We start from the raw sequence: 230,686 nt of genomic DNA, 5'->3' as shown, positions 1-230,686 counted from the left end.
GTGGCCGTACAGGCTGACGATTTCACAGCCGGTCTCGGGTTCACGATCTACGGCGATCTGATCCTGCTCGACGGCGAACAGGCCGTGTTCGGGCGAAAAGATTCGGGTGAGTTCGACACCGGCGCGTCGCAGCAGCGTCCACGAATAGTCGAGTTTCGACGATACCGATGTCTGGTTGGCGATCAGGCCGATGCTTCTGCCAGCCAGCAGATCGGGATTGCCGAGCAGGATGTCGAGACCGTTGATGACCATGCCGTTTGTGAAATGAGAGGTTCAGAGCGGAATGCGCACGTTCGGTGGTGCGGCAATTGAATTTCTGACAGCTTCATCCGGGCCGATTATCGTGCCGGGCAGCAGTACCGAGTGCTCCACGACCGCGCCCTTCGCGATGGAGCAGTTCGCGCCGATCACCGAATCGATGACCGTTGCATCCGGGCTGATCGAGGCTTCAGGCGAGATCCGATGGGGGAAAAAGCCGATCTGCTGTTTCATTTCTGCCGCAAGTTGAAGGATACGCAAATTATCGTCAAGGTTCGCGCGGTAAAAGTTCGGCAACGTACCGATGTCCTGCCACAACCCCTTGTGCTCGTAAAAGGCGAGACCTTCGTTTTCCACGAGCCCATTAAATCCGGTTTCGACGATGCCTGAGTAGCCGCTCTCCAGATGCTGGAAAATGGCAGGGCTCAATATCGCCGTACCGGTGTAGATGAAGGAAGAGTCAAGCCCAGTGCCACGCCGGTTGCGGAAATCGAGCACACGGCCATCTTTGACGCCGATGTGGCCGATCTCTGCTGCCAGCGGAGTTTCATACAGGGCCAGCGTGCCACCTGTGTCCGATCGCCGGTGCGTGTCGATGAGCGAGCGCAGGTCGATGTCGCTAATAATATCGCTGTTGATGAGCAGGAACTCCTCATCGCCGAGCAGCGCTTCGCACTTCTTCAGGCCGCCACCGGTGCCGAGGATGGTCGGCTCTTCGGACAGTACAATTTCGAGACCGCCGAAGTCGTGCTCGTCGAAAAAGCGGCGGATGCTCTCCTGATGGTGGTGAATGTTGATGATCGCTTTGCTGATACCAGCTCTTTTCAGCAGGAACAGAGAGTAGCAGAGGCTTGGCACGTTCAGCACCGGAATGAGCGGCTTGGGTAGGGTATCGGTCAGCGGCTGCAGGCGGGTGCCGAATCCGGCGGCCAGGACGAAGGCGTTCATGGTCAGCGGGAAATGAGTGGTTCAAGCAGCTCGCCTGCGGTTGCAAGCTCCGGGCGTGCTTCGATGTAGTCGCGCAGGTAGCCCAGCGTCGGTGCGATGTCGGCCTCGAACGAGGAGTTGCCGACCACGGAGGTTTGGTAGCAGAAGGTGCCGACCGCCTTGACGTTGCGTTGAAATGCCATCAGGTCGAACAAACGCCGGTACTCCTCCTCGCTCATCGTCGTCAGGCCATGCTGGCGGAGCTGCTCGAAGTGGTAGCGTTTCAACTCTTCCACGAGGTTGGCATCCAGCCGCACATAGGAGTCGCGCAAAAGCGATACCGCATCGTATTGCGGTAGTCCCATACGGGCATCCTGAAAGTCGATGATCACCGGCTCGTTCCGGAAAAGCATGATGTTGCGGCAATGGAAGTCACGGTGGTTGAGCACGAAATGCTCCGGCAGCACCAGCAGATCCGTGATGGCGAGAAATTCCTCGCGAAGCCGTCCGATTGCAGATTCGCCGAGCCTTCCTGCAAAATAGTCCTTCAGGGCGTGTTCGATAAAGAAGTCGAATTCAAACATCAACTTCTCATGATCGAAACTGAGCGAAAAGGGAATCGCTGATTCCAGTGCTTTTTCATCAGGTCGGATCGACTGGATCTTGACGAGCAGGTCGATGATCTGCCGGTAGCGTGCGGAGAGCTGCTCACGATCGAGCTGCGGAATCTCGTCCTGAAGCATCAGGTCACCGCAATCTTCGAGCAATAGCGAGCCGGTTCCGCCGGACATTCCGTACACCTCGGGTACCCGTACGCCATGCGTTGCAAGCAGCTCGCGGACGATGAGGAATGGGTAGGTGTCAGGAGCGGCGTTGATGAATGCCGGATCGATGCAAGCAATGGCCGTGCCGTGCGGTGCTGTCACGCGAAAATAGCTCCTTGTCGAGGCATCTCCTTTGAGACGGCGTATACCGAGGCTTGCGCGCTCGCTGACGGGATAGAGTTGGCGGATGGAGTCCAGGGCGTTCATGAAGCGAGGTGGATTGAAACGAAACCCTAAAAAAAAAGCACCTTACGCGGAGGCATAAGGTGCTTGCAATCAGGGAAGTTCCCTTATTTTTTCGGGGCTACAGCCGAAGAGACGTTCTGCAGAACCTGGGTAGCAACGTTAGCGAAGCTGGCAACCAGATCGGTAGCGGTCTTGCCGAGGGGCTCGGCGACTTCAGCAAGAGCTTTGAGGCTGTTGTTGGCAACATCAACCTGCATCTGGAAAAGCTTGCCGAAGGTTTCGGTGAGGGTGTTGATTGCACCCGCGACATCGATGTTAGTTCCGTTTGACATGATGCGTATATGTTTTGAGTTGTTAGAAAGCACATAAGAGAAATTCTCCGCACAAAGGCAGGCTTTCGTGATAATGAAATAAAGCTAATATATTTTAACCGGTTGCGCAAGCGCGGGTGCGTAAAAAACGTGTTAACTGGTCATGCTCTCAGCAGGTATATTCCAGCCGGTTATGCGTGGCTGCTCTTGGCGCACTATGAAGAGGTCGGTCGGCTGATCGGCCAGGCTTTCGTTGCTTTTCAGTTAGCCTTTTTGTTCTGCGATTTGCCGATGAACCGGTTGAGCAGAAGCACCAGAACGATGCCGCCGAGAAAGAAGCCGAGCGGAGCAAAAATGGTTGTATAGTTGAATGCGTCAGCCATTGGGTGATGATTATCGCGTTGTTATGGAGACGGTTGTTGAAGCAGTGGACGCCACTTGCTTGCAACGCCATGTGTGATGAAAATAAGAAAAAACCTGTATTGCAACAGGCTTTTACCGGCGAAGGCCTTTTCTGTTCTCTTCCGGGATGGTAGCAGGCGGAGGGAACTCTGTGATTTGGGGGGGCGTTCATTGAAAAAATTGTGAAAAGAATCTTTCTTCGCGCTGTTGAAAACGCGTCATGATCCCGGCTGCCGTCGGGACTTTTTTAGCGGCGCACTCAAGTACCAAGTGTTGCAGTCGATATGGAAGTTATAGGAAGAAGCAAGGCCAAAGCGGTCATAGAGTCGCACCTGAATGATTCGGTGGTATATTTTTCGGATCATGTAAAAATTCTCAAATGCAATCCCTACTGTACCGGGGTCACCTATTTGAAGGAGCATGGCGTCTATCAGTGGATTTTTCAGGTGAACGATCCGCGCGACAATCCCATTACAGCAGTTTTCTTCGTCACGCAGGACGAAGAGCATCTCAAAGACACCTCCATTGCACCGGCGTCTCCGGAAGAGGAGGCAGCGCGCAGCGAGGCTGTTGGAGGTCGATGCATCAGATGGGTCAATGCAGCTAAGATTCCCGAGATACCGCTGGACAGCAAAAACACTTTTGTGGGGCGGGCTAACACCAGAATCTGCCTGTACCATCTGGACAACCAGCGTACCGAGGTGCACTTTGAAACCGACATCACGCTGGACTTCGAACTCTCCTTTCCGCTCAACCTGATGCCGGAAGCTATTCTCAAGTTCACGACTGAAGCGATCATGTCGAACATCATGCAGCAGGCTACCGAAAGTATGCTCTGCCAGGTGCAGAGCGATCTGTGCTGCACCACAGCCGAACTGAACGCTTCCGGCGGAACGGCCTGAAGCTGTTCAGAGCCAATCTGTTTCGAGAGCGTCCGCGTCCCGGGCGCTCTTTTTTTTTGTTCAGTTCCGCCCCGTCTCTTGATTTTGATTCTTGATGCTTTGGCGGATTGCGATTGTTTCCGGAAACAATCGCTGTTGCACAAAGGATTGTTTTTTCTTACTTTCAATACCCTAACGGGGTATAGGTAAGCTTTGTGGCGCCCTGAAAATGTGTCATAATCCCGGCAGTTGCAGGAATGACGCGGATTCGGAGGTGGCCGTTAAACGGTTTCCTGCACATACAGGAAAGGGGACGGACGATGAGCGATGAATGCCGAATGGACGATGTGATCGTAAGACTTAAGAAGGTGAATGGTCAGATTCACGGTCTGATCAGGATGCTCGAGGGCGAAGAGGATTGCCAGAAGGTGGTGACCCAGTTTCAGGCTGCCAAAGCCGCGCTCGACAACACCTACTCTCTTGTTCTGAACAGAAACCTCCAGAACTGCCTGAGCAGGCAGGATTCGGGAAGCGTGGAAAAAATTCTCAAACTTATATCGAAAAAATAGATGACCAAGAAGGTAACCAGAAGGTTCATCGCCCTGCTCGTGGCCGGTATGGCCGCCTTCGGGCAGGCTGATGCTGCAACCATGAGGCTCTCGCTCGATGATGCGCTGAAGATGGCGCGTGAGCGGAACACCATGCTCAAGGCGCAGCGCGCCAAGATCGACCAGGCCGATGCACGCATCGTGCAGAGCCGCCAGGCCTATCTGCCGAAGGTAACGCTTTCCGAAACCCTCCTGCACTCCAACGATCCCGGTGCGGTGCTTGTGGGCAAGCTCCAGCAGGAGATTGCTTACTACAATTTTCCGAACAACGCGCCTCCAGATTTTGGTGACTTCGCGCTGGACAAGCTGAACCATCCTGCGGCGATCACCGACTTCCACACCAGCCTCCAGATCATGCAGCCGATCTACAATCGTGACGCCTTCATCGGCGGTTCGATGGCCAAGAGTGCCCGCAAGGCGCAGGGGTTCATGGTGGATCGCGCCGAGGAGACCATCGAGCTGAACGTCAAAAAGGCTTTTTACGGCCTCCTGCTGGCAAAGAAGAACCTGGCCGACCTGGAGCAGTCGATTCGCATCATGAAGGTTTACAGCGACGAGGCGGCCCGTGGGTACAACGCAGGGGTGATGAACAAGTCCGACAAGCTCTCCACGCAGGTACGGCTTGCCGAGATGCAGGATCAGAAGCTCCAGATTCTGGATGGAATCAAGAATGCTGAAGACTCTCTGCGCATGATGCTTGCGCTCGGCAAAGATGACGCTATCGTGCCGGTCGGCAGCCTGTCGGTTGACGCGAAAATCCCGGCTTCGGTCAAGACGGCCAGCACGGAAGGCCGCAGTGACCTCAAGGCGCTCAAGGCCTTCGAAGAGGTGACCGATTACCAGCACGACATGGAGCGCGCCAAGAACCTGCCAAGGGTCAACGCCTTTGCCCAGCAGAACTGGCACGACAGCTCCTTCCTTGGAACTGACGGGTCGAGCTGGACGGTTGGCCTGAATGTGCAGTGGCAGATCTTCGACGGCATGGCCACCCGCGGCAAGATTCAGGAAACCAAGGCTCAGGCACTCGAAGCCCGTTACAATTATGAGGCTGCCAAGGAGAAGAGCGATCTCGATCTCGACATGGCGCGTCGTACGCTGGTAACTTCGCGTGAGCGGATTGCCGTTGTGAGCCAGTCGCTCGATGCTGCAAAGGTAAGCTTCGACTTCATCGGCAAGCAGTACAAAAGCGGCATGGCGATGACCTTCGAACTCCTGATGCGTGAAGGCGCATACACCTGGGCGAAGATGCGTCTGAACCAGGCCCGATACGACTACTGCATCGCCAAGAGCGAGTATGACTATTATACCGGCGGCAACTAAGGAGTCGGATCAATCTGCTTGTTAACCGAAGTCAACCATATCATGATAAAAAAGGTATCCATACAGTTAGTGCTCCTTATGGCTCTTGCTGTTCCGGTGCTTCTGACCGGATGTCACGGCCATGAGGGCTCCGCTCCGCACAAGGCTGCCCATGACGCCAAGAAGGTGCCGGCCTCCGCAGTCGCGCCGGTCAGGGTTCTGAACGAAGGTGGCGTCGAGTATATCGTCGTGCCTCAGACGGCCCTGTTCCGCCAGGGTGCGCTTGTCGGCGTGCTTGCCGTCAACGTCGATGGACGGGTCGAAGCCCGCTGGGTCAGCACCGGCCACACGGTCGGTTCCGACGTGATCGTGCTTGCCGGTCTCGAAAGAGACTCGCAGATCGTGGGATCGTACGATCCCGAACTTGAGGGAGGTGTTTTTGTAAAACAGAATCAGGCTGCAGCAGAGGAGGTTCAGTCAAATGAATGAGGGTATTGCCGGTAAACTGGCAAAACAGTTTATCAATTCAAAGATTACGCCGCTGATTATGGTGGCGGCTCTGCTGGTCGGCCTTCTGGCCACCTTCATGACCCCCCGAGAGGAGGAACCGCAGATCGTGGTTCCGATGGTGGATATCTACATTCCGTTCCCCGGTGCAGCTCCTGCTGAGGTCGAGGATCGGGTTGCCAAGCCGGTCGAGCGCACGCTCACCGAGATTCCCGGTGTCGATTACGTCTATTCGACCTCCATGCAGGACTTCGCGCTTGTAACCGTCCGCTACAAGGTGGGCGAGGATGCCGAGGCCAGCATGGTGAAGCTCTGGGCCACGCTCATGAAGAACATGGACAAAATGCCGCAGGGCGTCCAGATGCCTCTCATGAAGAAGGTCTCCATCGATGACGTGCCGGTGCTCGCCCTCACTTTCTGGGGCAAGGACGCTACGCCATACGAGCTTCGCAAGGCGGCCGTCGATGTTGGTGACCAGCTCAAGCAGATCAAGGACATCGGCGACGTCGAGGTCAAGGGTGGCCTGAAACGCCAGATCCGCGTCCTGCTTGATAAAGACAAGCTTGCCGCTCGCAACGTGAGCGCTTTCCAGATTGTCAAACAGCTCCAGACCTCCAACAGCCAGATGACCTCCGGCAACCTCGAGAACCTCAATAAAGAGGTGATCGTCAGAAGCGGTCAGTTCTTCGAGAGTGCCGAAGATGTTGGCAACATTGTTGTCGGTCTGTACGGCGGTTCGCCGGTCTATCTGCGTGATGTGGCTCAGGTCATCGATGGCCCTGAAGAGGTGAACAACTACAGCTTCTTCGGCTGGGGCGCAGCCGACCATGAAGGCCGCGAGGGTGAGTTCCCTGCCGTGACCCTGACCGTCGCCAAGCGCAAAGGCGCAGACGCTACCGTGCTGGCCGACCAGGTGCTTGCCAAGGTCGAGGATCTGAAAGGCGCCCTTGTGCCTGCCGATATCACGGTGACCCAGACCCGTAACTACGGTGAGACCGCGACCGAAAAGGTCTTCACCCTGCTCGAGCACCTCAGCATCGCAATCGTGGCTGTGACCGTTATCGTAGCCTTTTTCCTCGGCTGGAGGGGTGCGCTGGTCAACTTCATGTCGGTGCCGATTACCTTCGCGCTGACGCTGCTTGTTTATTATCTCTTCGATTACTCGCTCAACAGGGTGACGCTCTTCGCGCTCATCTTCGTGACGGGTATTGTGGTCGATGACTCGATTATCATCGCCGAGAACATCCACCGCCACTTCTCTATGAAGAAGATGCCGAAACTCGAAGCTGCTATCGCGGCTGTGAGTGAGGTGGGTAACCCGACCATTCTGGCCACCTTCACGGTGATCGCAGCCGTGTTGCCGATGGTGTTCGTTTCCGGCCTGATGGGCCCGTACATGAGCCCGATGCCGATCGGCGCTTCGCTGGCCATGATCTTTTCTCTGATGGTCGCGCTGATCGTCACCCCGTGGCTCTCCTACAGGCTGCTCAAGGCTGACGACGATGGCCACGAAGAGTATGACATCAAGAAGACCGGCTACTACAAGTTCTTCAACGGCATCCTTTCGCCGATGATCGACAGCGCCTTCAAACGCTGGATGGCTTTCGGTATCGTCGGCCTGATGCTTGTCGGCGCGATTGCCCTCATTCCGATGAAAGCGGTCGAGCTGAAGATGCTGCCGTTCGATAACAAGAACGAGTTCCAGGTGATTCTCGATATGCCCGAAGGCACTGCGCTCGAAAAGACCACGCAGGTTGCCAAGGAGATTTCTGACTACCTCAAAACGGTTCCGGAGGTCGAGAGCTACCAGTACTATGCCGGCGTCAATGCGCCGATCAACTTCAACGGCTTGGTGCGTCACTACTACCTGCGCAAAGGCCCGAACATGGCTGATATTCAGGTGAACCTGGTGCACAAAGGCGAGCGCAGCGCGCAGAGCCACGACATTGCCAAGCGCGTCAGGGACGGTGTTCAGGAGATCGCCAAGCGCTACAACGGCAACGCCAAGATCGTCGAAATTCCGCCGGGCCCTCCGGTTCTTTCGACCATCGTGGCTGAAATCTACGGCCCGACCGAGGCGCAGCAGATCGAGCTTGCCAAAAAGGTCAAGGAGATCTTCTCCGAGACTCCGGGCGTGGTTGACGTTGACTGGCTCGTCGAGGATGACCAGGAGGTCTATAACCTCGTGGTCAACAAGGAGAAGGCTGCTGCATACGGCGTGACTCCGGAGCAGATCGCCTACACGCTCCGCATGTCCATCGCCGGCATGGATGCCGGTGTGCTGCACCATCAGAAAGACCTCGAACAGGTCACTATTCAGGTGCGCCTGCCGAAGGCCGACCGTACTTCGCTCAAGGATCTGTCGAACATTTTCGTCCAGTCGCAGGGCATGGGTACGCTTACCACGCGCCGCCGCGCTGGTGAGATGGTGCCGCTGTCCGAACTGGTCAAGGTGGTCAAAAAGGTTCAGGACAAGAGCATCTATCGCAAAGATCTGCGCAGGGTTGTGTACGTGACGGCTGACGTGGCCGGCGTGACCGAAAGCCCGGTGTATGCAATGCTTGAAATGGACAAGAAGATCGAGGCGCTCGAAATGCCGGGCGGCTACAAGATCAGCCCGCTCTACACGGCACCGCCGACCTCGGAGCAGAATCTCTCGATGAAGTGGGACGGTGAGTGGCAGATCACCTTCGAGGTGTTCCGCGATCTCGGTACTGCTTTCGCTGTTGTGCTGGTTGTGATCTACCTCTTGATTGTCGGCTGGTTCCAGTCGTTCAAGACGCCGCTCATCATGATGATTTCGATCCCGTTGAGTCTGGTGGGTATCATTCCCGGTCACTTCATTCATCATGCCTTCTTCACGGCGACCAGTATGATCGGTATGATCGCGCTGGCTGGTATCATGGTGCGTAACGCCGTGCTGCTGATCGACTTTATCGAAATCCGTCTGGATCAGGGCATTGGGCTCAAACAGTCGATTATCGAGTCTGCCGCCGTGCGTACCCGTCCGATCATCCTCACCTCGGGTGCGGTGGTCACCGGTTCGATCGTGATGCTCTTCGACCCGATTTTCCAGGGTCTGGCCATCTCGATGATCTGGGGTGGCGTGCTCTCCACGGTGCTGACGCTCGTGGTGGTGCCGCTGGTCTACTACATGATTGAAAAACGAAACAAATAAGTGGAGTACACGCCATGAAATTGCTTGCGGTCATGGGCCACGAAGAGACCCGCCCTCTGGTGCGGGAACTCTTCAAAAAGCACCGGGTCAATATGTTCAGCAATATCTCAATCCGGGGCTGCAACTGCCAGCCCTCGGATTTCGAGAGCCAGTCCTGGTGGCCCGCTGACGAGTCGATCGGAGCCTACTCTTCGCTCTGCTTCGCCATCCTTGAGGACGATAAAGCCGTCTCGATCATGGAGGAGCTTGAGAGCAAGCCGGTCGCCGTCGAGCCGAACTTTCCGGCCAGAGCTTTCCTCATGAACGTCGAAAAGACCGCCTGAGGAGCGCCGCCATGGGAGTGCTGGTCGAACAGATCAGAACCGGAGGGGATCGTAACTTCGGTTATCTTTGCGCCGATGAGGCGACGGGAGCGGCCTTTGCCGTTGACCCCTCTTTTTCCCCCGACGTTGTAGCCGAGACCGCTACCCGCAAGGGCTGGTGTCTCGGCTATGCCTTTGCGACGCACGGCCACAGCGATCACACCAACGGTAACGAAGCGTTCGAGCGCCTGACCAGGCTCCGGGTGCTTCTTTACGGAGACCGTTGCCCGCTCACCGGTATCGCCGTTCAGCACGGCGCGGTGTTTCCTCTCGGCAACAGCTCGATTTCCATTCTTCACACGCCCGGCCATACGCCGGACTCCATCTGTATTCAGGCCGGAGATGCGCTTTTCACGGGCGACACGCTCTTTGTCGGTAAGGTCGGCGGTACCTGGAGCGACGAAGATTCCAGGCAGGAGTATCACTCATTGCACGACCGGGTGATGGCGCTGCCCGAACAGTTCCGTGTTTTCCCCGGACATGACTACGGCACCCGTCCCTCTTCGACGATCGGCGAGGAAAAAAAGAGCAATCCGTTCCTGCTTCAGCCCGATGTCGAGGCCTTCATCGACCTGAAAGCTAACTGGGCTGCCTACAAAAAAGCGCACGGCATCGCCTGAGCTTTTCTCCGTCGCCTTGATTTTTATTTCATATCTCATTCCATTATATTACAGGATAGTGCTTTTTTGGGCTTTCTCTGCCGAAGCATGCCTACCCTGCGTCAGAACACACTTTCGTAGCTTCTGCGCGATCAGTTTCAAGCAATATGTAACGGGACACAGCCCGTCTTTTTCAAACGAGAGAATATCGACATGGATCAGCTCATCACCTTACGGACCCTTCCGGTTTCCGCCCTTATGCAGAAGGATTTCCACACCATCAAGGGCAGCTCCACCGTGGCTGAAGCTTTGCAGCTCATGAAAAAGACCGGTGAGAGCGGACTTATTGTTCTGCCGCGCAATGAAGATGACTGCTACGGCATCGTGACCGAAAAGGATATTCTCGAAAAAGTGATCGACCCCGGTGAAGATGTGCATCGCGATCCATGGAATACTCCGGTCTTCCAGATCATGAGCAAACCCATCATCAGCGTCAATCCGAGCATGAGAATCAAATATGCTCTGCGTCTGATGAAGCGCACCAATGTCAGGCGGCTCACCATCATGGACAACAACAAGGTGATCGGTGTGCTCAACATGGCTGATGTGCTGCATGCCGTCGAGGAGCTTCCGGTGCACGACGATCATATCGCCCTGTAACGCTGCCTTTCGCTGACTCGTCCCGCGTCGCCAAAAGGCGGGGACGGCGAGCCCTTTTTCCAACCAGCATGCCTGCCCGAGGCGGGCGTGCAAGGAATTCCGATTGTCTATGAAACCATTTGATATCGTCATCGTCGGCGGTGGCGGTGCCGGCCTTTACGCGGCTATGGAGGCCATGAAGACCAATCCGGGTCTCAATATCGCCGTGCTTTCGAAGGTCTATCCGAACCGTTCGCATACCTCGGCCGCCCAGGGTGGCGCCAATGCGGCCCTGGCCAACACAGCCAAGGACGACAGCGTCGAGATGCATATTTTCGATACCATCAAGGGTAGCGACTATCTGGCCGACCAGGACGCCGTCGAGGTGCTCTGCTCCGAGGCTCCCAAGATCATCCGTGAGCTCGAAAACATGGGTACGCCGTGGTCAAGGCTCGACGACAAGACCATCGCCCAGCGTCCGTTCGGCGGTGCCGGCCGTCCGCGCTGCTGCTACTGTGCCGACAAGACGGGCCACACCATTCTGCAGACCCTGTACGAACAGTGCCTGCGCAAAGGCGTGTTTTTCTTCAACGAGTATTTCGCGCTCGATCTCGTCCATGACGGCAGCCGTTCGCGCGGCCTGATCGCCATGAACATGAAGACCGGCAAGGTCGAGGCTTTCCCAGCACGCACGGTCATTTTTGCGACCGGCGGCTACGCCAAGATGTACTGGAACCGTTCCAGCAACGCGGCGGGTAATTCCGGCGACGGACAGGCGATCGCCTACCGCGCGGGCATTCCGCTCAAGGATATGGAGTTCGTGCAGTTCCACCCGACCGGCCTGCGCAAGAGCGGCCTGCTCGTGACCGAGGGTGCACGCGGCGAGGGCGGTTATCTGGTGAACATCGACGGCGAGCGCTTCATGTCGCGTTACGCTCCCTCCAAAATGGAGCTTGGCCCGCGTGACTTGGTCTCCCGTTCCATTGAAACTGAAATTCTCGAAGGCCGTGGCTTCGACAGCCCAGCCGGTAAATACATGCATCTCGATCTCCGCCATCTCGGCGCCGACCTCATCAAGTCGCGCCTGCCGCAGATTCGCGAGATGTGCATGTACTTCGAGGGCGTCGATCCGATCGACGAGCCGATTCCGATTCGACCGACGGCTCACTACTCGATGGGCGGCATCGATACCGACAACCAGGGACGCACCGTCATGGAGGGCGTGTACGCCGCCGGTGAGTGCGGCTGCGTTTCGGTGCACGGCGCCAACCGTCTCGGCGGCAACTCGCTGCTTGACATCCTCGTTTTCGGTCGCATCGCCGGACGCACGGCTGCCGAGGAGGCCCGCAACTTCAACCCCGCGACCATTACGCAGACCGAGGTGAACGAGAAGGAGCAGGAGCTCAGAAGCTACATGCAGCCCAAGGGCCACTACGAACGCTACGGCACACTCCGCGAAGAGCTTGGTCAGACGCTTGCCCAGAACGTCGGCATCTTCCGCGTGGAGGAGAAGATCAAGAAAGGAATCGAGGAGATCGACAGCCTCAAGGAGCGCTTCCAGCACGTCAGGGTGTTCGATACGGGTGACATCTACAACACCAACCTGGTTCAGGTGCTTGAACTGAAGAATATGCTCGATCTGGCCGATACAGTGGCCGCCGGCGCTCTCGTACGAGAGGAGAGCCGCGGTTCGCATACCAGGACCGACTTCCCGACGCGTGACGACGAAAAGTGGCACAAGCACACTACCTACACTCTTGAAGGCGGTCATCCGAAGATCGGATTCAAGGAGGTCACGATGGGCAAGTACGAGCTTCAGGAACGAACCTATTAACCGAAGGATATTCAATGAGCGATTCTACGATACAGCATCATGAGGAGAGTCGGGACGTCACCTTCAGGGTGCACCGGTTCAACCCTCAGGTGGATAGCAAGCCCTATTTCGATGACTACACGATCAAGCTCGAAAAAGGTATTACCGTGCTCAGGGCTCTCAACTATATCAAGGAGCATGTCGATTCGACGCTGACTTTCAGGGCGTTCTGCCAGGCCGGTATCTGCGGTTCCTGTTCCATGAGGATCAACCGTATTTCCAAGCTGGCCTGCACCACTCAGGTGTGGGATGAGCTTGACAAGGCCCGTGAGCCCGGCGTCATCACTATCGAGCCGCTCAGGAACCTTCCGCTGATCAAGGATCTGGTCGTGGAGATGGATCCGCTGGTCGGCAAGATGAAGCAGCACTCGAACTGGGTGGACTCCAAAATGCCTGAGGAGCAGTGGGGCCAGAAGGAGTTCCTGATCTCCGAAGAGGAGTTCTCGGCTTACGACAAGGCCACCGACTGCATTCTGTGCGCTTCGTGCGTTTCGGAGTGCACCATTCTGCGTGCCAACAAGGAGTACGTCTCCCCGGTCGTGTTGCTCAAATCATATCGCATGAACGCCGACACCCGTGATGGCATTCACGAACAGCGGCTTGCCGGGCTTGTCAAGGATCACGGTGTTTGGGACTGCACCCACTGCTATCGCTGCCAGGAGACCTGCGTCAAGAACATCCCCATCATGGATGCCATTCACGGCATCAGGGAGGACGCTATCGAACGCCGCGGTACCAAGGATACCAGTGGTGCCCGTCATGCCGAAGCCTTCATGGATGACATCGAGAAGAAGGGCAAGCTGGTTGAAGCCACCCTTCCGATCCGCACCAACGGTATCGCCTGGACGCTCAAGAACCTGCTGCCGATGGCCTTCAAGATGATACTCAAGCGACGCACCCCGCCGCCGCCGCCGTTGGTCAAAGCCTCAAAAGGCATTCAGTCCCTTCGCAAGGAGATGAAGGAGATGGCCAGCCATGTGGCGAAGGATCACCAAAAAAAATCCGGAGAATAGCAGTATGAAGCGTTACGCCTACTATCAGAGCTGCATCAACGAAGCGATGACCCGCGAGGTCGATCGTTCGATTGATCTCTGGCAGCATGATCTTGGCATAGAGATGGTCAAGTTGCACGAAAGCGTCTGCTGCGGCGGCAGCAACCTCGACTACGTGAGCCCCAAGCAGTTCGCGCTGGTCAACGCCCGCAATATCGCTCTCGCCGAAAAGCAGGGCCTCGACCTGATCGTCTCCTGCAATACCTGCCTGATGACCATCAGAACCGCCAAGAAAAAGCTCGATGAGTCTGCCGAGCTGAGGGCAGAGGTCAACGAAATTCTCAAAGAGGAAGGGCTCGAGTATCGCGGCACCTCCGATGTGCGCCACCTGCTGTGGGTGCTCATCGACGATGTCGGTCTCGATGTCATCCGCAAAAAGGTCACAAAGCCGCTCTCGAATTTCCGGATTGCACCGTTCTACGGCTGTCATATTCTCCGTCCTTCTACCGTGCTCGGCAAGGACAATCCGCTCGAACCGACCTCGCTCGATCTTTTGCTCGAAGCACTTGGCGGCAAGTCGATTCCTTACGACCACAAAAACCGCTGCTGCGGTTTCCACACCCTGCTGGTTGCCGAGGAGGAGTCACTCAACGTGGCTGCCGAGGCGCTGGGAGAGGCTATGGAGCAGAAGGCCGATTTCATCGTCACGCCCTGCCCGCTCTGCCACACCGTGCTCGACGGCTATCAGGCCAAGGCGCTCAAGCAGAATGGCCTCAAGGGCTCCATTCCGGTCTATCATCTCTCCGAAATGGTGGGCCTGGCACTAGGATACTCTGAACGGCAGCTCGGCATCAAGCGGCATATCGTTACGGCCTGAGCCATCGGGCCTCGCAGGCGCCTTATTAAGGGCGCCTGTCTGTTTTAATAAATGGCTGAAAAAGTGTACTTTTGCACCTGATTTATCAATGTCCGCAAGGTTTCCGGCACCGTCCGGCCCGAGGGGCAGCTCTTTTCACAACATCACTAATCATCGCACTCCATGCTCAAAAATGATCTTTTTCTCAGGGCGTTGAAGAGGCAGTCGACCCCTCGTACTCCCATCTGGGTAATGCGCCAGGCTGGTCGTTACCTGCCGGAATACCGTGCAGTCAGGGAAAAAACCGACTTCCTGACCCTCTGCAAAACGCCTGAACTGGCTTGTGAAGTCACCATTCAGCCGGTCGATCTGATGGGCGTGGATGCGGCGATCATCTTCTCCGACATCCTTGTGGTGAACGAAGCGATGGGCATGGATGTGCAGATCATCGAGTCCAAAGGCATCAAGCTGACTCCAGAGATCCGCTCGCAGGCCGACATCGACAAGCTGATCGATCCCGACGTCGAGGAGAAGCTCGGCTACGTGTTCGACGCGATCCGCCTCACCAAGAAGGAGCTGAACGACCGCGTGCCGCTCATCGGCTTCTCGGGCGCTGCATGGACGCTCTTCACCTATGCCGTCGAAGGCGGCGGTTCGAAGAACTACGCCAACGCCAAGAAGATGATGTACCGTGAGCCGCAGATGGCCCACCAGCTTCTCCAGAAGATCACCACCTGCATCAGCAACTACCTCATCAAGCAGGTCGAAGCCGGCGCCGACGCTATCCAGATTTTTGACTCCTGGGCAAGCGCGCTCTCCGAGGATGACTACCGCGAGTTCGCTCTGCCGTACATCAAGCAGAATGTCGCTGCCGTGAAGGCTGCATATCCGGAAGTTCCAGTGATCGTCTTCGCCAAAGACATGAACACCATCCTTTCCGACGTCGCCGACACCGGTGCCGATGCAGTTGGCCTCGGCTGGAACATCGATATCGCGAAGGCCCGCAAAGAGCTCAACGACCGCGTCTGCCTCCAGGGCAACATGGACCCGACGGTGCTCTACGGCACTCCGGAGAAGATCAAATCGGAAGCTGCAAAGATTCTCAAGCAGTTCGGTCAGCACACCGATTGCTCAGGCCACGTTTTCAACCTCGGCCACGGCATTCTGCCCGACGTCGATCCGGCAAACCTGAAGTGCCTCGTCGAGTTCGTCAAGGAAGAGAGCGCCAAGTACCACTAAGCGCCTTCCCGATTTCGCTTTCAAAACTCCGCCCTGTGCTTGCAAGGCGGAGTTTTTTTTATATTGCAAGAAATTTTCAACAAAGCAGTTACGCCATGACAAGGCAGTGCAACTGTTCGGAGGGAAGCTGCGGTTCCGGACGTTACGAAGAGCTGGTGCTCGAGCGGATGCTTTACAGCGCCCGACTCAAGGAGACGGTCGCCCGGCGCGACAGCGACGTGATCGCGGCGATGGCCACGATGATTGCCGAGACCTTCCGGAATGGAGGTAAGGTGCTTCTGTGCGGCAACGGCGGAAGCGCTGCCGATGCGCAGCATCTGGCTGCCGAGCTGACCATCCGTTATCGCAGCTCGGTGAACCGGCCAGCGCTGCCAGCTATCGCGCTTTCGACCGACACCTCGGCCCTGACGGCGGGTGCGAACGATCTCGGGTTCGATGAGGTGTTCTCGCGTCTGACCGAGGCTTACGGACGTCCGGGCGATCTGCTGCTCGGCCTCTCGACCAGCGGCAACAGCCCCAATGTGCTGAAGGCGCTGCAAACGGCGCGCAAGCTTGGGTTGAAAACCCTTGCCCTGCTCGGAGGTGATGGTGGCACGATCCGCCCACATGCCGATCTTGCCGTGGTTGTTCCGCACACAGGAAGCGCAGATCGGACGCAGGAGTGCCACATCGCCATAGGCCACGTCATCGTCGAGCTTGTTGAATCAATGATGGGATACGCCTGACAATTGATAAGGAATGGGGGCAAATTTTGTCCATACCACCTCATCTGTTCATAATCGGAATTACAAATCAAACAACGACACAATTATGCAGGTACAGAATATCGAAGGTACGCTGACCGCCCAGGGCATCAGGTTCGGGCTGGTTGTTTCGCGTTTCAACGATTTCATCGGCCAGAAGCTGGTGGAAGGGGCAATCGACTGCATCGTGCGCCACGGCGGATCGGCTGACAACATCACGGTTATCCGCTGTCCCGGCGCGTTCGAGCTGCCGTCGGTGACCCGTAAGGCTGCCATGTCCGGCAAGTTCGACGCCATGATTACCCTCGGCGTGATCATCCGCGGTTCGACTCCGCACTTCGATGTGATTGCCGCCGAAGCGACCAAAGGGATCGCGCAGGTCGGACTGGAAACGATGATTCCGATTACGTTCGGCGTGCTGACCACCGAGAATCTGGAGCAGGCAATCGAGAGGGCTGGCACCAAGGCTGGCAACAAAGGCTTTGATGCAGCGCTTGGGGCTATCGAGATGGTCAATCTCTACAAGCAGTTGGGATAACGTTTAGCAATGGGTGGCCGCCCGGTCGCCCTCGGTGAGCTGTAGCGGTGGTTTGCGAACTTGCCGCTACAGGTTCAACTCTTACGCGGCGTTGTTCACTTGCTCCAGATTGCCGCTGATGATTCTGTAACTCTCCTTCATCAACTCTTCGGCTTTGGCGTGCTGGTCGGGATCGATCGGTTTGCTAATGATCATGCGCACCGTGCCGTGGTTGATTTTCAGGCTCTTTTTCGGAGTGATGAGGTTGCTGCCGACAATGGTTACGGGCAGCACGGGCACTTTCGCTTTCTCGGCAATGATGAATGCACCCCGCTTGAAGGGCAGGATGTCGCCTGTTTTGGAGCGCGTGCCTTCGGGGAAGATGTGAATCGAACGCCCGGCTTTGAGCGTGTCGGCCGCTTTCAGCATGCTTTGCAGCGCCTCCCGGTTCTGGCCACGCTTGATGAAAACATAGCCGCCCGATTTCAGCGCATGGCCGAATATCGGCACCTTGCCAAGCTCCTCCTTGGCTACAAACCTCAGATTGAGTTTTATCGCCCCAAGAATCAGTGGAATGTCGGCCATGCCGGCATGGTTGCTGACGACCAGGTAGTTCTTGTCGGGGTTGTAGTTCTCCTCTCCCTCCACCGTGACGGTAATGCCGAGCAGCTTTGCGGCAAAGCGTCCCCACCAGGCGGCCATGGTATGAAACCGGTCACCGGTCGGATCGAACAGGTTCAGGATGAGCGCAAAGAGCATCCCGAAGAACATGACCGGGATGATCACCAGGAAAAAGAGAATCGTCTGGAGATTCATGGGTTCTGTCGGGGTCTGGTTGCTTACCGGTCGAGATTGCCAAGGAATCCGGCAAGATCTTCGTATCTGTTACCGATCAGCGTAGCCTGTTTCGGCTTGTTCATGATGTCGTGCATCGATTCCGGGATCGGCACCTCCTTGCCGGTGGCCGTCCTGATCGCTTCGTCGAACTTGACCGGATGCGCCGTGGAGAGCACGACCGCCGGTTTCCCGGCACCTGAGCGGGTATCGCGGAAGTGTTCGAGCGCCCGATATCCGACGGCGGTATGGGGATCCATGATGTAGCCGTATCGATCATGTACAGCACGGATCGTTTCAACGGTTTCAGCGTCCGAGACTGCGATGCCTGCAATGTCAACACCCATTTTGCGGAAGTCGCCTTCGTAGAAGTGCAGCAGGCGGGCGAAGTTGCTCGGGTTGCCGACGTCCATCGCCGTGGTCAGGGTCTTGATGGTCGGCCGCGGTTCGAAGCGTCCCTCGTCGAGATAGCGTGTGACGCTGTCGTTGGCGTTCGAGGCCGCGATGAATCCGCCGATCGGGAAGCCCATCATTTTCGCCATCACGCCGGCGGTCAGGTTGCCGTAGTTGCCGCTCGGCACCGAGAAGGTCGGCAGCGCATTCGATTGGTGCTGGCGGAGTTGCAGGGCAGCCCAGGCGTAGTAGAACGACTGCGGAATGAGGCGCGAGATGTTGATGGAGTTGGCCGAGGTCAGCGTCAGCTTCTGCCGAAGCGACTGATCGACGAAGGCCTGCTTGACCAGGCGCTGGCAGTCATCGAAATCGCCCTTGACTTCGAGAGCATGGACGTTGTCGCCCGCCGTGGTGAGCTGCTGCTCCTGCAAATGGCTCACCTTGCCCGACGGGTAGAGCAGCACCACCCGGGTGTTGGGAATGCCGTGGAAGCCGTAAGCTACCGCGCTGCCGGTGTCGCCGGAGGTGGCCACCAGCACGGTGATCATCCGGCTCTCTTCGGCGGCGTAAAAGCCGGTCATCCTTGCCAGGAAGCGTGCGCCATAATCCTTGAACGCGAGCGTCGGGCCGTGGAACAGTTCTTCGACAAAGGTATCGGCATCGAGTTCGTGCAGAGGCGTTTCGAAGGTGAAGCAGTCGTCGATCAGCGCCGAGAGGCGGTCGAGCGGAATTTCATCACCTACGAACTTCTTGGCGATGGCAAAGGCGATATTGGTGAACGAGCCGCTCTCCAGCAGCGAAATCTCCTCGGCGGAGAAGCGCGGCATTTCGGATGGCACGTACAACCCCCCATCGGGCGCGAGGCCTTCGAGGGTAGCTTTTTTCATCGTGACGGGAGCGGAAGCTTTCGTGGTGCTGTAGAAAATCATATCGTGATGCGTTTCAAAGAGTTGAGCTGATGACGCGTGCGCCCTGGCTGCACACGGGCGAGACCCACATGTCGGAATCCAGCTCGGCTTTCGAGAGTTTGAAGGTTTCCTGCATGGCCGCGCCGACCGTTTCGGCTGTCGCGCGGGATGAGGAGAATGCGAAGACTGACGGGCCGGATCCGGCGATGCTGCATCCCAAAGCTCCGGCGTCGAGCGCGGCCTGTTTGACCTCGTTGAAGCCGGGAATGAGCGGTGCGCGCTTCGGTTCGGCGACCACATCCACCAGCGCGCGGCCGATCAGGTCGTAATCCTCCATCAGCAGTCCGGAGACCAGTGCGCCAACATTGCCCCACTGCTGAATAGCCATGGAAAGCGGAATCGATTTTGGCAGCACGGAGCGGGCGAACGAGGTTTTTACTTCGGTGTGCGGATGTACGAGCGTGCAGAACAGGTCTTTGGGTGGCCTGATGGTGATCAGGTCGAGCGGATGATAGCTGCGGATCAGGATAAAATTGCCCAGCATGGCCGGCGCGGCATTATCGGCATGGGCCGAGCCGCACGCGACGCGCTCGCCTTCGATGGCGAAATGTACCAGCTCCATCTTGGAACAGGGCGAACCGAGCAGTTCGTTGGCCGCAACGAGCGCCGCTGCGGCACTGGCCGCACTGCTGCCCATGCCGCTTGAGAGCGGCAGATGCTTTTTCAGTTCCAGGTCAATATGCCCCTTGAAGTCGATGCCCTTGGTCGAACGGATATATTCGAGAAACTTGAGCACGACGAAGCTCGACGTGTTCTTTTTCGGGTCGAGCGGCAAGGCGCCTCCGTCCCCCGAAATCGAGGTGATCGTGACAGGGCTGCCGCTCCGGGGTTCGTCATGAAGCGTCAGGATAACTTCATCACCGGGTTCGGTAATGGCAAAACCGAGGACGTCAAAACCGCAGGCAACATTTCCTACTGTTGCCGACGCAAATCCAGTGACGGTTTTCATAGCGTGATAGGGGGCATGATTGCTGAAACGGTACGGCGACGGGTTGCTCCGGAAAAGTCTCTTATCCAAATTGTCTTGTGCATTTGAATAACTGGAAGCTTTTCATTAAATTTGGCTTTTATTTTTTGGAGGGTAACGGGCCGTAGCCAGATTCAAGAGAAGGTACGGAGAATCTTTTTCTTTTCTTAACAATAACCTATCGAATTCCATATGTCAACAGCAGTCAGACCCGATGAGGTGTCTTCCATACTCCGCAAGCAGCTCGCAGGTTTCGAGTCGGAAGCGGATGTATATGATGTAGGAACCGTTCTGCAGGTCGGTGACGGTATCGCCCGTATTTACGGTTTGTCGAATGTCGCCGCCGGTGAGCTCCTCGAATTCCCCAATGATGTCATGGGCATGGCCCTGAACCTCGAAGAAGACAACGTCGGTGCTGTGATGTTCAGCAAGGCGAGTTCGGTAAAGGAAGGCGATACCGTCAAGCGTACCAACATTCTCGCTTCCATCCCGGTCGGTGAAGCAATGCTCGGCAGGGTAGTCAACCCGCTTGGCGAGCCGATCGACGGTAAAGGCCCGATCAACACCGAAATCCGCCTGCCGCTTGAGCGCAGGGCTCCCGGTGTTATCTTCCGTAAATCGGTGCACGAGCCGCTTCAGACCGGTCTGAAAGCTATCGATGCCATGATTCCGATCGGCCGCGGCCAGCGTGAGCTGATCATCGGCGACCGCCAGACGGGTAAAACCGCTGTCGCGCTCGACACCATCATTAACCAGAAAGGCAAGGGCGTACAGTGTATTTATGTGGCTATCGGCCTGAAAGGCTCGACCGTTGCTCAGGTTGTTAACACCCTTGAGAAGCACGGTGCTATGGAATACACCACGGTCGTTTCGGCTACGGCTTCCGACCCGGCTCCGCTGCAGTTCATCGCTCCGTTCGCCGGCGCGACCATCGGCGAATTTTTCCGTGATACCGGCCGTCACGCTCTGGTTATTTATGATGACCTTTCCAAGCAGGCTGTGGCATACCGCCAGCTTTCCCTGCTTCTCCGCCGTCCGCCGGGACGCGAAGCATACCCCGGTGACGTGTTCTACCTGCACTCGCGCCTTCTCGAACGCGCTGCAAAGATCACCGACGATATCGAAGTGGCCAGGCAGATGAACGACCTTCCCGAGCCGTTGAAGCCGATGGTGAAGGGCGGTGGCAGCCTTACGGCGCTTCCGGTCATCGAAACCCAGGCTGGTGACGTTTCGGCTTACATTCCGACCAACGTGATTTCGATTACCGACGGTCAGATCTTCCTTGAGTCGAACCTGTTCAACGCTGGTCAGCGTCCTGCTATCAACGTCGGTATTTCGGTTTCCCGTGTGGGTGGTGCCGCTCAGATCAAGGCGATGAAAAAAGTTGCCGGTACGCTCAGGCTTGACCTGGCGCAGTTCCGTGAACTTGAAGCCTTCTCCAAGTTCGGTTCTGACCTCGACAAGGCCACCAAAGCTCAGCTCGACCGTGGTGCTCGCCTGGTCGAAATCCTGAAACAGGGCCAGTATATTCCAATGGCGGTTGAGAAGCAGGTTGCCATTATTTTCGTTGGTACCCAGGGTCTGCTCGATACGGTTGACATCAAATATGTCCGCCAGTTTGAGGAGAGCTTCCTCGAGATGCTGGAGCAGAAGCATCCCGACCTTCTCTCGTCGATTGCCGAAACCGGCAAGCTTGAGTCCGATATGGCCTCCAAGCTGACAGATGTGGCGCAGAAGTATGTCGCCGCATTCAAAGAGAAGCACAAGGCCTGAAGGCAGCACAAGTGAGTGAGCGCCCCTGAAAACTCAGGGGCGTTTGCAAGTTATTCGGCAATACCAACAATGTTTCGGAATACATGCCAACGTTAAAGGATATACGCATACGGCTCAAGGGTATCAAATCCACCCAGCAGGTGACCAAGGCCATGAAGATGGTTGCGGCCGCCAAGCTGAGAAGGGCCCAGGACAGGGCGATTCAGGCCCGTCCGTATGCCGGGAAGCTGAAAGAGATGCTCGCCTCCCTTTCGACCAAGGTCGACACCTCGCTCAACCCGCTGCTCTCGCCTCGCGAAGAGGTGAACAAGGTGCTGGTGGTGCTGGTTACCTCCGACCGAGGTCTTTGCGGTGGCTTCAACGCCAATATCATGAAGCTCGCTCAGAGGGTCATTCATGAGGATTACGCAGCGCAGCACGCCAAAGGTGCGGTGACCATGATCTGCGCGGGAACCAAAGGCAGTGACTTTTTCCGCAAGAGAGGCTACAATGTCACCAAGGCCTATCCCGGTGTTTTCCAGAATCTCGACTTCTCTTCGGCAAAAGAGATTGCCGAGCTCGCCTCGCAGATGTACCTGAAAGGTGAGGCCGACAAGGTCATTCTGGTTTATAACGAGTTCAAGTCAGTGCTCGCTCCGAATCTCAGAACAGAGCAGCTTCTGCCTATCGCTCCTGAAGAGGGAACGGAAGAGGCCGCAGGCAGCGAGTATCTGTACGAGCCTTCGCCGGAAGCCATCATCGACGAGCTGGTGCCCAAGCATCTCAATACCCAGGTCTGGAGAGTGATGCTTGAGTCCAACGCCGCCGAGCAGGCTGCCCGAATGGCTGCCATGGATTCGGCAACCGAGAACGCCAAGGAGCTGATCCGGGTGCTGAACATCAGCTACAACCGCGCACGTCAGGCTGCGATCACCAAAGAGCTGAGCGAGATTGTCGCCGGCGCCGACGCCCTGAAGCAGTAATTTCAGCGGTTACAGGAACCATTGGAAAGCGCCCCCATACAGGGCGCTTTCTTTTTTTGTGTTGACGGGGAAGGAAAAAAGAGTCGCACTTTGGCTTGTATTATTCACCCGGCCGTAAGAAATTAGGATGTCCGTTTAAACGTGTAACGCACCATTGTACAGCATGAAGGTATTCAAGTTCGGAGGATCGTCGATCGCATCGGCGGCCAATATCAGTAACGCAGCCGCTATCATCAGGAAGGAGCTGGAGCGCTCGGAGCTTATCGTCGTGGTTTCAGCCATTGCCAGAGTGACCGATCTGCTTGCCGAAGCCGGCGCGCAGGCCGGCAAGGGTGACGAGGCCTGGCGTGAAACGCTTGACGTGATCGGATCGCTGCATGCTGACGTCATCCGTGAGCTGTTCGGCGAAGAAGCCGCTCCAGAGGAGGCGTGGCTTCGGGAAGTGGTGGCCGAGCTGAACGATGTGCTGCACGGTGTTGCGTTGCTCAGGGAGCTTTCCGACAAGAGCCTAGTCCTCATTCTGAGCTACGGTGAGCGGCTTTCGTGCCGGATCATGAGCCGATGCCTTGATGTTTCGGGTACGCCAGCCGAGTGTGTGGATGCTCGTGAGCTCATCGTGACGGACGAGAATTACTGCTATGCGAAAGTCGATCGACTGGCCACGGGCAAGCGCATCAAAGAGCGCTTCCAGACGTACGATCCTGTTCCGGTTGTGACCGGTTTCATCGCATCTGCGGAAGATGGCAGCGTGACCAATCTTGGGCGCGGCGGTTCCGATTTCACCGCCACGATTCTCGGCGCGGCGCTTCATGCCGAAGAGGTTTGGATCTGGACCCACGTGGACGGTTTCTACAGTGCCGATCCGAAACGGGTGCCCGATGCGAAGGTGCTGCCGGAGATCAGCTACGCCGAGGCGATGGAGCTTTCGCACGCCGGCGCCAAGGTGCTGCACCCGCTGGCCGTGCAGCCGGTGATGAAGGCTAGCATTCCGCTCTTGATCCGCAACGCCTCCGATCCGGAGAATCCCGGTACCCGAATCGGTCAGTTACCCGCCTCGACCGACGGCCAGCCAAGACCGGTGACCGGCCTGACCTCGATCAATCGCGTCGTGCTGCTCAACCTTTCCGGCAGCGGTATGGCCGGTGTGCCTGGCACGGCATCGCGTCTTTTCACCTGCCTTGCACGGCACAGCATCAACATCATCTTCATTTCGCAGGCTTCGTCGGAACAGTCGATCAGCCTTGCGGTCGCTCCGGATCAGGCATCGATGGCCAAGAAGGTGCTCGAAGAGGAGTACTCGCGTGAGATCAAGGAGCGTCGGATCGACCCGGTCAGCGTTCGCCGCAACCTGGCGATGGTTGCCATCGTCGGCAACAAGATGTCGGGGCACCCTGGCGTGTCGGCGCAGCTCTTTGAAACGCTCGGCAAGAATGGCGTCAACGTGATCGCCGTTGCGCAGGGCGCCAACGAGATGAACATCTCGGTCGTCATCGACAGCAGCGATGAAGACAAAGCGCTCAACTGCATCCACGAGTCCTTCTTCCTCTCGATGCGCAAGGTGCACGTGTTCATCGCTGGAACCGGCACGATCGCCAAGAGCCTGATCAGCCAGATCAGGGATCATCGCGCGACCCTTCAGCAGGAGATGGCGCTCGACATCGTGGTTGCGGGTCTGGCCAACACCCGGGCGATCTGCATCGAGCCGGAGGGCATCGATCTGGAGCACTGGGAGGAATCGATGAAGACCAGGGAAGCGCATCAGGGCATCGGCCACTACATCAAGCTGATCCGGGCAGAGAACCTGCACAACACCATCGTGGTGGATTGCACGGCCAGCAAGCAGGTTGCCGAGAGCTACCCGGAGCTGCTTCAGGCCAATATCTCCGTGGCCACGGCCAACAAGCTCGGCATGGCCGGTTCGGGGGAACTGTACGGCAAAATCATGAAGGCCGAGCGGTCGAGCAACGCCCGGTTTCTCTACGAAACCAACGTCGGTGCGGGCCTGCCGATCATCAGCACGCTTAACGACCTGAAGAACAGCGGTGACCGGATCATCTGCATCGAAGGCGTGCTGTCCGGCACTCTGAGCTACATCTTCAACGAGCTGCGCAAAGGCGGACGCTTCAGTGAGATCGTGCGCAAAGCCAAGGAGTCCGGCTACACCGAACCCGATCCGCGCGACGATCTTTCCGGCGCGGACTTCGCTCGCAAAATGCTCATCCTCGGGCGTGCGCTTGGCTACCAGCTCGAGTACGACGATGTGGAGTGCCAGAGCCTCGTTCCCGAATCTTGCCAGGGCGACATGAGTACGGCTGAATTCCTCGACCGACTCGCAACCATCGACGATTGGTATGTCGAAGAGATGGAGAGTGCGGCCAAAGAGGGCAAGACCATCGCCTACACCGGTGAGCTGAAGGATGGCAAGGCGAAGGTCGGCCTGAAGCGCGTGCCGCTGGAAAGCCCGGTGGCCGGCCTGAACGGGACGGAGAATTTGGTGGTTTTCACCACCGACCGCTACCTCGACACCCCGCTGGTGGTCAAGGGGCCGGGTGCGGGCGGTGAAGTGACCGCGGGCGGTGTGTTCGCCGACATTCTCCGGATCGCAAGTTATCTGGTCTGAGGCGGCGCATGAAAGCAGTCATCATCTCCATCGGCGACGAGTTGCTCAAAGGGCATCGCGTTAACACCAACGCTCCGTTCATCGCGCGCCAGCTTGGCACCATCGGCATTCCCGTAAGCCGCATCATTACTTGCTCGGACGATCCGCAATCGATTCGCGTTGCGGTGACGTCGGCGCTCGAAGAGGCCGAAGCGGTGCTCATGACCGGCGGGCTCGGCCCGACCAACGACGACCGGACACGCACCACCGTACAGGAGCTGCTCGGCCGCGGCCTCGTCTTTGACGAGCCTTCGTTCGAGCGAATTGCCGAGATGTTCCGACGCCGCGGCCGCCCGGTAACGGAGGCGATGAAAGCGCAGGCGATGGTCATTGAAGGCTCGGTCACCGTGCCCAACACGAAAGGCACCGCACCCGGCATGATTATCGAATGCGCGCCGCAGTTCGCGGGCCGCTATCTCGTTCTCATGCCGGGCGTGCCGGTGGAGATGGAGGCCATGATGCAGCTCACGGTCATTCCGTTTTTCGAGCCGCTCTCTGGCGCGTTCATTCGCCACACCCCTATCATGACAATGGGCATCGGCGAGTCGCAGCTTTCGGGGCTGATTGCTCAGGTTGAAGACGAACTGCCGTCAGGCACCACGCTCTCCTATCTGCCCCATGCCGCCGGGGTGAGCCTCATGGTGAGCACTTCGGGGAGCCGGAAAGAGGAGGTCGACGAACAGAACCGCCGGGTAGTCGATGCCATCGTTGAACGAGCCAGGTCTTTTGTCTATGCGATCAGGGATGCACGGCTCGAAGAGGTGGTGGTCGAGACGCTGCTTGAAAAAAAGATGACCGTGGCTGTGGCTGAGTCCTGCACCGGTGGCCTTATCGCGAGCCGTCTGACCGATGTGGCCGGTTCGTCCGGCTGTTTTCTGCAAGGGCTGGTCACTTACAGCAACGAGGCCAAAGTCGCACAGCTTGGCGTTGATCCGTTGACAATCGAAGAGCTCGGCGCGGTCAGCGAGCCTGTGGCCGAAGAGATGGCCCGTGGCTGCCTCGAACGGAGCGGCGCGGACATCGCGGTCTCCACGACAGGCATTGCCGGGCCGGGTGGAGGATCGCCGGAAAAGCCGGTTGGCACGGTCTGCATCGCGGTTGCTTCCCGTTCAGGAAAGGGCGATGTGACAGTCGAGGCCTCGACGTTCTCGATGCACGGTGACCGCCAGCAGAACAAGGCGCGCTTCAGTGAGGCAGCTCTCCGCGCATTGCTGGTCAGGCTGAAACAGCCCGGCTCCTGATAGACGAGCTTCCGATTGCTGCCGAACGCTTTCAGGGGCTTTTGAATTGTGTATATTTTTTCGCTGGTGTTCCGCAAGTGTTAGGTTGTCTGCTCCGGAACAGGGGCGCGAAGAAGAGATGACTACCCAATGAAAACTGCGTTTGTGTTTTATGCCTTCCATTGCAAAACTTCCTGATATCGTTGCCAATAAAATTTCGGCTGGCGAAGTGGTGCAGCGTCCGGCCTCGGTGGTCAAGGAGCTTCTCGAAAATTCAATCGATTCCGGAGCTTCGGCCATCACCGTCGTCATCAAGGAGGCCGGCCGGCAACTCGTCCGGATCATCGATAACGGCTGCGGCATGGACAGCGATGACGCCCTGCTCAGCGTGGAACGGTTCGCCACCAGCAAGATTTCCGACGTGGATGATCTCAATGCACTCCGGACGCTCGGCTTTCGCGGGGAGGCGCTGGCAAGCATTTCGTCGGTCTCGCACTTCGAGCTGAAGACCCGTCGCCAGAGCGAGCCGGTCGGCATCCAGCTCATCAGCAACGGCGGTGAGATCGAAGGCCCTCAGCCTGCGCAGTGCGAGCCCGGTACGTCGATTTCGGTGCGCAACCTCTTTTTCAACGTTCCGGCCCGCCGCAAGTTCCTCAAATCCAACGCTACCGAGTTCAAGCACATTCACGAAACCGTCAAGGCGTTCGTGCTGGCCTACCCGGAAATCGAGTGGCGCCTGATCAACGACGATCACGAGCTGTTCTATTTTCGCACGCCGGACGTTCGTGAGCGCCTGAGCCACTTTTACGGCGAGGGATTCGGCGAAAGCCTGATCGAGGTGACCGAGGAGAACGATTACATGACCATCGGCGGCTATCTCGGCAAGCCCGGCATGATGGTGCGCCAGAAATATGACCAGTATTTCTACATCAACCGGCGTCTGATCCAGAACCGGATGCTGGTGCAGGCGGTGCAGCAGGCCTACGCCGAGCTGCTTGAGGAGCGGCAGTCTCCGTTTGCATTGCTCTTTCTCGGCCTTGACCCTTCGCTGGTCGATGTGAACGTGCACCCGGCCAAGCTGGAAGTAAAATTCGAGGATGAAAAAAGCATCCGGAGCATGGTCTATCCGGTCGTCAAGCGCGCCGTCCGGACGGCTGATTTTTCTCCTGAGGCGACCGTAGCGCCTTCGCCGGCACCGGTCGGCTCACATGGCATCGGGTTGCCGGAAAGCAGCTCTCGTAAACTGGCCTATTCGGACTTTTCCGGCAAATCCTCGACCACGGGTGATCTGTACCGGAACTACCGGCAGGGTGCGTTCGATCTCTCCGGCGCGTCCGTGCCGCCGCCATCGATTGACCCGGTTGAATCGTCTTTCGGCTCCGGTTCCGGAGAACCATACCCTTCGATGGTGCAGGAGTCGCTTCTGACGCCGTCTGCAGATCAGCCGTCCGCCGCTGACGAGCAGAATCCTGTCGCGCCGGACAAGGAACCGAAAATCTGGCAGCTGCATAACAAGTACATTATCTGCCAGATCAAAACCGGCCTGATGATTATCGATCAGCACGTGGCGCACGAGCGGGTGCTGTACGAACGCGCGATCGACGTGATGAACGAGGCTGTGCCCAACTCGCAGCAATTGCTGTTTCCGCAGAAGATTGACCTCAAGCCGTGGCAGTACGAGGTGTACGAGGAAATTTCCGAAGAGCTGTACCGACTCGGCTTCACGATCCGTCCTTTCGGCGGGCTGAGCGTCATGATCGAAGGCGTCCCGCCGGACGTGCGCGACGGAAATGAGGCCACGATTTTGCAGGATATGATTGCCGAATATCAGGAGAACGCCTCGAAGCTGAAGCTGGAAAAGCGCGATAACCTGGCCAAATCGTACTCCTGCCGCAACGCCATCATGACTGGTCAGAAGCTCGACGTCGAACAGATGCGGATGCTCATCGATCGCCTGTTCGCCACACGAATGCCCTACGTGTGTCCGCACGGCAGACCGGTCATCATCCGCCTCTCACTCGGCGAACTCGATCGCATGTTCGGAAGAACGTAGATGCACGGAGTGGCGGAAAAGTTGGATGTCTGTACGCCGCGAGCAGTTGTCTTGTTTCCTGAAAAATAAGTTTGTACATTACCGGCCAGAACGATTTTTTACCCTTGTAGCTCAGTGGATAGAGCACCAGTTTCCTAAACTGTTGGTCGGCAGTTCGAGTCTGCCCAAGGGTACTCCTCATACCACTCATACGAGGTCGCTCCGGCGGAAAAAAAGCAGCAGGGTTTTCCCTGCTGCTTTTTTTTATCGTCTGTTCGAATGCGAAGTGCTTATTGCTGGTAGCATCCGCCCTGTCCGGTTCCTCTGCCCTGACCCTTGCCGGGGCCCCATTGCCCGCCGGAGTACTGATCCCATACCCATGCAGACACAGCCGCCAGCTCTTCAGCGCTGAGGGGGATGGCTGGCATCAGGCCGAAACGGGTGATGGCTTGCTGGTCGGCAAGCACCTTCTCTTTGCTGGGGGCTTTGATGAAGTCAGCCATCTGCTTGATTCCCTCAGCTCGAGAGGAGTAGCGCTGGTGGTACCTTGCCGAAATAGGCAGAATGGGTGGCGCGGATTTTGGCGGCGGCGTAATCGAGTGGCAGACGCTGCAACTCCTGTCGAAGACCGCCTTGCCGTCCACGGCGGCAGACGCTGTCGAAGAAAAGCCCCAGAGCATCAGGCCCGACAGGGCAAGCACTTTCGCTTTGGTAAGCATGTCGTTAATCTTGTTCATGGTTCATCGCATTTCATGGTTTCGAAAATTCGTCAGCCTTTCGTACGAATATAAAAGTAGCTAAAAAACGGAAAAGCCAGTCAGGGAATCAACGAGCTGCATCATGTTTTACGAAGCGTTGTAAATCTTTATACTTGAAGATGCCTTCGAGCTGAACCAAAGGTCTTTCCGGAACCGTTCACTTCACCCTCATGAAATTGCTCAGAAATCTGTTCCTGTTCATCCTGTTCATTCTGCTGGTTGATGTGGGCCGGTACTTCGTCGTGCCGGATGTTGCCGAATTGAAGACCGTCAATCCCGAAACCACAGCGTTCATGGAGTCCCGAAAGGCCCAGTGGCGACGTGATGGCATTGATCGCACCATTTCGCAGCGCTGGGTGCCGTTGAGCCGGGTTTCGCCAATGCTTGTCAAAGCGGTACTCATTGCCGAGGATGACAAGTTCTGGCACCATGAAGGATTTGATTACGAGGCGATCCGGAACGCTGTCGAAAAAGACATCGAAGCGCGTGAGTTCAGGTTCGGGGCGAGCACCATCAGCCAGCAACTGGCCAAGAATCTCTATCTGTCGCCATCGAAAAATCCGGTCAGAAAACTCCAGGAGGCGATTCTGACCTGGCGCCTCGAACGCACGCTTTCCAAACGGCGCATTCTCGAACTTTACGTCAACACCGTTGAGTGGGGGAGTGGGATTTTTGGTATCGAAGCGGCCGCGAAACACTATTACGGCATCAGCGCTTCACAACTCACTGCAAATCAGGCGGCGCGGCTGGCGGCGGTGCTGCCCAACCCGATAAGGTTCAAGCCGAACGGAACGTCCCGTTTTGTCGAAAAGCGCGCCAGGCTGATTCAGGGCATCATGATGAGGCGAGGGCTTGTCGTGCCCGATTATCGTGAGGTGATCAGCGAACCCGATACAACCGGAAGCGCTCAGCCCGATTCGGTGGTCGTCGGTATTCCGGAGGGGCTTATCGATGAGGCGTTGCAGGCGGACAGCACCGCAGAGAAGGGTGGTGATAGTGCTGAAAAAGAGCCGGTGCATGTAGAGTCCGAACAAAAAAGCCAGTCCGGAGACTGAGTGTCTGCCGGACTGGCTGGAAACAACAAGGCGAAGTTTTTTCAGGACTCGGGTTCGAACAAGGATTTGTCCACTCCGCACACCGGGCATACCCAGTCTTCCGGAAGATCTTCGAACGGCGTTCCCGGATCGATTCCGTTGTTCGGATCGCCATCTGCCGGATCGTAAACATAGCCACAAGGCACACATACGTATTTCTGCATATCTCGTCTCCTTTTGAATGAAAAGTTATGGGGGGTTCACAAAAACATTCTTGTACTTCGGATTAACATCGAAAAACGCTCTTCTGCCAAGGCATGGCGTTAATCAATAACCAAGTAAGGTCACGATCGTTATAAAAAGTTCTCCGCGCTCTACCTTAATCAGTTATTTCCTTTTTTGCCAGTGCATCGTTAGGGTTTGACCGGCATCAAGTGGCTTACACCCAGCCACGCAGTGTCATGGCCTCCTCGATGCGGCGTATGGCTACGATCATTGCGGCCGTGCGGTTATCGACCTTCCAGGCGAGGGCGGCTTCGTGCACCGCGCTGAAGGCGGCGGTCATCTTTTTTTCGAGTTGTCGGTGAACCTCCTCTTCCTCCCAGTACCAGCCGCTGGTGTTCTGCACCATTTCAAAGTAGGAGACCGTTACGCCACCTGCGTTGCAGAGAAGATCGGGAATGAGGTAGACGCCTCGTTCGTGGAGGATCTTGTCGGCTTTGGGGGTAGTTGGGCCGTTGGCCAGTTCCGCCACGATGGCGGCGTTGATGTCGCGAGCGTTGGCGCCGGTGATCTCGTCTTCGAGGGCGGCCGGAATGAGCACGGCGACGTTGAGCTTGAGCAGTTCGCCGTTACTTAGCGGTGTCGAGCCCGGAAATCCGCCCACGGTTCCGTTGCGTCTTTTGTGCTCCATGATGGCGTCGTAGTCGATACCGTCCGGCTGATAGATTGCGCCTTTCGAGTCGGAGACGGCGACCACCTTCATGCCGAGCTGTTCGACAACGAGTTTGTGCGCGAACGAGCCTGCGTTGCCGTAGCCGTTGATGGCGACGATTTTGCCGTGAAGGTCGATGCCGAGCGCTTTGGCGGCTTCGCGGATGCAGATGATGCCGCCCCGTGCCGTTGCGTCTCCGCGCCCCAGCGATCCTCCGAGGGCGATCGGCTTGCCGGTAATGACGCCGAAGTCGTTGTGTCCCTGCATGAAGGAGTATTCGTCGGCCATCCAGGCCATGATCTGCGGGGTGGTATAGACGTCAGGCGCGGGCACGTCCTTTGTCAGTCCAAGCAGTCGACCGACCTGCCGGATGTAGCTTCGCGAGAGCCGTTCGAGCTCGCCTTCAGACATGGCTTTCGGATTGCAGATCACTCCGCCCTTGGCGCCGCCGAGCGGAATATTCATGACGGCGGTTTTCCAGGTCATCCATGCAGCCAGCGCCCTGACCGTGTCGATGGTTTCGTCGGGATGGAACCGGATGCCGCCTTTGTTGGGGCCGCGCGCGTCGTTGTACTGCACCCTGAAGCCGTGAAACGCGCGCACCGAGCCGTCGTCCATTTTGACCGGAATGGTGATATGCATTTCGCGCATCGGCCATCGGAGCAGTTCCAGCACTTCCGGATCGAGGCCGATGACCGTTGCCGCTTCGTCGAGCTGCCTGCGGGCGATTTCGAACGGATTGTCTTTTGCTGCTCCGGCGGATGTGCAGGTGTCGAGCACGAAGGGTTCGGGAGCTGGCGTGCCTTCTGGCGGGTGGTCGTCGATTGTCTGCATGACAAATGGAGTTAGGGGTTGTGTGTAAATCAGTGGGTGGTGAACATGACTGCGCCATAACCGACCACGGCATCCCGGGAGGCTTGATCGGCATCGCCGCTGTTCCGGTAGCTGAGCAGCTTGCCTTTCCAGCCTAGCCTGCTGCCGATTTCGAGGACGGTTTTGACGGCATCCGGGCCGCAGAAAACGGTTTCAAGGCCAGGGATTCTGCGCTGCATGACCTCCTGTTCGTGCTGTTCGAGTCCTTGAATGTCCAGCTCAACCAGATGTTCGAGAGTTCGGGTGTCAATGGCTTGGGCATCGTGGTAGGTCGGGTAGTGCGACAGGTCTGAGCTGGCTATGAGCAGGTCGTCGTCCGAGAGGAGCGAAAGGAGGGCTTCTGCGCATTGCCAGTACGTACCCGCCGGGTTTTGGCCAAATAGTACGGGCAGGATTTTGAAGCCGGACGCCAGTGCGTGCTGGAGCAGCGGAAGCTGGACTTCGAGCACGTGGTCGCGTTGGTGGGCGATGTCAGATTGATGATACAGTGTCGGATCGAGTTCGATCAGCCGGATTCGCATCATTTTGTCCAACGGTACGGTGCCCAGCGGTGTGCGCCAGCCGTCGTGCGGATCGATGGCGATGCTGTCGAACAGTGCAGCGTGGGCATTGCCGAGCAGCACCGCGGTTCGGATGTGCTGTCCCTCCAGCGTGCTAAACGCCCGAGCGGCAACCCGCCCACTGAACCGGTAGCCTGCGTGCGGGACGATGACGGCTTTGGGGCTGGGTTGGCTCGATGGCTGGCTTGTTTTCTCAAAAAGCTCAGCGAGCAGAGTGTTGAGTTCAGAGGGATCAGCCGGATAAAAAGCGCCTGCAACAGCTGGGTTCCTGATGTTTCGCTGCATTGCCATCATTTAGTTTTTTACAGGCGATGGCTGGTTGCAGGATGGGCATCGACCTCCAGCGTCGAACCGTTTGACCTGCGCTCCGATGAACTGGCGTTCGCGTTTAACGAGCGTCGCGCCGCAGTGCGCGCAAAGGGTGTCGTTGTGAGACGCTGAGTACACGTGTTGCAATCCGGCATCCCGGCCGATCTGCCAAGCTGTTTCAAGCGCTGACGGTTCGGTGGCCGGTGTTTCGTGCATCTTCCATGAAATCTCCGGGTAAAACGGAATAAGGTGCCAGGGCACGTCGCTAGCGAGTTCGTCAGCGATGAAGCCTGCAAGGCGTTCGAGCATGGCCGGATCATCCGAATGGCCGGGGATGACGAGCGTGGTGATTTCAAGATGGATGCCGCTTTTGCGAATCTGACGCAGGCTGTCGAGCACCGGGGCGAGTCGTGCGCCGCAGAGGCGACGGTAAAAGGCGTCATCCATCGATTTGAGATCGACGTTGATCGCGTCGAGCCACGGGTGAATGGTGTCGAGGCAGAGCGGCGACAGGTAGCCGTTGCTCACCCAGATCGTTTTGAGCCCGCTCTCTTTGGCGAGCTTCATGACGTCGAGTGCATATTCGGCAAAGATTGTCGGCTCGGTGTAGGTGCAGGAGATTGATGGGCATCCGGCGCGGATGGCGTTCTGTACGATCTTTTCGGGTGGGATGAATGGCGTGGCTTCTTCGTCCGGGAGCGCCTGGCTGATCTGCCAGTTCTGGCAGTTGGCGCAGGTGAAGTTGCAGCCCGCCGTACCGAACGACCAGGTCGCCGTGCCTGGCATGAAGTGGTAGAGCGGCTTTTTCTCCACCGGATCAACCGACTGCGACAGCGCCCTGCCGTAGGTGAGCGCAATCAGTCGGCCGTCGATGTTTTTCCTTACCCTGCACAGGCCGCTGCGCCCAGGACGGATGCGGCAGTAGTGACGGCAGAGGTCACACTGAAGCACTCCGTCCGGAGCTGTATGATAGAAGCTTGTCGTATGCATGGCTCATCGACTTCAGGCTTTCGGATCAGGGCTGTTGACCCTGCCACGACAAACTAATTATAAGGCGGACTTACAGGGCGATAGTTCCCTGATAGACCGGGCGGGCCGGCCCTTCGAGGTAAATCTCGTCCATCGCGTCATTGAAGCCGACCATCAGTGTTTCGCCGCTTCTTACCGTCACCCTGACTGGCGATGACGCAACCTTGCCGAGCCGGTAGCTCATCAGAGCGGCCGCTACCGTGCCGGTGCCGCAGGCGAGGGTTTCATCCTCGACGCCCCGCTCGAATGTCCTGATGCTGAGTGCATCGGGTGCGGTGACTTCCAGAAAGTTGACATTGGTGCCTTCCGGGAAGACCTCCTTGTTATTCCGGATGGTGCGGCCTTCGGTGAAGACGTCCATCTGGTCGAGGTTATCGACATAGGCGATGGCGTGCGGGGAACCGGTATCGACGAAATGGCAGCTCCATGCGCCCGCATGCAGATCGTCTCTGAAGTTTTTTGGCGGAAGCATATGTAGCCTGACCGACTCCTTGCCAGTGATCTCTGCCTCATACGTTCCGGGGCCGGCTTCAAAGCGGTAGCGATTTCCTGCCGGGCGGATACCGATGAGGTAGGAGAAGTAGACCGCGCACCGGCCGCCGTTTCCGCACATCGAACCGGGATACCCGTCGGCGTTGTGGTAATTCATTCTGAAATCGGCAGTTTCGGATGCCTCGATAAGAATCAGGCCGTCAGCACCGATGCCGGTTCGCCGGGTACACATCGCATGCACCTGTTCCGGTTCGAGGTTGAACTGACTCTGCCTGTTGTCGATGACGATGAAGTCGTTGCCGGCTCCCGACATTTTGGTGAATTCGATCTGCATGATGTTGATCCGGATGCTTTGTTTTGCTGAGATGCTGATTGCGGTACCCGTTTTCCCGGCAGCTCGCCCGAGCGCAGACAAATCGCGCCAAAGCCCTCTGGCTAAAGGGGAAGCGGGGGCAAAAAACTTTACTATTAAATAAATTTTCTTATTTTATTTGCTACTGTTGCAGGATGCTTTTTTCTCTGAGATCATCTGCAAAACTGTTTTTTCCGGGAATTTCTCCATGTCGTGTCAGCCAGCGGAAATGTATCCGTGACAGACAAGTGGCCGCTTACCGTGGGGGTGTATCACCGGTTTTTTCGGTTTCTTCAACCTGAAAATACGTCCAAACAAAGGAGAGAATACAATGGCTGAACAAGTGAAACCCGCAGGGGTCAAGCCGAAGGGGACAGTGCCTCCTCCAAAAGGAAAGGCGCCGGCTCCGAAGGCAAATGGCGCGCCAGGCGGAGCATCGGTCATTAAAGAGCAGGATGCCGCCAAGATGAGACGTTTTCTGTTCCAGCGAACAGAAACGCGCTCGACGAAGTGGTACCAGATCTTCGATACCGAAAAGCTCGATGACGAGCAGGTCGTAGGCGGCCATCTTGCCTTGCTCGGTGTGCTCGGCTTTATCATGGCAATCTACTACATCTCGGGTATCCAGGTGTTTCCTTGGGGAGCCCCGGGTTTCCATGACAACTGGTTCTACCTGACCATCAAGCCGAGAATGGTTTCGCTCGGCATCGACACCTACAGCACCAAAACTGCCGATCTCGAGGCTGCTGGTGCAAGGCTCCTCGGATGGGCAGCCTTCCATTTCCTCTCCGGTTCGATTCTCCTGTTCGGCGGCTGGCGCCACTGGACGCACAATCTGACCAACCCCTTCACCGGCCGCTGCGGTAACTTCCGCGATTTCCGTTTCCTCGGCAAATTCGGTGACATGGTCTTCAGCGGCACCAGCGCAAAGAGCTACAAAGAAGCTCTCGGGCCACACGCTGTTTACATGTCTTTGCTTTTCCTTGGCTGGGGCCTTCTGATGTGGCTTCTCCTTGGTTTCGCTCCGATTCCCGATTTCCAGACGATCAACTCCGAAACCTTCATGTCGTTTGTCTGGTTTGTCGTTTTCTTCGCTCTTGGTATCTACTGGTGGAACAATCCCCCGAATGCAGCTATCCATCTTAACGATGATATGAAGGCCGCGTTCTCGGTTCACCTGACCGCTATTGGCTACATCAACATCGCGCTTGGCGTGATTGCCTTTGTCGCCTTCCAGCAGCCGTCGTTCCATGCTTACTACAAAGAGCTCGACAATCTGGTGTTCTATATCTATGGTGAGCCGTTCAACCGCGTCAGCTTCGACTTCGTTGAGCAGGGCGGCAAGATCATCTCCGGCTCCAAGGAGTTTGCCGAGTTCGCACCGTACGCTATTCTTCCCAGGAACGGCGCTTCGTTCGGCATGGCAAGGGTGGTGACAAACCTCATTACCTTCAACCACATCATCTGTGGTGTGCTTTATGTGTTTGCCGGTGTGTATCATGGTGGCCAGTATCTCCTCAAGATCCAGCTCAACGGTATTTACAACCAGATCAAGTCGATCTGGATCACCAAGGGCCGCGACCAGGAAGTTCAGGTCAAAATCCTCGGTACCGTTATGGCTCTCTGCTTCTCGACCATGCTTTCGGTGTATGCCGTCATCGTCTGGAACACGATCTGCGAGCTGAACATCTTCGGCACCAACATCATGATGTCGTTCTACTGGCTCAAACCGCTGCCGATCTTCCAGTGGATGTTCGCTGACCCGAGCATCAACGACTGGGTCATGGCCCACGTTATCACGGCCGGTTCGCTTTTCTCGCTGATCGCTCTTGTTCGTATCGCCTTCTTCGCTCATACCTCTCCTCTGTGGGATGACCTGGGTCTGAAGAAGAACTCTTACTCTTTCCCGTGCCTTGGTCCGGTCTATGGCGGTACCTGCGGTGTCTCCATTCAGGACCAGCTCTGGTTCGCCATGCTCTGGGGTATCAAAGGTCTGTCCGCAGTTTGCTGGTATATCGATGGTGCTTGGATTGCATCGATGATGTACGGCGTGCCTGCTGCAGATGCGAAGGCTTGGGATGCGATTGCAGGACTGCATCATCACTATACCTCGGGTATCTTCTACTACTTCTGGACTGAGACCGTGACGATCTTCTCCAGCTCGCACCTCTCGACCATTCTCATGATTGGTCACCTGGTGTGGTTCATCAGCTTTGCTGTCTGGTTCGAGGATCGCGGTTCGCGTCTTGAAGGTGCTGATATTCAGACCCGCACCATCCGCTGGCTGGGCAAGAAGTTCCTCAACAGGGACGTCCAGTTCCGCTTCCCGGTGCTGACCATTTCGGACTCCAAGCTTGCTGGTACTTTCCTGTACTTCGGCGGTACCTTCATGCTGGTGTTCCTCTTCATCGCCAACGGCTTCTATCAGACCGATTCTCCGCTGCCGCCTCCCGTCAGCCACGCAGCAGTATCGGGACAGCAGATGCTTGCCCAGTTGGTTGATACGCTGATGAAACTGATTGCGTAACAGTTAAGGTACGAAGGGGCTTTTTGCCCCTTCGACCATCTTGAGTCATAACGTTTACAACGCAAAACAATTTTAGAGAGGGGGGTTTGTATGGCCGAACCTGTTGAAAACAAAAACCAGGCACCTGCTCCGGGAGCAAAAGCGGCTCCGAAAGGCGGCGCGCCTGCCGCACCCAAAGGTCCGGCTGCGCCGAAGGCTAAAGCGCCTGCCGCCAAGCAGTCTGGCAAGGCAAGGCTGTCTCCGCTTGATGTTACGCTCGGCCGTTCCGGTGTTCGCCAGGAGTCTGCGCTTCCGTATGTCAAACCAAAGGCAGCGCCGCCTCCGAAACCGGCAGCCAAGCCTGCGGCCAAGGGTGCTCCGGCAGCTAAAGGTGCTCCTGTTGCGAAAGAGGGCGCTCCAGCAGCCAAGCCAGTGGCAAAGGCCGCACCCAAAGCTGCTGCACCGGTTAAGAAAGCTCCGCCGCGTCCGAAGAAGCACTATTTTATTATCGAGAACCTCTGCGTCGGCTGCGGACTGTGTCTGGACAAATGCCCGCCGAAGATCAACGCTATTGGTTACAAGTTCTATGGCGACGTTCAGGAAGGCGGCTTCCGCTGCTACATCGATCAGGATGCATGTATTTCATGTTCGGCATGTTTCTCTGGTGACGAGTGTCCTTCAGGTGCCTTGATCGAACAGCTTCCTGATGGCGAAGTGCTCGACTTCAGCTACACGCCGCCGGAAAGGCTTGATTTTGATTTGCGCTTCCTGCATCGCTTCCATCGCGAGGTCAGGTAAATCAAGAACCCTATACCGTATTGACGGACTTGAAAAAGCATTGCTTTTTACGAAGCAATGCTTTTTTTATTGGTAAAAAGCCTGGCGCATTCCGACAAAATTTACAAGCGTGTTAGAGCAGCCGATTCAGAATCCTGTCGATATTTCTGGGCTTACCGGAAAGACATTGGTTATCATTCCAACCTACAACGAGGCCGAGAATATCAAGCCCCTTATCGGGGCGATTCTCCGCTCCTATTCTCAAGCTCTTGAGATTCTTGTGATTGATGACAACTCTCCTGATGGCACGGCATCGATCATCGAATCGATCATCGAGAACGAATCGCGAGTCCACCTTATACAAAGGCCGGGAAAGCTTGGGCTTGGAACGGCTTATCTTGCAGGTTTCCGTTATGCCCTTGAGCATGGCTATGAGCGGATCATCGAGATGGACGCCGATTTTTCACACGATCCTGCTGCGATCACCTCTTTGCTCAAGGAGGCACAGAATGCTGATCTGGTGATCGGATCGCGTTACCTGAACAACACGGTCAATGTGATCAACTGGCCCCTTTCGCGGCTTATCCTGTCCAAAACAGCCAGCATTTACACCCGCTGGATTACCGGAATGCCGGTTTCAGATCCAACAAGCGGTTTCAAATGCCTGAGCCGAAAAGCCCTTCAAGCCATTGCCCTGGATCGAGTTCATTCGCAGGGGTACTCGTTTCAGATCGAGATTGACTTTCGGGTCTGGAGGCAAGGGTTAGCCATTCGTGAGGTGCCGATTGTCTTTGTCGATCGGACGGTTGGAAAATCGAAAATGACCAGAAAAAATATCGTGGAGGCAGTCTGGATGGTCTGGTGGCTTAAGCTACTTTCAATTGTCGGGCGGTTATAGGGCTCGGGATTTAGAATGCGGGACTGTGAGCCTTAAAATTAACCTGATCTGATCGCCAGACGTTTAAGCTATATCAGAACAAAACAAAAGCGGCTGTACTCGATGATTGTACAGCCGCTTTTGTTTTGACAAGTTTGATTAAGTCTACTCGCTTGAGAAGAAAGCCTTTAGCTTTCGTTGTTTTTCTCCGCAATGAGCTTGCTTGCTACATCGGATGGAGCCTCTTCGTAATGGCTGAACGTGTAGCTGTATCGGGCTCGGCTATGGGTCAGCCTGGTCAGCGCATGATGGAAATCCGAGAGCGAGGCTTGCGGAATCATCGCCTTGATGATCTGGAATCGTGAGTCGGTATCCATGCCGAGAATACGGCCTCGCTTGCTTGAGATTTCCCCGACGATTTCACCGGTATACTGGTCAGGTGTCTGAACGGTGAGTGAACAGAGCGGTTCGAGAATCAGTGGTTTTGCTTTGTCAAAGGCGGCTTTGAAGCCCATGCTTGCCGCGATTTTAAAAGCGTTCTCCGAGCTGTCAACCGGATGGTGCGAACCATCGTAGGCTACGGCCTTGAGATCGACCAGTGGATAGCCGGCAAGGAGTCCATGAGTGATCGTTTCGCGTATTCCCTTTTCGACAGCCGGTAAATAGCGGGTTGGCACTACGCCGCCAACCACTTCGCTGGCGAACTCGAATCCAGAGTCTCGTTCCGTAGGCTCGATCCTGATCCACACATCACCATACTGGCCACGGCCACCCGACTGCTTTTTGAATTTGCCCTGCGCCGAGGCGCTGATTCTGATGGTTTCGCGATAGGGAATGCGGATGGGGGCGGTCTCGACTTTTACGTTGAACTTGTTGAACAGACGGCTGATGATGATGTCGAGATGGGTTTCTCCGAGGGTTTTCAGAATGGTCTGGTTGAACTCCGTATCGTGCTCGATGGTAAAGCTCGGATCCTCTTCGTGGAGGTGGTGCAGACCGGATGAAATCTTTTCCTCATCACCCTGGGTGGTCGGAACGATAGCTGTGGAAAGCACCGGTTCGGGGAAGATGATCGGGCTGATGCGGCAATCGACTCCTTTGTCGGCCAACGTGTCGTTGGTGTGGGAGTTTTTGAGCTTGACCACCATGCCGATGTCGCCGGCAAGGAGCTTGTCGACCGGGATTTTTTTCTGTCCAAGCATGGTATAGACCTGTCCGAGCTTTTCGAGCTGCCCGGTCTGGGCGTCGATCAGTTCATGTCCGGTTTCAATGTGGCCGGAATAGACGCGTACATAGGAGATTTCGCCAACTCTCGGTTCCGACATGGTCTTGAAGATGAATGCGACCGTCGGGCCTTCCGGGTCGGGATCGAGCAGCTTTTCGTCGTTCATCACCGAACAGTAGGCGTGTTCCGGGCCGCGCTCGATCGGCGAAGGGCAGAGGTTAACGATGGCGTTGAGCAGGCGCTCCGAACCGATCAGATGAAGCGGGGAGGTACAGAAAACCGGGAAGAAGGTTCGCGTCACGAGCGCCGATTTGATGCCAGCCCGGAGCTCGTCTTCAGCCAGGGTGCCGACGTCGAAAAAGCGGTTCATGAGCTCCTCGTCGGTTTCGGCGACTGCCTCGACCAGTTGCTGGTGAAGCTCCTCGGCCTTTTTCCGGTAGAGGTCGGGAATCTCGGAAATTTCCATGCTGCCCGGCTTGTCGGGATTGAATTCAAGCTGCTTCATCAGCAGCACGTCAATCAGAATGTGGTGATTCTGGCCTTCTTCTACTGGGAACTGGATCGGCGTGACCAGATGGCCGAAATGGTCGCGCAGAGCTTCGAGGGTTGTGTCGAAGTCAGCCCGATCGGCATCGAGCTTGGTCAGCACGAACACGGTCGGTTTGTAGTACTCCTGCGTATAGTCCCAGACGGTGTCGGTGCCTACCTCAACGCCCGTGGCTGCGTTGACTGTGATCAGCACCGTATCGGCCACGCGCATAGCCGATTTGACGTCCCCGTGAAAGTCGAGCAGGCCGGGAGTGTCGATGATATTGATCTTCTTGTCTTTCCAGTTTCCGTGAATGAGGCTGGTGTTCAGGCTGTGTTTTCTTTCGATTTCATCGGATGCATAATCTGACAGGGTCGTCCCTTCTTCAATGCTGCCGAGCCGGTTGATTATCCCCATGCTCAGGGCAAGCGATTCGCACAGCATGGTTTTTCCGGTTCCGGAATGGCCGGTAACGACAATGTTCCTCAATTGGTCGGTTGGAACAGCTTGCATGTCAGTACTCCTTTATTGGTTTGGTTGAACGGAGCGGTCCGCTGTGGCCGGAGATTACTGCTTCACGACGGTCTTTGCAGGGAATTCAGCCTGCGGCACTTAACAAAAACTTAATCAAAAAAATATTGTATCCGCTGTTATTGTCACCATTAATGCGACCTTGAGGGCGATAAAATAGCCTGCCGGTTTCCGAAGAATGGGAACCATTGCGTATCTTTTCCTTCTATGTTCTTCATTCAATTCTAAATCACCGTATCATGTCAGTCATTACCAAGATCCACGCTCGTCAGATTATGGACTCGCGAGGCAATCCTACTGTCGAAGTCGATGTCTATACCGAAAGCTCTTTTGGCCGTGCGGCTGTACCGAGCGGTGCTTCGACCGGCGTTCACGAAGCGGTCGAGCTCAGGGACAACGACAAGAGCGTTTTTCTCGGCAAGGGCGTGCTCAAGGCTGTCGAGAACGTCAACACCGTGATCAACAGCGCTTTGCAGGGCATGGATGTGACTGAACAGGAAGAGATCGACGCCAAGCTCCTCGAGCTGGACGGCACGCCGAACAAATCCGTACTCGGCGCCAACGCGATCCTCGGTGTTTCGCTGGCCTGTGCTAAAGCTGGAGCCGAGTATTCGGCACTGCCGCTCTACCGCTACATTGGCGGTACGACGGCTAAAACCCTGCCGGTGCCGATGATGAACGTGCTCAACGGTGGTGCGCACGCCGACAATACGGTCGATTTCCAGGAGTTCATGATTATGCCGATCGGCTTCGAGCGCTACTCCGACGCTCTGCGTTGTGGCGCCGAGGTGTTCCACTCGCTCAAGGCTCTGCTGCACAAACGCGGTCTGAGCACCGCCGTTGGTGACGAAGGCGGTTTTGCGCCGAACGTGGAGTCCAACGAACAGGCGATCGAACTGGTGATCGAGGCCATCGGCCTGGCCGGTTACAAGGCTGGCGCGCCGACCGACAAGGGCGGCCTCGGTGACGGTCACGTCATGATCGCGCTCGATCCGGCCAGCTCGGAGTTCTACGACACCGAGAAGAAAAAATATGTGTTCAAAAAGTCCTCCGGTCGTGAACTCTCTTCCGAAGAGATGGCAAGCTACTGGGCAGACTGGGCGAGCCGTTACCCGATCATCTCCATCGAAGACGGCATGGCCGAGGATGACTGGGAAGGCTGGAAATTGCTGACCGAAAAGATCGGCGACCGCGTGCAGCTCGTGGGTGACGACCTGTTCGTGACCAACAGCAAGCGCCTCGGCGAAGGCATCGAAAAGGGAGTCGGCAACTCCATTCTCATCAAGGTGAACCAGATCGGCACCCTGACCGAAACCCTTCAGGCAATCGACCTGGCCAAGCGCAACGGCTACACCTCGGTCATCAGCCACCGCAGCGGCGAAACCGAAGACACCACCATCGCGCAGATCGCCGTGGCGACCAACGCCGGCCAGATCAAGACCGGCAGCATGTCGCGCTCCGACCGCATGGCCAAGTACAACGAGCTGCTCCGTATCGAGGAGATGCTCGGCGACACGGCCGTCTATCCCGGTATCAAGGCTTTCCGGGTCTGAGCCTCAGCGGAGATTTTCTATCCGCCCAACCTTTGCAGTAAAAGGCATATCTGGATGAACGATATGCCTTTTCTCCAAGGCAATTGTTTCGAACCATGATGAACCATTTCTTGGAGATCCGGGACTGGATCTTTTCAAATCCGAAAAAATTCCTGATCGGACTGGCCTTGGGCCTGCTCGCTCTGTCGTTTATTTTCGGTGATTATGGTTTGATCAAGCGAATCAGCATGGAGGTGGAAAACCGGCAACTCGAAAAGCGTCTTGCCGAAGAAGAGCAGAAGATCGTCGAACAGCAGGCCGTTATCAAACACGCCTACAGTCCGGACAGTGTTGAAAAGGTGGCACGAGAGCGCTACAATTTTCACAAAGACGACGAGACCGTGTTCACCATCAAGGATGAATGATGAGGTTTCGCTGCACGCTGTTGAACCTCGTTACGACTCCGTTCCATAGTTTTTAAGCCGGTTCGCCGGCTTTTTTTTTATGCTGCCCAATCCATACCTTCCATGACAATTCTTTTCAATTTCAACGCCACGTTTTCATGACTGAAGAAACGCTTGCCGGAGCCCAGTCCGTCGTCTATCCCGTGCCGGTGTACAGCTATCGCCGCCGCTTTACCAGAGAGGTCCCGTTCGGCCGCATCACTCTTGGTGGCCACCAGCCGATCAGGGTGGAGTCGATGACCAACACGCACACGATGGACACTGCGGCTACGGTCGAGCAATGCCGGCGTCTGTACGAGGCGGGGTGCGAAATCATCCGCCTGACGGTGCCGACCGAGCGCGATGCCGAAAATCTTCGCAACATCCGCGATCAGCTCAGGCGCGACGGTATCGATACGCCACTGGTGGCCGACATTCATTTTTCGGTCAAGGCAGCCATGAAAGCGGTGGAGTTTGTTGAGAATATTCGCATCAATCCGGGCAATTACGCTACCGGTGCGAAGTTTTCGAGCGAGGATTACACCGACGAGCAGTATCAGGCCGAGCTCGACAAGGTGCGCGAGGAGTTCACGCCGCTGGTCAAAAAGGCGATGTCGCTTGGCGTGTCGATGCGCATCGGCACCAACCACGGTTCCCTCTCCGACCGGATCGTGAGTCGTCTGGGCAACTCGCCGGAAGGTATGGTGGAAGCTGCACTTGAATTTGCGCGCATCAGCGAGGACGAGGGGTATTATGATATTCTCTTTTCGATGAAGTCTTCGAACGTCAGGGTGATGATTCAGGCCTACCGTTTGCTCGTCGCTCGCGCGGATGCGGAGCTGCGTTACGCCTATCCGCTGCATCTCGGCGTGACCGAGGCGGGGGATGGCGACGAGGGGCGAATCAAGTCGGCGATGGGTATCGGTTCGTTGCTTGAGGATGGTCTTGGCGACACCATTCGCGTCTCGCTCACCGAGGACCCGGTCAACGAAGTCCCGGTCGGTTTCGCGATCGTGAAGAAATATAACGATCGCCTGCTGGTCAAGGGTGACCAGGGGCATCTTTCGGTGAAGCATGTGGTCGAGCATGAAATGCGCAAGCAGGGCCACGAGCTTCTGCCGTTCGAGCCGTTCGGCTATTCGCGGCGCCCGTCCTGCAGCATCGATGGCGCGGGCAATCCTGTCGGCGCCGACGCCTTGCCCGGTGTGGAGACGATGGCCAAAACACCGGTTTCTGATCCGGATGCGCTGACGCAGGAGATTCTCGACCGTCTTGCTCCGGACAAGCCGGACGATGCGATTCGCTCCGAATATGTCGGTATCGCTATCGGCAGCATTGAGGATGTGCCGCCGCTCGAAAGGGTGCTCGATTCACTTGGTGAGTTGCGTCAAAAGGTTGTCGTTTCCACTGCCGATACAGCCCTGGTCGAAAGTCTGCTGCCGCTCTGCGGGCGGGTGCGGCTCGATATTGTCGAGGGTGAGGCGCTCTCGACCGGCTTCATCGATTCGCTGCATGACAACGAGGCTGCCATCGAGTTCTGCTTCATTCATGAAAATGCGTCGGAGAACGTGCCCGCCGAGGTACTGGTGCGTCTTGCTTCCAAGCTGAAAGCCAAAGGGATGCAGCGGGTGATGCTCTCTATTCTCTCTCGCGAGCCGCTTTTCGCTGTCCGCAAGCTGGCGCTTGAACTGAAAAAGGCGGAGATCGATTATCCGCTTGTGGTGCGCTACCGCCGCCGCGAAGGGGAGCGCTCCGGTGTGATGATCGAAAGCGCCATCCAGACCGGCACGCTGTTCTGCGACGGCATTGGCGACATTCTGGCGCTTGACACCAAGCTCTCCGTCACCGATGAGGTTGCGCTCGGCTTCAACATTCTGCAGGCCGCCAGGATCAGGATGTCCAAGACCGAGTTCATTTCATGCCCGGGATGCGGTCGAACCTATTTCGAGCTTGAAAAGACCACGGCGCTCATCAAGCAGCGGGTTTCGCACCTCAAAGGGCTCAAAATCGGCATCATGGGTTGCATCGTCAATGGTCCCGGCGAAATGGCCGATGCCGATTTCGGCTATGTCGGTTCCGGCAAGGGGCGCATCAGCCTTTATGTAGGTAAGGAGTGCGTCGAGGAGAATCTGCCCGAGGACGTGGCTCTTGAGCGGCTGATCGAGCTGATTCGCCAGAACGGCAAGTGGGTCGATCCGGTATGACGTTGTACACGCTGATCACTGGTGCTTCGAGCGGCATCGGCAAGGCTATCGCGGCAGATCGCGCCAAAAGCGGCGAGCATCTTGTGCTGGTGGCGCGATCCGGCGAGAAGCTGGAAGCGTTTGCCTCGGAGTTGCGACAAGCACACGGAGTCGATGTGCAGGTGTGCGCTCAGGATCTTTCCGAATCAGGGGCTCCCAAACAGGTGTTCCGCTTCTGCGAGGAGCGCGCCATCGCCGTTGACCGGCTGGTCAACTGTGCGGGGTTTTCGGTTACCGGCAACTTTGAGCGGATGCCCGAAGAGGAGCTTGTCCGGATGTCGATGGTCAACATGGTCTCTGTGGCGACGTTGACCCGTTTGTTTTTGCCGTCCATGCTCCAGCGCCGCCAGGGTGCGGTAGTCAACATCGCCTCGCTCGGCGGGTTTCAGGGCGTGCCCGGTATGGCCTGTTACTCGGCAACAAAGTCGTTCGTGGTTACCCTGACCGAAGCCCTCGCCGGGGAACTCACCGGGACCGGTGTTCGCGTTTTCGCTATTTGCCCCGGCTTCATCGACAACGACCAGTTTTACAACCGGGCAGGGCATGACCGGAGCAGGATCATTACGCCGGTGTCCAGTCCCGAGGTCGTTATTCGCGCTGTCCGGCGCGGTTTTGCCGGTAACTCGACCCTCATTCTGCCGACCGGCTTTGACAGCATGATGCGCTTCACGCAGCGTTTTGTGCCCAGAAAAATGGTGGTGTGGCTCGCCGGTCTGTTTGCCGGCGCTCAGGAAAAACGCTGAGCGCAAGGCCTGTATCTTGTTTTCCTGTTTGCCGATCTTGCTTGCAGCGTCCGCGTTTTCAGCGAAACCGGCAAGAGAAATGCATCCTTTTCAAGCCGCCGGCTTCCTCTTTTCGGAAAAGTGAGAATTATGTTTTTTTTCTTTGGATTTTATGGTCCGGAAATTATATTACCAGCCCTGTATTTTTAGTGAGCTGCTGGTGTAGCTCAATTGGTAGAGCAGCTGATTTGTAATCAGCAGGTTGCGGGTTCGAGTCCCATCGCCAGCTCGCAGTGTCAGAATATGGGTAGGTAGCGAAGCGGTCAAACGCAACAGACTGTAAATCTGTCGACATATGTCTTCGGAGGTTCGAATCCCCCCTACCCACTTGGTTTTGTTGATGACAAGCTGATGTAGCTCAGTCGGTAGAGCACTTCCTTGGTAAGGAAGAGGTCATCGGTTCAAGTCCGATCATCAGCTCCGGCTCCCGCAGGGGCGGTTACACGTCAGTAGCTCAATTGGTAGAGCAGCGGTCTCCAAAACCGCAGGTTGGGGGTTCGAGTCCCTCCTGACGTGCAGGCAGGCTGGACTCGAATTCTGTTCACGATCTTTACCTCGATGCTCAATCATGAAGAATTATATCGACAAAGCAGGCAAGTATTATCGTGATGTCGTCAGCGAAATGCGCAAGGTTTCGTGGCCGACCCGCGATGAGGTGAAAGATATGACGGTTGTTGTGTTGACGGTTTCAGGCATTCTTGCCTTGTTCACCTTCTCGGTTGACTGGGTGATCAGTACCGTGATGGGGAAAATATTGTAAGACTAAGGAGATTTCGAGGTACACAGCATGGGCGTCAGAAAAAAGGTGATGGAAGAACAGCATCCCCCGCAACTCCACTGGTACGCTCTCAGGATTTATTCCGGCCATGAGCGCAAAGTGAAAGAGGGGATCGAGATGGAGGCCGAGCGTCATGGTCTTGTCGACAAGATCAAGCAGGTCTATATTCCCTACGAGCGTTTTGTCGAAGTTAAGAACGGCAAGAAACGAAGCCTGACCAAGAACGCTTTTCCCGGCTATGTGCTGCTTGAAGCGGTTCTTGACAAGCAGACCAGAAACCTGATCATGGATATTCCATCGGTCATGGGTTTTCTTGGCGTTGATGACAATCCCACCCCGCTACGTCCTGATGAGGTAGAGAAAATCCTTGTTCCTGAAAGTGCTGTCGAGCACCGCGCAGTGGTCGAGGCTCCTTTCAAGGTCGGCGACTCGGTCAAGGTGATCGATGGCCCGTTCAGCTCCCTTACCGGCATTGTGCATGAGGTTTGCACCGAGAGGATGAAAGTCAAGGTGATGATCAACTTCTTCGGCAGAAGCACTCCTACCGAGCTGGATTTCTCCCAGGTCAAGTCGGTTTCGCAATAACAGAGATCATAGTATTAATTCACGCTGTTGAAAGAGAGATAGCACATGGCAAAAAAGATAACAGGGTTCATCAAGTTGCAAATTCCTGCAGGAGGTGCGAATCCTGCTCCTCCCGTCGGACCGGCACTCGGTCAGAAGGGTGTGAATATCATGGAGTTCTGCAAGCAGTTCAACGCCAAGACGCAGTCTGAAGCCGGCATGATCATCCCTGTGGTGATTACTGTCTTTTCCGACAAGTCGTTCACTTTCGTTACCAAGACTCCGCCCGCCGCTGTGCTCCTGCTCAAGGAGGCCAAGCTGCAGAAGGGTTCCGGTGAGCCGAACCGCAACAAGGTCGGTACGGTTACCATGGAGCAGGTGCGCAAGATCGCTGAGCTGAAGAAGCCTGACCTCAATTCGGTCGATATCGAAGGTGCCGCCCAGATGGTGATGGGCACTGCCCGCAGCATGGGTATCGTTGTCGAAGGCTGAGGTATAAGTTTTTATCGTGGGAGGCCTGATAAGCCGCTTATTTAACCACTAACACAACACAATCAATGGCAGGAAAGAACTACAAGAATGCTGCTGCGAAGGTTGATCGCGCTCAGGAATATGAGCTTGCGGAAGCCATCGAGAAAGTCAAGGAAATTACCACCACCAAATTCGACGCCACGATCGACGTCGCTATGAAGCTCGGGGTCGATCCCCGTCATGCCGATCAGGTCGTTCGCGGCACGGTCATGCTTCCGCACGGTACCGGTAAAACCGTTTCCGTCCTCGTTGTCTGCAAAGAGAACAAGGCTGAAGAGGCTCGTGAGGCTGGTGCCGATTTCGTCGGATTCGAAGACTATATCGAGAAAATCCAGAACGGCTGGACCGATGTCGATGTGGTTGTCGCAACCCCTGACGTCATGGGTCAGCTTGGCAAGGTTGCCCGAATCCTCGGCCCCCGCGGCCTGATGCCGAACCCGAAATCGGGTACGGTCACCATGGACGTGGCCAAGGCGGTCAGTGAAGTCAAGGCTGGTAAGATCGAGTTCAGGGTTGACAAGGCTGGTAACATCCACGCTCCCGTCGGAAAGGTGTCGTTCGACAGCGACAAGCTTGCTGGCAACATCGGCAGCTTCATCAAAGAGGTTGTGCGCCTGAAGCCTTCGGCCGCAAAAGGCCAGTACCTTCAGGGCATCACGATTTCAAGCACCATGTCTCCGGGCGTGAAGGTCAAAAAAGATAAATTTGTTGCCTGACGCGAGCGGGCCTAACACAAACCGATTGTGCACGTTATGATGAAGCGAGATAAAAAAGAAGAGATTGCTCAGCAGATAGCCGAGAAATTCCAGAAGTCGCAGGGCTTCTACTTTACCGAGTTCCAGGGCCTCGATGTCCAGAAGATGGGTCAGCTCCGCCTTGAATTCCGCAAAGCCGGTATTGAGTACAAGGTGGTTAAGAACACCCTGATCAAGAAGGCGCTCAGGGATGCAGCCGGTGCCGATAAACTGGCTGAAGGGCTGAAGAATACAACCGCTGTTGCGTTCAGCTACGACGATCCGATCGCTCCGGCAAAGATCATCAAGAAGTTCAGCAAAGACAACGAAGCGCTGAAGTTCAAGATGGCCTCTGTCGATGGCACGGTGTTCGGTGCCGACGCACTGCCGCAGCTTTCCGAAATGCTCAGCAAAACCGATAACATCGCCCGTACCGCAGGCCTGATCAACAATATGATCGCTTCGGTGCCGATGGTGATGAATGCGGTAATGCGTGACCTCGTGTCGGTGATCGACCAGGTTGGAAAGCTCGAAAAATAAACGAATTACGCACTCAAAGCTTCAATATTTTCAATTCAAACTGAGAGAGGAAATAATGTCATCTATCGAAACCCTTGTAGAAGAGATTGGTAAACTTACCCTTACCGAAGCTTCCGAGTTGGTGAAAGCACTTGAGGAGAAATTTGGTGTGAGCGCTGCTCCGGCCGTTGTTGCTGGTGGCATGGCTGCCGCTCCTGCTGGTGAGGCTGCTGCTGCTGAAGAGAAGACCGAGTTCGACGTCGTTCTCAAGGCTGCTGGCGCACAGAAGATCAACGTCATCAAAGTTGTTCGCGCAATCACCGGTCTTGGTCTGAAAGAGGCCAAAGAGATGGTTGATGGTGCACCGAAGACCGTCAAAGAGGCTGTCTCCAAGGACGAGGCTGAAAAGATCGCCAAAGAGCTCAAGGACGCCGGCGCTGAAGTCGAGCTGAACTGATCGTTCGCAAGGTCAAGTAGCTGACAAGCTCCGTGCCGTTTCCGGGACGGAGCTTTGTCCGTTTGTGGTAAGAAATTTCTTTTTACCGTTACGCGGCTTAAAAACCGCAGAACGATGACCCACTTCGATAAGGTATTGACGAATCCTGTAATGACCAAAGAGTACCACTGATTACTGCCGTGAGCGATTCGAGTGAGCGGTTGTCGAAGTGCGGAGCCTGAATGTGCCGGCCTGTCGGGACATAAGGAGTGCAGCACCGGTTGACGTCGCCGGTCGCAAAACGGAGCAAAGCGGGCTCCAGATCGATGTCGCGAATACATATTGGTTGCGACTTCGAACGACGAGACCCGAAAGAGAATTGCCCATTAACTGTTAAGTACTCCCTGCAATTGACTAAAAGCGAGGTGCATGTGAAAGTGGCTGATGCAACACCAACACCGTGTATTGACTTTTCCAAGATCCAGAGTATCATAAATCCCCCCGACCTTCTCAAGGTACAGCTCGATTCGTTTCATAATTTCATTCAGGACAGCGTTCCGCTTGCAAAGCGCAAGGATCAGGGGCTTGAAAAAGTGCTCAGGAGCGCCTTTCCCATTACCGATACCAGGGGGCTGTATCTCCTGGAATATATTTCCTACAGCTTCGACAAGCCGAAATATACCGTCGAGGAGTGCATTGAGCGCGGCCTGACCTACGATGTTTCGCTCAAGATCAAGCTCAAGCTCTCCTACAAGGATGAGGCCGACGAGCCGGACTGGAAGGAGACCATCCAGCAGGAGGTCTATCTCGGCAGGATTCCCTATATGACCGAGCGAGGCACCTTTATCGTCAACGGCGCGGAGCGCGTTGTCGTGGCCCAGCTTCACCGTTCACCGGGCGTGGTGTTCAGCGAGGCGGTGCACCCGAACGGTAAAAAGATGTACTCGGCCAAAATTGTGCCGACTCGCGGTTCCTGGATCGAGTTCCAGACCGACATCAACAATCAGATTTTCGTCTACATCGACCAGAAGAAGAACTTCCTGGTTACAGCGTTGCTTCGCGCGATCGGCTTCGCCAAGGATGAAGATATTCTTGCTCTGTTCGACTTGGTCGAAGAGGTCGAGGTTTCATCCAAAAGCGCGAAACGCGAACAGCTTCTCGGTCAGTATCTGGCTTCCGATATCATCGACATGAACACCGGCGAGGTGGTCAGTGCCCGCTCGGCGATCACCGAGGATATTCTGGATCAGATCGTGGCGGCCGGTTACAAAACCATCAAGGTGATGAAGACCACCTCTCCCGAGAAAGGCGTGGACAAGTCGGTCATCATCAACACGATTCTCAACGACAGCTCGGCTACCGAGGAAGAGGCACTGGAAATCGTCTACGAAGAGCTTCGCTCCAACGAAGCGCCGGACATCGACGCCGCCAGAAGCTTCCTTGAGCGGACGTTCTTCAATCAGAAGAAATACGATCTCGGCGATGTCGGCCGTTACCGTATTCAGAAGAAGCTGCATAACGAGCTGACGGAGCTTTCGAGCTACCTCGAAGAGCGCCCTGAACTGAAGGAGCTCTCCGACGCTATTTACGAGCGCATTCTCCAGACGATCAGCACCTATTCCGAAGAGCCGATCGGCGAGGATATTCTGGTGCTTACGCACTACGACATCATCGCGGTTATCAACTACCTCATCAAGCTGGTCAACGGCATGGCTGAGGTCGATGACGTCGATCACCTGGCCAACCGCCGCGTGCGTTCGGTGGGCGAGCAGCTTGCCGCACAGTTCGTAATCGGTCTGGCGAGAATGGGCAAAAACGTCCGCGAAAAGCTTAATTCTCGTGATACCGACAAGATCGCTCCGGCGGATCTCATCAACGCGCGCACCGTGTCGAGCGTGGTGTCGAGCTTCTTTGCTACCAGCCAGCTTTCGCAGTTCATGGACCAGACCAACCCTCTGGCCGAAATGACCAACAAACGGCGCGTGTCGGCCCTTGGCCCTGGTGGCCTGACCCGCGAGCGTGCAGGTTTCGAGGTTCGCGACGTTCACTACACTCACTACGGGCGTCTTTGCCCGATCGAGACCCCTGAAGGTCCGAACATCGGTCTGATTTCGTCGCTGTCAGTCTATGCCGAAATCAACGACAAGGGCTTCATCCAGACCCCGTACCGCGTGGTCGATAAAGGCTTGGTGACCGACAAGGTGCTGATGCTCTCCGCAGAGGATGAGGAGAACAAAATCACCGTTCCGGTCAGCATCGAGCTCGACGAGAACAACCGTATTGCTGCCGAGTCGGTGCAGGCCAGAACCAAGGGTGACTATCCGCTGGTGCTTGCCGAAGATGTGAACTACATGGACGTCTCGCCGGTGCAGATCGTCAGCGCGGCTGCGGCGCTCATTCCGTTTTTGGAGCATGATGACGGTAACCGTGCGCTCATGGGCGCGAACATGCAGCGCCAGGCTGTGCCGCTGCTCGTTTCGGACGCTCCGGTTGTCGGCACCGGCATGGAGGCCAAGGTGGCCCGCGACTCCCGCGCCGTGATCGTGGCCGAAGGCCCCGGCGTGGTGCAGAACGTCACCGCCGAGCGAATCGAAGTGCGCTACGATCTCGATCCGGAAAACAATACCGTTTCGTTGCTTGACCCAGACGAAGGCGTCAAGGTCTACAAGCTCATCAAGTTCAAGCGCTCCAACCAGGATACCTGCATCTCGCAGCGCCCGCTGGTGCACAATGGCCAGAGGGTCGACGCCGGTGACGTGCTGGCCGACAGCTCCTCGACCGACAACGGCGAACTGGCTCTCGGTAAAAACGTGCTGGTGGCCTTCATGCCCTGGCGCGGTTACAACTTCGAGGATGCCATCGTGCTCAGCGAAAGGCTGGTTTACGACGACGTCTTCACCTCGATCCACGTGCACGAGTTCGAGTCGAACGTGCGCGACACCAAGCGTGGTGAAGAGCAGTTCACCCGCGACATCTACAACGTCAGTGAGGACGCCCTGCGCAACCTCGACGAGAACGGCATCGTGCGCATCGGCGCCGAGGTCAAGGAGCGCGACATTCTTGTCGGAAAGATCACCCCGAAAGGCGAGAGCGATCCGACTCCGGAAGAGAAGCTCCTGCGTGCCATCTTCGGCGACAAGTCCAGCGACGTGAAAGATGCATCGATGCACGTGCCGGCCGGCATGAAGGGCATCGTCATCAAGACCAAGCTGTTCAGCCGCAAGAAAAAGATCGGCATGGACGTAAAAGAGCGCATGGAGGCGATCGACAAGCAGTTCGATCTGAAAGAGGCCGACCTGCGCAGCCGTTTTGCCAAATGGATGAAGCAGCACCTCAACGGCAAGAAGAGCGTTGCCATCACCAGCGACAAAGGCAAGGTGCTCGTCCCCGAAGGCACGGTCATCGATGAAGCGCTGCTGGCCAAGTTCAACGGCCTGCCGTTCCTCGAATCGATCGATGTGTCGAAAGGGATTGTGAGCGGTGCAAAAACCAACGAAAACGTCGTCCGTCTGATCCGCGAATACCGCCTGAAGCTGAAAGATCTGGAAGACGAACGCGAGAACGAAAAGTACAAGGTCAACGTCGGCGACGAGCTGCCGCCCGGTATCGAAGAGCTGGCCAAGGTCTACATAGCCCAGAAGCGAAAAATCCAGGTTGGTGACAAGATGGCCGGTCGTCACGGTAACAAGGGTGTGGTCGGCAAGATTCTGCCGATCGAGGATATGCCGTTCATGGCGGATGGCACCCCGGTCGACATCGTGCTCAACCCGCTTGGTGTGCCGAGTCGTATGAACATCGGTCAGCTTTACGAAACCTCGCTCGGCTGGGCCGGCAAGAAGCTCGGTGTCAAGTTCAAGACCCCGATCTTCAACGGCGCCACCTACAAAGAGGTGCAGGAAAATCTCGAAAAGGCCGGTCTGCCGGGCCACGGCAAGGTCAAGCTGTTCGACGGCCGTACCGGTGAGCAGTTCCATGACGAGGTCACCGTCGGCTACATTTACATGCTCAAACTGAGCCACCTTGTTGACGACAAGATTCACGCCAGGTCCATCGGCCCATACTCGCTCATCACCCAGCAGCCGCTCGGCGGTAAAGCGCAGTTCGGTGGCCAGAGGTTCGGTGAAATGGAGGTCTGGGCGCTTGAAGCCTACGGCGCGGCCAACATCCTGCGCGAGATGCTCACGGTCAAGTCCGATGACGTGATCGGCAGAAACAAAACCTACGAAGCGATTGTCAAGGGACAGAATCTTCCGGAACCCGGAACGCCTGAATCGTTCAATGTTCTTGTCAGGGAGCTGCAGGGTCTTGGTCTTGAGATCAGGATCGACGACAGGGTGCCCTGAGGCAGTGTGACTACACGCCAGCGCAGTTCCCGAGCGGAGCTGCACTGGCCCGAAAAGCAGTAACGAGGATAATTACAAGGTTGTTTTAACAGGAAATCGACCATGATATTTTCACAGGGATCATCACCGATCAAGGGTGATTTTTCGAAGATAAAGTTCAGCATCGCCTCTCCGGAGAGCATTCTGGCCCATTCGCGTGGCGAGGTGCTCAAGCCGGAAACAATCAACTATCGTACCTTCAAGCCGGAACGTGATGGCCTGATGTGCGAAAAGATTTTCGGTCCCACCAAGGACTGGGAGTGCTACTGCGGCAAATACAAGAGGGTGCGCTACAAAGGCATCATCTGCGATCGTTGTGGCGTTGAAGTCACCACCAAAAACGTGCGCCGCGAGCGCATGGGCCACATTTCGCTGGCCGTACCGGTGGTGCATACCTGGTTTTTCCGCTCCGTGCCGAGCAAGATCGGTGCGCTGCTCGATCTTTCGACCAAGGAGCTCGAGCGCATTATCTATTATGAAGTCTACGTGGTCATCAACCCCGGTGAGCCCGGCGAGAAGCAGGGCATCAAGAAGTTCGACCGCCTGACCGAGGAGCAGTACTTCCAGATTATCACCGAGTACGAAGACAACCAGGACCTCGAAGATAACGATCCGGCCAAGTTCGTCGCCAAGATGGGCGGCGAGGCGATCCACACGCTGCTGAAAGGCTTGAACCTCGACGAGATCGCGGTCAACCTCCGCAAGGTGCTCAAGGAGAGCGGCTCGGAGCAGAAGCGTGCCGATGCGCTCAAACGCCTCAAGGTTGTAGAATCCTTCCGCAAAAGCTACGAGCCCCAGAAGCGTACCCGCAAGAAATCGACCGGCCTGTTCCCCGAGGAGGATTCTCCTGAGCTGTACATCTACGAAGGTAACAAGCCCGAGTACATGGTGATGGAGGTCGTGCCGGTGATTCCGCCGGAGCTTCGTCCGCTCGTGCCGCTCGAAGGTGGCCGTTTCGCCACGTCCGATCTGAACGATCTGTATCGCCGCGTCATTATCCGCAACAACCGCCTCAAAAAGCTGATCGACATTCGCGCTCCCGAGGTCATCCTCCGCAACGAAAAGCGCATGTTGCAGGAAGCCGTTGATGCCTTGTTCGACAACTCGCGCAAAGCCAACGCAGTCAAAACCGGTGAATCCAACCGTCCGCTCAAGTCGCTCTCCGACGCCCTCAAGGGCAAGCAGGGTCGCTTCCGCCAGAACCTGCTCGGTAAGCGTGTTGACTACTCCGGCCGTTCGGTTATTGTGGTCGGCCCGGAGCTTCAGCTCCATCAGTGCGGTTTGCCGAAGAGCATGGCCATCGAGCTGTTCCAGCCGTTCGTTATTCGTCGTCTCGTCGAGCGCGGCATCGCCAAATCGGTCAAATCGGCCAAGAAGCTGATCGACAAGAAAGACCCGGTGGTCTGGGATGTGCTCGAAAAGGTGATCGACGGTCGTCCGGTGCTGCTGAACCGTGCTCCGACCCTGCACCGTCTCGGTATCCAGGCTTTCCAGCCTACCCTCATCGAGGGCAAGGCGATCCAGCTTCACCCGCTCGTCTGTACGGCGTTCAACGCTGACTTCGACGGTGACCAGATGGCTGTGCACGTACCGCTTTCGCAGGAAGCGCAGCTCGAAGCATCGCTCTTGATGCTCTCGTCGCACAACCTCATTCTGCCGCAGTCCGGTAAGCCGGTTACGGTTCCTTCGCAGGACATGGTGCTCGGTATGTACTACCTGACCAAGGCGCGTTTCGGAGATGTAGGCCAGGGACAGCTCTTCTACTCGATGGAAGAGGTGATCATCGCCTACAACGAGGAGCGCGCAGGTCTCCATGCCCAGATTTTCGTCAAGTACGACGGCAAGGTCGACCAGGTCTCCGACCCGGTTCGCCTGGTCGATACGCTTGTCCCCGAAGAACAGGCAGAAAGGAGAGCGTGGCTGAAGAGCCAGATCGAGCAGAAGAAGGTGCTGGTCACCACGGTTGGCAGAGTTATCTTCAACCAGCACATGCCTGAAAAGATCGGCTTCATCAACAAGCTGATCAATAAAAAAGTGGCAAAAGAGCTGATTGCTCATCTTTCAAGCCAGGTCGGTAACGTCGAAACGGCGCAGTTCCTCGACAACATCAAGGCGGTCGGCTTTGGCTACGCCATGAGGGGCGGCCTTTCCATCGGTCTGTCCGATGCGATCGTGCCGGAGACCAAGGTCAAGCATATCAAGAACGCCCAGCGCGACAGCGCCAAGGTGGTCAAGGAGTACAACCGTGGTACGCTGACCGACAACGAACGCTACAACCAGATCGTTGACGTCTGGCAGAAGACTTCGAACCTGGTCGCTGACGAGTCGTACCAGAAGCTCAAGAATGATCGCGACGGCTTCAATCCGCTCTACATGATGCTCGATTCGGGTGCTCGTGGCTCCCGCGAGCAGGTCAGGCAGCTGACCGGTATGAGGGGTCTGATCGCTCGCCCGCAGAAGTCCATGTCCGGCCAGCCGGGTGAGATTATCGAGAACCCGATTATCTCGAACCTCAAGGAGGGACTGACGGTGCTCGAGTACTTCATCTCAACGCACGGTGCCCGTAAGGGTCTGTCCGATACCTCGCTCAAGACGGCTGACGCCGGTTACCTGACCAGGCGTCTGCACGACGTGGCGCAGGATGTGATCGTCACCATCGACGACTGCGGCACCACGCGCGGTCTGCACGTCGAGCGCAACATCGAGGAGGAGACCAGCGGGCAGATCAAGTTCCGCGAAAAAATCAAGGGGCGCGTGGCGGCCCGCGACATCGTCGATGTCATTAACGACAAGGTGGTTGTCAAGGCTGGTGAAATTATCACCGATGAGCTTGCCGCCGCCATTCAGGACAACATCGGCGTCGAAGAGGCCGAGATTCGTTCCGTGCTCACCTGCGAGTCGAAGGTTGGTATCTGCTCGAAGTGCTACGGCACCAACCTGTCGGTCCACAAGCTTGTGGAGATGGGCGAAGCGGTCGGCGTGATCGCAGCCCAGTCCATCGGTGAGCCAGGAACGCAGCTGACGCTTCGTACCTTCCACCAGGGCGGTGCGGCGCAGGGCGGTATTTCCGAAACCGAGACCAAGGCGTTCTACGAAGGTCAGGTCGAGCTCGAGGATGTCAAGAGCGTCGAGCACTCCATCATCACCGAGGACGGCATCGAGGAGACTCGCCAGATCGTCATCCAGAAGAACGGCAAGCTCAACATCATCGACCCCGATTCGGGCAAGGTGCTGAAGCGTTACGTCGTGCCTCACGGCGCGCACATCAACGTCGAGAACGGCCAGATGGTGCGCAAGGATCAGGTGCTATTCAGCAGCGAGCCGAACAGCACGCAGATTCTCGCCGAGATGCCCGGTTTTGCGAAATTTATCGACATCGAAAAAGGCGTCACCTACAAGGAAGAGGTCGACCCGCAGACCGGCTTTGCCCAGCACACCATTATCAACTGGCGCTCCAAGCTTCGTGCATCCGAGACCCGTGAGCCGCGTATTGCAATTGTGAGCGAGTCGGGCGAAATCAAGAAGACCTATCCGGTGCCGATCAAGTCCAACCTCTATGTCGAGGATGGCCAGAAGCTGAATCCGGGTGACACCATTGCCAAGGTGCCGAGGAACCTTGACCGCGTCGGCGGCGACATCACCGCCGGTCTGCCAAAGGTGACCGAGCTTTTCGAGGCACGCATCCCGACCGATCCGGCAATCGTTTCCGAAATCGACGGTTACGTGAGCTTCGGCTCGCAGCGCCGCAGCAGCAAGGAGATCAAGGTCAAGAACGACTTTGGTGAAGAGAAGACCTACTACGTCCAGGTTGGTAAGCACGTGCTGGCCACCGAGGGCGACGAGGTCAAGGCCGGTGATCCGCTGACCGACGGCGCGGTTTCTCCGCAGGACATTCTGCGAATCCAGGGCCCCAACGCTGTGCAGCAGTACTTGGTAAACGAGATTCAGAAGGTTTATCAGATCAACGCCGGTGTGGAGATCAACGACAAGCACCTTGAGGTGATCGTGCGCCAGATGCTGCAGAAGGTACGCGTCGAGGAGGCCGGTGATACCAATCTGCTTCCGGGTGACCTGATCGACAGGGGCACCTTCATTGAAGCCAACGAAGCTGTGGCAGAAAAGGTAAGGGTGATTGATCGTGGCGACGCTCCGCCGAGAATCCAGGAGGGGCAGCTTTACAAGCAGCGCGACATCACCAAGCTGAATCGCGAGCTACGCCGCAACAGCAAGTCGCTCATTACTATCGAGCCAGCGCTGCAGGCAACCTCGCATCCGGTGTTACTGGGTATTACCAGCGCCGCCTTGCAGACCGAAAGCGTCATCTCTGCAGCCTCTTTCCAGGAGACCACCAAGGTGCTGACCGATGCAGCCGTGGCTGGCAAGGTCGATCATCTCGCCGGTCTGAAAGAGAATGTTATTGTTGGTAAGCTTATTCCTGCCGGTACCGGATTGCGCAAATACCGCTCAATCAGGCTTCAGTCCAACGAACCTGAAGAGGTCGACGTCATTGAGTCAGCTTCGACTGGAGATGCAGAGGAGGAGAACTAACTGGTAAAGCTGCTTTTAGCTTACGTTATTTCCTGATTACAAAGCCATCCAGCCTATAACGGGCTGGGTGGCTTTTTTGTCAAGTGCTCTTTGTAACGACATCGATTATTCCCTGAGAGGTGCCAGGTAATCTTTCGGATGCGGAAGTACTATTGTTCAGAGATAATGCTGGACGTGCAATAAATGGGATCACTTTTGAGGGAGAGGAGTGTAATGTGTGAGTGCCGTTGGTTCTACAAATGTTGTCTTAGTTTATGTCACAGTTGTAAGCAATGCAATAGCTTTTGAGACCGGAGAAGCTTTTTCGCACATTCTTCTGTTTCACAAAGAGGGGTCAGCAGGGTCAGTGTCTTATCAGTTTGTTGTTGATTTGAAACGGCGGAAAAACGAAAGCCCTGCAAACCATCGAGGTCGCAGGGCTTTACTGTTACGAGCCAGAGCGCTCTGTCGAGAGCGCTTAGTGCTTTTCGTAGCGGAAGCTGTCGAGGAAGCTGGTGTCGAACTCGCCACTCCTGAAGACCGGGTCGTGCATGACCTGCTTGTGGAACGGAATGGTAGTCTTGATGCCCATCACGATGAACTCGTCGAGCGCTCTCGACATGCGGGCGATCGCTTCGTCGCGGGTGTGCGCGGTGACGATGAGTTTGCCGATCATGGAGTCGTAGTTCGACGGCACCACGTAGCTTGCGTAGCAGTGGGAGTCGATTCTGACGCCCGGCCCGCCCGGAGTGTGGAACACCTGCACCTCGCCCGGCGACGGCCTGAACATGTGCTCGGGATCTTCGGCGTTGATGCGGCACTCGATGGAGTGGCCGCGTGGCTCAAACACTTTGCCTTCGAGACTTCCACCAGCGGCGATGCGAATCTGCTCCTTGACCAGATCGACATCGTAGCGCTGCTCGGTCACGGGATGCTCCACCTGGATGCGGGTGTTCATCTCCATGAAGTAGAAGTTCTTGTGCTTGTCGAGCAGGAACTCGATGGTGCCGGCGCCTTCGTAGTTGATCGCCTTGGCGGCGGCCACGGCTGCTTCGCCCATCTTCGTGCGCAGGGCTTCATCGACCACCGGTGAGGGGGTCTCCTCGATCAGCTTCTGGTGGCGGCGCTGCACGGTGCAGTCGCGCTCGCCGAGGTGCAGCACGTTGCCGTGCTGGTCGGCCAGAATCTGAATTTCGATGTGACGAGGATTTTCAAGGAACTTTTCGATATAGACGCCGCTGTTGCCGAACGCCATGCCGGCTTCGCTCTGCGCGGTCTTGAGGTTTTTTTCGAGCTGGCTCTCTTCATGCACCACTCTCATACCCTTGCCGCCGCCACCGGCAGTCGGCTTGATGATGACCGGGTAGCCAATTCTTTTGGCGGTTTCGATTGCGTGACCGACATCCTCGACCAAGCCTTCGCTACCGGGCACCACCGGCACGCCGGCGGCGATCATGGTCGATTTGGCGGTGTTCTTGTCGCCCATCCGGTTGATCATGTCAGCCGATGGGCCGATGAACTTGATATTCGAGGAGTGGCAGACTTCTGAAAAATCGGCGTTCTCGGCAAGGAAGCCGTAACCGGGATGAATGGCGTCAGCGTTGGTGACTTCGGCAGCCGCGATAATGCGCGGGATGTTGAGGTAGCTTTCACGCGAAAGGGGCGGGCCGATGCAGACCGCTTCGTCTGCATACTTGACATGAAGAGAATCGACATCGGCGGTCGAATAGACGGCGACGGTGCAAATGCCCATCTCCCGGCAGGTGTGCATGACCCTTAAGGCGATCTCTCCACGGTTAGCTATGAGTATTTTTTTGAACAAGGTGCAGTACTGGTTGAAAGTTATGGCTTGATTCGGAACAGGACCTGATTGTATTCGACAGGCTGACCGTTTTCAACGAGAATTTCGGCGATGGTTCCGGAACCCTCTGCCTCGATCTCGTTCATGAGCTTCATGGCTTCGATGATGCACAGTACATCGCCAGCCTTGACCTTGTCGCCTTCATTGACAAATGCCTCGGCGTCCGGGGAAGGCGAACGGTAGAACGTGCCCACAATCGGAGAGTGAATGTCAATGAGATCCCCGGCGGCGGCTGGCGCGGCAGAAGCCGGAGCTGGCTGTTCCTGCACGGCTGCAGGTTGTGGCACGGACGGCGCTGCCTGAACGGGTTGCGCCATGGCAGGGGCGGTCGGCAATACAGCCTGGGCTTTCGAGTTGTTTCGTCTCAGCGTGATTTCGGACTCGCCGTTCTTGATGACGACTTCATCAAGAGACGAACCGTTGACAATCTCGATAAGCTGCTGGATTTCCTTGAGGTTCATGAGTGTGGTCTTAAGATTTTTACGCGCAATTCGGTTATGACTGGCAAGTTAATCACTTTTTAACTCTATCCATGTACTCGCCGCTCCGGGTGTCGATGCGGATGATGCTGCCGGTCTGGATAAACATGGGCACGTTCACCTCGGCACCGGTTTCGACGATGGCCGGCTTGGTGCCGCTGGTGGCGCGGTCATCCTTGCTTGCAGGGTTGGTTTCGGTAACCTCCAGTTCAACGAAGGTCGGCAGTTCAACTTCGAGAATCGAGCCGTCATCGGCAAACACGATATCGACCATCACGGCATCCTTGATGAAGCGTGATGCAGAACCGATGGCCACTTCCGGCACGTTGATCTGGTCGAAGGTTTCGGTATCCATCATGACATAATCTTCACCGTCTCGATAGAGGTACTGGTATTTCTTTCTCTCGGTGACGATGACATCGACCTGCTCGGTGGCGCTGAAGCGGTACTCGACGTTGCGGCCGGTCTTGAGGTTTTTCATGCTGGCCTGATAGAAGGCGCGAAGGTTGCCTGGCGTGCGATGCACAAGGCTTTCGATGCTGTGGGGTTCACCCTTCCAGCGGATGATGGCCCCTTTTGAGACGTTGCTTATTGAAACCATGACGTGATTAGGTGAAACAGGCGATTTCTGAGCGGTGCCTGCAAAACAATGGTTAAAAGAAAAAAGAAAATGAATATAACACCGCAGGCGTTCAATACCAATGACGAGTCGAAACCCGCCCTGAACAAGCGTAAAAACAAATTGGATGTTTGTTTGTCAGTCTGTAAATTGATCTTATAGTAGTAATTGGAAAGAGATAAGCTATTTTTCCTCCAACGTAAATCGCACACTTCTTATGTCGAAAGCCGAGTTAGTAGAACAAATTGCCGCAGAGACCGGCATGACCAAAGCGGAAGCCGAAAGAGCGGTGAACGCCTTCATCAACGTTGTGACCTCTACCCTGAAAGGTGGAGATGATGTAACTCTGGTTGGCTTTGGAACCTTTACGACCGGAGATCGCGCCGAACGTCAGGGGCGCAATCCTCAGACTGGTGAAACCATTACCATTGCCGCTAAGAAAGTTGTCAAGTTCAAACCGGGCAAGGCACTTAAAGACGAGATTGGCTGTTAACCCTCTACCGAAAAAGAAGTTATCATCGATCGAATGTTAAGAGTCCATCATATGCTTGCGCAGTGATGGACTTTTTTTATCAGGAGTACGCACGTTATGGCTGCCAAAGTTGTCCTTGATTTTGAAAAACCCCTCTATGAGCTTGAAGAGAAGCTCAGCGAAATGAGGGTGTATCTGAAAAGCGGAGAGTTTGATGCCCGTACGGAAAGCCGCGAAGGGCTGAGAGGCGAGATCGAAGCCCTCGAAGCCAAGGTTGAGTCACTTCGCAAAACGATCTACAAAAACCTGACCCGGTGGCAGAAGGTGCAGCTGGCCCGTCATCCGGAACGCCCCTACACGCTCGACTACATCTACATGATGACGAAAGATTTCGTCGAGTTGTCGGGCGACCGTCAATTTGGAGATGACAAGGCGATCATCGGCGGCCTGGCTCGTCTTGAAGACAAGGATTCCGGTTTTTCGCAAAGCGTCATGGTCATCGGCCACCAGAAAGGGCGCGATACCAAATCGAACCTTTACCGGAACTTCGGTATGGCGCAGCCTGAAGGTTACCGAAAAGCGCTTCGCCTTATGAAAATGGCCGAGAAGTTCGGCAAGCCGGTTATCACCCTGATCGACACTCCCGGAGCGTTTCCGGGCATCGAGGCTGAAGAGCGCGGACAGGCCGAAGCGATTGCGCGCAACCTGTACGAAATGGCCGGGCTGAAAGTGCCGGTTATCTGTGTCATTATCGGCGAAGGCGCCAGCGGTGGAGCGATCGGCATCGGCGTCGGCGACCGAATTCTGATGGCCGAAAACTCCTGGTACTCGGTCATTTCGCCGGAAAGCTGTTCGTCGATCCTCTGGCGGAGCTGGAACTACAAGGAGCAGGCTGCCGAAGCGCTTAAACTCACGGCTGACGATTTGCTTGCCCAGGGAATCATCGACCGCATCGTGCCCGAGCCGCTCGGTGGCGCGCACCAGAAGCCGGAAGTGATGGCTTCGACCCTCAAGTCGATGCTGATCGAGGAGTTGCAGGGGCTGTTGAGCAAAGATGCCTCAACTTTGGTGGATGAGCGCATCGCGAAGTTCTCTTCGATGGGAGTATGGAACGAGGCAGAAGCCTGAGTGATCGTTGACATTTTTCGAGCAGGCGCGGAGTTTTCTCCGACGCCTGCTTTTTTATTGAAGACATAGCATGTCAGACTTGTAACAAAAAAACCGGCTCGAAGCCGGTTTTTTGTTGGTGTACAGCTGTGTACAGCTTACTTGATCGTCCAGGTGCTTTTTCCGGCAAGCAGCTCGTCGAGCGTGCCTTCGCCATTCTCCTGGGCTTTTGCGACCTGTGCGTCCAGAGCCTCTTCATAGGTGAAGCGATCCTCGACGTAGAAAATGCCGAAAGGTCTCGGGAGCACCTCTTCGGAGGCGTTCGGATCGTCGAAGAAGCGAGAAAGGAGGTTCGCCTTGTTGAAGTCGTTTTCGTCGTGAATCCAGAGATCATCCTTCGAAACCGACGAGTCGTTCAGATCGACCACCTTCGGGGTGAATCCGTCGAGGCGGATGCCCTTCTGGTCGTCCTTGCCGAAAACCAGCGGTTTGCCGTGCTCGACGTAGAGGGTCGTGTCGGCTTTGCGCTCGCGGTCGGTGAACGGGGCGAAGCAGCCGTCGTTGAAGATCGGGCAGTTCTGGTAGATCTCAATGAGCGCCGTGCCCTTGTGCTCGGCACCACGCTTGAAGACCTCGCGGATGAACTTGCCGTCGCGATCCATGACCCTTGCGACGAAGGTGCCGCCCGAGCCGAGCGTGAGGGCGATGGTGTTCATCGGATAATCGATGACGCCCTGTGGCGAGGTGACCGTCCTCTGACCGAGTTTCGAGGTCGGGGAGTACTGGCCTTTCGTGAGACCGTAGATCTCGTTATTCAGAAGGATGATGTTGATGTCGGGATTCCTTCTGATCGTGTGGATGTAGTGGTTGCCACCGATCGAGAGAGCGTCGCCGTCACCGGTCGCAACCCAAACGCTGAGATTCGGGTTGGCCGCTTTCAGTCCGCTGGCCACCGGAAGGGCGCGGCCATGGATGCCGTGCAGGCCATAGGTGTTGACGTAGTAGGGAAGACGCGACGAACAGCCAATGCCCGAGATCACCGCAACCTCTTCGGTCTTGAGCCCGAGTTCGGCCATGGCGCTTTTCAGCTGCTGGAGGACGGCGTGGTCACCGCAGCCGGCACACCACTTGGGTTCCTGGTTCGACGTGAAATCCTTCGCCGTCAGTTGGGTATGGGTTTCGGTCATGATTTAGAGCTCCTTTACGATATCGGTGATTTTTGCTTCGAGTTCCATCTCGTTGAACGGCAGGCCTTCGACCTTGGTATAGCTGACCGGTTCGATAAGGAAGCGGTCCCTGATGATGTGCACCAGCTGGCCGTTGTTGTTCTCCGGGATGAGCACTTTTTTGAATTTGCCGAAAAGCTCACCGAGGTTCTTCGGGAATGGGTTGAGGTAACGCAGATGTGCGTGCGAGACGCTGAGGCCCGCTTCAATACCGCGCTCCACAGCAATCTTGATCGCGCCGTAGGTCGAACCCCAGCCGAGCACGAGCAGGTCGCCTGATTCGGGGCCGTTGTCGATGGTCTGGTCGGGCACGATATCGACGACGCGCTCTACCTTTTCGGCACGGAGCTTCGTCATCAGAGCATGGTTTGCCGGGTCGTGCGAAACATTGCCGGTCTGATCCCACTTCTCCAGACCGCCGATGCGGTGTTCGAGGCCCTTGGTTCCGGGGATAGCCCACGCCCTTACGCCGCGCTCGTCACGCTTGTAGGGCAGGTAAGGTTCGTCATCGGCTTTGCGCTCTTTGGCGAAGACCGGCGTGATCTTTGCCAGCGAATCGCCGGAGGGGATCAGCATCGGTTCGGAGCTGAAGGCAAGGTAACCGTCGGTCAGGCAGATCACCGGGGTCATGTATTCGACGGCAATCTTGGCAGCCTCGTAAGCTGCGTAGAAGCAGTCGACCGGCGAGTAGGCCGCGATGACCGGCACCGGGGCGTCGCCGTGGCGACCGAACATCGAGATGTAAAGGTCGGACTGCTCGGGCTTGGTCGGCAGGCCGGTCGACGGGCCGCCGCGCTGCACGTTGACCACCACGAGCGGAATTTCGAGAATCATCGCAAGGCCGAGGGCTTCGCTCTTGAGCGCAAGGCCGGGGCCTGAGGTGCTCGTTGCAGCCAGGGAACCGCCGTAGGCAGCGCCGATGCTGGTCAGCACGCCGGCGATTTCGTCTTCAGCCTGGAAGGTTTTGACGCCCCACTTCTTGAGGTTGGCGAGGGTCTGCAGAATTTCGGTGGCCGGAGTGATCGGGTAAGAGCCGAGGAACAGCTTCAGGTCAGCCTTTTTAGCTGCGGCAGCCAGACCGATAGCGGAGGCTTCGTTGCCGGTCACGCGGCGATAGGTGCCGGGAGTCTTGCCAGCCGGAGCAACGCTGAAGCGCCCGAAGTCGGAGAACATGGTCGTGGTCTCGCCGAAGTTGTAACCGGCCTTTACCGCCTTGATATTGGCCTCAGCTATGTCCATCTTGTTCTTGAACTTCGACTTCAGCATATCGACGGTGGTGTCGATCGGCAGACTGTAGAGCCAGTAGAGCACGCCGAGCACGAACATGTTCTTGCAACGGTCGATGTTCTTGACGCTCAGGCCGGTGTCGGCCAGGGCTGTGCGGGTAAGAGAGATGACCGGAATGTCGAAGACACGGTAATCGTCAAGGCTGCCATTGGTCAGCGGGTTGTTCTCTTCGCCATAGCCGGAGAGGCGCAGGTTCTTGGCGTCGAAGCCGTCGCTGTCAGCAATGATGATGCCGCCGTGGTGCAGGTTATGCAGGTTGGCTTTCAGGGCCGCCGCGTTCATGGCGATCATGACGTCGAACTTCGCACCGGGGGTGTAAATTGCCTTGCTGCCGAACTGCATCTGGAAGCCCGAAACGCCGGAGATGGTGCCGGCAGGAGCGCGGATCTCCGAAGGAAAGTTGGGAAAGGTGTTCAGGTCCGAGCCATAAACGGCCACCGTGTTGGCGAACTGGGTGCCAGTAAGCTGCATGCCGTCGCCGGAGTCACCGGCAAAAAGCACAGACACGCTGGTTTTCGATGTTACCATGTCGTTATTGTTTAAGATTGCAGTGTCACCTCTGTTACCTTTCTTCCTGTTTTCCAGGAAAAAGTCTGTTGACGACAAAAACAACTCCAAAGCATGACCAGATCATGGCATGAAGTCGATGTCGTGGCTGTATGGAGAAAATCTCACTAACGGAGGGTTCGGGCAGACAATGCTCAGCCCGAGGCAAATTTTTGCCAATTGTTAAATATAAAGTCCTTGAAGGCTTGATGCAAGAGGATGGGGGCGCTATTGCTCTTTTTTCTTCTCGACCACCATATTGTTCTCTTTCAGCCAGGCCTGCCACTCCTGCTCCTCCCTGACGGGGCACTCGCTGCTCAGGTCGCAGATGTCACATCGCATGATGCCGTAAATCTGCTCCATCCAGCAGCCGATCTCACTCTTTTTCACCTCGTTGACATGGTTCGGATTGGCCATGTTTTTCCTGATTCCGATGTCCATCAGGTCGAGGATGTCTTTTCTCTTTTTCGGATCTTCGATTCCCCAGCTCATGGTGCCTCTTGCGCTTTACGGTTGAGAGAAGGAATGGTAACGATGGAGCCTTTGGGATAGAGTGGATTCCCTGGGCCATGTCGCTTGTTACCTGTCACTCGTTACTGAAAAGATAATATAGTGTCTTTTTTGTTAAGACCACTTTCAAGGCTTGTAATCGCGACATTGTCGGCCAAATTTGCTGCTCGCAAAATCCACTGGCATGAAGGCGTAAAAAACCTTAAATTCCGGGCCATATACCGCTGTACGCGGCCATAATCAGGGCTTCACAGCTCATACCCACAAGGGGGTCTCCGGAGTGCCGCTCATGGCTTTCCCGACACCCGCAAGCAACAGACACTTATGAATTCACGAGAGATACGACAGTCATTCCTGGATTTTTTTGCCGCCAAAGAGCACCGGATCGTCCGCTCGGCTCCGGTTATTCCGGCCGAAGACCCGACGCTGCTGTTCACCAATGCCGGCATGAACCAGTTCAAGGACGTGTTTCTCGGCAAGGGCACGCGGGAGTACACTCGCGCTGCCGACACGCAGAAGTGCATCCGTGCTTCGGGCAAGCATAATGACCTTGAAGATGTGGGGCGCGACACCTACCACCACACCTTTTTCGAGATGCTCGGCAACTGGTCGTTCGGCGACTATTATAAAAAAGAGGCGATCGGTTGGGCGTGGGAGCTGATGACCGATGTGTGGAAGCTGCCGAAAGAGCGCCTTTACGCAACGGTGTATCACGACGACGAGGAGAGTTTCAAGCTCTGGCAGAGCGAAACGGACATCGAGCACTCGCATATCCTGAAGTTCGGCGACAAGGACAACTTCTGGGAGATGGGCGAAACCGGCCCGTGCGGCCCCTGCTCGGAAATCCACATTGATCTGACCCCCGACGGTTCGGGCGGCCCGCTTGTCAACGTCGGCGATCACCGGGTGATCGAGTTGTGGAACCTGGTCTTCATCCAGTATGACCGCCAGGCTGACGGCAGCCTTCAGCCGCTGCCGCAAAAGCATGTCGATACCGGCATGGGCTTCGAGCGCGTGACGGCCGTGCTTCAGGGCAAGTCCTCGAACTACGATAGCGACGTCTTTACCCCGCTTTTCGAGAAGATCACCGAGTTGACCGGCGTGCGCTACACTGCCTCGCTCGACAGCGCGACCGACATCGCCATGCGCGTCATCGCCGACCACTGCCGTACGCTTACCTTTGCGCTCTCCGACGGCGCGATGCCGGGCAACGAGGGACGAGGCTACGTGCTGCGCCGTATTCTGCGCCGCGCGGTGCGCTACGCGGGCACGCTTGGCTGCCACGAACCGATCATGTACAAAATGGTCGAGGTGCTGGTGCGCACGATGGGCGATGTTTTCCCGGAACTCGAAAAACAGCAGCCGACGGTCGAAAAGATCATCCGTGCCGAAGAGGAGAGCTTCCTTGTCACCCTTGGACGCGGTACCGAAATCTTCAACGAGGTGGTCGCCGGAATGAAAACCTCCGGTAGCACGACCATCTCCGGCGAGGACGCCTTCAAGCTCTACGACACCTTCGGCTTCCCGCTCGACCTGACTCGCCTGATGGCCGCTGAAGTCGGCTTTGGCATCGACGAGGAGGGGTTCGAGCACTGCATGACCGAGCAGAAAACACGCGCCCGCATGGATCGCAAGGACAAGATGCAGGTGCAGGACGACGGCGGCGAATGGCAGTGGTTCGCGCCAGAAGCGCCGACTGAGTTCGTCGGTTACGACACGCTTGAAACCAGCGCGACGCTTACTGCCGTCAAGACTGGCGGCGACCGGCTGATGGTCGTTCTTGACAGGACGCCATTCTACGCTGAAAGCGGCGGCCAGGTGGGCGACCACGGTACCATCGAGACCGATGACTATCGCCTCGACGTCACCGACACGCGTAAGGATGGCGAGCTTGTTATCCATTTCGTTACCTCGGCGCGCGACAAGGTTCGCGACTGTGCGGTTTCGCCCGCCGACCTCAGCTTCGAGGGAGCTGTCAGCGTGGAGGCTGCCGTTGACCGCGATCGCCGCGTCGCCACCGAGCGCAACCACACCGCCACACACCTGCTTCACGCCGCCCTGCGCAAAGTGCTCGGCGAGCACGTGCAGCAGAAGGGCTCGCTGGTGACGCCCGAACGCCTGCGCTTTGACTTCAGTCACTTCTCGAAAGTCAGCCCGGAGGAAATGGAGCAGGTCGAGCACGAAGTGAACGCCCAGATCCGCAAGGCGGCGGGCGTCACCAAGCACGCCGACGTGCCGTACGAAGAGGCGCTCGAACTCGGCGCGCTTGCCTTCTTCGGCGACAAGTACGCCGACCGCGTGCGCGTGGTCGATGTGCCCGGCATCTCCATCGAGCTGTGTGGCGGCACCCACGTCGGCAACATCGGCCAGATCGGCATGGTTAAAATCGTCAGCGAATCGTCGGTCGCCGCCGGTATCCGCCGCATCGAGGCGGTCACGGGCGCAGCCGCCGAAGCGCTGCTCTGGCAGGAGTACCGTAACCTCCAGGAGATCAAAAATCTGTTGAAGCTCAAGGCGGACGAAGAGGCTGGGCCGAAAATCAAGGAGCTGCTCGACGAGAAAAAAGCGCTCGACAAGCAGCTTCAGGAGAGCCGCCTCTCCGGCTTGCTCAACCAGCTTTCGGCAACGCTTGCCAGCGCTGCAGAGATCGGCGGCTGCCGCATCATGACCGAGCAGCTCGACGGTCTTGGCGGTGACGAACTGCGACAGGCTGCCGTGGCTTTGCGTGAACAGGCTTCATGCGCGGCAGGTCTGCTTTGCAGCGTCACGGATGGTAAGGTGTTTCTCGTAGGCTTCGCCTCCGACGAGGCGGTGAAGTTGAAAAAGATCAACGCCGGCAAGCTGGTCAAAGAGGCTGCAGCCTGCGTCAAAGGTGGCGGTGGCGGCAAACCCGAACTGGCCACGGCCGGCGGCAAAGATCCGGATGGTATCGGCAAAGCCATCGAAACCTTCGTCGCCTCGGTCAAGTCCGCGCTTGCCTGATGAACGCACTGAATAACGATAGCTTATGCTGATTCTCGACTGTTTTTTCGGAAAATGCGAAAAGCCAACCTGCGATGGCTGTGGTTTGGTGCCCGTGCGCAACCTGCGGCGCGCCCTCAAGGCACGCTCAATGGACGCAGGCGACGATGCTTCAGACGAGGCCTGGAAAAAAGCGGTGGAGCAGACGCTCGCCGGCAACAGCCAGAAATCGAACACCTCCAAGCCTATGCGCAAAAAGCGGCTGCTCGTGCCGCGTGAGGAGATTCCGTGGTACCCGACCATCAAGCCCGACCTCTGCAACGGCTGCGGTGACTGCAAAGTGCTCTGCAAACCCGGCGTCTTCGAGCTGGGCGAACCCGACCCGACCGGCGTTCAGCGCCCGAAACTCGTGGTCGGCCACCCCTACAACTGCATCGTACTCTGCGACCGCTGCGTGCCCATCTGCACCTCGGGAGCAATCACCTTGCCGAAAAAAGAAGATTTCGAGAAGTACGTGGAGTATCTGGACGAGTGATCAGTAGAGATTGGAAAGTTGATTAATTGATAATGGAGAAATGATGGCAAAGAAGAAACGGCTGCTTGCACCGAGGGAGGAGATTGCGTGGTATCCGACGATTGATTCAGACCTCTGTAACGGCTGCGGGGAGTGTGCGGAATTTTGCCGTCCCGGCGTGTTCGCCCTTGGCTCGGCAGAAGAGAATGCGGAGGTTGTGAAGCGTCCCAAAATGACGGTAGCCAATCCCTACAATTGCCTCGTCCTCTGTACCCGCTGCGTGCCCGTCTGCCCCTCCGGCGCGATTACGTTGCCCGATCCTCGGGAGTTCGAGCGTTTTGTGGAATACGTGGATTAACGAAAAAAATGGACGTCATAAGCGTCCATTTTTTCTTTTCCCTGATTCGGCTTCTTACACCTCCAGCGCGTCGCGGTCGCGGAATCCCATCAAATAAAGTATCGCGTCGAGGCCGAGCGTAGAGATTGCCTGCTTTGCGGTTTCGCGCACGATTGGCTTGGCGCGGAATGCGATGCCGAGTCCGGCTTTGCCGAGCATGGGGAGGTCGTTTGCTCCGTCGCCGACCGCGACGGTCTGTTCGAGGCGGATGTTTTCCGTGGTGGCGATCTCTTCCAGCAGTGCCGCCTTGCGTTTGCCATCGACCACCTGGCCAATGACGTTGCCAGTCATCTTGCCGTCCACAATCTCCAGCTCGTTGGCGAAGACGTAGTCGATGTTCAGCTTTTTCTGCAAGTAGCGCCCGAAGTAGGTGAACCCACCGGAGAGAATGGCGGTTTTGAAGCCGAGGCGGTGCAGGTTGTGGAACAAGTGCTCTGCGCCTTCGGTCAGTTGCAGCCGCTCGGCCACCTTTTGCAGCGTCGATTCTTCCAGCCCTTTTAGCGTGCCGACCCGCATTTTCAGGCTTTCGGTGAAGTCGAGTTCCCCGCGCATCGCCTGCTCGGTGATGGCCGCCACCTGATCGCCCGACCCGGCCTCTTTCGCCAGCTCATCGATCACCTCCGACGTAATCAGCGTCGAGTCCATGTCGAACACCACGAGGCGGCGGGTGCGCCGGAAGATGTTGTCCTCCTGGAACGCGATGTCCACTCCGAGGCTGTCGGTGATGTCGAGCATTTCTGCCCTGAGCTGCTCTTCGTCGTTGAGCGCGCCCCTCAGCGAAAACTCGATGCACGCCTTGGTCTGGCCCGGATCGCGCTCGTCTTCGAGCGGCAGGCGTCCGGAGAGGCGGTTGATGGTGTCGATGTTGAGGCCGTGCTTCGAGACCAGCGTGGTGACCCGTTCGAGATGTTCCGATGAAATTTTCCGCCCGAGCAGCGAAAGCAGATAGCGCGGCTTGCCTTGTTCGCCGACCCATTTGTGGTATTCGCGCGTGTTGATCGGCGAAAATTCTATCACAAGGCCGAGCGTGTGCGCCGTAAAGAGCAGGTCTTTCAGGATCGGCGCGGAGGTGGAGGCTTTCGGCACCTCGATGAGCATTCCGAGCGAGAGGTGGTTGTGAATGACCGACTGGCCAATATCGAGCACCGGTACGTCGTAGCGTGCCAGGACTTCGGTGATTTTGGAGGTCAGGCCTGGCTTGTCCGGGCCGGAAATGGTAATGAGCAGCAGTTCGCGCATGTGCTGAAGGTGTCGGTTATTCCTCCACGACGGAGGGAGAGCGGCAAGGCGTTGTCTTGTAATGGCTTATGATTCTGCCCGGTTTGCGGGTGAAGCACGGGGAAAGATAGCGTTGTTTTGCGAACCTTCAAAAGGAGGGGGCGGGTACGCTGTTTCCTGAAATCGGAGATGTGGCTGGAGTTATTTACTGTAAAGGCGGGTTGGGCGAAAGAAATATTTATCTGGAATGGTGATATTAGCGTATGTGACCATTTCAGCAAGTCTGGAAATCGCTAAATGAGATTTAGTTTAAAGACAAGTGGATGAGTATGAATCCAAGACGGCACCTCATCATTATCAAAGGCAAGGAGCTTACCGATCAAGTCACACGCATCGAGCGAACTGCCGGGCGGATGGCGGTGACCTATGTCGGTGGAAAGACCTATCGCTATGCCAGCGGTAATGTTGAGTGGCTTTCAAATCCTGAGCGCATACCAACCGGGGATAGCCGTGTGTTCGTTCAAGGGGCACAGCTTGCCGACATAGATGATGTGCTCCATTTCGGGAAGTGGGTGAAACTCTTTCACAAAAGCGGAGAGCAGCGGCTTTGCCTGTTTTCAGATCTTGATGTTCAGCAAGCAGAGCCATCCAGTGGTCGAAGCCAGGATGTTCTGGCCTATTTCCGGGAACTCGCTGAAGGTTCGCCTCTCCGGTCGATTGACGACCAGTCGCTGATGGCGATGAAGTATCGGCACCTGAAACAGGGTGCGACCCGCAGTATTCTTTCCAGTTTTCTGGAGGCTCGTTTTCCCGGTTCTGCAAAGCGTTTGCCGCTCGATCTCATTTTTCCATTCGGCTGTAACATGAGCCAGAAGATGGCCGTGCAGCGAGCGATGCAGCATCCTGTCTCCGTCATTCAGGGGCCGCCGGGCACCGGCAAGACCCAGACCATCCTGAACCTGATCGCCAACCTGCTGCTTCAGAACAAGCGGATCGCCGTGGTCTCCAACAACAACTCGGCGACGGCCAATGTGCTGGAAAAGCTTCAGAAGTACGAGCTGGATTTCATGGCGGCATTTCTCGGAAGCAACGAGAATAAAGAGGCATTCATCGAGGCACAGAGCGACGGGCGAGTTCAGTTGCCGATGCTCCAACCGGACGAGGAGGCTGCTGCGCGCGAGGAGATTCTGCGTCTGAACAGCGAGCTCGATAAGGCGTTTGCCGAGCAGAACGATTTGGCGGCCGTCATTGAGCAACTCGATGCACTCCGGCTTGAAATGGTTCACTTCGAACAGTTTTATGAGGAGACCCGAGGGCGGAGTCTGAAGGCGACGGAGGGGTCGTTTAAGCCAAAAGCTTCCGCGAAAAAGCTGCTGAACTACTGGCTCGCCTGTGAAGAGGAGATGAAGCGTCAGGCGGTGGAGCGTTCGCCGTCGGGCAATCGCGCCGGTTTTCTGGAGAAGATTCGTTTTCTGCTCCGGTTTGGTCTGGCGGGTCGAGTCTTGTTCGCGCTCACCGTTGAGGAGCGCATTGCCCTGTTGCAAAGAGCCTACTACCTTCGCTCGATCGCCGATCTGGAGGCGAGGCGGAAAGGGCTCGAAGCGTCACTCGCGGGATTCCGGTTTGAGGAGCGTCTGGAGCGCTTGACAGAGCTGTCGATGCAACTGCTGAGGCACCGTCTTGCCGGGAACTACAACAACCGCGCACGGAAGCGATTCACGCTCGATGATCTCAGGCGGGAGCCCAAAGCATTTCTTGATGAATATCCGGTCATTCTCAGCACTACCTTTTCGGTTATCACATCGCTCAAGTCTGGTTATCTGTTCGATTGCGTCATCGTGGATGAGGCGAGCCAGGTCGATCTGCTCAGCGGCGTGCTTGCGATGGGTTGCGCCTGGAAGCTCGTCGTTGTGGGCGATCCCATGCAGTTGCCCAATGTGATGACCGGTCAGGATATCAAAAGAGCAAGCGAAGTTGCGTTGCGCTACGATGTTCCGGAGCATTGCCGTTTCGAGCGTCATAGCTTGCTCTCCGCCGTGCGTGCGGCGTTCCCTGAACTTCCGGAGACGCTGCTGCGGGAGCATTACCGGTGCCATCCGAAAATCATTCAGTTCTGCAACCGGAAGTTCTATGGGGGCGAACTCCTGATCATGACGCGCGACCATGGTGAGCCTGAGGTGCTCAAAGCGATCGTGACCGTCGAGGGGCGACACGCTCGTGGCACCATCAATCAGCGCCAGATTGACGAAATCACACAACAGGTTTTGCCGGAGCTACGATCGGTCAACCCCGACGACATCGGCATCGTTTCGCCATTCAGGAAACAGGCCGACCTGATGCAGTCCACTCTTGGCCCGGAGGAGATCGAGGTCGATACGGTGCATAAATATCAGGGCCGGGAGAAGCGGGTCATCGTCATATCGACCGTTGCGAACGATGCCAACGAGTTCGTCGATAACCCGAATCTGCTGAACGTGGCCGTATCCCGTGCGCAGGAGAGGCTCTGGCTGGTCGTCTCGACGGAGATGGCGGAGGGGAGTGGCAACGTCGCCGATTTAGTCCGTTACATCCGGTACAACAATGGCGAGGTTCTGCCGGGCAAGGCTCGTTCGGTCTTTGACCTTCTCTATCGCGACTACGCCGCCGTGCGCCGGGAGATGCTGAAAAAGGGAAAGCGGGTTTCGCGCTACGATTCGGAGAACCTTGTGCATGGCGTCATAGAGTCGGTGCTTCAGGAGAAGCAGGGCTTGGGTGTCGTTTTCCAGCTTCCGCTTTCGATGCTGGTGCGCAATACCGATGGGCTGAGTCCCGAAGAGGCGGCCTATGCCACCCATCCGTGGACGCATGTCGATTTTGTGATCTACCGCACCATCGATAACAGTCCGGTGCTTGCTGTCGAGGTTGATGGCTATGCGTTCCATCGCGAAGGCACGCGACAGGCTGAACGTGACGCCCTCAAAGATGCCGTGTTGGCAAAATGCGGCTTGCCGATTCTGCGTCTCTCAACGATTGGTAGCGACGAGCAAAACAGGATTAGTAAGAAGCTGGATGAGGTTACAATGTAGAGACGAGTCTTTTATTTTAATCTTATCTCTTCACATCAAAAATCATTTTGGCTAACCATTCCTTCCCCTCAACAAAAAACCCCGCCGAAATCGACGGGGTTTTTTCATATCTCCAGAAATCTCTCTTTTTCTTTACTCCCACTCGATCGTCGCCGGTGGCTTGGACGAAATATCGTACGCCACGCGGTTGATGCCTCGGACTTCGTTGATGATTCGGTTCGAGACTTTTGAGAGGAAGTCGTGCGGCAAATGCGCCCAGTCGGCGGTCATGCCGTCGGTGGATTCGACGGCGCGCAATGCGAGGACGTTTTCGTAGGTGCGTTTGTCGCCCATGACGCCAACCGACTGCACCGGCAGGAGCACCGAGAAGGCCTGCCACACTTTCTGGTACAAGCCGCTCTCTTTGAGTTCGTCGATGAAAATCTGGTCGGCTTCGCGCAGCACGTCGAGGCGCTCCTTCGTCAACGAGCCGAGCACGCGCACGGCGAGGCCAGGGCCGGGGAAGGGGTGGCGCATCAGGATGTCCTCGGCGATGCCAAGCTCGCGTCCGACGGCGCGGACTTCGTCCTTGAACAGCTCGCGCAGCGGCTCGATGAGCTTGAGCTTCATGCGCTTCGGCAGGCCGCCGACGTTGTGGTGCGACTTGATGGTTTCAGACGGCCCCTTGACGCTGACGCTCTCGATGACGTCCGGGTAGAGCGTGCCCTGCACGAGGAACTTCTCGTCGTGGATGTTCTCTTCAAACACGCGGATGAAGGTGCGGCCGATGATCTTGCGCTTCTTCTCCGGCGAAGCCACGCCTTTGAGTCGTCCCAGAAAGAGGTCGCTGGCGTCGGCGAGCGTCACCTTCAGGCCGAGCGGCTTGAGGAACTCCATCACCTTTGTCGCTTCGTCCTTTCGGAGCAGGCCGTTATCCACAAAGACGCAGTGCAGCTTGTCGCCAATCGCTTTGCTGACCAGCACGGCAGCCACCGTGGAATCGACGCCGCCGCTGATGCCGCACACCACGGTCGAGTCGCCCGCAACCCGCTTGATCTCCTCGATCTGGTGCTGGATAAAGCTCTTCGGCGACCAGTCGGGCGTGATGCCCGCGATGTCGATCAGGAAGTTCGAAAGGAGCTGCTTGCCGTAGAGCGAGTGCTGCACCTCAGGGTGGAACTGCAAGCCGAACACCTTCAGCGCAGCCTTGCTGCCGAAGCTCTCGATGGCGCACATCTCGGCATTGGCCGTGCTGGCTGTAACGCGGAAGCCGTCGGGCAGTTTGGTCACCTTGTCGCCGTGGCTCATCCAGACGTCCGAGTCCGGAATGTCCTTGAACAGCATGCTCTCGCGCTCGTCGTGGCTCACCAGCATCTTGGCGCGGCCGAACTCCTGCTTCGACGAGCTTTCGACGTTGCCGCCGAAGTGCTTGGCGATTGCTTGCAGGCCATAGCAGATGCCGAGCACCGGCACGCCGAGGCTGAACACCTCCGGATCGGGCATGAAGGCGGTTTCGTCGTACACGCTGTTCGGGCCGCCGGAAAGGATGATCGCTTTCGGCTGGTGTTTTTTCAGCTCCTCGGCGCTGGTGTGGTAGGGAAAAATCTCGGAGTAGATGCCGATTTCACGGATGCGACGCGCGATGAGCTGGGTGTACTGAGACCCGAAGTCGAGGACGATGACCGATTGAAGGGTTGTTGCCATATTGAGGTTGAAACCAAAGAAGATGTTGATTTAATACTGTTCCTGAGGCGTCAGCACCGGCATTTGTATCGGTGTCGGTGCCGTCTGCGTTTTCGTGCTGTCCTGCGGGTTGTCCGATTCCTGCTGGGCCGGCGGCGGCGTATTGTTCAGCTCGCCAGAGCGGTAGCGGGCAAAGCCTTTCGGCGTGAAGTACTCTACATAAACATCACGGTTGAACAGGTCTCCCTGATCGCCCGAACCAGCTGAAATCGGCACGGCAATCACATTGTCGGGCATGGTGAAATAGCGGTTTTCCAGATGGAGTTCCGGGTCGTCATAGCACTTTTTCATGAACGAAGCCCATGCCGGAAGCGCAGCTCTGGCGCCCTGACCGTACGACATCGAGGTGAAATGAACCCGTTCGTCGTCGAAGCCTGCCCACACCACCGTGACGAGCTGCGGCGTGAAGCCGGCGAACCACGCATCCCTCATGCTCTGGGTGGTGCCAGTCTTGCCACCGGCCTCGGCGTCGAAGCCGTAGCGCGCCCGAACGGCGATACCGGTACCGCGATCGATGACATCCTTGAGCATGGTGACCATGACGAAGTTGCTCGCTGGATCAAGGCCGAAATGGCTGACCGGTTTGTGTTCGGTAATGAGGCCCCCGCGCTTGTCAAGCACTTTGGTGACCGGAAGCGGTTCGCTCCAGGTGCCGTTGTTGGCAAACGTCGTGAATGCCTGGGCCAGCACCAGCGGGGAGACCTCGGAGGTGCCGAGCGCAATCGAAAGGTTCGGCTGCATGGGGGTGGTAATGCCCATGCGGCGTGCATAGCTGATGATTTCCGACGGGGTCAGGAACTGGTAGGCAAGCCTGATGGTCACCTGATTCAGCGAGCGTCGGAGTGCGTCACGCAAGGTGGTCATGCCGCCGGACTGGCCTTCGGAGTTGCGAGCCATCCAGACGGAGCCGTCACCGCCTCTCAGCGCCAGCGGCTGGTCGAGAATCCTGTAGTTGGCCGGAATTCCCTGATCGATGGCCGCCGAATACACAAACGGCTTGAAGGTCGAGCCGGGCTGCCGTTTGGCCTGCCAGACATGGTCGAACTGGTAGCGGTAGTCATCCGGGCTGAAATTGGTGCCGCCGACCCAGGCCTTTACATGGCCGTTGGTCGGATCGAGCGAGATCAGGGCCATCTGGACACGGCTTTTATCGTGCAGCAGATTCTTGACGAACACTTTATCGGCCAGCAGCTTCGAGAGTGCCGTTGCCGGCGCAACGCCCTCTTCGTTCACCAGCTCCCGATACTGCGGGCTCTCCTTGATGAACTGCTTTTTCAGCGCGTCGCTGCATGTCCAGCGCTTGTCGAACTCTGCCTGCAATGCCGCGGCCTGTTGGGCGATGGCCTCCTGGGCGTAGCGCTGCATCCGGCTGTCGAGCGTGGTCTGAATGGTCAGGCCATCGCTATAGACGTTGACTCCGTCAAGCTGCGAGCTCGTTTTGATGTTCTGGCGGATGTATTCGGTGAAATAGGGGGCCAGGCCGTGATGGGTGCTCGGCGTGTAGTGCAACGTGACCGGCGTGGCTTTCGCCTTGACCGCCTGGGCGTGCGTGATGAAGCCCTCTTTTTCCATCAGCCCGATGATCAGGTTTCTGCGTCCAAGAGCAGTCGACGGATTCTTGGCCGGATTGTATGCGGTTGGATTTTTGAGGGTCGCGATCAGTGAGGCACTTTCCGGAATCGTCAGTTCGCTTGCCTTCTTGCCGAAATAGGTGTTGGCGGCAGCTTCGATGCCGTACGCTCCTGAACCGAAATAGACCGTGTTCAGATAGAGCGCCAGAATCTCGTCCTTGGTGTAGGTTTTTTCAAGCTCTATGGCCGTAATCAACTCCTTGGCCTTGCGGCTCAGGGTGCGCTCCTGGGTCAGGAAAAGGTTTTTGGCCAACTGCTGCGTGATGGTGCTCGCGCCATGCCAGCGGGTGCGGCCCTTGATGATATTTTCGCCCATCGCCAGGGTCAGGCGGCGGAGATCGACGCCCCAGTGCTGGTAGAATGCCACATCCTCGGTGGCGATCAGGGCCTTTGGCACCCACTTGGAGATCGACTTGAGCGGCACGAAGGTTCTGTTTTCCAGAAAGAACTTGTGCAGCAGGACGCCGTCTTCGGAGTAGACCAGCGAGGCCAGGTTCGGTTTGGGATTTTCAAGCTCTTCAAGGCTCGGTAGCCCTTTGAACAGGCTGATGCCGAACAGCGAGCCGGCACCGATAATGATAACAAGGAGTAGTCCGGCGATTTTCATGGTGATGTTCGTACCGCGCTTTTTGGTTTTGCTTCTTTTCTTTTTCGTCTTTTTGCTTTTCGTGCTCACGTGAACATGGATTTCAAAAGGTGGTTCATTCTGGTTCGTGCTTTTGCGCTTTCTGTCGGATGGTCTGGTGTCAGGCTCCGGTGGTCACGGTATCTGCACCCTCTCGGCAAGGGACTCTGAGGGCTGAGTCTTTTTATAAAAATGTTGCGCAAATTCAAAATGTTTTTTCAGCTCTTCGACAAAGCGCGCTGTATCTTCGAGCATCGGCAGATGGCCGAGGTGCATGAACTGCACCAGCCGGGTGGGCGACGAGGCCGAGGCCTTGCGCTTTTCGAAAAGCGTGACGGTGCCTTCCGGAGGAATGGTGTGGTCGGCCATGCCTACGCAGCAGAGCACCGGCGAGGCGATTTCAATGACGCTTCGGGTGTAGGTGCGCAGTGCCACCGGGTCGATGGAAAAGTGGCCGACAGCGTTGGTGGCTGCTTTGTCGGAGGTAGTGAAATCCTCGATGATGATGTCGCTGTACTCCTTGCTGATCGGTTCGGTGGCAGCCCGTTTGATGAAGAGCGAGCGCAGCGGTTCGACCTGGAAGATGTTCCTGAAACTCATCGAAACGTCGATCAGCCCGCCGAGGAACATGAGTCCGAGCGAGGTAAACGGCGTCTCCTCGAAAATGCCGCAGGCAAGGATGGTCGAGGAGAGCAGCGCATCCTTGTAGCGCAGGCACAGCTCCGTTGCCACCATGCCGCCCATCGAATGCCCCACGATGTGCAGCTTCCGGCTCTTGTCGAGCCCCATGTGCTCGATCAGCGCTCCGGCCTCATTGGCAAACCCGGCAATCGTCAAATCGGGATGCAGGCCGTCGATGGAGGTCTTGCCGGTGCCGCTCTGGTCGTAGGTGATGCAGCGGTACTCGGACTTCAGCAACTCGATGGTCGGTTTCCAGTAACGGGATGAGATGGCCCATCCGTTGACGAACAGGATTGCAGGTTTCTCTTTCTGTGAAGGATCCTGCTCGGCCGTATCCTCATAATAAAGCCGGCATCGGGATGTTGTAAGGTAGCTCATGGGTTCGCATGGTTTGCGCTCTGCCAAAAACCTTAATATATCATTATTTGTAATGATGAATACCGGAGGCCGCATGCCGAAAGTTGCCTTTATGCTCGATATTGTTTTTATGCGATTATATTATCGTTTGTTTCTCATGTGGCGATGACTATGTAATTGATAGCGTAACGAACGATTTTATATCAAGTTAATTTGGATTGTGGTGATTTTATGGAGTTGTTTTCGACACTTGCCGATTTTATCCTGCATATTGACGGGCATCTTCAGGTTCTTGCTTCGGAGTACGGTCTCTGGCTGTACGGGATTCTTTTTCTGATTGTTTTCCTGGAGACCGGTCTGGTGGTTATGCCTCTTTTGCCGGGTGATTCCCTCTTGTTTGCCGCAGGTTCGTTGGCGTCGATCCCGATGTCGCAGCTCAGCCCGCACTGGCTTTTTGTCATCTTCAGCGTTGCAGCTATTCTCGGAGATACGGTCAACTACTCCATCGGCCATGCGCTCGGGCCAAAAGTGTTTTCTTTCAAGAAGTCGAGGTTTTTCAATCCCGATCATTTGCGCCAGACGCATGAATTTTTCGAGAAATATGGCGGCAAAACCATCATTATCGCCCGTTTCGTTCCTATTGTCCGAACCTTCGCGCCTTTTGTCGCCGGAATCGGGGCCATGTCCTACTCACGTTTCATCATGTACAATGTTGTCGGTGCTTTGCTGTGGGTTGCGGTGTTTACCTACAGCGGATACTGGTTCGGCCAAATGTCGTTTTTCAAGGATAATCTGAAGCTGTTGATTCTCGGTATTATCGTGGTTTCAGTGCTGATTCCGGGCATCGAGTATGTGAAGCATCGCTTCCGTAGCCGGGCAGGACTTAACGCGGATTGAGATGATCCGCAGTAAAAATCATTAGGGTAATTTCCTGAATATTCTTATTATCCAGTCCTTAATCGGCGTATAGCGCAGCCTGGTAGCGCACTTCCTTGGGGTGGAAGGGGTCGTGGGTTCAAATCCCGCTACGCCGACTCTTATTACCCTCCCTCAGCATCCGGATACGTACCTGTAACCAAACCGGAATTCAGTTATGGATTTTGAATGTCAGTTCGTCTGCGAGCTGAAAGAGCTTGCGCCCGTTCCCGCCATTGTTATTCGCACACGCGTAGCCGTGTCTGAAATCGGGCCTTTGTTCGACTCCGGCTTTCGCGAGATCAGGCAGGTGCTTGAAAGCCAGGGCAAGCAACCTTCAGCCCCGTCTTTTGCGCGGTATTACGATATGAGTGAAGGATCGCTCGATGTCGAATTCGGTTATCCCGTCGACGGAAACGTTCAGGTCAGTGGCCGGGTGGTCTCCGCCTCGACGCCTTCCGGCAAAGCGGCAACCTGCCTCTATATCGGGCCTTACAGCGAAATCGAGCCTGCGTACAGTGCGCTCATGAAGTGGATTGCCGAGAACAGTCTCGAGATGAATGGCGAGGCCTACGAAATTTACTTGGACGACCCTTTCGAAACGCCACCTGAAAAGCTCAGGACGCAGATTCATCTGTTGCTGCGCGAAGATTAACGGGAATTGTCTTCCTGTTTCGGCGATTATGAAGGGTGAGTCTTTTACTCACCCTTTCGTTTTTTTGCCATGGATTTGCGTGATCTGCACTGTATCGTCATCGGCGCCGGAATCGGCGGGCTTGCCGCCGGAGCGCTGCTGGCGCGGCGTGGCGTGCAGGTGGTGGTGCTCGAAGCACAACGCTACCCTGGAGGCTGCGTGGCCACGTTTTCGACCGGAGGCTACCGGTTTGATGCGGGCGCGACGGTCGGGTGCGGCTTTCACTCCGGCGGGCCGCTCGACCGGCTTGGCCGCGAACTCGGCATCGAGTGGCCGGTTCACGCCGAGCCGCTGGCCTGGCAGTACCGCCATCGCGATCTTCGTCTCGATCTGCTTTCCTCGCGTGACTCGATCATCTCGCGATTTCCCCGCTCGAAAGCTTTCTGGGAAGAGCAGGGCAAGATTGCCCGACTGCTCTGGCAGCTCTCCGTGGAAGCTTTGCCGTGGCCGGTTTCCGGCGTTCGGGATGTTGCCGATTTAGCCAGCCGCTCGCTTGCAGCATTGCCGGATTCTGCGCAGCTTCTGCCCTTCATGCGACGCACAGCCTGGGACTGGCTCCGGCAGCACCGACTCCATGCCGATCCGGACTTCGTGCGCTTCATCGACGCCCAGCTGCTGATTTCCGTGCAGACCACCTCTCTCTACGCCAACGCGCTTAACGCGGCCATTGCGCTCGATCTGCCGATGGCTGGCACGTGGAGTGTGCAGGGGGGAATCGGCACGATCGCCCAGTGGCTCGTTGACTCGATCGAGCGCGACGGCGGGGCGGTGCTGTACGGCAAAAAGGTGACCCGGCTCGATACGATCAACCGTGAGGTTTTGGGCGTCGAAACCGCCGATGGCGATGCCTTGGCAACCGATATGGTTGTGGCCAATCTTACGCCTGACTCATTCATTCTTCTCGACGATTCCGCCCCGGAATCCGAAGTTCCAGCCCCCTCCGGTTGGAGCGCCTTTATGCTTTACCTCGGCGTAGATTCGTCGCTTTTCGAACGGGCAGGAGCCGATCATTTACAGATCGTCGCACCGGAGGGGGAGCTGGGCGAGTGCCGCAGTCTTTTCGTTTCGGCCTCCCCGGCAGGCGATGCCGGACGAGCACCGGAGGGTCAGCGAGCCGTCACCGTCTCCACGCACACCCGCCCGGAGCGCTGGTTCGAGGCGCTGCGGCAGGGTCGCGAGGCGTATGAAGCGCTGAAGCGGGAGTACACCGATCGGGCGCTCGCGTTGCTTTACGAGCAGCTTCCGGAAGCTCGCGGTGCGATTCGTTCGATGATAGCCGCCACGCCGCATTCGTGGGAACAGTGGACGGGCCGTCATCGCGGGCTGGTCGGCGGCTATGCGCAGACCTCGCTCTTCGGCGCGCGCGGGCCAGCCACGAAGTACACCAATCTCTTCCTCGTCGGCGATTCGATCTTTCCAGGTCAGTCGCTGCCCGGCGTCGTCACCGGAGCACGCCGGACGGTGGAGCTGGTGCTGCGGCGAGCCGCGAAGCTGGGGCGGTGATGGTGCGGAGTTCAGGGCGACCGCGAGGGTCGCCCCTACAGAAACCGTCCGAAAACCGATAGGTTCTCTCTCCCTTTGTAGGGGCGTCCCGACTGGTCGGGATGCCCGGATTCCGGTCCACCACTGAACCTTGTAAATGCTGGCGAATAAGGGCAACCGCAAGGGATTACCCCTACAATTTTCTCCCTCTCCTTGTATATTCGTTCTATGGAGCTTCAGGAAAAAATCACCATCCTTTCAGGGGCGGCGCGCTACGATGCCTCGTGCGCTTCGAGCGGCAGCAGCCGCGAGGGGTCGGCGTGTGGCGTCGGCAACACCTCCCAAGGCGGCATCTGCCACTCGTGGTCGGATGACGGGCGCTGCATTTCACTCCTGAAAATCCTGCTCTCCAACGATTGCCGCTACGACTGCGCCTACTGCGTCAACCGCTCGTCCAACCCGGTGCCGCGCGCGTCGTTCACCGCGCGGGAGGTGGTCGATCTGACGATGGAGTTCTACCGGCGCAACTACATCGAGGGGCTGTTTCTCAGCTCGGCGGTCAACGTGAGTCCCGATCACACGATGGAAGAGATGGTGCGCGTCGCGGAGATTCTGCGCAACGAGGAGCGCTTCGGCGGCTACATCCATCTGAAAATCATTCCTGGCAGCAGCGACGAGCTTGTCCGCCGCGCCGGGCTTGCCGCCGACCGCATCAGCGTGAACATCGAGCTGCCGTCGCACGAGTCGCTGCAACGGCTTGCGCCGCAGAAGAAGAAGGAGGCGATTCTCGCTCCGATGAAGCTGATCGGCACGGAGGCGGGCGTCAGCCTCGTCGAGCGGCGCAAGAGCCGCAAGGCACCGCGCTTCGCCCCCGCCGGGCAGAGCACGCAGATGATTATCGGCGCGAGTCCCGAAACCGATCTGCAAATCCTCCAGCTCTCGCAGGGGCTGTACCGCAAGATGAACCTCAAACGCGTCTATTACTCCGCCTTCGTGCCGGTCAATGAAGATAACCGCCTGCCGGTGCTCTCCGCCCCGCCGCTCCTGCGCGAGCATCGGCTCTACCAGGCTGACTGGCTGTTGCGCTTCTACGGCTTTTCGCCGGAGGAGATTCTCTCCGACGACGCGCCGAACCTCGACGAATCGTTCGATCCCAAAACCGCCTGGGCGCTGCGCCATCCGGAGTTTTTCCCGGTCGAAATCAACCGCGCCGACTACGCCACCCTGCTGCGCGTTCCCGGCATTGGCGTCGTCTCCGCCAAACGCATCATCGCCGCGCGGCGCTTCGCGCCCGTCACGCACGAGGGGATGAAAAAGATCGGCGTGGTGATGAAGCGGGCAAAGTATTTCATTACCTGCTCGGGCCGCCCGTTCGACAAAATCGACCAGCAGCCCGCTCGCCTCCGCCAGCGCCTGCTGCTTGGTGACGGAAGTGAGCAGAAACAGCCACGGCAGCTCGTGTTGCCTGGGCTTTTCGCCTGATTGCCATGAACAAGTATCTCTACGACGGAACGCCTGAAGGACTGGTATCGGCCATTGGCGCGATTCTCGAAAGCGGTGATGATCCTGAAAAGACTGTGCTTGGTATCCGGCAGGACACGCTGTTCGAGGAGGGGCTGTTCCTGCGCACCGACTCCGCTTTTGCCGAAGCGCTTTTCGGGCGGCTCCGGCAGCGAGCGCCCGACGCTGTGCAGACGTTGTGGTACTTCACGATGGCCGAAACCAGCGAGCTGGAGACGAGCCTGTTGCGCTACATCGCGCTCGCCTTCGAGCACGGCGACCGGGTCAACGGCTATCTGACGCATCCTGACGTCAAGGCGGTCGTTGCAATCGCCCGCAAGGCCGGGCGCGAGCTGCACCGCATGAAAGGGCTGCTGCGCTTCGAGCAGCTCCGCGATGGTTCCTGGCTGGCGCGGATGGAACCTGACCACAACGTCATCCAGCCCCTCGCCCGCCACTTCAGCCGCCGCCTGCGCGCGCAGGAGTGGTTCATCTACGACGCTCGCCGCCACAGCGCCGCCCACTGGAACGGCCACGCACTCAGCTTCGGTAATCTCGAACAGTTCAGCCGCCCGAAACTCTCCCCGGAGGAACGGGTCGTGCAGCAGCACTGGCAAACCTTCTTCAAAACCATCGCCATTCCCGAACGCAAAAACCCCCGCCTTCAGCAATCCAACATGCCTGCGAAGTACTGGAAGTATCTCACTGAAAAGCAGGGGGAGTGAGGGGGTGTTACTGCACAATCGTCGGATACAATTTCGATGTCACGACGATCAGCGCAACAAGCATTCCAATCAACATCAGAAAATCCATCCCGATGCCGAAAGTGCTCGTGCCGCCGACGACCATCAACGCGCGGAGGAGGTCAACCTGGTAGGAGAGTGGGTTGATATGGGCGACGATTTTGAGCCAGGTGGGCATGATGGAGATCGGGTAGATGGCGTTACTGGCGAAGAAGAGCGGCATGGTCATGACCTGACCGATGCCCATGAAGCGTTCGCGCGACCGGACGAGGCAGGCGATCATGAGCGAGAAGGTCGAAAAGAGCGCCGCGCCGAGCACGATGGCGACGAGCACGCCGCCGAGCGCGAGCGGCGACCAGTTCAGATGAACGCCTGCGACGAGCGCCATCAGATAGACGATGGCTGCCTGCGCTATGGCGCGCATTCCCGCCGAGACCGCCTTGCCGAAGACGAGCGCGCTGCGCGGGGCGGGGCTGGCGAGCAGCTTCTGCAAAATGCCGAGGTCTTTTTCCCAGATGACGTTGATGCCGTAAAAGATCGCGATGAAGAGCACGCTCTGCGCGAGGATGCCCGGCGCGAGGAAGCTGAAGTAGTCGAGCTTGCCGGTGGGGATGGCGCGCATCCGCCCGAAGACCTGGCCGAAGACCAGCAGCCAGAGCGCGGGCTGGATCGAGCGGCTGAGGATTTCCGACGGGTCGCGGCGCAGCTTGGCCAGCTCGGTGGCGACGATGGCCGCCGTGTCGCGCAGGAACCCGGCGGGGTCGAACTTTTCAGCCCAGCCGTTTGGCCGTCCGGCGAGTGCGGTTGATGTCGCGGAAGTTTGGCTTGCTGTCACTGAACTCTCCTGCAAAGTGAATGAAAACCTGGTTCATCGAGTCTGTTCCGGCGCGGTGCTTCAGCTCTTTCGCCGACCCTTCGGCGGCGATGACTCCCTCCTTCATGATGGCGATCCGGTCGCACAATTCTTCGGCCTCCTCCATGTCGTGCGTGGTGAGCAGAATCGTGGTGCCGAAGGTTTTGAGCAGCTCCTTCAGCCGCTTCCAGACCTGGAGGCGGGCGGCTGGGTCGAGGCCGATGGTCGGTTCGTCGAGGAAGAGCACCTCGGGCCGGTGGAGCATCGAGAGGGCGATTTCGAGCCGCCGGATCATGCCGCCGGAGTAGGTGCGCACCAGCTTGTCTCGCGCGTCGGTGAGGCCCATGAAGGCGAGCGCTTCGTCGATGCGTCGGGTGCGCTCGCGGCGCGGCACGTTGTAGATGCGGGCGAAGAGCAGCAGGTTCTCGAAGCCGGTCAGCGCCCCGTCCGCCGAAATCATCTGCGACACGTAGCCGATACGCTTGCGCACGCCGATGCTGTCGCCGAGGATGCTGTGCCCGGCGACCGTCGCCGCACCGCTCGTCGGCGGCAGCATGGTGGTGAGCATCTTGATCGTCGTCGTCTTGCCCGCCCCGTTCGGCCCGAGCAACCCGAAAATCTCGCTCGACCGCACCGTCAGATTTAGCTCGTTAACGGCCACGAGCGAGCCGAACGAGCGGGTGAGCCGGTCGGTCTGGATGGCGATGTCGGTTGTCGGTTGCGGCATGGTCGTGGTGGTCGAGGGGCTGTTCTGGTTTGATTTGAAGGTAAGATTCAGCAACGCTTTGCGCAACTCTCGAATCGTCTGCGGGTCGGAATTTTTCCGTTAATCGGTATCTTGTTTTTCAACAGCACGTTGAACCTTTCCTCGCAAATCCTATGGCCATTCTTTCCATCGACCAGGGCACGACCGGCACCACCTGCATGATCTACGACCGTTCGGGCAACGTGCTCGCCCGCGCGTATCGAGAGCTGACGCAATGCTACCCGCAGGCAGGGTGGGTCGAGCACGATCCGAAGGAAATTTGGCAAACGGTGGTCGAGTGCGTGGTCGAGGTGCGGGGCGCATATTCAGGTCACATCGAAGCCATCGGCATCACCAACCAGCGCGAGACCACCGTGGTGTGGGATCGGCGGAACGGAGAGCCGGTGCACCGTGCCATCGTCTGGCAGTGCCGCCGGACGGCGGAGCTTTGCAATCGTTATCGAGGCGAGGAGGCGGCGATTCGCGCGAAGACCGGGCTGCCGGTGGACGCCTACTTCAGCGCCACCAAGATTCGCTGGATTCTCGATGCGCACCCGGAGGCCGATCCGTCCAACTTGCTCTTCGGCACTATCGACACGTGGCTCATCTGGAAGCTGACCGGCGGAGAGGTTCACGCAACTGATCTGACGAATGCATCCCGCACGCTGCTGTTCGACATCCACGAGCGGCGGTGGGATGCGGAGCTGTGCGAGCTGTTCGGCGTGCCGCTGTCGATGCTGCCGGAGGTGCGTCCGTCGATGGGCGGGTTCGGCGCGGTGCGGGCGATTCCGGAGCTTGACGGCGTGCCGATTGCGGGCGTGGCGGGCGACCAGCAGGCGGCGCTCTTCGGGCAGTGCTGCTTTGAGTCGGGGTCGGTCAAGAACACCTACGGCACCGGCTGTTTCATGGTGATGAACACCGGAGACAAGTGCGTGAGTTCGAGCCACGGCCTGTTGACGACGCTCGCGCTCGACGGCGCTGGCCGGAGCTGCTACGCAGTGGAGGGGTCGGTGTTCATCGGCGGCGCGGTGATGCAGTGGTTGCGCGATGGCTTGCAACTCATCGGCAGTGCCGCCGAGTCCGAGGCGATTGCGCGGTCGGTCGAATCGAACGGCGGGGTTTACGTCGTGCCCGCGTTCGTCGGCCTTGGCGCACCGCACTGGAACATGGAGGTGCGGGGCACGATTACCGGCCTGACGCGCGGCTCGTCGCGGGTGCACATCGTTCGCGCGGCGCTGGAGTCGATCGCCTACCAGTCGCACGACGTTTTCCGCGCGATGGTGGCCGACACCGGAATCCAGCCGCAGTCGTTGACCGTCGATGGCGGTGCGGTGAGCAACGAGTTCCTGATGCAGTTCCAGGCCGACCTGCTCGGCGTGCCGGTGCACCGCCCGCGCAACATCGAATCGACCGCGCTCGGTGCGGCCTGCCTCGCGGGCCTCGAAGCCGGAGTGTGGAACTCCGCCGACGAACTGCGAGCGCTCAATGGCGTCGAACGGGTCTTCACCCCCGCAATGCCGGAGGCGGAACGGGAAACATTGCTGGCGGGCTGGCAAAAGGCGCTGAGGCAGACGTTGGTATCGTAAACCATTCAATCAAAGGAAGATGACACACAACGATCATCCCGGAGAAGGCGTGCCGAAAACCGTCGTTTGCCCGATGTGCGGTGAGCAATTTACCTGCGGCATGTCCACCTCATGCTGGTGCGCCACGCGCGTGGTGCCCGATTCGGTCAGGAACTACCTCGCCGAACGCTACGAAACCTGCGTCTGCAGCACCTGCCTCGACCGGCTCATTGCTGAAGCGAAGGGGGAGTGAAACAGGCTTGGGAAGTGGACTTGGTAGATGGCCTCACTTTTTCCCTAACTCCACCACCATGCCTGCATAACCCGCCTCTACTGGATACGGCAGCTCTTTGCTGAAGCGTTCTGCGGCTGCCTCCCCGGTGCAGTGGCAGGGAATGAGGCGGGCGATGTCGCGCTCGGCGAGCGATGCTACGGTGCGGTCGAGGCGCTCCGGGCTGGCTGCCGAGAGGTGCATTCCGCCGATAAGCGTCGCGATCCGTTTTTGCCCGGTGATGCTCTCGATGTAGTCAAGCGTGTTGACGATGCCGGAATGGCAACATCCTGCGAGCACGGTCAGGCCTTCCGGCTTCTCGATCCAGAGCGACAGATCGTCTTCAATGGGGTCAGGCGTTTTTCCGTCCGGATCAAAGAAAAACGGGCCGCCGGTATCCTCGAAGGTTGTCTGGCGGGGGACCGGGCCGGTCAGGAAGACGCCATCGGTCAGGCGCGTCGGTTCGCTAACCCACACGATTCGCTCTTTCGGCAGTTCGTCAATTGCCTGCTTGGCGGCTTCGGGCATGTCGATGGGTTTGGGCTTGCCGTTGCGGATGCTGTAGCGTTCGACGAGCGCTGACGGGTGGAGGTAGAGCGTGGCGCGGTCGGCGATTCGGAGCACGTCGGCGAGGTTGCCGGTGTGGTCGTAGTGGCCGTGGCTGAGCACGATGATGTCGATGTCCGACAAGTCGATGCCGAGCGCGCGGCAGTTTGCGTCGAATGCGCCGAGCTGGCCGGTGTCGAAAAGGATGCGCTTGCCGCCGGTTTCAATCAGCACCGCGAAGCCGTGTTCGCAGGCAAGTCCGGGTGCGGCCTGGTTGTCGGTGAGAATGGTCAGTTTCATGATGCAGTCAAATGTCGGCACAGGTTTCAATTCAGTCGATTTCTGACAAGGTAACGCTCTTAACAACATTAGCCTCATGTGACGCTCACTGTTTGTTGCCTATATTGGCTGAAGCAGTGACACCGTTTCCGAAGTGAGATGTTTTTTCAGAAAACGATAATCAGCAAGGAGGATTCGATATGATGAAAAGTGTGAAAACGGCGATGCTTGTCGCTGCGATGGTTGGCATGGGTACTGCTGCTCAGGCCGCACAAACTCCCTCCGTGGAGCTTGGCAAAAAACTGTTCAATGATCCGACACTTGGCGGCGCGACTGGAACCAAAACCTGTGCGAGTTGCCACCCGAACGGCAAGGGAGTCGAAAATGCGTGGCAGAATCCGAAGCTCGTCCAGCAGATCAATACTTGCATTGCCGGGGCGTTACGCGGCAAACCCCTGCCGCTTGAATCGGTTGAGATGAAATCGCTGATTCTCTACCATCAGTCTCTTAACCCCTCCTCTTCGTTGGGCAAATAAACCGGTCCGGCTTGTTCAGGTGATTCGGGCGATGCCTCTCACATAGAGGAAAAGCACGAAGTCTCTGATTGCGCCAGCCGATTTCGCTTCGGTGAGGGCGGTGATCTTTTCCGTAATTTCATGGAGAGAAGCTTTTTTTGCCAGCAGCCTGATAACTTGGGATTGCCAGTCGTCGAGCTGGAACTCTTCGCGGTAATCGTGCAGGATGAGCCCGTTTTCGGGAGTCGATTGTCGCAATACGACATGCGGCGAGAGTGTGAAGCGATGCTTTTCCTTGTCGATGAGCGGGGCAATGGCTTCGGCCTGTTTTCTGTACTGGCTGTCGTGCAGGTGCCACGGTCGCGGGTTTTTTGAAAAGCCGGAAAGCAGGTAAGCGTTCCACTCCAGTTGCTCCTGGTCGTCGGACGAACGCCACCGTTTGGCCAGAAAGGCGCTCTCTTCAGCAAGCGGCGTCCACGATGCTCCGGTCGTTTCCATGCGGATGCCGTAGTGCTCCGGGTGCAGGTAGATCGCCGAGGCGGGTTCGAGCCGAAAGCGGTTGCTGAGGCTTCGGCGGGGCAGGTGCGTCATCGGCAGGTTGTTGCCAGCAAGCTCACGGTCGATCTCTCTGAAAAACCGGATTGTGTCGAGCGCGTCGGCGGTCTGTTCGCCCGGAAAGTTGATGATGGTTGATACGTGGATCGACAGCCCGTTGCGGGTTGCCGCGACGATGTTTTCGCGGGCGAGGTCGAGATCGAGCTTTTTGTGCATTCTCGTCAGCACGTTTTCGGACGCGCTTTCGAGGCCGAAGGTGATCCTCGTGAATCCCGCCGCAGCCATCTTTGCGGTCAGCTCCGGTTTGAGGTGCTTCAGGTCGCAGAAGGCGAAGGTGAAGAGCGGTTGCAGATCGCTCGACAGAATCAGGTCGCAGAACTCCGACAGCCACGCTTCGCTGAAGTTGATGAGGCTGTCGCAAATGTAGAAGAGACCGATGCCGAAGCGCTGTTTGTACGCGGCGAGCCGTTCGACGGAGGCTTCGGGCGAGAGGTGGCGGAAGCGCTTCCATATCTGCTTTTCGGAGCAGTAGATACAGCCGTTGACGCAGCCGCGCGAAAAGGAGACCGGGAGGCCCTCGAAGCGCCGCCGCAGGTAGGCGTCGAAGGGCGTGTCCGCGAATGGGAATCCTTTGAAATCGGGCATCGGGAACTCCTCTGGCCTCAGCCATTCGTGGCGCGGCTCGTACCGGAACTCCCCCTCGATCATTTGCGCCGCGCCCGCCACCGGCCTGCCGTTCGCGCGGATCAGCTCCCGCGCCGTCAGTTCACCTTCGCCCACGACGACCCTGTCGGCCAGACCGTTCACAATCAGAAAACGCTGCACCTCTTCGGGGAACACCGCCGGGCCTCCGAACACGATTGTCGCTTCCGTGCGTTCGCGCAGTTTGCGGGCGGCGAGCATCGAAACCCAGAGGTTGCTGATGTAGGTGGAGAGCCAGATTTGCTCCGGCTCCGTTGCGAGCAGCCGCGTGACCGCGCGTTCGAGGAAGTGGTCGAGCTTGTCGAAAAGCTGTTCAAGTCCGTCCGTTTCGAACCGCTTTCGCGCCTCTTCGGGCGGGGTGAAGAGTGCCGCAAGGGTGAGGTCGGGGCGGTAGCCGATGAAGTTTATCATCCGGTCGTCGAGCGCCGCGCCGGGGCTGGCTCCGAGGCGATGGAGCTGGTAGTAGAGCGCCGGGTCTTCGATGCTCAGCAACAGGTCGAAATCGAACACCTCACTTTCGATGCCCTCGCCGTCCAGCACGCTTTTCAGGCAAGCCAGGCCGAGCGGGAGCGTTTTGTCCGAAAAGCAGGGAAAGATGGTGAGAGCGATGGTCATGTTTCGTTCCTGGCGGTTGTGAGGATTTCTGCAAGGCGGCGCTGGTCGGGCAGATTGGTGATCTGTCGTTTCTGAAGCCGCCTCGCCGTTTCGACAGTTTTCAGGAAATGGCAGTCGTCGCAGGCCGATTCATTGCCAGGCAGTTCGATTGAATGCAGCGCATTTTCGATGACTTCTGCTGGCGCTTGTCTGCACCGGGCGGCCAGATCGACCACGCTGTCAGGATAGAATTGCCGCAATTGCGAGTTGATTTCCGCCGCATTGCAGCTTTCATCCGCAAGCTGTTTGCTGTCGCGGATGCATCGATCAAGCAGCGATTCGTCATGTGGCGTTTTGTCGCCGAAAAGCTGTGCGAGTGCGGCGAGCAGTGTCGCTTCACGCTGCCGGGCACTGCCGGGGAGGTTCGGGCACGCAAAGCTGTTCAGCAACCTGACAGAGGCCGGAAGGGTGATGCGTTTCAGACTTCGGTGAAGCTCCATGATTCGCAGCAACCGTTTCATCTCCATTTCTCCGGAGCTTTGCAGACGTTCGCTTTCGGCTCGCAGCTCAAGCAGCATGGTAAGTTCGTTGCGACCCGTGGTGTAGTTCACCTCGCTCAGGCCGGGTGCGTAGCAGTAGACTGACGGGATGCCGAGCCACGAGACGTCGCGAATGTAGAGCGTGGGCGTCCAGCTTGCGAAGCGTTCGAGCAGGACTTTGAGTGGGCGGCCGGCCAGCTCGTCGCTCCAGGTTTCGTCGATCCACTGTGACGCGGAGTTGCGGCTGGCGAAGAGCGATTTCGGCCAGAGGCCAGTGCTCGACGCTTTGGCTGCGTAGTAGTTGGCGAAGCGCAGGCGGTGGCTCTCATCGGCGGTTGTTGCCGCGAACGGGTTGTCGAGGCCGGAGAGCGGCAGGGCGTGGAAGTCGTTGCCGCCGTCGTAAAGCTCTTTCAGTGCTCCGATGACTGCCCCGGAGAGCGTCGCTGCGGCTCCGAGGTTGCAGTTGTAGCGCTGCCGCTGGCGGTCGATGAGCAGCATGGCGACGACTGGAAATCGTGCGCCGAGCGAGCAATCGAGCAAGGTGACGCTTGTGCTGCGCTCTTCGATGGCTTCGATGATCCGGTCAGCTTCGGTGTTCCGTAACAGCTCGCGCGGGATGAGCGGCAGTGGTGGCTCGTCCGAGAAAATCCGGTGAAAGACATGCCGCTCGCAGATTTCGAACAGCGCTTTGGCGATTGCCTGTTCAAGAGTCCTTCCGGCCGCGCAGCCTGTGCTTCCGCTGGCGAAGAGCATCCGTTCGATCGGGCAGAGCCGTACCGAATCGTCGAACACCGAGTAAAACGGCACGCACAGGAGCGTGTCGCCATCGACCCCACTGCTCGCAGGCATCTGGTGGCGCGGCATGAGGTCGGGGTTTTCCGCCGCACCGAACCGATCTGCCGCGATCCACGTTTCGTCCGGCGCGATGAAAAAATCCAGCGGCCCGCCCTGCCGGTCGAGGCGCTGACGGCACCGCTCTGGCAGCCGGTCGTATCCGCCATTCGAAGCGCAGGCGTAGCGGTAGCCGGCGATGATAAAGTTGTTCTGGAGCCGCTCAAAGAACTCGCCGTACGCGCTCAAAAGCGAGGCTTCGGCGGTGATGCCTTGCCCGGAAACCAGCGGTAAGGAGTCGTCGTCCGGAGTTTTACCTGCGAAGAGCATGGTGGTGAAAAACGGCAGTTCGCTGCCCTGACGGGTTTTTTCGCAAACCTCCATCCCGGTTGAGCGCAAGGCGACTCGCATCTGTTCAAGCGCGCTGCTCATTGCGGATTCATTTCTGCATGAAACAGGCGGTGACGGCCTGCATGTTTTCGTGCATCAGCTCGAACAGGCTCATCATCATCTGGCGGCGGTATGTGCAGAATCGTTTCGCGAGCGGCAGGTAGCAGGCTTCGGGGTCGCCGTGGCGGTAGCCGGGGATGACGGCGGGGCAGAACGAGAGGCAGATCGAGCTGATCGGGCAGTCGGCGCAAAAGCCGTAGCGCTCCTTCGAGCGTTGCTTGACTGCTTCGTCCTGCTGATTTTTAAGATGGGCGCACCACTGCACTGAGCCGTCGCAATTCATGCTCTTGTAGCGCTCGTTGCTGCCGCATGAAGGGGTTCTGATGCAGCCGTCGTTGTAGAACGAAGGCCTGAACATCTTGCCGAGCACGGTTTTAAGCATCTGTTCGTGAATCCGTTCTCCCGACGTTGTGTGAATGCGGATCAGTTCCTGTATCAATTCGAGTTGACGGTCGGCCAGCTTGCCGTAGTAGGCGGAGAATTCTTCGCTGCTTTCCGCACCCGAATCGGCGAACTCCAGCGGCTTGAGGTAGAAGGAGTTCAGCCCGAGTTCCTCTCGGTTGAAGCGGAACAGTGCCTCCAGTTCGTCCGGATCGCGGATAACCGAGAGCACGCCGCAACGCACATTGTTTTTTTGTAGCCGTTCGAGATTGCTTGTGATCGTCGCGAAGCTCCCTTCGCCGTTTTTGAACGGGCGCGACAGGTCGTGCTGGCTTGCCGGGCCGTCGATGGTGATGCCGACGGTAATCTCGTATTGTTTCAGCATCTCCAGAATGGCGTCATTCAGCAGGGTGCCGTTGGACTGGAGGGCGAACGAAAACTCGATTTCCGAAAAGTTGCCGGTCAGGAAGGCGCAGATCTGGTCGATCTCGCGGTGCATGAGCAGGGGTTCGCCACCCTGAAAGGTGATTCGCACCTGTTTTTTTCCCCGGATCAGCTTTTCGAGCGTCCGGCAGATTTGCTCGACATCCGTTCCCCGCACCTCCGAAAGCTGTGTCAGATCGGCGTATTTGCAATAGACGCAGCCAAGGTTACAGCGGTCGGTGATGAAAATGACCACCTCCAGATAGTCATCGTCTGGCTCCATCAAATCGGGGGTTGGCGACTCTTTCAGGCTGGCCGCGATTTCAGCTTTTTGTGCTTCGGACGCATTGCCGTCGAACATCTGCCATCGGCCGCAGCGGTTGTCGAGCGCGACGAAGAATTTGCCTGATGACGGCTGAAGGAAGGTTATATCACCCTTCTGTTCAATGGAGTATGCGGGCATTTCGGAGTCCGCTCCTTTTGCTGTTGTCTGGGTGGTGGATCGGGAAAGGGGTGATGGCTGAAGTGCCGTTATCATGACCAAGCGTTGCCTGCGGCAAGAAGCCATTCACGATTCTTGCCGCAGGTGCAGGAATGATTACTTGTCTCCTTCTTCGGGTTCGGGTACCCAGGTGTCGCAATGCATGGAGAGCCTGCTGGTGCGTTTTGACGGTTCGTCAGGCGTCCAGGTGTCGCAGTGCATGGAGATTTTTCCGGGCTGTGCTGTCGGTTTGTCTGGATCCCACGTGTCACAGTGCATCGAGGGCATTGTTTCTGGTGAGAGCGTAAGTGTGCTGCTGTCGAAGGTAGGGGTGTTCATGATCCTTCAGTTTATAGGTGAGGGAAAAAAGAAAAAACGACAACTAACTTCTTAATATATAGAAATATAGGTGTAGTTGGAATTCGTTTTTGGTGGTTTGACGTGTTTTTTTATCACTATTTGCAGGAGTGCAACAATTTGATGGGTTCGTTTTTCAATGCGCATTTGGAACGTTTTTTTTGCAACGGTAATGAGGCAACAAGGATTCTGCATAGCTTAGAATTGACGGGGAATGAATACATTATCCAGACAAAAAGCCGGCATAAAACCGGGGGGCCGTCACGGGCGATTCTGAACTTCTGAACTTCATCATTATGTCTGAAAAACAACGCATCAGCATCCTCGGCTGCGGGTGGCTCGGTTTGCCGCTGGCCCGTTTTCTGGTTGGCGAGGGGTATGCCGTCAAGGGTTCGACCACCAGCGAGGCGAAAATCGCCAAGATGAAAGAGGCGGGCGTAGAGCCGTTCCGGATCGCCATCGGCGAGAGCATCGAGGGTGATATTGCTTCGTTTCTTCAGAGCGACATCCTCGTGGTGAACATCCCTCCCCAGCGCCGGCCGGATGTGGTCGAGTACCATGTCGGACAGATTTCGCTTTTGATCGACGCGCTTGCCGATTCGCCGGTGAAGCATGTGATTTTCGTCAGTTCGACCTCGGTCTATCCCGCCACCGGGGGCGAGGTGGTGGAAGCGGATGCTACCGATCCTGATGAAGCGGACTCTCCCGCCGGTCGGGCGTTGATGTACGTCGAGGAGATGCTTCGTTCGGAGTCTGCGTTCAACACCACGGTGGTGCGCTTCGGTGGGCTGATCGGCCCCGGACGCAATCCGGCGGAGTTCATCCAGCGCATGACGGAAATCACGAGTCCCGCTCATCCGGTGAACCTTATCCATCTCGACGATTGTGTGCACGTGATCGCTGAAATCATCCGGCAGGGGAGTTGGGGTGAGGTGTTCAACGCCTGCGCGCCGCAACATCCGACACGGGGTGAACTCTATAAGGCTGCCGCTGAGAGTCACGGTTTTGCCTCATTGCCGGAAGAGGCTTCCAGCAATAGCCACTTCAAAATTGTCAACAGTGACTGGCTCGTCAAAAAGCTGGACTACAAGTTCCTGCATCCCGATCCACTCGGCATGGCGCGGGGCGGCAATTGAAAGTTGATAATTGATCGGTAGGGGTAGGCCTTGTGCCTACCCTTTTCGCTTCGTCACGCGAAGGGTCGGTTCCTACAAAATGAATTCTAGATCGTATTCCTCTTCCTGAACTTTGGTAGCGAATTCCTGGAATTTCCTCAGGAAATCAATCGTCTTTTCGGGATCGATCTCGCGCCAGTAGGCGATGCGTTCCGGATCGTCCTGCCAGCCGAGCATCACCTTTTCGGGGCTTTTCCCGCTTATCTCTCCGACGAATTCGTCGATAATCTCAATCATTCTGCCAATCGCGCCAGAGGGTAGAAATGCCTCGTCCCAACTGTCGAGCCCGTTATTCGATTCGGAGATGAACGGTAGCGCGTTGAGCTGTTCGATGACGCCGTAGTGGAACAGGGCGGTGTAGTCGTGGGCGGAGATTTCCATCGAATCGTACACCTTGTAGCTCTTGTCGGCAAGCCTGACGGCGCCGATTTTGCCACTTCGGTAGATCGGCAGTTCGCGGTGCAGGGGGTTCTGGTCGTCGAGGAGTATGTGGGTGACGGTCATAGCGCAAGGGGCGGTCTGAAACGATTAATTTCTCGCCACTGTTTTGATCGAAGGAAATGGTTTGAGATGACGTCTTAATTATAGTTATTTAACTGAATGTAGCGAATAACCGATCGGTTGTGCCCAGTCGTGCTTCATAGCCAGAGTTACAGCGCATTTCAGGGAGCTTCCCGTCAATTTTAGCGATACAGGATCATAAATGGAAGGAAATTTCTCGAATAGAGTTCAGGACGTGATCAGGCTCAGCCGCGAAGAGGCGCTGCGTCTGGGGCACGACTATATCGGCACCGAACATCTTCTGCTTGGATTAATCCGGGAAGGAGAGGGCATCGGCGCTAAAATTCTTAAAAACCTCAAAGTCGATCTGTTCAAACTGAAACAGAAGATCGAGGAGAACACCCATCCCAAGGTTCCGGCTACCCAGATGGGTAACGTGCCGTTGACCAAGCAGGCAGAAAAGGTGCTCAAGATCACCTATCTGGAGGCCAAGATCTGCAAGTCGACCATCATCGGCACGGAGCATCTGTTGCTCTCGATCCTAAAGGGTGACGACAACATCGCCGCCCAGATTCTCGAACAGTTCGGTGTCACCTATGACCAGGTTCGCGATGAACTGATGACCATTACGACCGGGCGCAGCGAGGCTGACGAGCCGCCGATGGAGGGTTCCTACTCCACGGGCAGTGCATCCGAGCGCCCATCCAAAAAGTCGGAGTCGAAGCGTGGCGAGCGTACCAAGACGCCGGTGCTCGACAACTTCGGGCGTGACATTACGCGGCTGGCCATGGAGGACAAGCTCGACCCGATCATCGGGCGCGAGAAGGAGATCGAGCGTGTGGCGCAGGTTTTGAGCCGCCGCAAGAAGAATAATCCGGTGCTGATCGGTGAGCCGGGCGTCGGCAAGACGGCCATCGCCGAGGGGCTGGCGCTCAAGATCGTGCAGCGCAAGGTTTCGCGCGTGCTTTACGATAAGCGCGTCGTGGCGCTCGACCTTGCTGCTCTCGTGGCGGGCACGAAGTACCGCGGCCAGTTCGAGGAGCGCATGAAGGCGCTGATGAACGAGCTTGAGCGTTCGCGTGACGTGATCCTCTTCATCGACGAGCTGCACACAATCATCGGCGCGGGTGGCGCTTCGGGTTCGCTCGACGCCAGCAACATCTTCAAGCCGGCTCTCGCGCGAGGCGAGTTGCAGTGCATCGGCGCGACCACGCTCGACGAGTACCGCCAGTACATCGAGAAAGACGGGGCGCTGGATCGCCGTTTCCAGAAGATCATGGTCGAGCCGACCACGGTCGAGGAGACGATCCAGATCCTGAACAACATCAAGAACAAGTACGAGGCGCACCACCACGTGCAGTACTCCGAAGAGGCTATCGAAAAGGCGGTCAAGCTTTCGGAGCGTTACATCACTGACCGCTTCCTGCCCGACAAGGCGATCGACGTCATGGACGAGGCCGGCGCGCGGGTACACCTGAGCAACATTCATGTGCCGCAGGATATTCTCGAGCTTGAAAAGGGCATCGAAGAGGTCAAGGCCGAGAAGAACAAGGTGGTCAAGATGCAGAACTTCGAGGAGGCTGCTCGACTGCGCGACAAGGAGAAGAACATGCTCGAAGCGCTCGACCACGCCAAGCAGGAGTGGGAAGAGGAGTCCGCCGAGAGCGTCTACGACGTGACCGAGAACGACATATCGTCGGTGATCGCCATGATGACCGGTATTCCGGTGGTCAGGGTTGCGCAGTCCGAGTCCAAGAAGCTGCTCAACATGGAGGCGGAGCTTAAGAAAGAGGTCATCGGCCAGGACGAGGCGATCAAGAAGATCACCAAGGCGATCCAGCGCACCCGCGCGGGGCTGAAAGACCCCATGCGTCCCATCGGCTCGTTCATCTTCCTCGGTCCCACCGGTGTCGGCAAGACCGAGCTGGCCAAGGCGCTGACCCGCTATCTGTTCGACAGCGAGGATGCGCTGATCCGCGCCGACATGAGCGAGTACATGGAGAAGTTCTCGGTGAGTCGCCTGGTTGGCGCGCCTCCCGGATACGTCGGCTATGAAGAGGGCGGCCAGCTCACCGAAAAGGTGCGCCGCAAGCCCTACTCGGTGGTGCTGATCGACGAGATCGAAAAGGCGCATCCCGACGTGTTCAACATCCTGCTACAGGTGCTCGACGAGGGTGTGTTGACCGACGGGCTTGGCCGCAAGGTCGATTTCCGCAACACGATCATCATCATGACCTCGAACATTGGCGCCAAGGAGATCAAGAGCTTCGGCACCGGCATGGGCTTCTCGGCTCCCGAAGACACCACGGGCAACTACAAGGCGATGAAGTCCACCATCGAGGATGCCCTGAAGCGTGTCTTCAATCCGGAGTTCCTGAACCGTATCGACGACACGATCGTGTTCCACCAGCTCGAAAAGTCGGATATCTTCCAGATTATCGACATCACGGCTGGCAAGCTCTTCAAGCGCTTGAAAGAGATGGGCATCGACGTACGAATCGACGAGAAAGCCAAGGAGTTCCTCGTCGAGAAGGGCTACGACCAGAAGTACGGCGCACGCCCGCTCAAGAGGGCCTTGCAGAAGTATGTCGAGGATCCGCTCGCCGAGGAGATGCTCAAGGGTAGATTCACCGAAGGCAGCGTGATTCAGATCACCTTCGACGAAAAGGAGAAGGAGCTGCGTTTCAGCGAAGGAACTGCCGAGCCTCCTGCTAAAAAAGGCAAGAAAGAGGAGAAGCTCGACAAGGAGTAGCCCGTAGTTTAACGTTTTTAACTCCCCCGAAGCCCCGTTGGAATTACCGTTTCAGCGGGGCTTTTTTTATGGATATATCAGTTGAGGTCATTATTAGAAGATTAGTTAAGTAAGTCTATGCCCTGTTTTGCACTGTAACGTGTTACAAATTATTGAAAGTGGCTTTTAGTTTCTTTAACTTCATAAAGTGTAATTGCCAAAAGATGTCAGGCAGTGTCACTAAACATATCACAACCCCTAACAAAAACACAAGAACATGAAAAAGAAACTTTTAGCACTTGTCGCAGTGCTTCTGGCCACGGGCGCATGGTCGTCTACCGGTTACTCTGCTGGGAATTATGTCAGCGCCAATGCAGGCATCTCCTGGTTTGGTGATGCAAAACTTACCGACAATGCGGATGATGAAGAAAATTTTTGTGTTGATCTTGATTCAGGGATTGCGCTTACCGGTGCTTATGGACATGATTACGGTGACTATCGGATAGAGGCAGAACTTGGTTACCAGCGTAATGATATTGCCAAATCGATTGATTATCTCTATGGTAGTGTCTACGATGAGTATTCCATGACCGGTAATATGTCGGTTATTTCTCTTATGGGGAATGCTTACTACGACATTAACCTTACTGACGATCTGGAATTGTTCCTTACTGCGGGTGCCGGTGCTGCATTTGTGAGCTTCAATGATGTTGGGGATGTTGATGATGATTTTCGTTACGATAAAGTAACCGCAACAGCCTTTGCTTATCAGCTTGGTGCTGGACTCTCTTATAAGGTTGCAGAAAACTTAAGGCTTGAAGCCCGCTACCGTTACTTCGCAACTGCTGATTTCACCATCGACGATACGGCAAATTTCTGGGATGATTATGCTGAAGATGATTATATGAACACCGTCAAAAATATCTCTTCTAGCAGTGTCATGCTTGGCCTTCGCCTTTCGCTGTAACGTTTTTCAGATAAGTTATGCATAGGGTTTGCTGAAAACAGCACATCAACGACAACAAGGGCTACCTTCTTATCTTGGTAGCCCTTTGCGTTTTCATGGGGTCATTAAAAAGAGGGTTTGTTCCATCATTGAATAGATAAGACAGCCCCTCTTTTTAAACTCCCGGCACTTTCGGAAGTCCCGCCAGTGAGGCGGTCAACGAGCGTTGCAGCAGCTCCTCTGGCAGCGGGTAGTCGCTGATTTTGCCTGAGAGGTAGGCGTCGTAGCCCTGCAAGTCCATCAGCCCGTGGCCCGACCAGTTCATCAGAATCACCTTCTCCTTGCCCTCCTCTTTTGCCTGCTTCGCCTCGCGGATGGTCTGTGCGATGGCGTGCGAGGTCTCCGGCGCGGGAATGAAGCCTTCGGTGTGGGCGAAGAGCAGCGCCGCTTCGTAGCATTCGGTCTGCGGCAGCGCGGTGGCTTCGATCAGCCCGAGCTGCTTGGTGTGGCTCACCAGCGGCGCCATGCCGTGGTAGCGCAGGCCGCCTGCGTGGATGGCCGGGGGAATGAAGGTGTGGCCCAGGCTGTGCATCGGCAGGAGCGGCGTCATCATCGCCACGTCGCCTGAATCGTAGGCGTAGGGGGCGCGGGTCAGCGTCGGGCACGCCTCCGGTTCCGTGCCGATTACCCGCACATCCCTGCCGTGAATCTTGTCGTAGAGGAATGGGAAGCTGATGCCCGCGAAGTTCGAGCCGCCGCCCGCGCAGCCGATGACGATATCCGGGTAGCGCCCGATCTTGTCGAACTGCTTCTTGGCTTCGAGGCCGATGATGGTCTGGTGCAGCATCACGTGGTTCAGCACGCTGCCGAGGGCGTAGCGGGTGTCGTCGCGTTCGACGGCCTGCTCGATCGCTTCGCTGATGGCGATGCCGAGGCTGCCGGGGGTGTCGGGCATCTCTTCGAGAATCTTGCGCCCGATGGCCGTCTGCGGACTCGGGCTCGGGATGCACTCCGCGCCCCAGGTTTTCATCATGATTTTGCGGAACGGCTTCTGGTCGAAGCTGATGCGCACCATGAACACCTTGCACTCGATGCCGATCAGCTTGCAGCTCATCGCCAGCGCGCTGCCCCACTGCCCCGCGCCGGTTTCGGTGGTGAGGTACTTGATGCCGAACTCCCGGTTGTACCACGCCTGCGCCACCGCCGTGTTGGGCTTGTGGCTCCCGGCGGGCGAGACCCCTTCGTTCTTGTAGTAGATTTTGGCCGGAGTGCCGAGCGCTGCTTCGAGCCGCCGCGCGCGGTAGAGCGGCGACGGCCGCCACAGCTTGAGGATGCCGAGAATCTCTTCCGGAATATCGATCCAGCGCTCGGTGCTCACCTCCTGCTCGATCAGGTTCATCGGAAAAACCTTGGCCAGCGCATCCGGCCCGATCGGATTGCCATCCAGTCCCACCGGCGGTGGCATGGGTGAAGGCAGGTCAGCCTGAATATTGTACCACTGACGGGGAAGTTCATCCTCGCCGAGGAGGATTTTGGTAGGCTCTGTACTCATGCGTGTAGTGCTTTGAAGTAAGAGAAAAGAGGCCGGTGACGGCTCTCATGGCCGGGTGTCTGGTGGCCATTTTTCAAGGTAGGGAGAGTGCGGTCGGATTGCAAAGGTTGGAGGGAGAATCGGGGTCAGGGTTGGATTTTTGACGAACTGCGAATGTTGTTTAGATTTGAAATAATGTCAGTTTCTTTTTTCTGAATCTGGAGGGCGCAAATTGTGTTTGATGTATGAACAATAGAATGTGACAAGCCGAATGCCAACGATTTCAATGTTTTACGGGATTCTAATCCGGATGTTTTTTCGGGATACCGAGAAACATCATTTGCCGCACATCCATGCTGATTATCAGGGAAAAGTGGCCGTGTACTCAATTATTGACGGTATGCTTCTGGCTGGCGAGCTGCCACCGAACAAGCACAAGCTGGTTGTTGCATGGATCGAAATTCACCAAGAGGATTTGCTGGCGGACTGGAATCTGGCTGTAAACGGTAAGAAACCATTTCCAATAAAGGGACTTGACCAATGAGAATTGCAGAACTACATCCACAATCGGATTGGGTATTGTCGATTGTTGCGGAAGATGGTCGCGTTGGCATTTTCGATGTATCGCCTTATCTGGAGTATGAAGCGTTTGAAGCGCTTCGCGACCATGAGGAATTTATGAAGGTGAGCAACGGGGGCTACTTCATCGAATGGGAGTGCGGCGCTGATTTGTCTGCGGATACCATCGAGGCGAGATGGCAGGTTGTTGGGGAAGATGCTGAGAGGATAACGGCTTAACAGGTTTACTATTGAAGTTGTTTTATACGGAATGAAGCAATGAAGATACATTTGGGTACCGTAGACTTGGCAGGAAAAGGTCCAGGCACTTTTTCGATGGGTACGTTCAAGCTCTCCAAGGATTACCGGATTGATATCTTTTCATCTGCGCGGCAGTTCCTGGCTGCGGCAGAGTTTTGCCTCAATAATGGTGAGATCATCGAAGGCAAGCCCATGCTGTTGGTGCCTGGCGTTGTATGTGCAGCATTTGCTTGCGAACTTTGCCTGAAGTGGTTGATTTACAACGAAACTGAGGAAGAGGTTAAGGGGCATCGATTAACCGAACTCTATGGGCTCCTGTCTCAAGACATGCAGAATCATATCTCGGCTTTTCAATCCGCGTTCAGCGATTTCCTGCAACGCAATGATGATGTGTTTATCAAAGCCAGATACCATCACGAGTCAGAACTCTTTGCCTTCCGCGAAACAGAGATTTTGCAATTCGCGCAGTTCTTGGTTTCAACAATGGAATCAAAGAATGAAAGCGCCTGACAAGTTTTTTGATCGGATGAATTTCCAGAGTGCCGATCAACTTTAACATTAGGCATCATTGTCAATAACATACCTCTCAATCAAACCCCCGTCACTTTCGACGGGGGTTTGACATATATATCAAAATGAACTACTTCTCACCACCAATCAATTTCTATCAGCTGTCGAAGTCGATTCTGTGGTAGGAAAGTCTGAGGCATGAGAGATTTGGTACCAAAGGCGGAAATGGAACTTATGCGTCTACCAATTCCGCCACTTCGGCAATCCTTCCGGAAAATCAGGCGTCATCTTCCTCCAAATTCCTCCTTTTCCACTCCCCCTAATTCCCCCTAACTCTCCCTTCGTACCATTACTCCTGACGCGGATGATCGCGTTGACAATTGAATCCACAAGGAGTGATGATTATGAAACGTTATGGTTATGTGGCCGTTGGCGTTATGCTTTCAGCTTGGATGTTTGGCGGCATGTTCGCCCGGTCGGCTTATGCGGCGGATGCCGGGAATGATGCGCTGACGTTGCAAAAACCGGCAATCAGCCTGTCGCAGGCTGTCAATGCCGCCGAGAAGTTTACGCGGGGGCGAGCTGTTCGCGCCGAGCTTGAAACGCATGATGGCCGCCCGGTTTACGATGTTGAGGTAGTCGATGGCATGAAGGTTATGGATGTCCGGGTAGACAAAGATAACGGCAGGGTGCTTGCTGCCAATATTGATAAAGCGGATCATGACGATGCCCATGATGCAGAAGATTAAGGGTCAACAGATCCGTTTGCCATTTCTGCCAGAGCGGTTGCGCTATCCCGGTAAAGGGTTTTATGAACGCCTGGATGCCGCCATGGTTAACCGGCTGATGGAACGCTCATTTCGGGCGACCTGTTCTTTCTTCTGAGTGTTGTGTTGTGCTGAAACAGATGCGCGGGCTGAGGTTCGGAGGTGGGGGAGTTTTCCTCTTTTCCGGGCCGATGTCCGGGTCTGTTTCGGTTATTTCTGTTTATCCTGACTCCTCGGCTTTCGAGCCGCAACGGTTGATGAAAAAACGAGAAGTTATGCGAGTGTTGCTTGTTGAAGATGATGCCATGATCGGTGAAGCGGTTTGCGTGGCGTTGAAAGATGCGGCATATGCGGTTGACTGGGTTCGCCGTGGCGACGAGGCTGCCGACGCGCTTCGGTATGGTGAGCATCAGGCGGTGCTGCTCGACCTCGGGCTTCCGGGGCGCGGTGGGTTGGAGTTGCTTGCCGGGCTCCGGCAGCAGGGCAGTTCCATTCCGGTTATCATCATCACCGCGCGTGACGGCCTCAGCGAGCGCATCGCGGGGCTGGATTCAGGGGCGGACGATTACCTCGTCAAGCCGTTTGACCTCGATGAACTGCTTGCGCGGCTCCGGGCGGTGATCCGCCGACAGGGCGGGCAGGCGTCTGGGCTGATCGGCAACGGCCAGATCACGCTCGATCCCGCCACGCACACGGCGTTCTGCGGGGAGTCGAGGGAGGTGCTCAGTTCGCGCGAGTTCGCGGTGCTGCACGCGCTGTTGCTTCAGCCGGGCCGTATCCTGAGTCGCTCGGCGCTCGAAGAGCGAGTCTATGGCTGGGATGAGGAGGTCGAGAGCAACGCCATTGATTACCTGATTCACCAGTTGCGCAAAAAGCTGGGCGCGGCAAGCATCAAAAATATTCGAGGTGCGGGATGGATGGTCGAAAAAGAGCAGTGAACCCTTCGTTGCAAAAGCGTCTGACCGTGATGCTGGCCGGAATGATTGTCGCTGTTGCGCTGATTGCCTCAGCGACCTCCTTTTACTTCGCGTATGAAGAGGCCAAAGAGTTTCAGGACAATACCCTTCGCCAGATCGCGATGTTGCAGGGGGGCGATACGGCTGAGTCGGTCGTTTTGAACGGGATCGGCCATTCGCCAGCTCTGGTGACCACAATTGATCCGGAGACGAGGATCCGCATTCTGCATTTTCAGCAAGAGAGCGCTCCTGCGTGGTTTGCTGGCGCGCTTGCTCCCGGCTTTCACACGCTCAGGGAGCGTGGCGAACCGATGCGTGTCTTCATCATCCGGAGCTCGTCCTCCGTCGCTGCGGTCGTTCAGCCTACCGAAACCCGCGACGATCTGGCAACCAGCAGCGCGTTGCACACGCTTGTGCCAGGCCTGTTGATGCTGCCGGTCATGGCTCTTCTGGTCATGCTCATTGTTCGTTCCGGCCTCAAACCGCTCACCACGCTTTCACATCTGCTCGACGAGCAGAGTCCCGATCAGCCGGAGCCTCTGCCGGAGCATGATCTTCCGGAAGAGATGATGCCGTTCGTGCATTCAATCAACCGGCAGCTTGCGCGAATTTCCGTTCTGATCGGCCAGCAGCGTCGTTTCATCGCTGATGCGGCTCACGAACTTCGGAGCCCCTTGACGGCGCTCTCCCTTCAGGCGGAAAATCTCCGGCAAGCCGGAAGCGCCGACGAAATGCGCGCCCGGCTCGCGCCGCTCCAGTCGGGCATCGAGCGCGCCCGGCAGCTCACCGCGCAGCTCCTGAATCTGGCGCGGGTGCAGGCGCAGCCCACCGAGGGGGTGCCGGTCGATCTTCCGGCGCTCGCCCGCGAGCTGATCGCCGAATACCTGCCGCTGGCCGAGGCTCGCGGCATCGATCTCGGGCTTGACGAGCCGGGCGCGATGCTGCTCGACGGCAATCCGGAAAGCTTCACGCTGATTCTGAAAAACGGGCTTGAAAACGCCCTGAACTATACGCAAAAGGGCGGCACGGTGACGGTCAGGCTTGCCATCGAAAACGGCGATGGGGTCATGGAGGTGATCGATGACGGCCCCGGCATTCCGGAGAGCGAGCGGGAGCGGGTGTTCGACGCCTTTTACCGCTCACCCGGTTCCGGCCAGCCCGGCAGCGGCCTCGGCCTGACCATCGCGCGGGAGGCGGCCCGGACGATTGGCGGCGACCTCCGCCTTTTGCCGGGCCCGAATGGCCGGGGCACGGTGTTCCGCTACCGCCAGCGCGGGCGAGTGGCCGAAGCCAGCAGACTTCCCTGAAAAAGCGGTGATTGTCAATTTCCCGATTATCCGGCGCTTGGTGATTCTGTGATGAAGCGACGCTCCTAACTCTGCACTAATTCTCATTTCGTATCCTGATCTGTGAAGAGAATGATCCAATCGACAGAGGAGGAAACGAATGCTGATGAATAAAAACGATGCCGCCGTTCAGGCGTTGAGCAAGGTGCCGCAGGTGACGCTGATGTTCTGGGCGATCAAGATTCTGGCCACCACGCTCGGCGAAACCGGCGGAGATGCGGTCACCATGTCGATGAAGCTCGGGTACGCCGAGGGAAGCCTGATCTTTCTCGCTTTTTTCGCGGTGGCGCTGCTCTTCCAGGTCTTTTCCGAAGGCTACCATCCGGCGCGGTACTGGGCGGTCGTGGCCGCCACGACGACCGTTGGCACCACCATGTCGGACTACCTCGACCGCACGCTCGGCCTCGGCTACGTCAACTCATCCGCAATCCTGCTGCTTGGCGTGCTGCTGGTGCTGTTTGCGTGGAGCCGGATCATGGGCAAGATCGAGTTCGAGGATATTGCCGACCGGCGAGACGAAATTTTTTACTGGCTGACCATACTGGTCTCCAACACGCTCGGCACGGCGCTCGGCGACTTCGTAGCTGACGACCTTGGTCTCGGCTTTCAGCTTGGCGCGCTGCTCTTCAGTGTGCTGATTGTCGCGGTGGCCATCGCGTACTACAAGACGGGCATCTCGCCCAACATCCCTTTCTGGGCGGCCTACGTGCTGACCCGCCCGCTTGGTGCAACGCTTGGCGACACGCTCACCAAGCCGCTCGCGCACGGCGGCCTTGCGCTCGACCGCATCAGCTCCTCGCTGGTGATTCTCGCGCTCATGGTCGTGGCGATCATGCTCAACCACCGCGCCGGGCAGCGCCGCGCCGTGGCGGTCGCGACGGATGGAAGTCGGTAATGGATTTGTGGCGGCTGTTTCGGTGTTTGCAGAGGTTGAACGGGCGCGGTGATCGTCAAACCTAAAACGGACGGAGATGAAGCAGGAGAGGCGCTTTTTCGGGTTGAGCGGCAACGTCTTTTTTGCCGGGCTGGTCAGCTTCTGCATGGACGTCAGTTCGGAGATGATCTACCCGCTGGTGCCGCTTTTTCTGGCCAGCGCATTGGGGGTGAACAAGTCGATGATCGGTCTCATCGAGGGGAGTGCCGAATCAATGGCGAGCCTGGTCAAAGTTTTCTCCGGCTGGTACTCCGACCGGCTCGGCAAGCGCAAGCGGCTGATGCTGGCGGGCTATTCGGTATCGACGTTGAGCCGTCCGCTGATTGCGCTGGCTGGTGGTTGGCATCAGGTGCTGGTCGCGCGTCTGGTTGACCGCTTCGGAAAGGGAGTGCGCACCGCGCCGCGTGACGCCATTATCGCGGACTCCGCTGAGCCGGCATGGCTTGGCCGTGCCTTCAGTTTCCACCGCTCGATGGACACGATGGGCGCGGTCGTCGGCCCGGCCATCGCTTTTATCGCCCTTCAAATCTATCACAGCACTTACCGTCACCTTTTCTGGCTCTCGATCGTGCCGGGCATCCTTGCCGTGCTGCTCATCATCTTTTTCATCCGGGAGAAGCAAGCGCCGCCGGTCCAAGCCGAAGCCGAAACTCCGCAGACAAGCGGCAGCCGGAAACTCGATCGGCGGGCGTGGTTTTTCATCGTGATCGTCGCGATCTTCGCGCTTGGCAACTCAAGCGATGCGTTTCTGATCCTCCGGGCCGGGCAGCTCGGCGTTCCTGCGGCGATGATTCCCGTCGTTTACCTTCTGTTCAATCTTGTCTACTCCATCACGGCCATTCCTGCCGGAATTGCTGCCGACCGCTATGGTCGCAAACGGCTTATTCTGGCCGGATTTGTGCTGTTCGCCGCCCTGTACGCAGGGTTTGCCGTGGCGGGAAGCGCGCTTGCCGTTTGGGTTCTGTTCGCGCTGTACGGCGTCTTTATGGGGCTGACCGAGGGGATTCAGAAGGCGTTTCTCGCCACGCTCATACCGGAAGGCCTCAAAGGCACGGCATTCGGCCTTTATGCCGGAGCAGTCGGATTCGCGGCGCTTCCGTCGAGCCTGATTGCCGGAATGTTGTGGGACAGCTTTTCCGCCGCCGCCACCTTCTGGTTCGGCGCGGCGACAGCCTTGCTTGCAGCCGTGCTGTTTGCGATGCTGATGTTGAACATGAAATACTCTCCGGCAAACAATCGATCAGGGTTCGCATGACCTTGCGCTCAGGCCATTTACCACACACTTTAGCGGTACTCTTTTTATCGCATCAGTTTGAGGCAATCTGGTCGAGACGGCTGAAATGGAACGAAGAGTCTTTCAACAATGAAATAATCGCTTCTGAATTCATGCCCGAAGAGGAGAGTTTCGCGCCGAATTCACGCATTGCCAGAGAGCGCTTTTCTGAAAGGGGAGTGTGTGCACGCTCTTCCTGCATCCGCTTCAGGAAACTGCCGATTGCCAATGCGGCAAGGCTTCCGTCAACGACGTCAGACATATCCCGATTCATGAGGCTTGCGTTGTCGAGCATTCGGAGAACACGATATCTGGTGCGGTTCAGGCCGCGTTCCAGAATTTGCGGCGAGTTTGTTTCGGTCATGAGAAGCAGGTCTTTGGCAATGGAAATCAAGAGGGTGCGCAGTCGTAAAGCCGGATTGACCGGCACGACATAGCGAAAAGAGAGCAGGGCCAGTACAATACCGGCAAGCCCGGCCACTCCACCCGCGACAAACTGTATCCGGCTGGCGACCACCGGCAAGCCTGGCTGCATGACAAAGAGGAAAAACATCATGGTATCCATCGCTCCAAGAGCCGTCTTTCTGCGGTTTTTGGCGATCATGCCACCGAGCAGGACGGGGAGGGTGAGGAGGCCTTGCGTGAAGGCGCTGCTCTGTCCGGGAATGAGCAAAAGGCGGACGACAAACGCCAGGAGCACCCCGACCAATGCCCCCCCAAAAATGTGCGACAGCAAGACCGATGGATGGTCATGAGTTGAAAAGATGCTGACCATGATCGCGGTCGCCATCATCATGACCGGTCCCTCTCTCCAGCCGGTCAGTTGCCAGATTGTGCCGGTAATGCCTACGGCGATGACGGCTCGCAGCGATGCGCGGGCGGCTTCTTGCCAGTTCCGCTCCCGAAGCCTTGGTTCTGGTGCGGTGACGGGAACGTTCGGAAGCTTTGATTTCTTCCGTTGATCGAGGAGCAGATCAAGCGAAGCAGAGAGCGAAAGCAAGGGGGATGCAAGGACCGGAAGCTTGGCGCCAACCTCGGCAACGAGCCTGGCAAACTCTTTGTCCGTTCCGACAGGCCTCCAGCTACCCTCCAGTCGTGAAGTGACGGCATCCAGACGCTCTGCAATGGTTTGCCGGATCATGATGCTTTTCTCATCATTCGGGTTCAATTGCTGTTCGAGCAGGACGCTTGTTTCCAGAAGCGACAGGAGATCGACGATCAGGTTTTCGATGTGAAAACGTCGCCGTTTGAGTGCCAGGGTTCCGGCGCCTGCACTGTCAAGCTTTTTTTCAATGTCGGCAAGCATGAAAAGAAGGTTGTGACGGCCTCTTTCTGCTTTTGCGTGCTCGCTGCTCTGGAGGGTAAGGCTCACCAGTTTCAGGGATGCCAAAACCGCATTCCGGATCGAACGGTTCAGATTTTTCATCCCGTTACGAGGAGTAAAAGAGATGTTTATTGCCGTTGTGACGACGATACCGATGAAAATGCAGTCGATTCTGGCAACAACAAGCGCATCGATCTGCTCCTGATGGCCCCATCCTTCCAGAACAATCAGTGCCAACGTAAATCCGGCAACCATGAATCCGTATGATCGATAACCGTAAATAAGGTTGCCTACGCCGACACAAATGGCGAGCCATAGACAAAGCATGAGTATCAGGCTGAAAGAGCTTGTCGCAAAGGTGAGCATCATCAAGCCACCCAGCGCCCCAGCGATGGTGCCGGCGAGCCGGTAAAAGCTTTTCTCAAGCAACTGGCCGCCAGTCGGTTGGAGAACGATGAGGGCTGTCATTGCCGCCCAGTAGGGGCTTTCCAGCTTCATGGCTACGGCGATGGTATAAGCGGCCAGCGCCGCCGTCACACTCCGCGTCACTTGCCACGCTTCAGGCCAGAAGCGTAGCAGCGAGCGGTATACTGTATTGAGCATCGAATTATTCAACCTGTCGGGCAAAATCGTTTATAGACGTTTCGAGCCTTTCGAGGAGAGCGGTCAGCATGTGCATCTCGCTGTCCGTATAACCGCCGAGCAACTCCTTTTCAAGCGGTACGAGAATCTCTCTGATTCTGATGACCGCGTTATGTCCCTCCATGGTCAGTTTCAGGAGCCTTGCCCTCCTGTCGCTTTTGTCTTCAAGTCTGACGACAAGTCCCCTGGATTCAAGGTCGTCGAGAATGCGAACCAGCGATGGGTTTTCTATTCCGATTGATTGGGCGAGTTCTTTCTGACGCACGCCGTCGCCAAGCAGGCTGAGGTGGAGGAGTGGCCGCCAGGCAGCATCGGTCAGCCCGACTACGCGAAAAGCTGCATCCAGCACTTTTCGCCAACGCCGCGTCATGATGTTAAGCCTGTAGATCAGGTTGCTCCGCTGGATGTTGCCGGTTGTGGGTGGCTCCATGGTTTATTGTTTTGTTTGCTTATAATTAGTAAGCTAACTATATGGTAAAAAAAATCAATGAAAATGGAAAATGAGGAAGAGGGAGTGCGGGGAAAAACGAGTGGATAAAAGATTTGGTGCCGAAGGCGGGGATCGAACCCGCACGTCCATTGCTGAACACGGGATTTTAAGTCCCGGGCGTCTACCAATTCCGCCACTTCGGCAACCTTTGTGCTGTGAGGTCGGCTAATTTACTCTTTTCACGGTGATTACACAAGTTGGGAAATTTCTGATTTGTCGGGTTTCCGGGGAGGGCAGACACGCAGGTCTGCCCCTACGGGATGGCAAATGATCTGTGCTTGCCAATCCTGTCCACCTCACTCCGCGAAGTGATCGAATCCCCGTTTCATGTCCGTCATATCAATCGTCATGCCGAAGATGTCGGTGAGCATCATGCCCGCTTCCTTCTCGGTAATTTCGCCGATGACCGTGATGTCGCGGTGGGCGGCGATGAGGTCGTAGTCCTTTTTCGGCACGGTGAAGAGGAGCTGGTAGTCTTCGCCGCCGGTGAGCGCCCAGTCGAAGACGTCCTGCTGGAACTCTTCGGCCACGGTTCGCGCTTCGGGCAGCACGGGCAGCTTGCTTTCGTCGATCTTCGCGCCGACGTTGGAGCGGCGGCAGAGGTGGCCGAGGTCGGAGACCAGGCCGTCGGAGATGTCGATCATGGCGGTCGGCACGATGCCCTCTTCGCTGAAAAAGTCGATGATGTCGATGCGCGCTTCGGGCAGCAGGTGGCAGCGGATCGCTTCGGCGTACTCCTGCAACTCGGCCATCACCTCCTTGTTGTACGGCTCGTTGTTGCGCATCTGCTCGATCATGGTCGCCTTTTCGCGCTGCAAGAGGTGCAGTCCGGCGGTCGAGCCGCCGAGCGTTCCCGTTACACAGATCAAATCGCTCGGCGACGCGCCTTTGCGCAGCGCAAGGAGTTCCGGCGTTGTCGTTCCGGTCATCGAAACCGAGATGAACAGGCCCGATGCCGAAGACGAGGTGTCGCCGCCCACGATGGCGAGTCCATACACTTCGGCGGCGTGGTTCATTCCCTTGTACAGCTCCTCGACCATCTCCACCGGCATCTTCGGCGGCACGGCGATCGAGATCACTGCGTAGTCCGGCATGGCGTTCATTGCGCAGATATCCGAGACGTTGACGCTGATCGCCTTGCTGCCGAGGTGGTGCAAGGGTGTGGTCAACAGGTCGAAGTGGACGTGCTCGGTCAGGATGTCGGTCGTGACCACCTGCACCGCCGACTCGTCGCTTTGCCATACCGCGCAGTCGTCGCCGATGCCCTCGATGAGTTCCGGTCGCTGGTTCGCGGAGGGGGCGGTAATCTTTGCGAGCCGGTCGATCAGACCGAATTCACCAATCTCGGAAATAGGTTTGAATGCCATATATTTAGCTACATTAAAATTCAAGCGGGTTTTCCGGAATTTCTCCGGCCCAATCGTCCATAAACATAGCCAATTTCTCTTTTTCCATGGGCTTTTTTGACAAGTTAGGGCTGTCGCGCCTCAAGGAGGGGCTTACCAAAACCCGCGACACACTCAAGGAGAAACTCGCAGTCGTCACCAAGGGCAAAACCGAGGTGGATGACGAGTTTCTCGAAGAGCTGGAAAACATCCTCGTCGCTGCCGATGTGGGCGTTGAGACCACGCTCGATATTGTCGATGCGGTCACCGAGCGCTCCAAAGGCAAGACCTACCGTTCGGAGGATGAGCTGAACGAGATGGTGATGGGCGAGATTCGCAACCTGCTCGTTGAGTCGGGCCACGAACACCCGGTCGATTTCGACGCGCCGCTTTCGGCCAAGCCCTACGTCATCATGATTGTTGGCGTGAACGGCGCGGGCAAGACCACCAGCGTGGCCAAGCTCGCCCACAATTACGACAAAGCGGGCAAAAAGGTGGTGATCGCCGCCGCCGACACCTTCCGCGCCGCCGCCTACGAGCAGCTCAAGATCTGGGCCGACCGCGCCGGAGTGCCTATCATCGGCCAGGGGCAGGGTGCCGATCCGGCATCGGTGGTGTTCGACTCGGTCAGTTCGGCGGTCTCCAAAGGCACCGACGTGGTGCTGGTCGATACGGCGGGGCGGCTGCACAACAAGAGCCACCTGATGGAGGAGCTTGCCAAGATCATGCGCGTGGCCAAGAAAAAGATTCCCGATGCGCCGCACGAAGTGCTGCTGGTGCTCGATGGCACCACTGGTCAGAACGCTGTGCAGCAGGCCCGCGAGTTCACCCGGTTTGTCAATGTCACCGGCCTGATCGTGACCAAGCTCGATGGCACCTCCAAAGGCGGTATCGTGCTTTCGATCTCCCGCGAGCTGAATTTGCCGGTCAAGTACATCGGTGTTGGCGAAAAGATCGACGATCTCCAGCTTTTCGATCGCGCGAGCTTCGTCGAAGCGCTGCTCGAAAAGGAGAACGGCAACGAGGAGTGAGGCTGTTCAGCTCTCCTGTCGCCGTTCCGCCATCGCTTTTTCGAGACGCTTCAAGAGAGTTGCTGCATCGTCAATCCTGAACAGATGCGTGCCGGACGTGGCGTCCTGCGCACCGAGGCGGTCGGCGACGACCGAGGTTTCGGGCATCGAGTCGAGCAGTTCGGCGAGTTGCGGTTCCAACCTCAATGGGCTTGGGAAGATGAATGCGTGATCGAGCTCGGCTTCTGCCCAATCGAGCAGGTAGTCGATGTGCCAGTGGAGTTTCTTGATGCTTTGCCGGGCAGGCGGGAGATAGCCCCACGAGACGAACAGCACCGACAGTTTCGTCCGGATTGCATGGTCGGCGCCGCTACTTCTCGACGCATGACGAAGCAGGCGGGATGCCAGCGGAAAGCCGCCTTTCCGGCCGCCGAGCGCCGAGCCGACGTAGAGGTAGCGTCCCGGTTCGAAATCGATCGGCTGGCCATTCCGGAATTTTCCGAACGATACTTCGATCCGCTTGTCGATCCGTATCGAGAGGATGTAGCTGCCTTGACGGTCAGGAAGCCCGAAAATGGTAAATGGCATCGGCTGGAATTGGATAATTTGCTGTCAGGTGCAATATTAGCCAATCTGTTGTAAAGATGCGATAGTTTGTTTGGCCGCAGGTTTTCCGAACAGGGGAGGGAGAAGCATGCAACATACCGATGATATGGTGCAGGAGCGCAGGGGGATGGTCGAATTGCTCAGGCGTTACGGCATCAGGAATTCGAGGGTGCTCGACGCGTTCTTGACGGTCAAACGCCATCTGTTCGTCGATGGCGAAAGCCGGATGTTCGCCTATCACGACTCCGCGTTGCCCATCGGGTTCGGGCAGACCATTTCGCAGCCCTACACGGTGGCCTACATGATGGAGTTGCTGGTCGAGAACTGTTCGTCTGGCAAGGTGCTTGAAATCGGAACCGGATCGGGATTCCAGGCGGCGATTCTCGATGCGCTCGGTTACCGGGTCTTTACGATCGAGTGCGTTGCGGGCTTGTATGAACTGGCCTCAGCGCGTTTCGAAAAGCTGGGTATTCCAGTGCAAAGCCGCCTCGGCGACGGTACGCTCGGCTGGCCGGAAGAGGCCCCGTTCGACGCCATTATCGTTACGGCAGCCGCGCCGCATGAGCCCCGCGAACTGATGAGTCAGCTTGCCGACGGTGGAGTGCTGATTCTGCCGCTCGGCAGTCTCGCCTCGCAGCAGATGACCGTCATTCGCCGAAAAGGCAACCGGTTCGAGCATGAGGGATTCGACCACTTCGCTTTTGTGCCGCTTTTAGGGCGCGAAGGGTGGCCGGATTCGGATGAATGAGCATGATTGTACTACGTTAATCAAGACGCAAAAAGAAGCATTATGGCATTAATGGGCAAGTTGAGGGACAAGACGCACATCGTGCTCTTTATCCTTGTGGCCGCATTTGTAGGTCTCATCGTTTTCGAGTGGGGCATGAATTTTACCGGACCGAAGCAGAGCCGCGGGGGCGATGTCGGTGCGGTTAACGGTGAACCGATTCCCGCTGCAGAGTACGAGCAGCTGTACAACATGGTGAGCACCAGTTTCCGGCAACGGAACCCTGGCGTTGAAGTTACTTCCCGCATCGATGCCGGATTGCGGGAACAGGCATGGAACATGGTTGTCGATCAGACCCTGATCAACCAGTTGCTCAAAAAGTATGCTGTTCAGGTCAGCGACCAGGAGGTGCTCGAAGCGGTCAACAGCGAGGTTAATCCTCCGGGGATCATCCGCCAGAATTTCACCGATCCAAAAACCGGCCAGATCGACCGTGAGCTGCTTGAAAAAGCAAGGCAGGATCCCCAAGCCAAGGAGTTCTGGCTCAAGGCTCAGGAGATGGTCAGGCGCGAGCTGATGATCAACAAATTGCTCATGGATCTGAAGAGCATGGCCATCGTGACCGATCCCGAAGTGACCGAACTGGTGCAGCGCCAGTACACCACTTTCTCCGGCTCGTTCATTCCGTTTCCCTACGACTTTGCCGGGCCTGCCTCGAACTTCCCCGTCAAGGATGAGGAGATCACGGCATGGTACGAAGCTCACAAAGGGCAGTTCCAGCAGGAGCCTACCCGCAGTGCCGAGTTTGTTTTCTTCCCGCTGACCCCTTCCGCGCAGGACAGCCTTCGGGCCAAAAAAGAGATTGACGGGCTTGTATCGGAGTTCGCTTCGGCGCCCGATGAGGCCGAGTTTGTCAAAATCCAGAGCGATATTCCCGATGCGGTCAACGTGACCCGGACGCGCGCCGATTTTTCTCTGGAAGGCGGCAAAAAGATTTTCGATTCGCCAAAGCTCGCTCCCGGCCAGATTGTTGGGCCGGTTGCCGATCAGGGCTACTATCGCCTGCTCAAAATCAAGAGCGTTTCCACCGGTGAGCCGATGGCCAGCGCTTCACACATCCTGATTCGCGTCAATCCGGCCGATAAAGCCTCGGTCGAGAGTGGCCAGGCGCTTGCCCGGAAGATTCTCGATGAACTGAAAAATGGCGCTTCATTCGCCCAGCTTGCCGCCAAATACTCACAGGATCCGGGCAACGCCCAACGTGGTGGTTTCTTGGGATGGTTCACCAAAGAGCGCATGGTGCCCGAGTTTACGCAGGCTGTGTTCAGCGGAAAACCAGGTCAGGTTGTCGGCCCGGTGCTGACCCGGTTCGGGCTGCATATCATCAAGATCGATGGCTTCGACAACCGGCAGATCGTCTGTTCGGAAGTCGTCCGGCAGCTCAAACCCTCCAGCCTGACCTCGGAATCGATCAAGCGCAAAGCGATGGTGTTCCGCGATGATGCTGAATCGAAAGGCTTTGCCGAGACCGCCAAACTCCAGAAGCTCGACGTGGTGCAGACCGGTGATTTCACGCGCCAGACGCTGGTTTCAAAGCTCGGGATGGATGAAGATGTCGCCAGTTTCGCGTTCTCATCAAAAGATGGAGCGATTTCCCAGGTCATCAAGAACGACAACGGATTCGTGGTCATGAAGCTCCTGACCAAAAACGATACCGGCTACCGTCTGCTCGATGACGAGCTCAAGGAGATGATCAAAGCCGAACTGGTGAGAGAAAAGCAGGGTACGGCCCTCAAAGCCAAACTTGCCGAGCTGTCGAAATCCAGCGGCGGCTCGCTCGATGCCATTGTCCAGAGCAATCCGGGGCTGCGCAAAATCACCTCCGGCATCATTTCGTGGCGCGACGGCAATATCGACGGTTACGGCTCCGATCGCCGACTCGTGGAGGCGATGGCCGGGATGGAGCTCAACAAACTTTCGGCTCCCGTTCAGACCTCGAACGGCTTCGCGTTGGTCAAGCTTGACGGGCGGCAGCTACCTTACGGGTTGGATCTTGAGGTTGAAAAAAAGCGCATTCTTCCTCAACTGATGAAGATCAAACAGGAGCAGCTTTTCAACGAATACTTCGAGGCGGCGCGCAGAACCGCCAAGATCGAGGATAACCGGTAACATCGCGGAATAACCCGTAGATGAACGGTTTGCACAAGGCCGCCCGGCAGTTTGCCAGGGCGGCCTTGTGCGTTTATGGTTCTCTACACTGTCAGATTTTGTCAGATGTCCTAACGTCATTGCAAGCCATCTCTATCCGTCATTCCCGCGAAGGCGGGAACCCAGAAGCTGAATCGAGTGCATGGATTTCCGCCTACGCGGGAATGACCAAAAGCTGGATCATACTCCGGATGAGATGTTTTTTCCCGATAAGTCCGACAGCCTGCTCGCGCCTTCCGATCCGCCTCAGTGCTCCTTGAGGAACACTTCGAGGCGGGCTTTGATGGCCTGAGGGCTGGAGAGTTTGATGCACTCGGCGGCCAGCGCTTCACACTCAGTGATTGAATGATTGGCTACCCGCGCCTTGAGCGCCGGGATGTCGGAGCTGACGATGCTGAACTCCCGGAGACCGCATCCGATCAGGAACGGTGTGGCCAGCGGATCGGAGCCCATATCGCCGCAGAGGGTTGCCCGGCAGCGGTTTTTCTGCGCCGTCGAGATGATACGGTAGAGCTGGCGGATGATGGCCGGGTGGAACTTCTCGAACAGATCCTGCACGATCAGGTTATTGCGGTCAACGGCCAGCGTGTACTGGGTCAGATCGTTGGTTCCGATACTGATGAAATCGACCATGCTGGTGATTTCATCGATCAGTTCGACGGCCGCCGGCATTTCGATCATCGCTCCGAGGCCGGGCTTGTAGATCGTTTCGTGCGACGCTTCGCTGATGCGCTTGTAGTGGTGTTCGAGGCGCTCTTTGATGTGTTCGATCTCTTCAAGCGACGAGATCATGGGAATCATCAGATCGACGTTGCCGTGAACGTTGGCTTTGATGATGGAGCGGAGCTGCGCGTCGAGAATTTCCGGCACGTCGATCAGAATCCGGACGCCTCGCCAGCCGAGGTTCGGGTTCGGCTCCTTGACCGGCGAGTAGATCAGTTTGTCGCCGCCGATGTCAAACAGCCGAATGACCAGCGGTTTCGGGCTGAGCATCTCGGCCATTTCGAGGTAGTACTCCTGCTGCACCGACTCCTGCGGCGGTTTGAGGTCGTCGAGGAAGAGGTTCTCCGTCCGGAACAGTCCGACACCTTCCGAACCGGTTGGTTCTAGGTGTTCGATCTCCTCCTTGAAGTCGATGTTTGAGCAGACCGTGATCCGCATGCCGCAGCGCGTGAATGCGTTTTGATGCGCCAGCGCCGAATCGTCGGCTTCCCGACGGATTACGTCCTCCCGCTTTTGCTGGTACTCGCCGATGGTCTGCTCACTTGGCTCGGTGATGATCACCCCCTCCGTGCCGTCAAGAATGACGGGCATTCCCGAACCGATCTTCTGCGAGAAGTTGCCGAGACCGGCCACCATCGGAATGTTGAGCGACTTGCAGATCAGGGCGACGTGCGAAGTTTTGCCGCCGGTGTCGGTGGCGAACCCTTTGACGTTGCTGCGGCTGAGCAGAATGATGTCTGCTGGCGAGAGGTGGTGTGAGACCACGATGGTGCCTTCGGGCACCCAGGAGTGCAGTTTCCGGATGTGCAGGTTCCGGATGATCCGCTCCTTGATGTCGTGCAGGTCGGCGGCCCGTTCGCGGAAAATCTGGTCGTCGGAGTGGATGAAGTTGCCGAGGTACTGCTCGAACTCCTGCTCGATGACCAGATGTGCCGGTTTCAGCTCTTCGCGGATGCGGCGGGTGATGTTTTCGATCAGCACCGGATCGTTGAGCAGCATGATCTGCGCCTGGAACAGGTCGGAATAGAGCTTGCCGATTTTGCGGGTGGTGACCCTCTCGATCTTTTTCAGCTCCTTTTCCGAGCGGTTCAGGGCGGCCTGAAAGCGCTCGATCTCTTCCTCGATGTTGCTCTCGTTCAGTTCAGCGATTTCATGATCGATGATCTCCTGAACGAACTCGTGGGCCTCGCCGATCGCGAAACCTTTCGAACTGCCGATGCCGGTGTAGCGGCGTTCCTTTGCTGCCGGGCCGAATTGATGGCCGGGGGTTTCACTGGCGTCCGGCACATCGCCGGAGGGGTTCGGTGCTTTTTTGTAAACCATAGACGGAAGAGCTAAAACGGTGCGGTATCCGTGTTGTTGAGATAGCTGTCGTCAATCGGCGGCGGCTCGGGCAGGGATGGCGGCTCCGGAAAGCTCGCTGCCGCAGGGCGTGGCGCTTCGACCTGATGCTGTTCAGGTTCGCTGGCCGTGATGTAGCTGTTGGCCGTCGACTGGAAACGTCCATAATTTTTCAGGAACAGCAGCCTGATGGTGCCGATCGGGCCGTTACGCTGCTTGCCGATCACCACTTCGGTGATGTCTTTGGTCGACGAGCCGTCCTCGAAGTTCTTGATGCCGTACATCTCCGGCCTCGACAGGAACATCACCATGTCAGCGTCCTGCTCGATCGAGCCGGATTCGCGAAGGTCACTGAGCTGCGGTCGCCGGTCGCCGGAGCGCTGTTCGACGGAGCGGTTGAGCTGCGCGAGCGCGATGACCGGAATATTTAGCTCCTTGGCTAACGCTTTGAGCGAACGCGAAATCTGGGCGATCTCCTGCTCGCGGTTCGACCGGCCGTCCCTGACTGGAGTGACGAGCTGGAGGTAATCGACCACCACCATGCCGATACCGTGCTCCTGCTTCATGCGGCGGGTCTTGGCGGTCAGCTCCATGATCGAGATGCCCGGCGTGTCGTCGATGAATAGCTTGGCATCGGCCAGGGCGTCCATGCTGTTGATGATCTTGTTCATCATCTCGGGTGAAATCTGGCCTCGGCGCACGAGCTGGGACTCGACGTAGGCCTCGGCGCACATCAGCCTGACGGCAAGCTGGATCTCGGCCATTTCAAGGCTGAAGAAGAGCACCGGCGTGTTGAAGTTCACCGCGGCGTTGCGAGCAAGGGCGAGGGAGAATGCCGTTTTACCGGCCGACGGGCGTGCGGCGATGATAATCATGTCCGACGGCTGGAACCCGGCGGTGTATTCATCCAGCTCCGAAAAGCCCGAGCCGATGCCGGTGACCGAGGAGTGGGAGGAGCCGAGATTCTCGATCATCCTGGTCGCGGTCTTGAGCAGCTCCTTGATGCTGGTGGCCTTCTTCTTGATGCCCGCCTGCGAGATGTTGAAGAACTGCTGCGAGGCGTTCTCGACCAGGTCGAAGATGTCCATCGAGGTGTTGTAGGCCGCGCTCGAAATGTGCGAAGAAATCGAAATCAGCCGCCGGTAGAGGAACTTCTCCTTCACCAGCCGGGCGTAGTACTCGATGTTGGCCGAGCTGATCACCTTGCCGGAAAGCTCGCCGAGGTAGGGGCGGCCTCCCACGTTCTCCAGCTCGCCGACGCGCGAAAGCTCCTCGCTGACCGTGATGAGGTCGATGCCCTGCCGCTTCTGGTAAAGCGTGAGCATCGCCTTGTAGATGATCTGGTGACGCTTTTCGTAAAAGACCGATTCACCGTTGTCGCCGAAAATCTGGATGACCTGTTCGATCGGGTCGTCTTCAAGCAGGATGCAGGCAAGCACCTCCTGTTCGACCTCGATCGAGTAGGGGGGCACCCGACTCTCTTTGCTGAAGTCGATGTCACGGCTTAAATCTACTTGTGCTTCGCGCGGCTTCATTCCTCTTGTTTTCCTCGTCGTATCATGGTTTCCATATGCGGTCAGCTGTTCGGGCAGACCTTGTCGTAATGCGCCCGGAGCAGTTGCACATCCTCCCAGCAAAGGCGCTTCCAGTTTGGATTCCTGAGCAGCGCGGCCGGGTGGTAGGTCACAAAACAGTCGAATCCGTTCCATCGGATCAGCTTGCCCCGCATGGCGCTCATCGAGAGCGTGTTCTCAAGAATGGTGTTTGCCGCTACCCGACCCAAAAGGAGAATGATGTTCGGCTTGATGATTTCAAGCTGCTGCATTAGCCAGGGCTTGCAGCACTCGATTTCGTCACCGAGCGGATTGCGGTTTTGCGGCGGTCGGCACTTGATGATGTTGCCGATATAGACGTCACTGCGTTCGAAGCCGATAGCGAGCAGAATTTTGTCGAGCAACTGACCCGACCGGCCCACGAAGGGGCGCCCCTGCGCGTCCTCATCCGCTCCGGGAGCCTCTCCTATAACGAAAACCCGCGCTTTGGGATTCCCTTCGCCGAACACCACGCTGTTGCGCGTTTCAGCGAGCCTGCATTTCCGGCATTCCTGAACGACTTTGCCGAGCGAGCCGAGATCGAGGGCCGGGACTGCTTGCTGTTTCGGTTGTTCCGGAACGGGATCGAAAAGCGATTCCTGCGTCATGATGGTTTTTCGGAAATTTCGATTATCGGGGCAGAAGCAGTTCGATGGCATCGAGCAGCCGCTCGGCAGCCTCCTCCTTGCTGAGCAGGGGCAGCTCGGTGATTGCGCCGTCGCGATCCAGCAAGGTCAGCACGTTGGTATCGACCTCGAATCCCGAGGTGGTTCCGTCATAGATGTTGAAGGCGACCAGATCGAGCTTCTTGTCCGTGAGCTTTCGGCGGGCGTAGTCGATTCCCCCAGCTGTTTCAAGCGCAAAACCCACGGCGAGCTGGCCGGGTTTCCGGTTTGTCGAGAACTCGGCGAGAATGTCGGGATTCCTGACGAGACGGAGTTCCATCTCCGCGTCATGCTTCTTGATCTTGCCCTCGACCGGAGTTTCGGGTCGGTAATCGGCCACGGCAGCGGCTCCGATAAAGAGGTCACAATCGGCGAAGAGCGGGCGCGCCGCCTCCAGCATTTCGACAGCACTTTCTGCGTCGTGGCGCTGCACGCCCGGCGGAGTTGGTAGCGTGACCGGGCCGCTTACGAGGTGTACGGTTGCGCCGCGCCGCGCGGCTTCGGCAGCGATGGCGAAACCCATCTTGCCGGAAGAGTAGTTCGACAGGTAGCGCACGCCGTCGATCTTTTCGCGCGTCGGCCCGGCGGTGACCACCACCGTCTTGCCGCTAAGCGCCGAGGGCTCAGGCGCGGCGAGCATCTCGGCGAGCGCCTCAAAAATCGTCTCCGGTTCGGGCATGCGTCCCAGACCGCACTGACCCGAGGCGAGCGGCCCGCTCTCCGGTTCGAGGACTCGGCAGCCCTGCTGCTTGAGCACCGAAAGGTTGCGCTGCACCGACGGGGAGTCGTACATGTAGCCGTCCATCGCGGGCACGAGCAGCACCGGTTTGCCAGGACGCAGGGTGATGAGCGAGATCGACAGCATGTCGTCACACAGGCCGCCAGCCAGCTTTGCGAGCGTGTTGGCCGTTGCGGGCGCTATGACCAGCGCGTCGGCCCACTCGCCGAGCGAGATGTGGCGGGTGCGTTCACCCTCCGTATCCGCCGTGAAAATATCGGTGAGCACCGACCGGTTCGAGACGGTCGCAAGCGACAGCTCGCTGACGAACTTCAGTGCCGAATCGGTGGCCATGACCTGCACATCGGCTCCCGACTTCTTCAGAAGCCTGACCAGATGCGGCGTTTTATAGGCGGCAATGCCACCCGAAATGCCGAGGAGAATGTTCTTGCCGGTCAGCACGGTATGCAAACAGATAAGCGGTTATTGGTCATGGCGCCGGTCTTGGGCCACGAATGAGATGTCCCCTTCTGCGGTGGGGAGCTGATCGTGGCGCGGAAATACAATTGGTTAACTTTAAATGTATGAAAAATAATGGGCATGCGAAGTCTCACTCCTGCTTCTCTTTCACAGCCTCTTGCTCTTCGCTTTTCTTTTTCCCACCGAACAGACCATCCCAGAACTGGCTCCAGGTGTGGAATTTTTTGCGGTATGAAACACTGACGCCCCAGTTCTCGGTCGGCTTGAGCAGGTTGATGTACGCGGCGTCATTGCCGGTCATGCCGTAGGAGCGGAACGCTTCGATATAGACTTTCGGATTGACCCGGTACTCGATTTTTTGCGACGAGCCGTAATAGTAGTTTGGCGTCGTGGTGTTGCTTCTCGAGACCGGGGTGGTGCCGGTGCCGATGAAGCGGACTTTGCCACCCGTGCCGGGCACGAGCAGCGAGAAGTACAGTTCCAGATCGCTCAGGTTGCCGTCAGCTCCGGTGCCGAGGTTGAGGTTGAAGCTTTCCAGTCCGGCGATGTCCTGAACGAGGCCTGAAATCTGGGAGGAGATCAGACCAGTGCCGGCTGAAACGCCGACGCTCGAAACTGGGGTATTACCGTTGATCACACCCTGCCGCTGCGGATTGAGGTACCACTGACGGGTAAAGAGCATTGTGATGACGTTCAGATCGGCGTTTGGGTCGATGTGGCTTGCCTGCCTGCCGATTTTGTTGACCGCCGAGTATGGCTGCGGATCGTCGTTGAGGTAGTAGCCCATGCGCACGTTAGGCTTTTCGATGGTTCCGCTGACGGCGATGAGCAGTTTGACGTTGTCGCGCTCGCCAGTCCGCGGATCGTAGGCCGAGACCTGTTTGCCGCCATAAATATCGATCAGACGGCCATCTCTGATCTCCTCGTTGTTCCAGGAGATGCGGCCTCCGTTTTCGAGGTCGAAACCCGAATTCGAGAAGGTGTATTTGCCGCCGGTAATGTCGACCGAGCCGAAAAGGCTGAAACGCTGCCCCGATTTGTTGACCACCAGCGACAGGTTGTTCAGGGTGCTCTCGATGCGCTCGCCCCTGATGCGGTCGAAAATCATCGTGCCTTTGAGCGGGACGTTGGCCGAGAGCTTGAGGTTTTTGATCTGGAGGATGTCCAGCAGCGTATAGTAGAATTCCGGAGCCTCCTCCTGAGTCTCTTTGGCGGCTTCGATCTGTTTGGGCAGCGGATTGCGTGGCACGAAGGTGATGAACTTCTCGACGCCGATATACTTTGCGCTCTCGCCGGAACCTTTGCGATAAATGCTGAAATCGACGGAGTTGAACCTCAGCTCGCCTTCGGCTGTCGGCGCGCTCAAATCACCATAGAAGCGTATGTTCCGGGTCGACCCGGTGATGGTTCCGAAGTTGGTGTCATCCTTCAGGTCGGGCTTGTTGTAGAGCAGAAGTTTGTCCAGGGTTCCGTAGAGGTTGACCGAGACGGGCTTGAGTCCCTCGATGCCGACTATGCCGCTGACGGTGCCGGTGCCTCCCTGTTCGGCACTGACCTTCAGGTTGCCGAAATCGATTCTCGACGGGGTGCCGATAATTCGGCCGTTGACCCGGTAGGTAACTCTGGTCGCCGCAACGCGGAGGCTGGTGTTGTTCAGGGTTGTGGTCAGGAAAATTTCCGGTTTCGGCATCGATCCGGCGATGCGCAGATCGGTCGGAATGGTGCCTTCGGCCTGATCGACCACTGCTGGCACGAGAGCGGCGATGACCTTTGCCGAAAGATCATCCGATCGGAGCGATACCCGGATCGGGCGGTTTTCGGGTATGCGCAGCTCGAAGGGTGAGTAGTTCAGCACCAGAGGAATCGAGCCCGATCCTTTGATGGTATTGACCGGTATGCTTCCTTTGGAGCCATTTGCCGGTGCCGAAGAGCCGCGGCTTTCGAGGTCGAACCGCAGGGCGTTGCCCGAGTGGGTTGCATTCATCGTTACCGTGCCGACGTTCAGCTCGTTCCAGGTGATGCCTCTGCCTTGCAGGTCGAGCGCGCTGGTTTTGGCGCCCGGGGAGCCGCTGACCGTCAGGCGGATGTCCGCCAGGCCTTTAAGTGGCTCGAATGCCCGGTCGAGCAGAACGAATTTGGTTTCGGCAAGGTCAACCTGAGAAAAGGTGCAACGGAACGTTCCTGGTTGGGAGCTGCTGAGCAGGCCGTCAAGCTCCATCGCCTGTGCTGCTTTGGAGAACCTGACACGGTTGAAACGCAGGAAGTTCGGGGCGATATCGATTGTTCCTCCTGCGCGTGCCTGCCAGGTGCCATTCGGGTTGGTGAGCTGGAAGCTGTCGATGGTCACGGTCGTCAGTTTGTCGCGGCGCAGGCCATGAGCGGTTGCCGTGAGGGTCTCATCGAACTGCGGCATGGCGCACTTCAGCGAGGCGTCGATCCGGTCATTGTCGAGCGAAGAGGTGAGGCTCAGGTTGCTGACTTTGCGCTCGAAGAGATTCATCTCCCTGATCGAACCCCTGAGTTTTGCCGACGAAACCCTTCCGGCTTGGCAGCTCACCGAAGCGTTCATGGTGGCATTGCTCATGGAGAAGGTGTTTCCGCTCGACAAGGACGGGCAATCGATTGCGGCGTCGATAGAGAGCTTGTCGCTGTTGCCGGACGCTTTTCCCGATGCGCTGCCGGTGAACTGTAGCTCTCCGGCTTGCAGGAAGGGGCGGAGCGGCGACAAATCGCGCACGGCCGCCCGGTAGTTGAAGGTGAACGGTGCATTGCTCGCTTGCGGCGGAATGGGTTGGGCGGCACCGAACTCTTTTGCGATGCAGGCCGCCGCGTTCTGCGTGGCGTTGATGATCTGGTCGAGCGAAGCGCGGCCCTCTACGGCCAGATCGAACGCGTCGCTTGAAATGGCGATGGAGGATGAGCCTTCCGACTGGGCGATGCTGGCGGTCACGGCTGATTTTTCCCTGAACCGGTAACTGTTGAAGTACGACGGTTCGAACAGTATGCTGGCCTTCACGTTGAGCGCCGCCGCATTCAGCCCGCTGCCATTCACCTTGAACGAACCGTTCAGATCGGTGGCCAACTTCTTCATGCCGCTTGCCTTGGACAGATCGAGCTTTTTGACCGTGCCGGACGCTTCGTACGAAGGGACTTGCTTCGAAAGATCGAGGTTCCCCGACATGACCAGCTCCTCGCCGTTTTCGCCGTACAGCCTGGTCGAGAGGTCGAGTTTGTTGTTATTGAAATCGAGCTTGAGCGAGCCCGACGATACCGTCTGCTCCTGCCAGAAGGCGCTGTTGACCGAAACTTCCGCATTGACGGCGCCGGGGCTGGCCTGGAAATTTCCATCTCCGCTGAACCCGCTTTCGACGTCGTCGATGCCGATGAAACGGTGGAGTTGCGCGTCTTCGAGGGTGAACGAACCCGTTGCCTGGTAATTGCCCGAGGTTGTTCGCGAAGTTTCAAAATCAGCCGAGCCATCGCCGAGAGCGGTGCTGAAGTCGAGCTCAGTCGTCCAGCGATCGAGGCGTCCCCTCAGCATACCACTGAACTCGATGCCTCCGGACTCGGCGGCGAGTTCCCGGTAACGCTCCTCTTTAAGCAGGCCGTCGAACAGTTCGGGCTCGATTCTCGATTGGTCGATGTCCAACTTGAACGACAGGACTTTCGGGTCGAGCAGGTTGAGCACCTCGCCTTCGAGGGCAAGGTTGCTGTCGCCATGTTCGATGCTGGTTGGCAGAATTTTCAGGTCACTCAGCGTGCCTTTCGCATCGCCCTGAAGGTAGTACATGCCCGATGGAATGGCGGGCAGCTCGACGAAGCGGCCCAGTTCGGACGAATCGATATCGAGTGCTTCGATATGCACGAAGGTGCGGTTGTTCATGAGGCGCTCTTTGGACAGCCCTGAAAAGATGTCCAGCCCGTCCATCGACACCGACAGTTGCGCCCGGCTTTTGTCGGTCTGGAGATCGAGACTGATCACATCGCTGCGCACCGAGGTGAAGGCCAGCATGCCGGTACCGCTCCGGAGCTTCAGGTTACGGTCGGGCATGTCGAAGTGCAGCTCTTTGATCTTGCCCATGATCTCGTATTTGGCTACGAACGCCTTCGAAACGTTGAGTTTCAGGTTTTCGGCCTTCCAGGTACGACCGGTCTTCTCTTTCCAGGAAAACGAGCCGTTCTGAATCGTAAAGTGACGGGCGCGGAACTTCTCGATGGCCAGCACTTCGGGCGCTTCCGGATGCTCCCGCAAGAAGACTTTTTGCAGGTTTAGCTCTCCATCATCATGTTCGATGATGTCGATTTTTGCTCCCTTGACCTCCACGTTCCGGAAGGAGAGTAACGTGATTTTCGGCCGAAGCAGCGACAGGAAGTTGAACCGTATGTCGATGGTTTCAGCGCCGGCTACAGGAGTTTTGGCATCTTCTTCGTAAATGGCTGGCGCGACCAGGGTGATCTGGTCGGGGAAGCGCACTCTGGTCTCTTTCAGCTCCAGACGGCCGCGGTACTCGTTGTTGAAGAGCGACAGGAACTGCTGTTTGACGAACAGGTCGATCATGCCACTGTTCAGCACGACCGCTGCGGCTATGACGAGCACGATGACCGTAATCGAGGCAACGGTCATCACGATGTGACTGTATTTTTTAACCTTTTCCAACGGTCGTTTCGGGGCAGTAGAGTTGAACGATGGTTTCGATGATGCCCGTTGTCGAGCGGCCTTCGAGCAGCGGTACGGTCAGGACGGCGCCGCCGTTTTCGATGACCGCTTTCGCTCCAGCGATCTGTTCGACCGCCCAGTCGGCTCCCTTGACCAGAACATCCGGCAGAAGCTGGCCGATCAGCTCTTCGGGGGTATCCTCGCCGAACAGCGTCACCGCATCGACTGCTTCGAGTGCGGCCAGCACTTCGGCGCGATCATCTTGCGGCGCGACAGGCCGTTTCGGGCCTTTGAGCCGCCTGACCGAAGCATCGCTGTTCAGGCCGACCACGAGCCGGTCACCAAGCTCACGGGCAGCCGACAGATAGCGCACATGACCGGCGTGGAGAATGTCGAAACAGCCGTTGGTGAACACGATTTTTTCTCCGGCAGCCTGCCAGTCACGAATCTTCAGTTCGATTTTGTCTCGGGTGAGCACTTTGGGGGGCATCTCTCTTTCCGGGTCTTCAGATTTCAGGTGTAATCCCTAAATAATAAATATAATCCGAGACTCAAGAGCCCCTAAAAAAGTTGTTCACTCCCCACGGATTCGTCTTAGCCGATGAAATTCGTGGCCTGTCGTCAGCACGGAGCTCTCCGGTCAGGCCGCACTTCGCGTTTTCCATGTTTCTGCCGGTTTTGTACTTTCAGGAAGGCTTTTCGCTCGGGATTGCTTTTTTTGTTACGGACAAGGCTTTCCCGGCCATTTCACGGGATAAAGGATCCGTTTGAAAGTATAGTGGTTACGAATATGAATGAGGTGCGCGTTTCATGAGCATCGATCGCAACAGGCTGAGAAAGAAAGTCAAACGCGCCATGCGCTCGGCATCGAATACCGTGACCTATGGGGCAGTCATGCTACTCGGCGCTCTGGTTCGAAAGCTGAGCCGGAAGCAGACCCGGCGCCTGGCCGGTTTCATCGGGGATTTCATGCACCGGGGCATCGGGCTCAGGCGGGAGCTGGTTCACCGGAACCTCAGTTTGACCTTTCCTGAAAAATCCCAGGAAGAGATCAACCGCATCGCGACGGCTATGTATCGCAATGTCTCCACGACGCTGCTCGAAGTGCTGCGTCTGCCGCTTATCCGCAATCGCGACGATGCAGCCGCGTTGGTCGATATCAAAGGCGACGAGGCCTTCTGGGAGTGGCATCGCAATGGCAAGACTGGTGCGGTGCTGGTTTCAGCCCACTACGGCAACTGGGAGCTGATGGCGATGGCGTTCGGCCTGTTGGTCAATCCCATCACGATTATCGTCAAGCGGTTGCGCAACGCGCGGGTTGACCTCAAAATGAACGAGTACCGCACCATGCGTGGCAACAGTGTGGTCTATCCGAGGCAATCGGTCAGGGAGGGCTTACGCCTGTTGCAGAACGGTGGTACGCTGGCTATTCTCGGCGACCAGTCCGATCCCGATGAAGCCAATTTCGGCGAGTTTCTCGGTCGCCGCACCACCATGTTTCACGGTGCGGCCTTCTTTGCGCTCCGGGCGAAAGTGCCGCTCTTCATGCCCATGTGTACCAGTAACGGTGACGGACGGTATACGATCACCATCACCCAGGTCGATACCTCCGATCTCACCTTCAACAAGGACGATATTGCCACGCTTGCCACGCGCTATACCAGAGCCATCGAAGAGCACATCAGGCGTCGTCCCGAGGAGTGGTTCTGGCTGCACGACCGCTGGAAGCGTGGGCGAGCTACTTCATGAATGAGGAAGTCTGCCCTTCAGCCTCTCAAAAAGATCGCCGTGACAAGTTAAGTGTTGCTCTGGAGGCGATGATGCCTATTCAGTAATCCCCTGAAATCCAAGCACTGAAAACCATGTTACTCAGGCAGATGTGGTATGGTTTTACCAACAGACTTTTTCCCCAGAGATGCTTCAGATTCTCGCATGATTACCAGTCCAGAGAAAGACTTACGATAGCACTGCTTAGCTTCAACCGGCCGCGATATCTCGGCAGAGTACTTGCATCACTGATTCCGCAGTTGCAGCCGGAAGATGAAGTGTTCCTGTTTCAGGACGGAAGTTTTAATCCCGCTTCCAACCGCCAAAAAGCGGATGATCGTCAGATAGAGCAGTGTGTCCGAATATTTGAGCAATCGACCGGCTCCTTCATCGCAAAGCAGTGCAATGTCAACGTGTTCAGGTCTTCGGTAAATCTTGGAATCGCAGGCAATTACAGGGCGGCTGAACAATATGTTTTCGAAACCCTCAACAGGAAGCGGGCTCTGTTTCTCGAAGATGATCTTGTGCTGGGCCCGGATTTTCTTCATGTTACCGACAAGCTTCTCGACCTGTCAGAACGAGAACCGATGATCGGCTATGTATCGGCATACGGTGATTTGTGGGCAAGCAGGAGGTTGCAGCATGAGAGGAATGGTCAATTGATTCTCATGCATGAAAATTGGGGTGCGGCCCTAACGAAGCGTTCGTGGCTTGCTCAGCAGAAGGTTCGTGAACAATACTGGTCACTGATCGAGAATGTGGATTACAGTTTTCGCGACAATGAGCGAATTGTCAGTTTTTACAAGGATCTTGGATTTGAGTGCAACATCACCAGCCAGGATTCGTCTCGCTGGATAGCCTGCCTTATGGCAGGAATGGTCCGGCTGACCACATCGACATGCAATGCACGATACATCGGAAAAATCGGAGAGCACTCCAAGGCCAACTATTTCAGGACGTACCGTTTCAAGGATTCCAGAATTTTCGATGGTATTACTGTTGTCAACATGCCAAACAAGAGCGAGCTGGAACGATGGTATAAAGAGAGCCTTGATGATTTCAAAGGTGGATATGTGCACAGCTATCAAAAAAAGTCTAAACCCTGCTGAACAGGGATGAACGGCGATGCTTCACTGATTTGTCTGGTGGTCAATTGAAGAGGATCGGTTCTGGCTGTGCAACCACAGGAATCTCGGGTGAGACTGCTGCTCGTGTTTTTTGTTTGATGCAGTATGTTTTTTATAAAAAATTATAGCTTTTAAGGCTTTATGTATAGGGTGATCTTTCTTCTTAAGGTGCTTGCTTTTTCTTGATGTTAAGAATCTTTTGTTTATAAAATATGACTACTGTTGGGGTTGATTTTACACATAATTATGGTTATGGTGGTATTGGGACTTATAGCAGAGAACTTGTTAAGGAGATGTCGTTTCTTTACCCAGAAGTTAATTTCGAGCTGATAACGCAATTAAGGAAAAGATTTCGTTTTCAGGGATGTTTTAATGGTATAGAAAATATTGATATCAAAGAGGTAATGCCAAGTCGTCTTTTGCTTGGTAAGGGCTTGGGCTTTGCTGTAGATGCGGTAAGGCTATCCCTATGGCGGCAGGCATCAAAAAAGCTCGATCTGATACATTTTACATATCCAGAGTTTTATGTTTCTGGCCTTCATAATGCGGTATCGACTATTCACGATATTATTCCTTTATATATCGAAAAATATAAGGAAATTGATCGAGAACATCTGATGAAATACAAGATTGATACCATTATAAAAGAGTCGCATCGCGTTATCGTCCCCTCGGAATTCGTTAAGAGTGAATTGGAGAAGTACTTTCCTGATTCAATAGGAAAAAATTCTGTTATTTATGAGGGGGTAAAGGATTTGTTTAAATGTTGCCCGGTTGATTATGAGGTTTTGAAGAAATACGGTATTCCGGTAGGAATGCCTTTTTATCTCTATGTGGGCAGGTTGGAGCAGAGAAAGAATCTTGATTATGTTTTTGAAGCCTTCAGGATGCTTCCGGATTCAATCAGAAAGGAGGCTGGCTTGGTGGTTGTTGGCAATGGTAATGATCGCTTGGCAGCAGCTTTGAGAGATAAAATCCGGAAGTTGGGTATCGACAACTCGGTTTATCACCTGCAGGGTGTTCCTGATCTTGATTTGCTTCATTTTTACAATGCGGCAACCGCCTTGCTTTTTGTCTCGTATTCCGAAGGCTTTGGGCTTCCTCTGGTTGAGGCCATGAATTGCGGCTGTCCATCGATTATTTCGAATGTGTCGTCTCTTCCGGAGGTGGCCGATGGAGCAGCGTTGCTTGTTGATCCTTATGATGTCGAACAGATCAGCCATGGTATGGAAACGATGATTGGCGATTCGAATTTGCGGGAGACATTGAAAAATAGGGGATTGATGGTCGCAAAACGTTACACATGGCGCAATGCGGCGACGGAAACCATGGCATTGTACCAGCAAGCGCTTGCTTGAATAACCAGGAAGGAGAGTGCCGGATGATGCGATGCGAGAAATTTCCTAATATATGGGGAGATATGAGGAAGAAAATAGATTGCGGTATGAGGGCTTCTTGCAAGACTTTGACCGATGTCTGACGTTGTTGTGTTCATTTGATAAAAGATAAGAGCATGAGAATTTCTATTGATTTATTGAGAGGAAGGGCAATGACTGGAAATGAGGTTTATACTCATGAGCTGACAAAAGCTATGGTTCGTTTGTATCCTGAAAGTGAATATTATGCTATTCTTTATATGAATAGGCGTAAGGAGGCTGAGCGTGCTGTAGGAAAGCCGATTTCAATAAAGTATCTGAATGTGCTTCCGCATGATTTGTCGCTTGGAAAGAAATTTAGGCCGATTGTTTCTGCTTTTTCAAAGCATATAAAAAGAGCGGTATCTGAAAATGTCGATCTTTATCATTGCACCAATCCGCTCAACTATCCTTTTGGCGTAAAAAATGGGGTGGTTACTCTTCACGATCTGATAGCCTTGCGTAAAGAGCCATGGGCTTCATCTGGATCCAAAATGTTTTACCGGGAGAATATTGAAAAGATATTGAGAGAGGCTCGTGTTATTCTGACTGTTTCTGATTTTACCCGTAATGATGCGATAGAACGGTATCCTGAAATTGCCGATAAAATTTTTACCACACCATTAGCCGCGAATCCTGTTTTCAGGATTACTGAAACCGATAGAAACTATCTTCAGAAATTTGGTGTGAAGGATCCGGGGAAGCCTTATATCTTATCGGTTGCCGAGATTCAGCCAAGGAAAAATCTTGGTGGTCTTGTCCAGGCATTTAAATCGTTGCCTGAAAGGATAAGAAAAGAGTATCAGCTGATTTTTGTCGGTAAGACAAAGCGAGGGGATGCACAAAAGAATTTCAATGAAGAACTTGCTGACTTAAGGCAGGCGTATGATGTCTATCATCTTCAAAATGTTCCCCTTGATGATTTGGTCAAGCTCTATAATACCGCGCACCTGTTTGTCTATCTGTCGTTCTTCGAAGGGTTCGGGTTGCCGGTTATCGAAGCCATGAGCTGCGGCTGTCCAGTGCTGACCTCCTGTACGACTTCTCTCGGTGAAGTTGCCGGCAGATCTGCCTATACGGTTGATCCCGAAGATCGGGATTCCGTAGCATCAGCATTGCAAGAGCTTTTAACGGATGAATCGCTTCGTGCCCGCTACCGTCAGGATGGGTTGCTGCGCGCAAAAGAGTTTTCATGGGAACAGACCGCTCGTTTAACGATGGACGGATACAAAAAAGCGTTAATGATGTGATTGTCTTATGCTGAAGTCATTGAGAAAGCGATGGGCTATCTATGGAGTCGGTTTTTATCATGTTTTCCGTTATTCTCCGAAAGTAGAGAATGGTGAGCTGTTGATTGTGCATTTTGATCATCTTGGTGATGTTTGCACGTTGATACCGGCGGTCTATGCTTTAACGCAGAACTATCGGATTACCGTTACTTGTAGGCCTGGCTTGGAACTAATATGGAGGGAATTTTTGCCTATGGTAGATGTTGTCCCGTTACAGAAATTCGTATGGAGTCCCAGAAAGCTGAAAGGTGAGCAGGAGAACGTATTTTCAAATAGTTATGAAGGTGTGATCGTTGCTACAATCACACCATATGCAGCATTTTACTCATCATTGGTTCATGCGGGAAATAGAGTAGGGCTGGTAGAAAATGGCCGATATTTCAGGGGTTCCCGATTGCTGTATAATGTGGTCTATAATGCAAAACGCGATGAGCATGTCAGAGCTCGTTTTCCGCGATTATTCAGCAAGGCAATCGGGATGCTGATTCGCCCTGAAAAGCCACCAGTCCATACAAGTGCTCACAAGAGCAGAACAATCCTGATCCATCCGGGGGCCAAGTGGAAGCCGAGGCGATGGCCTGTTGAGCGATTTATGCGTGTTGCCCGTCAGGCTGTTTCCCGATGGGATGTCACCTGTGCCTTTCTGGTTCATGAATCAGAAACAGATTTGAGAGACTATGTTCAGAATCATGCTGATCTGCCGGGGATCACGTTGCGGTTAACCCGAAATGCCGACGATCTTTTAGATGCGGTGAAGTCGTGCGAGATTTTCATCGGAAATGATTCCGGGCCCGTTCATCTGGCAAATCTCATGAACAAGGAGACTGTTGTTCTTTGGGGGCCTGGAAATTATCACCGGATCCATCCTTATGGTGAGAATAACGATATTCTCATAAAGGACATCGAATGCAGGCCTTGCCGCCAATATCAGGATGACGATCATTGCCAGCGAGGAGAGAATACCTGTCTGTTATCAATAAGTGTGGATGAGGTGCTTGCTGCGCTTGAAAAGAAGGTTGAAAAGCTGGGACTTTGATTATGAGTGCGAACAAAAAAAGAGTTGTCTATACTTGCATTACAGGCGGGTATGATGAGCTGTTGAATCATACATTTATCAACCCCGATTGGGATTATGTCTGTTTTTCTGATGACCTAAGCATTCGGAGTGAAAAGAATGCTCAATGGGAAATCAGACCTTTGTGTTTTGACAAGCTTGATCAGGTTAGGAATCAGCGATGGCATAAGCTACATCCTCATCTCCTGTTTCCGGAATGTGAGGTAAGTTTGTGGGTCGATGGCAATGTTGATATTCTGAATGGAGAGATATTTGAGGATGTTGATCAGGCGCTGAAATCCAACGGCCTGTTTGCTTGTTCTTTGCATCCGAAGCGGCAGTGCATCTATGAAGAATTTGATGCTTGTCAAGAGGCTGGCAAGGATGACTCTGATGTTATGAAAAGGCAGGAGGATCTGATAAAAAAGAGTGGATTTCCAAAGAAGAATGGCTTGTTTGAGACCAATATTATTGTTCGCCGTCATTCAAGTCCGGTTGTTATCAGAATCATGGAAGAGTGGTGGTACTGGTTGGAGCATTATTCAAGAAGAGATCAGCTCAGTTTTACTTATGTGCTCTGGAAAAATGATCAGAAAGCCAAACCACTATCGCCGAAGTCATACAGGAATAGTTCTGGTGTCAAGTTTCGATATGCCACTAATCATATAACCAAGGAGGAGTTGATCAAACAGAAAGAAGAGCTGGAGGCAGAGGTGCAACGATTTAAAAAATCGATATGCTGGAGAGTGATTAAGCCTTTTCATAAAGTCAAAAAGTCAGTGATAAAAAGAATATCAAGAGCTAAAAAATAATGTAATTTAGTTGCAGCTTGCTGAACATGATTTTTTATTCAATTCCTCTCCCCATTACCATCATTGCTTAATGGTTTTGCAACAAGAAGTTTGACCGTAGGGTGAACGATTTTCCCTCCACGCGTTACAAAAGCTTTATCTGATCGAAAGGGTTGCTCATAGTGGTGGCTACCCCTTATTCCTCATCCTCATATTTCCGAGGAATTTTACTTGTTGGAAAATTTGCGAAGGAATTTTTTCCCGGCAAGGTAACTGATAGCTTTGCCTATGGCGGTTTTCCTGAAAAAGCGAATTTCCTTTTCTTTTTCCTCAAGAGCTGCCAGCAGATCTCTGGTTTCATAAGCGACAGCTTGCTTGATTTGAGCGTGTGCATTCTCCTGCTGTAGTGCGTTGCCAAGTTCTTGCATGAAGCTGTCAAAGCGCTCTATTATGTTAATGACAGCCAATTCCCGATACTGTATGCAGTCGTTTTTTGTTCCCAGGTGTATCGTGTTGTCGATTTCCCTGATGACTTCCTTACCGGGTCTCTGTGAATAAGTAAATGCCAGTTCCTGTAACTGCTGGATGTCGAGGCGGTAGTTGCAGTTTCTTACCGTTTCGGCCATTATCTCTTTGTGAAAGCCTTCGTTATTCAGCCTGTTCCAGGTGATCTGGTGTTTGATGCTTCCGATGATACTTTTTGCCACGATTTGTTCAGATGATCGTACGGGAACATGTGCCAAGGTTGTTGTGAGGGGGACGGTCGGTATACGGCGGTTGTCAGCAGTAAGCAGGTGATGGTTCCCGGGAGATAACTTCGAGTTTGTTGCAAGAGCTGCCGGAATAACTACCTTGCTGAACTGGGTAGTTTCTTTGGCCCGTTGTCTGAAATTATGCCATAACGGGTTTTCAAGTGAAGCATAATCAACGGACAAGGGAACGAATGTTCGCCATTGCAGCATTCCACAATGGTTTTCGGGTATGGATTCAAGTTCAGCTCGAAATTCCCTGCCGTTTTCTGTCAGGAACTCGTCGGCATCAAGCGGCACAATCCATTCCGGTTGGTATTCTTCGAAGATTTTCCTTATCGCATTTGTGCTTACCAGACTCTGCTGGTAGTCAACGCTGTTGTCATGCCAAAGAGTTACGGGGAGACCCTCTTTCTGCATCCTCTGTATAATGGCGATAGTGCCGTCGCTGCTCTGATTATCGATGAGAAACATCCTGTCGACGAAACGCAGGTTGATTCTGACGAAAAGCTCAATGATGTCGCATTCGTCCTTGACCATCGAAAAAGAGGCTATTTTTTTCATCAGAGATCAGCTAATTTGTTTTCAGCCCTTGTAAATAACAAAGTAATTTTGAGAGAATTCTCCAGTCTCGTTTGCGGTTACCCTGCCGAGCGGGTCATTGGTATTTGATGAAACCCTCCTATTTCAGTCTGTTGGTAGTGAAACTAAAGAAAAGCATCATAAAAAAATTGTTGAGCATTCAACGGCTATTCGGTTATGCGTCACCTTTGACTGAAGAGCTACCTGATGTTCAAGCTGTTCAGAACGAACGTGATCGGGACAGCCGACCGTATAGGAATATCTCCAGAAGAGCATTTAAAACCTATGGTGAATTTCTTGTTTATTCGCTCTTCATGCCGGACTTGCTGGCGCCTTATACGAAAGAGGCCAGTTATATAATTTCTTATCTGGCTTCCAGGGCTGCGCAACTTACTGGTCAGTATCGCTCGAATAGCAAGGGTTGTCGAGTTTCGGTGATCATGTTCCCTCCCTATGCTGAAAGAGGCTTGTTGAGCAGAGCGATTGCTAGTGTGACAGGCCAGAGCTACAAGAATTGGGAGCTTCTTCTTGCCTGCAGAAGTCGGGAGGTTGCAGAAATTGAAGAACTCCTCCATACAGTCGGTGATTCACGGATAAAGCCCATCGTTGTGCCGGACTCAGATGATTGTTCAGTTGCCTTTTTCAAGGCTCTGGCTGTCGCGGAAGGCGATTATTTCTGTTATCTGGACAGTGTTTGTACGTTCAATCAGGATTTTATGCTGGTTCTTTCTGGTGAACTTGATGTCAATACTGCCTATGATGTAGTGTATTGCGCCCAGCAGCATGTTGAGCAGAGTGGCGAAGAGCGGGGCATACGTTTTTTTGCATATAGCCGCTCAGCCCATGAAAATGACGATATTCTCGATGCATCAGCGCTCATGCACCGACGGGCTCTCTTTGACCTGTTCGACAGGTCGGAATATCCACGGCATCAGCACTTTCTTTGGCAGATCCTGCTCAGTTATACTGAAAAAAAGCCGCCAAGGCCTGTTCCCGCCGTGCTCAGCTCCCGTATTGTTCCCCCGGATAAGGGAAGTAGTGTGGACCATATCGTTCCCCATCCGCTTGAGCCTTACCTTGAAGCTGACCGGGTTGCCGCCAAACTACCGGGTGTAGCCCTCACCGAGGTGAACCAGATGTTTTCGCTACGATATACTCCGCCCCCCGCACAACGGCGCGCTGTTTCCATAATTATTCCAAGTTTTGAGGCGGAGCCTTTTTTGAGGACCTGCCTCGATTCGGTTCGGCTGTTTACCCCTGAAAAGAGTGTGGAACTTATTGTTGTGGATAATGCATCGAGCGGAGCTGTTCGCGTATACCTGCAAGCTCTGGATCGTTCAGGTGAGGTCAGAGTCTTTTTCAATGATCGTAATTTTGGATTTACCCATGCAGTCAACAGGGGTATCTGTGCAGCTCGGCCGGACCATGATATCGTCCTTCTTAACAATGATGCTGTCGTGACGAGAGGGTGGCTTGACGGTTTGCAGCATGTTTTTGCCGATCATCCTGATGCAGGTCTTGTTGTGCCCCGGCAGGTCATGCTTGCGGGCACCCCAAGTGCCGAACGACATCAGCCGTATCGCGTGGCATCAAGGGAATGCGATGTCAATATCTCGGCACTTCATGCCAACGTGCTTGATCCCCGGTTCAATCCGCTCAAAGGGTATATGGAATTGACTTTCGCGCCTTTTTTCTGTGTGTACATACCGCGTATGGTGATTGATCAGGTTGGTCTCCTGGATGTCGAGAACGGGCCTCATTACCGTTCCGATCGTCTCTACTGCGATCACGTAAGGGAGCGCACGGGAAAACGGATTATTTATACCCCGTTTTCAAAGGTGTATCATTTTCACAAACGATCGACAACGGATCTCCAGCAGCAGGACCGCTCCATGTATGAAAAGATGTATGTCAGGAATAACTGGAAAGATATCGTTTGAATATGAGCGGACGGGTCATCATTGCTTTGCGGCTTGAGAGCTTACACCAGGCTAACGTTTTTTTGTCTTTTTTGGTCGCTTGTTGAGATAGTTCCAGCAACATCCGCTCTGATCGTAGACTTGCAGAAGTCTTGGATTGCAGGATTTTATTTCGTGGCAGATGTATGAGAAGTTCGGCTTTCTGCCAAACCAGAGAAGCATTTTGTTTTCATCCACAGGGTCATGAATGTGCGATTTACAGCGTCCGGCTTCCCACTGGTATGGGACTGAAGCAATGACAATATCAGCTGTTTCAAGCAATTTTTTCGCGAATGCCCCAGGATCATCCACATGTTCCAGCACCTGAAGGCATAATGCGATGTCGTAATGCCGGTTTGCCTTCCATGAAAGAAAATCTCCCCGGATAGCTTTGATTTTTTTCCCTCTGTATGGTTCCTGGATATCTATGCTTGTTTTGTGGGGGATTGCAGGGAACCAGTCAAGATATGGGCAGCCTGCTGAACCGATATCGATGATGCTTTTAGCTTCGCCCGACAAGCCTGTTACCAGCGTTCTTACGGCTTGATAGTAGAGCAGGTTCTTGCGCTTTTCAAAATAATCGTCCCGCTTTTTGCTGGTGAAAAATCTGAGCATACAGCAAATTCATTTTGTTGCTGACTGTTTGAAAATATTCTGCATCTCGGTCAAGCTTTCAGTGCAAGTTTCTGAGCCATGCTGGCAACGGGTCTTGCGGTTGAGCAAATTGCCTTAAATAGGATCATACTGACATTGAAATGCTTGGCGATAGTAGCGGTTTCTATGTAGTAAGCCGTGGGGTATGTTTTATAGTGAAATTTGCGAAATATTTTGTTTGTTTCAAGGTGTCTGTCTTGCTTTGGTTCTGGTGATTCTGGGATGTTTTCTTCAACTCTATTGTTTGCTTGCCTGTCGAGAAGCTGCTGTTTCTGCAGACAGTCAAACGCTATTGTAATTGGCTTCTAAGGGGTGAGAGCTCAATGGAGCCGGTTTCGATAACTGCAATATGGCTTTTGGAGGTGTTTACGGTATGTCTGATTTCTCTTGGTTTAGGCGCCACAAATCGGTCTACATCGTTATTGGTGTGCTTATTGTCGCTGGCGTTGTTGTTCGCCTCTGGCCTGTTCTGAACGACCGTCCTCTTTGGTATGATGAAGCTCGCACTTGGCAGACAGCCTATAATCCGAAATTTTTAAATCTTCTTACCGCTACTGCGCACAAGGAGCATCCCCCTCTTAGTTATCTGTTCGTGCGGTCTTTCATGGAGGTCTTTGGTGCCGACAACTTCATGGCGATGCGTTTGCCTTCGTTGGTTTTCGGTGTTTTGTGCATTCCCGCTGCGTTTGCTGTTGGTAAACGGCTTATCTCCACTGGTGCGGGTGTCCTCTTTGCGCTTTTGGTAGCGCTGGACCAGCTCATGATTGATCAGAGCCAGCAGGCAAGGATGTATACGCTGTTCATGCTGCTGCTGCTCTTGGCTCTTCTGCATTTAGCCATAGCTACTGATGGCTTGCGTGCATCGAATAGCCGGAGTTGGGTACAGCTCGGCTTGCTTCTTGGCGCTCTTGGCTGGACACACCAGCTGGCTCTGGTCGTCTGGCCTGGTTTTGCCGCAGGTGTCGGCTTTTTTCTTTTTCGCAAGAGGAAAGAGCCCCTTTCCGCTGGTGAAAACGGAGCCTTGAAAACCGCTGTTCTCGTCTTCGGCACGGCGCTGCTTGTTGATCTTCCTCCTTTGCTTCAGCTTCTGCGCAGATTGAGAAAGCCCAAAGGTACAGGTGTTTCCGGTGGAGGTCTCAGCCTGGAAATACTCCATTTGCTTTCGGATCTCCTCGGGAGTTTGCCGGTTGCGATTCCGGTTGTGGTTATTTGTGTTTTCGGTTTGGTTTTGTTTTACAGGCACGCCAACCGCAGCGTTGCGGTTACAATAGCAGCAATTGGGGGGCTGACGTTGGCTGCACAGTTTCCCCTCGCGCAAGTACATCACCAGATCGGAGTGCGTTATCTGGTCCCGATTCTTGTCGTTATCTGGATTGGTCTGGTTGCAGCGATTGTCTACTCTAAGGGCATGGTCAAGCGGTTGACACTACTGGTTGTTTCAATCTATGTTGTAGTAACGTTTCTCAAGGCTGTCGATTTGACTTTTGTAAGGTTGCCTGAGCGTTGTTTGTATGGATATGCCACTGATTTTGTTGTCAGAAACGTACATGATGGCGAGCTGGTTGTTTATTACCCCACATTTTACAGTAATTTTTGTCAGCCATATGCCTATCTGTACGGGCAGGATAATTTTTTCTATGGTAGAGGCCAGATGCAAGCTTTTCAAAAAAAAATAAGGGACGATAAAAAGATACGCGGGGTTTGGGTTGTTTTGTCTCCGAAAAGGATTGTTCGAGATAGCGTAAGAAACGCAGAAAAGCTTATCAACTTTTACGACAAGGTTGCTGATTTAGGGGTGCCTCTCAGAAGGGGGATTCTTGGCCCTGTTGACCGTGAACAGCCTGTTGTGCTGTATATCAAAGGAGAGGACGCGAACGCTTGGGAGGTCAGAGCAATCTCGGCTAACAAGGCGGGCGTGTTCACAATTTCCGCTGACGGGTTTCTGGAATGAGATGTTTTTTCGGGTAGGAACCTTCAGCCTTTAGCCAGTATCTCTTCAGGTGCTTCGAATGGCCGACTTTTCAGAGGAAATGCCATGTATGCCGAATTCTTGTCAATGGTTTGATGCCAGTTGGTATAACTGTCATAATATCTTTTGCGCAAGGGAGAGATGCCGTTAGGCCTGTGACCGCTTCCTGATGCTGTTGTAAGGCTTTCCGGACGTTTAAGACCAAACATAAGAACGTCATCGAGGATGATTTCACGCTCTTTGCCAAATACGGCGTGCAGCCTCCTGATGAATTCGCTGTCAGCGCTTATTCGTACTGAGTCCCAGTAACCAAGCACCGGTTTTACCCTGTCGATTTTGAACATCAGCGAGTTCGCATTGTATTGGGCAAAAGTGCCAAGGGTATAAAAAATGAACTGGCCGTTTTCATACATTCGCACCCAGTGGCTCGAGCTTGAAACAGCGTCAGGATTTTTAAGTAGCGCCGTAACTTGATATTCGAGCTTTTTCGGGTGTGCCCAGTCATCAGAATCATGGCAGGTTACATATTCGCCTGTCGCCAGGTCATAAGCCTTGTTCCGGTTGATATAGGTGCCGCAATTTGTTTGGTTTTCTATAAGCTTGATTCTTGAGTCATGTTCCATCAATTGTTTTACGATACGGCGAGTAGCGTCTGTGCTGCAGTCATCAACCACGATCAGTTCGAAATTACTCCATGATTGAGCCAGTACAGAGCGTATTGCTGTTTCAATATAGTTTTCGACGTTGAATGCGGTCATGATGACGCTGATTTTCGGGCCACCGCTGTATGAGGTAGCCGGGGCTCCTTCAAGGCGGAGAAAGCGTGGCTTGACACCCTCAAATAGGGAGAGCGGTTCCAGCTTTCGAGAACTGAAGAAACGGTTGACATACTCGAGCCACAGCTCGTCATTATCAATGCTGGTATTGGACAGGGCCAAAAGCGCCATTGGCTTGTCTTCGTGCTTCAGGAGGGTCTTTTTAGCCTGATCAGCAAGGCCGAGACGCATCATCGCCTCGGTTGCCATGTGAGCTTTTACAAAGTCGTGCGGTAAATGCTGCTTTTCGATTTCAACATACCGGTCAAGTACTCGTTTCTCGATGACATTCTTCTTGTTTTCTGTTTTTGCTATACATAACTGCCAGTAAAGCGATTGATGCAGCATACTGCTATTAGGTGTATTCCACTCCATGACGCTGTTAATCAGCGCTACAGCCTCCTCATAACTGCCATTATCCCAGAATGAAGCCGCTCTTGAATGCGCAAGGCGAAAGAGCGCTTGGGCAGTTTGCGGGTCGTCATGCCTGAATCCATTCATGGCATAACGTTCTGTCGCTCGAAGCAACTCTTGTTCATCTTTCAGCTTTACAAGTATCTTTGCAAGCTTGTTCAGAAGCGCGGGATGCTCAGGTCTTTTCTTCAGAGCCTTCTTTACCAAGGCATAACGAAGCTGCCATTTAACGCGCGAAACTTTTCGCTCGGCATGTTTTGCCTGCTGTCTGATGATTCCGGAAAGACGGTTCATGGAACTTTTCAATATGTTCGCGGGGTAGGGGGGCTTTACTTTATAAATATGGTCTTTTTTGTAAGAGAGTTCAATATTTGTTCGCCAGTACAGTGCTTTTTTTACTCCATTATTCTGTTGTATACACTGCCTGTTCAGGGGGGATGGTGCTGCAGAGATCAGCTCTTTTTATAGTGATAAGAGGTCGTCAGTACCCGGAATATTGGTATTATTAAGCTTATTGTGCTTATTGTGCTGTTTAGGGGGGTGCCCGCCGTCTTTTTTGAGTTCATGGGGCGGTTTATTCCAGCGAACGCTCTGTTTCCCCTGCTTTTCCTTTGAGGTCGTTTATGTGGCAGATTCCTGAGAAATATGTGCGTGAGAATTGTGTCAAATAGCCATTGATGCTGATGAAAGTCTATCTGAGGTTTTTACGTTATCTTGTTCCTTTAAAAAGCAGAATTGTGCTTGTTGTTCTGGTGAGTGTGATTACCTCACTGTTGAGCGTGGTTTCTATTTACTCGGTTCTGCCTCTGCTGAATGCATTGTTTACGTCCGGACAAACGTCTGGGCAGGTTGCTGTATCCTCCCCGCATGGCGGTCAAGCGCAGGCCCCTTCAGTATCGTCAAAAATACCCTCCAAGCCATTTTACAAGAACATTGTCGACGTTGATCAAATCAAGGAGTCGGCGAAACAGTTTTTTGCCCAACTGTTTTATGCGGATACCCAGCAGGGGTCGCTACTGAAAATCTGCATGTTCCTGATTCTTGCGTTTGCCTTGAAAAATCTGTTTGTCTATCTGAACAAACAGATCATTTTCAACATCCAGACCAGAACTGCGAAGAAAATCAGGGACGATGTATTCAGAAGCATTATCGAAATGCAGTTGGATTACTTCAATAAGACGCGGGTTGGTTCTCTGATGAATCACGTTTATAACGAGGTTCAGATGGTAAACAATACCATAAGCAGCGTGCTGGCCAGTTTTTTGCAGACTCCGTTTTCCGTGCTGGTTTTCTTGGCTGTGCTTCTTGCCTTGAGTTGGAAGTTGACGATTTTCGCGCTTGTTGTCTCTAGTCTGATTTTGTTTGTCATTAGAGGGGTTGGAGGAAAAATCCGCAGTCAGGCTAAAGGTCTGGAGCGTGAAATGGGGAACATGAACTCTCTTTTACAGGAAAAGTTCAATGGTATCAAGGTCATAAAAGCCAGTGCATTCGAGGATATCGAGTTTACCCGTTTCCAGTCATTTACCAGCGATTTTCGCAGGCGCATGATCAGGATCAACCGCTTGAAAAATGTTATCAGTCCTCTCAACGAAACCCTGCTGATCGCTGCTATTGCCCTGGTGCTGTGGTTCGGGGGGCTTCAGGTTTTTGAGGGGAAAATGCAGGGGAATGAACTGTTATTGTTTGCCTTCACTCTTTACTCCATCATGGGGCCGTTTAAGTCATTCAGTGAGGCATACACACAAATACAACATGGCACCGCGGCGGCCGAGAACCTGTTTTCAGTACTTGATGCCGAGCCAGATATTAAAAACGGCACGTTGCCCATCAGTGGATTTTCACATTCGATACGTTTTGAGGATGTTTGTTTCAGTTATCACAAAACGCCGGATGCGCGCAATGTTCTCGATCATGTTTCCTTCGAGATCAAGAAGGGCGAGATGGTTGCGCTTGTCGGACAGTCCGGGTCTGGTAAATCGACTGCGGTTGACCTGCTTTTACGATTCTACGACGTCGATTCAGGAAGAATAACAATTGATGGTACCGATATACGTGAGTTCGACTACAAGCAGTTGCGGCATTTGATCGGGGTGGTGAGCCAGGAGGTCATTCTTTTCAACGATACCATCGAAGAAAATATTGCATACGGGGTGAGAGAGCAGATCGATCATGAGCAGGTAGAGCATGCAGCTCGTCTTGCCAACGCTCACGGTTTTATAGAGGAGAAACCCGAAAAATATCAGACTCTGATTGGTGATCGTGGCATTCAGCTTTCTGGCGGTCAACGGCAAAGGCTCGCCATCGCCCGTGCCATGGTGAAGAATCCGGAACTGCTTATTTTCGACGAGGCAACCAGTGCGCTCGACAACGAGTCCGAAAAGGTGGTGCAGCAGGCTATTGATCATGCATTGGCGGATCGCACCGCTCTGGTTGTGGCGCACAGACTTTCGACGGTGAAAAATGCCGACCGAATCATTGTGATGGATCGCGGCAGAGTGGCGGAGTCAGGTAGCCACGAGGAACTTCTTAAGCGGGACGGTTTCTACAAACACCTGTACGATATCCAGTTTGGTGAAAAGGGTGTTGTGGTGCCCCCAAAGATGGCTACGCCTGACTGTGAACCTTGAACGTGAAGTTTGACTTTGTGATAGAGATCGGTTTCCTGCGGAATGTAAGAGTGTGGAGTTCACCAATGAAGCTTGGTTTTGCTACACACTATAGTCATGTGCTTGTTGCCGATGTGACGGCAAGGAAATATGAATACTGGTGGTTTGTTTAGGTCGTCAGGGCGCACTGCTTCGGTGGGGCCTTCAATATGCGTTGATATACGATGAACTCTGATCGATCAGATGTCCCAAAGCCTGGTTGTCCTGCTGGGGATTCTCTGATTACTTGTCGTTATCAATGGTCTGTAAAAAGTGGCTGTACATTTTCTGCAGGAGCTTGTTGCCGTTGACGGTCATGCAGGGGGTCAGCTTTATCGTCCCATTGCCAAGACTTTTCGCACAGTGCTGTTGTCCGGGAACTCTTCCTTCAGGTGCTTCTCAAAACTATCCCATTTTCTCTGAATAACCCTTTTTGCAAAGGTGCTCAGGTAATTAGCGATGGGCAGGAACTGGTTGTTGCCGAGTCCGTCGATCAGGATAAGGCGTTGCTGGTTTGGGGTCAGGCGCTGCAAGATGATGTTATCGGATTTGAGTTCCCTGATAACGATACGTTCCGTGAGCATGTAGTTCCGGAACTTGTCGAAAAGCTCGGAGAGCTTCTTGGCCGGTGGTGTCAGCTTTTCGTCGCTCAGATATTGATCAAGTGTGCGGGAAATGGAGGCGTCGAAGTCGTGTGCAAGGCTGAATATTACTCCTGAACCCTTGCTTGTTTCGATCTTTCCATAGGGTTTTGCCAGCATTTCCCATGAAATTCCGCGCCGTCGGTGGAGGCGGTAGTGCTTTAATTCCTGTTTTTCAATGTCAAGGTTCCGGGAGTAGGTGATCTTGATACACTTTCCGGGGTCTTCGGGATGCAAGTAGCAGATGCGTGATGAGCCTTTTCCAAGCAGGTATGAATTGGTGAGATCGATCATGCAGTTAGCGATTGTTAAGTCTGTTAATAGATGGTTTTCGTAATTGTAACAAAAAAAAATTTGTTACAAAAGTGTGACGGATAGCGGCGTTTGATGACTTCAGTTTTCTTGTCGCCCAGTATGCTTGGGGTATGGGAAGTTTTGAGGGAGTGTTTGTTTGTTCGTGTGCAGAACAGAGAAGGGGGGCTGTGTTACCGGGTTTTTGTCTGCCTGAAATGGTTGTGTAGCAGGGTTGCCATTTTTTCCTGAACCCGTTGGCGTTCATAGGCTGAGCGGAAGTGCTTCAGGCTCTCTTCTCCCATTGCAAGGCGCAGGCTTGTGTTTGAAACGAGTGTTTCGAGAGCTTGCTCCCATTCCGCATTGGAGCTTGCCAGGAAGCCGTTACTTCCATGGAGAACAGCTTTCAGGTTTGCGCCCACTGCAGAGGCCACAACCGGCTTGGCGTGTGCCATATATTGCAAGAGTTTAAAGGCGCACTTACCCCGGCTCCAATCGTCATCCTGAAGAGGCATGATGCCGATGTCAACCGAGTCGAGCCAGCTCTCTTCGAGCTTTTCTGACCACGGAACAAACTCCCAGCGAGTTTTGAGCCCTTCCGGCGCTTTGCCACTCATGACCGAAAATCTGGTGGAGGGAAAGCGTTGTTGTATCGCTGATGTGGCTTGGTCGATCATGGCGAGAAAGTAAAGATTGCCGGTATTGCCTATCCAGCCAATCGTTATTGGGCGTTCAGCCGCAACTGGCGGCGGTGGTTTTGGAATGTTACTATAGGCCGTGGGGATGATGATGGTGTTGTCTGGGTTGAATTTGCGTGCATACTCCGCCAGAGCATAACTTCCCGCAAATACAAGCGACGAGTGCTTTAGTACCGTGTTAAGGCGTTTAATGGTCTGCTTCGAGCCTGGATGAACTGGCTTGGGCTTTGTTTTGCGATAACTCTCTATGGCGTACAGCGCATCATCGTAATCGTAAATCAGGCGACTGTTGTGTGCAATGATGTTGGTTAACAGTGAGGCAAGCGGTTTGCGTTGCAGCCATACGTAATCGTAGTCTTTGCTTCGGAGCGCAATCGAGAGTTTTTCGGGATAGCTTTTACTGGTGATGCGCAGTGCTTGCAGATCGATATCATACTCTTTCCAGTAAGGAAGGAACTGGGCAACTCGATACCGGTAGCTGGCCTGGTTTTCAGCAACATGCAAACAGAGAATCCTGATCATAAGGGTGCAGATAGCTATATTTTGGTACGTTGCTGAAGGGTTCAGCGGTTTGCTTTTACAAGGTACACTATTTTTCGTTTATTGTATATGGTTATTAGATACTTTTATTTTGTCATATCTATGGGGCGGCCTGGTTTTGAGAGTTTTGAGGATAAGCAAATAAAAACTCCAAAATAGAAGCTCCGCTGCTTATGGCTCACGTAGTTTCTAAGAAGTAGACTTCTATGTCAATAAGTGGGAATGGCAAATTTTGATTCGCTAAATTCTGTGATTTAAAATTGGATGATCGATGCTGATGCGGTTTTTTTTGAGAAAAAGTGGTTTATTGAGTTTTAAGAGCAAGGTTATATTCTATGCGATTAATTATAATATTTTTTTTGAATGGTTACGGAAAATAAAAAAGAAGATGTCCATCTTTTATGGACGGGTGGATGGGATTCTACTTACAGGCTTTGTGAGTTGATTCTTGTAAAAAGACGAGTGTTAATCCTATTTATATAATAGATCCGAGCCGAAGGTCAGTTGTTGAGGAAGTAAAAGCTATGATGGTTATTCGAAAAGGAATTATTGATAGAGGTGTGGCTTATGAGCAATTGTTAAAACCAGTTCAGGTGGTTATAAAAGATGATATTCCTCAGAGTAAAGCTATTACGGAGCAGTATGAAAATATTGTAAAAAAATATGGTAGACTGGGGAGGCAATATGAGTGGCTGGCACGATATGCCTCATGGAAAGATTTGTGTGAAATTGAAATAGGTGTAGAGGGGGCTTCTTCTTACCCAAGGAGGCCGGTATACGCACAGTTGGAAAAAGAACTGGTTTCTCAGGGAGATAGTTTTATTATAGGTGATACTTTAGACGATGATCTGTTTGCTTTTTTTAGGAATTTTAGTTTTCCGATTATAAACAAACCTAAGTTTAGATTATTGCAGTTAGCTAAAGATCAGGGCTTTTATGATTTAATGCTGAATACCTGGTTTTGTCATAATCCACGTAATGGTAAGCCGTGCGGAAAGTGTTTGCCTTGCAGGCAGGTGATGGAGGAAAGTATGGGGTTTAGGATACCGTATTCGGGAAGAGTAAGACATTTTTTTAAGAAGAATTTCAGGGTTTGATGGTGGTGAAAGTCGTTGAGTGGCGAGTTATCTTTGGTGAAGAAAAAAGCTCGAATAAGCCCCTGAAGCTGCTGTTTTCTGGTAGTACTTCTGATTTTGCCTATATAACAAAAATGATATACGACAGTGATTTTACTGTTGTTGCTCGTGGAAAAATGCCGCTGAGCTTGTTTTTATTTCTGGCTCGCAGAAATTATTATAAGTGCGATCTTCTGCTTTTTCAGTATAAGCGATCATCTTCTGTTCGCTTGAAAGAGTCAGAGTACTCTCTTCCGCTTTGGGTAGGAACCACTGTTTCACTCCCTTTGCACGTGAAAAGTAATTCTGCAAAAAGCGATATACGACTAATAAAGAAAAACGGTCTTCAGTATCGAGTTGCAAACTCTTTGGATTGCATAGATGATTTTTTCGTGAATTATTGGGTGCCAACTGTAAAAAAACGATATCCTGAGAAAGATGTTGAAAAAGAACGAGAAGCCTGGAACGCCTGTTGTTGTGAGTTGCTTGTTGTGAGTGATGGTGAAGGTGATGTTGCCGGCATGCTTATTCGTTACGATGATGAACGGCCATATATCTGGAGAAATGGCCTGAAAAACGGTGATTTATCATTGTGGAATAAAGGCGCTATAGCGGCAACGTATTATTTCGCATTTGAATACTTGTTTTCTAAGGGATTTGATTCCGTATATCTTGGTTTGTCAAGAGGGTTTTTATCTGATGGGGTTTTCCAGTATAAGAGAAAGTGGGGCGGGGCAATAAAGGGGATAGATCGATATGCTTTTGGCCTTAGAGTGCTTGATGACTCTTTTGCCGTTCGAAATTTTTTGATGAATAATCCATTTTTTCATTTTATGACGACGGCTTTTATGCAACAGTTTTTTCTGATGATGTTAACTGTTGTGATACGGAAGGGCATTTTTGTGATGGTGTTGATGGCGTAAGAGTTGTGGATCTCAATACTATGGCTCTTTACAAGGAAAAAAGAATGTGATCAGTTTGTTGTCGAATCACTTTTTATTGATTCACTATAGCGGTTTTTTTGTCTGCATGGTGCAGTGGTAACTCTGATTTGCTGGGCGCGTTCTTTTTTAGTGTGTTGTATATTGAAATCGATGGGTTTTTTCTGTCTTTCCAGTAATTCTTTTTCTGCGACCATTTTGAGCCAAGTAGAAAGTCGATATTTTTCGGTGATATTTCTAGTCTGCCTGATGCTGGATAGTGGGTTAATTCTCCAAAATATATTCTGTTGCTGATTTCGTAAAGGTCAACTCTTACGAAATCAAATGGTGATGACAGTTTTTCTGCAATGGTAATCATTTTTTCAAGCACTGCTGGCTTTTCAATGATTGGGCCATATTTGTTTTTCCATTGTATTTTTTGATATTGCCATTTTGCGTTATAGAAGCTGCATATGAGTTCGTTTTCCCGGCCGCTATAAACTTGAATTAGCTCGCATTTGCCATTAATCATCATGAATTTATAGTCTTTCAGCGAAGCGCCATTGCCATCCTGAAGAAATTTTTCTATGATGAATAGCCTTGGGATATTCTGATAAGCCCATTCATAGGCAAAAAGTCCATATGGTTTTGCCATCCATTGGTTGATTCGCTTTATTATCTGTTCTTTTTTTGCTGGATTTTTCGGTTCGACAAAAATGTTTGTTTTTGATGCATGATTTGTTTTGATGATATATGTATCAGGCAGTTTTTCGAAAGGGATTGTTTGGGGATTTTTGCCAACATACAATAGGGGGACAAGTATTTCGTTGGCGACCTCATCTCCTAATACTAAACGAACGTATTTTCTGACTTTATACTTGTCGGCAGTAATGGTTAATAAGGGGTTTCTGTCATGGAGCTTTTTCCAGACAATTTTCTGGTTGAGACTTTGTGGGTTGTCGAGGTCAAGATGATAACCGGTTTTTAATAAAAAACGCTTTTTTTCTTTTTTGTGTTTTGTGGCGTTTTCCCTTGCTGAAAAGATGAGCCAGTTTGCTGAACGGAAAAATTCTTTAATGAAAAAGGTGTTGTAATACATCGTTCATTACTTTTCATGGCAAGGAAAAATTCCATATACCACATCATTTTCTGGCTTCCGGTCTTGTGCTTTGTTGCACAATTCAGGTATAAACGATGAGTGAGCTACTGGGTGGCGTTCTGTGCGGATTTGCTGTTTTTCATGACCGTTTATCAGTCTTGATGATCTGGCGGTCAGTAACCGGATAGTCATGACAACTCAACGCTGTAACCTATACCCTGTATAGGTGTGGTGTGAAAATACTTATCCTCAATATATGTGCTTTATGTCCTCTTTTCCAAAAGCGATCAGCTCAAGGATTTAGTCCTAAAGCAACATGTGCATCGCTGTGGCAACCGTATCGGGCTCGATGTCGCTGACCTGTCCTGTGTCCGAGATGATCAGCTTGTATGGTACCGCATAAGGTCCGAAGCGCGAGATGTCCTGGGGGGCTTCCCGGTACAGGCCGACGATCGGGATGCCAGCGCCAGAAGCTACATGCACCATCGAAGTGTCGGGGGTGACCAGCAACCGGAGTGCAGCTACGATGCAGCTCGCTTCATACAGGTTGCGGGTGGGGGGCGTAGTGATTGCGTTGGGGCAGCTTTTTTCGAGGCGCTGTTTTGCATCCGTGTCGTCAGGGGCGGAGAGTACCACGAAGCGCTCATCTGGAAAACTTCCGATCAGTGTTTTCCACTTCTCCTCAGTCCAGTAGCGGTTGGGCTGTCCCGCGCTAATGTTGACGCCGATCGGACGTAGGCCATCCAGCTGACGCAACAGTTGCAGTATCTCGTTTGACACCGGCATTGCGGGCAACGATGGGCGGCAATCTTCGGTGCTGGCATCGATGCCTAGCACCGTCAGCAACGAGCAGTTTTTGAGCGCCATGTGGCTGTGAAAATCCATATCGATAAGGCGGTCGTACAGCCCTTTATGAAAAGGGTTTGCGTGGCCGACCTTGAACCGGGCAGGGATAAGCACGCTCTGAAGCAGGAAGTGGGTCGACGGGTGATCCTTGGTGTTGAACAGCAGGTCAAAGCGTGCAGAGCGAACCCCTTTCAGGTGCTGCAACGGATTTTTTTTTGCCAGATGTATTGCGGTGACTGCTGGATCATTCTTGAAGAAGGCCGCAGATGCCTGGCTGAAAGCGATGATGTGGATCTCGAGATCGGGATGCCGTTTGCGCAGGTTCCGGATGAGCGGGGTGAGCAGCACGCAGTCGCCGAGTTTCTCCTGGGCGAGGATTGCGATGGAGTTCAGCGGGCCAGAGAACGTTTCCGTGCCGCTTTTTTTTGGTGACGATGCGTTGAAGAAAGCGAGCGAATGCCTGTCGGAACTGCCGTTTTTTCTTTTTTTTGGGCTTCATCTCCGCGCTGATTTTTCTGGATTTTTCATTATCGACTGCGCTATTGAGGAATCAATGTACGCCTATTTTTGCCTTTATTCATAGTTGCCGACCTTGTGGTAGGCGTATTGTGTGTGACCGTCTCGATTCACGAAATCATGCCTCGTTGCTGCATGATGGACTCAGGTTTGAAGTGAATCAGGTGAAGTTATTGGTCGTAATGTGGTGTATAAAACGTATTTTAGATTCATGAAACGAGAAAATAAATTAAAGCTCCGGCAAGGTTTTGCACGGCTGTTGCAGGCGGTTTCAAGACGCAAGGTTGGCCGGTTTGATGGCGACGTTCGTTCCATTGCTATTCTGCTGCCCGAACGCTATGGCGATTGCATTCTTCTTACGAAGCTGTTTGCTGAAATCCGTGCAGCGCTTCCCGAAGCCACAATTCATCTGATCGCCTTCAGAAAAGTTTCAGCCGTTTTTTTCGAGTCCGATCCGAATGTCGCTTCCATTTTCAATGTCAAGAGCGGTTTCTTCACCTGGATTCGGTACGTGATGAATCACCGTTTTGACGTGTTGTTCAATCCGAAAGATTCCATGTCGATCAGCTTTCTGCTGCAGAGCCTCTTTCTGCGCGCCCGCCTGAAGGTGGCTCACCGGCATGACTATCACGAACGGCTTTACGACCGCCTGATCGACAAAGACTATTATGACCATGTGACGGAGCGGCACTCCGGGCTTTTCGATATTCTTGGCGTCACTGTGCCTGGCAGGGAGTCGATCAGGCCATATGTGCCGCCACTTCCCGTGAGCCAGTCACTTAGCGATTTTGCGCGTTCGATAGCCGGGAAGGGTTACATCGGGCTCAACCTGAGCTCAGCAAGCCGACTGAAATACTGGCCGAAAGAGAACTGGGCCGAGTTTGTCCGGAATTATCCCGAAGAGCGTTTTGTCGTGTTCGCTTCCGCGAAGGATCACGAAGATAAGCTGTTTCTTGAGCGGGAACTGGACAACGTTCTGCCGTTGCCGCCTACCGCGACGCTCGGTGAGGTCGATCTTGTTATGCAGGAGCTGAAGCTGCTGGTGTCGCCCGACACTTCTTTGGTGCATATGGCTGCGTGTCACGACCTCCCGGTCGTGGCGCTTTACCGCAATCGCCGCAATGACTGGACACGGTTTGCTCCACTGAGCACGAATCACGAGATCGTCGTATCCTTGTCGGATCTGGTTGGGGATATCGGGGTCGATGCGGTTCAGCAGGCTTTCCGAAAAGTCTATGCCCGATTGGAACCTACGAATGGCAGCATCGGCAGCAGGTAGGCTCCTACCGGGCATAGCGCGGTTTTACGAAGCAGGATCTGTTTTTGTCTCTTGACCTGTGCTGCGTTTTTCAGCGATTTTGTTGCGCAGGTGCTCTTCGAGATTGTTGACCATCGCCTGCATGGTGAAGTTGTTTTTCACTCGTTCATGGCCCGCCTTTCCGCAGGCTTCGGCAGCTTCAGGATTGTCGATCAGCTTTTCGATGGCTTCGGCGATGGCTTGCGGCTCTTTCGGCGGGATGATGAGGCCCGTGTCGCAGCGCAGGCTTTCCGCGCTTGCTCCCATCAGTTCGCGTGCGCCGTTCACGTCGGTCGCTATGACCGGTTTCTGCATGGCCATCGCCTCCATGACCACGTTGGGCATGCCTTCGAACAGCGAGGCCAGCACGAACAGGTCGCACCCTTTCAGGCACGGGTAAATGTCGGGCGTGAAGCCGAGTAAGACGAAGCTGTCTTCGAGACCGAGCGTCCTGATCTGGTTGCTCAGTTCGCTTTCAAGTTTGCCTTCACCCGAGATGGCGAACACGAGGTCGTTGCGTTTGCGTTTCAGGATGGCGGCCGCTTCAATCAGGTACTCGAACCCTTTCTGTTTGGAGAGGCGTCCGGCGCTGTAGATGATCTTTTTGCCGGGGAAGCGCGAGGCGAAATCGAATGCTGTGACCTTTTCGGGAATAATCAGGCCGTTGTAGATCACCTTGACGAAGTTTTCGCTGAACCAGCCATACTCAGCATAGGCTTTTCTGATGGTCTGGCTGTTGGTGATGATGCCGTCGGTCAGTCTGGTGAGGGTGAGCTTGTGTTTCCATTTCCGGCTGCACAGCAGCATGCCGTGGCGCGCCAGCACCACCGGTCTGCCGACGAGACGGGCGGCAAGGCCAGCCACGCGGACATCCTTGTTGAGGTTGCAGATCAGCACATCCGTTTCGTGTTGCTTCATCCACGAGGCGATTTTCAGCGTCGCCAAAGGGCTGATGTCGCCCCGGATAGTCATGACTTTGGTCTGAACGCCCTTTTCAGCCGCATATTTCAGGAGGCGGGAGTTTTTCCTGCTGGCCATTACGACGTTATGCCCCCGCTCAGTCAGCCCTTTTGCGGCATTGACCATCCACTTTTCACCACCGCCGAATTTGTCTTTGCCGATGGAGTTGATGAAGAGTACGTTCATGAGGCTTTTTTTCGATCGAGGGTTTCCGAGCAGAATTTTAGCAAGTCGGTGCGCATCCGTTCAATGGAGAAGCGCTTCATAATCGTCCGCTGTGCATTCGCGGCAAGAACATCGGCCTGATCGCGGTTCCTGTACAATTTGTCGAAGATTCCCGCGAGCTGCTCTTCGTCACCGTACTGCACGAGAAAGCCGTTTTTTCCATCCTCGATCAGCTCATCGGCCCCACCTGAGAGAGTGCTGATAGGGACGCAACGGAGCGCCATGCTTTCGAGCAGCACATTCGCCAAGCCTTCCGATTGCGAGGCCGAGACAAACAGATTGCAGGCGCGCATCATGGGGTAGGGGTTGTTGAGATGTCCGGTAAAACGCACCCGGTTAGCAACTCCGAGATCGGTAGCGAGCTTTTCGAGTGAATCCCGCTCTGGCCCCGCTCCTGCAATGACGAGCCCGCTGTCGGTCGCACTTTGGTTGCCACTGGTAAATCGGGCGAACGCGCGAATGAGGAAGTCGAATCCTTTGCGCGGGATGAGCGCCCCGGCAGCGCCGATCGTGAATGGAAAGGGCTTTTCATAAGGATTGCCGGAGTCCAGTTCCAGTCGTTCCCTGTCGACTCCATTGTAGATCACCCGTACCTTGCCGGTGTCGAACCATGAGGATTGGGCAAGTGTCTGGCGAATTTTTTCTGCATTGATGATGACGCCATCCGTCAGCGTACCGAAGATCAGCCGCTGAATCCAGGTGTTTTTTGGTGGGCGGTCAATACCGAGCCGGAGGATGTTGGTTGCTCCGGTAAGGCGGCAGACAAGACCGGCAATCACGTAATCCTTACGTTTGGTCGGAATCAGGATATCGATCTTCTTTTGACGGACGAGCCTGACCAGGCTGGAAAGTGTGGTCGGATCGAACTCCCAGCGGAAAGGGAGGCGGACTTTTTCAACGTCAATTCGATCACCTATTGCCGGATCGCGGTACGCGAGCATGACCTCATGCCTGGCGCCAAGGGCTTCTGCAGCCATTTTGGTCCACTTTTCATTGCCGCCCCATCCACGGCGCGCGGAATTAAGAAAGAGAAAATTCATGCGTCCGGAGCAGGTGTGCTGCTGCTGTTGGGTCTGGGGTTGTGGTTGGAGATGACAACATGTGAAGCCAATCTACAAAAATATCGGCTTACCTTTTTTGTCGCGACTTGCAGAAATCGATGACTTCACGGCTCATCCGCTCCAATGCAAACTGCTTGATGACCCGTTCTCTGGCCCGCCGTGCGATGGTTTCCCGGAGCTGCGGTGATTGATACAGCTCTACAAGGGTGTCGGCCAGTGTCTCGACGTCTCCGTAGTCGAGCAGATAGCCGTTGACGCCGTGATCGATGGCTTCTTCTGAACCGCCGGCTCTGGTGCTGACCGGGGCGTTGCCGAGGTACATGCCTTCGAGCAGCGCGTTGGCAATGCCCTCGTTTTTCGAGACCATCGCGAACAGATGGCTGCGGGCCAGCTCGGACAGGGGATTGCGGAGAAATCCCGTGAATCTGGTGATGCCGGAAATGCCGAGTTCGTCGGCAAGGGCTTCGAGGGCGGCCTGTTCAGGCCCGCTGCCGATGATGACGAGCTCCGCGTCCTGTGCTCCGGAACGTTCAAGGAATCGCGCAAAGCCCTCCATCAGAAAATCAAATCCCTTGCGCCGGGTCAGAATGCCCATCGAGCACACCGTGAATCCTGTCGGTTTGTCGGGCAGTCCGTCCGGGAACTGTCGGTCGATAGCGGTTGTATCGATTCCGTTGTAGATGACTCTGATTTTGTCGGAATCAAGCCAGGTCGCCTTTGAGAGACTTTCCTTGATTCTGCGGGCGTTCACGATGATGCCATCCGCGAGGGTGCCGTACATGAGCCGGTGAAACCAGAAGCTCGTCGGCGTCCGGTCGATTCCGAGTCGGAGGATGTTCGTGATGCCGCACACTTTCGATGCGATACCGGCAATCATATAATCCTTGCGTTTGGTCGGGATGACGACATCGATGCGGTGTTGCCGGATGATTCTGATGACCTGCATGATCGTGTACGGATCGACATGGCTCAGGCATGGCAGTTGAAATTTCGGGATCGTGAAGCGCTCTCCTACGATTTCCCGGCGGTAAACCAGAAAAGTATTCTCGCTTTCAGCAAGAGCATGAGCTGCCATGGAGGTCCATTTCTCGGTTCCTCCCCAGGTTCTTGCCGAGTTGATAAAGAGAATGTTCATGGTTTACAGTCGGCCGTCGATGCCCATCTCCAGCGCCTCAGACGTTGAAGAATTCACGGTACCAGGCAACGAAGCGGTTGATGCCCTCCTGAACCGGTGTGGCAGGTCTGTAGCCAAGCTCTTCGACCAGGTCGGTGACGTCGGCGTAGGTCGAGGGAACGTCGCCCGGCTGGATTGGCAGCATGTTCTTTTCGATGGTTTTGCCGAGCGCTTTTTCAATGGCCTCGATGAAATCCAACAGCCTGACCGGCTCGTTGTTGCCGATGTTGTAAACGCGGTACGGGGCCGACGAAGTGCCGGGATCGGGGTTCTGGCCACTCCAGTTTGGATTCGATTTGGCCGGATTGTCGATAACGCGTACCACGCCTTCGATGATGTCATCGATGTAGGTGAAGTCGCGCTGCATATTGCCGTAGTTGAAGACGTCGATCGGGCGGCCTTCGAGCGCGGCTTTGGTGAACAGGAACAGCGCCATGTCTGGCCGTCCCCACGGCCCGTAGACCGTGAAGAAGCGCAGGCCGGTGGTCGGGATGCCGAACAGGTGGCTGTAGGTGTGCGCCATCAGCTCGTTGGACTTCTTGCTGGCCGCGTACAGGCTCACCGGGTGATCGACATTGTGGTGCACCGAAAAAGGCTGGCGTTCGTTCAGGCCGTACACCGACGAGCTCGATGCGTAGCTGAGGTTGCCGACCTTGTTGTGGCGGCATGCTTCGAGCAGATTGATGAAGCCGGTGATGTTCGACTTGATGTAGGCGTCGGGGTTGGTCAGCGAGTAGCGCACCCCGGCCTGTGCCGCAAGGTTGCAGACTGCGTCGAACTGCTCGGCGGCGAACAGCGCGTCAATTGCGGCCTTGTCTTCGAGATCGAGCTTGATAAAGCGGTAGTTCGGATACTTTGTCGAGGTAACGAGTTTGCCCTCTTCGATGGCATCGCGGTCTATGCCTGAGAATGCGAGCCGTCCGTACTTGACGTTCTGGTCGTAATAGTCGTTGATGTTGTCGAGACCGACCACTTCGTCGCCTCTCTGAGCAAGGCGTTCGGCAAGGTGGAAGCCGATGAATCCGGCCGTGCCGGTAACAAGTATTTTCACAAAAAATGCTGGATGAGGCCCGGTTTCGCCGGGCGATTACGGGAATCCGGCCGGGATACCTGCGATTACTCCTGATGGGGCATGTGGCAGGTTTTTCGTTTACTAAAATAAACAGTAATCGCTTTTTTGGTAAAAAAGCCCTGAATTTTCGGATGAAAAAGCGTTGCATGTTAGTTTATTATTGTACGCTGGGCGCGAAGAGTGACCACAGCGCGTGTCGTTGAGTCACTCGTCTTGCGTCGATCAGTATTTTCTGTAACTCGATTTTCAATTGGCACAACGTAGTTCATGAGTCCCATTGACAATCCGAACTCTGCCGTGCGGCCGACGCTGTTCAAGACAGTTCTGGTGTTGGTTGGTATTCTGGCAGGGTACCTGCTGGCTGGTGGCGTATTAAGTTTTCTGGCACTCGGTGGCCAGTCGCTTGAGCCCGTGTTGCGTGGCCAGTCAGCACCGTTGCTGCAACGAATGCTTCTGGCTCAGGCGATCGGTCAGATCCTGGCGCTCGGGCTTCCGGTGCTTCTGCTGGCTAGCCGATTGAGTGGCGGCACTCCGTTCGGGCGGGTCAACCTCCGGTGGCTGGGCGTTGGCAAGGGCGGTGGCTTGCGTTCGGCGCTTGTCGGCGGGCTCGGCATGCTGTTGCTGCAGCCCTTTCTTTACAGTATCGTGGAGGTCCAGGTTCGTTTGTTGCCGATGCTTGGCGAAATCGGGCAGGCGCTGCTGAAGAGCCAGGAGCAGCTCGATCGGCTCATTAGGTCGCTTGCCGGAGATACGTCACCCGCAAGCCTGCTGGGCGCGTTGCTGGTTTTTGTGCTGACGCCTTCGATTTGCGAAGAGCTGTTGTTCAGGGGATACATTCAGAAAAGCCTTGCGCTGAACATCAAGCCTCTTTATGCAGTTCTTTTCAGCGGGCTGGTGTTCGCGCTTTTTCACCTGGAGTTGTTCAATTTGCTGCCGCTGACGTTGCTCGGGTGGTATATCGGGTATCTCTACCTGAAGACGGACAATCTGCTGGTTCCTGCAGTTGCTCATGGCGCCAACAACCTTGCGGCGCTGGTGTTGTTGCATCTGGGCGGCGGGCAGACTGGTCAAGCCGGTGAAGTGGTGGCGTCATCGCCCATTTTGCTGTGGCCGTGGTGGGTGCTGGTTGTGGTGTCGCTGTTTATTTTTTCGTTGCTGATCCGCTATTTTCCTGAAAAACCGGCATCCGCACATGCCGAAAAATCAATGCCCGGCGGGCGTTTATGATACAGGTCTGATCTATGTCTTCACTGACGCAAAGCAATCTTTTTCAGCGGGTGGCGGTGGCCATCGTAGGCATTCCGCTGCTGCTCTGGCTCAACATCCAGGGCGGGCTTTTTTTCTTTTCGCTGGTGCTCGCGCTCAGTCTCATGGCCACTGCCGAGTTCCGGCGTCTGGCGGTTCACCATGCCCATCCGGTATCGCTTCTCGTGCTGCTGCCGCTGACCGCGCTTCTGCAGCTCAATTTCTATTTCCGCATTGTCGATTACTGGGAGGCGGTGCTGGTCGCCGTCATGGCTCTTCAGGTGATCGAACTTTGGCGAACCCAAGGTTCCCAGTTGATGAATATCGGCTCGACGCTGGTCGGGTTGCTTTACGTCAATCTGTGCTTCGGCTCGCTGCTCCGGCTTCGGCTTGCCGAAACGACCAGCGGCATGGGGAGTGGTGAGTCGCTGGTATTGCTGCTTTTCATGTGCGTCTGGGCGGCTGATATTTTCGCCTATTTCGGAGGCCGGGGGCTTGGTGGAAAGATTTTTGGCCGCAAGTTCTTTGCCCGCATCAGTCCGAAAAAGACCTGGGAAGGGTATCTGGTCGGTGTTGCCGGCAGCGTGCTGGCCGCATGGGGCTGTTCGGCGTTTATCTCCGGCTGTCCTGACGGACGCGCACTGCCGATTGGGTTGTTTATCGGCGCGATTGGCCCGATCGGAGACCTGATGGAGTCGATGTTCAAGCGCGATGCCGGCGTCAAGGACTCGTCGTCGCTCATCCCTGGGCATGGCGGTGTGCTCGACCGGTTCGACACGATCATGTTCATGGCTCCGCTGCTCTACCTTTTTGTGACCTACGCCTGAGCTGTTGTTGATTTGACGCCGGGTTTTCATTGCTACCCGAAATCGGGTTCTTACTACAGAGCATGTCCGTTCCCGATCCGGTTTACTCCGGCCGCCAGCCAGAATGGCTCGATCACTTTTTTCTGCGTGCACTGCTTGATCGGTTGCTTGTGGAGCCGAATGTTTTTTATATTGAAGTTCAGTTTGTTTAGAGATATTCCCCTGTGATTTTGTCGTGAGTTCCGGTTCACCGGATTCGGAATGGCCGACACGGGTCAGCCGGGCCGTTGCTTCGTCCTGCCTGGGCAGACGGATGAAGCGCCTGAAACGCCGCCCGATCTTCTTACCCTTGACGGCCAGTACCATTACGAAGTCCGGCGCACGCGGTCTCACCATCTCACGGCCTCACACTGCAAGTCTTATCGCCCATGAAAATTGAAGCGCTTCTCTCGGAAAAGCATATTTCGCTGAATCTTTCGTCGGATTCAAAAGAAAAGGTGATCGATACCCTGATTTCGATGGTTGCCGGTCATGAAAAGGTCAAGGACCTGAAGCTGCTTGCCGAGGATGTGCGAAAGCGTGAGCGAGAGATGTCAACCGGCATCGGCAAGAATATCGGCTTGCCCCACGCCAAGACCTCGGCGGTGACCGCGCCCGTGCTGGCGCTGGCAACGCTAAACGGTGAGGTTGATTTCGAATCGATCGACAACCAGCCGGTGAAGATCGTGTTCCTCTTGGCAACGCCCGAGACTATGCTTGCTGAGCATCTCAAGCTGCTGGGGCGCATCACCAGGCTCGCCGGCAAGGACGAGGTGCGTCGCCGGATCATCGAAGCCAAGAGCCCGAGTGAAGTGCTCGACCTGTTCAGGGCGGAGGAAAAGGATCTACCTCAGATTTAATTGTTGAGATAAAAAGAGTTATGGCGCAGTTGCAGGCAGTCAAGGGTACGCGGGACATTTTTCCGGATGAGATCGCACGGTGGCACTATGTCGAGGGGGTGATCCGCTCGGTGGCCGAACTGTACGGGTTCAGCGAGGTGCGCACGCCGGTGTTCGAATACACCGAGCTGTTCCAGCGCGGTATCGGCGCGACCACCGACATCGTCGGCAAGGAGATGTTCACCTTTCAGCCCGACCCCAATGGACGCTCTCTGACGCTTCGGCCCGAGATGACCGCCGGGGTGATGCGCGCTTGCCTGCAGAAGAATCTGCTCTCGCAGTCGCCGGTGAGCAAACTTTACTATATCAGCGATCTGTTCCGCAAGGAGCGCCCGCAGGCCGGACGCCAGCGCCAGTTTACGCAGTTCGGTGCGGAGCTGCTCGGGGTTTCCAACCCGGCGGCGGTGGCTGAGGTGCTGACCTTCATGATGCAGGTTTTCTCGTCGCTTGGCTTGCACGGCTTGCGGCTCCGCATCAACTCGCTCGGCGACCTCGACGACCGCGCCCGCTACCGCGAAGCGCTGCGTGACTATTTCATGCCCTACCAGAACGACCTCGACGAACCATCGAAGGAGCGGCTCGAAAAGAATCCGCTGCGGATTCTCGACTCCAAAAACCCGGCGCTGCAGGAGATGATCGCTGGAGCACCGAGGCTGTACGCTTCGCTCAAGCCGGAGTCGGTGGCTGATTTCGAAAAAGTGCTTTCTTACCTCGACGACCGCCAAATTGCCTATGACGTTGATCATCTGCTGGTGCGCGGACTTGATTATTACTGCCATGCAGCCTTCGAGGTGACCAGCTCCGAACTTGGCGCTCAGGACGCCATCGGCGGCGGCGGCCGCTACGACGGTCTGGCCCGCGAGCTTGGCGCGTCGAACGATCTGCCCGCCGTCGGCTTTGCGGTCGGCATGGAGCGACTCATGATCGCCATGGAAAAGCAGGGGCTGTTCGCCACGCTCAATCCGCACGGGCCGCTGGTCTATGTAGTGGTGCAGCAGAAAGAGCTGACCGACCACGCCATGCAGGTTGCCTTCCGCTTGCGCAAATCGGGGCTGAAGACCGAGATCGATCTGGCAGGAAGGAGCATGAAAGCGCAGATGCGCGACGCCAACCGCATGGGCGCGGCCTATGCGCTCTTCATCGGACAGAGCGAAATGGAGTCGGGCCACTACGCGCTCAAGAATCTCGAAACCTCCGAGCAGACCTCGCTCGACCTCGATGCCATCATCGAAGTGCTGCACGAAGCGGTCTCGCAGGAGTCGGCCCGGCCATGAGGCCGGTGGTTACCATCTATGGCAAGCCGACCTGCTGCCTCTGCGACAAAGCGATGGCAGTGCTCGAAGAGGCTCGTCAGCGTACACCGTTCGAGATCGAGAAAAAGGATATTTCCGGCGATTTCGAGCTCCTGGAGCGTTATGGTCTCGATATACCCGTCATCCTGATCAATGGCCGGGAGGCCTTTAAACACCGCATTGACCCCGACCGGCTCGCCGAACTGCTCGAAGGCCGGTCATCGCTCTCCTGATCTGCTGATCCTGACTGGTTTATTGATTTGGAGAAGCTTTTCCCGTTCGTTAACATAACCATCCAGACTGTTGTCGTTTCCGGCGGAAGTTCTCCAGAATCCGCCCGTTGTTTCCGGAGTGTCGATCATGTTGAAATTCATTCTTCTTCTCATTGCTTTGTGGCTGGCGGTGCGCTTTGTGAGTCGCCTCGTGCGCCTTACCTTCACCGTTTCCAGGGGCGATCGTTCCGGCGGGTCATCATCGTTTAACTCCTCCAGCCGTCGGACGCAGGTTGAAGAGGCGGAGTACGAGGTGATTGACAGCCAGATCAAGCAAAAGGAGTGAATCGCCGCCGATTGCCCTGTGGGCTGTTTGGCTTGTGTTTGGTTTTTTTGTACATTGTCCGCTGACCGGAGCACTGGATTTTTTCAAGATCGGTTTTTGAAAGTGGGGGATCCCCACTTTTTTGTTTTAGGTAACTTGAGCGAACGTATGGACGAGATGATACGGCGGGCGATCGACGAATCGATTGCCGAAGTTGCGGTGGCGACAGGAAGCGATATTTACCTTGTCGAGGCCGATGTGCGCGGTGGTGGCAGAATCATCGAGTTGACCATCGAGGCCGACAAGGGCGTAAGCATCGACCAGTGCGCAAAGTTGAGCCGAACCATCAGGGCACGCCTTGAAGCCTGCGAAGAGAACCTCATGCTGGCTGCCGGTGATTTCGAGCTTATGGTTTCGTCTCCTGGTATCGGCGAGCCCATCAGGGTTTCGCGTCAGTATCTCCGGCATCTGGGACGGAAGATGAAGGTCGTCTATCTCGATTCCGAAGGAGAGCGTAAAGAGATCGAAGGCAAGCTCACCGAGGCTTCCCTCGAAGGCGAGGAGCCGTCGATTACGATTGAGCCGGTCGTGAAAGGAAAGAAAAAGAAAACAAGCGGACGGGAGCCGTTGACGTTGCGTCTTGCCGACGTCGTCAAGGCGGTCGTTCAGACTGAATGGTAATGGTCAAAACCGGTACGAGCCGGAACGAGTCGCAGACTATTTATAAAACAAGATCACACAGCGATGGCACGAAAGCAGGTTAAGGGTGAAACTCATGATCAGAAGGCGCAGATTGCCAGCGCTTTCGGAGAAATCGAGCAGTCGAAGGTCTTTCTGGACAAACGCTCCGAAAGCGCCGCGGTCAAGATGGATATTGCCGACCTGCTCAAGGAGATCATCCAGAAGCAGCTCAGGAAAGATTACGATCCGGAAGTTGAAGCCAACATCTTCATCAATCCCGAACGCGGCGATTTCGAGGTCTATATCCTGAAAAAAATCGTCGAAGAGGTCGATCTTCCCACTATCGAAATCGGTCTCGACGAAGTTCGCCAGATCGACGATTCGCTTGAGCTGGGTGATTATTACGAGGAAGGACCGATCAAGCTCGACGACTTTCTGACCCGCAAATCGATACAGATCATCAAGCAATCGGTGCAGAAAAAGGTTCGCGATCTGGAGCGCATGGCCGTGTACGAAGACTGCCTTGAGAAGGTCGGTGAAGTGGTTGCCGGCGAGGTGTATCAGGTGCGTTCGAACGAGGTGATTTTTACCTACAACACCTCCAAGGATCATCGCGTGGAGCTGGTGCTGCCGAAGTCGGAGATGATGAAGAAGGACAATCCGCGCCGCACGCCGCACATGAAGCTCTACGTCAAACGCATCGAGCGTGAGAGGGTCAAGGTGCGCAACGATGACGGCACCGTCGAGGAGCGTGAAAAGCCGGATGGCGGCATGAAGGTGATCGTCTCGCGCGTTGATGACCGTTTTCTCTACAAGCTCTTCGAAAGCGAGGTTCCGGAGATTCTCGATGGTTTGATCGTCATCAAGGGCATCGCCCGCGTGCCGGGCGAACGCGCCAAGGTTGCGGTGGAATCGACCAGCTCGCGCATCGATCCGGTTGGCGCCACGGTCGGCTACCGCGGCAAGCGCATTCAGAGCATCGTCAAGGAGCTGAACAACGAGAACATCGACGTCATCTACTACACCGACGAGCCGCAGGTGTTCATCGCCCGTGCGCTGCAGCCGGCCAAGATCGATCCGATGACCGTGCACGCCGACATGAAGACCCGTAAGGCGCGCGTCATGCTCAAGCCCGACCAGATCAAATACGCTATCGGCAAGAACGGCAACAACATCCATCTGGCCGAAAAGCTTACCGGCTATGAAATCGACGTCTATCGCGACGTGATCGATAAATCGCTCGAAGATCCGAACGACATCGACATCATCGAATTCCGCGAAGAGTTCGGCGACGACATGATTTACCAGTTGCTCGACGGCGGTCTTGATACGGCCAAGAAGATTCTGAAAGGCGGCGTCGAAAAGATCGAGGAGGCGTTGCTTGGTACGCAGAAGAGCGAAGAGCTGTTCGTCTTCAACAAGACTCGCAAGCCGGTCAAGCCGAGAGAGCGCCGGATCACCGACGACGAAAAGCGCTACTGGAAGAAGATCGCCGAGACCATTTACCGTACCGTCAGGGAGCAGTTCAACGATGAAGACCTCAAGGCGCTTCTCGATGACAGCCACGAACGGTCGCTCATGGGCGACGGGATCGATCCGGAAGAGATTCGGGACGAAGAAACAAACTGAGAATTAGTACAGGATTTCCGGGCAGGCGTCGGGGCGGCGAGTGTGAAGGAATTCCGGCAAGAGGATAATTATCCAGGAGGAGTCAATGGCCATCGAGGAAAAGCAGAGTAGGTTCCGTATCAGTGATATCGCCAGGGAGCTGCAGGTCAGCCCACGGGAAGTTCTGCAGTTTGTCAAGCAGGAAGGGGGGAAGGTCGCATCCACCTCATCAATGGTTGGTGAGGAAATGCGCGACATGATTTTCGGCAATTTCAGCCAGGAGAAGAAGCTGGTTGATGAGACCCGCAAGATCAGGGCTGAAAAGAAAAAGCGCCTTACCAGGCTCGAAGAGCAGTCGCGGAAGGCCTATGAAAAGGAGCAGCAGCTCAAGGAAAGCCTGAGCAGCGCGCCTTCGCCCGCCCCGGCCGCGCATACGCCCGAACCTGTTAAAGAGCCTTTTGTGGAGATTCCAGCCAGGCATGAGCCTGCGGTTTCTCCTGCTGCCCCTGCTGAACAGCCTGTGATTGCCGAGACGCCCCAGCCGGAATCGCCCAAAGAAGAGGTTGTCGCAACCAAGGCGCCGGAAGCCGAAGCCAAGCCGGTCGAGCAGCCTGAAAAAGCTGCCGAAACCGCGGTCGAGGCTCAGCCGGAAGCCCAGTCGCAACAGGAACCAGGCGCCGAGGAGTCTGCCGAAGCCTCCCAGACTCTGGTGCAGACACTGCCCGATTCGATGAAGACCTACGAAGCTCCGCAGAAGATCGGTGGCCTGACGGTGCTTGGTACCATCGACGTGTCGAGCGGCTCCGATCGCAAGAAGAAATCGCGCAAGAAGAGCTTCAAGGAGAATGCCGCAGAGCTCAAGGACGAGTTTGAAGGCGCGACGTCCGGCTCTTCGGAGGGTGGCGAAGCCGGCCGGAAAAAGGTTGCCAAAGCTGCTGGAGAGGGCGAGTCCACGACCGGTGGCGAGGATGCCAGTGGCAAGAAAAAGAAGGGCAAGAAGAAAAAGAAGGTCGAGGTTGACGACAAAGTCATCTCGAAGAATATCAAAAGCACGATCAGCGGCATGGATGACAGCGGTTCGTCCGGTTCCCGCCAGAAGTTCCGCAAGATGCGCCGCATGGAGCGTGAACGTGAGCTGGAGGAAGCCGAAGCGATGCGCGAGGCCGAAAAGAGCCTCATCAAGGTTACCGAGTATGCTTCGCCGCACGAGCTTGCGGAACTGATGGGCCTGACCGCCAAGGATATTATCCAGAAGTGCTTCACGCTTGGCAAATTCGTTACCATCAACCAGCGTCTCGACAAAGAGACCATCGAGCTGATTGCGATGGAGTTTGGGTTCGATATCGAGTTCACGACCGAAGTCGAGGCCACCACGACCGAAGAGCAGGTTGACAATCCCGAGGATATGAAGACCCGTCCGCCGGTTGTGACCATCATGGGTCACGTCGACCACGGTAAGACTTCGCTGCTCGACTACATTCGCCGAAGCAACGTTGTTGCTGGTGAGTCGGGTGGTATTACCCAGCACATCGGCGCCTACGAGGTGACCGTCGAGGGCGATCGCCAGATCACCTTCCTCGATACGCCGGGTCACGAAGCCTTCACGGCCATGCGTGCCCGCGGTGCGCAGGTGACCGACATCGTTATCCTCGTTGTGGCGGCAGACGACAGCGTCATGCCCCAGACCATCGAGGCAATCAACCACTCCAAAGCGGCCGGCGTGCCGATTGTCGTGGCGCTCAACAAGATCGACAAGCCCGAGGCCAACGTCGACAAGATCAAGACCCAGCTTTCCGAAGCCGGCGTGCTGGTCGAGGACTGGGGCGGCGAGTACCAGTGCCAGGAGATTTCGGCCAAGAAGGGCATCGGCATCAGCGAGCTGATGGAAAAAGTGCTTACCGAGGCTGAAGTCCGCGAGCTGAAAGGCAACTATTCGAGGGACATCATGGCCAGCGGCATCATCGTCGAGTCCGAGCTCGACAAGGGCAAGGGCGTGGTTTCGACCGTGCTGGTGCAGCGTGGCTTCCTGAAGGTTGGCGATCCGTTCGTGGCCGGTAATTCGATGGGCAAGGTGCGCGCGCTTATGGACGAGCGCGGCAAGCGCACTGATGAGGCTGGGCCCTCCACGCCAGTGCGCGTGCTCGGCTTCGAGGATATGCCGCAGTCCGGTGATGTGCTGACCGTCATGGAGTCCGACCGCGATGCCCGCGACCTGGCCCAGAAGCGCCAGATCATCAAGCGCGAGCACGAGTTCCGCCGCAGCACCCGCGTCAAGCTCGACAGCATCGCCCGCCAGATCAAGGAGGGACTCAAGAAGGAACTCAGCGTCATCATCAAGGCCGATACCGACGGCTCGATCCAGGCGCTTGCCGACGGCCTCATGAAGATTCACAACGAAGAGGTCAAGGTGCAGCTCATTCACCAGGGCGTCGGTCAGATCACCGAAACCGACGTGCTGCTCGCCGCCGCTTCGGACGCGATCATCATCGGCTTCCGTGTCCGCCCGAACGTCAACGCCAAGCGGCTTGCCGAGAAAGAGGATCTCGATGTGCGTTTCTACAGCGTTATCTACCACGTGCTCGAAGATGTGGAGAAAGCGCTCGAAGGCATGTTGTCGCCTGAACTGCACGAAGAGAGCCTCGGTTCGATCGAGATCCGCCAGGTCTTCCGCGTGCCGAAGGTGGGTAATGTCGGTGGCGCGTATGTGCTCGACGGCAAGGTGCCGCGCGATGCCAACGTCCGGCTCCTGCGCGACGGCGTGCAGATTTACGAAGGCCAGCTCGACTCGCTCAAGCGCTTCAAGGACGACGTCAAAGAGGTCGACAGCGGTTACGAGTGCGGTCTGAGCCTGAAAGGCTACGACGATATCAAGGTCGGCGACGTGGTCGAGGCTTACAAAATTGTCGAAAAGAAACGCAAACTCTGAGCAAGGAAAGGAAGTCCTGATGTCGATACGAACTGAAAAAGTCGCCTCGCTGTTGCAGCGGGAGTTGAGCGCTATTTTCGAGAAGGAGCTGCCCCGTAGTGGCCCTCTGGCGACCGTGACCGAAGTGAAGGTCACGGCCGATCTGGGCATTGCCAGAGTGTATGTGTCGATCATCGGCTCCGAAGCCCAGCGGGCCGAACTGATGGAGTTCCTGCACACCGAAACCAAGGCGCTTCGCAAGATTCTTTCGTCGAAAATCCGGAACCAGTTCAGGCGAATTCCGGAGCTGGAGTTCTACGAAGACCGCTTGTTCGAGCAGGCTAACCGGATCGAGGAGCTGCTCAAGTCGGTCAGGCGCGGCCCGGCGGAAGAGCAGCTGTAACCGCCCTATCTGTTTCGGAGTACGCTCGTCATGACGCCTCAAACCCCTATGCCCGTTCTGAGTGAAGAGGGCGATTACCTGCTGGTTGACAAACCGCTGGACTGGACGTCGTTCGACGTCGTGGCCAAAATCCGCGGTGCGTACAAACGCAACGGCGCCAAGCGAAAAGTCGGCCACTGCGGAACGCTCGACCCCAAAGCAACCGGCCTGTTGATTCTCGCCACAGGGCGCAAGACCAAGACGATCTCATCGCTGGAAATTCTGGACAAGGGTTACGAAGGCACCATCAGGCTTGGCGCAAAAACAGCCAGCCACGACACGGAGAGCGAGGAGTACGATATCCGCGATGTTTCTGCGCTTGACGAACAGACTATCCGCGAAGCGGCCGCATCGATGGTCGGCGAACGGTTGCAGCAGCCACCGATGCACTCGGCGGTCTGGCACAACGGCAAGCGGCTCTATGAGCTGGCGCGGCAAGGTCATGAGGTCAAGGAGCGCAAAGCGCGCCGTATCGAAATTCACCGTTTCGAGATCACCGGTATCGAGTTGCCCTTCGTTCATTTTTCAATCACAGTTTCCAAGGGCGCCTATATCCGGGTGATTGCCCATGAGCTTGGGGAGCTGCTCGGCGTTGGCGGATACCTTTCAGCTCTCAAACGGGTTTCGATCGGCCAGTACAACCTTTCGGAGGCGATGAGCGTCGATGCCATCGTTGACGAAATAGCCCGTGCCGCTTCGGCTATCGAAGAGTAACACTATGCGCGTCGTTATTTTACAGGGCGAAGAGGTTCATGATGCTGAAACCGGCCAGGTGGTTTCCCTGAAGCCGGAGCCTTCAGCAGTTACCGTCGGCTCGTTCGACGGGCTTCATGTCGGTCATCGCAAAATCATCGGCACCATGATCGACAAGGCGCGGCAGGATGGTCTGAGAAGCGTAGTGGTGACCTTTGATCCGCATCCGAGGCTCGTGCTTGAAAGTAGTTCTGATTGTCAGGTGCAACTCCTGACTACCTTTGACGAGAAGGTCGCGCACTTCAGAACCATGCAGGTTGATCTGTTGTTCGTCATACGCTTTGACCGGGAATTCTCCCGGAAAAGTTCAGCCGATTTCATCCGTGATGTACTGGTGAAGATGCTCGGCGCGCGGCAGGTGACCGTTGGCTACGACCACGGGTTCGGCAGCGACCGGAGTGGCAGCGGAAAAACCCTGCGTCAGCTCGGCGAAGAGCACGGCTTCAGGGTCGAGGTGGTCGGCGAAATCATTGTCGATGGTTCGCCGGTTTCAAGTACCAGAATACGACACCTGCTTGCTGAGGGTCGCATCCGCGAAGCAAACGTCTGCCTTGGAACGCCCTACACCATCAGCGGGGAAGTTGTCAATGGCAAAAAGCTCGGTCGGCAGATCGGTTTTCCGACAGCCAATCTCGAACTGTCTGACCGCTGCAAGCATCTTCCGGCCCACGGCGTTTATGCGGCCAGGGTCACGATCGATGGCCGCGACTGGCCGGTCATGATGAACATTGGCCGTCGTCCGACCGTTGAGGAGCACGGGGCGGTGACTGTCGAAGCGCACATTGTCGGCTTCTCAGGCGAGCTGTATGGAGCTGTACTGGTTTTGCAGCTGCTCGATTTTATCAGGCCTGAGCAATGCTTCGACTCGATCGACGAGCTCAAGGCGCAGCTGCTGGCCGATCAAAAAAAGGCAGAATTATATCTGAAATAATGTTATATTTCAGGCCGTATTTTTTGTTTTTATTTCACAACTAGTTATTACTACCATGGGTCTGGCAAAAGAACACAAAACCGAGATTATTACGAAGTTTGGTGATTCTGCGACGGATACCGGAAAAGCGGAAGTTCAGGTTGCCCTGTTCAGCCGCAGGATCGCCGATCTGACCGGTCACCTTCAGCAGCATCCCAAAGACAAGCACTCACGCCGCGGACTGTTGATGCTGGTCGGCAAGCGCAAACGCGTGCTGAACTACCTCAAGAAAGTCGATATCGAGCGCTACCGCAAGGTGCTTGCCGATCTCGATCTGCGTAAATAAGCAGGAGCGAAATCCCCATACCCGACGCCTGCGGAACCCAGGTTCCGCAGGTATTTTCAAGAATGTAACTGGATCTGCATATGTTGGAAAGCATGACCGGCTATGGCAGTGCCGAGCGCGCGGAAAAAGGCATGAAAGTGCTTGTTGAACTTCGCTCGGTTAACAATCGTTTTGCTGAAATCGGTGTCAAGCTTCCAAGGCAGCTTCTTGCTCGCGAACTCGAAGTCAGGGAGCTGATCCGTGGTAATTTCCAGCGCGGAAAAATATCGGCGTTCGTCCAGCTCCAGCTCGACGAACAGGATGAGCAGCTACCGGTCACGGTCAATGCTGCAAAGGTCAGGGGCTACAAAGCCCTGCTTGAAACCGTCCGGCAGGAGGCCGGTGTCGAGTCTCCGGTGACGCTTGATCATATCCTCCGTTTTTCGGAAATTTTTGAATCCGACAACACCATTCTCGACCGGCCCGATGAGATCTGGCAAATCGCCCAGTCGGCCGTTGTCGAAGCTGTCGAGAAGCTCAAGGAGATGCGCCGCAAAGAGGGCGAGGAGCTTGCCGGTGACTTCACGGTGAGAATCGCCGAGATCGATCGCACGCTTGCCGAAATTCAGGTGATCGCTGCCGATAACCTCGAAACCATTCGCAAGCGTCTCTCTTCCAAGATCATCGCTATTGCCGGCAGGGATGTTGAGTACAGCAGGGATCGGCTCGAAATGGAGATCGTCATGGCTGCCGACAAGCTCGATATTACCGAGGAGTGCACCAGGTTCAACAGCCACAACAAGTTCTTCATCGAGGAGTTGAACAACATGTCGAGCGGTTCTGGCCGCAAGCTCAACTTCCTGTTGCAGGAGCAGCTTCGCGAGGCCAATACTATCGCATCAAAATCCCAGAATGCCGACATCTCCCAAAAGGTGGTGCACATCAAGGAGGAGCTTGAAAAAGTTCGGGAGCAGCTGCAGAACATCGAGTGATGCCAATGAGTGACCAGCAAGATTCCAGACAGGGCCGGCTGATTGTCTTTTCAGCGCCTTCAGGCACCGGCAAGTCCACCGTGGCGAAGCTGGTGATGGAGCGTCTCGGCTGCCTGGAGTTTTCGGTTTCAGCTACCACCCGTGCCATGAGGGCCGGCGAAGAGGACGGGGTCGATTATCATTTTCTGACCCGCGAACGTTTCGAGCAACTCATCGAAGAGGGCGGTTTTATCGAGCACGAGTTCTTTTTCGGCAATTACTACGGAACGCTGCTCGGCAAGACCCGGGAGGCGGTTGACGCAGGCCGGAATCTTCTGTTCGATCTCGATGTGAAGGGGGCTCTGAACCTCAAGAAAATTTTCGGAGAGTGGGCGCTGCTCGTTTTCCTCAAACCTCCGAGCATGGAGGTACTTGCACAGCGGTTGCAGTCACGCAAAAGCGAGGCGCCAGAGGCTCTGGCCATGCGGCTCGAACGGGCGGAGATGGAACTTGCCTGTGCTGATCAGTTCGATTTTGTCGTGGTCAATGACGATCTCGAGCGCACTGTCGATCTTGTCGCTTCGAAGATCGCCCAGTTTCTTCCACAATCATAACGCTCTATTGCAATGTCGGTCAAACCTGTAGATCTGAACAAGCTCAGAAGTACGCATGAAAACCTGTATGAAACCGTCGTGGCCATTTCGAAACGAGCCAGGGAGATTCACGAGGCTGAGCGGTCTGAACTTGAAGAACGCCTTCTTCCTTACAAGGAGATGATCCGGAATCCCACCTCGGAGTCCGAGTCCGAAAAGGTGTTCCCGGAGCAGATCGCTATCAGCGTCGAGTTCGAGTGCCGTGAGAAGCCCTCACAGCAGGCTGTCGCGCAGTACTTCGATCACCAGTACGATTATATTCTCGAAAAACCGGTCGAAACCAAGGCCGCAGAATCAGAGAACGATGATGAAACTGACGGGGATTAACCAGATTACTCTTCGGGTCAACGATGTGCGTTTATCCGAAGAGTTCTACGTTGGCATTCTCGGCTTCCGGGTAGATCACCGGGCCGGGGCCAATATTACCTACCTGCGGCTCAACTCCGATCTTTTCGTGCTGGTCAAGGCTGAAACGCCGGGCACAGCCGACGCCAGAGACATCCGTGTGGATCACTTCGGCTTCCGGCTGGCCTCTGATGCCGAGGTTCGGGAAGCTGCGGTCTATCTCGAAGACCGCGGTGTTCATCTGGTCACTCGTCCGGCGCACCGCCGGGAGGGGCTTGCCTTTTTCGTGATGGATCCCGACGGCAACCTGATCGAATTCTATTCCATGAGAAGCGACGGATTGCATTCGGAGCCGGAGACGCTTGATACCCGTACCTCCAGCCAGATTGCCGCCGATACGCGCAAAAAAGAGGCTGTGGGCGCCGAGCCCAAAAAGCCGAGACGTTCGCGCAAGTAATAACCTTTCAACCCGGCTCTTCATGCATATCGGCATTCTGACCGGAGGGGGTGATGCGCCCGGCATCAATGCGTGCATCAAGACGATCGTGACGATCAGCGCCGAGAGGGGGTACCGGGTTACCGGAATCCGCCGGGGCTGGAATGGCCTGCTGGCTTTCGATGCCTCCGATCCGTCGAGCCGCGAGGAGCATATCGTTGGTCTCGATGCGCAGACTGTTCGGAGAATCGACCGCACTGGCGGCACGCTGCTCCATACCAGCCGGATCCATCCCGGCAACCTCAAAAAGAAAGAGATTCCCCCCTTCCTGCGAAATTCACCGGAGTTGATGGGCTCTGGTCTCCGCCATTCCGGAAACTTCGACCTGACCGATCATGTACTCGGAACCATCGATACGCTTGGTCTCGATGTGCTTATCGTTATCGGCGGCGACGATACCATCGGCTATGCCGAGCATCTGTCACGCAAGGGGGTCAAGGTTATTGCTGTGCCCAAGACGATGGACAACGATGTCTATGGCACCGACTACTGCGTCGGATTCGGCACGGCGGTCACCAGAAGCGTGCAGTATATTCACCAGCTTCGTACCAGCTCCGGCTCGCATGAGCGTATCACGATAGTTGAGCTGTTCGGCCGCAGCACGGGCGAGACCTGCCTGATCAGCTCCTACCTGGCCGGTGTTGACCGCGCGCTTATTCCGGAGGTTCCCTTTGACCCGGAAACCCTCGCCGACTATCTCATTGAAGACAAGGCCGCCAACCCAAGTCGGTATGCCATGCTCACCATCAGCGAGGGGGCCAGGATGGTCGGCAGCAAGATGATCGAATATTGCGGACGCCGCTACGATGGCGATGGAGATGAAACCGCCAGCATCGGGCAACTGACTCGCGAAACCATCTCCATGCTGACCGGGCAGGACGTGATCTGCCAGCCGCTCGGCTATCTGATGCGCTCCGGTATTCCCGACGCGCTCGATCTGATGGTGGGCTTCAATTTCGCCCAGCTTGCCGTGGAGCTGATTGCCGGACAGAGATTCGGCGTTATGGTGGCGCTTCAGAAAGGCGTCTATACAGCCGTGCCGCTCGAAGAGGTGTCGTCCAGCACCAAGCAGGTCGATATCAGCGAACTTTACGATCTGCGCTACTACCGCCCGAAGATGAGGAGTGTTATGGGCAAGCCGATGTTTCTTTATTGAGAAACGGTTGGAGCGGATGCAGTGATCAGGGGGCCGGAAGTTTTGTCAGCAACTTCCGGCCTCTTCGTCTTTTACACGTAGTTGCCGCTCAGCAGGAGCGTTTCGGCTTCCCTGAGCTGTTCGGGGGTGTTGATGCCGCGGATTTCGTTGGGGTCAGCAACTTTGAAAGCGCACACTTTCAGGCCTTTGCCAAAGCAGATACCGAACACGTCGGTCAGGTAGTACTCCTGCTGAGCGTTTTCATTGGTGATGCTGTGCAACGCATCAAACAGCTCGGTAGCGTTGAAGACATAGACGCCAGAATTGATTTCGTTGACCGCTTTCTCTTCGTCGCTGGCATCTTTCTGTTCGACGATTCGTAGCACCTCCTCGCCGTCGCCGCTCCGGATGACTCGTCCGTAGCCGGTCGGGTCGTCAATCTTGGCAGTCAGCACAGTGGCGACGGCCCTGTTCGCGCGATGGAACGCCACTAGCTCTTTCAGCGTGGCGGTGGTGAAGAGCGGGGCGTCACCCGACAGAATGATGATCTCTCCGTCAAACTCCTTCAGCAATGGTTCAGCCTGCATGACCGCATGGCCGGTGCCGTGCTGCGGCTCCTGCAAGGCGTAACGAACGTCAAATTTGCTCGTGGCTTGGCGTACCTTCTCCGACTGGTGACCGGTGATCAGTACGATCATTTCAGGTTCGAGCGCTTGCGATTTTTCGATGACATACTCGACGACCGGTCTACCGTTGGCCTGGTGCAGCACTTTGGGCAGGTCGGACTTCATTCTTGTGCCTTTACCGGCTGCCATGATGACGATTGCCAAACTCATAAAAGGGGTATTTGTCCGGATTTGAAATGATTCTCAGCCGAGATATTCATTGTCTTTGCCGACACGGTGACGGCGTTTCGGGTTGTTCATCCGGTCAACGATCACGATCATCGGTTGCCAGTTGCGTGCCTCCTCGGGCTCCATCTCCGCAAAAGCCATGATGATGATTTCGTCTCCCGGCAGCGCGCAGCGCGCAGCAGCGCCGTTCAACTGGATTTCCCGCAAGCCACGGGTACCTTCGATGATGTAGGTCTCGAAGCGCTCGCCATTATTGTTGTTGACCACAAGCACCTTCTCATTGGCCATCATATCGGCAATTTCAAGCAACTCCTTGTCGATGGTGATGCTGCCCTCGTATTCGAGGTCTCCACTGGTAACAATGGCATTGTGGATCTTCGATTTGAGCATGTGTACTTTCATACTGATGCAACTATGGTCATGATGATTATTGTGATAAGGCCTCACCGCTGGCGTGGAAAATTCTGTACCGTTTCATGGCGTCGTCGCTTTCAAAGCCATAGCCCCGGATGGTTCGGGAGGGGCTGGTGATGGTTACGTATTTGTCTGTCCGGATCATGTGGTCGCTTGCGGAGCGTGTGATGTATTCGGTACGCAGCACCGTCCCGTCATCGGAACGGATGACGACATCGTCAAATGCTTCGATGTCCTGATTATTGTGCACGATTCCGCGTCCTGCCGTGATGGTGGTCGTCGAGCCGTTCGGGTTGACAGTCCGAATGCTGATTCCGCCATCGACATGAATTTCCTTTTTGTCACCTTTGTGGTACTCAGCCGCGTGGCCGGCTTTGATGAGTGTTTTTCTGTGACCGGAATCGGAGATGACAATGGTGATGTCCCAGCTCTCCTGGGCGGGTTGCTCTTGTGAGGACACAACCGGATCCGCACTGCGGCGCTCGTCGACTTGAGCGCCGCAACCGGTTACGGTACTGAACAGTATAGCCAGAAAGAATAGCGTTGTCCGTCGAGAATACAAGGGACTTTCAGAAGAGGGTTACTTGATCTTCAACTGATCGAGCACCTTGTAGGTGATGTCCGACTGGGCATCGCCATACACGCGCACGTTCTTGTCGAAAATCATGCTGTAGCCTTCCTTTTTGGCGATTGCGGCCACCGTGGCATCGATTTTCTGGCGGATAGGCAGAATCAGGCTTTGTTCCTGCTGGGCGAGCGCCTGCGATTTTTGAGCAGCGACTTTCCTCAGGTTCTCTTCACGTCCCTGAAGTGCGCGTTCCTGTGCCGGATCGGATTTGCCGGTTTTCTGTTTCTGCTGCAGATAGGTCTGAACAGCGGTTTGCAGAGAGGCCTGCATTTTGCCGAGTTCCTGGCTGGTCTGCGCTTTGGCGGTCTGCATGCTCTTTTCGGCAGCTTTGGTTTCGGGCATCATCTGGAAAATTCTTCCATAATCGACTACACCGATTTTCTGCGCGCCATCTGCGGCAGCGAAAGCCGGGCGGCTCGTGAAGAAAGTGCCCAGAAGAAGGGCCATAAAGAGAAGTCTGGAAATGACTTTGATTCCTTTGAAATCTGACATTGTCGGGTTGTTTGGGTTACATAAAAACAGCGAGTCTTGTTCTGGTCAACTCATCGGAACAACACCAACAAAAGTAAGCAATCCGGTGATAAAAAGCTATTGCCTGTGAGATAAATAGGCGGGGTCGTTCACTGGTTTTTCAAAGCAGTGTTCAGCGTCTTTCGGGTGGCCGGATGCTGAACAGTTGGCCCGGTTCCTGAAGGACGATCCGGTTCATTTCAAGTTCGAACAGATGCACCAGCAGCTGTTCGATGGGGATGCCGGTTTTTTCGGCGATGAGGTCGATGTGGATTGCTTCCTTTTCGATAGCTTCGATAATGCGCGATTCTTCCGGGGTCAGAGCGGGCAGTGAAGGCTTATCAACATCTTGGCGGCCGGCCGTTGGCAAGAAGGCTGCTGGTGGCAGTTCGGAGAGAATGTCATCGGCAGAGAGCGCCGCTTTGGCCTGCGAGCGTTGAATCAGGCTGTTCGGGCCTCGCGAAACTTTGGCAAAGATGCTGCCCGGCACGGCGAACACTTCGCGGTTCTGCTCAAGGGCGCTGGAGGCGGTGATCATCGATCCGCCCTTGATATCCGATTCGACCACCAGCGTGCCGAGGGTCATGCCGGCGATCAGGCGGTTCCTTCTCGGGAAATTACCGGGAACGGGTTCGGTACCGAGCCAGTCCTCAGCCACAATCGCGCCGCCGCTCTCAAGGATGCGCGGCCAGAGCCGGCCTGCCGGATCGGTGTAGATTGTATCGACGCCGCAGCCTAGCACGGCGATGGTTACGCCGCCATGCTGCACGGCGGTGTGATGCGCGGTCATGTCGATGCCGTAAGCCATTCCACTGGTGATGGTTAACCCCATGCTGACAAGATCGCGGCAAAGGTGTTCGGTGGCCTGTTTACCGTATGACGTCGCCTTGCGGGTGCCGACCACGGCAAGCGACGGTGTGGCCAGCGCCTTTACATTGCCCCGGACGAAGAGCGCGAGCGGCGGGTCGTAAATTTCCTTGAGCAGGGTCGGGTAGGCCGGATCAAGCATGGTGACGATGGTGGTATTCAGCCGTCCAGCGCGTTCGATCTGCTCCTCGGCGGCCAGCTTCGCTTTGTTCCGCCACGCCGGGCTTGCGAGGTTTTCGGCAGTCTGGCGAGCGAGCGTTTTGCCGATTCCTGGTATCTGGATGAGAGCCTCAGCGTCCGCTTCCAGCAGCGTGCTGCCGGAGCCGAAAGTGGCAATCATGGTGCGTGCGCGCGCCGGGCCGATGCCGGGCAATTTCGAGAGCATGAGGATCCGGACGAGCGTTTCGTTCGATTCAGGGGTGGTTGTCATGGTCGGGGGCAGGGGAATTGAAGAGGTGCCGGGGGGAGGGGTTCCCCCCGGACAGAATTCAGAAATCGCGCTTCATGAGGATGTTGGCAAAGCCTCTCAGATAGCCGCGGCCCTCCTCGAAGGGCAGGCTTTCGAGCGCGTCGAGGGCTGCCTCGGTATCCTCGTTGATCTTCGCTCTGGTTTCTTCCAGTACGCCGCATTGTTCGAAAATCGCCTTGACCGCAGGGACGTTCTCCGGCGAGGTGCCGTTGTTGTCGAAGATCGATTGCAGCAGTTCGCGGTCAGCGCCTTCGGCTAGTTCGAGCGAACGGAGCAGCAGCCAGGTCTTTTTGCCGTTGATGACGTCACCGCCCGGTACCTTGCCCGACTTGCCGTCACCGGCCATGATGTCGAGGTAGTCGTCCTGAATCTGGAAGGCGCGTCCGATCTTTTCGCCGAACGTGACCAGCGCCGCGATCTGCTCCGGTGTGCCGTTGCCGGCCACGCCACCCGCTTCAAGCGCAGCCGAGATCAGGCGTCCGGTCTTTTTGGAGATCATGTCGAGGTAGTCGGCGATGGTGACATCCTTACGCTGTTCAAGCTCCATGTCGAGCGCCTGACCTTCACAGATGGTGATGTTGGCATCGTTGAAGATGTGAATCATCTCGGCGTGGCGCGAACTGATCGCCTTGAGCGCCAGTTCGTAAGCGTAGGCGATCATCATGTCGCCTGAGAGAATGGCCGCGTTGACATCCCACTGCTTGTGCACGGTCGGACGGCCGTGACGAAGGTCGGCAGCATCCATGATGTCGTCGTGCATCAGGGTGAAGTTGTGCAGCACCTCGATGCCGAGGGCTACGCCAAGGGCGTTCTCCGAAGAGCCGCTGACCGCTTCAGATGCCAGCAGGGTCAGGAACGGGCGGATTCGCTTGCCTTTTCCTTCGAGGATGTACCGCGCCGGGGCGTAGAGGGTTTCCGGGCTCTGTTTCGGGAAACATGCAGCAAGGGCCTCGTTGATTTTGGCGTGGTATTGCTGGTATCTGGTTTCAACCTGTGCTTGGGTGATTGGTGAAGACATAACTCCTGTAGTCTCCTGTAGTCAGGGTTTACGGTAGATTGGTGCGTGTTTAAGCTGTGCCGTGGTGGCCGAACCGGTCAGGAACATGGCTGCCCGGAGATCGTTTGCCCAGGTGCGGATCGTCTCTTCGAGCGTTCCGGCACGCAGGGCCTTGAGCAGGTGCTGAGCGGATGCTGCGATGTCCGCGCCGAGCGCGATCGATTTGGCGACATCGAGTCCATTGCGGATGCCGCCCGACGAGATGACGGCGAGCGAGCCGTACTCCGGACTCTTCTCCTTCAGCGCGGCTATGCCGGTCAGGCACTCGGCGGTCGGGATGCCCCAGTTGAGGAACTCGTCGAGCGCCGAAGGGCTGAAGCGCTCTTCATTGCCAAAGCGGTCGAGGTAGCGGCACTCTTCGACCTTCTGCCAGCTGATGCCTCCAGCGCCAGCCACGTCGATGGCCTTGACGCCCGCGTCGGCGAGCTTACTGGCCAATGGTGCCGAGATGCCGCAGCCCACCTCCTTGGCGATCACCGGAACGTTGATGGTTGCGGTGATGTCGTGCAAGCGGTCGAGAAATCCTCTGAAATTGGTGCTGCCTTCCGGCTGGAATAGCTCTTGCGCCGGATTGAGATGCACGATCAGGCCGTCAGCCTCGATCAGCTCGACGAGCGTGGAGAGCTGCTCCCGGCTCAGGCCGGCGGCCACTTCCGGCGCGCCGATGTTGGCGAAGATCGGTACTGACGGGGCCGACGAGCGCACGATCGAAAAGCTTTCGCGGTGCGAGTTGCCTTCAAGCGCCTGGCGCATGCTGCCGACACCGAGCGGGATGCGGAAGCGTTCGGCGGCTTCGGCCAGTGTACGGTTCAGCGCAAGCGCGTCGCCGTAACCGCCGGTCATCGAAGAGATCATGAGCGGCATACCGATGGCGTGGCCAAGGAATTCGGCGGTCAGGTCGATCTCCGCGAAATCGATCTCCGGCGCGGCGTTGTGCTCAAATCGCCAGGCATCCAGACCGGTATCCTGCCCGTCGAAACAGACTGGCCGGTTGAGGCAGACATCGACGTGGCTGTGCTTGCGTTCGGCGGTTATGGTTGCGCTTGTCTCTTGCATGGTCGGATGGCGATGCTCTCCGGGTTTGAACGATTTTCAGAGATGTTCTTTAAAGTATAACTTATGGCAAATATCCCATAACTTTTTTCGGGCTTGTACGGCATCCGCTCCATGTTCAGAACCCTGTTCGATATCGCCATACGGCACATTTTGGGGCGCAAACGCCAGACCCTGACCACCATGCTCGCTGTTTCGGTCAGCACGACCGTACTGATTACCACCATCTCGCTGACCAGGGGGCTGCTCGATTCGTTTACCGAAACGATCATCGACGTCGCGCCGCATATCAGCCTCAAGGGCGAAAAGATCGATCCGATTCCCACCAATCTGTTCGACGGCGATCCTTCGTCGAAGGTTGCTTTCGTTGAAGACAATATCGGACGCGACGAACCCGAGGAGGTGCGCAACTACGGGCGGATTCTCGAAATCGCTGCTTCGCCAGCCTTCTCCGGAAAGATTGTCGCCGCCTCGCCCTTCGTCGAGTCTCAGATCATGGCTGTCAAGGGCAACCGCAATCAGCCGGTACTGCTCAAAGGGGTGAACATCGACCGCGAAGACCGTATCAGCCGCATTGGTCGCAGCCTCACCTCCGGCGATCTGGTGCAGTTCAAAAAGACGCCCGACGCCTTGCTGGTCGGCAGCACGGTGGCCAACGATCTCGGCGTCGAGCTCGACGATCAGCTCACCATCATTTCGCCTGACGGCACGAGCCGCCAATGCAAGGTGGCCGGAATCTTTTTCACCGGTGTGAACGCTGCGGACAACACGATTCTCTCTTCGCTCAAGCTTGGTCAGATCATCGAAGGGCTTCCACCGAACAAGGTCACCGGCATCTCGTTCAAGGTGCGCGACCCCTTCGCCAATGCGCCTGTGGCCAGCGATCTCGAACGCATGACCGGTTACCGCTGCCTGACCTGGCAGGAGGAGAACGCCAGCGTGCTGGCGCTGTTCCGGCGCATTGGCGTTATTGTGCTTTCACTGGTAGGCTTCGTCGGTATAGTGTCAGGCTTCGGTGTGGCCAATATCCTCGTAACCACCGTGTTCGAGAAGAGTCGCGACATTGCCATTATGCGCTCATTCGGCTTTTCGTCGCTCCAGATGATCGGGCTGTTCGTTTTCGAAGGGTTTCTCGTCGGCCTCGGGGGAGCGCTGGCGGGGGGCGTACTGGCTACCGGCTCCATCGGTTTTCTGGCCAGTCTGCACATTCAGAGCTCGCAGGGGCCGCTCACCAAAAGCGGCTTCAGCATGTCGTGGAATCCGTGGTACTTTTTCTTCGTCATCGTGGTGACGGTACTCATCAGCACCATCGCCGCCGCTCTTCCTTCGATCAAGGCTGCAAAGCTTGAACCGGTGAAGATTCTGCGAGAGAGCAATCTTTGATGCTTCGGGTGTGGCGTCGTGGTTTTGCCTTGCTGCGGGGGTTGGGGAAATAGGTCTTATACGACCTATTCTTTAAACTCTCACGCCGCGCCTTCCATTCTTCCGCGTTCCGGGTGCTGGAGCAGGTAGAGCTTGTAGTATAGCCCTCGCTGGGCAAGGAGTTCTTGGTGGGTGCCGGTTTCGCGGATGGTGCCTTTGTGCAGCACCACGATCCGGTCGGCGTGCTGGATGGTCGAGAGCCGGTGGGCGATGATGATCGATGTCCGGTGCTGCATGAGCCGGTCTGTGGCCTGTTCGATGAGCGTCTCGGTTTCGGTGTCGACCGAGCTGGTGGCTTCGTCGAGCACGAGGATGTCCGGGTTGTAGAGCAGTGCCCGCACGAAGGCGAGGAGCTGCTTCTGGCCCGCCGACAGTCCCGAGCCGTTTTCGCGGATGCGGTAGTCGTAGCCGCCGGGCAGTTTTTCTATGAACCGGTTCGCGCCGACGGTTCGCGCTGCCTCACGAATCTTTTCATCCGAAATCGACGGGTCGCCGAAGCTGAGGTTCTCGCGAATTGTCCCCGCAAACAGAACCACGTCCTGCATCACCACACCGACCAACCTGCGCAGCTGAGCCCCGGGAATCCGGCTCAGCTCGATGCCGTCGATTGTTACCGATCCCTTTTCGTACGGGTAGAATCGCGACAGAATGTTGGTGAGCGTGGTCTTGCCGCTGCCGGTCGCGCCGACGATGGCCACGGTTTCGCCCGCCTTGATTTCAAGCGAAATGTCTTGCAGCACCCAGTGATTTTCGTTGTAGGCGAACCACACCTTGTCGAAAACGATGCTGTCATGGAAACCGTCGATGACGCTCCTGTTCTCCTCCTCCGGTTCGGGTTCCAGCGGCTCTTCGAGCAATTTGATGATGCGGTCGGAGCTGGTGATGGCCGTCTGCATGATGTTGAAGCGGTCCGACAAATGCTGCAACGGGCGGAAGAAGAGCCAGATGTACTGCACGAACGAGACCACCACACCGACCGACAGGCTTCCTTTCAGCACCCACGAAGCGCTGAACCACACCACCAGACCTGCCGCCAGCGAGCTGAGGAACTCGATCAGCGGGAAGTAGATCGAAAAGTAGTGCACGCTCCGGATGTTGGCGTCGCGGTGGTCGGCGTTGATTGCGGAGTGTTTGGCAAATTCTGCCTCTTCACGCGCGAAGAGCTGCACCACCTTCATGCCGGTGATGTGCTCCTGGAAAAAGGAGTTGAGCCGCGCCAGATGCGTCCGCACGTCGGTAAACGCTTGGCGTACGCGGTTCTTGAACGCCATGGTCGAGTAGATCATGACCGGCAGGATGCTGAGCACCACGAGCGTCAGCCGCCAGTCGCTCAGGAACATCATCACCACGATGAGCAGCAGTTGCAGGATGTCGCCGATGATGGTGATCAGGCCGCTGGAGAGCATCTCGTTGAGCGACTCGACGTCGTTGGTCGTGCGGGTGATGATGCGCCCGACCGGGTTGCGGTCGAAGTAGCGGATCGGCAACCGCTGGAGGTGGCGGAAGATGTCGAGCCGGATGGCGTACACAGCTTTCTGGCCGAGCAGCTGGGTGAACCAGGTCGCTGCGTACTGCTTGAAGCCGTCGAGCACGATGACTGCGAGCAGGATCATGCTGATGACGCCGAGGCCGTGCAGATCACCCTTGGTGATGTGGTCGTCGATGGCGATGCGGGTCAGCCACGGGCGCAGTGGCGTCAGAATCGCGCCGCCCGCCGTCAGCAGCACCGATGCGGCCACCAGCCCCTTGAAGGGCTTGATGTAGCCGAGCATCCGCTTGATGATATAGCGATCGACCGACCCTTTCTTGCGTTTGCCAAGAGTTTCGTCCTGCTGCGTGCGGAATCCCGATGCTGTGTTTGCCGTGCCGCGCATATCGTTCAGGCGATGGTCGATTGGTTGATTTCATCGATGAACCTCGCGGCCAGCGCGTCGGCCTCGGCTTTGGTCGCGGCTTCGGTGTAGATGCGCACGATCGGCTCGGTGTTGGAGGGGCGCAGGTGTACCCAGCCTTCCGGGAAGTCGAGTTTGATGCCGTCGAGCCGGTTGATCGATGCCTCCGGATGGCGCGCCGCGATGGCGTCGAACAGCGCGGCGAGTGACTCTTTGGTCATGCCGTCGAGCTTGACCTTCTGCTTTGACATTACGTAATTCGGGAAGGTCTTCCGGAACTCCGAGAGCGTGCCGTCGGTCACTGCTTTCCACTCGGCGAAAGCCTGGATGAAGAGCGCGATGCCCGCAAGTGCGTCGCGGCCGTAGTGCAGCTCCGGCAGGATCACCCCGCCGTTGCCTTCACCGCCGATCACCGCGTTGCAGCCCTTCATCACCTCGGTCACGTTGGCTTCGCCGACCTTCGCGCTGTAGCACTCGACTTCGTGCTTTTCGGCGATGTCCTGCAAAGCGCGGCTGCTCGAAAGATTATTGACCACCGGCCCGTTGTGGTGCTTGAGGTAGAAGTCCGCGCAGGCCACCAGCGTGTATTCCTCGCCGAAGAGCATGCCGTCCTCGCAGATCAGCGCCAGCCGGTCGGCGTCGGGATCGACGATGATACCCAGATCGCAACTCTCTTTCGAGAGGATGTCCATCGTTTCGCGGAGGTTCTCTTCGACCGGTTCGGGGTTGCGCGGAAAGATGCCGGTGCCGAGGCAGGCGAGCGTCTTGACCTCCGCGATGCCGAGCTGGCGGCACAGTTCCGGCACGATAAACGAGCCTGCGCCCTCGACCGCGTCCACCAGCACTCGGAACTTCATGCTCGAAATCAGGTCGCGGTCGATGCAGTCGAGCTTCAGAATCCGGTCGATATGTTTTTTATCCCACGAGCCGTTCGCTATCATGGAGCCGAGACCGTCCCAGCGGGCGGATTCTTTGTTTTTCTCATTCAGAATGACGAGCAGTTCCTCGACGTCGCTGGCGGTCAGGAACTCGCCCTTTTCGTCGAGCATTTTCAGCGCGTTCCACTCGACCGGGTTGTGCGATGCGGTGACGATCAGCCCGCCGTCGGCCTCTTCGCCCGCCGTGGCGAGTTCGACCGTCGGCGTGGTGGTCATGCCGACATCGATCACGTCGCAGCCACAGAGGTTGAGCGTGCTCGAAACGAGCTGGGTGATGATGCCGCCAGTCGGTCGGCTGTCTCTGCCGATGACGATTTTGGGTTTCGCGTCCGATGCCGGGTTCTGCAACGCTTTGCGGCGGCTGACCCAGGTGGCGAAGGCCATCGTGAAGTCGGTGAGAGTTTCCGGAGTGAGGCTTGCGCCGACAACGCCGCGGATGCCGGAGACGCTGATCATCAGGCTCATGGAGGCAGAGGTTGGAATGTTCGAATGCCGTCGTGTTGCGGGAATATAGTAAAATCCACCGAAGCCGGGGTGCAAAGCGGTCAGGATGAACAAGATTTTCTGTCAATGTTTTTTTATTTATTGCGCTGTTGTCGTATATTACAAGCCTTTTTATTGCGCGAAATGCGCAGGAGATTCTAACAGACTTTACAAGACATTAACAGCACAAGGTTATGCCTTTACACAAATCAGCCGAAAAACGACTCAGACAGGCAGCGCGCAGGAATGAAAGGAACCGTGCCCGTAAGAAAGAACTCAAGGGCCTTTTGAAGAACATGCAGAAACTGATCGATGCCAATGCAGCGAAGAGCGAAGTCGAGTCGGCATACCGTGCGGCAGTGCAGAAGCTGGATCGCCTTGGCGTCAAGCGCTACATCCATGCCAACAAGGCATCGCGCAAAAAGGCTCAGCTGACCAAGATGCTCAACAGCTACACGCCGCAGGCCTGACCAATCGTTACGTGCCGCCGCGACCGGTGGCGCATGAAACGCTTCTTTTTCAGTATGCCCGGTTTGTGATGTTCGCCCTGTCTTTGACGACGCTTGCGAACTGCAGGCCGGGTATCGTCCATTTCATCCGACATGTTTGCATTTTTAAGAGGTGAGCTGGTGACGGCCTCCCGTGAGGAGGCGGTTGTCGAGGTATCCGGCATCGGGTATCGCCTGCATATCTCTTCGGGGACGAGCAGCCGCCTGCCGGTTCCGGGCAGCCCGGTGTTTCTCTACACGCACTACCATGTCCGCGAGGATCTTCAGCAGCTTTTTGGTTTTCTCGATGAGGAGGAGCTTCAGCTTTTCCGGCTGCTGCTCTCCATCAGCGGCGTCGGGCCGAAGCTGGCGATCGCCGTGCTGTCGGGCCTGAGCGTGGGGGAGATTCAGGAGGCCATCGTCTCGAATCGTCCGGAAACCTTGTTCGGTATCAGCGGTGTGGGGCGGAAAACCGCCGCGCGCATCATTCTCGAACTTCGCGACAAGATTCTCAAAATCCAGCCCACGTCGTCCGCAAAGGCAGGTGCTCCAAGCGCTGTGCTTTCTGCGACACAGTTGATCGACGACGCCGTGGCTGCGCTTACCACACTCGGTTTCCCGAAAGCTTCCGCGCAGAAAGCGGTCTCCAAAGTTCTCGAGACGACTCCCGGACTTTCGGTCGAGGAGCTCGTCAGGACGTCGCTTGCGGCCATGCACAACAATCTCTGAGGGCATCGTGGACTACCGGCAAGCGCTCGATTTTCTCTTTCCCCTTCATCGATTCGGCATTAAGCCTGGCCTCGAACGTATCGAGGCACTGCTCGATGTGCTCGGCCATCCCGAACGGCGGCTCGGTACGGTGGTGCATCTTGCCGGAACCAATGGCAAGGGCACGGTTGCTTCGTGCATGGCGTCGATTTTCAGGGCGTCGGGCCGCAAGGCCGGGCTGTTCACCTCGCCGCACCTGATCGACTTCACCGAGCGCATTCGCATTGATGGCGTGCCGATTTCGCAAGCGCGTGTAGCCGAATACTGCTCGAAGCTTGAGTCGGCTATCGTCGAGCTGGGCGCGACCTTTTTCGAGGTGACCACCGCGATGGCGTTTGCGTACTTCGCCGACGAGGGGGTCGATGCTTCGGTGATCGAAACCGGTATGGGCGGACGGCTCGACGCGACCAACGCCGTTAAGGCGGATATTGTTATCATTCCGAGTATCGGCTTGGAGCACACCGAGTGGCTTGGCGACAGTCTTGGTGCGATCGCCGCTGAGAAGGCCGCGATCATCAAGCCGGGTTCGCGCGTCTTCACCGCCGTTGCGGACGAGGAGGCGCTTGCGCCGATCCGGCAGGCCGCCGGGCGGCAACAGGCAGAGTTGCATCATGTCTCGGAGGCTAGTTGCGAAACGGTTGCTGTTCAGCCTGGCAGGCTCGATCTGGAGATCACACTTGCCGGGGATGGAGCGCATCGCATCTCGGCGCAGCTTACCGGCTCTTTCCACGCCTCGAACGTTACGCTTGCCGTGATGGCCGCCCGTTCGGCAGGTATCGGGTGGAGCCATATTGAAACGGGGCTTGCCGATTTGCGCGGCACCGGGTACCGGGCGCGCCTTGAAATGCTTCCGGGTTCGCCCAAGGTGATGCTCGATGTGTCGCACAATCCTGACGGTATGTCCCGAACCGTCGAGGCGCTCCGGGAGGTGCGTGGTTCGTTCCGCTCATTGCGGGTACTGCTGGGTGTCGCTGCTGACAAGGATGCTGCCGGGATTGCGCGGCAGCTTGCTTCCATCGCCGATGAGGTGGTTGCCGTGCCGCTGCCCTCTACACGGAGCTTTCCGGAGGCCGAACTTGCCGAAGTGTGCCGGGATGCCGGCATCGGACGGGTCGAGGAGTGTGGAGATGCTGCCGAAGGTATTGATCTGCTTTTCAGTCATGCCGACGGCGACGATCTCATTCTTGTGACCGGTTCATTCTATCTTGCCGGTGAGGTGGCTGGAATGGAGCGTTTCATTTTTCGTTCGGGCAAGAGCGGTTCAGCATGAATAGTGAGTTTTTTTAAAAAATCGTATATTGGTTTTGCTTTCAGAACTCTCCAATTCGTTGTTCAGGGCGCAGCCTGACGCTGGCAGTTCGCCTGGGAAATACCCTTTTCATCACAGACCATCTTCCCCATACGGCTTCTTTTCCGTTTTCCATGTCGGTCTCTTTAGAATCCACGGTGCTACTCACCACTGCAGGCGGTTATCGACAACGATCCCGTTTCTTCTCCACAGCGATTACGCATGACGCAGTGCTCTTACTGCATACTTAACCATTAAGTGTTGATTAAATCTATAATGTCGAACAATTCGGTATCAAAAGGCCTGGACATCAATGCACTCCAGAAGAAAAAGGTTTACGAACTGAATGCTATTGCCAAAGAGCTCGGTGTTACTACCGCCGGTTTCCGCAAAGAGGAGCTGATTTACAAGATCATCGAGGCGCAGTCCCAGAGGAATGCTGATTCCGAGAACGGACAGGTGATGGTCAATACCGGTGTTTTGCAGGTCATTCCCGAAGGCTACGGTTTTCTGCGCTCCTCGAACTACAACTACCTCTCCTCTCCTGACGATATTTACGTTTCGCCTTCCCAGATCAAGCGCTTCAACATGCGCACCGGCGATACGGTGTCGGGGCAGGTCAGGGCGCCGAAAGAGGGCGAGCGCTTCTTTGCGCTGCTCAAAATCAACACCATCAACGGCAAGGATCCGGAGGTCACAAGGGAGCGTCCATATTTCGAGAATCTGACGCCGCTGTTCCCGAACGAGCGACTCAAGCTTGAAACCCGTCAGAACGAGTACTGCGGGCGGATCATGGATATTTTTACCCCGATCGGTAAAGGACAGCGCGGATTGATCGTGGCGCAGCCGAAGACCGGTAAGACGATTCTGTTGCAGATGGTTGCCAACGCCATCATCAAGAACCATCCCGAGGTTTTTCTGATCGTGTTGCTCATCGATGAGCGGCCTGAAGAGGTAACCGATATGGCCCGCAGCGTGCCGGCCGAGGTGGTCAGCTCGACCTTCGACGAGGATCCGGAACGCCACGTGCAGGTGGCCGACATGGTACTCGAAAAGGCGAAGAGAATGGTCGAGGTGGGGCGCGATGTGGTGATTCTGCTCGACTCCATCACCAGGCTTGCGCGTGCGCACAACACCATCATTCCTCACTCCGGCAAGATTCTCTCCGGTGGTATCGACGCCAACGCGTTGACCAAGCCGAAGCGCTTCTTCGGTGCGGCTCGAAACATCGAAGAGGGCGGCAGCCTTACCATCATCGCCACGGCGCTTGTCGATACCGGCTCGCGCATGGATGACGTCATCTTCGAAGAGTTCAAAGGTACCGGCAACATGGAGCTTGTGCTCGACAGGCGCTTGTCGGAACGCAGGGTCTTCCCGGCGATCGACATTCTCCGCTCGGGTACTCGCAAGGAGGAGCTGCTGTTCAGCCAGCAAGAACTTTCACGCACCTGGCTGCTCAGAAAGTACCTGGCCGACAAGAACCCGATCGAGTGCATGGAGTTCATGCGCGAAAAGATCGTCGAGACCAAGGACAACAAGGAGTTCTTCAAGTACATGAACGCCTAATCCGATGTTGCTGCTCAATCCTTCTAGCTAGTCGGATTGGCCGGTACTGTAAGCTTAGCGCTGCCGACCAGCAAAAATGGCTCTAGACATTTTTTTTGTTTGGAAGAAATCGGTCGGAGCCCTATATTACTTGCCTTCTAAAACAGAGAGTAGATAGAAATATTCATGCCCTGCGGAAAAAAAAGAAAACGCCATAAAATGGCCGTACACAAACGCAAGAAGATGCGCCGTAAGAACAGGCACAAGAAGCGTTTGCGTTACCAGAACAAGTAAGCCCGTATCGTGGCTGGATCTTGGTTGAGAATATAGCTCAGTTGGTAGAGCAACTGCCTTTTAAGCAGTGGGTCGAAGGTTCGAGTCCTTCTATTCTCACTGGGAGCAGTAACTGTTTCCTTACATAGCAATGAATGCCCGAGTGGTGGAATTGGTAGACACACTATCTTGAGGGGGTAGCGCCGCGAGGTGTAGGAGTTCGAATCTCCTCTCGGGCACATTCACGCAGACAAAAAGCCGCATCAAGCGGCTTTTTTGTTGCCGCTCGCGAACCGTATCGCTCACTCCGCGCCATTCCCGGATTGAGGATTGCACACATCACCTTTGAACAAGAAATGTTTAACGGTACTTTACTGTTAAGTACTGGCAGGGCAATAATGTGCCCCCCAAAACGAAAATTGTTCCCGAATCATGCACAAACTTCAGGTTGATATTCTCGGTCTTTCGACCAGTCCCCATACCAACGGTGCCTATGCCCTTATTCTCTATGAAGTTGAAGGCAAACGCAAGTTGCCGATCATCATTGGCGGGTTTGAGGCGCAGGCCATAGCGCTCAAGCTTGAGAATATCAAGCCGCCTCGTCCCTTCACGCATGATCTGTTCAAGCATGTCGCCGATGCTTTCGATCTTCATGTCAATGAGGTGTTTATCGATGAGTTGCACAACGAGACCTTTTATGCGAAGGTTATCTGCGAAATGGGTGGGGTCGTGCATGAAATCGATGCTCGTCCGAGTGACGCCATTGCCATTGCTGTGCGTTTCAATGCGCCAATCTATGTTTCCGAAGAGATCATGAACGAGGCCGGAATCGTTGAGGAGCAGCCGAAGGAGGGGGAAGAAGCCGCTGTGTCAGAAGAACTTTCCGACAAGCCCGCTGAGGAGGAGTTGCAGCCCGCAGCTTCTCCAGAGGCTGATTTGCAGAAAAAGCTCGAAGAGGCTATCGATCGCGAAGATTATGAGGAGGCTGCCCGTATCCGCGACGAGTTGTCGCGCCTGAAAGAGCCGGATGATGAAGAGGAGTGATAATCGATGATCGGTGAGAAAATGAAAAGGGTGACCAAATGGTCACCCTTTGTTGTTTCGGCTGGTCGAAAACTCAGTTGTTCGGTTGTCCGAAGGTGAAGGTGAAGTTCCAGCCCTGCGAATTTTTGTCGGGCTCGGAAGGCGCGGAGTCGAATCCATAGCCGTAATCAATACCGACCTGGCCGATAATCGGCAGGTACAGCCGCAGTCCGATACCGGCCGATTTTTTCAGATCGGTCAGATCCACCGAACCGGAGTCGGCCCATAGATTGCCAGCTTCAAAGAAGACCAGGCCATAGATGCTTGCCGATGGGCTCAGGGTGAGCGGATAGCGCAGCTCAGTGGTGATTTTGGTATAGACCTTACCGCCGTACAGGTTGTCTTCACCCGAGAACAGTCCGCCGAGGGACTGGTCGGGGTAGCCTCGAAGAGGTACGGTTGGCAGCGAGGACATGCCGCTTCCACCCATGTAGAAATAGCTGGTGTAAGGAATATAGTCCTTGTCGCTGAAGGTGTCCAGATAGCCTTGTTGCGCCGAAAGATTCAGAACCAGATCCTTCGATACCGGCAGGTACCAGCTTGTTGTTCCGATCAGTTTGTAGAAGTCGATCGTGCCAGGCAGGAATCCACCGGCCAGCTGGGCAGTGAAGGTATTCTTACTGCCGTGCCTGGGATAGATCGGGTTATCGACGCTGTTGCGGGTGATGGTTTGGGTGATCGAATACTCCTCGGCCGTTTCGGGCACGTTGGTTTCGTTCAGGAAGCTCACGAAGCCGCCTTCCGTGTGCAGGTAACCAATACGCCAGCTGATGGTGAAATAGTCATCCGGCCAGGTCAGTCTGCGCCCGATGGAGAGGTTTGCACCATACTGCTTGATGGTTTTGTTATCGGTGACTTCGTTGCTGCTGTTCAGGTCATAGGTCTGCTTGGTTTTGAATGCGCTGAGCCCTACAGAGGTATGGGTACCGAAGGCCCAGGGATCGCTGACCGAAAGGGAGAGCGTCCGGTAGTTGTTGGTGCCGAACTGCCATTGCATCGAAAGCTTCTGACCATCGCCGTGAGGCAGCGGCCGGTATGCCGAAGGGTTGAAGATGTCGCCGAGCGAGAAGTTATTGAACGTTAAGCCGAGAGAGCCCGTGCCACCGCTCGACGCGCTGTAACCGACGGCCGCATTGAAGGTATCGGTCTGGCGTTCGGTGATGTTGTAGGTTACATCGACCGTGTTGTCGCGCTGATTCGGGTCAATGTCTGGCGTCAGGGTTTCGGGGTCGAAGTAGTTCAGCATCGAAAGCTCCCTGATGCTTCTCACCACTTTCTTTCGGCTGAAGGTATCGCCAGGTACCGTGTAAAGCTCGCGGCGAATGACGTGATCCTTCGTTTTGGTATTACCCTTGACATTGATGAGGTTCAGGGTGAACGGATCGCCCTCGGTCAGCGTGATGACCAGATTGACCGTATTTGGTTGCACGACCTGTTCTTCAAGCCGGGCCCTGAACGAGAGATAGCCTCTGTCCAGGTAGAGCGAGGCGATATCCGAATGATCCTGGGAGAAGTTCAGGCGCTCGTTGATCTTTTTGGCGCTGTACAGGTCACCCTGCTTAATGCCGAATGTCTCGTCAAGGATACCGGTTGTTGCAAAATCCTTGGTGTTGCCGATCCAGGTGATGCTGCCGATCTGATACTTCGGCCCCTCTTCGACGTAAATATCGATGTTGACCCCTTTGTTATCCTTGGTATAGGTGAGGGTGTCCTTGACGATGCGCGCATCGCGGTAGCCGTTGTTACGATAGAAATCGACCAGCAGGTTCTTGTCTTCTTCAAACTTGTCTTTGTCGAGCTTCGGCTGACCGAAGATTTTTCTCCACCAGGAGTTTTGTGAGGTCTCCTTGAGCACATCGCGGAGTTTTCCCTCCTTGAAGGCTTTGTTGCCGTGGAACCGTATTTTTTCGATTACCACTTTCGAGCCTTCGTGGACGGTAAAGATTGCCTTGGCCCGGTTGTCTCCGGTGTTTTCCACGCGGTACTCTACACCGGCGGTCAGGTAGCCTTTGGCTGCGTACTGTTTTTCAATCTTGTTGGACGCGTTGAGCAGCTCCTGCTGGCTTATTCTGCGACCGACGACAAGGCCCGTGGTTTTGAGCAGCTCCTTGTCCTTGTATTTGTCGTTGCCCTGGAACTCGATGCTTTCCAGAATCGGAAATTCGGTGACTCTGAAGGTCAGCCCGATGTTGTCGCCACCAAGCTCGGTTTGCCCGATTTCGATGTTGCTGAAGTACTGGAGATTCCAGAGGTACTGCAGCAAGCCGGGAATCTGCTGCCCTGGAATGGTGATCTGTTCTCCGGCCTTGATGGGCAGGCTTTTGAGCAGTTCCGACTCCTTGATGGTTTGCAGCCCGCTGAACGAAATCTGACGGACGGTCACTGTACGCAGCTTCGCGGATTGCGAAGAGGCCGGAGTGCCGGTAGCAGCTTCGGAGGCCGGGGAAGCGTTTGTTGCTGCGGTTTTCGCATAAGCGGTCGATATCGGACCGTTAAGCAGTGCCAGGCCAATCAGAAGTGCTGAGAGCTTGTCTGGCGAAAAGGGTGTTGTATTCATGAAAAACCTGAATGATTCGGTGAGTTAGGCCTGTTTTCTCAAGGTTTCGGCTTTGAGTTGTTCGCTTGTCTGGCCAAAGCGCCTTTCCCGGTTCTGATACTCCCGGAGTGCGTCGTAGAGCTTGTCGCGTCGGAAATCGGGCCAGTACGTCTCCGTGAAAAAGATTTCAGAATAGGCGATTTGCCAAAGCATGAAATTGCTGATGCGGAACTCTCCGCTGGTTCGGATCAGAAGCTCCGGATCCGGGAGCGAAGCCGTTGACAAGTTCGCGGCAAAAAGGTTTTCGTCGATCTGCTCGGGGGCGATCGTTCCGTTCGCCACCTGTTCGGCAATGGTGCGGCAGGCGTTGGTGATGTCCCACTTGCCGCTGTAGCTCAAGGCGATGGTCAGGGTCAGCTCATGGTTGTTTCTGGTCTGCTCTATCGTTTCTTCGAGCGTTTTCCGTACGGTGCTGCTGACCAGATTCAAATCGCCAATGACCTCGAGCCTGATATTATTTTCGCAAAGCTGGGGGGTCTCTTTTTTGAGCACCTTGATCAGCAGCTTCATCAGGGCTGAAATTTCAGGTTTCGGCCTCCGCCAGTTTTCGATAGAAAAAGTGAAAAGCGTCAGGGCACTGATGCCGAGCTGGGAGCATGCTTCGACGATATCCTGAACCGAATCAACGCCAGCGATATGTCCTTCGATGCGCGACTTGCCTTTCTGTTTGGCCCACCGGCCGTTTCCATCCATGATGATCCCGATGTGCCGTGGAAATACGCATGTAGATTTCAGCTCATCCTGCAGCAGGGCGTCTTCAGGATCGATCGTTGATTTGAACCACTGGGGCATGTAACTAGATGAAAAACGAGAGGTTAACGCTTTTGTTCGGAAGTTGAGCTTTCCAATCTGAACCGTTCATAGGTGACTGTACCCGCAATATCCATGAAATTGAATTATAGACAGTAATTTATTATTATACAAACTTCATGGCGGCAGAGCTCCGTGCTCTTCCGGCCTGCAGCGCCTTCGTTGACGCAGGGGTTGTTAGTCCCGCCGTATCATGCAGATGAACGATCTTCAATCTAATCCAGCCTGAATAGACGTGCAGTTTCGCCGATATGAGGACCTCAGGTCCAAGCTGCTCTCCCGTGAGCTGACCTGCGAGCAGGTTATTTCTGAATATTTACAGCGTATCGATTCCAAAAAGGACGATAATATTTTTACCGCGGTGTTTCATGAAGCGGCGCTCGAACGTGCGCGTGAACTAGATGCCAAGCTTGAGCGGGGGGAGGAGCCCGGCGTGCTGTTTGGTATGCCGATTGCCATCAAGGACAACATCTCCATGAAGGGCGCGCCGCTGAGCTGCGCTTCGAAGATTCTCGACGGTTACGAGAGCGTTTACGACGCCACCGCCATCGAGCGGATGGTTGCCGAGGATGCCATTTTCGTCGGTCGCACCAACATGGACGAGTTCGCGATGGGCAGTTCTAACGAGAACTCTGCCATTGGCCCGGTGCCTAATCCCTTCGACAAAACCCGCGTGCCTGGCGGCAGCTCCGGTGGTTCTGCGGCAGCCGTTGCCAACGATCTCTGCATGGTGGCGCTCGGTTCGGATACCGGCGGTTCGGTTCGCCAGCCGGGTGGTTTCTGCAACGTCGTGGGGCTCAAGCCGACCTATGGCCGCATTTCGCGTTACGGGCTTGTGGCCTTTGCTTCGTCGTTCGATCAGATCGGCGTGCTTGCCGCCAACTGCGACGATGCGGCGCTCGTGCTCGGCGTCATTGCCGGGCAGGACGATCGCGACGCAACCTCGTCGCACCACGAGGTGCCCGATTACGAGTCCACGATGGATCACGTCTCCCTCGAAGGCCTGCGCGTCGGTGTGCCCTCGGCCTTTTTCCCGGAGAACCTCAACGCCGATGTGGCCGGAGTGGTCAAGGCAGGGCTGAAGAAGCTCGAGGATGCCGGTGCTGAGCTGGTCGAGATCGAGCTTCCCGAAAGCGATTACGCTATTGCGGCCTACTACATTCTCGTGACTGCCGAGGCCTCCTCGAACCTCGCCCGGTTCGACGGCGCGCGTTACGGCTACCGTTCGCCGGACTCGCCCGATCTGTCAAGCATGTACGTCAACTCGCGCACCGAAGGGTTCGGCGCGGAGGTCAAGCGCCGCATTATGCTGGGCACCTACGTGCTGTCAGCGGGTTATTACGATACCTACTACAAAAAAGCACAGCAGGTGCGTCGGGTCTTCCAGGAAAAGTACCGCGAGGCGTTCGAGAAGGTCGATGTCATCGCCGGACCGACCTCGCCCTTCCCGCCGTTCGGTATCGGCGACAAGATGGACAATCCGCTTGAAATGTACCTGGCCGACGTCTTCACCGTCCCGGCCAGCATCGTCGGCATGCCGGCGGTCAGCGTGCCGGTCGGATTCGACAGCCTCGGTCTGCCGGTAGGCGTTCATCTCATCTGTAACTTTTTCGAAGAGGGCAAGATGCTCGGGATTGCACGCAATCTCCAGGCACTCTGCCAGACAGCTCCGTCGAACTGACGGCTATTTTATAACACCACAAACGATTATGAGCTTATGAGCGTACTGGTCAATAAAGATACCCGTCTGGTCGTGCAGGGAATTACCGGCGGCGAGGGTACCTTCCACACCTCGCAGATTCTCGAATACGGCACCAACGTTGTGGCAGGCGTCACTCCCGGCAAGGGCGGTATTCTCTATAACGGCAACGAGAAAGACCAATTCTGCCGTCCGGTTCCGGTGTTCGACACCGTCCGTGAAGCTGTCGAGAAGGCCGAAGCCAACGCCACGGTCATCTTCGTGCCTGCCGCATTTGCTGCAGACGCCATCATGGAGGCTGCCGACGCTGGCCTTAAGGTGATCATCTGCATCACCGAAGGCATTCCGGTTAACGACATGATGAAAGCCTACAGCTTCGTGCAGGAGAAGGGCGCGGTGCTGGTTGGCCCGAACTGCCCCGGCGTTATCACCCCCGGCGAAGCCAAAGTCGGCATCATGCCGGGCTTCATCCACAAGAAAGGCTCCATCGGCGTCGTGTCGCGCAGTGGCACCCTGACCTACGAAGCGGTGCACCAGCTTACCGAGGTAGGTCTCGGACAGTCCACCTGTATCGGCATCGGCGGTGACCCGATCATTGGCACCCGCTTCATCGACGCGGTCAAGATGTTCGCCAAGGATGACGACACCGAAGGTCTCATTATGATCGGTGAAATTGGTGGCAGCGCTGAAGAAGAGGCCGCCGAGTACATCAAGAAATATTTCAAGAAACCGGTCGTCGGCTTCATCGCAGGCCGTACCGCTCCTCCCGGACGCCGCATGGGCCATGCAGGCGCGATCGTTTCAGGCGGCAAAGGTACCGCCGAAGAGAAGATCAAGGCAATGGAAGCCGCAGGAATCAAGGTGGTCGAAAACCCCGCCGACATCGGCCAAGCCATGCTCAAAGCGCTTGGAAAAGCCTGAAAGTAGGGCAAGAAGATTTACGCAGAAAAAGGCTGCTTCGGAGTAACACCGGGGCAGCCTTTTTTGCGTTGGGGGAGACTTGTTGGAGCGCCTGTATTGTGCTATTTGCTGATGGAGTATCTATATTGAGGTTGATGTTGAAGACGAATGAAAGAAGGTTTTGATTTCAAGGATAATGAGTTTAAAACTTGAGAAAATGGAGAAATGACCATGAACCGTTCAGAAATTCTTGAGCGTATAAAGCTATATAAATAGGAAAATTCAGAAAAGTACGGGATCGGTGTTCTCGGGCTTTTTTTCTCATATTAAAGCGGATTTAGAAAGGCAATTGAAGAAGCCCTGTCGATATTGTGTGTAAAAGGGAAAAATGAGTTCCTATTTGAAAAAACGAATAGAAAGAGATGCCGAATATGTATCAGAAGGAGTTAGTATATGAAAAAAAACGGCCAGATAATTTATTGCAAAAATAATTTTTAGGGAAGTTTATGAAAATCGTTTTTGATTCAAACGTTTGGGAAAAGGTAGTCGATTCGGAGGCAGAGCCGTATCGAACGATAAATATGAAGATTCGAGGAAATTTGCTTGTTCCGTTTATTTGTGAGGCGGCCATTTCACTTGAGCAGATCCCAAAAATGCATCGAGCAGGTTTTTTTAAAACATACAAGCCGAAGTTCGAGTTTAAAGATACACAGTCTGTTGATAATAGAGTATGTACAGAATTTAGTATTTCGCCAAACAATGAACTGCATCCTGGTTTGCCAGAAGTATTAATTTCCAAACTTGCTCTCGCACAGAGATTAGGTTTTAAGGTTATACATATGAATCGATTTGGAACAGTAAGGACAAACGAAATTCCGAAAGATATGTACGTGCAGTTTGATGAAAATGGTGGATTTTGGCGGCGTGCCGAACTGTTCAGTGAGTGTGTAAAATTTATAGAAAAAATGGGAGGAGGGCAATCAAAATACAGTCGTTTTAAACAAGAGTTCGGTTTGTCTGATGGAACGTTACAAATTCCAGAAAATAAACGTAACGCATTTATAAAAGCTATTGCAGAGTGGTCAGATGGCGATTCCATAGCAGCATGTTACTCCATGGGGATTCATCTTTTTTGTACAGATGATCGTGGCCAAAATGCCGGTTGTTCATCTGTGTTTTTTCCGGACAATATCAAGAAAATTTCAGAGAGGTTTGAAGTCGAGGTGATTTCAAGTGCGCGTGCAGCAGAGCTTTAACAGAGCTTCAAAGTTGTTCTTGCTGAGAGGGCTTTATGTGGTGAGGTTTTCTCGATCGACTAAAATGTTGTTTCGTTGCAACACAGGCAAATTGGACGCCAAGTATTGCAAGGGCAGACGGGGAGTATGATAGTAAGCTTGCTGTCCTTTTCCGTTCCACTTCTTCCCCTTACAACCCCAGCGTCACCAGATCGTGGATGTGCACGATTCCCACCGGGCGTTGCTCTTCATCGCAGACCATGAGTTGGGTGATTCGCCAGGTTTCGAGGAGTTCAAGGCACTTTTTGGCCATTAATTCGGCTGAGACGGTTTTCGGGTTGGGGGTCATGACTTCCGCCGCTGTCTTGTCGAGGAACGATTCGCCGGTCTGCACCAGACGCCGCAGGTCGCCGTCGGTGAAGATACCGATCAGCTTTCCCTCCGCATCCACTACGCCGCTGACGCCGTAGCGTTTGGAGGTGATTTCGAGGATGAGGTCTGAGACCGTCGCATCCTCCGAAACTAACGGGAGTGCGTCTCCGGTGGCCATGACGTCGCCGACCCGCATGGTCAATTGCTTTCCGAGTGAACCCTTGGGATGGGTGAGGGCGAACTCCAGGTCGGTGAAGTTCTTCTTTTTCATCAAGCAGATCGCCAGCGCGTCGCCCATTGCGAGCATGGCGGTGGTCGAGGTGGTCGGCGCGAGGTCGTACGGGCAGGCTTCCTGTTCGACGCCGGTGTCGAGCACAACGTGGGCGTTCATGGCCAGGTACGAGCGGGTGTTGCCGGTGAAGGCGATGATGGTGGCATTGCGTTCCCTGAGCGCCGGGATGATGAAGTTCAGCTCTTCGGTCATGCCGCTTTTGGAGAGGCAGATGATCGTGTCGCCTTCACAGACCACGCCGAGGTCGCCGTGGGCCGCTTCAGCGGGGTGCATGAACACTGCCGTCGTACCGGTGGAAGAGAGCGTGGCGGCGATCTTCTGGCCGATGATGCCCGATTTGCCCATGCCCGAAATGATGATTTTGCCCTTGCTCTCAAGCATCAGGTCGACCGCTTTTGCAAAGCTTTCGTCAAGCCGCTCGCTCATTGCGCGTAGGGCTTCAGCCTCCTGCAGAAGAATCGTTTTTCCTTCCTGTACCGTTGACCTTGGTTCACTCATGATGCTCGTGTTGGGTTCGGCGGTGCAATGGGCTGGCTGCTGCCGGGCTCAGAACACTGTTGAGAAACGCCTTTTTGAGGACGCTCGAAATTGAAAGATTCATTATCAGGAAAATTCATGTTATTTTCAAACACCGGATGAACACGCCGGGGTGTTCACTGCAGAATCGGTTCTCCGATTGACGATGCGGTGCGCTTTTCGATGTTCATACCAACCATAACCTGTCGCTAATTACAAGCTGTTCTCATTATGAGCTGGATTCTTCTTCTCGGTTTTGCATTGTCTGTCTTTTTTATGCTGGTCTATTTTCTCGCCCGCTTCGTCAATCATATGAAGGAGGAGCAGAATCTCCAGATCGAGACGTTCAAGGATGGTCTGATCGACAAGGACAATCCGGTCGGTCTGTCCGGAAAAGAACTTGAAGATCTCAAACAGCAGCAGGCCGAAGCGCAGAAGCATCTGCGTGAGGTGATCTCCAAGATTCCCGTTGTCCAGAAAGACGGCAAGTTCCAGGTCGATATGGATGCTGTCAAGAAGCAGAAAGAGCAGGCTGCCGCCACCAACGGTTCGACCGGGCCTCAAACCCAGAAGAACGACTGATCCACTTTTCGGGACCCTCAACGGATGTTCTCCAAGCTCAAGCTTCTTGCCAAGGACACGGTCATTTACGGGTCGAGCACTATTCTGGCTCGCAGTCTGAACTACATTCTCGTTCCGCTTTACGCCAACAAGCTCTCCACCTTCGATAATGGCATCCAGGCGGTGATCTACGCGAACATCGCCTTGGCGAACGTCATTTTCGCGTATGGTCTCGAAACCTCGTACCTGAAAGTCGCTTCCGACGCGATCAAGCGTAACGAGGACGAGCGGCGCTATTTTTCGACAGCTCTGGTGAGCCTGCTGGTCACCTCGACGGTGTTCGCGCTCCTGATTGCGCTGTTTGCTGGGCCGATCGCCACGATGCTCGGGCTTGCTGCGCGCGATGGGATTTTCGTGCGTTACGCGGCGCTGATCCTCTGGATTGATACGATGCTTGTGGTGCCGTTTGCCGAGCTGCGCTTGAAGCGCAAGGCCGTGCAGTTCGCCTTGGCGCGCATCGTCGGGGTTGTGGCGGTGGTGGCCAGCGCGTTCGTGCTGATTCTGTCGCTTAATGCGGGGTTGCACGGCGTGTTCATTGCGCAGGCGTTCGGTTCGGCGGTTAGTTTGCTGATGCTTCTGCCGGTACTGCGGAGCCTGAAGCCGGTGTTTTCATCGGGTATTCTCAAGGAGATGCTGCGTATCGGCTTACCCTACGTTCCGACGGGTATTGCCGGCCTGCTCATTCATCTGATCGACCGCAACCTGCTTGTCCGCATTCCGCAGTCAGACGTAACGCGGCTCTATGGCCATGGCTTTCAGGCGGAGGATGTGGTGGGTATTTACGGGCGCGTTGCGGCGTTCGGGGTTGTGCTGCAGCTTGTGGTTCAGGTGTTCCGGTTCGCCTGGCAGCCCTTTTTCCTGCAACATGCTGACGACCCCGAGGCGAAGCGCCTGTTCCGCCAGGTGCTCAATTTATCGGTGATCGCTTCGATTGTGCTGGCCGTCGCGGCCACGGTGTTCGTGCCCGACATCGTCCACTACCACTACGGTGGTCGGTTGTATCTCCTGCCTCCGAATTACTGGATCGGCCTGTCGATTCTGCCCTGGATTTTTTTCAGCTACGTGTTCGATATGATTTCGACCAACCTCTCCGCCGGACTGCTGATTACGGGCAATACCAAATATCTGCCCATCGTGACCTTCGCCGGTGCGGCGGTGACAACCGTTTCCTGCTGGCTCCTGATTCCGGTGAGCGGCATGGATGGCGCGGCTATCGCTATCCTTGCTGGTACGATGGTGATGAGCCTTTTCATGATCTACTATTCTCTCCGGGTCTATCCCGTGCGCTATGACTGGGGCCGCCTTGCCCTGCTGCTTGGCGCGGGACTACTGTTTGCCGGGTATCAGGGTGATGTCTTGCTCTGGCTTGAAGGTTTCGGCTTTCCGGGCTCTTTGGCGCTCGTGGTGAAGCTGTTCATCGTGCTCTGCTATCTTGGCCTCGGCGTTCTGATTTTCAGGAGCGAGGCCATGTCTGTCGCCCGGATGGTGCGGGCAAGATTTGGTTCATCCGGAGGTGGCCGCTCATGATTCGTCTGGCTACGGTTCAGTTCACGCCCCGGCTCGGCGAGCCCGAGGCGAATCTCGAAGCGATCGGCAGATTACTTGAGCCGATACAGGCTGATGTGGTTGTGCTGCCCGAGCTGTGCACCAGCGGCTATTTCTTTGTGTCCCGGGAGCAGCTTGTGCCTTATGCCGAAGCGCCGGATGGCCGGGCCAGTAGCTTTTTCAGCAGGCTTGCGGCTGAAAAGCGGGCAATTATTGTGGCGGGCATAGCTGAAAATGCGGGTGATCGCTTCTACAATTCGGTGTTTGTTTTTCGTCCCGATGGTTCAGCGCCGCTCATCTATCGCAAGTCGCATCTGTTTTACAAGGAGCGGTTCGTGTTCGAACCCGGCGATACCGGCTTTCCGGTTATTCGCGACGAGCGGCTCGATCTCTCCATCGGCATCATGCTCTGCTACGACTGGCGCTTTCCCGAAGTGAGCCGCGTGCTGGCGCTTGATGGGGCCGACCTGATCGCCTGCCCGTCGAATCTGGTGACCGATGCCTGGAGAAAGGTGATGCCTGCCCGTGCCATCGAGAACAAGGTCTACGTAGCTGTGGCGAACCGTTGTGGTACTGAAACGAGAGGTGAGGAGACGTTGCTGTTCAAGGGGTGTTCAGCGGTCTATGATCCGTGGGGAGAAGCGGTTGCGCTTGCCGAAGCGGATGGTGATCGGGTGATGGTGTCGGAGATCGATCCCCGAATCTGCCGCGACAAGAGCTTCAATGAGTTCAATGATATCTTCGCCGACCGGCGACCGGAGCTGTATGGCGCGCTCTGCCGTCCCCGGCGTTGAGCGCGCTTGCTGTTACCGTTTTTCTGCCATCCGGCCAATTCTGTCGACCAGTTCCGACGGCTCGATGCCGTTGCTGGTGGCGATATCACGGATGGTTTCCTCCGATGAGGCTTCGATGCCCTGCTGCTTCAGTGCCTGTTGCAGCGCCAGCGGTGTGACGCCGATGGTTTCGGCTGCTTCGCTGAGGGTTTTTCGGCCCCATCCGCTTCCGGGGAGTCCTCCTGACGGCTTGCCTTCCATGATGATTCCGTACAGTTTCTGCACCTCCATGCCGTTGTTCTCGGCAATCTCTTGCAGCGTCTGGCTGGTGCTTTGCACCTTCAAACCAGCGTTACGGAGCTTTTCGACCATCTGCTCTGCCGGTGTGCCGACCTGCGGCAGGGCGGCAAGTTCGTCAAGCGGCATCGTTTCGGCATGGGGCACCGGCGGGCCTCCGGATTTGTATTCCCAGGAAGCTGAAAGCTTGTCGCCAAACGCGATGAGCTGCTCGAATGGCGGCCAATGCCAGAGAGTTCCGACGCCGAACAGCACGAAGAGCATCAGCGAGGCTGCAAGCTCCGCCGGGTGGCTCAATCCCTTGCTTGCCTTACTTTTCAGGTAGGTAAAGAAGGCCTTCCAGTTGAGCACAAAAAGATGAAAAATCGACAGGATGATGAAAGCCGCGGCGAAAACCACATGCTGATTTTCCCACCCTTTTTTGGTCAGGCCGAGAATGTTCCAGTCAGTCCAGTTCGCTACCCGGCCGGGAGGCGAAAGGTAGAGTATGATACCCGAGAGCGTCATGACAATGAAGCTGAGCGTGAGGCTTACGCTGACAAAGGCTCTCCATTTAAAAGCTTTGCTGGTCATGATGGTGTCCGGTTGCTGCGTTAAGGGTTTTGTGGCGGTGGGCCAAATGGCTTCATTTCCCGAGGATCGTCATGAGAATGTCTCTGTCGCCATGAAGACATTTTCTGGTACCGTAGATGGTAGATGTTGCCGAGCATTTTTTCCAGCGAATCGCGCTGTGACGGGGTGCAGAGTTCAGCCAGTTCATGGAAATGGTTTGCCAGATTGTTTTCAATCCAGGCCTGGCGCTGCCCAATGCTGTCGGCAAGAGCTGCAAGCTTCTGTTTGTCAGGCGTTGGCTTGACCGACTCGGAAATCAGCGCCTTTTTCAGCTCCACGATTTTGCGGACGGCCGGCATGGTTTTGCGGAAATGCTCCTGCCGGAGCTTCATGAACTCGGTTTTCTGCTGTTCGGTGAGGTTGAGCTCGACGCGGGGCGACCTGCCGCCGCTGTAATAACGGGTGACCTCAACAGTCTGATAGCTGCTGGAGACGAAATTCTGCCACCAGATGACCCCCATCAAGGTAAGGTTCAGGATGACAAGGATAACCAGCGAGGTGGTGATGAAGCGCTTTGAAGAGAGAAAATCCATCGGTGTCCATAAAAAAATTAGAAAACATCGTCTCAGAAAAGGCTTTCAGGAGATGACTGGAGAACGTCTTCCGCTACTATTCCTGATCGCCTTTTCCTGTTCGTTCAGCGGCCTAGTGCCGATTGGTCGTCGTAATAGGAGAGCGCCGGGCTTCCATAGTCTTCGCTGAAGCTGTCTGCAAGAGTACTCGAACTGCTTGTGGCAGGCTGAGGTGCTTCGTTCATGAACAGGAGCATGCCCGATGCGATATTCAGCATGAGCAGCAGGGTCAGAAAAGCCACTTTCGGGCTGAATGCGGCGTTTGCCGTTATGCCGCCACGGCTTGCAGGCTCCATTGAATCAATGCGCTGCATCAGCTGCGCTCTGAATCGGGCGCTTGCCTCCACCTGCGGAATCCTGTCCAGCAGTTCCAGCGTCTTCGAGACTTCCGCTTCGATTTGTTCTTTTCTGTTCATGGTTCTGCTCCGTTTCATTTCATGCTATTCGACGTCAACGTTTGCAAAATCTTGTATGCTTTCTCTTGCTTCTGTTTCCCGCCGCAGGACGTGTCCGTTATTGTTCCGACCGGAATTCCTTTTCCAGGCGGGTCTGAAGATTTTTTTTCGCCCGGTGAATCAGTGATTCCACTGCCGGTACGGTAGTCTGGAGAATGTCGGCGATCTCCTGATTGCCGTAGCCGTCATACTTGCTCAGGAGGAACGCCGTTTTCTGATTATCCGGAAGCGAATCGAGCGCATTCCGGAGCTTGTCGGCCCGTTCATTGCCGACGAGCACATCGGCGGGATTGTCACTGCCGGGAGCTGGAAGCGATTCGGCCGGATCATCGATGCCGATAATTCGTTTCAGCGAACTGAAACGCTTTTTGCGCTTCTGGCGGCGAAGGTGATCGAGCGATTTGGTAACGGCAATTCGGTAAATCCAGGTGGATAGTTTCGACTCTTCCCGAAACTTGTCAAGCGAGCGGTTAACTTCGATAAAGACTTCCTGAGCCAGATCTTCGGCATCTTCCCGATTGAAGACGAACCGGTAACAGGTATTGATGACCATCTCCTGATGTTCGGCGACAAGATCGCTGAAAAAGCGTTCCCGGGATGTGTTGGCCGTCTGCTCCAAGTGATAACTGTTAATGCGCCTCGAAAATTGCTTTGAGGTCGATGGAGCTGCCACCGGCCTGGCGCTGAAGCATCCGTAAAATCATCGGATGCCTCAGCGTGTTGTCAAATGTACGAAACAAACCTGACGTTTTTATATGACGTTAAACTCTCGCTGCTCTTGCGCCTTTTAAGAGAGTTTTGATGCGAACGCGAGCACTTTTTCCACTTTTTCGGTGGAGTCGGCTTCACAATAGATTCTGAGGATCGGTTCGGTGCCCGACGGTCTGATCAGCAGCCATCCGCCTTCGAAATGGTATTTGTAGCCGTCCAGATCATTGAAGCCCGTTACCGCGTATCCAGCGATGCTTTTCAGTTTGCCTCCAGTTGCTGCGGAGATGATGGCGTTTTTCTTCTCTTCAGCCACATGCAGGTCCAGACGGTTGTAGCTGAAAAATCCGAATTCATCATACAGCTCTTCGACCAGGCCGGTGAGTGTTTTCTGGCGGAGCGCCATGATTTCGAGAATCAATAGGCCGATGTATACGCCGTCGCGCTCGGGCAGGAAGGAGGTGATGCCAATGCCGCCCGACTCTTCGCCGCCGATAAGGATGTCGTTGGTGGTCATGAGGCGGCTGACATGCTTGAAGCCGACCGGCAGCAGGTGCATCTTCAGGTCGTGCTTCTGGCAGAGTTTGTCGATAACATCGGTCAGGGCGAAGGTTTTGGCCACCTCACCGCGCTGGCCCTTTTGCTCGACCAGATATTTCAGGATGATGGCGAATAGTTTGTGAGAATCGACGAATTCGCCCTTCTCATCGAGCATGCCCACGCGGTCGGCATCGCCGTCATTGACGATGGCTACGTCGGTTTCGACCTCCTTGAAAAACTCCACGAAGTCACCGATGTACTTCGGAATCGGCTCGGGATTGATGCCGTTGAAGCCGGGGTTGATCGAACAGTGGTAACAGTTGACCATCGACTCGTCGAGCAGCCGGGTGATCATATCCTGACCGGCGCCAAACATGCCGTTATGGGCGATTTTAAGGCCTGAGTTCCGGATGATTTTCAGGTCGAGTTTCGATTTGAGATAGCTGACGTAGTACGACTTGATGTCAGTCATGGCGATCAGATTCGGTGCAGGGGTTACATCCGCCTGCGGGTCAACCGTGAGCAGGTTCTGTTCGATCTGGTCGATAACCTCCGGATTGGCCGGACCGCCGAACGATGCCTTGATCTTGAAGCCGTTGTATTGTGGCGGGTTGTGCGATGCGGTGATCATGACGCCGCCGGCAAGTCGCTTGTCCCTCGTGTAGAGCGACACGGCTGGAGTTGAAACGAAGCTGTCGGCCAGAAAGACCTTCAGGCCCATCGACGAGAGCACTTCGGCAGTGTATTGTGCAAACTCTTTCGACATGAAGCGGGTATCGTACCCGACGCAAACGCCATTTGACTTGTCTGGGTGCGAGAGGAAGTAGGCGCCGGAAGCGAGGGCCGCCAGTTTGAGATTGTCGTAAGTGTATTCTTTGGCTATAATTGCCCGCCAACCGTCGGTTCCGAATTTGACTTGCATTCTGTTATGGATTTGATATAATTGTTTTGACTGGCCGGCGCTTCGTCACGTGCATTCACCACTCCTCTGCCGGTGAGGTAACTTGTTTTGTAAAATACGCTTTCCTGTTTGATGATGCAATTTCAGCAGCCGACGTGCGGCAAGACCCTGTTCGTTCTTGCCGGAGAGGTTTCCGGCGATCTGCACGCTGCCGGGCCTGTCCGAATGCTGCTCGAGCAGGCTCCCGATACGAAGGTTTTCGGGGTGGGTGGTCGCAAGCTTGCCGAGCTTGGCGCTGAGCTGCTCTACACCACCGACGAGATGAGCATCATGGGCTTCGTGGAGGTGCTCAAACAGGCGCCATTTCTGCGCAAGGTTATCCGTGAGCTCAAAGCGGCGATCGTGCGCGAAAAGCCCGATGCGGCTTTGCTGGTGGACTATCCCGGTATGAACCTGCACCTGGCAGCCTTTTTGAAAAAGCAGGGTATTCCTGTGATTTACTACATCTCCCCGCAGGTTTGGGCGTGGAAAGAGCGGCGGGTTGAAAAGATTCGCGCGTACGTCGATAGGCTGCTGGTAATTTTCAACTTTGAGGTGGAGTTCTTCCGCCGCCATGGCATCGAGGCGGAGTTCGTCGGCAATCCGGTGGTCGAGGAGCTGGCTGAGATGGAGTTTCCGCCAAAGCCGCAGTTTCTGGAAAAGATGGGCATCGATCCCGACGCCCGCATCATCGGGCTGCTGCCGGGCAGCCGCCGTCAGGAGATCGAGAAGATTTTTCCGGAGATGCTCGGTGCGGCGAAGCTGATTCAGGAAAAGGCCAAGACCGTGTTTCTGCTCGGCAAGTCGTCGCATATCGATCCTGCTCTCTACGAACGGCACATCCGCGATGCAGGCGTCGAACCGTTCGACTGCACATCGTACGAGGTGATGCAGTACAGCGATCTGGAGCTGGTGACCTCCGGTACGGCAACGCTTGAATCGCTCTGCTTTGCGGTGCCGATGGTGGTGCTCTACAAGACCTCTCCGCTGAACTACTTTATCGGCAAGCGGCTGGTCAAGCTTAACAATATCGCGCTGGCCAATATCGTTTCGTGCGGATTGCTGTCGGAAAAGCAGGCGGTGCCGGAGCTGATTCAGCACGAGGCAAACGCTGAAAATATCAGCCGAAAGGCTCTTGATATTCTCTGCAACGAACCGGTTGCCTCGGCGATGAGGCGCGAGCTTCAGGAGGCACGTGCGCGGCTCTCTTCGGATTCACCCTCACGTCATGTGGCCGCCGTACTGCTTGAATATCTTTGAACGAGGTGAACTATGATTGACATTATCAATTACCTGACCGCTCATCCGGTGGTGCTCGGCATTGCAGTAATCATTTCGCTGATGATTGTGCTGTGGTTTGCCAAGCGGATGTTGCGCGTTTTGCTTGTGCTGGTTGCACTTGGCATTCTTTATGTTGCCTGGGTAAGCTGGAATGGTGGCGATCCTGCTGAAAAAGCTCGCCGGGCAGGGGAGTCGGTCAAAGAAGCTGTTGACCAGAGGGGAGGCGCAATGAGGGCTTTCGACTGGCTGTTCAAGCAAGACGAAAGCCCGCAAAACGGCGAGTGAATAAGCTGCAAAAGTCTGTGAGGTCAGCGTGAGCGTCCGCGCCCGCTGATGGCTCCGGTCGGGCAGTGCTCGACCAGCTCTTCCTGAATGGTTGCCACGTCTCCTGAAATCGACTCCATCGTGCGGATGCAGACGCCGCAATCAACGCACTTTTCCCGCTCGAACCGTATGTTGCCCGACCTGTCGATGCTGAAGTACTCGTGGGTCTCTTCGACTACCGGAGTGGTCACGCCGAATGCCGTGGCCAGATTGCGCAGGCGGCAATCGTCAACCGCCTGACAGCGACAGCGCAGGCAGCGTTTGGCCTCCTCTCGCGCCTGTTCCGGGTCGTATCCTGTTACCGCCTCCTCGAAGCTCCGGCGTCTCGACTCCGCCTCCAGCTCCGGCACGGCAATACGCGCCGCAGGTCTCGCCCGGTCGTAGAACTGGTGCGGGGCCTTGTCTCGCGCTCCGTAGGTTGAGTTGAACATTGCCGTTCCTGTCGCTGCCGGATCGCCGCCGTTCAGGAAGCGGTCGATCGCCTCTGCGGCCAGTCGGCCCTGCCGGACGGCTTCGATAGCCAGATCGGGGCCGCTGACGCAGTCGCCCGCCGCGAAGACACCCGCTGCTTCGGTAAGCATCGATCCACCATTGACTTTGATCGTGCCGTTGCGCTCGGTGCCGATGCCCGATGCGGCTTCTGTCGGAAGGTCAACCTGCTGGCCGGTGGCTGAGATGACCGTGTCGGCCTGGAGCGTGAACTCCGACCCCGCGACCGGAACCGGACGGCGGCGGCCACTTGCGTCCGGCTCGCCGAGTTGCATTTCGACCGCCGTGACGACGAGTCCATCTGCTCCTTTTTCAATCGCGACCGGCGCGGCGAGCAGGCGAAGCTCGACTCCTTCGGCAATCGCTTCCTCGATTTCAAGACGGTTGGCGGGCATCTCCTCGCGTCCGCGACGGTAGAGAATCGTCACCGCTTCCGCGCCGAGGCGCAGGGCGGTGCGTGCCGCGTCGATGGCCGTGTTGCCGCCGCCGATGACGATCACCGACTTGCCGGGCGCGGTGGCGGTTCCGTCCGCAACGTCGGCGAGGAAATCGATGCCGCTCTGCACGCCGTCAAGCTCTTCGCCCGGAATGCCGAGCTTCGAGGCCTGGCTTGCGCCGATGGTGAGCAGTACGGCGTCATGCTCTTTCTGCAATCCGGCCAGTCCAGCGTCCTTGCCGAACATGGTCGAGAAGCGGAAGGTCGCTCCCATCTTCACGAGCGGCTCGACATCGGCGTCGATCACCGCTTCGGGCAGGCGGAATTTCGGGATGCCGTAGCGCATCATGCCACCCGCTTTTTCGTTCGCATCCAAAATCGTCACCTCATGCCCGCCGAGCAGCAGGAACCACGCGGCGGTCAGGCCCGCTGGACCCGCGCCGACGATGGCCACGCGCTTGCCGGAGGCCGGTTCGCGCTCCGGCAGTTCCGAGCCTTCCGTCATCTCCTGGTCGGCGGCGAAGCGTTTGAGGGCGCAGATCGAGACCGGCTCGTCAACGCCGTGGCGGCGGCACGCCTCTTCGCACGGGGCGGGGCAGACGCGCCCGAGAATGCCAGGCAGCGGGATCGTGCGGCGAATGATTTCGAGCGCTTCGCGGTCGTTGCCTTTGGCGATGGCCGAGACGAATCCGGGAATGTCGCAACCTGCCGGGCAGGCGAGTTCGCACGGCGCGAGACAGTCGCCGCAGTGCTGGGCCAGCAGCCGTTCGAGGCTCTGGCGGCGCATCGCGTCAAGCTCGGCGTTGCGCGTTTCGACCACCATCCCTTCGCTTACCTTCGTGCTGCACGACGGGATGAAGCGGTTCTTGCCTTTCAGTTCCACGATGCAGATCCAGCACGAGCCGGTCGCTTCGATCTCTTTGTGGAAGCAGAGCGTCGGGATGCGGATGCCGTTTTCGCGAGCCGCTTCGAGGATGGTCTGTCCCGGAGCCGCCTGCACGCTGCGGCCATCGATAATGAGGTTGACAGGTTTCATGGTCGGTATCATTTCATGGTTGCGTTCATGCGTCCGGGTTGCCGGAGTCATCGCCGAAGGTTTTGCCGATGTAGTTGGCCACCTTTTCGAGCAGCCACATGGGGGTCGAGGTCGCGCCGCAGATGCCCACGCTCTCGACCGGCTTGCCGTTTTCGCCGACGAACCACTCCGGCTGGATTTCATCGACATCCTCGATGAAGTAGCTGTGCGGATTGGCGTCTTTGCAGATCGAGTAGAGCACCTGTCCGTTCGAGCTTTTGCGACCCGCCGCAAAGACGATGCAGTCGTTCGCGAGCGCGAAATCGCGCAGCTTACCGTTGCGGCTCGAAACCTGCCGGCAGATGGTGTCCTTATAGACAAGCTCCGGCATGGCGCGACCGCCGGTTTTTTCGGAGGTGATATCGATGTCGCGCACGGCCATCCACTCGCCGCTCTTCGTGCCAGGATTGCGGTGACCGTGTTCGGCGAAAAGCTTTTCGAGGTTTTTCTTCAGCTCGTAAAAGCCGGGTACATCCATCGTGGTCTGGGAGATCAACGCGGTCTTGCGGCCCAGGTCGAGCGGCGCGATTTCCGCCTCATCGGACAGGTCGGGGTGTTTGATGACGACGCCTTCGTCGTTGCACTGGCCGTTGATGCCGATCACCTCCGGGTGAATTTTTTTGCCGTAGATGATGACCTGATAGCCGAGCTGGTGCAGCATTTTGGCGGTTTTCTGCAACTTCGCTACCACCGGGCAGGTCGTGTCGGTGATTGCGAGGTTGTTGCGGCGTGCGGTTTCGTAGGTCGAAGGCGGTTCGCCGTGGGCGCGGATCAGCACCTCGGCGTCGCGCAGTTCTTCAAACGCCGGAATGTCGATGGTCTCCATGCCGAGCGCTTCGAGCCGCTTGACCTCCACCTCGTTGTGCACCACATCGCCGAGGCAGTACAGCTCGCCCGACTGGTTGAGCTTCTCTTCGGCAACATGAATCGTGCCCTGCACGCCGATGCAGAAGCCGGATGATGTTCTGTCAAGATTTATTTTCACTGGACTTCTCCGGAATGGTAAGGCCGTCGCCTTTCAAGGTTCAGATTTTGCCGGAAAAGATACAATTAAAATGGGAAAGATAATGAGGTGGGGAGGAGTTGATAATTGACAATTGATAGTTGATAATGGGAGAGGGGAAGTTGAAGGACGATGGATTTTTGGAGCGTCGTGGGATTTCGTAGGGGCAGTTCGTGAACTGTCCCTACGAATTAACAGCGCATCGCGGATTTTCGGGACAGGGCATTCCGACAAGTCGGGATTGCCCCCTAAAATTATCAATTATGCATTATCAATTGCCCCTACATTCCGACCAGTTCGACGTCGGGGAGTTCGGTGCCCATGAAGAGGCGGTAGAGCTCGCGGAATTTCTGGGGGAGGTCGCTGACCATGAGGTGGGGCAGCGTTGTTGCGGAGCTTTGATTCAGCAGGCCGTGCTTCGAGAGGAGCTCTTTTGCTTTGCTGGCGACCGCTTCGGCGGAGTCGATGATGGTGATCTGTGGCCCGGCGATGCTTTCGATGACCTTGCGGAGAATCGGGTAGTGGGTGCAGCCAAGCACGAGCGTGTCGATCTCTTTGCCGGTGAAAGCCGAGAGGTACTCTTCAGCGACAAGCCGGGTGGCGGGGTGGTCGATGAAGCCCTCTTCGGCGAGCGGCACGAACAGAGGACAAGCTTTCGGAGTGACTTCAAGCGCGTCGTTCTCCTCGCGGATGGCGCAGGAGTAAGCGTTCGAGCCGATGGTGGCCTGGGTACCGATGACGCCGATGCGCCCCGATTTCGTCCGGTGCGCGGCAAGCTCCGCCCCAGCCTTCAGCACGCCGATGACCAGAATGTCGCCAGCGGTCTGTTCGACCACATCGAGCGCCAGCGCCGAGACGGTGTTGCAGGCCACGATGATGAGCTTCGGCTGGTGTTTCATCAAGAGCTCGGTGTCCTCGCGGGCGTACTTGCGGATCGTCACCTGCGACTTTGTGCCATACGGTACGCGCGCCGTGTCGCCGAAATAGAGCAGCCGCTCGGAAGGCAGCGCAGCCTGCACGGCCTTGAGCACGGTCAGGCCGCCGATGCCCGAGTCGAAAATGCCGATCGGGCTGCAGGATGAGAGCTTGTGCTGCGACATGGCTGCTTACACGTTGAACCTGAAGACGATGACGTCCCCGTCTTTCACGATATACTCCTTGCCTTCGGAGCGCATTTTGCCGGCCTCTTTTGCCTTCTGCTCAGAGCCGAGAGAAATCAGGTCATCGTACGCGATCACTTCCGCCCTGATGAAGCCCTTCTCGAAATCAGTGTGGATGGCTGCGGCAGCTTCCGGAGCAGCAGCGCCCTTGCGGATCGTCCATGCGTGAACCTCCTTGACGCCCGCCGTGAAGTAGTTGTGCAGGCCAAGCAGGTCGTAGGCTTCGCGGATGAGGCGGTCGAGGCCCGACATCTCAAGGCCGAGGCTTTCGAGGAACTCCGGGCGCTCCTCTTCGGGAAGCTCGGCTATGTCGGCTTCCGCCTTTGCGCTGATGACCAGCATGTTCGCGCCGTTGGCTGCCGCGATTTCGGCCACCTTCGCTGAATAGTCGTTGCCCTCCGGCAGGTCGTTTTCGGCGACGTTTGCCGCATAGAGAATCGGCTTGGAGGTCAAAAGGAAAAACTGGCGGGCCTGCTCGCGCTCCTCGTCAGTCTCTGTGATGCGGCGCACCGGAACGCCGTCGCCGAGTCCGGCGATGATCTTTTCAGCCAGATCGACCAGCGGCAGCAGCTCTTTCTCCTTGCGGGCGTTCTTGCGCAGCTTGTCCATGCGTTTCTCCATGCTGTCCAGATCGGCCAGCATCAGCTCGGTTTCGATGGTGGCGATGTCGTCCACCGGATCGATTTTGCCTTCGACGTGCACGATGTCCGAATCCTCGAAACAGCGCACCACGTGGATGATCGCATCGACTTCGCGGATGTGCGACAGGAACTGGTTGCCGAGTCCTTCGCCCTTGCTGGCCCCCTTGACCAGACCGGCAATATCGACGATTTCGAGCACCGCCGGAACGATCACCGGCGTCTTGACGACGCTGGCCAGTTCACCGAGGCGCTTGTCGGGTACCAGCACGGTGCCGACGTTGGGTTCGATGGTGCAGAATGGGTAGTTGGCGGCTTCGGCCTGTTTGGCCGTAATGGCATTGAACAGCGTCGATTTGCCGACATTGGGCAGACCGACAATGCCGCAGCGAAGTGACATGGGCGGAGCGTGTTGATTGACGAATAACGAAAGGAACCGCAGTTAATGACGGTTTTAACATGTAATCAATCTGTTTGGAAAAAGCAAATAAATTTTTTACAATTACAGGCTCAGTCAAAATGTGTTGAATGAGGAGAAGTCCTATCGAAAAGAAACCGATCATCGTCGCCATAGACGGCCCGGCAGCATCCGGTAAAAGCACGACCGCCAAAATTCTTGCGGGAAGGCTCGGATACACCTACATCGATACCGGAGCCATGTACCGCTCGGTCACCCTCAAGGTGATTCGCGAGGGGTTGCTCGACGAGATTCGGAAAGATGAGACTCGCATTGCCGAACTGCTCCGGACGATCACGATCGGCTTCCAGGGCGAACGGGTTTTGCTTGACGGCGAGGATGTCTCCGAAGCGATCAGGGAGAACCGGGTCAGCCGTGAGGTCAGTTTCATCAGCTCTCTCAAGCCGGTTCGTGACAAACTCCGCGAGCTTCAGCAGGAGATGGGCCGGAAACGCGGCATCGTCATGGACGGACGCGACATTGGCACCGTCATTTTCCCCGACGCTGAGCTGAAAATTTTTCTTATCGCCGATCCGGCGGAGCGCGCCAAACGGCGTCATGCCGAGCTTCTGCTCAAGGCTGGCGGCGCGGCAGTTCCCTCTGTCGATGAGCTTGAAGAAGAGATCAAGCAGCGCGATCGCGATGATGAGCAGCGCACCCACGCGCCGCTCAAACGTCATCCCGATGCGGTTCTGCTCGATACTTCGAACATGACCATCGACGAACAGGTCAACGTCGTGTACGATCTGGTCAATAAAATTGTGGAGCAGCAGAGCCTGTGATGGCCTGTTGCCTTTGAATGTGAACAGTGTTCTTTCGTGTCATAACTCATAACCATAAAAACCGGCAGCCGAAATCTCTCGCGGCTGACGGCAAATCATCAGAGAGGAAGGAAAACATTAATGTCAGAAACAACAACGCTGGAAACGCCGAAGCCGAAAGTGCCGGGCAGAAAAAAAGTCAAGATCTTCGCTCACTACGAACCAGCCGAGCTTGAGCAGATGGAGTCGCTCTACACGAGCACCCTTTCGGAGATCAGTGAAGAGGAAATCGTCAAAGGTAGAATCGTTTCGATTTCCAACAAAGATGTCACCATCGACGTTGGCTTCAAGTCTGAAGGCATCGTTTCGCTTCTCGAGTTCCGTGATGAGGACGAAATCAAGGAAGGTGACGAGGTTGAAGTGTACCTCGAAAACCTCGAAGACAAGATGGGTCAGCTTATCCTTTCCAAAAGGAAAGCCGATGTGCTTCGCATCTGGGACAAGATTTACGATTCAATCGAGAACGATACCATCATCAACGGCAAGATCATCAACCGCGTCAAGGGCGGCATGACGGTCTCTCTGTCGGGTGTCGAGGCCTTCTTGCCCGGTTCGCAGATTGACGTCAAGCCGGTTCGCGACTTCGATGCCCTGGTCGGCAAGACCATGGACTTCAGGGTCGTCAAGATCAACCCGGTCACCCAGAACATCGTCGTCAGCCACAAGGTCATCCTCGAAGAGGAGTATGCGGCCAAGCGTGAGGAGATGCTTGCCAACATCAAGGTCGGCATGGTTCTCGAAGGCACCGTCAAGAACATTACCGACTTCGGTATCTTCGTCGATCTCGGCGGTCTGGACGGTCTTGTTCACATCACCGACATCACCTGGGGCAGGATCAACCATCCTTCCGAGGTGGTCGAGCTCGACCAGCCGATCAAGGTTGTGGTCGTTGGCTTCGACGAGAACACCAAGCGTGTCTCTCTCGGCATGAAGCAGCTCGAAGCCCATCCGTGGGAAAACATCGAAATCAAATATCCGGTTGGCATCAAGGCAACGGGCCGCGTTGTTTCCATCACCGATTACGGCGCTTTTGTCGAGATCGAGAAGGGCATCGAGGGTCTGGTTCACATTTCCGAGATGAGCTGGACGCAGCATATCAAGCACCCGAGCCAGTTCGTGTCGCTCAATCAGGATGTCGAGGTCGTGATCCTCAACATCGACAAGGAGCACACCAAGCTGTCGCTCTCGATGAAGCGCGTCATGGAAGATCCGTGGATCGCTCTGTCCGAAAAATATATCGAGGGTTCGCTGCACAAGGGTACGGTCAGCAACATCACTGATTTCGGTGTGTTCGTTGAGCTGGAGCCCGGTGTCGACGGTCTGGTGCACATCTCCGACCTGTCGTGGACCAAGAAGATCCGCCACCCCAGCGAGCTGGTCAAGAAGGGCCAGGAGCTTGAGGTCAAGGTGCTCAAATTCGACGTCAACGCACGTCGCATCGCTCTCGGCCACAAGCAGATCAACAACGATCCGTGGGGTGAGTTCGAGCAGAAGTATGCCGTCGGCGCTGAATGCACCGGTGCTATTTCGCAGATCATCGAGAAGGGCGTTATCGTGCTTCTCCCCGGCGAAGTCGATGGCTTCGTGCCGGTGTCGCACCTCTTGCAGGGCGGCGTGAAAGACATTCACTCCTCCTTCAAGGTTGGCGATGAACTGCCGCTCCGCGTCATTGAATTCGACAAGGAGAACAAGCGCATCATTCTCTCGGCTCTTGAGTATTTCAAAGACAAGAGCAAAGAGGAGATCGAGGCTTATCTCCAGGCGCATCCGAACGAAAAGAAAGAGATCGACGCTGCCAGCGCCGAGCTGGAGCCGCAGCCGAAAGGCCGCTGATTTTCCCTACGTTTGTTACAGCCATAGCTGGAAAAACCCCTTCCTTTTGTGAAGGGGTTTTTCCGTTTATAGCAAAAAAGGGTGTTATCTCTTCGTTCTCCGCTACTTTGTTTCAGTAGCCGTAGCTTTTGAGCAGGTTCTTTTTCTTTCGCCAGTCGGGACGGATCTTGACAAAGATCTCAAGGAAGACGGGACGGTCGAGCAGCTCTTCGATCTCTTTGCGGGCCGCCTGGCCGAGTTTTTTGATGGCCGCACCTTTCTGACCGATGATGATCTGCTTCTGGCTGTTGCGTTCGACGATAATGGAGCAGCGGATCAGATCCTTTTTACTCGGGTCGTTTTCATGTTGCTCTTTGAACTCGTCGATAACCACTTCGGTCGAGTAGGGGATTTCACGGCCGAACTGCAGAAAGATTTTTTCGCGGATGATTTCGCCGACAAAGAACCGTTCGGGTTCGGTGCTCAGGATGTCGTCCGGCCAGATCGGCTCGTCAAGCGGGAGTAGCGGCCTGAGCAGGTCGATCAGCTCCTGTATGTTGCTGCCGGTGAGCGCTGACAAAGCCGGGACGGCTATGGGGTGGTAGCGCTCCATGATTTCGTTCTGCACTTGGTGGACGGTCTCTTCTGGAACAAGATCGGCCTTGTTCAAGGCGATCACGAAGGGTTTGTCCGCCGGACGCACCCATTGCTCGATCAGCTCGTCGGCAAACGCTCTGTCGAATGGCTCCTCTCCTTTCTGTAAGGGGATAAGGGCCACGATGACATCCGTGTCACGCAGTGACCGCCGGGTGATTTCCAGCATCGATTCGTGCAGGCTTTGCTTCGGGTCCATGATGCCGGGCGTGTCGAGAATGATGATCTGGCTCCGGTCGTCGTGGTAGATTCCGGTGATTTTTTTTCTTGTAGTTTGCGGTTTTGGGGTGACAATCGATAGCTTGTGATCCAGCAGGCGATTCAGCAGGGTCGATTTTCCGGCATTCGGTGCGCCGACGAACGTTGCATGGCCGCAGGAGAATGGTGGTGGCTGCACTGATGTTGCTCCCGTTCTGTGATATTTTTTTGCCGAAACTTTCCTGATGGTTGTTCCGGCGGGGAAGAATTTATATTCCCAAGATAACCATGATTTACCTCCTCTTCATCGATACCTGATGGAAAAGAATAACAATCTCGATCAATTGTGGCTGTTGCTTCCCATGACCGGCCTGGTCATCATGGGTCTGATGGCTGTTTTCAGCGCTACGAACGGAACGGCCGAATCGGTCACCCTTTTTTATCGGCAGTTGACGTGGGCTATTGCCGGCTATGCCGTTGTTGCGGCCTTCTCGTATATCGATTACCGTATCATCAAAGACAATGCCTACCTGATTTACGCTCTCGGAATCATTCTGTTGGTTGCCGTGCTGGTTTTCGGGCGAAAGGTTGCCGGAGCGACCAGTTGGGTGCGGTTCGGTATGTTCAGCTTCCAGCCCTCCGAGTTGACCAAGATGATAACCATCATCGCCATGGCGAGGTTTCTTTCCGATGACCAGACCGATATCAGCAATAAGTCTGATTTGGCGAAAGTGCTTGCTATCGCGCTTGTGCCTGCCGGACTGGTGTTGCTTCAGCCCGATACCGGCACGGCGCTGACCTGCCTTTCGTTTATTATTCCGATGATTGTGCTTGCCGGGTTTAACCTCTATTATATCGTGGTGGCTGTTGTCCCGGTTGCGCTGATGCTATCCGGTTTTTTCAACCTGACCATTCTTTTTATACTTGCCGCCGTTTCCATACTGTTGTTGATCGTGGTTGGAAAGCGTTTCTCTTTTCATCAGTTGATCGTTGTCGGCGGGGGTATGTTGAGCGGCTTGTTGACCTGGAAGTTTACGAGTATGATTCTCAAGCCACATCAGATCAAGAGGATACAGATTTTTCTCGACCCGTCTGCTGATCCGCAGGGCGCAGGCTATAATGCACTTCAGGCAAAGATAGCGATCGCTTCCGGCGGATTGTTCGGCAAAGGGTTTCTTCAGGGCACGCAGACTCAGCTTCGGTACATACCTGCCCAGTGGACTGATTTCATTTTTTGTGTTGTTGCCGAAGAGCTGGGGCTTGTTGGCTCGACATTGCTTCTTCTGTTTTTTCTGACCCTTGTTTTGCGCATGGTCTGGATGGTGAAAGCAATCAAAAACCGGTTTGTCGAACTGATGCTTGTCGGCTATGCTTCATTGCTGATGACTCATGTGGTGATTAACATCGGCATGACGATAGGGGTTATGCCGGTTATTGGCGTACCTTTGCCGTTTATTTCCTATGGAGGATCCTCTCTTGTTGCGAATATGATGATGGTTGGTATCGCTATGAATTTCGCAAAAAACCGGAGGAATATCGGTTATTGAATCGTTATGCAGGGGCTTACTATAACGAAACAAGGCCGTCTTTTTCATTGACGGCCTTGTTTCTGGATAGGTAAGGAGGAGTTCTGTTCTCGCGCCTTGAACGGGAAGATCAGCGTTTGATCTGATAAAGGAAGCGTTTGCCGCCTTCGCCTACGGGAATACGCTCGATTTCAGGATCCTGGCTGCCATACTTGTTGAACCAGAGGCTGACTGCGGTGCCTTTGGTCTGCAATGCGGCAGCGATTTCACGAGGCTTGAATGCCTTGTCCGGATTTGCCTGAAGGAGGTTTTTGATTGCAATGCCGAGTTTTCCGCGCCCGAATTTGGCGGTTCCGGTGGTTTTCGGAGCAGCCGTACCTTCTATTTTCGAGAGGTTGTTTTCGAGCTTTTTGATGATCGTATTCAGTTCGTCTTCGAAGGGCTGAATTGTTTCTTCGAACTGACGCCTCATCTCAGCAATTTTTTCTTTGAGTTCGTTTTTTTCCCTGTTCAGCGCCTTGAATTCATCGACATTCGCAATGTAAAGATCAAACTTGTCTGGTGATTCTGTTTTCATGGTACTAATGTTTTCTGTTTGCTGTTTTTTCGAGTCATCAGGTTTTTGGTATTATCTGAGCACGTTTTAAATATACTGTCGTTGTGTTTAATATTGCAATCGAAAAAAGAAATATTTATCTCGTGAAATCATTTTGTGTGTTTGGTGTAATCTGGAGGTATGCTAATTCGTCTTGTTCTGTTTTTTCTGACGCTTTGTTTTGAAAGCAAGAAATATAGGTTTCAATATACCGTAAATTTTACTCCTCGGGTTCTATTTTCATTTTGTTTCATGAAACATTCCATTGCATAGATGAATAACTCAAGCTCTGTGAAACAGAAAAGCGTTGCTGCTGTAACTCTTGGTTGCAAAGTCAATTATGCTGAAACAGCATCGATCGTTGATATGCTGGTTGCCGAGGGTTGGCAATTTCACGACATTCGCGATGGTGCTGATATCATTCTTATTCATACCTGTGCGGTTACCGGTGAAGCGGAACGGAAATCAAGGCAGCAGATTCGGAAAGCAATCAAAAAGCATCCGAATGCAAAAGTGGTAGTGGCCGGATGTTATGCGCAACTTGCCCCGGAGCACATTGCGCAAATCGATGGGGTATCGCTGGTGTTGGGTATGGCCGAAAAGTTTGATCGTTCGCATTATCTGGAGGAACCGGACCGAAAAGAGCGCAACGTTCGGGTCAGGGTTTCTCCTGTCGAGGCCTCATCCGCAGCTCATGTAGCCAGTTCGCTGATTCGTCAGCCGGAGAAGGGCAGAACCAGAGCTTTTCTGAAGATTCAGGATGGTTGCAGTTTCGGATGTGCGTATTGTGCGATTCCTCTGGCCAGGGGGCGTTCCCGTTCCGTACCGCTGGCTACGGTGATGGAGCGGGCTGCTGCTATCGCCGAGGCGGGCTATCGGGAAATCGTTCTGACCGGCATTAATATTGCCGATTATCACGACGGGCAGCATGGATTTACCGATCTGCTCCGGCATCTGGAAGAGCTTGATGTGAGCCGAATCCGCATCAGTTCGATCGAGCCGCAGTTTCTCGATGATGAGCTTATTGAGCTGGTTGCAGGTTCGACCAAAATTATGCCCCATTTTCATCTGCCGTTGCAGAGTGGCTCGGACAAGGTGCTCAAGGCGATGGGGCGGCAGTACGATACAGCGCTGTATCGTGAGCGCCTGTTGCGTGCCGTCTCCTCGATCCGGGGGTGCGCTATCGGCGCGGATGTGATGGTCGGGTATCCCGGCGAGAGCGAGCAGGATTTTGAGACGATGTATCGTTTCATCGAGGAGCTGCCTGTCGCATATCTACATGTTTTCAGTTGTTCGGTACGTCCGGGCACCAGGCTTTCCCGGGAGATTGCCGAGAAGCGGGTAAGTCGTGTCGTCAGCGCAGAGGCTTCTCGCAGGGCAACACGCCTTGCGCAACTCGGTCAGCAGCTTGAACGGCGATTCGCCAGCTCGTTCATCGGTCGTCAAGTCAGAGTGTTGTTCGAAGAGGGGGGTGCCGATGCAGATGGAAAGATGCTCTGGAGCGGCTACAGCGAGAACTACCTCCGGGTGCAGGTCGCGATCGATGACGCCGCAGGTGGTGAGTCGATGAAAGGTGTTGAGCGTGAGGTTGTCATTGAGGGAGTGGGTGAGGGTTTGCTTTTACAGGGCAGACTCGTATTTTAAATTTTTCGTTTCCTGGCCGCTTTTTTTGTGATTCAGAGTGTCAGGAATCCTTTGTTTTGGCAGTATTTAACAATTCCGACAAACCTCTATCGCTATGCCCATCAAATCCAGGATTCGTACCGTTCCCGATTATCCGAAGAAAGGAATCATGTTCCGTGACATCACCACCCTGATCAAGGATCCGGTTGGTTTTCGTCTCGTTATTGACAATATGACCCAGCACTATCTGTCCAACGGTATCGATTTCGATGTGATCGTAGGTATCGAGGCCAGGGGGTTCATTATTGGTGGCGCGCTTTCCTATACGCTTGGCAAGGGGTTTGTTCCGGTCAGGAAGCCGGGTAAGCTGCCGGCTGACGTGGTGCAGCTCGAATACGATCTCGAGTACGGCAGCGACAAAATCGAAATGCATACCGACTCTCTGGTGAAGGGGCAGCGCGTGCTGCTGGTCGATGACCTCCTGGCTACGGGCGGAACGGCTCTGGCTGCTGCTGCGCTGGTTGAGAAGCTGGGCGGCGTGGTCGCCAGCATGGGCTTCATCGTCAATCTGCCCGACGTTGGTGGTGAAAAGAAAATCCGCGACAAAGGCTACAATATCTTCTCGTTGACTGAATTCGAAGGGGATTAACGAAACGCCCTATTAAAACGCAGCTATGAAGGATCGACCCGGCCTGACTGGGCGCGGCGCGGCAGTTGTTGCGCTGCTTGTGAGTTTCCTGACAATCGATCCAGCTGTTGCTTTGTGCAGCACGGCGGCTGGTGGAGGCGGACACGCCTCACTGCCGCCGGTCTGGCTGGCCGTGCCGTTCGTCTTGCTGTTGCTGATGATCGCTACCGGTCCGCTGTTCTACTCCAGATTCTGGGAGCATAACTACAAGCGGATTTCCATTGCACTGGGCAGCGTTGTGGCGCTCTGGTACGGATTTCGTATGGCGCATGGTCCCCATCTGCTCGTTAACACCCTCGAAGAGTACCTCTCCTTTATCTCACTTATTTCCGCCCTGTTTGTGGTCGCGGGTGGTATTCTGATAAAGATCGGACGCCGGGGTTCACCGCTTGTGAACGGCGCGTTGCTGTTTTTCGGTGCGATTCTGGCCAATATGGTTGGCACGACCGGGGCGTCGATGTTGCTGATTCGCCCCTACCTGAGAATCAACGAGGGGCGGCTCAAGGCGTTTCACGTCGTCTTTTTCATCTTTATCGTCAGCAATATCGGAGGTGGGCTTACGCCTATCGGCGATCCTCCGCTCTTTCTCGGCTTTCTTCGAGGGGTGCCCTTTTTCTGGGTGCTCAGCCATGTCTGGCTGCCCTGGCTTGTCACAGTGGTAGCGCTTTGCGTGATTCTGATGGCGCTTGATTTCGTGTCCGGCAAAAAGGGGGAACCCTCAGCTGAAGCTTCGCCCTCGGGAGGTCGCCTGATCGAGCTGCGTGGTTCGAAGAATTTCATCTATCTCGTGCTGCTGATCGGTTCGGTTTTTCTCGACCCTGCCGTGATTCACGGTTTCCCGAGCCTTCAGGAGCTGTTCGGCCTGCCTTTCGGCATCCGGGAGCTGATTATGGCCGTTATCGCTGTGGTGGCTTATAAAACTTCGGATAAAGAGGCGCTTGCGGGCAATGAATTCAACTTCGAGCCAATCAAGGAGGTGGGGTTCCTGTTTATCGGTATTTTCGCAACCATGATTCCGGCACTTCAGCTGATCGGCTCCTACGCGCAGGAGCACGCTGCCGGATTCAGTGTTTCGCGCTTCTACTGGGCAACCGGCATTCTGTCAGGCGTACTCGATAACGCGCCGACGTACCTCAATTTTCTGGCCGGATCTCTTGGCAAGTTCGGACTCGATTCCGGTGTGACGGCAGATGTGGCTCGATTTGCATACGGCATGGACTCACTGGTGCCGGGTGATGTTTCGTCAACGGTTTACCTGATGGCCATTTCGATTGCATCGGTCTTTTTCGGTGCGCTGACCTACATCGGTAATGCGCCGAACTTCATGGTGAAAAATATCGCCGAGCAGGCCGAAGCCGACGTCCCCTCTTTTGTGGACTATATCTTCCGCTACTCGGTTCCGGTTCTCCTGCCGGTGTTTGCAGGCATCTGGTTTTTCCTGTTCAACCGGTAGCCAATTCTTTTCACCTGACCGGTCATTCTGCACAACACAACGGAATGACCGGATTGTACTTCTGTCTGACGGCAGCAAGACAGCTTTCTACTCGGCTTTCAGGCTCTCGCTTACGGCGTGTTTGAACTCTTTGGAGATTTTGAAGGTCGGAACGTTCTTCGGCCCTACGGTGACTTTTTCACCGGTTCTGGGGTTTCGGGCCTGCCGCAGGTTCTTGTAGCGGATGTTAAACGATCCGAACCCCCGGATTTCGATTCGTTTGCCAGCTTTGAGTGAGTCGATGATGCTTTCGAACAGGCAATCGACGACCGATTCCGTTTCATGCTTTGTCAGACCTGTCCGCTGGGCGATCACGTTCACCAGGTCGGCTTTGGTGGTAGTCTGTCCCATGGTAGTGTATGCTTTGGTTATAGATTGCAGGTACTGTACAGATTAAAGCCAAAGGCGGATGGCTACGAAGACAAGAAAAACAGCGAACATCCGCCGCAGTAACTCGCTTGAGACCTCGATGGCCAAATGTGCTCCGAAAAAGGCTCCGGCAAAGAGGCCGAATGCAATGGTCAGGCCGAACCAGATGTTCTGCATCGCAATGTTGCCTGACCGGTAATATTCCAGAACGCCGAGCAGCCCGACCGGCAAGAGCAGCGCGATGAGCGAGGTGCCGTTCGCTGCCTGCTGGTTCATACCGAAAAAGAACACCAGTGCCGGTACAATGATCACGCCGCCCCCAACGCCGAACATGCCCGAGAGCAATCCGGCAGCGAGGCCAATGATGAACAGCATGATCAGTTGCATGGTGAATCCGGTGTTAAAACGTTGTTGATGTTTCCGGCTGGGCCGTTCAGGCCGGAGCTCCGGCATCGATGATGGCATCGATTTCCGATGCGTCCAGCGACTCTTTCTCTATCAGCAATTCAGCCATCTTGTTCAGAATCGGACGGTGCCTTGTCAGAATGTCACGGGCATTATCCATGCAGCCGGTAATGATCTGGTGAACCTCCTCATCGATCTGAAGCGCGGTCTGTTCGCTGTACTCCCTGACGTGGGAGTAGTCTTTGCCGAGAAAGACCTCTTTGTGGCCGTTTCCGTAATTGATCGGGCCGAGCTTGTCACTCATGCCCCAGTTGCGCACCATCTTTCTGGCGATTTCGGTCGCCTTTTCAATATCGTTGGCCGCACCGTTACTGATTTCGTTGAACACCAGCTCCTCTGCTGCACGTCCGCCGAGTGCATAGGTGATCATCGCCATCAGGTACTCCTTGTTCTGCGTGAAGCGGTCTTCAAGCGGGAGGTAGGCGGTCTGGCCGAGGCTTCGGCCGCGCGGTATGATGGTCACTTTGTGGATCGGATCCGAACCGCTGGTGAATTTCGAGACGATCACATGGCCCGCCTCATGATAGGCGGTCAGCTTTTTCTGCTCCTCGGAGATGTACATGCTCCGGCGTTCGGGGCCCATCAAAACCTTGTCGCGCGCCTCTTCGAAATTGTCGGCGGTGATTTCGGTCTGGTTGTATCGCGATGCGAGCAAGGCCGCTTCATTGACCAGATTGGCCAGATCGGCTCCCGAGAAACCCGGGGTGCTCTTGGCAATCGTCTCCAGATCGACCGAACTGTCGAGCGGCGTTTTCCTTGTGTGAATTTCCAGAATTGCTTTGCGTCCGCGAATGTCGGGCTTGTCGATGGTGATCTGCCGGTCGAACCTGCCGGGTCGCAACAGCGCACTGTCGAGCACATCCGGGCGGTTGGTCGCAGCAATCAGGATCACGTTGTCCCTGGCGGTGAAGCCGTCCATCTCGACCAGCAACTGGTTCAGCGTCTGCTCGCGCTCGTCGTGCCCGCCGCCGAGGCCAGCGCCGCGGCTTCTGCCAACCGCGTCGATCTCATCGATGAAGACGATGCAGGGCGAATTCTTTTTGGCGGTCTCGAACAGATCGCGCACACGGGCCGCGCCGACGCCGACGAACATCTCCACGAAATCAGCGCCCGAAATCGAGAAAAACGGGACCTTGGCTTCTCCGGCGATCGCCTTGGCAAGCAACGTTTTGCCGGTTCCGGGAGGGCCGAGCAGCAGCACGCCTTTCGGTATCTTGCCGCCTATTTTCTCGAACTTCTCGGGATTCATCAGAAACTCGACGGTCTCCTGTAGCTCTTCGACCGCTTCGTTTACCCCGGCCACATCCTTGAAGGTCACCTTGACATCGAACTCGCTGATGAGCTTGGCGCGGCTCTTGCCGAAGCTGAAGATGTTTTTCGACGCGCCATTCTGCGCCGACATGCGCCTGAAAATGACAAAGTAAATCACACCGAACAGCACCCACGGCAAAAAGAGCAAGAGCAGATTGGAAAACTCGTCGGTGCTCTGGACGATTTTGACCTGCACGCCGCTGTCACTGAGGCTATCAGCCTGCGAGCGGTCAAATTCAGGAATGCGAACCATGAACCGGTCGGCACTGATGGTCGTGTTATTGATCAGATGGAGAGTGCGTTTCGTCTTGAGCTTGCCGGTCAGCAGGGCGGAGCGGTCGGGGCCGGTTTTGACTGTAGCTTCCAGCAGCGCCTGTTCCTGCAGGAGCGTACGGTACTCATTGTACGTGACTTCCGGGGCGACATCCTGCGAGAAAAAGCGTTGGAACACAAAAATGCCCAGCAGCGCCAGCATCAGCAAAAGGATGAACTTCGGGAATCCGCCTTCACCGCCCTCTTTTACAGCAAAGCGTTCGTCAGTGTCCCGGCTCTTGTCCGGCGGCATGAAACGGTTGTCGGGCCGTTCTTTTGAAGCCTTATCGTTTTTTTTGTTCGGCCGCATCGGCAGGTTGTTCGGATGATGCAAGATAAGTTACGGCTTTATAAGTAATTAAAAGTAAAACCATCGGGGAAACCAAAAAGTTTATCATGTTCGCCTCCAGAGACGTTATTTTCTGTTCTTATTTCTTTTTACAGCTGGCGACAAGGGCGGTGGGCGCGCAGGGTTGATCTTTTCGAGTTGCCGTTACCAAATGCAGCGAGTTTTTTTTAAATTCATTGCTTTTGACGGGGCGCCAGACCGTTCTCTTATAGTTTCGGTTTTTTCACAAGGCGCATCCAATGGAATTGTTTGCCGCAATCTTTAAACTGATCTTTCTTGCTATGGCCGGTCAAAGGGTTAGAACGCGATTCGCTCCATCTCCTACGGGTTATCTTCATGTCGGCGGTCTTCGCACCGCGCTGTACAACTATCTGTTCGCCAAACGAATGAATGGGGAGTTTGTCATCAGGATCGAGGATACCGACCAGAGCCGCAAGGTCGAGGATGCGGAAAAAAATCTTATCAGCACGCTTGAGTGGGCGGGCATTATCGCCGACGAAAGCCCGATGCATGGCGGCAATTACGGGCCTTACGTCCAGTCGCAGCGTCTTGATATTTACAAGAAGTACTGCCAGCAACTGCTTGACGACAAAAACGCCTACTACTGCTTTTCGACTTCGGAAGAGCTTGAGGAAAATCGTCAACTTCAGCTCAAGCAGGGCCTCCAGCCCAAATACAATCGCAAATGGCTGCCCGAGGATATGGGCGGCAGTATGCCTCAATCAGAGATCAAAAAGAAGCTCGATGAGGGGGTGCCTTACGTGGTGAGGATGAAGGTGCCCGACTATGTGTCGGTCTGGTTCGAGGATGTGATTCGCGGGCCGATCGAGTTCGATTCGGCAACCATCGATGATCAGGTACTGATGAAGTCTGACGGCTTTCCGACCTACCACTTTGCCAGCGTGATCGACGACCACCTGATGGAGTTTACCCATATCATCCGTGGTGAGGAGTGGCTGCCGTCTATGCCGAAGCATCTGCTGCTCTACGAATTCTTCGGCTGGGAACCACCGAAGTTCGCGCACCTGCCACTTCTGCTCAACCCCGACCGCTCCAAACTCAGCAAGCGCCAGGGCGACGTGGCCGTCGAGGATTATGTCCGCAAAGGCTACAGCAGCGAAGCGATTGTCAATTTCGTTGCGCTGCTTGGCTGGAACGAGGGCGAGGGCAGTGAGCAGGAGGTCTTCAGCATGGACGAGCTGATCGAGAAATTCTCGCTCGAACGTGTCGGTAAGGCTGGCGCGGTGTTCAACGTTGACAAGCTCTCCTGGCTTGAAAAGCAGTACATCAAAACGCGTCCGGTTGACGTGATCGTCGAAGGCATCAAGCCTGTGCTGAACGAAGCACTCGCGCAGCGCTCACCTGAAATGTCCGTTGAGTGGATTACCTCTGATGACTATTTGGCCAAAGTGGTCGACCTGATGCGGGAGCGCGTCAACTTCGAGCATGAGTTCGTGACCTTTAGCAGCTACTTCTTCTTCGAGCCGGAAAGCTACGAAGAGGATGCTGTTGCAAAACGCTGGCGTCCTGACATGCCCGAGCTGCTCGGCGAATTCAGCAAGCTGCTCGAAGCCAACGACGACTTCACGGCTGAAAATATCGAGGCCGAGCTTAAGGCTTTCGTGGCTCCGAAGGGGCTGAAGCCTGCTGTTATTATCCATCCGCTTCGTCTTGTCGTATCGGGAGTCAGCTTCGGTCCGAGTCTGTACCACATGCTCGAAGTGCTCGGCAAGGAGACGGTGCTGCGCAGGATCGCCCGCGGCATCGAGCGTATCAGCATCCCCGAGGCCTGAGTGTTCCGTTTGCGGGCTGCACGGCGCGGCCCGCAAACGAAATGAACAATTTTTTGTTTGGTATTACAGGACGAATCACTATATTCTCCTCACCTCAATTGGACAGATAGCTCAGTTGGTAGAGCAAAGGACTGAAAATCCTTGTGTCGGGGGTTCGATTCCCTCTCTGTCCACCAGTTCCCTGGCTTCCTGCTGCGAAGCCTCCCCGGAACGACAGAGTCCTCTTCTTTTCCCGGTTTTTATCACTTGAGAGTATCAAACCGTAACGCAAGCCAGTTGCCTGGCGGGTTGTTCTGGTCTACTTTTCCGCTCATCCCAGACCGCTCGACTATTACAACTTTCCGGCATGAATATCACAACTGATTCCCTTCAGGAAGCATGGCACCGGCTCGAAGAGCCAGGTTCCTATGAATGGTGGTATTTCGATGCTGAAGATGAAGCTCAGGGAATCTCCGTAGTCTTTATCTGGTTTGCCGGTTTTGCTTTTTCTCCCTACTACCTCGGCCATTACGAAGAGTGGAAGGCCCGCCGCCGCAGCGACCAACCCAATCCGGTCGATTATGCTGGATTCAGTTTCCAGCTTTACCGGAACGGTCGCGAGGTCATCAATTTCATTAAAGAGGGTGGGCGTGAACTGTTTGCTTCCGAAGATGGCGGAATTGGCGTGCGGTTCGAAGGCAACCGCTTTGTCTATGACCCTCTCCGTAATGAATACCGCCTCAGTATAGACTTTTCATTTCCGGCGCGAGACCGCTCGGTTCACGCTTCATTTACCTTCCGGCCGCTTCACCGTTTCGACTATCATCTCGACAACGCTTTGCATGAGAGTGTCGATTTTCGACACCATTGGGTGCTGAGCGTACCGAAAGCCGAGGTGCTCGGCGTGCTCGACATTACATCGCTTTCCTCGGATGAACGGCAGGTTTTGCACTTTCGTGGACGGGGATACCACGACCACAATCTCGGCACGGTTCCGATGTACGAATCGATCGATCGCTGGTATTGGGGGCGTTTTTTTTCGGATCGATACGATCTGATTTACTACGTGGTATTTCTGCGCGGCCGAGCCTCCTCTCCTCAAGCAGTCATGATGCTTCTTGATCACGAGAGTGGAGAGCAGTCAGTGTTCGATTCGGTGCGCGTTCGTGAGAACGATTTTCGGAGAGGGCTTTTTGCGCCGGTTCACGCCAGCAGCCTTCGGCTTGAGGATGGGACTGTCAGTGTGGATATCCGGCATCATGAGGTGCTCGATACCGGCCCGTTTTATCTCCGGTATGGTTCCCGTTTCTCCATGGCAATCGGAGATGATCGGTTGGAAGATGTGCGAGGTATCTCCGAGTTTTTGAATCCGGAAGCCCTGAAGTCAGGAGTGATGCGGTTTTTTACGGCAAGCCGTGTCTGGCGAGATGGACAGAGGTCGGTGATGTACACCCTCTACAATTTTTTCAAGCACCAAATCGATTGGTTTACCAGGAAAAAATTTTAAATTATAAATCAGTCTGTACATACTGTAATAGTTCCCGGAACGGCCATTTTACGGAAAAAATTAAGGTTCCGGTGACTTCTCTATGAGACGCGTTCAGGCGGCGGATGCCTTCTTGATTTATACAACTCAAGTCATTAAAAGGAGATAGTTCATAATGGCGCAAACTGGTAATTTCAAAAGCCCGGCAAGAATGACTTCGCTGGGTCAGGGAGCCGAACTCTCTGCAGCCGGAGCGGTTACCGGCGGTAAACCTCGCGAGGATGGACTCAAGGGAGTCGATTTCGAGCGCAGGGGCTTTCTGCACAAGGTTGTGGGTGGTGTCGGCGCTATCGTGGCGGTCAGTACCATCTATCCGATCGTCAAGTACATCATTCCGCCGGCCAAGAAAATCAAGATCGTCAACGAGCTGAATGTGGGTAAGGCATCGGAAGTGCCTGCCGGCAAGGGCAAGATCTTCCAGTTCAACGAAGACAAGGTGATCGTGGTTAACAGTGGAGGCACCCTTACTGCTACCAGCGCAGTCTGCACCCACCTCGGCTGCCTGGTTAACTGGGTTGATGCCGACAATCAGTACTTCTGCCCCTGCCACGGTGCAAAGTACACCAGAAATGGCGAAATCATTTCCGGCCCCCAGCCTCTGCCGCTCAAGCAGTATAGCGCAAGGATCGAGGGTGGCGACATCATCATCTCAAAGGCTTAAGCATCAATACCTGAAAATCAAGGGAGTCAAAACATATGGCTGAAAATACACCCAAGCCGGCCGCAGGTAATGCACCTGCCAAGCCGAAACCGGCAGCCCCTGGAGCGGCTAAACCCGCGGCAAAGGCTGCTGCGCCGGGCGCAGCTCCGAAAGCTGGAGCTCCGAAGGCCGCCGCTGCTGCACCCTCGTCGGGCGTGTACAAACCCCCGGTAGACCGTCCGGATCCCAACCCGTTCAAGGATTCGAAAACCAGCGCTCTTGGCGCATGGTTCCAGGAGCGTTTCTACGTCATCATGCCGATCCTCGATTACCTGAAGAAAAAAGAGGTGCCGAAGCATCGCCTCTCTTTCTGGTACTATTTCGGTGGTCTCGGTCTGTTCTTCTTTATTATCCAGATCATCACCGGTCTGCTTTTGCTTCAGTACTACAAGCCGACCGAAGCCGATGCGTTTGCTTCGTTCCTGTTCATTCAGGGTGAAGTTCCTTTCGGCTGGCTGCTTCGCCAGGTGCATGCCTGGAGCGCCAACCTGATGATTCTCATGCTGTTCATCCACATGTTCAGCACCTTCTTCATGAAGTCCTACCGCAAGCCGCGTGAGCTCATGTGGGTGAGCGGCTTCATTCTGCTTGTCCTCAGCCTCGGCTTTGGTTTCACCGGCTACCTGCTGCCGTGGAACGAGCTGGCCTTCTTTGCTACCCAGGTCGGTACCGAAGTTCCGAAAGTGGCTCCGGGCGGTGCGTTCATGGTCGAGATTCTCCGCGGTGGCCCCGAGGTCAGCGGCGAGACCCTTACCCGCATGTTCTCGCTGCACGTCGTGCTGCTTCCCGGTCTGGTGATGCTGGTGCTTGCCGCTCACCTGACGATGGTGCAGATTCTCGGCACCTCAGCTCCGATCGGCTACAAAGAGGCTGGTCTCATCAAAGGCTACGAGAAGTTCTTCCCGACCTTCCTTGCCAAGGACGGTATCGGCTGGCTGATCGGTTTCGCACTGCTCATCTATCTGGCCGTGATGTTCCCCTGGGAGATCGGCGTGAAGGCTGATCCGCTTGCTTCAGCTCCGCTTGGCATCAAGCCGGAGTGGTACTTCTGGGCTCAGTTCCAGCTGCTCAAAGACTTCAAGTTCGAGGGCGGTGAACTTATGGCCATCATTCTGTTCACCATCGGTGGCGTTGTGTGGCTGTTGGTGCCTTTCATCGACCGTCAGGCTTCGCAGGAGAAGAAAAGCCCGATCTTCACCATCTTTGGTATTCTGGTGCTTGCCTTCCTGCTGATCAACACCTACAGGGTCTACGCAGAGTACTCGATGCTCAAGTAAGAAGTCTGTTTTACAGTGCCATGAAAAAGCCCGGAATTTCCGGGCTTTTTCTTTTTGGGGAAGATTTATAGGTCGTATAAGTCCTATAGGTCTTATACGACCTATAGGATAAGAAGACAAAGATCAATTGCCTTTTTTCAGTAGCGAGCCGAGTTCGTAGCCGCTGACGAAGGCGGCCATTTCGAGCTTGTCGATGGCGTCGAGCCAGGCGGTCAGCACGCTTGCTTCCTCTGACGCAACTTGTTTGGCTTTTTTGATATTCTCACTTCTCCAAATCAGTTCCTGCACCATAATCCATGAGGCGAGCAGGCTGAGCTGGCGCTCGCGGAACCACTCTTTGCCGTGCAGGTACTGCACCTGCATGAACGCTTTGAAGTGTTTGTCGCCCGATTCGTGCAGGGTTCTGATCGAAGCCATGAGCTGTTCATCCGGAGTTTCATCGCTGCCGGGTGCTGTTCGTCGGGCAAGCAGGCAGGAGATGAGATCGACCGCTTCGGAGCTGTTGACCGGCCAGTCGCCGGACTTGCCAGCGAAGACCTTTTCCAGTGTGTTACCGAGCAACCACTGGTCGATGACCTGCTTTTCGAGCAGCCCGTTGTCGCGTACCATCTCCTGAATGCAGTTGAGGGCGATCAGGGGTTTTGCCAGCGAGCAGAACGCTTTGTCCGTTTTTTCGTCGAGTCCGAGCGACACTTGCACGCGCTTGATATTCTCCGCTTTTTCGAGCAGCGATTCGTAGCCGAGAGCGCTGAGGTAGCTCTCCGCAGCTTTTTCGGCGATGTCGTTGGGCGGCGTCAACTGTTTTTCCATGATCTCCGCAAAGCGTTCCGCCACGGCATCGAGCAGCGTTTGGCATGCCTTGCCGAACGCTGCGGCGAGCTTTTCGGGTTTGGCAGATTTCGCATCCGCTTTTTCGATGAAGCCCTCGATCGCCGCTTCAACGATCTGGTGTATCGGCCTGAGGCTTATGGAGAGCGCTTCGATTTCGATCGACGCAACGCCCCGTCCGTTCAGCTCCTCGCAGACCTGGTCGTACGGCTTGAGCTTCGA

The 230,686-nt window shown here is 55.5% G+C and carries 201 protein-coding genes and 10 tRNA genes (2 of these 211 cut by a window edge); 128 read left to right on the top strand and 83 right to left on the bottom strand.

The window, feature by feature from the left end; all coding sequences use genetic code 11:
* The 5 genes from CPAR_RS09805 to CPAR_RS11350 form a co-directional block, all read right to left on the bottom strand.
* Positions 1–252 carry the 5' portion of an exo-beta-N-acetylmuramidase NamZ family protein gene (locus CPAR_RS09805; protein WP_012503156.1) on the bottom strand. Its footprint begins 915 nt before the window's first position, so the window shows 252 of its 1,167 coding nt (coding positions 1–252); it begins with the start codon at positions 250–252; its stop codon lies off the left edge, out of view.
* A 21-nt stretch (positions 253–273) separates the two neighbouring features.
* Entirely contained in the window at positions 274–1,206 is a 933-nt protein-coding gene (locus tag CPAR_RS09800) for a sugar phosphate nucleotidyltransferase (RefSeq protein ID WP_012503155.1), read from the bottom strand.
* 2 nt (positions 1,207–1,208) lie between these two features.
* Positions 1,209–2,216 (bottom strand): aminoglycoside phosphotransferase family protein, encoded by a 1,008-nt coding sequence (locus tag CPAR_RS09795; protein WP_012503154.1) that lies wholly within the window; start codon positions 2,214–2,216, stop codon positions 1,209–1,211.
* Positions 2,217–2,299: 83 nt separating this feature from the next.
* Positions 2,300–2,527, bottom strand: a complete 228-nt coding sequence (gene csmB, locus CPAR_RS09790; RefSeq protein WP_012503153.1) for a chlorosome envelope protein CsmB — start codon at positions 2,525–2,527, stop codon at positions 2,300–2,302.
* A gap of 239 nt (positions 2,528–2,766) precedes the next feature.
* Complete coding sequence (locus CPAR_RS11350; protein ID WP_012503152.1) at positions 2,767–2,889, bottom strand: hypothetical protein; 123 nt, start codon at positions 2,887–2,889, stop codon at positions 2,767–2,769.
* Positions 2,890–3,192: 303 nt separating this feature from the next.
* Between CPAR_RS11350 and CPAR_RS09785 the strand changes: the two genes are divergently transcribed.
* The 14 genes from CPAR_RS09785 to ribH all read left to right on the top strand — a co-directional run bounded on the left by CPAR_RS09785 (position 3,193) and on the right by ribH (position 17,222).
* The gene (locus CPAR_RS09785; protein WP_012503151.1) at positions 3,193–3,810 is read left to right on the top strand and encodes a DUF1997 domain-containing protein; all 618 of its coding nucleotides are present in this window, start codon (positions 3,193–3,195) and stop codon (positions 3,808–3,810) included.
* 299 nt (positions 3,811–4,109) lie between these two features.
* Entirely contained in the window at positions 4,110–4,358 is a 249-nt protein-coding gene (locus CPAR_RS09780; protein WP_156773425.1) for a metal-sensitive transcriptional regulator, read from the top strand.
* Positions 4,359–5,717 carry a TolC family protein gene (locus CPAR_RS09775; RefSeq protein ID WP_012503149.1) on the top strand — a complete coding sequence of 453 codons (1,359 nt, stop codon included), beginning with the start codon at positions 4,359–4,361 and terminating at the stop codon, positions 5,715–5,717. It abuts the gene before it with no gap.
* Between the two features lie 78 nt (positions 5,718–5,795).
* The gene (locus CPAR_RS09770) at positions 5,796–6,185 is read left to right on the top strand and encodes an efflux RND transporter periplasmic adaptor subunit (protein WP_049755868.1); all 390 of its coding nucleotides are present in this window, start codon (positions 5,796–5,798) and stop codon (positions 6,183–6,185) included.
* A complete protein-coding gene (locus CPAR_RS09765; RefSeq protein ID WP_012503147.1) occupies positions 6,178–9,381 on the top strand; it encodes an efflux RND transporter permease subunit in 3,204 nt (1,067 codons plus the stop codon). The genes CPAR_RS09770 and CPAR_RS09765 overlap by 8 nt, the downstream gene beginning before the upstream one ends.
* 14 nt (positions 9,382–9,395) lie before the next feature.
* A complete protein-coding gene (locus tag CPAR_RS09760) occupies positions 9,396–9,704 on the top strand; it encodes a hypothetical protein (RefSeq protein WP_012503146.1) in 309 nt (102 codons plus the stop codon).
* Between the two features lie 11 nt (positions 9,705–9,715).
* Positions 9,716–10,363: a hydroxyacylglutathione hydrolase family protein gene (locus CPAR_RS09755; protein ID WP_012503145.1), complete on the top strand. Its 648-nt coding sequence runs from the start codon at positions 9,716–9,718 to the stop codon at positions 10,361–10,363.
* A 192-nt stretch (positions 10,364–10,555) separates the two neighbouring features.
* Positions 10,556–11,002 carry a CBS domain-containing protein gene (locus CPAR_RS09750; protein ID WP_012503144.1) on the top strand — a complete coding sequence of 149 codons (447 nt, stop codon included), beginning with the start codon at positions 10,556–10,558 and terminating at the stop codon, positions 11,000–11,002.
* A gap of 109 nt (positions 11,003–11,111) precedes the next feature.
* Positions 11,112–12,815, top strand: coding sequence for an FAD-dependent oxidoreductase (locus CPAR_RS09745; RefSeq protein ID WP_012503143.1), 1,704 nt, complete (start codon positions 11,112–11,114; stop codon positions 12,813–12,815).
* Between the two features lie 14 nt (positions 12,816–12,829).
* Positions 12,830–13,867, top strand: coding sequence for a succinate dehydrogenase/fumarate reductase iron-sulfur subunit (locus tag CPAR_RS09740; protein WP_012503142.1), 1,038 nt, complete (start codon positions 12,830–12,832; stop codon positions 13,865–13,867).
* Positions 13,868–13,871: 4 nt separating this feature from the next.
* Positions 13,872–14,723 carry a CoB--CoM heterodisulfide reductase iron-sulfur subunit B family protein gene (locus CPAR_RS09735; protein WP_012503141.1) on the top strand — a complete coding sequence of 284 codons (852 nt, stop codon included), beginning with the start codon at positions 13,872–13,874 and terminating at the stop codon, positions 14,721–14,723.
* Positions 14,724–14,885: 162 nt separating this feature from the next.
* Entirely contained in the window at positions 14,886–15,941 is a 1,056-nt protein-coding gene (gene hemE / locus CPAR_RS09730) for a uroporphyrinogen decarboxylase (protein ID WP_012503140.1), read from the top strand.
* 95 nt (positions 15,942–16,036) lie between these two features.
* Entirely contained in the window at positions 16,037–16,666 is a 630-nt protein-coding gene (locus tag CPAR_RS09725; RefSeq protein ID WP_012503139.1) for a D-sedoheptulose-7-phosphate isomerase, read from the top strand.
* 85 nt (positions 16,667–16,751) lie between these two features.
* Positions 16,752–17,222, top strand: a complete 471-nt coding sequence (gene ribH, locus CPAR_RS09720) for a 6,7-dimethyl-8-ribityllumazine synthase (RefSeq protein WP_012503138.1) — start codon at positions 16,752–16,754, stop codon at positions 17,220–17,222.
* A gap of 81 nt (positions 17,223–17,303) precedes the next feature.
* Here ribH and CPAR_RS09715 read toward each other — a convergent pair whose 3' ends face one another.
* Genes CPAR_RS09715 through CPAR_RS09705 form a run of 3 tightly spaced genes read right to left on the bottom strand, consistent with a single transcriptional unit; the run spans position 17,304 to position 20,345 of the window.
* The gene (locus tag CPAR_RS09715) at positions 17,304–18,017 is read right to left on the bottom strand and encodes a lysophospholipid acyltransferase family protein (RefSeq protein ID WP_012503137.1); all 714 of its coding nucleotides are present in this window, start codon (positions 18,015–18,017) and stop codon (positions 17,304–17,306) included.
* 23 nt (positions 18,018–18,040) lie between these two features.
* Complete coding sequence (gene thrC, locus CPAR_RS09710) at positions 18,041–19,357, bottom strand: threonine synthase (protein WP_012503136.1); 1,317 nt, start codon at positions 19,355–19,357, stop codon at positions 18,041–18,043.
* 13 nt (positions 19,358–19,370) lie between these two features.
* Positions 19,371–20,345 carry a homoserine kinase gene (locus CPAR_RS09705; protein WP_012503135.1) on the bottom strand — a complete coding sequence of 325 codons (975 nt, stop codon included), beginning with the start codon at positions 20,343–20,345 and terminating at the stop codon, positions 19,371–19,373.
* 210 nt (positions 20,346–20,555) lie between these two features.
* Between CPAR_RS09705 and atpA the strand changes: the two genes are divergently transcribed.
* From atpA to CPAR_RS09675, 6 genes are all read left to right on the top strand, one after another.
* Positions 20,556–22,136 (top strand): F0F1 ATP synthase subunit alpha, encoded by a 1,581-nt coding sequence (gene atpA / locus CPAR_RS09700; protein ID WP_012503134.1) that lies wholly within the window; start codon positions 20,556–20,558, stop codon positions 22,134–22,136.
* Positions 22,137–22,219: 83 nt separating this feature from the next.
* Positions 22,220–23,098 (top strand): F0F1 ATP synthase subunit gamma, encoded by an 879-nt coding sequence (locus CPAR_RS09695; protein WP_012503133.1) that lies wholly within the window; start codon positions 22,220–22,222, stop codon positions 23,096–23,098.
* A 163-nt stretch (positions 23,099–23,261) separates the two neighbouring features.
* Positions 23,262–25,718: a bifunctional aspartate kinase/homoserine dehydrogenase I gene (gene thrA, locus CPAR_RS09690; RefSeq protein WP_012503132.1), complete on the top strand. Its 2,457-nt coding sequence runs from the start codon at positions 23,262–23,264 to the stop codon at positions 25,716–25,718.
* 8 nt (positions 25,719–25,726) lie between these two features.
* Complete coding sequence (locus tag CPAR_RS09685; protein WP_012503131.1) at positions 25,727–26,998, top strand: competence/damage-inducible protein A; 1,272 nt, start codon at positions 25,727–25,729, stop codon at positions 26,996–26,998.
* A gap of 151 nt (positions 26,999–27,149) precedes the next feature.
* Positions 27,150–29,030 carry a DNA mismatch repair endonuclease MutL gene (gene mutL / locus CPAR_RS09680; protein ID WP_012503130.1) on the top strand — a complete coding sequence of 627 codons (1,881 nt, stop codon included), beginning with the start codon at positions 27,150–27,152 and terminating at the stop codon, positions 29,028–29,030.
* 100 nt (positions 29,031–29,130) lie between these two features.
* Positions 29,131–29,203, top strand: a tRNA-Arg gene (locus tag CPAR_RS09675).
* Between the two features lie 96 nt (positions 29,204–29,299).
* On the opposite strand, the gene CPAR_RS09670 is transcribed toward CPAR_RS09675, so the two are convergent.
* Positions 29,300–29,746: a c-type cytochrome gene (locus CPAR_RS09670; RefSeq protein WP_012503129.1), complete on the bottom strand. Its 447-nt coding sequence runs from the start codon at positions 29,744–29,746 to the stop codon at positions 29,300–29,302.
* A gap of 191 nt (positions 29,747–29,937) precedes the next feature.
* Between CPAR_RS09670 and mtgA the strand changes: the two genes are divergently transcribed.
* Positions 29,938–30,822, top strand: coding sequence for a monofunctional biosynthetic peptidoglycan transglycosylase (gene mtgA, locus CPAR_RS09665; RefSeq protein ID WP_012503128.1), 885 nt, complete (start codon positions 29,938–29,940; stop codon positions 30,820–30,822).
* Positions 30,823–30,863: 41 nt separating this feature from the next.
* Here the strand turns inward: mtgA and rd are convergent, their stop codons facing one another.
* The 5 genes from rd to dapF all read right to left on the bottom strand — a co-directional run bounded on the left by rd (position 30,864) and on the right by dapF (position 35,332).
* Complete coding sequence (gene rd / locus CPAR_RS09660; RefSeq protein WP_012503127.1) at positions 30,864–31,025, bottom strand: rubredoxin; 162 nt, start codon at positions 31,023–31,025, stop codon at positions 30,864–30,866.
* 215 nt (positions 31,026–31,240) lie between these two features.
* Positions 31,241–32,569, bottom strand: a complete 1,329-nt coding sequence (locus CPAR_RS09655; RefSeq protein WP_012503126.1) for a Glu/Leu/Phe/Val family dehydrogenase — start codon at positions 32,567–32,569, stop codon at positions 31,241–31,243.
* A gap of 29 nt (positions 32,570–32,598) precedes the next feature.
* Positions 32,599–33,453 carry an AmmeMemoRadiSam system protein B gene (gene amrB, locus CPAR_RS09650; RefSeq protein ID WP_041466362.1) on the bottom strand — a complete coding sequence of 285 codons (855 nt, stop codon included), beginning with the start codon at positions 33,451–33,453 and terminating at the stop codon, positions 32,599–32,601.
* A 9-nt stretch (positions 33,454–33,462) separates the two neighbouring features.
* Entirely contained in the window at positions 33,463–34,467 is a 1,005-nt protein-coding gene (gene amrS / locus CPAR_RS09645; protein WP_012503124.1) for an AmmeMemoRadiSam system radical SAM enzyme, read from the bottom strand.
* Positions 34,468–34,537: 70 nt separating this feature from the next.
* A complete protein-coding gene (gene dapF, locus CPAR_RS09640; protein ID WP_012503123.1) occupies positions 34,538–35,332 on the bottom strand; it encodes a diaminopimelate epimerase in 795 nt (264 codons plus the stop codon).
* A gap of 349 nt (positions 35,333–35,681) precedes the next feature.
* Between dapF and CPAR_RS09635 the strand changes: the two genes are divergently transcribed.
* From CPAR_RS09635 to CPAR_RS09625, 3 genes are all read left to right on the top strand, one after another.
* A complete protein-coding gene (locus CPAR_RS09635) occupies positions 35,682–37,877 on the top strand; it encodes a photosystem I psaA/psaB family protein (RefSeq protein ID WP_012503122.1) in 2,196 nt (731 codons plus the stop codon).
* A gap of 90 nt (positions 37,878–37,967) precedes the next feature.
* Complete coding sequence (locus CPAR_RS09630) at positions 37,968–38,654, top strand: indolepyruvate ferredoxin oxidoreductase subunit alpha (RefSeq protein WP_012503121.1); 687 nt, start codon at positions 37,968–37,970, stop codon at positions 38,652–38,654.
* Positions 38,655–38,763: 109 nt separating this feature from the next.
* Positions 38,764–39,531, top strand: a complete 768-nt coding sequence (locus CPAR_RS09625; RefSeq protein WP_012503120.1) for a polyprenol monophosphomannose synthase — start codon at positions 38,764–38,766, stop codon at positions 39,529–39,531.
* Between the two features lie 167 nt (positions 39,532–39,698).
* Here CPAR_RS09625 and fusA read toward each other — a convergent pair whose 3' ends face one another.
* Complete coding sequence (gene fusA, locus CPAR_RS09620; protein ID WP_012503119.1) at positions 39,699–41,777, bottom strand: elongation factor G; 2,079 nt, start codon at positions 41,775–41,777, stop codon at positions 39,699–39,701.
* Between the two features lie 257 nt (positions 41,778–42,034).
* Here fusA and eno point away from each other — a divergent pair, with 257 nt between their 5' ends.
* The 16 genes from eno (at position 42,035) to rpoC (ending at position 59,287) form a co-directional block, all read left to right on the top strand.
* Positions 42,035–43,348, top strand: coding sequence for a phosphopyruvate hydratase (gene eno, locus CPAR_RS09615; protein WP_012503118.1), 1,314 nt, complete (start codon positions 42,035–42,037; stop codon positions 43,346–43,348).
* A 95-nt stretch (positions 43,349–43,443) separates the two neighbouring features.
* Positions 43,444–43,752, top strand: a complete 309-nt coding sequence (locus tag CPAR_RS09610) for an FtsB family cell division protein (protein WP_012503117.1) — start codon at positions 43,444–43,446, stop codon at positions 43,750–43,752.
* A 137-nt stretch (positions 43,753–43,889) separates the two neighbouring features.
* On the top strand, positions 43,890–45,974 hold the full coding sequence (ispG, locus tag CPAR_RS09605; RefSeq protein WP_012503116.1) for a (E)-4-hydroxy-3-methylbut-2-enyl-diphosphate synthase: 2,085 nt from the start codon (positions 43,890–43,892) through the stop codon (positions 45,972–45,974).
* Positions 45,971–46,756, top strand: a complete 786-nt coding sequence (locus tag CPAR_RS09600) for an SDR family NAD(P)-dependent oxidoreductase (protein WP_012503115.1) — start codon at positions 45,971–45,973, stop codon at positions 46,754–46,756. The genes ispG and CPAR_RS09600 overlap by 4 nt, the downstream gene beginning before the upstream one ends.
* 195 nt (positions 46,757–46,951) lie before the next feature.
* Positions 46,952–47,024 (top strand) — tRNA-Thr (locus CPAR_RS09595).
* A gap of 16 nt (positions 47,025–47,040) precedes the next feature.
* Positions 47,041–47,122, top strand: a tRNA-Tyr gene (locus CPAR_RS09590).
* 20 nt (positions 47,123–47,142) lie between these two features.
* Positions 47,143–47,215: transfer RNA gene (locus CPAR_RS09585), tRNA-Thr, on the top strand.
* Between the two features lie 23 nt (positions 47,216–47,238).
* Positions 47,239–47,311, top strand: a tRNA-Trp gene (locus tag CPAR_RS09580).
* Between the two features lie 52 nt (positions 47,312–47,363).
* Positions 47,364–47,555, top strand: a complete 192-nt coding sequence (secE, locus tag CPAR_RS09575; protein WP_012503114.1) for a preprotein translocase subunit SecE — start codon at positions 47,364–47,366, stop codon at positions 47,553–47,555.
* A 27-nt stretch (positions 47,556–47,582) separates the two neighbouring features.
* Positions 47,583–48,158, top strand: a complete 576-nt coding sequence (gene nusG, locus CPAR_RS09570; protein WP_012503113.1) for a transcription termination/antitermination protein NusG — start codon at positions 47,583–47,585, stop codon at positions 48,156–48,158.
* A gap of 45 nt (positions 48,159–48,203) precedes the next feature.
* Positions 48,204–48,629 carry a 50S ribosomal protein L11 gene (rplK, locus tag CPAR_RS09565; protein ID WP_012503112.1) on the top strand — a complete coding sequence of 142 codons (426 nt, stop codon included), beginning with the start codon at positions 48,204–48,206 and terminating at the stop codon, positions 48,627–48,629.
* A 65-nt stretch (positions 48,630–48,694) separates the two neighbouring features.
* Positions 48,695–49,384 (top strand): 50S ribosomal protein L1, encoded by a 690-nt coding sequence (gene rplA, locus CPAR_RS09560; protein ID WP_012503111.1) that lies wholly within the window; start codon positions 48,695–48,697, stop codon positions 49,382–49,384.
* A gap of 39 nt (positions 49,385–49,423) precedes the next feature.
* The gene (gene rplJ, locus CPAR_RS09555) at positions 49,424–49,942 is read left to right on the top strand and encodes a 50S ribosomal protein L10 (RefSeq protein ID WP_041466359.1); all 519 of its coding nucleotides are present in this window, start codon (positions 49,424–49,426) and stop codon (positions 49,940–49,942) included.
* 55 nt (positions 49,943–49,997) lie between these two features.
* Positions 49,998–50,378 carry a 50S ribosomal protein L7/L12 gene (gene rplL, locus CPAR_RS09550; protein ID WP_012503109.1) on the top strand — a complete coding sequence of 127 codons (381 nt, stop codon included), beginning with the start codon at positions 49,998–50,000 and terminating at the stop codon, positions 50,376–50,378.
* Positions 50,379–50,794: 416 nt separating this feature from the next.
* On the top strand, positions 50,795–54,700 hold the full coding sequence (gene rpoB, locus CPAR_RS09545) for a DNA-directed RNA polymerase subunit beta (RefSeq protein WP_012503108.1): 3,906 nt from the start codon (positions 50,795–50,797) through the stop codon (positions 54,698–54,700).
* A 102-nt stretch (positions 54,701–54,802) separates the two neighbouring features.
* Positions 54,803–59,287: a DNA-directed RNA polymerase subunit beta' gene (gene rpoC, locus CPAR_RS09540; protein ID WP_012503107.1), complete on the top strand. Its 4,485-nt coding sequence runs from the start codon at positions 54,803–54,805 to the stop codon at positions 59,285–59,287.
* Positions 59,288–59,744: 457 nt separating this feature from the next.
* On the opposite strand, the gene accC is transcribed toward rpoC, so the two are convergent.
* From accC to efp, 3 genes are read right to left on the bottom strand one after another with little or no spacing between them, the layout of a single operon-like run.
* Positions 59,745–61,088: an acetyl-CoA carboxylase biotin carboxylase subunit gene (accC, locus tag CPAR_RS09535; RefSeq protein WP_012503106.1), complete on the bottom strand. Its 1,344-nt coding sequence runs from the start codon at positions 61,086–61,088 to the stop codon at positions 59,745–59,747.
* A gap of 20 nt (positions 61,089–61,108) precedes the next feature.
* The gene (gene accB / locus CPAR_RS09530; protein WP_012503105.1) at positions 61,109–61,588 is read right to left on the bottom strand and encodes an acetyl-CoA carboxylase biotin carboxyl carrier protein; all 480 of its coding nucleotides are present in this window, start codon (positions 61,586–61,588) and stop codon (positions 61,109–61,111) included.
* Positions 61,589–61,640: 52 nt separating this feature from the next.
* Complete coding sequence (efp, locus tag CPAR_RS09525; RefSeq protein WP_012503104.1) at positions 61,641–62,207, bottom strand: elongation factor P; 567 nt, start codon at positions 62,205–62,207, stop codon at positions 61,641–61,643.
* Positions 62,208–62,442: 235 nt separating this feature from the next.
* On the opposite strand from efp, the gene CPAR_RS09520 reads away from it, so the two are divergent.
* Together CPAR_RS09520 and CPAR_RS09515 are read left to right on the top strand one after the other, a co-directional pair.
* Positions 62,443–62,718, top strand: coding sequence for an HU family DNA-binding protein (locus CPAR_RS09520; protein WP_012503103.1), 276 nt, complete (start codon positions 62,443–62,445; stop codon positions 62,716–62,718).
* Between the two features lie 96 nt (positions 62,719–62,814).
* A complete protein-coding gene (locus CPAR_RS09515; protein WP_012503102.1) occupies positions 62,815–63,825 on the top strand; it encodes an acetyl-CoA carboxylase carboxyltransferase subunit alpha in 1,011 nt (336 codons plus the stop codon).
* A gap of 137 nt (positions 63,826–63,962) precedes the next feature.
* Here the strand turns inward: CPAR_RS09515 and CPAR_RS09510 are convergent, their stop codons facing one another.
* The 3 genes from CPAR_RS09510 to CPAR_RS09500 form a co-directional block, all read right to left on the bottom strand.
* Positions 63,963–64,991, bottom strand: a complete 1,029-nt coding sequence (locus CPAR_RS09510) for a 2-oxoacid:ferredoxin oxidoreductase subunit beta (protein WP_012503101.1) — start codon at positions 64,989–64,991, stop codon at positions 63,963–63,965.
* Positions 64,992–64,994: 3 nt separating this feature from the next.
* Complete coding sequence (locus CPAR_RS09505; protein ID WP_012503100.1) at positions 64,995–66,845, bottom strand: 2-oxoacid:acceptor oxidoreductase subunit alpha; 1,851 nt, start codon at positions 66,843–66,845, stop codon at positions 64,995–64,997.
* Between the two features lie 246 nt (positions 66,846–67,091).
* Entirely contained in the window at positions 67,092–67,355 is a 264-nt protein-coding gene (locus CPAR_RS09500; RefSeq protein WP_012503099.1) for a hypothetical protein, read from the bottom strand.
* A gap of 342 nt (positions 67,356–67,697) precedes the next feature.
* Here CPAR_RS09500 and alaS point away from each other — a divergent pair, with 342 nt between their 5' ends.
* Genes alaS through CPAR_RS09485 form a run of 3 tightly spaced genes read left to right on the top strand, consistent with a single transcriptional unit; the run spans position 67,698 to position 71,206 of the window.
* Positions 67,698–70,355 carry an alanine--tRNA ligase gene (alaS, locus tag CPAR_RS09495; protein ID WP_012503098.1) on the top strand — a complete coding sequence of 886 codons (2,658 nt, stop codon included), beginning with the start codon at positions 67,698–67,700 and terminating at the stop codon, positions 70,353–70,355.
* Positions 70,356–70,380: 25 nt separating this feature from the next.
* Positions 70,381–70,869 carry a 4Fe-4S dicluster domain-containing protein gene (locus CPAR_RS11210; protein ID WP_012503097.1) on the top strand — a complete coding sequence of 163 codons (489 nt, stop codon included), beginning with the start codon at positions 70,381–70,383 and terminating at the stop codon, positions 70,867–70,869.
* A gap of 43 nt (positions 70,870–70,912) precedes the next feature.
* Positions 70,913–71,206, top strand: a complete 294-nt coding sequence (locus CPAR_RS09485; protein ID WP_012503096.1) for a 4Fe-4S dicluster domain-containing protein — start codon at positions 70,913–70,915, stop codon at positions 71,204–71,206.
* Between the two features lie 54 nt (positions 71,207–71,260).
* Here the strand turns inward: CPAR_RS09485 and serB are convergent, their stop codons facing one another.
* Positions 71,261–72,484, bottom strand: coding sequence for a phosphoserine phosphatase SerB (gene serB, locus CPAR_RS09480; protein ID WP_012503095.1), 1,224 nt, complete (start codon positions 72,482–72,484; stop codon positions 71,261–71,263).
* Positions 72,485–72,792: 308 nt separating this feature from the next.
* On the opposite strand from serB, the gene CPAR_RS09475 reads away from it, so the two are divergent.
* Positions 72,793–75,528: an AAA domain-containing protein gene (locus CPAR_RS09475; RefSeq protein WP_232203902.1), complete on the top strand. Its 2,736-nt coding sequence runs from the start codon at positions 72,793–72,795 to the stop codon at positions 75,526–75,528.
* A 132-nt stretch (positions 75,529–75,660) separates the two neighbouring features.
* On the opposite strand, the gene guaA is transcribed toward CPAR_RS09475, so the two are convergent.
* The 3 genes from guaA to CPAR_RS09460 all read right to left on the bottom strand — a co-directional run bounded on the left by guaA (position 75,661) and on the right by CPAR_RS09460 (position 80,565).
* Positions 75,661–77,211: a glutamine-hydrolyzing GMP synthase gene (gene guaA / locus CPAR_RS09470; RefSeq protein WP_012503093.1), complete on the bottom strand. Its 1,551-nt coding sequence runs from the start codon at positions 77,209–77,211 to the stop codon at positions 75,661–75,663.
* A gap of 30 nt (positions 77,212–77,241) precedes the next feature.
* Positions 77,242–79,488, bottom strand: a complete 2,247-nt coding sequence (locus CPAR_RS09465) for a penicillin-binding protein 1A (RefSeq protein WP_049755897.1) — start codon at positions 79,486–79,488, stop codon at positions 77,242–77,244.
* Between the two features lie 153 nt (positions 79,489–79,641).
* Positions 79,642–80,565 (bottom strand): alpha/beta fold hydrolase, encoded by a 924-nt coding sequence (locus CPAR_RS09460; RefSeq protein ID WP_012503091.1) that lies wholly within the window; start codon positions 80,563–80,565, stop codon positions 79,642–79,644.
* Between the two features lie 210 nt (positions 80,566–80,775).
* On the opposite strand from CPAR_RS09460, the gene CPAR_RS09455 reads away from it, so the two are divergent.
* From CPAR_RS09455 to CPAR_RS09430, 6 genes are all read left to right on the top strand, one after another.
* A complete protein-coding gene (locus CPAR_RS09455; RefSeq protein ID WP_012503090.1) occupies positions 80,776–81,441 on the top strand; it encodes a DedA family protein in 666 nt (221 codons plus the stop codon).
* Between the two features lie 63 nt (positions 81,442–81,504).
* Positions 81,505–81,578, top strand: a tRNA-Pro gene (locus CPAR_RS09450).
* Positions 81,579–81,637: 59 nt separating this feature from the next.
* Positions 81,638–82,114 (top strand): GyrI-like domain-containing protein, encoded by a 477-nt coding sequence (locus CPAR_RS09445; protein WP_012503089.1) that lies wholly within the window; start codon positions 81,638–81,640, stop codon positions 82,112–82,114.
* A 69-nt stretch (positions 82,115–82,183) separates the two neighbouring features.
* A complete protein-coding gene (locus tag CPAR_RS09440) occupies positions 82,184–83,656 on the top strand; it encodes a phytoene desaturase family protein (RefSeq protein ID WP_012503088.1) in 1,473 nt (490 codons plus the stop codon).
* 207 nt (positions 83,657–83,863) lie between these two features.
* Entirely contained in the window at positions 83,864–85,117 is a 1,254-nt protein-coding gene (locus CPAR_RS09435; protein WP_012503087.1) for a putative DNA modification/repair radical SAM protein, read from the top strand.
* 5 nt (positions 85,118–85,122) lie between these two features.
* Entirely contained in the window at positions 85,123–85,860 is a 738-nt protein-coding gene (locus tag CPAR_RS09430; RefSeq protein WP_012503086.1) for a TIGR03915 family putative DNA repair protein, read from the top strand.
* Between the two features lie 7 nt (positions 85,861–85,867).
* On the opposite strand, the gene CPAR_RS09425 is transcribed toward CPAR_RS09430, so the two are convergent.
* Both CPAR_RS09425 and CPAR_RS09420 read right to left on the bottom strand, forming a co-directional pair.
* Positions 85,868–86,713: an ABC transporter permease gene (locus CPAR_RS09425; protein WP_012503085.1), complete on the bottom strand. Its 846-nt coding sequence runs from the start codon at positions 86,711–86,713 to the stop codon at positions 85,868–85,870.
* Positions 86,649–87,458, bottom strand: coding sequence for an ATP-binding cassette domain-containing protein (locus tag CPAR_RS09420; protein ID WP_012503084.1), 810 nt, complete (start codon positions 87,456–87,458; stop codon positions 86,649–86,651). Before CPAR_RS09420 ends, CPAR_RS09425 begins: the two co-directional genes overlap by 65 nt.
* Positions 87,459–87,610: 152 nt before the next feature.
* Between CPAR_RS09420 and glpK the strand changes: the two genes are divergently transcribed.
* A complete protein-coding gene (gene glpK / locus CPAR_RS09415; RefSeq protein ID WP_012503083.1) occupies positions 87,611–89,062 on the top strand; it encodes a glycerol kinase GlpK in 1,452 nt (483 codons plus the stop codon).
* A 19-nt stretch (positions 89,063–89,081) separates the two neighbouring features.
* A complete protein-coding gene (locus CPAR_RS09410; RefSeq protein WP_012503082.1) occupies positions 89,082–89,294 on the top strand; it encodes a cysteine-rich CWC family protein in 213 nt (70 codons plus the stop codon).
* 33 nt (positions 89,295–89,327) lie between these two features.
* Here the strand turns inward: CPAR_RS09410 and CPAR_RS09405 are convergent, their stop codons facing one another.
* The gene (locus CPAR_RS09405; protein WP_012503081.1) at positions 89,328–90,158 is read right to left on the bottom strand and encodes an MBL fold metallo-hydrolase; all 831 of its coding nucleotides are present in this window, start codon (positions 90,156–90,158) and stop codon (positions 89,328–89,330) included.
* A gap of 179 nt (positions 90,159–90,337) precedes the next feature.
* Between CPAR_RS09405 and CPAR_RS09400 the strand changes: the two genes are divergently transcribed.
* Positions 90,338–90,673 (top strand): c-type cytochrome, encoded by a 336-nt coding sequence (locus CPAR_RS09400; RefSeq protein WP_012503080.1) that lies wholly within the window; start codon positions 90,338–90,340, stop codon positions 90,671–90,673.
* A gap of 15 nt (positions 90,674–90,688) precedes the next feature.
* On the opposite strand, the gene CPAR_RS09395 is transcribed toward CPAR_RS09400, so the two are convergent.
* The 4 genes from CPAR_RS09395 to CPAR_RS11095 all read right to left on the bottom strand — a co-directional run bounded on the left by CPAR_RS09395 (position 90,689) and on the right by CPAR_RS11095 (position 95,947).
* Positions 90,689–92,524, bottom strand: coding sequence for a B12-binding domain-containing radical SAM protein (locus CPAR_RS09395; protein ID WP_012503079.1), 1,836 nt, complete (start codon positions 92,522–92,524; stop codon positions 90,689–90,691).
* On the bottom strand, positions 92,521–94,305 hold the full coding sequence (locus CPAR_RS09390; protein ID WP_012503078.1) for a YcaO-like family protein: 1,785 nt from the start codon (positions 94,303–94,305) through the stop codon (positions 92,521–92,523). Before CPAR_RS09390 ends, CPAR_RS09395 begins: the two co-directional genes overlap by 4 nt.
* 7 nt (positions 94,306–94,312) lie before the next feature.
* A complete protein-coding gene (locus CPAR_RS09385; RefSeq protein ID WP_012503077.1) occupies positions 94,313–95,590 on the bottom strand; it encodes a radical SAM protein in 1,278 nt (425 codons plus the stop codon).
* Between the two features lie 135 nt (positions 95,591–95,725).
* The gene (locus CPAR_RS11095) at positions 95,726–95,947 is read right to left on the bottom strand and encodes a hypothetical protein (RefSeq protein WP_156773424.1); all 222 of its coding nucleotides are present in this window, start codon (positions 95,945–95,947) and stop codon (positions 95,726–95,728) included.
* A 314-nt stretch (positions 95,948–96,261) separates the two neighbouring features.
* Here CPAR_RS11095 and CPAR_RS09375 point away from each other — a divergent pair, with 314 nt between their 5' ends.
* Positions 96,262–97,101, top strand: coding sequence for an SDR family oxidoreductase (locus tag CPAR_RS09375; protein WP_012503075.1), 840 nt, complete (start codon positions 96,262–96,264; stop codon positions 97,099–97,101).
* A gap of 72 nt (positions 97,102–97,173) precedes the next feature.
* Here the strand turns inward: CPAR_RS09375 and CPAR_RS09370 are convergent, their stop codons facing one another.
* Positions 97,174–97,644 carry a hypothetical protein gene (locus CPAR_RS09370; protein WP_012503074.1) on the bottom strand — a complete coding sequence of 157 codons (471 nt, stop codon included), beginning with the start codon at positions 97,642–97,644 and terminating at the stop codon, positions 97,174–97,176.
* A 199-nt stretch (positions 97,645–97,843) separates the two neighbouring features.
* On the opposite strand from CPAR_RS09370, the gene CPAR_RS09365 reads away from it, so the two are divergent.
* Both CPAR_RS09365 and CPAR_RS09360 read left to right on the top strand, forming a co-directional pair.
* Positions 97,844–100,393 carry an ATP-dependent Clp protease ATP-binding subunit gene (locus tag CPAR_RS09365; protein WP_012503073.1) on the top strand — a complete coding sequence of 850 codons (2,550 nt, stop codon included), beginning with the start codon at positions 97,844–97,846 and terminating at the stop codon, positions 100,391–100,393.
* 256 nt (positions 100,394–100,649) lie between these two features.
* On the top strand, positions 100,650–101,339 hold the full coding sequence (locus CPAR_RS09360) for an outer membrane protein (protein WP_012503072.1): 690 nt from the start codon (positions 100,650–100,652) through the stop codon (positions 101,337–101,339).
* A gap of 154 nt (positions 101,340–101,493) precedes the next feature.
* Here CPAR_RS09360 and CPAR_RS09355 read toward each other — a convergent pair whose 3' ends face one another.
* Entirely contained in the window at positions 101,494–102,870 is a 1,377-nt protein-coding gene (locus CPAR_RS09355; RefSeq protein ID WP_012503071.1) for a TrpB-like pyridoxal phosphate-dependent enzyme, read from the bottom strand.
* A gap of 250 nt (positions 102,871–103,120) precedes the next feature.
* Between CPAR_RS09355 and CPAR_RS09350 the strand changes: the two genes are divergently transcribed.
* From CPAR_RS09350 to CPAR_RS09315, 9 genes are all read left to right on the top strand, one after another.
* Positions 103,121–103,393, top strand: coding sequence for a DUF4160 domain-containing protein (locus CPAR_RS09350; protein ID WP_232203900.1), 273 nt, complete (start codon positions 103,121–103,123; stop codon positions 103,391–103,393).
* Positions 103,390–103,647 carry a DUF2442 domain-containing protein gene (locus tag CPAR_RS09345; RefSeq protein ID WP_012503069.1) on the top strand — a complete coding sequence of 86 codons (258 nt, stop codon included), beginning with the start codon at positions 103,390–103,392 and terminating at the stop codon, positions 103,645–103,647. The genes CPAR_RS09350 and CPAR_RS09345 overlap by 4 nt, the downstream gene beginning before the upstream one ends.
* 39 nt (positions 103,648–103,686) lie before the next feature.
* Positions 103,687–104,178: a HEPN domain-containing protein gene (locus tag CPAR_RS09340; RefSeq protein WP_012503068.1), complete on the top strand. Its 492-nt coding sequence runs from the start codon at positions 103,687–103,689 to the stop codon at positions 104,176–104,178.
* A gap of 404 nt (positions 104,179–104,582) precedes the next feature.
* A complete protein-coding gene (locus CPAR_RS10835) occupies positions 104,583–104,927 on the top strand; it encodes a PepSY domain-containing protein (protein WP_012503067.1) in 345 nt (114 codons plus the stop codon).
* A complete protein-coding gene (locus CPAR_RS11090) occupies positions 104,905–105,063 on the top strand; it encodes a hypothetical protein (protein WP_156773423.1) in 159 nt (52 codons plus the stop codon). Before CPAR_RS10835 ends, CPAR_RS11090 begins: the two co-directional genes overlap by 23 nt.
* 157 nt (positions 105,064–105,220) lie before the next feature.
* The gene (locus tag CPAR_RS09330; protein WP_012503066.1) at positions 105,221–105,883 is read left to right on the top strand and encodes a response regulator; all 663 of its coding nucleotides are present in this window, start codon (positions 105,221–105,223) and stop codon (positions 105,881–105,883) included.
* Positions 105,884–105,891: 8 nt separating this feature from the next.
* Positions 105,892–107,208 (top strand): ATP-binding protein, encoded by a 1,317-nt coding sequence (locus CPAR_RS09325; protein ID WP_232203899.1) that lies wholly within the window; start codon positions 105,892–105,894, stop codon positions 107,206–107,208.
* 139 nt (positions 107,209–107,347) lie between these two features.
* Positions 107,348–108,142, top strand: a complete 795-nt coding sequence (locus tag CPAR_RS09320) for a COG4705 family protein (protein WP_012503064.1) — start codon at positions 107,348–107,350, stop codon at positions 108,140–108,142.
* Between the two features lie 76 nt (positions 108,143–108,218).
* Positions 108,219–109,436 carry an MFS transporter gene (locus CPAR_RS09315; RefSeq protein WP_012503063.1) on the top strand — a complete coding sequence of 406 codons (1,218 nt, stop codon included), beginning with the start codon at positions 108,219–108,221 and terminating at the stop codon, positions 109,434–109,436.
* A gap of 52 nt (positions 109,437–109,488) precedes the next feature.
* On the opposite strand, the gene CPAR_RS09310 is transcribed toward CPAR_RS09315, so the two are convergent.
* The 4 genes from CPAR_RS09310 to thiL all read right to left on the bottom strand — a co-directional run bounded on the left by CPAR_RS09310 (position 109,489) and on the right by thiL (position 113,277).
* On the bottom strand, positions 109,489–111,381 hold the full coding sequence (locus CPAR_RS09310; protein ID WP_012503062.1) for an FUSC family protein: 1,893 nt from the start codon (positions 111,379–111,381) through the stop codon (positions 109,489–109,491).
* 4 nt (positions 111,382–111,385) lie between these two features.
* Positions 111,386–111,850 carry a MarR family winged helix-turn-helix transcriptional regulator gene (locus CPAR_RS09305; RefSeq protein WP_012503061.1) on the bottom strand — a complete coding sequence of 155 codons (465 nt, stop codon included), beginning with the start codon at positions 111,848–111,850 and terminating at the stop codon, positions 111,386–111,388.
* Between the two features lie 114 nt (positions 111,851–111,964).
* Positions 111,965–112,053 (bottom strand) — tRNA-Leu (locus tag CPAR_RS09300).
* Positions 112,054–112,206: 153 nt separating this feature from the next.
* Positions 112,207–113,277: a thiamine-phosphate kinase gene (gene thiL, locus CPAR_RS09295; protein ID WP_012503060.1), complete on the bottom strand. Its 1,071-nt coding sequence runs from the start codon at positions 113,275–113,277 to the stop codon at positions 112,207–112,209.
* An 86-nt stretch (positions 113,278–113,363) separates the two neighbouring features.
* Here thiL and ftsY point away from each other — a divergent pair, with 86 nt between their 5' ends.
* Positions 113,364–114,326: a signal recognition particle-docking protein FtsY gene (ftsY, locus tag CPAR_RS09290; RefSeq protein WP_012503059.1), complete on the top strand. Its 963-nt coding sequence runs from the start codon at positions 113,364–113,366 to the stop codon at positions 114,324–114,326.
* A 6-nt stretch (positions 114,327–114,332) separates the two neighbouring features.
* On the opposite strand, the gene CPAR_RS09285 is transcribed toward ftsY, so the two are convergent.
* Positions 114,333–114,893 carry a GIY-YIG nuclease family protein gene (locus tag CPAR_RS09285; protein ID WP_012503058.1) on the bottom strand — a complete coding sequence of 187 codons (561 nt, stop codon included), beginning with the start codon at positions 114,891–114,893 and terminating at the stop codon, positions 114,333–114,335.
* A gap of 106 nt (positions 114,894–114,999) precedes the next feature.
* Here CPAR_RS09285 and CPAR_RS09280 point away from each other — a divergent pair, with 106 nt between their 5' ends.
* Both CPAR_RS09280 and CPAR_RS09275 read left to right on the top strand, forming a co-directional pair.
* Positions 115,000–115,659, top strand: a complete 660-nt coding sequence (locus tag CPAR_RS09280; RefSeq protein ID WP_012503057.1) for a protein-L-isoaspartate(D-aspartate) O-methyltransferase — start codon at positions 115,000–115,002, stop codon at positions 115,657–115,659.
* Positions 115,660–115,710: 51 nt separating this feature from the next.
* Entirely contained in the window at positions 115,711–117,807 is a 2,097-nt protein-coding gene (locus CPAR_RS09275; RefSeq protein ID WP_232203898.1) for a peptidylprolyl isomerase, read from the top strand.
* Between the two features lie 285 nt (positions 117,808–118,092).
* Here CPAR_RS09275 and ptsP read toward each other — a convergent pair whose 3' ends face one another.
* The 6 genes from ptsP to rfaE2 form a co-directional block, all read right to left on the bottom strand.
* A complete protein-coding gene (gene ptsP, locus CPAR_RS09270; protein WP_012503055.1) occupies positions 118,093–119,892 on the bottom strand; it encodes a phosphoenolpyruvate--protein phosphotransferase in 1,800 nt (599 codons plus the stop codon).
* 11 nt (positions 119,893–119,903) lie between these two features.
* Positions 119,904–121,445 (bottom strand): replicative DNA helicase, encoded by a 1,542-nt coding sequence (dnaB, locus tag CPAR_RS09265; protein ID WP_012503054.1) that lies wholly within the window; start codon positions 121,443–121,445, stop codon positions 119,904–119,906.
* A 41-nt stretch (positions 121,446–121,486) separates the two neighbouring features.
* A complete protein-coding gene (locus tag CPAR_RS09260; protein WP_012503053.1) occupies positions 121,487–122,110 on the bottom strand; it encodes a uracil-DNA glycosylase in 624 nt (207 codons plus the stop codon).
* Between the two features lie 22 nt (positions 122,111–122,132).
* Positions 122,133–123,347 (bottom strand): bifunctional phosphopantothenoylcysteine decarboxylase/phosphopantothenate--cysteine ligase CoaBC, encoded by a 1,215-nt coding sequence (coaBC, locus tag CPAR_RS09255; RefSeq protein WP_012503052.1) that lies wholly within the window; start codon positions 123,345–123,347, stop codon positions 122,133–122,135.
* A 148-nt stretch (positions 123,348–123,495) separates the two neighbouring features.
* Positions 123,496–127,989: a translocation/assembly module TamB domain-containing protein gene (locus tag CPAR_RS09250; protein WP_232203962.1), complete on the bottom strand. Its 4,494-nt coding sequence runs from the start codon at positions 127,987–127,989 to the stop codon at positions 123,496–123,498.
* A 19-nt stretch (positions 127,990–128,008) separates the two neighbouring features.
* Positions 128,009–128,512 (bottom strand): D-glycero-beta-D-manno-heptose 1-phosphate adenylyltransferase, encoded by a 504-nt coding sequence (gene rfaE2, locus CPAR_RS09245; protein ID WP_012503050.1) that lies wholly within the window; start codon positions 128,510–128,512, stop codon positions 128,009–128,011.
* Positions 128,513–128,832: 320 nt separating this feature from the next.
* On the opposite strand from rfaE2, the gene CPAR_RS09240 reads away from it, so the two are divergent.
* The 6 genes from CPAR_RS09240 to CPAR_RS09215 all read left to right on the top strand — a co-directional run bounded on the left by CPAR_RS09240 (position 128,833) and on the right by CPAR_RS09215 (position 135,486).
* The gene (locus CPAR_RS09240) at positions 128,833–129,771 is read left to right on the top strand and encodes a lysophospholipid acyltransferase family protein (protein ID WP_012503049.1); all 939 of its coding nucleotides are present in this window, start codon (positions 128,833–128,835) and stop codon (positions 129,769–129,771) included.
* A gap of 278 nt (positions 129,772–130,049) precedes the next feature.
* On the top strand, positions 130,050–130,898 hold the full coding sequence (locus CPAR_RS09235; protein ID WP_332130354.1) for a glycosyltransferase family protein: 849 nt from the start codon (positions 130,050–130,052) through the stop codon (positions 130,896–130,898).
* A gap of 230 nt (positions 130,899–131,128) precedes the next feature.
* Complete coding sequence (locus tag CPAR_RS09230; protein ID WP_012503047.1) at positions 131,129–132,274, top strand: glycosyltransferase family 4 protein; 1,146 nt, start codon at positions 131,129–131,131, stop codon at positions 132,272–132,274.
* A gap of 155 nt (positions 132,275–132,429) precedes the next feature.
* Positions 132,430–133,581, top strand: a complete 1,152-nt coding sequence (locus CPAR_RS09225) for a glycosyltransferase family 4 protein (RefSeq protein ID WP_012503046.1) — start codon at positions 132,430–132,432, stop codon at positions 133,579–133,581.
* A gap of 7 nt (positions 133,582–133,588) precedes the next feature.
* Positions 133,589–134,656, top strand: coding sequence for a glycosyltransferase family 9 protein (locus tag CPAR_RS09220; protein WP_012503045.1), 1,068 nt, complete (start codon positions 133,589–133,591; stop codon positions 134,654–134,656).
* A gap of 2 nt (positions 134,657–134,658) precedes the next feature.
* Positions 134,659–135,486, top strand: a complete 828-nt coding sequence (locus CPAR_RS09215; RefSeq protein WP_012503044.1) for a glycosyltransferase domain-containing protein — start codon at positions 134,659–134,661, stop codon at positions 135,484–135,486.
* A gap of 206 nt (positions 135,487–135,692) precedes the next feature.
* Here CPAR_RS09215 and CPAR_RS09210 read toward each other — a convergent pair whose 3' ends face one another.
* Complete coding sequence (locus tag CPAR_RS09210) at positions 135,693–136,778, bottom strand: glycosyltransferase family 2 protein (RefSeq protein ID WP_041466189.1); 1,086 nt, start codon at positions 136,776–136,778, stop codon at positions 135,693–135,695.
* A gap of 107 nt (positions 136,779–136,885) precedes the next feature.
* Here CPAR_RS09210 and CPAR_RS09205 point away from each other — a divergent pair, with 107 nt between their 5' ends.
* Positions 136,886–138,736: a glycosyltransferase gene (locus CPAR_RS09205; protein ID WP_083762345.1), complete on the top strand. Its 1,851-nt coding sequence runs from the start codon at positions 136,886–136,888 to the stop codon at positions 138,734–138,736.
* Between the two features lie 51 nt (positions 138,737–138,787).
* On the opposite strand, the gene CPAR_RS09200 is transcribed toward CPAR_RS09205, so the two are convergent.
* On the bottom strand, positions 138,788–139,369 hold the full coding sequence (locus tag CPAR_RS09200) for a class I SAM-dependent methyltransferase (protein ID WP_012503041.1): 582 nt from the start codon (positions 139,367–139,369) through the stop codon (positions 138,788–138,790).
* A gap of 412 nt (positions 139,370–139,781) precedes the next feature.
* Between CPAR_RS09200 and CPAR_RS09195 the strand changes: the two genes are divergently transcribed.
* Complete coding sequence (locus CPAR_RS09195) at positions 139,782–141,359, top strand: glycosyltransferase family 39 protein (RefSeq protein ID WP_198002619.1); 1,578 nt, start codon at positions 139,782–139,784, stop codon at positions 141,357–141,359.
* Positions 141,360–141,382: 23 nt separating this feature from the next.
* Here the strand turns inward: CPAR_RS09195 and CPAR_RS09190 are convergent, their stop codons facing one another.
* Positions 141,383–142,900, bottom strand: coding sequence for a glycosyltransferase family A protein (locus tag CPAR_RS09190; RefSeq protein ID WP_012503039.1), 1,518 nt, complete (start codon positions 142,898–142,900; stop codon positions 141,383–141,385).
* Between the two features lie 389 nt (positions 142,901–143,289).
* Between CPAR_RS09190 and CPAR_RS09185 the strand changes: the two genes are divergently transcribed.
* On the top strand, positions 143,290–145,233 hold the full coding sequence (locus tag CPAR_RS09185) for an ABC transporter ATP-binding protein (protein WP_049755895.1): 1,944 nt from the start codon (positions 143,290–143,292) through the stop codon (positions 145,231–145,233).
* A gap of 350 nt (positions 145,234–145,583) precedes the next feature.
* Here the strand turns inward: CPAR_RS09185 and yrbL are convergent, their stop codons facing one another.
* Entirely contained in the window at positions 145,584–146,186 is a 603-nt protein-coding gene (gene yrbL, locus CPAR_RS09180) for a PhoP regulatory network protein YrbL (RefSeq protein WP_012503037.1), read from the bottom strand.
* 191 nt (positions 146,187–146,377) lie between these two features.
* The gene (locus CPAR_RS09175; protein WP_012503036.1) at positions 146,378–147,403 is read right to left on the bottom strand and encodes a glycosyltransferase; all 1,026 of its coding nucleotides are present in this window, start codon (positions 147,401–147,403) and stop codon (positions 146,378–146,380) included.
* A 542-nt stretch (positions 147,404–147,945) separates the two neighbouring features.
* Between CPAR_RS09175 and CPAR_RS09170 the strand changes: the two genes are divergently transcribed.
* Both CPAR_RS09170 and CPAR_RS09165 read left to right on the top strand, forming a co-directional pair.
* Complete coding sequence (locus CPAR_RS09170) at positions 147,946–148,518, top strand: hypothetical protein (RefSeq protein ID WP_012503035.1); 573 nt, start codon at positions 147,946–147,948, stop codon at positions 148,516–148,518.
* Positions 148,518–149,459, top strand: a complete 942-nt coding sequence (locus CPAR_RS09165) for a hypothetical protein (RefSeq protein ID WP_012503034.1) — start codon at positions 148,518–148,520, stop codon at positions 149,457–149,459. The genes CPAR_RS09170 and CPAR_RS09165 overlap by 1 nt, the downstream gene beginning before the upstream one ends.
* Before the next feature lie 73 nt (positions 149,460–149,532).
* Here CPAR_RS09165 and CPAR_RS09160 read toward each other — a convergent pair whose 3' ends face one another.
* Both CPAR_RS09160 and CPAR_RS09155 read right to left on the bottom strand, forming a co-directional pair.
* Complete coding sequence (locus tag CPAR_RS09160; RefSeq protein WP_012503033.1) at positions 149,533–150,555, bottom strand: ATP-grasp fold amidoligase family protein; 1,023 nt, start codon at positions 150,553–150,555, stop codon at positions 149,533–149,535.
* Positions 150,556–150,861: 306 nt separating this feature from the next.
* Complete coding sequence (locus CPAR_RS09155) at positions 150,862–151,779, bottom strand: glycosyltransferase family 9 protein (RefSeq protein ID WP_408610140.1); 918 nt, start codon at positions 151,777–151,779, stop codon at positions 150,862–150,864.
* On the opposite strand from CPAR_RS09155, the gene CPAR_RS11305 reads away from it, so the two are divergent.
* Positions 151,730–151,984 (top strand): hypothetical protein, encoded by a 255-nt coding sequence (locus CPAR_RS11305; RefSeq protein WP_232203897.1) that lies wholly within the window; start codon positions 151,730–151,732, stop codon positions 151,982–151,984. The genes CPAR_RS09155 and CPAR_RS11305 overlap by 50 nt on opposite strands.
* Positions 151,985–152,128: 144 nt before the next feature.
* The gene (locus tag CPAR_RS09150) at positions 152,129–153,196 is read left to right on the top strand and encodes a glycosyltransferase family 9 protein (protein WP_012503031.1); all 1,068 of its coding nucleotides are present in this window, start codon (positions 152,129–152,131) and stop codon (positions 153,194–153,196) included.
* Positions 153,197–153,220: 24 nt separating this feature from the next.
* On the opposite strand, the gene CPAR_RS09145 is transcribed toward CPAR_RS09150, so the two are convergent.
* The 4 genes from CPAR_RS09145 to CPAR_RS09130 all read right to left on the bottom strand — a co-directional run bounded on the left by CPAR_RS09145 (position 153,221) and on the right by CPAR_RS09130 (position 157,685).
* Entirely contained in the window at positions 153,221–154,360 is a 1,140-nt protein-coding gene (locus tag CPAR_RS09145; RefSeq protein WP_012503030.1) for a glycosyltransferase, read from the bottom strand.
* Positions 154,357–155,439 (bottom strand): glycosyltransferase, encoded by a 1,083-nt coding sequence (locus CPAR_RS09140; RefSeq protein ID WP_012503029.1) that lies wholly within the window; start codon positions 155,437–155,439, stop codon positions 154,357–154,359. The genes CPAR_RS09145 and CPAR_RS09140 overlap by 4 nt, the downstream gene beginning before the upstream one ends.
* Before the next feature lie 88 nt (positions 155,440–155,527).
* Positions 155,528–156,595, bottom strand: a complete 1,068-nt coding sequence (locus CPAR_RS09135) for a glycosyltransferase (RefSeq protein WP_012503028.1) — start codon at positions 156,593–156,595, stop codon at positions 155,528–155,530.
* A 37-nt stretch (positions 156,596–156,632) separates the two neighbouring features.
* Positions 156,633–157,685 (bottom strand): NAD-dependent epimerase, encoded by a 1,053-nt coding sequence (locus CPAR_RS09130; RefSeq protein ID WP_012503027.1) that lies wholly within the window; start codon positions 157,683–157,685, stop codon positions 156,633–156,635.
* Between the two features lie 288 nt (positions 157,686–157,973).
* On the opposite strand from CPAR_RS09130, the gene CPAR_RS09125 reads away from it, so the two are divergent.
* From CPAR_RS09125 to CPAR_RS09040, 18 genes are all read left to right on the top strand, one after another.
* A complete protein-coding gene (locus tag CPAR_RS09125; protein WP_012503026.1) occupies positions 157,974–158,933 on the top strand; it encodes a CPBP family intramembrane glutamic endopeptidase in 960 nt (319 codons plus the stop codon).
* Positions 158,934–158,947: 14 nt separating this feature from the next.
* A complete protein-coding gene (locus CPAR_RS09120) occupies positions 158,948–159,778 on the top strand; it encodes a phosphatidate cytidylyltransferase (protein ID WP_012503025.1) in 831 nt (276 codons plus the stop codon).
* A 407-nt stretch (positions 159,779–160,185) separates the two neighbouring features.
* Positions 160,186–160,656 carry a PTS sugar transporter subunit IIA gene (locus CPAR_RS09115; protein WP_012503024.1) on the top strand — a complete coding sequence of 157 codons (471 nt, stop codon included), beginning with the start codon at positions 160,186–160,188 and terminating at the stop codon, positions 160,654–160,656.
* A 20-nt stretch (positions 160,657–160,676) separates the two neighbouring features.
* The gene (gene hisS / locus CPAR_RS09110) at positions 160,677–161,969 is read left to right on the top strand and encodes a histidine--tRNA ligase (protein WP_012503023.1); all 1,293 of its coding nucleotides are present in this window, start codon (positions 160,677–160,679) and stop codon (positions 161,967–161,969) included.
* Positions 161,966–162,220: a glutaredoxin family protein gene (locus tag CPAR_RS09105; RefSeq protein WP_012503022.1), complete on the top strand. Its 255-nt coding sequence runs from the start codon at positions 161,966–161,968 to the stop codon at positions 162,218–162,220. The genes hisS and CPAR_RS09105 overlap by 4 nt, the downstream gene beginning before the upstream one ends.
* Positions 162,221–162,347: 127 nt before the next feature.
* The gene (locus tag CPAR_RS09100; protein WP_012503021.1) at positions 162,348–162,545 is read left to right on the top strand and encodes a hypothetical protein; all 198 of its coding nucleotides are present in this window, start codon (positions 162,348–162,350) and stop codon (positions 162,543–162,545) included.
* Between the two features lie 147 nt (positions 162,546–162,692).
* Entirely contained in the window at positions 162,693–163,205 is a 513-nt protein-coding gene (gene rimP / locus CPAR_RS09095; protein WP_012503020.1) for a ribosome maturation factor RimP, read from the top strand.
* 63 nt (positions 163,206–163,268) lie between these two features.
* Positions 163,269–164,834 carry a transcription termination factor NusA gene (gene nusA / locus CPAR_RS09090; RefSeq protein ID WP_012503019.1) on the top strand — a complete coding sequence of 522 codons (1,566 nt, stop codon included), beginning with the start codon at positions 163,269–163,271 and terminating at the stop codon, positions 164,832–164,834.
* A gap of 85 nt (positions 164,835–164,919) precedes the next feature.
* Positions 164,920–167,739 carry a translation initiation factor IF-2 gene (gene infB, locus CPAR_RS09085; protein WP_012503018.1) on the top strand — a complete coding sequence of 940 codons (2,820 nt, stop codon included), beginning with the start codon at positions 164,920–164,922 and terminating at the stop codon, positions 167,737–167,739.
* A 19-nt stretch (positions 167,740–167,758) separates the two neighbouring features.
* Positions 167,759–168,121, top strand: a complete 363-nt coding sequence (rbfA, locus tag CPAR_RS09080) for a 30S ribosome-binding factor RbfA (protein ID WP_012503017.1) — start codon at positions 167,759–167,761, stop codon at positions 168,119–168,121.
* Between the two features lie 30 nt (positions 168,122–168,151).
* On the top strand, positions 168,152–168,874 hold the full coding sequence (gene truB / locus CPAR_RS09075) for a tRNA pseudouridine(55) synthase TruB (RefSeq protein WP_012503016.1): 723 nt from the start codon (positions 168,152–168,154) through the stop codon (positions 168,872–168,874).
* 4 nt (positions 168,875–168,878) lie between these two features.
* Positions 168,879–169,844 carry a bifunctional riboflavin kinase/FAD synthetase gene (locus tag CPAR_RS09070; RefSeq protein ID WP_012503015.1) on the top strand — a complete coding sequence of 322 codons (966 nt, stop codon included), beginning with the start codon at positions 168,879–168,881 and terminating at the stop codon, positions 169,842–169,844.
* A 55-nt stretch (positions 169,845–169,899) separates the two neighbouring features.
* On the top strand, positions 169,900–170,169 hold the full coding sequence (rpsO, locus tag CPAR_RS09065; RefSeq protein ID WP_012503014.1) for a 30S ribosomal protein S15: 270 nt from the start codon (positions 169,900–169,902) through the stop codon (positions 170,167–170,169).
* Positions 170,170–170,249: 80 nt separating this feature from the next.
* Complete coding sequence (locus CPAR_RS09060; protein ID WP_012503013.1) at positions 170,250–171,140, top strand: YicC/YloC family endoribonuclease; 891 nt, start codon at positions 170,250–170,252, stop codon at positions 171,138–171,140.
* Positions 171,140–171,733 carry a guanylate kinase gene (gmk, locus tag CPAR_RS09055; protein WP_012503012.1) on the top strand — a complete coding sequence of 198 codons (594 nt, stop codon included), beginning with the start codon at positions 171,140–171,142 and terminating at the stop codon, positions 171,731–171,733. Before CPAR_RS09060 ends, gmk begins: the two co-directional genes overlap by 1 nt.
* 12 nt (positions 171,734–171,745) lie before the next feature.
* The gene (locus tag CPAR_RS09050) at positions 171,746–172,099 is read left to right on the top strand and encodes a DNA-directed RNA polymerase subunit omega (RefSeq protein ID WP_012503011.1); all 354 of its coding nucleotides are present in this window, start codon (positions 171,746–171,748) and stop codon (positions 172,097–172,099) included.
* Positions 172,077–172,574: a VOC family protein gene (locus tag CPAR_RS09045; RefSeq protein ID WP_012503010.1), complete on the top strand. Its 498-nt coding sequence runs from the start codon at positions 172,077–172,079 to the stop codon at positions 172,572–172,574. Before CPAR_RS09050 ends, CPAR_RS09045 begins: the two co-directional genes overlap by 23 nt.
* A 22-nt stretch (positions 172,575–172,596) precedes the next feature.
* Entirely contained in the window at positions 172,597–173,769 is a 1,173-nt protein-coding gene (locus CPAR_RS09040; RefSeq protein WP_012503009.1) for a 6-phosphofructokinase, read from the top strand.
* Positions 173,770–173,840: 71 nt separating this feature from the next.
* Here the strand turns inward: CPAR_RS09040 and CPAR_RS09035 are convergent, their stop codons facing one another.
* The 7 genes from CPAR_RS09035 to fni all read right to left on the bottom strand — a co-directional run bounded on the left by CPAR_RS09035 (position 173,841) and on the right by fni (position 179,603).
* The gene (locus CPAR_RS09035) at positions 173,841–174,584 is read right to left on the bottom strand and encodes a sugar phosphate nucleotidyltransferase (protein ID WP_012503008.1); all 744 of its coding nucleotides are present in this window, start codon (positions 174,582–174,584) and stop codon (positions 173,841–173,843) included.
* Positions 174,585–174,617: 33 nt separating this feature from the next.
* Positions 174,618–175,004: an aspartate 1-decarboxylase gene (gene panD, locus CPAR_RS09030; protein WP_012503007.1), complete on the bottom strand. Its 387-nt coding sequence runs from the start codon at positions 175,002–175,004 to the stop codon at positions 174,618–174,620.
* A gap of 25 nt (positions 175,005–175,029) precedes the next feature.
* Positions 175,030–175,578 (bottom strand): LPS export ABC transporter periplasmic protein LptC, encoded by a 549-nt coding sequence (gene lptC, locus CPAR_RS09025; RefSeq protein WP_232203894.1) that lies wholly within the window; start codon positions 175,576–175,578, stop codon positions 175,030–175,032.
* 18 nt (positions 175,579–175,596) lie between these two features.
* Positions 175,597–176,136 carry an OmpH family outer membrane protein gene (locus CPAR_RS09020; RefSeq protein ID WP_012503005.1) on the bottom strand — a complete coding sequence of 180 codons (540 nt, stop codon included), beginning with the start codon at positions 176,134–176,136 and terminating at the stop codon, positions 175,597–175,599.
* A gap of 151 nt (positions 176,137–176,287) precedes the next feature.
* On the bottom strand, positions 176,288–177,451 hold the full coding sequence (gene dprA, locus CPAR_RS09015; RefSeq protein WP_012503004.1) for a DNA-processing protein DprA: 1,164 nt from the start codon (positions 177,449–177,451) through the stop codon (positions 176,288–176,290).
* 58 nt (positions 177,452–177,509) lie between these two features.
* Positions 177,510–178,508 carry a polyprenyl synthetase family protein gene (locus CPAR_RS09010; RefSeq protein ID WP_012503003.1) on the bottom strand — a complete coding sequence of 333 codons (999 nt, stop codon included), beginning with the start codon at positions 178,506–178,508 and terminating at the stop codon, positions 177,510–177,512.
* Between the two features lie 21 nt (positions 178,509–178,529).
* Positions 178,530–179,603 carry a type 2 isopentenyl-diphosphate Delta-isomerase gene (fni, locus tag CPAR_RS09005; RefSeq protein ID WP_012503002.1) on the bottom strand — a complete coding sequence of 358 codons (1,074 nt, stop codon included), beginning with the start codon at positions 179,601–179,603 and terminating at the stop codon, positions 178,530–178,532.
* Between the two features lie 111 nt (positions 179,604–179,714).
* Between fni and CPAR_RS09000 the strand changes: the two genes are divergently transcribed.
* The gene (locus CPAR_RS09000; protein ID WP_012503001.1) at positions 179,715–180,983 is read left to right on the top strand and encodes an ABC transporter permease; all 1,269 of its coding nucleotides are present in this window, start codon (positions 179,715–179,717) and stop codon (positions 180,981–180,983) included.
* Between the two features lie 80 nt (positions 180,984–181,063).
* Here CPAR_RS09000 and CPAR_RS08995 read toward each other — a convergent pair whose 3' ends face one another.
* The gene (locus tag CPAR_RS08995; RefSeq protein WP_012503000.1) at positions 181,064–182,896 is read right to left on the bottom strand and encodes an ABC transporter ATP-binding protein; all 1,833 of its coding nucleotides are present in this window, start codon (positions 182,894–182,896) and stop codon (positions 181,064–181,066) included.
* A gap of 5 nt (positions 182,897–182,901) precedes the next feature.
* On the bottom strand, positions 182,902–184,317 hold the full coding sequence (gene glmM, locus CPAR_RS08990) for a phosphoglucosamine mutase (RefSeq protein ID WP_012502999.1): 1,416 nt from the start codon (positions 184,315–184,317) through the stop codon (positions 182,902–182,904).
* 212 nt (positions 184,318–184,529) lie between these two features.
* Between glmM and rpsT the strand changes: the two genes are divergently transcribed.
* From rpsT to CPAR_RS08955, 7 genes are all read left to right on the top strand, one after another.
* Positions 184,530–184,805, top strand: coding sequence for a 30S ribosomal protein S20 (gene rpsT, locus CPAR_RS08985; protein WP_012502998.1), 276 nt, complete (start codon positions 184,530–184,532; stop codon positions 184,803–184,805).
* 132 nt (positions 184,806–184,937) lie between these two features.
* Positions 184,938–185,552: a Holliday junction branch migration protein RuvA gene (gene ruvA, locus CPAR_RS08980; RefSeq protein ID WP_012502997.1), complete on the top strand. Its 615-nt coding sequence runs from the start codon at positions 184,938–184,940 to the stop codon at positions 185,550–185,552.
* Between the two features lie 7 nt (positions 185,553–185,559).
* A complete protein-coding gene (locus CPAR_RS08975) occupies positions 185,560–186,861 on the top strand; it encodes a bifunctional folylpolyglutamate synthase/dihydrofolate synthase (RefSeq protein WP_012502996.1) in 1,302 nt (433 codons plus the stop codon).
* A 294-nt stretch (positions 186,862–187,155) separates the two neighbouring features.
* Entirely contained in the window at positions 187,156–188,445 is a 1,290-nt protein-coding gene (gene rho, locus CPAR_RS08970; RefSeq protein WP_012502995.1) for a transcription termination factor Rho, read from the top strand.
* 299 nt (positions 188,446–188,744) lie between these two features.
* Positions 188,745–188,817, top strand: a tRNA-Lys gene (locus CPAR_RS08965).
* A gap of 37 nt (positions 188,818–188,854) precedes the next feature.
* Positions 188,855–188,936: transfer RNA gene (locus tag CPAR_RS08960), tRNA-Leu, on the top strand.
* Between the two features lie 193 nt (positions 188,937–189,129).
* Entirely contained in the window at positions 189,130–189,741 is a 612-nt protein-coding gene (locus CPAR_RS08955; RefSeq protein WP_012502994.1) for a bifunctional nuclease family protein, read from the top strand.
* A gap of 73 nt (positions 189,742–189,814) precedes the next feature.
* Here CPAR_RS08955 and bamA read toward each other — a convergent pair whose 3' ends face one another.
* Both bamA and CPAR_RS08945 read right to left on the bottom strand, forming a co-directional pair.
* Complete coding sequence (bamA, locus tag CPAR_RS08950) at positions 189,815–192,337, bottom strand: outer membrane protein assembly factor BamA (RefSeq protein ID WP_012502993.1); 2,523 nt, start codon at positions 192,335–192,337, stop codon at positions 189,815–189,817.
* A gap of 24 nt (positions 192,338–192,361) precedes the next feature.
* The gene (locus CPAR_RS08945; protein WP_012502992.1) at positions 192,362–193,168 is read right to left on the bottom strand and encodes an isoprenyl transferase; all 807 of its coding nucleotides are present in this window, start codon (positions 193,166–193,168) and stop codon (positions 192,362–192,364) included.
* Positions 193,169–193,421: 253 nt separating this feature from the next.
* On the opposite strand from CPAR_RS08945, the gene gatA reads away from it, so the two are divergent.
* The 3 genes from gatA to CPAR_RS08930 all read left to right on the top strand — a co-directional run bounded on the left by gatA (position 193,422) and on the right by CPAR_RS08930 (position 197,041).
* Positions 193,422–194,867 (top strand): Asp-tRNA(Asn)/Glu-tRNA(Gln) amidotransferase subunit GatA, encoded by a 1,446-nt coding sequence (gene gatA, locus CPAR_RS08940; protein WP_012502991.1) that lies wholly within the window; start codon positions 193,422–193,424, stop codon positions 194,865–194,867.
* Between the two features lie 36 nt (positions 194,868–194,903).
* Entirely contained in the window at positions 194,904–195,806 is a 903-nt protein-coding gene (gene sucD / locus CPAR_RS08935) for a succinate--CoA ligase subunit alpha (RefSeq protein ID WP_012502990.1), read from the top strand.
* A gap of 485 nt (positions 195,807–196,291) precedes the next feature.
* A complete protein-coding gene (locus CPAR_RS08930) occupies positions 196,292–197,041 on the top strand; it encodes a hypothetical protein (RefSeq protein ID WP_012502989.1) in 750 nt (249 codons plus the stop codon).
* Positions 197,042–197,210: 169 nt separating this feature from the next.
* Here CPAR_RS08930 and CPAR_RS08925 read toward each other — a convergent pair whose 3' ends face one another.
* Entirely contained in the window at positions 197,211–198,110 is a 900-nt protein-coding gene (locus CPAR_RS08925; RefSeq protein WP_012502988.1) for a KpsF/GutQ family sugar-phosphate isomerase, read from the bottom strand.
* Positions 198,111–198,431: 321 nt separating this feature from the next.
* On the opposite strand from CPAR_RS08925, the gene CPAR_RS08920 reads away from it, so the two are divergent.
* From CPAR_RS08920 to CPAR_RS08910, 3 genes are read left to right on the top strand one after another with little or no spacing between them, the layout of a single operon-like run.
* Entirely contained in the window at positions 198,432–198,782 is a 351-nt protein-coding gene (locus CPAR_RS08920) for a hypothetical protein (protein ID WP_012502987.1), read from the top strand.
* Positions 198,783–198,806: 24 nt separating this feature from the next.
* The gene (locus CPAR_RS08915) at positions 198,807–200,348 is read left to right on the top strand and encodes a lipopolysaccharide biosynthesis protein (RefSeq protein WP_012502986.1); all 1,542 of its coding nucleotides are present in this window, start codon (positions 198,807–198,809) and stop codon (positions 200,346–200,348) included.
* The gene (locus CPAR_RS08910) at positions 200,345–201,160 is read left to right on the top strand and encodes a nitrilase-related carbon-nitrogen hydrolase (RefSeq protein WP_012502985.1); all 816 of its coding nucleotides are present in this window, start codon (positions 200,345–200,347) and stop codon (positions 201,158–201,160) included. The genes CPAR_RS08915 and CPAR_RS08910 overlap by 4 nt, the downstream gene beginning before the upstream one ends.
* A gap of 12 nt (positions 201,161–201,172) precedes the next feature.
* On the opposite strand, the gene CPAR_RS08905 is transcribed toward CPAR_RS08910, so the two are convergent.
* The 5 genes from CPAR_RS08905 to CPAR_RS08885 form a co-directional block, all read right to left on the bottom strand.
* The gene (locus CPAR_RS08905; RefSeq protein WP_012502984.1) at positions 201,173–202,009 is read right to left on the bottom strand and encodes a DUF4405 domain-containing protein; all 837 of its coding nucleotides are present in this window, start codon (positions 202,007–202,009) and stop codon (positions 201,173–201,175) included.
* A gap of 20 nt (positions 202,010–202,029) precedes the next feature.
* Complete coding sequence (locus CPAR_RS08900; protein WP_012502983.1) at positions 202,030–202,581, bottom strand: Spy/CpxP family protein refolding chaperone; 552 nt, start codon at positions 202,579–202,581, stop codon at positions 202,030–202,032.
* Positions 202,582–202,685: 104 nt separating this feature from the next.
* Complete coding sequence (locus CPAR_RS08895; RefSeq protein ID WP_012502982.1) at positions 202,686–203,036, bottom strand: hypothetical protein; 351 nt, start codon at positions 203,034–203,036, stop codon at positions 202,686–202,688.
* 97 nt (positions 203,037–203,133) lie between these two features.
* Positions 203,134–203,628 carry an RNA polymerase sigma factor gene (locus tag CPAR_RS08890; protein WP_232203959.1) on the bottom strand — a complete coding sequence of 165 codons (495 nt, stop codon included), beginning with the start codon at positions 203,626–203,628 and terminating at the stop codon, positions 203,134–203,136.
* A 234-nt stretch (positions 203,629–203,862) separates the two neighbouring features.
* The gene (locus tag CPAR_RS08885; protein ID WP_012502980.1) at positions 203,863–205,245 is read right to left on the bottom strand and encodes a phosphoglucomutase/phosphomannomutase family protein; all 1,383 of its coding nucleotides are present in this window, start codon (positions 205,243–205,245) and stop codon (positions 203,863–203,865) included.
* A 111-nt stretch (positions 205,246–205,356) separates the two neighbouring features.
* Here CPAR_RS08885 and lpxB point away from each other — a divergent pair, with 111 nt between their 5' ends.
* The gene (gene lpxB / locus CPAR_RS08880; protein ID WP_012502979.1) at positions 205,357–206,523 is read left to right on the top strand and encodes a lipid-A-disaccharide synthase; all 1,167 of its coding nucleotides are present in this window, start codon (positions 205,357–205,359) and stop codon (positions 206,521–206,523) included.
* Positions 206,524–206,535: 12 nt separating this feature from the next.
* Positions 206,536–206,829 (top strand): hypothetical protein, encoded by a 294-nt coding sequence (locus tag CPAR_RS08875; protein ID WP_012502978.1) that lies wholly within the window; start codon positions 206,536–206,538, stop codon positions 206,827–206,829.
* Between the two features lie 23 nt (positions 206,830–206,852).
* Here CPAR_RS08875 and CPAR_RS08870 read toward each other — a convergent pair whose 3' ends face one another.
* The 4 genes from CPAR_RS08870 to ychF form a co-directional block, all read right to left on the bottom strand.
* Positions 206,853–208,829: an FAD-dependent oxidoreductase gene (locus CPAR_RS08870; RefSeq protein WP_041466350.1), complete on the bottom strand. Its 1,977-nt coding sequence runs from the start codon at positions 208,827–208,829 to the stop codon at positions 206,853–206,855.
* 25 nt (positions 208,830–208,854) lie between these two features.
* On the bottom strand, positions 208,855–209,853 hold the full coding sequence (locus CPAR_RS08865; RefSeq protein ID WP_012502976.1) for a 4-hydroxy-3-methylbut-2-enyl diphosphate reductase: 999 nt from the start codon (positions 209,851–209,853) through the stop codon (positions 208,855–208,857).
* Positions 209,854–210,152: 299 nt separating this feature from the next.
* Positions 210,153–210,971: a glutamate racemase gene (gene murI / locus CPAR_RS08860; protein ID WP_012502975.1), complete on the bottom strand. Its 819-nt coding sequence runs from the start codon at positions 210,969–210,971 to the stop codon at positions 210,153–210,155.
* Positions 210,972–210,977: 6 nt separating this feature from the next.
* Complete coding sequence (gene ychF, locus CPAR_RS08855) at positions 210,978–212,069, bottom strand: redox-regulated ATPase YchF (RefSeq protein ID WP_012502974.1); 1,092 nt, start codon at positions 212,067–212,069, stop codon at positions 210,978–210,980.
* A gap of 128 nt (positions 212,070–212,197) precedes the next feature.
* Between ychF and cmk the strand changes: the two genes are divergently transcribed.
* Both cmk and rpsA read left to right on the top strand, forming a co-directional pair.
* Positions 212,198–212,908, top strand: a complete 711-nt coding sequence (gene cmk, locus CPAR_RS08850) for a (d)CMP kinase (protein ID WP_012502973.1) — start codon at positions 212,198–212,200, stop codon at positions 212,906–212,908.
* Positions 212,909–213,028: 120 nt separating this feature from the next.
* Complete coding sequence (gene rpsA, locus CPAR_RS08845; protein WP_012502972.1) at positions 213,029–214,780, top strand: 30S ribosomal protein S1; 1,752 nt, start codon at positions 213,029–213,031, stop codon at positions 214,778–214,780.
* A gap of 112 nt (positions 214,781–214,892) precedes the next feature.
* On the opposite strand, the gene era is transcribed toward rpsA, so the two are convergent.
* Positions 214,893–215,810, bottom strand: coding sequence for a GTPase Era (gene era / locus CPAR_RS08840; RefSeq protein WP_012502971.1), 918 nt, complete (start codon positions 215,808–215,810; stop codon positions 214,893–214,895).
* A 118-nt stretch (positions 215,811–215,928) separates the two neighbouring features.
* Between era and rodA the strand changes: the two genes are divergently transcribed.
* A complete protein-coding gene (gene rodA / locus CPAR_RS08835; protein ID WP_012502970.1) occupies positions 215,929–217,158 on the top strand; it encodes a rod shape-determining protein RodA in 1,230 nt (409 codons plus the stop codon).
* A 109-nt stretch (positions 217,159–217,267) separates the two neighbouring features.
* On the opposite strand, the gene CPAR_RS08830 is transcribed toward rodA, so the two are convergent.
* Positions 217,268–217,714, bottom strand: a complete 447-nt coding sequence (locus CPAR_RS08830) for a hypothetical protein (RefSeq protein ID WP_012502969.1) — start codon at positions 217,712–217,714, stop codon at positions 217,268–217,270.
* A 309-nt stretch (positions 217,715–218,023) separates the two neighbouring features.
* Here CPAR_RS08830 and mtaB point away from each other — a divergent pair, with 309 nt between their 5' ends.
* The 3 genes from mtaB to CPAR_RS08815 all read left to right on the top strand — a co-directional run bounded on the left by mtaB (position 218,024) and on the right by CPAR_RS08815 (position 221,496).
* Entirely contained in the window at positions 218,024–219,376 is a 1,353-nt protein-coding gene (gene mtaB, locus CPAR_RS08825; protein ID WP_232203893.1) for a tRNA (N(6)-L-threonylcarbamoyladenosine(37)-C(2))-methylthiotransferase MtaB, read from the top strand.
* 94 nt (positions 219,377–219,470) lie between these two features.
* Positions 219,471–220,004 carry an adenine phosphoribosyltransferase gene (locus tag CPAR_RS08820; protein WP_012502967.1) on the top strand — a complete coding sequence of 178 codons (534 nt, stop codon included), beginning with the start codon at positions 219,471–219,473 and terminating at the stop codon, positions 220,002–220,004.
* A 25-nt stretch (positions 220,005–220,029) separates the two neighbouring features.
* The gene (locus CPAR_RS08815) at positions 220,030–221,496 is read left to right on the top strand and encodes a sodium:proton antiporter (protein WP_012502966.1); all 1,467 of its coding nucleotides are present in this window, start codon (positions 220,030–220,032) and stop codon (positions 221,494–221,496) included.
* A gap of 87 nt (positions 221,497–221,583) precedes the next feature.
* On the opposite strand, the gene CPAR_RS08810 is transcribed toward CPAR_RS08815, so the two are convergent.
* The 3 genes from CPAR_RS08810 to ftsH are packed head-to-tail and all read right to left on the bottom strand — an operon-like array spanning position 221,584 to position 224,302.
* The gene (locus CPAR_RS08810) at positions 221,584–221,886 is read right to left on the bottom strand and encodes an HU family DNA-binding protein (RefSeq protein ID WP_012502965.1); all 303 of its coding nucleotides are present in this window, start codon (positions 221,884–221,886) and stop codon (positions 221,584–221,586) included.
* A gap of 42 nt (positions 221,887–221,928) precedes the next feature.
* The gene (locus CPAR_RS08805) at positions 221,929–222,357 is read right to left on the bottom strand and encodes a sulfite exporter TauE/SafE family protein (protein WP_269478995.1); all 429 of its coding nucleotides are present in this window, start codon (positions 222,355–222,357) and stop codon (positions 221,929–221,931) included.
* Positions 222,338–224,302 (bottom strand): ATP-dependent zinc metalloprotease FtsH, encoded by a 1,965-nt coding sequence (ftsH, locus tag CPAR_RS08800; protein ID WP_012502963.1) that lies wholly within the window; start codon positions 224,300–224,302, stop codon positions 222,338–222,340. The genes CPAR_RS08805 and ftsH overlap by 20 nt, the downstream gene beginning before the upstream one ends.
* Positions 224,303–224,622: 320 nt before the next feature.
* Here ftsH and gltX point away from each other — a divergent pair, with 320 nt between their 5' ends.
* The 5 genes from gltX (at position 224,623) to CPAR_RS08775 (ending at position 229,636) form a co-directional block, all read left to right on the top strand.
* Positions 224,623–226,134 carry a glutamate--tRNA ligase gene (gene gltX, locus CPAR_RS08795; protein WP_041466348.1) on the top strand — a complete coding sequence of 504 codons (1,512 nt, stop codon included), beginning with the start codon at positions 224,623–224,625 and terminating at the stop codon, positions 226,132–226,134.
* Between the two features lie 100 nt (positions 226,135–226,234).
* Positions 226,235–226,310: transfer RNA gene (locus tag CPAR_RS08790), tRNA-Phe, on the top strand.
* Positions 226,311–226,480: 170 nt separating this feature from the next.
* Positions 226,481–227,620 carry a carotenoid 1,2-hydratase gene (locus tag CPAR_RS08785; RefSeq protein WP_012502961.1) on the top strand — a complete coding sequence of 380 codons (1,140 nt, stop codon included), beginning with the start codon at positions 226,481–226,483 and terminating at the stop codon, positions 227,618–227,620.
* 154 nt (positions 227,621–227,774) lie between these two features.
* On the top strand, positions 227,775–228,320 hold the full coding sequence (locus CPAR_RS08780) for a QcrA and Rieske domain-containing protein (protein WP_012502960.1): 546 nt from the start codon (positions 227,775–227,777) through the stop codon (positions 228,318–228,320).
* Between the two features lie 35 nt (positions 228,321–228,355).
* The gene (locus tag CPAR_RS08775; RefSeq protein ID WP_012502959.1) at positions 228,356–229,636 is read left to right on the top strand and encodes a cytochrome b; all 1,281 of its coding nucleotides are present in this window, start codon (positions 228,356–228,358) and stop codon (positions 229,634–229,636) included.
* Positions 229,637–229,759: 123 nt separating this feature from the next.
* On the opposite strand, the gene CPAR_RS08770 is transcribed toward CPAR_RS08775, so the two are convergent.
* Positions 229,760–230,686 carry the end of an alpha-amylase family glycosyl hydrolase gene (locus CPAR_RS08770; protein WP_012502958.1) on the bottom strand. Its footprint extends 2,562 nt past the window's final position, so only the last 927 of its 3,489 coding nucleotides appear in the window; its start codon lies off the right edge, out of view; the stop codon is at positions 229,760–229,762.

Origin of the sequence: Chlorobaculum parvum NCIB 8327 (assembly GCF_000020505.1) — a bacterium.
Lineage (GTDB): Bacteria > Bacteroidota > Chlorobiia > Chlorobiales > Chlorobiaceae > Chlorobaculum > Chlorobaculum parvum_A.
The sequence above is the reverse complement of the archived record's forward strand: the minus strand, read 5'-3'. Positions and strand labels throughout refer to the sequence as shown.

Bases quoted from the DNA above. Each gene is read 5' to 3' on its own strand.
- CPAR_RS09800 (WP_012503155.1), bottom strand. From the start codon at position 1,206: ATGAACGCCTTCGTCCTGGCCGCCGGATTCGGCACCCGCCTGCAGCCG.
- CPAR_RS09795 (WP_012503154.1), bottom strand. From the start codon at position 2,216: ATGAACGCCCTGGACTCCATCCGCCAACTCTATCCCGTCAGCGAGCGC.
- csmB (WP_012503153.1), bottom strand. From the start codon at position 2,527: ATGTCAAACGGAACTAACATCGATGTCGCGGGTGCAATCAACACCCTC.
- CPAR_RS11350 (WP_012503152.1), bottom strand. From the start codon at position 2,889: ATGGCTGACGCATTCAACTATACAACCATTTTTGCTCCGCTCGGCTTC.
- CPAR_RS09785 (WP_012503151.1), top strand. From the start codon at position 3,193: ATGGAAGTTATAGGAAGAAGCAAGGCCAAAGCGGTCATAGAGTCGCAC.
- CPAR_RS09780 (WP_156773425.1), top strand. From the start codon at position 4,110: ATGAGCGATGAATGCCGAATGGACGATGTGATCGTAAGACTTAAGAAG.
- CPAR_RS09775 (WP_012503149.1), top strand. From the start codon at position 4,359: ATGACCAAGAAGGTAACCAGAAGGTTCATCGCCCTGCTCGTGGCCGGT.
- CPAR_RS09770 (WP_049755868.1), top strand. From the start codon at position 5,796: ATGGCTCTTGCTGTTCCGGTGCTTCTGACCGGATGTCACGGCCATGAG.
- CPAR_RS09765 (WP_012503147.1), top strand. From the start codon at position 6,178: ATGAATGAGGGTATTGCCGGTAAACTGGCAAAACAGTTTATCAATTCA.
- CPAR_RS09760 (WP_012503146.1), top strand. From the start codon at position 9,396: ATGAAATTGCTTGCGGTCATGGGCCACGAAGAGACCCGCCCTCTGGTG.
- CPAR_RS09755 (WP_012503145.1), top strand. From the start codon at position 9,716: ATGGGAGTGCTGGTCGAACAGATCAGAACCGGAGGGGATCGTAACTTC.
- CPAR_RS09750 (WP_012503144.1), top strand. From the start codon at position 10,556: ATGGATCAGCTCATCACCTTACGGACCCTTCCGGTTTCCGCCCTTATG.
- CPAR_RS09745 (WP_012503143.1), top strand. From the start codon at position 11,112: ATGAAACCATTTGATATCGTCATCGTCGGCGGTGGCGGTGCCGGCCTT.
- CPAR_RS09740 (WP_012503142.1), top strand. From the start codon at position 12,830: ATGAGCGATTCTACGATACAGCATCATGAGGAGAGTCGGGACGTCACC.
- CPAR_RS09735 (WP_012503141.1), top strand. From the start codon at position 13,872: ATGAAGCGTTACGCCTACTATCAGAGCTGCATCAACGAAGCGATGACC.
- hemE (WP_012503140.1), top strand. From the start codon at position 14,886: ATGCTCAAAAATGATCTTTTTCTCAGGGCGTTGAAGAGGCAGTCGACC.
- CPAR_RS09725 (WP_012503139.1), top strand. From the start codon at position 16,037: ATGACAAGGCAGTGCAACTGTTCGGAGGGAAGCTGCGGTTCCGGACGT.
- ribH (WP_012503138.1), top strand. From the start codon at position 16,752: ATGCAGGTACAGAATATCGAAGGTACGCTGACCGCCCAGGGCATCAGG.
- CPAR_RS09715 (WP_012503137.1), bottom strand. From the start codon at position 18,017: ATGAATCTCCAGACGATTCTCTTTTTCCTGGTGATCATCCCGGTCATG.
- thrC (WP_012503136.1), bottom strand. From the start codon at position 19,357: ATGATTTTCTACAGCACCACGAAAGCTTCCGCTCCCGTCACGATGAAA.
- CPAR_RS09705 (WP_012503135.1), bottom strand. From the start codon at position 20,345: ATGAAAACCGTCACTGGATTTGCGTCGGCAACAGTAGGAAATGTTGCC.
- atpA (WP_012503134.1), top strand. From the start codon at position 20,556: ATGTCAACAGCAGTCAGACCCGATGAGGTGTCTTCCATACTCCGCAAG.
- CPAR_RS09695 (WP_012503133.1), top strand. From the start codon at position 22,220: ATGCCAACGTTAAAGGATATACGCATACGGCTCAAGGGTATCAAATCC.
- thrA (WP_012503132.1), top strand. From the start codon at position 23,262: ATGAAGGTATTCAAGTTCGGAGGATCGTCGATCGCATCGGCGGCCAAT.
- CPAR_RS09685 (WP_012503131.1), top strand. From the start codon at position 25,727: ATGAAAGCAGTCATCATCTCCATCGGCGACGAGTTGCTCAAAGGGCAT.
- mutL (WP_012503130.1), top strand. From the start codon at position 27,150: ATGCCTTCCATTGCAAAACTTCCTGATATCGTTGCCAATAAAATTTCG.
- CPAR_RS09670 (WP_012503129.1), bottom strand. From the start codon at position 29,746: ATGAACAAGATTAACGACATGCTTACCAAAGCGAAAGTGCTTGCCCTG.
- mtgA (WP_012503128.1), top strand. From the start codon at position 29,938: ATGAAATTGCTCAGAAATCTGTTCCTGTTCATCCTGTTCATTCTGCTG.
- rd (WP_012503127.1), bottom strand. From the start codon at position 31,025: ATGCAGAAATACGTATGTGTGCCTTGTGGCTATGTTTACGATCCGGCA.
- CPAR_RS09655 (WP_012503126.1), bottom strand. From the start codon at position 32,569: ATGCAGACAATCGACGACCACCCGCCAGAAGGCACGCCAGCTCCCGAA.
- amrB (WP_041466362.1), bottom strand. From the start codon at position 33,453: ATGCAGCGAAACATCAGGAACCCAGCTGTTGCAGGCGCTTTTTATCCG.
- amrS (WP_012503124.1), bottom strand. From the start codon at position 34,467: ATGCATACGACAAGCTTCTATCATACAGCTCCGGACGGAGTGCTTCAG.
- dapF (WP_012503123.1), bottom strand. From the start codon at position 35,332: ATGCAGATCGAATTCACCAAAATGTCGGGAGCCGGCAACGACTTCATC.
- CPAR_RS09635 (WP_012503122.1), top strand. From the start codon at position 35,682: ATGGCTGAACAAGTGAAACCCGCAGGGGTCAAGCCGAAGGGGACAGTG.
- CPAR_RS09630 (WP_012503121.1), top strand. From the start codon at position 37,968: ATGGCCGAACCTGTTGAAAACAAAAACCAGGCACCTGCTCCGGGAGCA.
- fusA (WP_012503119.1), bottom strand. From the start codon at position 41,777: ATGCAAGCTGTTCCAACCGACCAATTGAGGAACATTGTCGTTACCGGC.
- eno (WP_012503118.1), top strand. From the start codon at position 42,035: ATGTCAGTCATTACCAAGATCCACGCTCGTCAGATTATGGACTCGCGA.
- CPAR_RS09610 (WP_012503117.1), top strand. From the start codon at position 43,444: ATGATGAACCATTTCTTGGAGATCCGGGACTGGATCTTTTCAAATCCG.
- ispG (WP_012503116.1), top strand. From the start codon at position 43,890: ATGACTGAAGAAACGCTTGCCGGAGCCCAGTCCGTCGTCTATCCCGTG.
- CPAR_RS09600 (WP_012503115.1), top strand. From the start codon at position 45,971: ATGACGTTGTACACGCTGATCACTGGTGCTTCGAGCGGCATCGGCAAG.
- secE (WP_012503114.1), top strand. From the start codon at position 47,364: ATGAAGAATTATATCGACAAAGCAGGCAAGTATTATCGTGATGTCGTC.
- nusG (WP_012503113.1), top strand. From the start codon at position 47,583: ATGGGCGTCAGAAAAAAGGTGATGGAAGAACAGCATCCCCCGCAACTC.
- rplK (WP_012503112.1), top strand. From the start codon at position 48,204: ATGGCAAAAAAGATAACAGGGTTCATCAAGTTGCAAATTCCTGCAGGA.
- rplA (WP_012503111.1), top strand. From the start codon at position 48,695: ATGGCAGGAAAGAACTACAAGAATGCTGCTGCGAAGGTTGATCGCGCT.
- rplJ (WP_041466359.1), top strand. From the start codon at position 49,424: ATGAAGCGAGATAAAAAAGAAGAGATTGCTCAGCAGATAGCCGAGAAA.
- rplL (WP_012503109.1), top strand. From the start codon at position 49,998: ATGTCATCTATCGAAACCCTTGTAGAAGAGATTGGTAAACTTACCCTT.
- rpoC (WP_012503107.1), top strand. From the start codon at position 54,803: ATGATATTTTCACAGGGATCATCACCGATCAAGGGTGATTTTTCGAAG.
- accB (WP_012503105.1), bottom strand. From the start codon at position 61,588: ATGAACCTCAAGGAAATCCAGCAGCTTATCGAGATTGTCAACGGTTCG.
- efp (WP_012503104.1), bottom strand. From the start codon at position 62,207: ATGGTTTCAATAAGCAACGTCTCAAAAGGGGCCATCATCCGCTGGAAG.
- CPAR_RS09520 (WP_012503103.1), top strand. From the start codon at position 62,443: ATGTCGAAAGCCGAGTTAGTAGAACAAATTGCCGCAGAGACCGGCATG.
- CPAR_RS09515 (WP_012503102.1), top strand. From the start codon at position 62,815: ATGGCTGCCAAAGTTGTCCTTGATTTTGAAAAACCCCTCTATGAGCTT.
- CPAR_RS09510 (WP_012503101.1), bottom strand. From the start codon at position 64,991: ATGACCGAAACCCATACCCAACTGACGGCGAAGGATTTCACGTCGAAC.
- CPAR_RS09505 (WP_012503100.1), bottom strand. From the start codon at position 66,845: ATGGTAACATCGAAAACCAGCGTGTCTGTGCTTTTTGCCGGTGACTCC.
- CPAR_RS09500 (WP_012503099.1), bottom strand. From the start codon at position 67,355: ATGAGCTGGGGAATCGAAGATCCGAAAAAGAGAAAAGACATCCTCGAC.
- alaS (WP_012503098.1), top strand. From the start codon at position 67,698: ATGAATTCACGAGAGATACGACAGTCATTCCTGGATTTTTTTGCCGCC.
- CPAR_RS11210 (WP_012503097.1), top strand. From the start codon at position 70,381: ATGCTGATTCTCGACTGTTTTTTCGGAAAATGCGAAAAGCCAACCTGC.
- CPAR_RS09485 (WP_012503096.1), top strand. From the start codon at position 70,913: ATGGCAAAGAAGAAACGGCTGCTTGCACCGAGGGAGGAGATTGCGTGG.
- serB (WP_012503095.1), bottom strand. From the start codon at position 72,484: ATGCGCGAACTGCTGCTCATTACCATTTCCGGCCCGGACAAGCCAGGC.
- CPAR_RS09475 (WP_232203902.1), top strand. From the start codon at position 72,793: ATGAATCCAAGACGGCACCTCATCATTATCAAAGGCAAGGAGCTTACC.
- guaA (WP_012503093.1), bottom strand. From the start codon at position 77,211: ATGGCAACAACCCTTCAATCGGTCATCGTCCTCGACTTCGGGTCTCAG.
- CPAR_RS09465 (WP_049755897.1), bottom strand. From the start codon at position 79,488: ATGAAAATCGCCGGACTACTCCTTGTTATCATTATCGGTGCCGGCTCG.
- CPAR_RS09460 (WP_012503091.1), bottom strand. From the start codon at position 80,565: ATGAGCTACCTTACAACATCCCGATGCCGGCTTTATTATGAGGATACG.
- CPAR_RS09455 (WP_012503090.1), top strand. From the start codon at position 80,776: ATGGAGTTGTTTTCGACACTTGCCGATTTTATCCTGCATATTGACGGG.
- CPAR_RS09445 (WP_012503089.1), top strand. From the start codon at position 81,638: ATGGATTTTGAATGTCAGTTCGTCTGCGAGCTGAAAGAGCTTGCGCCC.
- CPAR_RS09440 (WP_012503088.1), top strand. From the start codon at position 82,184: ATGGATTTGCGTGATCTGCACTGTATCGTCATCGGCGCCGGAATCGGC.
- CPAR_RS09435 (WP_012503087.1), top strand. From the start codon at position 83,864: ATGGAGCTTCAGGAAAAAATCACCATCCTTTCAGGGGCGGCGCGCTAC.
- CPAR_RS09430 (WP_012503086.1), top strand. From the start codon at position 85,123: ATGAACAAGTATCTCTACGACGGAACGCCTGAAGGACTGGTATCGGCC.
- CPAR_RS09420 (WP_012503084.1), bottom strand. From the start codon at position 87,458: ATGCCGCAACCGACAACCGACATCGCCATCCAGACCGACCGGCTCACC.
- glpK (WP_012503083.1), top strand. From the start codon at position 87,611: ATGGCCATTCTTTCCATCGACCAGGGCACGACCGGCACCACCTGCATG.
- CPAR_RS09410 (WP_012503082.1), top strand. From the start codon at position 89,082: ATGACACACAACGATCATCCCGGAGAAGGCGTGCCGAAAACCGTCGTT.
- CPAR_RS09405 (WP_012503081.1), bottom strand. From the start codon at position 90,158: ATGAAACTGACCATTCTCACCGACAACCAGGCCGCACCCGGACTTGCC.
- CPAR_RS09400 (WP_012503080.1), top strand. From the start codon at position 90,338: ATGATGAAAAGTGTGAAAACGGCGATGCTTGTCGCTGCGATGGTTGGC.
- CPAR_RS09395 (WP_012503079.1), bottom strand. From the start codon at position 92,524: ATGACCATCGCTCTCACCATCTTTCCCTGCTTTTCGGACAAAACGCTC.
- CPAR_RS09390 (WP_012503078.1), bottom strand. From the start codon at position 94,305: ATGAGCAGCGCGCTTGAACAGATGCGAGTCGCCTTGCGCTCAACCGGG.
- CPAR_RS09385 (WP_012503077.1), bottom strand. From the start codon at position 95,590: ATGCCCGCATACTCCATTGAACAGAAGGGTGATATAACCTTCCTTCAG.
- CPAR_RS11095 (WP_156773424.1), bottom strand. From the start codon at position 95,947: ATGAACACCCCTACCTTCGACAGCAGCACACTTACGCTCTCACCAGAA.
- CPAR_RS09375 (WP_012503075.1), top strand. From the start codon at position 96,262: ATGTCTGAAAAACAACGCATCAGCATCCTCGGCTGCGGGTGGCTCGGT.
- CPAR_RS09370 (WP_012503074.1), bottom strand. From the start codon at position 97,644: ATGACCGTCACCCACATACTCCTCGACGACCAGAACCCCCTGCACCGC.
- CPAR_RS09365 (WP_012503073.1), top strand. From the start codon at position 97,844: ATGGAAGGAAATTTCTCGAATAGAGTTCAGGACGTGATCAGGCTCAGC.
- CPAR_RS09360 (WP_012503072.1), top strand. From the start codon at position 100,650: ATGAAAAAGAAACTTTTAGCACTTGTCGCAGTGCTTCTGGCCACGGGC.
- CPAR_RS09355 (WP_012503071.1), bottom strand. From the start codon at position 102,870: ATGAGTACAGAGCCTACCAAAATCCTCCTCGGCGAGGATGAACTTCCC.
- CPAR_RS09350 (WP_232203900.1), top strand. From the start codon at position 103,121: ATGCCAACGATTTCAATGTTTTACGGGATTCTAATCCGGATGTTTTTT.
- CPAR_RS09345 (WP_012503069.1), top strand. From the start codon at position 103,390: ATGAGAATTGCAGAACTACATCCACAATCGGATTGGGTATTGTCGATT.
- CPAR_RS09340 (WP_012503068.1), top strand. From the start codon at position 103,687: ATGAAGATACATTTGGGTACCGTAGACTTGGCAGGAAAAGGTCCAGGC.
- CPAR_RS10835 (WP_012503067.1), top strand. From the start codon at position 104,583: ATGAAACGTTATGGTTATGTGGCCGTTGGCGTTATGCTTTCAGCTTGG.
- CPAR_RS11090 (WP_156773423.1), top strand. From the start codon at position 104,905: ATGCCCATGATGCAGAAGATTAAGGGTCAACAGATCCGTTTGCCATTT.
- CPAR_RS09330 (WP_012503066.1), top strand. From the start codon at position 105,221: ATGCGAGTGTTGCTTGTTGAAGATGATGCCATGATCGGTGAAGCGGTT.
- CPAR_RS09320 (WP_012503064.1), top strand. From the start codon at position 107,348: ATGCTGATGAATAAAAACGATGCCGCCGTTCAGGCGTTGAGCAAGGTG.
- CPAR_RS09315 (WP_012503063.1), top strand. From the start codon at position 108,219: ATGAAGCAGGAGAGGCGCTTTTTCGGGTTGAGCGGCAACGTCTTTTTT.
- CPAR_RS09310 (WP_012503062.1), bottom strand. From the start codon at position 111,381: ATGCTCAATACAGTATACCGCTCGCTGCTACGCTTCTGGCCTGAAGCG.
- CPAR_RS09305 (WP_012503061.1), bottom strand. From the start codon at position 111,850: ATGGAGCCACCCACAACCGGCAACATCCAGCGGAGCAACCTGATCTAC.
- thiL (WP_012503060.1), bottom strand. From the start codon at position 113,277: ATGGCATTCAAACCTATTTCCGAGATTGGTGAATTCGGTCTGATCGAC.
- ftsY (WP_012503059.1), top strand. From the start codon at position 113,364: ATGGGCTTTTTTGACAAGTTAGGGCTGTCGCGCCTCAAGGAGGGGCTT.
- CPAR_RS09285 (WP_012503058.1), bottom strand. From the start codon at position 114,893: ATGCCATTTACCATTTTCGGGCTTCCTGACCGTCAAGGCAGCTACATC.
- CPAR_RS09280 (WP_012503057.1), top strand. From the start codon at position 115,000: ATGCAACATACCGATGATATGGTGCAGGAGCGCAGGGGGATGGTCGAA.
- CPAR_RS09275 (WP_232203898.1), top strand. From the start codon at position 115,711: ATGGGCAAGTTGAGGGACAAGACGCACATCGTGCTCTTTATCCTTGTG.
- ptsP (WP_012503055.1), bottom strand. From the start codon at position 119,892: ATGGTTTACAAAAAAGCACCGAACCCCTCCGGCGATGTGCCGGACGCC.
- dnaB (WP_012503054.1), bottom strand. From the start codon at position 121,445: ATGAAGCCGCGCGAAGCACAAGTAGATTTAAGCCGTGACATCGACTTC.
- CPAR_RS09260 (WP_012503053.1), bottom strand. From the start codon at position 122,110: ATGACGCAGGAATCGCTTTTCGATCCCGTTCCGGAACAACCGAAACAG.
- CPAR_RS09250 (WP_232203962.1), bottom strand. From the start codon at position 127,989: ATGACCGTTGCCTCGATTACGGTCATCGTGCTCGTCATAGCCGCAGCG.
- rfaE2 (WP_012503050.1), bottom strand. From the start codon at position 128,512: ATGCCCCCCAAAGTGCTCACCCGAGACAAAATCGAACTGAAGATTCGT.
- CPAR_RS09240 (WP_012503049.1), top strand. From the start codon at position 128,833: ATGAGCATCGATCGCAACAGGCTGAGAAAGAAAGTCAAACGCGCCATG.
- CPAR_RS09230 (WP_012503047.1), top strand. From the start codon at position 131,129: ATGACTACTGTTGGGGTTGATTTTACACATAATTATGGTTATGGTGGT.
- CPAR_RS09225 (WP_012503046.1), top strand. From the start codon at position 132,430: ATGAGAATTTCTATTGATTTATTGAGAGGAAGGGCAATGACTGGAAAT.
- CPAR_RS09220 (WP_012503045.1), top strand. From the start codon at position 133,589: ATGCTGAAGTCATTGAGAAAGCGATGGGCTATCTATGGAGTCGGTTTT.
- CPAR_RS09215 (WP_012503044.1), top strand. From the start codon at position 134,659: ATGAGTGCGAACAAAAAAAGAGTTGTCTATACTTGCATTACAGGCGGG.
- CPAR_RS09210 (WP_041466189.1), bottom strand. From the start codon at position 136,778: ATGAAAAAAATAGCCTCTTTTTCGATGGTCAAGGACGAATGCGACATC.
- CPAR_RS09205 (WP_083762345.1), top strand. From the start codon at position 136,886: ATGAAACCCTCCTATTTCAGTCTGTTGGTAGTGAAACTAAAGAAAAGC.
- CPAR_RS09200 (WP_012503041.1), bottom strand. From the start codon at position 139,369: ATGCTCAGATTTTTCACCAGCAAAAAGCGGGACGATTATTTTGAAAAG.
- CPAR_RS09195 (WP_198002619.1), top strand. From the start codon at position 139,782: ATGTCTGATTTCTCTTGGTTTAGGCGCCACAAATCGGTCTACATCGTT.
- CPAR_RS09190 (WP_012503039.1), bottom strand. From the start codon at position 142,900: ATGAACCGTCTTTCCGGAATCATCAGACAGCAGGCAAAACATGCCGAG.
- CPAR_RS09185 (WP_049755895.1), top strand. From the start codon at position 143,290: ATGAAAGTCTATCTGAGGTTTTTACGTTATCTTGTTCCTTTAAAAAGC.
- yrbL (WP_012503037.1), bottom strand. From the start codon at position 146,186: ATGATCGATCTCACCAATTCATACCTGCTTGGAAAAGGCTCATCACGC.
- CPAR_RS09175 (WP_012503036.1), bottom strand. From the start codon at position 147,403: ATGATCAGGATTCTCTGTTTGCATGTTGCTGAAAACCAGGCCAGCTAC.
- CPAR_RS09170 (WP_012503035.1), top strand. From the start codon at position 147,946: ATGATGGTTATTCGAAAAGGAATTATTGATAGAGGTGTGGCTTATGAG.
- CPAR_RS09165 (WP_012503034.1), top strand. From the start codon at position 148,518: ATGGTGGTGAAAGTCGTTGAGTGGCGAGTTATCTTTGGTGAAGAAAAA.
- CPAR_RS09160 (WP_012503033.1), bottom strand. From the start codon at position 150,555: ATGTATTACAACACCTTTTTCATTAAAGAATTTTTCCGTTCAGCAAAC.
- CPAR_RS11305 (WP_232203897.1), top strand. From the start codon at position 151,730: ATGAGCGGGGTGAGCAGCACGCAGTCGCCGAGTTTCTCCTGGGCGAGG.
- CPAR_RS09150 (WP_012503031.1), top strand. From the start codon at position 152,129: ATGAAACGAGAAAATAAATTAAAGCTCCGGCAAGGTTTTGCACGGCTG.
- CPAR_RS09145 (WP_012503030.1), bottom strand. From the start codon at position 154,360: ATGAACGTACTCTTCATCAACTCCATCGGCAAAGACAAATTCGGCGGT.
- CPAR_RS09140 (WP_012503029.1), bottom strand. From the start codon at position 155,439: ATGAATTTTCTCTTTCTTAATTCCGCGCGCCGTGGATGGGGCGGCAAT.
- CPAR_RS09135 (WP_012503028.1), bottom strand. From the start codon at position 156,595: ATGAACATTCTCTTTATCAACTCGGCAAGAACCTGGGGAGGAACCGAG.
- CPAR_RS09125 (WP_012503026.1), top strand. From the start codon at position 157,974: ATGAGTCCCATTGACAATCCGAACTCTGCCGTGCGGCCGACGCTGTTC.
- CPAR_RS09120 (WP_012503025.1), top strand. From the start codon at position 158,948: ATGTCTTCACTGACGCAAAGCAATCTTTTTCAGCGGGTGGCGGTGGCC.
- CPAR_RS09115 (WP_012503024.1), top strand. From the start codon at position 160,186: ATGAAAATTGAAGCGCTTCTCTCGGAAAAGCATATTTCGCTGAATCTT.
- hisS (WP_012503023.1), top strand. From the start codon at position 160,677: ATGGCGCAGTTGCAGGCAGTCAAGGGTACGCGGGACATTTTTCCGGAT.
- CPAR_RS09105 (WP_012503022.1), top strand. From the start codon at position 161,966: ATGAGGCCGGTGGTTACCATCTATGGCAAGCCGACCTGCTGCCTCTGC.
- CPAR_RS09100 (WP_012503021.1), top strand. From the start codon at position 162,348: ATGTTGAAATTCATTCTTCTTCTCATTGCTTTGTGGCTGGCGGTGCGC.
- rimP (WP_012503020.1), top strand. From the start codon at position 162,693: ATGGACGAGATGATACGGCGGGCGATCGACGAATCGATTGCCGAAGTT.
- nusA (WP_012503019.1), top strand. From the start codon at position 163,269: ATGGCACGAAAGCAGGTTAAGGGTGAAACTCATGATCAGAAGGCGCAG.
- infB (WP_012503018.1), top strand. From the start codon at position 164,920: ATGGCCATCGAGGAAAAGCAGAGTAGGTTCCGTATCAGTGATATCGCC.
- rbfA (WP_012503017.1), top strand. From the start codon at position 167,759: ATGTCGATACGAACTGAAAAAGTCGCCTCGCTGTTGCAGCGGGAGTTG.
- truB (WP_012503016.1), top strand. From the start codon at position 168,152: ATGACGCCTCAAACCCCTATGCCCGTTCTGAGTGAAGAGGGCGATTAC.
- CPAR_RS09070 (WP_012503015.1), top strand. From the start codon at position 168,879: ATGCGCGTCGTTATTTTACAGGGCGAAGAGGTTCATGATGCTGAAACC.
- rpsO (WP_012503014.1), top strand. From the start codon at position 169,900: ATGGGTCTGGCAAAAGAACACAAAACCGAGATTATTACGAAGTTTGGT.
- CPAR_RS09060 (WP_012503013.1), top strand. From the start codon at position 170,250: ATGTTGGAAAGCATGACCGGCTATGGCAGTGCCGAGCGCGCGGAAAAA.
- gmk (WP_012503012.1), top strand. From the start codon at position 171,140: ATGCCAATGAGTGACCAGCAAGATTCCAGACAGGGCCGGCTGATTGTC.
- CPAR_RS09050 (WP_012503011.1), top strand. From the start codon at position 171,746: ATGTCGGTCAAACCTGTAGATCTGAACAAGCTCAGAAGTACGCATGAA.
- CPAR_RS09045 (WP_012503010.1), top strand. From the start codon at position 172,077: ATGATGAAACTGACGGGGATTAACCAGATTACTCTTCGGGTCAACGAT.
- CPAR_RS09040 (WP_012503009.1), top strand. From the start codon at position 172,597: ATGCATATCGGCATTCTGACCGGAGGGGGTGATGCGCCCGGCATCAAT.
- CPAR_RS09035 (WP_012503008.1), bottom strand. From the start codon at position 174,584: ATGAGTTTGGCAATCGTCATCATGGCAGCCGGTAAAGGCACAAGAATG.
- panD (WP_012503007.1), bottom strand. From the start codon at position 175,004: ATGAAAGTACACATGCTCAAATCGAAGATCCACAATGCCATTGTTACC.
- CPAR_RS09020 (WP_012503005.1), bottom strand. From the start codon at position 176,136: ATGTCAGATTTCAAAGGAATCAAAGTCATTTCCAGACTTCTCTTTATG.
- dprA (WP_012503004.1), bottom strand. From the start codon at position 177,451: ATGACAACCACCCCTGAATCGAACGAAACGCTCGTCCGGATCCTCATG.
- CPAR_RS09010 (WP_012503003.1), bottom strand. From the start codon at position 178,508: ATGTCTTCACCAATCACCCAAGCACAGGTTGAAACCAGATACCAGCAA.
- fni (WP_012503002.1), bottom strand. From the start codon at position 179,603: ATGCAAGAGACAAGCGCAACCATAACCGCCGAACGCAAGCACAGCCAC.
- CPAR_RS09000 (WP_012503001.1), top strand. From the start codon at position 179,715: ATGTTCAGAACCCTGTTCGATATCGCCATACGGCACATTTTGGGGCGC.
- CPAR_RS08995 (WP_012503000.1), bottom strand. From the start codon at position 182,896: ATGCGCGGCACGGCAAACACAGCATCGGGATTCCGCACGCAGCAGGAC.
- glmM (WP_012502999.1), bottom strand. From the start codon at position 184,317: ATGAGCCTGATGATCAGCGTCTCCGGCATCCGCGGCGTTGTCGGCGCA.
- rpsT (WP_012502998.1), top strand. From the start codon at position 184,530: ATGCCTTTACACAAATCAGCCGAAAAACGACTCAGACAGGCAGCGCGC.
- ruvA (WP_012502997.1), top strand. From the start codon at position 184,938: ATGTTTGCATTTTTAAGAGGTGAGCTGGTGACGGCCTCCCGTGAGGAG.
- rho (WP_012502995.1), top strand. From the start codon at position 187,156: ATGTCGAACAATTCGGTATCAAAAGGCCTGGACATCAATGCACTCCAG.
- CPAR_RS08955 (WP_012502994.1), top strand. From the start codon at position 189,130: ATGCACAAACTTCAGGTTGATATTCTCGGTCTTTCGACCAGTCCCCAT.
- bamA (WP_012502993.1), bottom strand. From the start codon at position 192,337: ATGAATACAACACCCTTTTCGCCAGACAAGCTCTCAGCACTTCTGATT.
- CPAR_RS08945 (WP_012502992.1), bottom strand. From the start codon at position 193,168: ATGCCCCAGTGGTTCAAATCAACGATCGATCCTGAAGACGCCCTGCTG.
- sucD (WP_012502990.1), top strand. From the start codon at position 194,904: ATGAGCGTACTGGTCAATAAAGATACCCGTCTGGTCGTGCAGGGAATT.
- CPAR_RS08930 (WP_012502989.1), top strand. From the start codon at position 196,292: ATGAAAATCGTTTTTGATTCAAACGTTTGGGAAAAGGTAGTCGATTCG.
- CPAR_RS08925 (WP_012502988.1), bottom strand. From the start codon at position 198,110: ATGAGCGAGCGGCTTGACGAAAGCTTTGCAAAAGCGGTCGACCTGATG.
- CPAR_RS08920 (WP_012502987.1), top strand. From the start codon at position 198,432: ATGAGCTGGATTCTTCTTCTCGGTTTTGCATTGTCTGTCTTTTTTATG.
- CPAR_RS08915 (WP_012502986.1), top strand. From the start codon at position 198,807: ATGTTCTCCAAGCTCAAGCTTCTTGCCAAGGACACGGTCATTTACGGG.
- CPAR_RS08910 (WP_012502985.1), top strand. From the start codon at position 200,345: ATGATTCGTCTGGCTACGGTTCAGTTCACGCCCCGGCTCGGCGAGCCC.
- CPAR_RS08905 (WP_012502984.1), bottom strand. From the start codon at position 202,009: ATGACCAGCAAAGCTTTTAAATGGAGAGCCTTTGTCAGCGTAAGCCTC.
- CPAR_RS08900 (WP_012502983.1), bottom strand. From the start codon at position 202,581: ATGGATTTTCTCTCTTCAAAGCGCTTCATCACCACCTCGCTGGTTATC.
- CPAR_RS08895 (WP_012502982.1), bottom strand. From the start codon at position 203,036: ATGAACAGAAAAGAACAAATCGAAGCGGAAGTCTCGAAGACGCTGGAA.
- CPAR_RS08890 (WP_232203959.1), bottom strand. From the start codon at position 203,628: ATGGTCATCAATACCTGTTACCGGTTCGTCTTCAATCGGGAAGATGCC.
- CPAR_RS08885 (WP_012502980.1), bottom strand. From the start codon at position 205,245: ATGCAAGTCAAATTCGGAACCGACGGTTGGCGGGCAATTATAGCCAAA.
- lpxB (WP_012502979.1), top strand. From the start codon at position 205,357: ATGATGCAATTTCAGCAGCCGACGTGCGGCAAGACCCTGTTCGTTCTT.
- CPAR_RS08875 (WP_012502978.1), top strand. From the start codon at position 206,536: ATGATTGACATTATCAATTACCTGACCGCTCATCCGGTGGTGCTCGGC.
- CPAR_RS08870 (WP_041466350.1), bottom strand. From the start codon at position 208,829: ATGAAACCTGTCAACCTCATTATCGATGGCCGCAGCGTGCAGGCGGCT.
- murI (WP_012502975.1), bottom strand. From the start codon at position 210,971: ATGTCGCAGCACAAGCTCTCATCCTGCAGCCCGATCGGCATTTTCGAC.
- ychF (WP_012502974.1), bottom strand. From the start codon at position 212,069: ATGTCACTTCGCTGCGGCATTGTCGGTCTGCCCAATGTCGGCAAATCG.
- cmk (WP_012502973.1), top strand. From the start codon at position 212,198: ATGAGGAGAAGTCCTATCGAAAAGAAACCGATCATCGTCGCCATAGAC.
- rpsA (WP_012502972.1), top strand. From the start codon at position 213,029: ATGTCAGAAACAACAACGCTGGAAACGCCGAAGCCGAAAGTGCCGGGC.
- rodA (WP_012502970.1), top strand. From the start codon at position 215,929: ATGGAAAAGAATAACAATCTCGATCAATTGTGGCTGTTGCTTCCCATG.
- CPAR_RS08830 (WP_012502969.1), bottom strand. From the start codon at position 217,714: ATGAAAACAGAATCACCAGACAAGTTTGATCTTTACATTGCGAATGTC.
- CPAR_RS08820 (WP_012502967.1), top strand. From the start codon at position 219,471: ATGCCCATCAAATCCAGGATTCGTACCGTTCCCGATTATCCGAAGAAA.
- CPAR_RS08815 (WP_012502966.1), top strand. From the start codon at position 220,030: ATGAAGGATCGACCCGGCCTGACTGGGCGCGGCGCGGCAGTTGTTGCG.
- CPAR_RS08810 (WP_012502965.1), bottom strand. From the start codon at position 221,886: ATGGGACAGACTACCACCAAAGCCGACCTGGTGAACGTGATCGCCCAG.
- CPAR_RS08805 (WP_269478995.1), bottom strand. From the start codon at position 222,357: ATGCCGGAGCTCCGGCCTGAACGGCCCAGCCGGAAACATCAACAACGT.
- ftsH (WP_012502963.1), bottom strand. From the start codon at position 224,302: ATGCGGCCGAACAAAAAAAACGATAAGGCTTCAAAAGAACGGCCCGAC.
- gltX (WP_041466348.1), top strand. From the start codon at position 224,623: ATGGCCGGTCAAAGGGTTAGAACGCGATTCGCTCCATCTCCTACGGGT.
- CPAR_RS08785 (WP_012502961.1), top strand. From the start codon at position 226,481: ATGAATATCACAACTGATTCCCTTCAGGAAGCATGGCACCGGCTCGAA.
- CPAR_RS08780 (WP_012502960.1), top strand. From the start codon at position 227,775: ATGGCGCAAACTGGTAATTTCAAAAGCCCGGCAAGAATGACTTCGCTG.
- CPAR_RS08775 (WP_012502959.1), top strand. From the start codon at position 228,356: ATGGCTGAAAATACACCCAAGCCGGCCGCAGGTAATGCACCTGCCAAG.